This window comes from Streptococcus sp. DTU_2020_1000888_1_SI_GRL_NUU_041A (assembly GCF_032387735.1).
GTDB lineage: Bacteria > Bacillota > Bacilli > Lactobacillales > Streptococcaceae > Streptococcus > Streptococcus sanguinis.
This window is the reverse complement of the sequence record NZ_CP135591.1, coordinates 57,672-288,357: the sequence shown is the minus strand read 5'-3', so window position 1 is coordinate 288,357 and position 230,686 is coordinate 57,672. Positions and strand designations below refer to the sequence as shown.

Annotated in this window: 235 protein-coding genes, 2 tRNA genes, 1 other RNA gene and 4 pseudogenes (1 of these 242 running past the window's edge); 44 read left to right on the top strand and 198 right to left on the bottom strand. The window is 43.5% G+C overall.

From position 1 onward, the window contains the following. The 12 genes from RSK81_RS01560 to RSK81_RS01505 form a co-directional block, all read right to left on the bottom strand. Positions 1-3, bottom strand: partial view of an isoprenyl transferase gene (locus tag RSK81_RS01560; protein WP_002899059.1) — the 5' end (the start) only. Its footprint begins 747 nt before the window's first position; 3 of the gene's 750 nt are visible here — the first part of the coding sequence; the start codon lies at positions 1-3; the stop codon falls past the left edge of the window. A 242-nt stretch (positions 4-245) separates the two neighbouring features. Further along, a complete protein-coding gene (gene yajC / locus RSK81_RS01555; protein ID WP_002893835.1) occupies positions 246-581 on the bottom strand; it encodes a preprotein translocase subunit YajC in 336 nt (111 codons plus the stop codon). 177 nt (positions 582-758) lie between these two features. Further along, on the bottom strand, positions 759-2,735 hold the full coding sequence (gene tkt, locus RSK81_RS01550; RefSeq protein WP_061603077.1) for a transketolase: 1,977 nt from the start codon (positions 2,733-2,735) through the stop codon (positions 759-761). Positions 2,736-3,035: 300 nt separating this feature from the next. Continuing rightward, a complete protein-coding gene (ulaG, locus tag RSK81_RS01545) occupies positions 3,036-4,127 on the bottom strand; it encodes an L-ascorbate 6-phosphate lactonase (RefSeq protein WP_061603076.1) in 1,092 nt (363 codons plus the stop codon). Positions 4,128-4,309: 182 nt separating this feature from the next. Next, positions 4,310-6,001: a BglG family transcription antiterminator gene (locus RSK81_RS01540; protein WP_268681394.1), complete on the bottom strand. Its 1,692-nt coding sequence runs from the start codon at positions 5,999-6,001 to the stop codon at positions 4,310-4,312. A gap of 174 nt (positions 6,002-6,175) precedes the next feature. Beyond that, positions 6,176-6,877: an L-ribulose-5-phosphate 4-epimerase gene (locus RSK81_RS01535; RefSeq protein WP_268681393.1), complete on the bottom strand. Its 702-nt coding sequence runs from the start codon at positions 6,875-6,877 to the stop codon at positions 6,176-6,178. Continuing rightward, positions 6,877-7,740 (bottom strand): L-ribulose-5-phosphate 3-epimerase, encoded by an 864-nt coding sequence (locus tag RSK81_RS01530; protein WP_002916530.1) that lies wholly within the window; start codon positions 7,738-7,740, stop codon positions 6,877-6,879. Before RSK81_RS01530 ends, RSK81_RS01535 begins: the two co-directional genes overlap by 1 nt. A 3-nt stretch (positions 7,741-7,743) precedes the next feature. Beyond that, positions 7,744-8,409 (bottom strand): 3-keto-L-gulonate-6-phosphate decarboxylase UlaD, encoded by a 666-nt coding sequence (locus RSK81_RS01525; RefSeq protein ID WP_011837547.1) that lies wholly within the window; start codon positions 8,407-8,409, stop codon positions 7,744-7,746. 53 nt (positions 8,410-8,462) lie between these two features. Further along, on the bottom strand, positions 8,463-8,948 hold the full coding sequence (locus tag RSK81_RS01520; RefSeq protein ID WP_101771927.1) for a PTS sugar transporter subunit IIA: 486 nt from the start codon (positions 8,946-8,948) through the stop codon (positions 8,463-8,465). Between the two features lie 148 nt (positions 8,949-9,096). Continuing rightward, a complete protein-coding gene (locus tag RSK81_RS01515; protein ID WP_002899074.1) occupies positions 9,097-9,375 on the bottom strand; it encodes a PTS sugar transporter subunit IIB in 279 nt (92 codons plus the stop codon). Positions 9,376-9,415: 40 nt separating this feature from the next. Then, positions 9,416-10,873: a PTS ascorbate transporter subunit IIC gene (locus tag RSK81_RS01510; RefSeq protein WP_002899076.1), complete on the bottom strand. Its 1,458-nt coding sequence runs from the start codon at positions 10,871-10,873 to the stop codon at positions 9,416-9,418. Positions 10,874-11,316: 443 nt separating this feature from the next. Next, positions 11,317-11,574 (bottom strand): hypothetical protein, encoded by a 258-nt coding sequence (locus tag RSK81_RS01505; RefSeq protein WP_002893837.1) that lies wholly within the window; start codon positions 11,572-11,574, stop codon positions 11,317-11,319. A gap of 384 nt (positions 11,575-11,958) precedes the next feature. Between RSK81_RS01505 and RSK81_RS01500 the strand changes: the two genes are divergently transcribed. Then, complete coding sequence (locus RSK81_RS01500) at positions 11,959-12,099, top strand: hypothetical protein (RefSeq protein ID WP_009660079.1); 141 nt, start codon at positions 11,959-11,961, stop codon at positions 12,097-12,099. A 132-nt stretch (positions 12,100-12,231) separates the two neighbouring features. Here the strand turns inward: RSK81_RS01500 and RSK81_RS01495 are convergent, their stop codons facing one another. The 29 genes from RSK81_RS01495 to RSK81_RS01360 all read right to left on the bottom strand — a co-directional run bounded on the left by RSK81_RS01495 (position 12,232) and on the right by RSK81_RS01360 (position 44,016). Further along, complete coding sequence (locus RSK81_RS01495; RefSeq protein ID WP_002902216.1) at positions 12,232-12,642, bottom strand: hypothetical protein; 411 nt, start codon at positions 12,640-12,642, stop codon at positions 12,232-12,234. Then, the gene (locus tag RSK81_RS01490; RefSeq protein WP_002907960.1) at positions 12,632-12,952 is read right to left on the bottom strand and encodes a DUF4176 domain-containing protein; all 321 of its coding nucleotides are present in this window, start codon (positions 12,950-12,952) and stop codon (positions 12,632-12,634) included. The genes RSK81_RS01495 and RSK81_RS01490 overlap by 11 nt, the downstream gene beginning before the upstream one ends. 17 nt (positions 12,953-12,969) lie before the next feature. Further along, entirely contained in the window at positions 12,970-14,550 is a 1,581-nt protein-coding gene (locus RSK81_RS01485; protein WP_061602662.1) for a virulence protein, read from the bottom strand. After that, complete coding sequence (locus RSK81_RS01480) at positions 14,540-14,902, bottom strand: hypothetical protein (RefSeq protein ID WP_061602663.1); 363 nt, start codon at positions 14,900-14,902, stop codon at positions 14,540-14,542. Before RSK81_RS01480 ends, RSK81_RS01485 begins: the two co-directional genes overlap by 11 nt. Positions 14,903-14,914: 12 nt before the next feature. Next, entirely contained in the window at positions 14,915-15,187 is a 273-nt protein-coding gene (locus RSK81_RS01475; protein ID WP_061602664.1) for a TIGR04197 family type VII secretion effector, read from the bottom strand. Positions 15,188-15,459: 272 nt separating this feature from the next. Continuing rightward, complete coding sequence (locus RSK81_RS12900) at positions 15,460-15,792, bottom strand: CAAX protease (RefSeq protein ID WP_410530911.1); 333 nt, start codon at positions 15,790-15,792, stop codon at positions 15,460-15,462. Between the two features lie 260 nt (positions 15,793-16,052). Beyond that, on the bottom strand, positions 16,053-16,337 hold the full coding sequence (locus tag RSK81_RS01470; protein ID WP_002926135.1) for a hypothetical protein: 285 nt from the start codon (positions 16,335-16,337) through the stop codon (positions 16,053-16,055). A 261-nt stretch (positions 16,338-16,598) separates the two neighbouring features. Next, complete coding sequence (locus RSK81_RS01465) at positions 16,599-18,737, bottom strand: ATP-dependent Clp protease ATP-binding subunit (protein WP_315687182.1); 2,139 nt, start codon at positions 18,735-18,737, stop codon at positions 16,599-16,601. Between the two features lie 456 nt (positions 18,738-19,193). Beyond that, complete coding sequence (locus RSK81_RS01460) at positions 19,194-19,958, bottom strand: amino acid ABC transporter ATP-binding protein (protein ID WP_002911634.1); 765 nt, start codon at positions 19,956-19,958, stop codon at positions 19,194-19,196. A 12-nt stretch (positions 19,959-19,970) separates the two neighbouring features. Then, positions 19,971-20,657, bottom strand: coding sequence for an amino acid ABC transporter permease (locus RSK81_RS01455; RefSeq protein WP_002902204.1), 687 nt, complete (start codon positions 20,655-20,657; stop codon positions 19,971-19,973). 3 nt (positions 20,658-20,660) lie between these two features. Beyond that, complete coding sequence (locus RSK81_RS01450) at positions 20,661-21,353, bottom strand: amino acid ABC transporter permease (RefSeq protein ID WP_315687180.1); 693 nt, start codon at positions 21,351-21,353, stop codon at positions 20,661-20,663. A gap of 207 nt (positions 21,354-21,560) precedes the next feature. After that, positions 21,561-22,445: a transporter substrate-binding domain-containing protein gene (locus RSK81_RS01445; RefSeq protein WP_315687178.1), complete on the bottom strand. Its 885-nt coding sequence runs from the start codon at positions 22,443-22,445 to the stop codon at positions 21,561-21,563. A 15-nt stretch (positions 22,446-22,460) separates the two neighbouring features. Beyond that, positions 22,461-23,462 (bottom strand): uroporphyrinogen decarboxylase family protein, encoded by a 1,002-nt coding sequence (locus RSK81_RS01440; RefSeq protein WP_002914090.1) that lies wholly within the window; start codon positions 23,460-23,462, stop codon positions 22,461-22,463. 83 nt (positions 23,463-23,545) lie between these two features. Then, positions 23,546-23,746 carry a hypothetical protein gene (locus RSK81_RS01435; RefSeq protein WP_002911630.1) on the bottom strand — a complete coding sequence of 67 codons (201 nt, stop codon included), beginning with the start codon at positions 23,744-23,746 and terminating at the stop codon, positions 23,546-23,548. A gap of 55 nt (positions 23,747-23,801) precedes the next feature. Next, the gene (locus tag RSK81_RS01430) at positions 23,802-24,848 is read right to left on the bottom strand and encodes a uroporphyrinogen decarboxylase family protein (protein WP_315687176.1); all 1,047 of its coding nucleotides are present in this window, start codon (positions 24,846-24,848) and stop codon (positions 23,802-23,804) included. Between the two features lie 212 nt (positions 24,849-25,060). Beyond that, positions 25,061-26,110, bottom strand: coding sequence for an LLM class flavin-dependent oxidoreductase (locus RSK81_RS01425; protein WP_011837555.1), 1,050 nt, complete (start codon positions 26,108-26,110; stop codon positions 25,061-25,063). 230 nt (positions 26,111-26,340) lie between these two features. After that, entirely contained in the window at positions 26,341-28,152 is a 1,812-nt protein-coding gene (gene glmS / locus RSK81_RS01420; protein ID WP_002911624.1) for a glutamine--fructose-6-phosphate transaminase (isomerizing), read from the bottom strand. A gap of 350 nt (positions 28,153-28,502) precedes the next feature. Beyond that, positions 28,503-29,510 carry a type I glyceraldehyde-3-phosphate dehydrogenase gene (gene gap, locus RSK81_RS01415; protein WP_002899102.1) on the bottom strand — a complete coding sequence of 336 codons (1,008 nt, stop codon included), beginning with the start codon at positions 29,508-29,510 and terminating at the stop codon, positions 28,503-28,505. A 355-nt stretch (positions 29,511-29,865) separates the two neighbouring features. After that, the gene (gene fusA, locus RSK81_RS01410; RefSeq protein WP_002902195.1) at positions 29,866-31,947 is read right to left on the bottom strand and encodes an elongation factor G; all 2,082 of its coding nucleotides are present in this window, start codon (positions 31,945-31,947) and stop codon (positions 29,866-29,868) included. A gap of 272 nt (positions 31,948-32,219) precedes the next feature. Continuing rightward, positions 32,220-32,690, bottom strand: a complete 471-nt coding sequence (rpsG, locus tag RSK81_RS01405) for a 30S ribosomal protein S7 (RefSeq protein WP_002893865.1) — start codon at positions 32,688-32,690, stop codon at positions 32,220-32,222. Positions 32,691-32,709: 19 nt separating this feature from the next. Then, positions 32,710-33,123, bottom strand: coding sequence for a 30S ribosomal protein S12 (gene rpsL, locus RSK81_RS01400; RefSeq protein WP_002893867.1), 414 nt, complete (start codon positions 33,121-33,123; stop codon positions 32,710-32,712). A 215-nt stretch (positions 33,124-33,338) separates the two neighbouring features. Further along, complete coding sequence (locus RSK81_RS01395) at positions 33,339-33,803, bottom strand: hypothetical protein (protein ID WP_002926166.1); 465 nt, start codon at positions 33,801-33,803, stop codon at positions 33,339-33,341. A 21-nt stretch (positions 33,804-33,824) separates the two neighbouring features. Beyond that, positions 33,825-34,640 carry a pur operon repressor gene (gene purR, locus RSK81_RS01390; RefSeq protein ID WP_032905583.1) on the bottom strand — a complete coding sequence of 272 codons (816 nt, stop codon included), beginning with the start codon at positions 34,638-34,640 and terminating at the stop codon, positions 33,825-33,827. 92 nt (positions 34,641-34,732) lie between these two features. Next, on the bottom strand, positions 34,733-35,677 hold the full coding sequence (locus tag RSK81_RS01385; protein ID WP_002893873.1) for a 3'-5' exoribonuclease YhaM family protein: 945 nt from the start codon (positions 35,675-35,677) through the stop codon (positions 34,733-34,735). Further along, positions 35,667-36,923 carry a DNA recombination protein RmuC gene (rmuC, locus tag RSK81_RS01380; protein ID WP_002934893.1) on the bottom strand — a complete coding sequence of 419 codons (1,257 nt, stop codon included), beginning with the start codon at positions 36,921-36,923 and terminating at the stop codon, positions 35,667-35,669. The genes RSK81_RS01385 and rmuC overlap by 11 nt, the downstream gene beginning before the upstream one ends. 1 nt (position 36,924) lies before the next feature. Then, positions 36,925-37,557 carry a thiamine diphosphokinase gene (locus RSK81_RS01375; RefSeq protein WP_002934894.1) on the bottom strand — a complete coding sequence of 211 codons (633 nt, stop codon included), beginning with the start codon at positions 37,555-37,557 and terminating at the stop codon, positions 36,925-36,927. Beyond that, positions 37,550-38,209, bottom strand: a complete 660-nt coding sequence (rpe, locus tag RSK81_RS01370) for a ribulose-phosphate 3-epimerase (RefSeq protein ID WP_002893879.1) — start codon at positions 38,207-38,209, stop codon at positions 37,550-37,552. Before rpe ends, RSK81_RS01375 begins: the two co-directional genes overlap by 8 nt. An 11-nt stretch (positions 38,210-38,220) precedes the next feature. Further along, complete coding sequence (rsgA, locus tag RSK81_RS01365; RefSeq protein WP_002926173.1) at positions 38,221-39,099, bottom strand: ribosome small subunit-dependent GTPase A; 879 nt, start codon at positions 39,097-39,099, stop codon at positions 38,221-38,223. Positions 39,100-39,333: 234 nt separating this feature from the next. Then, positions 39,334-44,016 carry a Cna B-type domain-containing protein gene (locus RSK81_RS01360; RefSeq protein ID WP_315687170.1) on the bottom strand — a complete coding sequence of 1,561 codons (4,683 nt, stop codon included), beginning with the start codon at positions 44,014-44,016 and terminating at the stop codon, positions 39,334-39,336. A 194-nt stretch (positions 44,017-44,210) separates the two neighbouring features. Here RSK81_RS01360 and RSK81_RS01355 point away from each other — a divergent pair. Then, a tRNA-Leu gene (locus RSK81_RS01355) sits at positions 44,211-44,293 on the top strand. 15 nt (positions 44,294-44,308) lie between these two features. On the opposite strand, the gene RSK81_RS01350 is transcribed toward RSK81_RS01355, so the two are convergent. The 7 genes from RSK81_RS01350 to RSK81_RS01320 all read right to left on the bottom strand — a co-directional run bounded on the left by RSK81_RS01350 (position 44,309) and on the right by RSK81_RS01320 (position 50,415). Continuing rightward, positions 44,309-44,716: a hypothetical protein gene (locus tag RSK81_RS01350; protein ID WP_315687168.1), complete on the bottom strand. Its 408-nt coding sequence runs from the start codon at positions 44,714-44,716 to the stop codon at positions 44,309-44,311. A gap of 56 nt (positions 44,717-44,772) precedes the next feature. Next, positions 44,773-45,645, bottom strand: coding sequence for a 16S rRNA (adenine(1518)-N(6)/adenine(1519)-N(6))-dimethyltransferase RsmA (gene rsmA / locus RSK81_RS01345; protein ID WP_315687167.1), 873 nt, complete (start codon positions 45,643-45,645; stop codon positions 44,773-44,775). Between the two features lie 20 nt (positions 45,646-45,665). Further along, positions 45,666-46,520: an SDR family NAD(P)-dependent oxidoreductase gene (locus RSK81_RS01340; RefSeq protein WP_315687165.1), complete on the bottom strand. Its 855-nt coding sequence runs from the start codon at positions 46,518-46,520 to the stop codon at positions 45,666-45,668. Positions 46,521-46,531: 11 nt separating this feature from the next. Then, positions 46,532-47,101, bottom strand: a complete 570-nt coding sequence (gene rnmV, locus RSK81_RS01335) for a ribonuclease M5 (protein WP_410530910.1) — start codon at positions 47,099-47,101, stop codon at positions 46,532-46,534. Then, positions 47,094-47,864, bottom strand: a complete 771-nt coding sequence (locus RSK81_RS01330) for a TatD family hydrolase (RefSeq protein WP_125408994.1) — start codon at positions 47,862-47,864, stop codon at positions 47,094-47,096. The genes rnmV and RSK81_RS01330 overlap by 8 nt, the downstream gene beginning before the upstream one ends. Positions 47,865-47,960: 96 nt before the next feature. Next, positions 47,961-49,202, bottom strand: coding sequence for a hypothetical protein (locus RSK81_RS01325; RefSeq protein WP_315687163.1), 1,242 nt, complete (start codon positions 49,200-49,202; stop codon positions 47,961-47,963). A 130-nt stretch (positions 49,203-49,332) separates the two neighbouring features. After that, on the bottom strand, positions 49,333-50,415 hold the full coding sequence (locus RSK81_RS01320; RefSeq protein ID WP_315687161.1) for an ArsR/SmtB family transcription factor: 1,083 nt from the start codon (positions 50,413-50,415) through the stop codon (positions 49,333-49,335). Positions 50,416-50,620: 205 nt separating this feature from the next. Here RSK81_RS01320 and RSK81_RS01315 point away from each other — a divergent pair, with 205 nt between their 5' ends. From RSK81_RS01315 to RSK81_RS01300, 4 genes and pseudogenes are all read left to right on the top strand, one after another. Continuing rightward, entirely contained in the window at positions 50,621-51,097 is a 477-nt protein-coding gene (locus tag RSK81_RS01315) for a DUF2975 domain-containing protein (protein WP_032912371.1), read from the top strand. Between the two features lie 8 nt (positions 51,098-51,105). Continuing rightward, on the top strand, positions 51,106-51,321 hold the full coding sequence (locus tag RSK81_RS01310; RefSeq protein ID WP_002893895.1) for a helix-turn-helix domain-containing protein: 216 nt from the start codon (positions 51,106-51,108) through the stop codon (positions 51,319-51,321). A 2-nt stretch (positions 51,322-51,323) separates the two neighbouring features. Then, positions 51,324-52,739, top strand: coding sequence for a DUF4153 domain-containing protein (locus RSK81_RS01305; protein ID WP_315687158.1), 1,416 nt, complete (start codon positions 51,324-51,326; stop codon positions 52,737-52,739). Positions 52,740-52,847: 108 nt separating this feature from the next. Continuing rightward, positions 52,848-53,156, top strand: a pseudogene (locus RSK81_RS01300) (transcriptional regulator); the annotation flags it as partial. A gap of 61 nt (positions 53,157-53,217) precedes the next feature. Here RSK81_RS01300 and rpmH read toward each other — a convergent pair. The 16 genes from rpmH to RSK81_RS01220 form a co-directional block, all read right to left on the bottom strand. Next, positions 53,218-53,352: a 50S ribosomal protein L34 gene (rpmH, locus tag RSK81_RS01295; protein ID WP_002893904.1), complete on the bottom strand. Its 135-nt coding sequence runs from the start codon at positions 53,350-53,352 to the stop codon at positions 53,218-53,220. 138 nt (positions 53,353-53,490) lie between these two features. Further along, entirely contained in the window at positions 53,491-54,123 is a 633-nt protein-coding gene (locus RSK81_RS01290; protein ID WP_315687156.1) for an HI_0552 family protein, read from the bottom strand. 48 nt (positions 54,124-54,171) lie between these two features. Next, a complete protein-coding gene (gene jag, locus RSK81_RS01285; RefSeq protein WP_315687154.1) occupies positions 54,172-55,197 on the bottom strand; it encodes an RNA-binding cell elongation regulator Jag/EloR in 1,026 nt (341 codons plus the stop codon). 21 nt (positions 55,198-55,218) lie between these two features. Beyond that, a complete protein-coding gene (locus RSK81_RS01280) occupies positions 55,219-56,034 on the bottom strand; it encodes a YidC/Oxa1 family membrane protein insertase (protein WP_315687153.1) in 816 nt (271 codons plus the stop codon). Next, the gene (gene rnpA, locus RSK81_RS01275) at positions 56,018-56,377 is read right to left on the bottom strand and encodes a ribonuclease P protein component (RefSeq protein ID WP_315687151.1); all 360 of its coding nucleotides are present in this window, start codon (positions 56,375-56,377) and stop codon (positions 56,018-56,020) included. Before rnpA ends, RSK81_RS01280 begins: the two co-directional genes overlap by 17 nt. A gap of 148 nt (positions 56,378-56,525) precedes the next feature. Continuing rightward, positions 56,526-57,911, bottom strand: coding sequence for an argininosuccinate lyase (argH, locus tag RSK81_RS01270; RefSeq protein ID WP_002907898.1), 1,386 nt, complete (start codon positions 57,909-57,911; stop codon positions 56,526-56,528). A gap of 15 nt (positions 57,912-57,926) precedes the next feature. Continuing rightward, the gene (locus RSK81_RS01265; RefSeq protein ID WP_268697475.1) at positions 57,927-59,126 is read right to left on the bottom strand and encodes an argininosuccinate synthase; all 1,200 of its coding nucleotides are present in this window, start codon (positions 59,124-59,126) and stop codon (positions 57,927-57,929) included. 174 nt (positions 59,127-59,300) lie between these two features. Further along, entirely contained in the window at positions 59,301-59,936 is a 636-nt protein-coding gene (locus RSK81_RS01260; protein ID WP_049552860.1) for a DUF6287 domain-containing protein, read from the bottom strand. Positions 59,937-60,025: 89 nt separating this feature from the next. Further along, positions 60,026-61,483 carry a glutamate--tRNA ligase gene (gltX, locus tag RSK81_RS01255; RefSeq protein ID WP_049552859.1) on the bottom strand — a complete coding sequence of 486 codons (1,458 nt, stop codon included), beginning with the start codon at positions 61,481-61,483 and terminating at the stop codon, positions 60,026-60,028. Between the two features lie 106 nt (positions 61,484-61,589). After that, positions 61,590-62,369 carry an alpha/beta hydrolase gene (locus RSK81_RS01250; protein WP_049552858.1) on the bottom strand — a complete coding sequence of 260 codons (780 nt, stop codon included), beginning with the start codon at positions 62,367-62,369 and terminating at the stop codon, positions 61,590-61,592. 74 nt (positions 62,370-62,443) lie between these two features. Beyond that, positions 62,444-64,111 carry a ribonuclease J gene (locus tag RSK81_RS01245; protein WP_268682386.1) on the bottom strand — a complete coding sequence of 556 codons (1,668 nt, stop codon included), beginning with the start codon at positions 64,109-64,111 and terminating at the stop codon, positions 62,444-62,446. A gap of 783 nt (positions 64,112-64,894) precedes the next feature. After that, complete coding sequence (locus tag RSK81_RS01240) at positions 64,895-65,098, bottom strand: CsbD family protein (RefSeq protein ID WP_002899152.1); 204 nt, start codon at positions 65,096-65,098, stop codon at positions 64,895-64,897. 76 nt (positions 65,099-65,174) lie between these two features. Then, entirely contained in the window at positions 65,175-65,765 is a 591-nt protein-coding gene (locus RSK81_RS01235; protein ID WP_002902153.1) for an Asp23/Gls24 family envelope stress response protein, read from the bottom strand. 17 nt (positions 65,766-65,782) lie between these two features. After that, on the bottom strand, positions 65,783-65,953 hold the full coding sequence (locus tag RSK81_RS01230) for a DUF2273 domain-containing protein (protein WP_002905455.1): 171 nt from the start codon (positions 65,951-65,953) through the stop codon (positions 65,783-65,785). Positions 65,954-65,964: 11 nt separating this feature from the next. Continuing rightward, on the bottom strand, positions 65,965-66,546 hold the full coding sequence (amaP, locus tag RSK81_RS01225) for an alkaline shock response membrane anchor protein AmaP (protein ID WP_311153926.1): 582 nt from the start codon (positions 66,544-66,546) through the stop codon (positions 65,965-65,967). Positions 66,547-66,601: 55 nt separating this feature from the next. Then, positions 66,602-66,841, bottom strand: a complete 240-nt coding sequence (locus RSK81_RS01220; RefSeq protein WP_002920347.1) for a GlsB/YeaQ/YmgE family stress response membrane protein — start codon at positions 66,839-66,841, stop codon at positions 66,602-66,604. A gap of 290 nt (positions 66,842-67,131) precedes the next feature. Between RSK81_RS01220 and RSK81_RS01215 the strand changes: the two genes are divergently transcribed. After that, positions 67,132-68,613, top strand: a complete 1,482-nt coding sequence (locus RSK81_RS01215) for a M protein trans-acting positive regulator PRD domain-containing protein (protein WP_315687743.1) — start codon at positions 67,132-67,134, stop codon at positions 68,611-68,613. Positions 68,614-68,808: 195 nt separating this feature from the next. Here RSK81_RS01215 and RSK81_RS01210 read toward each other — a convergent pair whose 3' ends face one another. The 14 genes from RSK81_RS01210 to RSK81_RS01145 all read right to left on the bottom strand — a co-directional run bounded on the left by RSK81_RS01210 (position 68,809) and on the right by RSK81_RS01145 (position 80,161). Continuing rightward, on the bottom strand, positions 68,809-69,567 hold the full coding sequence (locus RSK81_RS01210; protein ID WP_315687146.1) for an ABC transporter ATP-binding protein: 759 nt from the start codon (positions 69,565-69,567) through the stop codon (positions 68,809-68,811). Continuing rightward, positions 69,564-70,430 carry an ABC transporter permease gene (locus RSK81_RS01205; protein WP_315687145.1) on the bottom strand — a complete coding sequence of 289 codons (867 nt, stop codon included), beginning with the start codon at positions 70,428-70,430 and terminating at the stop codon, positions 69,564-69,566. Before RSK81_RS01205 ends, RSK81_RS01210 begins: the two co-directional genes overlap by 4 nt. A gap of 97 nt (positions 70,431-70,527) precedes the next feature. Continuing rightward, positions 70,528-71,025, bottom strand: a complete 498-nt coding sequence (locus tag RSK81_RS01200; protein ID WP_315687142.1) for a carbonic anhydrase — start codon at positions 71,023-71,025, stop codon at positions 70,528-70,530. Between the two features lie 163 nt (positions 71,026-71,188). Then, complete coding sequence (locus RSK81_RS01195) at positions 71,189-71,674, bottom strand: GNAT family N-acetyltransferase (protein WP_002893940.1); 486 nt, start codon at positions 71,672-71,674, stop codon at positions 71,189-71,191. Between the two features lie 289 nt (positions 71,675-71,963). Next, on the bottom strand, positions 71,964-72,659 hold the full coding sequence (locus tag RSK81_RS01190; protein WP_002899169.1) for a TIGR00266 family protein: 696 nt from the start codon (positions 72,657-72,659) through the stop codon (positions 71,964-71,966). Positions 72,660-72,772: 113 nt separating this feature from the next. Beyond that, entirely contained in the window at positions 72,773-73,489 is a 717-nt protein-coding gene (locus tag RSK81_RS01185; protein ID WP_315687139.1) for a TIGR00266 family protein, read from the bottom strand. 115 nt (positions 73,490-73,604) lie between these two features. Then, positions 73,605-74,972, bottom strand: a complete 1,368-nt coding sequence (radA, locus tag RSK81_RS01180) for a DNA repair protein RadA (RefSeq protein ID WP_080555828.1) — start codon at positions 74,970-74,972, stop codon at positions 73,605-73,607. Between the two features lie 5 nt (positions 74,973-74,977). After that, positions 74,978-75,610: a methyltransferase domain-containing protein gene (locus RSK81_RS01175; protein ID WP_315687137.1), complete on the bottom strand. Its 633-nt coding sequence runs from the start codon at positions 75,608-75,610 to the stop codon at positions 74,978-74,980. A 52-nt stretch (positions 75,611-75,662) separates the two neighbouring features. After that, a complete protein-coding gene (locus tag RSK81_RS01170) occupies positions 75,663-76,178 on the bottom strand; it encodes a histidine phosphatase family protein (RefSeq protein WP_315687135.1) in 516 nt (171 codons plus the stop codon). A 1-nt stretch (position 76,179) separates the two neighbouring features. Continuing rightward, positions 76,180-76,626: a dUTP diphosphatase gene (locus tag RSK81_RS01165; protein WP_315687132.1), complete on the bottom strand. Its 447-nt coding sequence runs from the start codon at positions 76,624-76,626 to the stop codon at positions 76,180-76,182. 94 nt (positions 76,627-76,720) lie between these two features. Further along, a complete protein-coding gene (locus tag RSK81_RS01160) occupies positions 76,721-77,866 on the bottom strand; it encodes a tyrosine-type recombinase/integrase (RefSeq protein ID WP_315687130.1) in 1,146 nt (381 codons plus the stop codon). 183 nt (positions 77,867-78,049) lie between these two features. Continuing rightward, positions 78,050-78,784, bottom strand: a complete 735-nt coding sequence (locus tag RSK81_RS01155; RefSeq protein ID WP_315687129.1) for a hypothetical protein — start codon at positions 78,782-78,784, stop codon at positions 78,050-78,052. A 100-nt stretch (positions 78,785-78,884) separates the two neighbouring features. Then, positions 78,885-79,553 carry a Fic family protein gene (locus RSK81_RS01150; protein ID WP_315687128.1) on the bottom strand — a complete coding sequence of 223 codons (669 nt, stop codon included), beginning with the start codon at positions 79,551-79,553 and terminating at the stop codon, positions 78,885-78,887. Between the two features lie 113 nt (positions 79,554-79,666). Continuing rightward, entirely contained in the window at positions 79,667-80,161 is a 495-nt protein-coding gene (locus RSK81_RS01145) for a helix-turn-helix domain-containing protein (RefSeq protein ID WP_315687127.1), read from the bottom strand. 150 nt (positions 80,162-80,311) lie between these two features. Here RSK81_RS01145 and RSK81_RS01140 point away from each other — a divergent pair, with 150 nt between their 5' ends. The 17 genes and pseudogenes from RSK81_RS01140 (at position 80,312) to RSK81_RS01060 (ending at position 88,408) form a co-directional block, all read left to right on the top strand. Beyond that, positions 80,312-80,509, top strand: a complete 198-nt coding sequence (locus tag RSK81_RS01140) for a helix-turn-helix domain-containing protein (RefSeq protein ID WP_315687126.1) — start codon at positions 80,312-80,314, stop codon at positions 80,507-80,509. A 14-nt stretch (positions 80,510-80,523) separates the two neighbouring features. Further along, on the top strand, positions 80,524-81,153 hold the full coding sequence (locus RSK81_RS01135; protein WP_315687125.1) for a Rha family transcriptional regulator: 630 nt from the start codon (positions 80,524-80,526) through the stop codon (positions 81,151-81,153). A gap of 202 nt (positions 81,154-81,355) precedes the next feature. After that, positions 81,356-81,571, top strand: a complete 216-nt coding sequence (locus RSK81_RS01130; protein ID WP_315687122.1) for a hypothetical protein — start codon at positions 81,356-81,358, stop codon at positions 81,569-81,571. Between the two features lie 13 nt (positions 81,572-81,584). Continuing rightward, complete coding sequence (locus RSK81_RS01125) at positions 81,585-81,719, top strand: hypothetical protein (protein WP_260425629.1); 135 nt, start codon at positions 81,585-81,587, stop codon at positions 81,717-81,719. Positions 81,720-81,745: 26 nt separating this feature from the next. Continuing rightward, the gene (locus RSK81_RS01120; RefSeq protein ID WP_315687120.1) at positions 81,746-81,997 is read left to right on the top strand and encodes a hypothetical protein; all 252 of its coding nucleotides are present in this window, start codon (positions 81,746-81,748) and stop codon (positions 81,995-81,997) included. A 1-nt stretch (position 81,998) separates the two neighbouring features. Beyond that, complete coding sequence (locus RSK81_RS01115; RefSeq protein ID WP_061589313.1) at positions 81,999-82,337, top strand: hypothetical protein; 339 nt, start codon at positions 81,999-82,001, stop codon at positions 82,335-82,337. 6 nt (positions 82,338-82,343) lie between these two features. Beyond that, positions 82,344-82,619: a MerR family transcriptional regulator gene (locus RSK81_RS01110; RefSeq protein WP_315687119.1), complete on the top strand. Its 276-nt coding sequence runs from the start codon at positions 82,344-82,346 to the stop codon at positions 82,617-82,619. Continuing rightward, a complete protein-coding gene (locus tag RSK81_RS01105; protein ID WP_315687118.1) occupies positions 82,612-83,433 on the top strand; it encodes a DnaD domain protein in 822 nt (273 codons plus the stop codon). Before RSK81_RS01110 ends, RSK81_RS01105 begins: the two co-directional genes overlap by 8 nt. Positions 83,434-83,444: 11 nt before the next feature. Then, positions 83,445-84,167, top strand: a complete 723-nt coding sequence (locus RSK81_RS01100) for an ATP-binding protein (RefSeq protein ID WP_315687116.1) — start codon at positions 83,445-83,447, stop codon at positions 84,165-84,167. A gap of 22 nt (positions 84,168-84,189) precedes the next feature. Further along, positions 84,190-84,735 carry a hypothetical protein gene (locus RSK81_RS01095; protein ID WP_002913032.1) on the top strand — a complete coding sequence of 182 codons (546 nt, stop codon included), beginning with the start codon at positions 84,190-84,192 and terminating at the stop codon, positions 84,733-84,735. A 13-nt stretch (positions 84,736-84,748) separates the two neighbouring features. Further along, positions 84,749-84,997 (top strand): annotated as a pseudogene (locus tag RSK81_RS01090) (hypothetical protein); the annotation flags it as partial. Positions 84,998-85,033: 36 nt separating this feature from the next. After that, complete coding sequence (locus RSK81_RS01085) at positions 85,034-85,189, top strand: DUF2292 domain-containing protein (RefSeq protein ID WP_315687113.1); 156 nt, start codon at positions 85,034-85,036, stop codon at positions 85,187-85,189. Positions 85,190-85,276: 87 nt separating this feature from the next. Next, positions 85,277-85,873, top strand: coding sequence for a hypothetical protein (locus RSK81_RS01080; RefSeq protein WP_315687112.1), 597 nt, complete (start codon positions 85,277-85,279; stop codon positions 85,871-85,873). 5 nt (positions 85,874-85,878) lie between these two features. Beyond that, positions 85,879-86,118 carry a hypothetical protein gene (locus RSK81_RS01075; RefSeq protein ID WP_061589317.1) on the top strand — a complete coding sequence of 80 codons (240 nt, stop codon included), beginning with the start codon at positions 85,879-85,881 and terminating at the stop codon, positions 86,116-86,118. Between the two features lie 75 nt (positions 86,119-86,193). After that, positions 86,194-86,697, top strand: a complete 504-nt coding sequence (locus RSK81_RS01070) for a hypothetical protein (protein WP_315687110.1) — start codon at positions 86,194-86,196, stop codon at positions 86,695-86,697. A 24-nt stretch (positions 86,698-86,721) separates the two neighbouring features. After that, positions 86,722-87,123: a transcriptional regulator gene (locus RSK81_RS01065; protein WP_315687107.1), complete on the top strand. Its 402-nt coding sequence runs from the start codon at positions 86,722-86,724 to the stop codon at positions 87,121-87,123. 304 nt (positions 87,124-87,427) lie between these two features. Continuing rightward, positions 87,428-88,408: an Abi family protein gene (locus RSK81_RS01060; protein WP_315687105.1), complete on the top strand. Its 981-nt coding sequence runs from the start codon at positions 87,428-87,430 to the stop codon at positions 88,406-88,408. A 299-nt stretch (positions 88,409-88,707) separates the two neighbouring features. On the opposite strand, the gene RSK81_RS01055 is transcribed toward RSK81_RS01060, so the two are convergent. Both RSK81_RS01055 and RSK81_RS01050 read right to left on the bottom strand, forming a co-directional pair. After that, the gene (locus RSK81_RS01055) at positions 88,708-89,157 is read right to left on the bottom strand and encodes an 8-oxo-dGTP diphosphatase (RefSeq protein ID WP_125410571.1); all 450 of its coding nucleotides are present in this window, start codon (positions 89,155-89,157) and stop codon (positions 88,708-88,710) included. Between the two features lie 265 nt (positions 89,158-89,422). Next, on the bottom strand, positions 89,423-90,112 hold the full coding sequence (locus RSK81_RS01050) for a gamma-glutamyl-gamma-aminobutyrate hydrolase family protein (protein ID WP_002893948.1): 690 nt from the start codon (positions 90,110-90,112) through the stop codon (positions 89,423-89,425). A 227-nt stretch (positions 90,113-90,339) separates the two neighbouring features. Between RSK81_RS01050 and RSK81_RS01045 the strand changes: the two genes are divergently transcribed. After that, the gene (locus RSK81_RS01045) at positions 90,340-92,313 is read left to right on the top strand and encodes a peptide ABC transporter substrate-binding protein (RefSeq protein WP_315687102.1); all 1,974 of its coding nucleotides are present in this window, start codon (positions 90,340-90,342) and stop codon (positions 92,311-92,313) included. Positions 92,314-92,428: 115 nt separating this feature from the next. Here RSK81_RS01045 and RSK81_RS12895 read toward each other — a convergent pair whose 3' ends face one another. The 4 genes and pseudogenes from RSK81_RS12895 to RSK81_RS01035 form a co-directional block, all read right to left on the bottom strand. Beyond that, positions 92,429-93,217 carry an ABC transporter ATP-binding protein gene (locus RSK81_RS12895; RefSeq protein ID WP_410530915.1) on the bottom strand — a complete coding sequence of 263 codons (789 nt, stop codon included), beginning with the start codon at positions 93,215-93,217 and terminating at the stop codon, positions 92,429-92,431. A gap of 135 nt (positions 93,218-93,352) precedes the next feature. Further along, positions 93,353-94,081: pseudogene (locus tag RSK81_RS12890) on the bottom strand (ABC transporter ATP-binding protein); the annotation flags it as partial. Then, positions 94,060-94,198, bottom strand: a pseudogene (locus RSK81_RS12885) (ABC transporter ATP-binding protein); the annotation flags it as partial. The pseudogenes RSK81_RS12890 and RSK81_RS12885, both read right to left, overlap by 22 nt. 1 nt (position 94,199) lies before the next feature. After that, complete coding sequence (locus RSK81_RS01035; RefSeq protein ID WP_315687099.1) at positions 94,200-95,906, bottom strand: ABC transporter ATP-binding protein; 1,707 nt, start codon at positions 95,904-95,906, stop codon at positions 94,200-94,202. 159 nt (positions 95,907-96,065) lie between these two features. Between RSK81_RS01035 and RSK81_RS01030 the strand changes: the two genes are divergently transcribed. Together RSK81_RS01030 and galU are read left to right on the top strand one after the other, a co-directional pair. Continuing rightward, positions 96,066-97,088 (top strand): NAD(P)H-dependent glycerol-3-phosphate dehydrogenase, encoded by a 1,023-nt coding sequence (locus RSK81_RS01030; RefSeq protein ID WP_061589322.1) that lies wholly within the window; start codon positions 96,066-96,068, stop codon positions 97,086-97,088. Positions 97,089-97,104: 16 nt separating this feature from the next. Beyond that, positions 97,105-98,010, top strand: a complete 906-nt coding sequence (gene galU, locus RSK81_RS01025) for a UTP--glucose-1-phosphate uridylyltransferase GalU (protein ID WP_002893959.1) — start codon at positions 97,105-97,107, stop codon at positions 98,008-98,010. 100 nt (positions 98,011-98,110) lie between these two features. On the opposite strand, the gene RSK81_RS01020 is transcribed toward galU, so the two are convergent. From RSK81_RS01020 to RSK81_RS00940, 17 genes are all read right to left on the bottom strand, one after another. Continuing rightward, positions 98,111-98,794 carry a rhomboid family protein gene (locus RSK81_RS01020; RefSeq protein WP_268697429.1) on the bottom strand — a complete coding sequence of 228 codons (684 nt, stop codon included), beginning with the start codon at positions 98,792-98,794 and terminating at the stop codon, positions 98,111-98,113. Then, positions 98,778-99,314, bottom strand: coding sequence for a 5-formyltetrahydrofolate cyclo-ligase (locus RSK81_RS01015; RefSeq protein ID WP_315687096.1), 537 nt, complete (start codon positions 99,312-99,314; stop codon positions 98,778-98,780). Before RSK81_RS01015 ends, RSK81_RS01020 begins: the two co-directional genes overlap by 17 nt. 20 nt (positions 99,315-99,334) lie before the next feature. Further along, a complete protein-coding gene (locus RSK81_RS01010) occupies positions 99,335-100,468 on the bottom strand; it encodes an N-acetyldiaminopimelate deacetylase (RefSeq protein ID WP_032910570.1) in 1,134 nt (377 codons plus the stop codon). A 76-nt stretch (positions 100,469-100,544) separates the two neighbouring features. Continuing rightward, positions 100,545-101,243 (bottom strand): 2,3,4,5-tetrahydropyridine-2,6-dicarboxylate N-acetyltransferase, encoded by a 699-nt coding sequence (gene dapD, locus RSK81_RS01005; RefSeq protein ID WP_002905478.1) that lies wholly within the window; start codon positions 101,241-101,243, stop codon positions 100,545-100,547. 350 nt (positions 101,244-101,593) lie between these two features. Next, positions 101,594-102,607: a hypothetical protein gene (locus RSK81_RS01000; protein WP_032910572.1), complete on the bottom strand. Its 1,014-nt coding sequence runs from the start codon at positions 102,605-102,607 to the stop codon at positions 101,594-101,596. Positions 102,608-102,637: 30 nt separating this feature from the next. Continuing rightward, a complete protein-coding gene (locus RSK81_RS00995) occupies positions 102,638-103,573 on the bottom strand; it encodes a hypothetical protein (protein WP_315687090.1) in 936 nt (311 codons plus the stop codon). A 79-nt stretch (positions 103,574-103,652) separates the two neighbouring features. Further along, a complete protein-coding gene (locus RSK81_RS00990) occupies positions 103,653-104,513 on the bottom strand; it encodes a hypothetical protein (RefSeq protein ID WP_315687088.1) in 861 nt (286 codons plus the stop codon). A 170-nt stretch (positions 104,514-104,683) separates the two neighbouring features. Then, positions 104,684-105,055, bottom strand: coding sequence for a PTS glucitol/sorbitol transporter subunit IIA (locus tag RSK81_RS00985; protein WP_032915081.1), 372 nt, complete (start codon positions 105,053-105,055; stop codon positions 104,684-104,686). A gap of 99 nt (positions 105,056-105,154) precedes the next feature. Next, on the bottom strand, positions 105,155-106,135 hold the full coding sequence (locus RSK81_RS00980; protein ID WP_002899204.1) for a PTS glucitol/sorbitol transporter subunit IIB: 981 nt from the start codon (positions 106,133-106,135) through the stop codon (positions 105,155-105,157). Between the two features lie 21 nt (positions 106,136-106,156). Continuing rightward, positions 106,157-106,699 (bottom strand): PTS glucitol/sorbitol transporter subunit IIC, encoded by a 543-nt coding sequence (locus RSK81_RS00975; RefSeq protein WP_002899205.1) that lies wholly within the window; start codon positions 106,697-106,699, stop codon positions 106,157-106,159. Then, on the bottom strand, positions 106,696-107,193 hold the full coding sequence (locus RSK81_RS00970) for a transcriptional regulator GutM (protein ID WP_002899206.1): 498 nt from the start codon (positions 107,191-107,193) through the stop codon (positions 106,696-106,698). The genes RSK81_RS00975 and RSK81_RS00970 overlap by 4 nt, the downstream gene beginning before the upstream one ends. Then, positions 107,193-109,019 carry a BglG family transcription antiterminator gene (locus RSK81_RS00965; RefSeq protein ID WP_080555831.1) on the bottom strand — a complete coding sequence of 609 codons (1,827 nt, stop codon included), beginning with the start codon at positions 109,017-109,019 and terminating at the stop codon, positions 107,193-107,195. Before RSK81_RS00965 ends, RSK81_RS00970 begins: the two co-directional genes overlap by 1 nt. A 62-nt stretch (positions 109,020-109,081) precedes the next feature. Then, positions 109,082-109,882 (bottom strand): SDR family oxidoreductase, encoded by an 801-nt coding sequence (locus RSK81_RS00960; protein WP_002899208.1) that lies wholly within the window; start codon positions 109,880-109,882, stop codon positions 109,082-109,084. A gap of 182 nt (positions 109,883-110,064) precedes the next feature. Beyond that, a complete protein-coding gene (locus RSK81_RS00955) occupies positions 110,065-111,414 on the bottom strand; it encodes a glucose-6-phosphate isomerase (protein WP_002899209.1) in 1,350 nt (449 codons plus the stop codon). A 475-nt stretch (positions 111,415-111,889) separates the two neighbouring features. Then, an RNA gene (ffs, locus tag RSK81_RS00950) (signal recognition particle sRNA small type) lies at positions 111,890-111,987 on the bottom strand. 12 nt (positions 111,988-111,999) lie between these two features. Continuing rightward, entirely contained in the window at positions 112,000-112,470 is a 471-nt protein-coding gene (gene tadA / locus RSK81_RS00945; RefSeq protein ID WP_002899211.1) for a tRNA adenosine(34) deaminase TadA, read from the bottom strand. A gap of 244 nt (positions 112,471-112,714) precedes the next feature. Beyond that, positions 112,715-114,007 (bottom strand): adenylosuccinate synthase, encoded by a 1,293-nt coding sequence (locus tag RSK81_RS00940; RefSeq protein WP_125401769.1) that lies wholly within the window; start codon positions 114,005-114,007, stop codon positions 112,715-112,717. Between the two features lie 297 nt (positions 114,008-114,304). Here RSK81_RS00940 and gshAB point away from each other — a divergent pair, with 297 nt between their 5' ends. Beyond that, a complete protein-coding gene (gene gshAB, locus RSK81_RS00935; RefSeq protein ID WP_315687086.1) occupies positions 114,305-116,557 on the top strand; it encodes a bifunctional glutamate--cysteine ligase GshA/glutathione synthetase GshB in 2,253 nt (750 codons plus the stop codon). A gap of 93 nt (positions 116,558-116,650) precedes the next feature. Here the strand turns inward: gshAB and RSK81_RS00930 are convergent, their stop codons facing one another. Continuing rightward, positions 116,651-117,469, bottom strand: a complete 819-nt coding sequence (locus RSK81_RS00930; RefSeq protein ID WP_004192538.1) for an ADP-ribosylglycohydrolase family protein — start codon at positions 117,467-117,469, stop codon at positions 116,651-116,653. Positions 117,470-117,587: 118 nt separating this feature from the next. Here RSK81_RS00930 and hslO point away from each other — a divergent pair, with 118 nt between their 5' ends. Together hslO and dusB are read left to right on the top strand one after the other, a co-directional pair. Continuing rightward, entirely contained in the window at positions 117,588-118,460 is an 873-nt protein-coding gene (hslO, locus tag RSK81_RS00925; RefSeq protein ID WP_080557886.1) for an Hsp33 family molecular chaperone HslO, read from the top strand. Next, positions 118,447-119,424, top strand: a complete 978-nt coding sequence (gene dusB / locus RSK81_RS00920; RefSeq protein ID WP_315687080.1) for a tRNA dihydrouridine synthase DusB — start codon at positions 118,447-118,449, stop codon at positions 119,422-119,424. Before hslO ends, dusB begins: the two co-directional genes overlap by 14 nt. A gap of 40 nt (positions 119,425-119,464) precedes the next feature. Here dusB and RSK81_RS00915 read toward each other — a convergent pair whose 3' ends face one another. From RSK81_RS00915 to RSK81_RS00875, 9 genes are all read right to left on the bottom strand, one after another. Then, complete coding sequence (locus tag RSK81_RS00915) at positions 119,465-120,214, bottom strand: DUF6287 domain-containing protein (RefSeq protein ID WP_315687079.1); 750 nt, start codon at positions 120,212-120,214, stop codon at positions 119,465-119,467. Between the two features lie 159 nt (positions 120,215-120,373). Continuing rightward, positions 120,374-121,162 (bottom strand): NUDIX hydrolase, encoded by a 789-nt coding sequence (locus tag RSK81_RS00910; RefSeq protein WP_315687077.1) that lies wholly within the window; start codon positions 121,160-121,162, stop codon positions 120,374-120,376. Between the two features lie 54 nt (positions 121,163-121,216). Continuing rightward, positions 121,217-122,032, bottom strand: a complete 816-nt coding sequence (gene pnuC / locus RSK81_RS00905; RefSeq protein ID WP_268699437.1) for a nicotinamide riboside transporter PnuC — start codon at positions 122,030-122,032, stop codon at positions 121,217-121,219. A 20-nt stretch (positions 122,033-122,052) separates the two neighbouring features. Next, the gene (locus RSK81_RS00900) at positions 122,053-123,111 is read right to left on the bottom strand and encodes an AAA family ATPase (protein ID WP_315687074.1); all 1,059 of its coding nucleotides are present in this window, start codon (positions 123,109-123,111) and stop codon (positions 122,053-122,055) included. A gap of 186 nt (positions 123,112-123,297) precedes the next feature. Beyond that, positions 123,298-123,699 (bottom strand): DUF4430 domain-containing protein, encoded by a 402-nt coding sequence (locus RSK81_RS00895; RefSeq protein WP_125377904.1) that lies wholly within the window; start codon positions 123,697-123,699, stop codon positions 123,298-123,300. Next, positions 123,683-124,168 carry a hypothetical protein gene (locus RSK81_RS00890; protein ID WP_002926282.1) on the bottom strand — a complete coding sequence of 162 codons (486 nt, stop codon included), beginning with the start codon at positions 124,166-124,168 and terminating at the stop codon, positions 123,683-123,685. Before RSK81_RS00890 ends, RSK81_RS00895 begins: the two co-directional genes overlap by 17 nt. A gap of 42 nt (positions 124,169-124,210) precedes the next feature. Further along, on the bottom strand, positions 124,211-124,954 hold the full coding sequence (locus tag RSK81_RS00885) for a DUF4272 domain-containing protein (RefSeq protein WP_125377906.1): 744 nt from the start codon (positions 124,952-124,954) through the stop codon (positions 124,211-124,213). Positions 124,955-125,047: 93 nt separating this feature from the next. Beyond that, the gene (locus tag RSK81_RS00880) at positions 125,048-127,477 is read right to left on the bottom strand and encodes an ATP-dependent Clp protease ATP-binding subunit (RefSeq protein ID WP_002926285.1); all 2,430 of its coding nucleotides are present in this window, start codon (positions 127,475-127,477) and stop codon (positions 125,048-125,050) included. Next, positions 127,478-127,942 carry a CtsR family transcriptional regulator gene (locus RSK81_RS00875; protein WP_125377908.1) on the bottom strand — a complete coding sequence of 155 codons (465 nt, stop codon included), beginning with the start codon at positions 127,940-127,942 and terminating at the stop codon, positions 127,478-127,480. Between the two features lie 146 nt (positions 127,943-128,088). Here RSK81_RS00875 and RSK81_RS00870 point away from each other — a divergent pair, with 146 nt between their 5' ends. Continuing rightward, a complete protein-coding gene (locus tag RSK81_RS00870) occupies positions 128,089-128,577 on the top strand; it encodes a hypothetical protein (protein WP_315687072.1) in 489 nt (162 codons plus the stop codon). Between the two features lie 104 nt (positions 128,578-128,681). On the opposite strand, the gene tsf is transcribed toward RSK81_RS00870, so the two are convergent. Then, positions 128,682-129,725: a translation elongation factor Ts gene (tsf, locus tag RSK81_RS00865; RefSeq protein WP_002894014.1), complete on the bottom strand. Its 1,044-nt coding sequence runs from the start codon at positions 129,723-129,725 to the stop codon at positions 128,682-128,684. Positions 129,726-129,797: 72 nt separating this feature from the next. Next, positions 129,798-130,580, bottom strand: coding sequence for a 30S ribosomal protein S2 (gene rpsB / locus RSK81_RS00860; RefSeq protein WP_002894015.1), 783 nt, complete (start codon positions 130,578-130,580; stop codon positions 129,798-129,800). Between the two features lie 306 nt (positions 130,581-130,886). On the opposite strand from rpsB, the gene RSK81_RS00855 reads away from it, so the two are divergent. After that, positions 130,887-130,957: transfer RNA gene (locus RSK81_RS00855), tRNA-Cys, on the top strand. A gap of 129 nt (positions 130,958-131,086) precedes the next feature. Next, positions 131,087-131,779 (top strand): hypothetical protein, encoded by a 693-nt coding sequence (locus tag RSK81_RS00850; protein WP_125377914.1) that lies wholly within the window; start codon positions 131,087-131,089, stop codon positions 131,777-131,779. 231 nt (positions 131,780-132,010) lie between these two features. Here RSK81_RS00850 and nusG read toward each other — a convergent pair whose 3' ends face one another. The 4 genes from nusG to pbp2a form a co-directional block, all read right to left on the bottom strand. Then, on the bottom strand, positions 132,011-132,547 hold the full coding sequence (nusG, locus tag RSK81_RS00845; RefSeq protein ID WP_002894018.1) for a transcription termination/antitermination protein NusG: 537 nt from the start codon (positions 132,545-132,547) through the stop codon (positions 132,011-132,013). A 324-nt stretch (positions 132,548-132,871) separates the two neighbouring features. Then, positions 132,872-133,051, bottom strand: coding sequence for a preprotein translocase subunit SecE (gene secE, locus RSK81_RS00840; RefSeq protein WP_061595377.1), 180 nt, complete (start codon positions 133,049-133,051; stop codon positions 132,872-132,874). Between the two features lie 9 nt (positions 133,052-133,060). Continuing rightward, positions 133,061-133,213, bottom strand: a complete 153-nt coding sequence (gene rpmG / locus RSK81_RS00835; RefSeq protein WP_002894024.1) for a 50S ribosomal protein L33 — start codon at positions 133,211-133,213, stop codon at positions 133,061-133,063. A 68-nt stretch (positions 133,214-133,281) separates the two neighbouring features. Beyond that, positions 133,282-135,510 (bottom strand): penicillin-binding protein PBP2A, encoded by a 2,229-nt coding sequence (pbp2a, locus tag RSK81_RS00830; RefSeq protein WP_125377916.1) that lies wholly within the window; start codon positions 135,508-135,510, stop codon positions 133,282-133,284. Positions 135,511-135,686: 176 nt separating this feature from the next. Here pbp2a and RSK81_RS00825 point away from each other — a divergent pair, with 176 nt between their 5' ends. Beyond that, positions 135,687-136,559 (top strand): RluA family pseudouridine synthase, encoded by an 873-nt coding sequence (locus tag RSK81_RS00825; protein ID WP_185760040.1) that lies wholly within the window; start codon positions 135,687-135,689, stop codon positions 136,557-136,559. A gap of 77 nt (positions 136,560-136,636) precedes the next feature. Here RSK81_RS00825 and RSK81_RS00820 read toward each other — a convergent pair whose 3' ends face one another. From RSK81_RS00820 to RSK81_RS00655, 34 genes are all read right to left on the bottom strand, one after another. Next, positions 136,637-137,611, bottom strand: coding sequence for an acyltransferase family protein (locus RSK81_RS00820; RefSeq protein ID WP_125377920.1), 975 nt, complete (start codon positions 137,609-137,611; stop codon positions 136,637-136,639). A gap of 184 nt (positions 137,612-137,795) precedes the next feature. Beyond that, positions 137,796-138,812, bottom strand: a complete 1,017-nt coding sequence (galE, locus tag RSK81_RS00815; RefSeq protein ID WP_125377922.1) for a UDP-glucose 4-epimerase GalE — start codon at positions 138,810-138,812, stop codon at positions 137,796-137,798. A gap of 370 nt (positions 138,813-139,182) precedes the next feature. After that, positions 139,183-140,592, bottom strand: a complete 1,410-nt coding sequence (locus RSK81_RS00810; protein WP_315687067.1) for a hypothetical protein — start codon at positions 140,590-140,592, stop codon at positions 139,183-139,185. Positions 140,593-140,602: 10 nt separating this feature from the next. After that, on the bottom strand, positions 140,603-141,688 hold the full coding sequence (locus RSK81_RS00805) for an NAD-dependent epimerase/dehydratase family protein (RefSeq protein ID WP_315687066.1): 1,086 nt from the start codon (positions 141,686-141,688) through the stop codon (positions 140,603-140,605). Beyond that, positions 141,669-142,391 carry a 2-C-methyl-D-erythritol 4-phosphate cytidylyltransferase gene (gene ispD / locus RSK81_RS00800; RefSeq protein ID WP_315687064.1) on the bottom strand — a complete coding sequence of 241 codons (723 nt, stop codon included), beginning with the start codon at positions 142,389-142,391 and terminating at the stop codon, positions 141,669-141,671. The genes RSK81_RS00805 and ispD overlap by 20 nt, the downstream gene beginning before the upstream one ends. Continuing rightward, entirely contained in the window at positions 142,388-143,713 is a 1,326-nt protein-coding gene (locus RSK81_RS00795; RefSeq protein ID WP_002914157.1) for an O-antigen polymerase, read from the bottom strand. The genes ispD and RSK81_RS00795 overlap by 4 nt, the downstream gene beginning before the upstream one ends. Beyond that, a complete protein-coding gene (locus tag RSK81_RS00790) occupies positions 143,713-144,636 on the bottom strand; it encodes a phosphorylcholine transferase LicD (protein ID WP_227965283.1) in 924 nt (307 codons plus the stop codon). Before RSK81_RS00790 ends, RSK81_RS00795 begins: the two co-directional genes overlap by 1 nt. A 5-nt stretch (positions 144,637-144,641) precedes the next feature. After that, a complete protein-coding gene (locus RSK81_RS00785; RefSeq protein ID WP_315687061.1) occupies positions 144,642-145,601 on the bottom strand; it encodes a glycosyltransferase family 2 protein in 960 nt (319 codons plus the stop codon). Positions 145,602-145,691: 90 nt separating this feature from the next. Beyond that, complete coding sequence (locus RSK81_RS00780) at positions 145,692-146,525, bottom strand: glycosyltransferase (protein WP_315687060.1); 834 nt, start codon at positions 146,523-146,525, stop codon at positions 145,692-145,694. 10 nt (positions 146,526-146,535) lie between these two features. Further along, positions 146,536-147,396: an NAD-dependent epimerase/dehydratase family protein gene (locus RSK81_RS00775; protein ID WP_315687059.1), complete on the bottom strand. Its 861-nt coding sequence runs from the start codon at positions 147,394-147,396 to the stop codon at positions 146,536-146,538. A gap of 6 nt (positions 147,397-147,402) precedes the next feature. Next, on the bottom strand, positions 147,403-148,008 hold the full coding sequence (locus RSK81_RS00770) for a sugar transferase (RefSeq protein WP_315687058.1): 606 nt from the start codon (positions 148,006-148,008) through the stop codon (positions 147,403-147,405). Between the two features lie 15 nt (positions 148,009-148,023). After that, the gene (locus RSK81_RS00765) at positions 148,024-149,826 is read right to left on the bottom strand and encodes a polysaccharide biosynthesis protein (RefSeq protein ID WP_125377934.1); all 1,803 of its coding nucleotides are present in this window, start codon (positions 149,824-149,826) and stop codon (positions 148,024-148,026) included. A gap of 38 nt (positions 149,827-149,864) precedes the next feature. Then, complete coding sequence (locus RSK81_RS00760) at positions 149,865-150,563, bottom strand: polysaccharide biosynthesis tyrosine autokinase (RefSeq protein WP_002905547.1); 699 nt, start codon at positions 150,561-150,563, stop codon at positions 149,865-149,867. A 10-nt stretch (positions 150,564-150,573) separates the two neighbouring features. Then, the gene (locus RSK81_RS00755) at positions 150,574-151,269 is read right to left on the bottom strand and encodes a Wzz/FepE/Etk N-terminal domain-containing protein (protein WP_002894051.1); all 696 of its coding nucleotides are present in this window, start codon (positions 151,267-151,269) and stop codon (positions 150,574-150,576) included. Between the two features lie 7 nt (positions 151,270-151,276). Further along, the gene (cps4B, locus tag RSK81_RS00750) at positions 151,277-152,008 is read right to left on the bottom strand and encodes a capsular polysaccharide biosynthesis protein Cps4B (RefSeq protein WP_002908520.1); all 732 of its coding nucleotides are present in this window, start codon (positions 152,006-152,008) and stop codon (positions 151,277-151,279) included. Beyond that, positions 152,005-153,513: an LCP family protein gene (locus tag RSK81_RS00745; RefSeq protein ID WP_315687056.1), complete on the bottom strand. Its 1,509-nt coding sequence runs from the start codon at positions 153,511-153,513 to the stop codon at positions 152,005-152,007. The genes cps4B and RSK81_RS00745 overlap by 4 nt, the downstream gene beginning before the upstream one ends. Before the next feature lie 204 nt (positions 153,514-153,717). Further along, the gene (gene nrdG / locus RSK81_RS00740; RefSeq protein WP_002899261.1) at positions 153,718-154,317 is read right to left on the bottom strand and encodes an anaerobic ribonucleoside-triphosphate reductase activating protein; all 600 of its coding nucleotides are present in this window, start codon (positions 154,315-154,317) and stop codon (positions 153,718-153,720) included. Then, on the bottom strand, positions 154,283-154,828 hold the full coding sequence (locus RSK81_RS00735; RefSeq protein WP_223310964.1) for a GNAT family N-acetyltransferase: 546 nt from the start codon (positions 154,826-154,828) through the stop codon (positions 154,283-154,285). Before RSK81_RS00735 ends, nrdG begins: the two co-directional genes overlap by 35 nt. 9 nt (positions 154,829-154,837) lie before the next feature. Beyond that, complete coding sequence (locus RSK81_RS00730) at positions 154,838-155,335, bottom strand: GNAT family N-acetyltransferase (protein ID WP_004192583.1); 498 nt, start codon at positions 155,333-155,335, stop codon at positions 154,838-154,840. 52 nt (positions 155,336-155,387) lie between these two features. Then, positions 155,388-155,528 (bottom strand): hypothetical protein, encoded by a 141-nt coding sequence (locus tag RSK81_RS00725; protein ID WP_002902050.1) that lies wholly within the window; start codon positions 155,526-155,528, stop codon positions 155,388-155,390. 1 nt (position 155,529) lies between these two features. Further along, complete coding sequence (gene nrdD / locus RSK81_RS00720; protein ID WP_002916700.1) at positions 155,530-157,725, bottom strand: anaerobic ribonucleoside-triphosphate reductase; 2,196 nt, start codon at positions 157,723-157,725, stop codon at positions 155,530-155,532. A gap of 222 nt (positions 157,726-157,947) precedes the next feature. Next, on the bottom strand, positions 157,948-159,495 hold the full coding sequence (locus RSK81_RS00715) for a heme transporter CcmD (RefSeq protein WP_315687054.1): 1,548 nt from the start codon (positions 159,493-159,495) through the stop codon (positions 157,948-157,950). 38 nt (positions 159,496-159,533) lie between these two features. Continuing rightward, entirely contained in the window at positions 159,534-159,677 is a 144-nt protein-coding gene (locus tag RSK81_RS00710) for a hypothetical protein (protein WP_002905558.1), read from the bottom strand. Positions 159,678-159,856: 179 nt separating this feature from the next. Further along, on the bottom strand, positions 159,857-161,392 hold the full coding sequence (gene cls / locus RSK81_RS00705; RefSeq protein ID WP_315687052.1) for a cardiolipin synthase: 1,536 nt from the start codon (positions 161,390-161,392) through the stop codon (positions 159,857-159,859). Between the two features lie 194 nt (positions 161,393-161,586). Continuing rightward, complete coding sequence (locus RSK81_RS00700; protein WP_002908510.1) at positions 161,587-162,066, bottom strand: SP_0198 family lipoprotein; 480 nt, start codon at positions 162,064-162,066, stop codon at positions 161,587-161,589. A gap of 57 nt (positions 162,067-162,123) precedes the next feature. Beyond that, the gene (locus tag RSK81_RS00695) at positions 162,124-163,356 is read right to left on the bottom strand and encodes a folylpolyglutamate synthase/dihydrofolate synthase family protein (RefSeq protein WP_315687050.1); all 1,233 of its coding nucleotides are present in this window, start codon (positions 163,354-163,356) and stop codon (positions 162,124-162,126) included. 182 nt (positions 163,357-163,538) lie between these two features. Beyond that, positions 163,539-163,850: a DUF1292 domain-containing protein gene (locus RSK81_RS00690; protein WP_125352428.1), complete on the bottom strand. Its 312-nt coding sequence runs from the start codon at positions 163,848-163,850 to the stop codon at positions 163,539-163,541. Between the two features lie 24 nt (positions 163,851-163,874). Further along, positions 163,875-164,294 (bottom strand): Holliday junction resolvase RuvX, encoded by a 420-nt coding sequence (ruvX, locus tag RSK81_RS00685; RefSeq protein WP_011837635.1) that lies wholly within the window; start codon positions 164,292-164,294, stop codon positions 163,875-163,877. Beyond that, entirely contained in the window at positions 164,294-164,560 is a 267-nt protein-coding gene (locus RSK81_RS00680; RefSeq protein WP_002894075.1) for an IreB family regulatory phosphoprotein, read from the bottom strand. The genes ruvX and RSK81_RS00680 overlap by 1 nt, the downstream gene beginning before the upstream one ends. A 177-nt stretch (positions 164,561-164,737) precedes the next feature. Next, complete coding sequence (locus RSK81_RS00675; RefSeq protein ID WP_315687047.1) at positions 164,738-165,280, bottom strand: hypothetical protein; 543 nt, start codon at positions 165,278-165,280, stop codon at positions 164,738-164,740. A 105-nt stretch (positions 165,281-165,385) separates the two neighbouring features. Further along, complete coding sequence (locus RSK81_RS00670; RefSeq protein ID WP_315687046.1) at positions 165,386-165,958, bottom strand: SP0191 family lipoprotein; 573 nt, start codon at positions 165,956-165,958, stop codon at positions 165,386-165,388. Positions 165,959-166,093: 135 nt separating this feature from the next. Then, complete coding sequence (spx, locus tag RSK81_RS00665) at positions 166,094-166,492, bottom strand: transcriptional regulator Spx (protein ID WP_002894078.1); 399 nt, start codon at positions 166,490-166,492, stop codon at positions 166,094-166,096. A gap of 85 nt (positions 166,493-166,577) precedes the next feature. After that, the gene (gene recA, locus RSK81_RS00660; protein WP_125337582.1) at positions 166,578-167,726 is read right to left on the bottom strand and encodes a recombinase RecA; all 1,149 of its coding nucleotides are present in this window, start codon (positions 167,724-167,726) and stop codon (positions 166,578-166,580) included. 57 nt (positions 167,727-167,783) lie between these two features. Beyond that, entirely contained in the window at positions 167,784-169,040 is a 1,257-nt protein-coding gene (locus RSK81_RS00655; RefSeq protein ID WP_185757533.1) for a competence/damage-inducible protein A, read from the bottom strand. Positions 169,041-169,310: 270 nt separating this feature from the next. On the opposite strand from RSK81_RS00655, the gene RSK81_RS00650 reads away from it, so the two are divergent. Beyond that, entirely contained in the window at positions 169,311-169,721 is a 411-nt protein-coding gene (locus RSK81_RS00650) for a helix-turn-helix domain-containing protein (protein ID WP_125409572.1), read from the top strand. A gap of 212 nt (positions 169,722-169,933) precedes the next feature. On the opposite strand, the gene RSK81_RS00645 is transcribed toward RSK81_RS00650, so the two are convergent. The 4 genes from RSK81_RS00645 to RSK81_RS00630 form a co-directional block, all read right to left on the bottom strand. Next, a complete protein-coding gene (locus RSK81_RS00645; RefSeq protein ID WP_002922685.1) occupies positions 169,934-170,425 on the bottom strand; it encodes a hypothetical protein in 492 nt (163 codons plus the stop codon). Beyond that, on the bottom strand, positions 170,422-171,045 hold the full coding sequence (locus RSK81_RS00640) for an ATP-binding cassette domain-containing protein (RefSeq protein ID WP_002922687.1): 624 nt from the start codon (positions 171,043-171,045) through the stop codon (positions 170,422-170,424). The genes RSK81_RS00645 and RSK81_RS00640 overlap by 4 nt, the downstream gene beginning before the upstream one ends. Then, positions 171,045-173,027: a hypothetical protein gene (locus RSK81_RS00635; protein WP_061602988.1), complete on the bottom strand. Its 1,983-nt coding sequence runs from the start codon at positions 173,025-173,027 to the stop codon at positions 171,045-171,047. Before RSK81_RS00635 ends, RSK81_RS00640 begins: the two co-directional genes overlap by 1 nt. A gap of 67 nt (positions 173,028-173,094) precedes the next feature. After that, positions 173,095-173,433, bottom strand: a complete 339-nt coding sequence (locus RSK81_RS00630; RefSeq protein ID WP_002894090.1) for a hypothetical protein — start codon at positions 173,431-173,433, stop codon at positions 173,095-173,097. A gap of 387 nt (positions 173,434-173,820) precedes the next feature. On the opposite strand from RSK81_RS00630, the gene RSK81_RS00625 reads away from it, so the two are divergent. Further along, positions 173,821-174,669 carry a helix-turn-helix domain-containing protein gene (locus RSK81_RS00625; protein ID WP_315687043.1) on the top strand — a complete coding sequence of 283 codons (849 nt, stop codon included), beginning with the start codon at positions 173,821-173,823 and terminating at the stop codon, positions 174,667-174,669. Between the two features lie 9 nt (positions 174,670-174,678). Here RSK81_RS00625 and RSK81_RS00620 read toward each other — a convergent pair whose 3' ends face one another. After that, on the bottom strand, positions 174,679-175,251 hold the full coding sequence (locus RSK81_RS00620) for a DNA-3-methyladenine glycosylase I (RefSeq protein WP_315687041.1): 573 nt from the start codon (positions 175,249-175,251) through the stop codon (positions 174,679-174,681). A 9-nt stretch (positions 175,252-175,260) separates the two neighbouring features. Continuing rightward, positions 175,261-175,851 carry a Holliday junction branch migration protein RuvA gene (ruvA, locus tag RSK81_RS00615; RefSeq protein WP_268690474.1) on the bottom strand — a complete coding sequence of 197 codons (591 nt, stop codon included), beginning with the start codon at positions 175,849-175,851 and terminating at the stop codon, positions 175,261-175,263. 168 nt (positions 175,852-176,019) lie between these two features. On the opposite strand from ruvA, the gene RSK81_RS00610 reads away from it, so the two are divergent. Beyond that, the gene (locus RSK81_RS00610; RefSeq protein ID WP_315687039.1) at positions 176,020-176,526 is read left to right on the top strand and encodes a helix-turn-helix transcriptional regulator; all 507 of its coding nucleotides are present in this window, start codon (positions 176,020-176,022) and stop codon (positions 176,524-176,526) included. Beyond that, a complete protein-coding gene (locus tag RSK81_RS00605) occupies positions 176,510-177,031 on the top strand; it encodes an RDD family protein (protein WP_185774629.1) in 522 nt (173 codons plus the stop codon). The genes RSK81_RS00610 and RSK81_RS00605 overlap by 17 nt, the downstream gene beginning before the upstream one ends. A gap of 35 nt (positions 177,032-177,066) precedes the next feature. On the opposite strand, the gene mutL is transcribed toward RSK81_RS00605, so the two are convergent. Further along, positions 177,067-179,010, bottom strand: coding sequence for a DNA mismatch repair endonuclease MutL (gene mutL, locus RSK81_RS00600; RefSeq protein WP_315687036.1), 1,944 nt, complete (start codon positions 179,008-179,010; stop codon positions 177,067-177,069). 184 nt (positions 179,011-179,194) lie between these two features. Here mutL and RSK81_RS00595 point away from each other — a divergent pair, with 184 nt between their 5' ends. Together RSK81_RS00595 and RSK81_RS00590 are read left to right on the top strand one after the other, a co-directional pair. Then, a complete protein-coding gene (locus RSK81_RS00595) occupies positions 179,195-179,635 on the top strand; it encodes a LytTR family DNA-binding domain-containing protein (protein ID WP_002911426.1) in 441 nt (146 codons plus the stop codon). Continuing rightward, positions 179,632-180,102, top strand: coding sequence for a DUF3021 family protein (locus RSK81_RS00590; protein ID WP_002911424.1), 471 nt, complete (start codon positions 179,632-179,634; stop codon positions 180,100-180,102). The genes RSK81_RS00595 and RSK81_RS00590 overlap by 4 nt, the downstream gene beginning before the upstream one ends. Positions 180,103-180,150: 48 nt before the next feature. Here the strand turns inward: RSK81_RS00590 and mutS are convergent, their stop codons facing one another. Then, positions 180,151-182,700: a DNA mismatch repair protein MutS gene (gene mutS, locus RSK81_RS00585; RefSeq protein ID WP_002911421.1), complete on the bottom strand. Its 2,550-nt coding sequence runs from the start codon at positions 182,698-182,700 to the stop codon at positions 180,151-180,153. A gap of 78 nt (positions 182,701-182,778) precedes the next feature. Further along, positions 182,779-183,216, bottom strand: coding sequence for an arginine repressor (argR, locus tag RSK81_RS00580; RefSeq protein WP_002894105.1), 438 nt, complete (start codon positions 183,214-183,216; stop codon positions 182,779-182,781). Positions 183,217-183,516: 300 nt separating this feature from the next. On the opposite strand from argR, the gene argS reads away from it, so the two are divergent. After that, positions 183,517-185,205 (top strand): arginine--tRNA ligase, encoded by a 1,689-nt coding sequence (gene argS, locus RSK81_RS00575; protein WP_315687033.1) that lies wholly within the window; start codon positions 183,517-183,519, stop codon positions 185,203-185,205. A 31-nt stretch (positions 185,206-185,236) separates the two neighbouring features. Here argS and nrdI read toward each other — a convergent pair whose 3' ends face one another. The 4 genes from nrdI to malQ form a co-directional block, all read right to left on the bottom strand. Then, positions 185,237-185,725 carry a class Ib ribonucleoside-diphosphate reductase assembly flavoprotein NrdI gene (gene nrdI, locus RSK81_RS00570; protein WP_315687030.1) on the bottom strand — a complete coding sequence of 163 codons (489 nt, stop codon included), beginning with the start codon at positions 185,723-185,725 and terminating at the stop codon, positions 185,237-185,239. A 62-nt stretch (positions 185,726-185,787) separates the two neighbouring features. Continuing rightward, the gene (locus RSK81_RS00565; RefSeq protein WP_002911419.1) at positions 185,788-186,306 is read right to left on the bottom strand and encodes a hypothetical protein; all 519 of its coding nucleotides are present in this window, start codon (positions 186,304-186,306) and stop codon (positions 185,788-185,790) included. Between the two features lie 178 nt (positions 186,307-186,484). Continuing rightward, on the bottom strand, positions 186,485-188,746 hold the full coding sequence (gene glgP, locus RSK81_RS00560) for a glycogen/starch/alpha-glucan family phosphorylase (RefSeq protein WP_002917857.1): 2,262 nt from the start codon (positions 188,744-188,746) through the stop codon (positions 186,485-186,487). A 32-nt stretch (positions 188,747-188,778) separates the two neighbouring features. Next, positions 188,779-190,290: a 4-alpha-glucanotransferase gene (malQ, locus tag RSK81_RS00555; protein WP_315687029.1), complete on the bottom strand. Its 1,512-nt coding sequence runs from the start codon at positions 190,288-190,290 to the stop codon at positions 188,779-188,781. A gap of 435 nt (positions 190,291-190,725) precedes the next feature. Between malQ and RSK81_RS00550 the strand changes: the two genes are divergently transcribed. Together RSK81_RS00550 and pulA are read left to right on the top strand one after the other, a co-directional pair. Then, a complete protein-coding gene (locus tag RSK81_RS00550; protein ID WP_002905582.1) occupies positions 190,726-191,709 on the top strand; it encodes a LacI family DNA-binding transcriptional regulator in 984 nt (327 codons plus the stop codon). 117 nt (positions 191,710-191,826) lie between these two features. Beyond that, positions 191,827-193,902, top strand: coding sequence for a type I pullulanase (gene pulA, locus RSK81_RS00545; protein ID WP_002911414.1), 2,076 nt, complete (start codon positions 191,827-191,829; stop codon positions 193,900-193,902). Positions 193,903-193,945: 43 nt separating this feature from the next. Here pulA and thrC read toward each other — a convergent pair whose 3' ends face one another. From thrC to RSK81_RS00370, 34 genes are all read right to left on the bottom strand, one after another. Next, positions 193,946-195,430 (bottom strand): threonine synthase, encoded by a 1,485-nt coding sequence (gene thrC, locus RSK81_RS00540; RefSeq protein ID WP_002911412.1) that lies wholly within the window; start codon positions 195,428-195,430, stop codon positions 193,946-193,948. Positions 195,431-195,542: 112 nt separating this feature from the next. Further along, positions 195,543-196,640 carry a LysM peptidoglycan-binding domain-containing protein gene (locus RSK81_RS00535; protein ID WP_002911409.1) on the bottom strand — a complete coding sequence of 366 codons (1,098 nt, stop codon included), beginning with the start codon at positions 196,638-196,640 and terminating at the stop codon, positions 195,543-195,545. Between the two features lie 327 nt (positions 196,641-196,967). Continuing rightward, positions 196,968-197,591 (bottom strand): V-type ATP synthase subunit D, encoded by a 624-nt coding sequence (locus tag RSK81_RS00530; protein WP_002902008.1) that lies wholly within the window; start codon positions 197,589-197,591, stop codon positions 196,968-196,970. Then, the gene (locus tag RSK81_RS00525; RefSeq protein ID WP_002902006.1) at positions 197,588-198,982 is read right to left on the bottom strand and encodes a V-type ATP synthase subunit B; all 1,395 of its coding nucleotides are present in this window, start codon (positions 198,980-198,982) and stop codon (positions 197,588-197,590) included. Before RSK81_RS00525 ends, RSK81_RS00530 begins: the two co-directional genes overlap by 4 nt. After that, entirely contained in the window at positions 198,969-200,759 is a 1,791-nt protein-coding gene (locus RSK81_RS00520) for a V-type ATP synthase subunit A (RefSeq protein ID WP_032909468.1), read from the bottom strand. The genes RSK81_RS00525 and RSK81_RS00520 overlap by 14 nt, the downstream gene beginning before the upstream one ends. Before the next feature lie 165 nt (positions 200,760-200,924). Next, positions 200,925-201,620, bottom strand: a complete 696-nt coding sequence (locus RSK81_RS00515; protein ID WP_002911403.1) for a GNAT family N-acetyltransferase — start codon at positions 201,618-201,620, stop codon at positions 200,925-200,927. A 7-nt stretch (positions 201,621-201,627) separates the two neighbouring features. After that, positions 201,628-201,948, bottom strand: a complete 321-nt coding sequence (locus tag RSK81_RS00510; protein WP_002894448.1) for a V-type ATP synthase subunit F — start codon at positions 201,946-201,948, stop codon at positions 201,628-201,630. Beyond that, the gene (locus tag RSK81_RS00505) at positions 201,935-202,948 is read right to left on the bottom strand and encodes a V-type ATPase subunit (protein ID WP_002911402.1); all 1,014 of its coding nucleotides are present in this window, start codon (positions 202,946-202,948) and stop codon (positions 201,935-201,937) included. The genes RSK81_RS00510 and RSK81_RS00505 overlap by 14 nt, the downstream gene beginning before the upstream one ends. A 10-nt stretch (positions 202,949-202,958) precedes the next feature. Continuing rightward, on the bottom strand, positions 202,959-203,549 hold the full coding sequence (locus RSK81_RS00500; RefSeq protein WP_002894445.1) for a hypothetical protein: 591 nt from the start codon (positions 203,547-203,549) through the stop codon (positions 202,959-202,961). A 10-nt stretch (positions 203,550-203,559) separates the two neighbouring features. Further along, a complete protein-coding gene (locus RSK81_RS00495; RefSeq protein ID WP_002898768.1) occupies positions 203,560-204,039 on the bottom strand; it encodes a V-type ATP synthase subunit K in 480 nt (159 codons plus the stop codon). A gap of 133 nt (positions 204,040-204,172) precedes the next feature. Next, on the bottom strand, positions 204,173-206,128 hold the full coding sequence (locus RSK81_RS00490) for a V-type ATP synthase subunit I (RefSeq protein WP_315687026.1): 1,956 nt from the start codon (positions 206,126-206,128) through the stop codon (positions 204,173-204,175). Continuing rightward, positions 206,118-206,441 (bottom strand): hypothetical protein, encoded by a 324-nt coding sequence (locus RSK81_RS00485; RefSeq protein ID WP_125357246.1) that lies wholly within the window; start codon positions 206,439-206,441, stop codon positions 206,118-206,120. Before RSK81_RS00485 ends, RSK81_RS00490 begins: the two co-directional genes overlap by 11 nt. A gap of 150 nt (positions 206,442-206,591) precedes the next feature. Beyond that, a complete protein-coding gene (locus RSK81_RS00480; RefSeq protein ID WP_125357245.1) occupies positions 206,592-207,488 on the bottom strand; it encodes an ROK family protein in 897 nt (298 codons plus the stop codon). Continuing rightward, positions 207,485-208,327: a MurR/RpiR family transcriptional regulator gene (locus tag RSK81_RS00475; RefSeq protein WP_002901994.1), complete on the bottom strand. Its 843-nt coding sequence runs from the start codon at positions 208,325-208,327 to the stop codon at positions 207,485-207,487. The genes RSK81_RS00480 and RSK81_RS00475 overlap by 4 nt, the downstream gene beginning before the upstream one ends. A gap of 169 nt (positions 208,328-208,496) precedes the next feature. Further along, a complete protein-coding gene (locus tag RSK81_RS00470) occupies positions 208,497-208,949 on the bottom strand; it encodes a YhcH/YjgK/YiaL family protein (protein WP_002901992.1) in 453 nt (150 codons plus the stop codon). Continuing rightward, entirely contained in the window at positions 208,949-210,487 is a 1,539-nt protein-coding gene (locus tag RSK81_RS00465; RefSeq protein ID WP_002901990.1) for a sodium:solute symporter, read from the bottom strand. Before RSK81_RS00465 ends, RSK81_RS00470 begins: the two co-directional genes overlap by 1 nt. 84 nt (positions 210,488-210,571) lie before the next feature. Next, positions 210,572-211,489, bottom strand: coding sequence for a dihydrodipicolinate synthase family protein (locus tag RSK81_RS00460; RefSeq protein ID WP_268697405.1), 918 nt, complete (start codon positions 211,487-211,489; stop codon positions 210,572-210,574). Positions 211,490-211,503: 14 nt separating this feature from the next. Continuing rightward, a complete protein-coding gene (locus RSK81_RS00455; RefSeq protein WP_125357243.1) occupies positions 211,504-212,205 on the bottom strand; it encodes an N-acetylmannosamine-6-phosphate 2-epimerase in 702 nt (233 codons plus the stop codon). 324 nt (positions 212,206-212,529) lie between these two features. Further along, positions 212,530-212,637: an acetylxylan esterase gene (locus tag RSK81_RS00450; RefSeq protein WP_223321607.1), complete on the bottom strand. Its 108-nt coding sequence runs from the start codon at positions 212,635-212,637 to the stop codon at positions 212,530-212,532. 117 nt (positions 212,638-212,754) lie between these two features. Next, positions 212,755-213,435 (bottom strand): DUF6796 family protein, encoded by a 681-nt coding sequence (locus RSK81_RS00445; protein ID WP_002901985.1) that lies wholly within the window; start codon positions 213,433-213,435, stop codon positions 212,755-212,757. A 267-nt stretch (positions 213,436-213,702) separates the two neighbouring features. Continuing rightward, entirely contained in the window at positions 213,703-216,357 is a 2,655-nt protein-coding gene (adhE, locus tag RSK81_RS00435; protein WP_002908442.1) for a bifunctional acetaldehyde-CoA/alcohol dehydrogenase, read from the bottom strand. Between the two features lie 303 nt (positions 216,358-216,660). Then, positions 216,661-218,466: an acyltransferase family protein gene (locus RSK81_RS00430; protein ID WP_125357262.1), complete on the bottom strand. Its 1,806-nt coding sequence runs from the start codon at positions 218,464-218,466 to the stop codon at positions 216,661-216,663. After that, entirely contained in the window at positions 218,456-218,881 is a 426-nt protein-coding gene (locus RSK81_RS00425) for an MORN repeat-containing protein (protein WP_185756485.1), read from the bottom strand. The genes RSK81_RS00430 and RSK81_RS00425 overlap by 11 nt, the downstream gene beginning before the upstream one ends. After that, positions 218,874-219,296: a low molecular weight protein-tyrosine-phosphatase gene (locus tag RSK81_RS00420; RefSeq protein ID WP_168956382.1), complete on the bottom strand. Its 423-nt coding sequence runs from the start codon at positions 219,294-219,296 to the stop codon at positions 218,874-218,876. Before RSK81_RS00420 ends, RSK81_RS00425 begins: the two co-directional genes overlap by 8 nt. Positions 219,297-219,570: 274 nt before the next feature. Beyond that, positions 219,571-220,140, bottom strand: a complete 570-nt coding sequence (locus tag RSK81_RS00415; protein WP_002908429.1) for a nucleotidyltransferase family protein — start codon at positions 220,138-220,140, stop codon at positions 219,571-219,573. After that, positions 220,137-221,135, bottom strand: coding sequence for a Holliday junction branch migration DNA helicase RuvB (ruvB, locus tag RSK81_RS00410; protein ID WP_314366193.1), 999 nt, complete (start codon positions 221,133-221,135; stop codon positions 220,137-220,139). Before ruvB ends, RSK81_RS00415 begins: the two co-directional genes overlap by 4 nt. Positions 221,136-221,690: 555 nt before the next feature. Beyond that, a complete protein-coding gene (locus RSK81_RS00405; RefSeq protein WP_314366194.1) occupies positions 221,691-222,737 on the bottom strand; it encodes an aldose epimerase family protein in 1,047 nt (348 codons plus the stop codon). 24 nt (positions 222,738-222,761) lie between these two features. Continuing rightward, positions 222,762-223,799 carry a tagatose-bisphosphate aldolase gene (lacD, locus tag RSK81_RS00400; protein WP_002908424.1) on the bottom strand — a complete coding sequence of 346 codons (1,038 nt, stop codon included), beginning with the start codon at positions 223,797-223,799 and terminating at the stop codon, positions 222,762-222,764. Between the two features lie 14 nt (positions 223,800-223,813). Continuing rightward, a complete protein-coding gene (locus tag RSK81_RS00395; protein WP_002908423.1) occupies positions 223,814-224,992 on the bottom strand; it encodes an SIS domain-containing protein in 1,179 nt (392 codons plus the stop codon). A 309-nt stretch (positions 224,993-225,301) separates the two neighbouring features. Beyond that, positions 225,302-225,706: a PTS sugar transporter subunit IIA gene (locus RSK81_RS00390; RefSeq protein WP_002894390.1), complete on the bottom strand. Its 405-nt coding sequence runs from the start codon at positions 225,704-225,706 to the stop codon at positions 225,302-225,304. 11 nt (positions 225,707-225,717) lie between these two features. Further along, a complete protein-coding gene (locus RSK81_RS00385; protein ID WP_315687025.1) occupies positions 225,718-226,542 on the bottom strand; it encodes a PTS system mannose/fructose/sorbose family transporter subunit IID in 825 nt (274 codons plus the stop codon). Beyond that, positions 226,529-227,434 carry a PTS mannose/fructose/sorbose/N-acetylgalactosamine transporter subunit IIC gene (locus RSK81_RS00380; RefSeq protein ID WP_161544014.1) on the bottom strand — a complete coding sequence of 302 codons (906 nt, stop codon included), beginning with the start codon at positions 227,432-227,434 and terminating at the stop codon, positions 226,529-226,531. The genes RSK81_RS00385 and RSK81_RS00380 overlap by 14 nt, the downstream gene beginning before the upstream one ends. A 25-nt stretch (positions 227,435-227,459) precedes the next feature. After that, complete coding sequence (locus RSK81_RS00375) at positions 227,460-227,936, bottom strand: PTS system mannose/fructose/N-acetylgalactosamine-transporter subunit IIB (protein WP_002898809.1); 477 nt, start codon at positions 227,934-227,936, stop codon at positions 227,460-227,462. Further along, positions 227,933-229,753 (bottom strand): glycoside hydrolase family 35 protein, encoded by a 1,821-nt coding sequence (locus tag RSK81_RS00370; RefSeq protein WP_002908420.1) that lies wholly within the window; start codon positions 229,751-229,753, stop codon positions 227,933-227,935. Before RSK81_RS00370 ends, RSK81_RS00375 begins: the two co-directional genes overlap by 4 nt. A gap of 106 nt (positions 229,754-229,859) precedes the next feature. Between RSK81_RS00370 and RSK81_RS00365 the strand changes: the two genes are divergently transcribed. Next, positions 229,860-230,576, top strand: coding sequence for a GntR family transcriptional regulator (locus RSK81_RS00365; RefSeq protein ID WP_002907683.1), 717 nt, complete (start codon positions 229,860-229,862; stop codon positions 230,574-230,576). Positions 230,577-230,686: the final 110 nt, after the last annotated feature.

The window sequence follows — 230,686 nt, the reverse complement described above, 5'->3', positions numbered from 1 at the left end:
CATACTTTTTATCCTATTTAAAGTTTTGTCAGTTCATTATATCATAAATCCTTGGAATGTGGGCAATTCATCCGCTTTTTCAAGCCTGAGAGCATAAAATAAAGACAGAATGTCAACCAGAGAAATCCAAACTCAGTTAAAACTCACCCAGCCTGTCTAAACCGCGAGGCCAATAAGCTTGAAACCAGACACCTCCTAAACGTATGAGTCAAAACAAAAAAACAGCCCGCAAGCTGTTTATTTCTTTACTCTTCAATCGCTGATTCTTCCTCAGGAACATCAACGCTTCCTTCACCACCAGCAACAGCAGGAATCCCCTCAGTCAATGGCAGTACCGTCTTAATAGCTGTCAGTTCAAAGGTCAGGTAAACACCGTCCACATCCAGAACAACTGTTTTCTTGTCTGTGTCCACTTCATCTACTGTTCCGTATAAACCGCCGATGGTAATGACTTCATAACCCTTTTGTAGCTTGTTAAGACTTTCCATACGCTGCTGAGCCTGTTTCTTTTGAGCACGCATCTGGAAATAAGTCATCCCTACCAGTACAACCGCAAATACAATAAGCATAATTGGATTCATATCTTTTCTCCTTCGAATGTCATATATGAACTACTATAGCAGATTTCCCTTATTTTTACAAGACGATTCTGACTTTTCAGGCAAAGTCCGTCTCAAGTCGGACAAAGCATGACTGGCCTAACCACATTTTTTAAAAAGCAAAAATCAGGATGACTAACACCCTGATTTTATGTCTTCTTATTTAAGATTTTTAACAACTTCTGCTACGTGTTCAACTGTAAAGCCGTATTCTTCCAGCACCTTGCCTGCTGGCGCAGAGGCACCGAACTGGTCGATTCCGATAACTGCACCGTCCAGACCAACATACTTGTACCAAGGCTGGCTAGCTGCCATTTCGATCGCTACACGGCGACGAACTGCATTTGGCAGAATTTCTTCTTTGTATGCTGCATCTTGAGCATCAAAAAGCTCTGTTGATGGCACGCTGACCACACGAATTTTAGCGCCTTCTGCTGCAAGTGCTTTAGCAGCTGCAACAGCCAAATTAACCTCAGAACCAGAAGCCAGCAAGATGGTATCGAAATCTGCTCCTGTTTCGTAAACCACATAAGCTCCTTTAGCTACCTTGTCAAAGTTTGTACCTTCTTCTACTGTCAGATTTTGACGGGTCAAGACCAGAGCAGTCGGTGTGGATTGACTCTTAAGGGCCAGGTACCAAGCTGCCTGAGTTTCACGCGCATCTGCTGGGCGGAAAACAGTCAGATTTGGAATGGCACGCAGACCAGCCAAATGCTCAATCGGTTCGTGAGTTGGGCCGTCTTCACCAACTGCAATAGAATCATGCGTGAAAACATAAGTCACTGGTAAGCCTTGAAGGGCAGACAAACGGACAGCTGCCTTGACATAGTCTGAGAAGACGAAGAAGGTACCACCGTAAACGCGAAGACCACCATGAAGCGCCATACCGTTGAGAATTGTTCCCATAGCAAACTCGCGCACACCAAATTGGATATTGCGATTGAGACGGTGAGCATCATCTTGCAGGCCGTCTTCCTTGATGTAGGTCATATTGGAATGAGCCAAGTCAGCAGAACCGCCGAGGAAAGTTGGAAGCACCTTAGCTGCTGCATTGAGTGCATCCTGACTGGAATTACGGGTTGCTTGAGAGAAGCCATTTTCAAGCACTGGGAAATCTTCTGGTTTGATTTCTACTGGATCCTGACCAGCAATGATAGCTGCTACTTCTGCTGCCAATTCTGGATGGGCTTGCTTGTAGTCCTCTACCAGCTGTTTCCAAGCATCGTATGCTGCTGCACCACGCTCTGCCACATTTGTACGGTAATCTGCATAGACTTCCTCAGGAATCTCAAATGGCGCATAGTCCCATCCCAAGGCTTTACGAGTAGCTTCCGCTTCTTCTGCTCCCAGAGGCGCACCGTGAACTGCATTCGTTCCTTGCTTGTTTGGAGAACCATAACCGATAACAGTCTTAACTTCAATCAAAGATGGTTTCCCGGAAGCTTTAGCTTCATTGATAGCTGCATCAATCGCTGCAAGGTCTGTTCCGTCTTCGACTAAAGCAGTATGCCAGCCGTATGCTTCATAGCGGGCACGAACATCTTCTGTAAAGGAATCCTTGGTCTCTCCATCTAGGTTGATATCATTTGAATCATAGAGAACAACCAGCTTGTCCAGCTTTTGCAGACCAGCGTAAGAAGCAGCTTCAGCTGAAACCCCCTCCATCAAATCACCATCACCACAGATGACATAAGTGTAATGGTCGAAAATTGGATAGCCTTCACGATTATACTTAGCAGCTAAGAAACGTTCTGCCTGAGCAAATCCAGTAGCTGTAGAAATACCCTGTCCCAGTGGGCCAGTAGTGGCATCGACACCAGCTGTGTGGCCAAACTCTGGGTGACCTGGTGTCTTAGAACCCCATTGGCGGAAGTTTTTGATTTCCTCCATGCTGACATCTTTAAAGCCAGACAGATGAAGCAAAGCATAAAGCAACATAGAGCCATGTCCTGCAGACAGGACAAAGCGATCGCGGTTAATCCAGTTTGGCTCTTCTGGATTGATACGAAGTTGTTTAGTAAACAAGTCGTAAGCCATCGGCGCAGCACCCATGACTACGCCAGGGTGACCTGACTTAGACTTTTCAATTGCGTCAATCCCTAAAAAGCGAATGGCATTAACTGATAATTGTGACATTGGATTCTCCTTATTTTTACTAAAATCTGTCCTGACATCAGAACAGGATAAACAATGGTCGTAGAAACGATAAAAATTGTCTCATATCTATTATAAGAAAATTATCCCTATATCGCAAGATAGGGATAATCTCATCGGATACTTTCTGAAGCCTTTATCCATTTGAACTTTTGCTTCATCAAGTAGAAAAAACATTTTATAATCAATGAAAATCTAAGAGCAAACTAGAAAGCTAGCCAAGGACTGAATTTAACCACAGCAAGGAAGAGCTGACAAGTTTTGAAAGATTTTCAAAGAATATTAAAGGAGGGCTTTAAATTGAATATTGGACTCTTGCTCGAAACAGTCATCAAAGCCACGAGGATGGTGGTATTCGATTCTATCTTTGTCCAGAGGGTAGGTATACTTGCCGCCCACTTCCCAGATGAATGGATGGAACTGATATTGGAGACGCTCTTTGCGCATTTTCCACAAGGCTAAAATCTCATCGGTTGAAGCCATAAAGTTGGACCAGATATCATAGTGAACTGGGATGATGACCTTGGCCCGCAGGTTTTCAGCCATACGCAGTAAGTCGATAGACGTCATCTTGTCCTGAATACCGACAGGATTGTCACCATAGTTATTGATAGCTACATCAATCTGGAAGTCCTTACCGTGCTTGGCAAAGTAGTTAGAGAAGTGAGAGTCTGCACCGTGATAGATGGTTCCGCCTGGTGTTTCAAAGACATAGTTAACTGCCTTGCGTGCCATTTCTTCATCGGTCACAGTCAGTCCCGCCAGTTCCCCATCTTGAGCTTCAGCACCTTCGACTGGCAGAGTCACCAGACAGGTACGGTCAAATGATTCAACAGCTGTCACCTTGATGTCCTTAAACTCAAAGCTTTCACCTGGCTTGATTACCATGATGCGTTCTTCAGGCACACCCCATTTTTTCCAAATTTCGCCACACTCATAAGGTCCGACAAACTTAACATGGTCCAAGTTAGGATTGTTGACAATAGCCGCTGCGGTATTGATGTCAATGTGATCGCTATGGAAATGAGAAACTAAATAATAATCTAGTTCATTGATAGCAAAAGGATCGATAACCATCGGCTGCACGCGCAGATTGGGCTGCAGCTTGCGGACACCAGCCATATTGGCCATCTGATGGCCTCTGACCATATCTTTAACCTTCTTGGTTGATTTTCCTCGGTTAGACCACAGATCCATGACGACATTGGCACCGCCCGGCGTCTTAATCCAGACACCGCAGTTGCCCAGCCACCACATGGCAAAATTGCCTTCTGGCACTACTTCTTCTTCAATTTCTTCATTGAGCCAAGTGCCCCATTCTGGAAAAGTTGACAAAATCCAAGATTCTCTGGTAATGTCTTTCACGTTTGGCATAGTCCATTCCTCCTCAAAAATTGATTGATTTCTATGCTTCTAGTATAGTCCGCCTCAAGGGATAAAAAAAGACCAAATAAAACACAGGTCTGTGTTCAAGATTGGACTATGAAGCAAGACTTGCTCTTATCCCTTTTTTAAGGAAATACTCTTTTTCCAGCTAAAAAGCTAGGAACTATTTCCTAGCTAATATTTTTCATCCAGTCTTCTGTGTCCTCAGCAGAGCCAGTCAGCAGTTTCTCGTGGACTAATTTTTGAATCTTTTCTTTTAACTCCTGTGAGCGGCTGACATCTTTTACATAGAATGATAGCAGTTTTTCCAAATCATGATTGAAAGTGCTGGCTTGTTCGGGACTCTGAGCCTTGACAAAATGACTGATATTGAGAATATCCTCGTGATCCAAAATCGGATGAACTTGAATGACCGGCAGGTCTGTTTCCAGATCTTCATTGGTGGTGATTAACAGGTCAGCAGTGAGCACATCTTCGACACTTTTGAACTGCTCAGTTGTAAAGACAGCTTCCAAACGCTCATTAGGCAAGTAATAGCGGCATTGTTTCAGCAGTAGCTTTGAAAGTCCCACTCCTTCATCACAAACCAGATAGATTTGCCGATTATCCTGCTGCTCTGCCTGGCTATTTTTCAAAGAGCCTCCGATATGGATAGTCAGATAAGCAATATCGTCGTCTGTCAGCGTCACAAACCAGGCCTCTTCTAGAATCACAGCAGAGGATTTGGTAAAAGTAAATAAATCAGCATACTTGGTCTTTATGAGACGCGTGAGCGGATTTTTGGACATGATGCCGTAGGTCTTGCGAAAGAGCAGCGCCTTACAGTGGGTTAGGAGATTACGCAGCAAGTCATCCCTATTCTCAATCTCATAGGAAGAAGCTTCAAAACGCCAGAGAAAGGCCTCCAGAGCCTCCTGCAGTTGGGCAAAATCCTGACTAGTCGCATGAATATCCTTATCCTTACGATAAGACAGTAAAAGCACGGCCAGAAGCGAGATTTCAATATCATTCAGTCGAATGTCTAGCTCATGCTCCATGCGCTCACTCAAGAGCTTGGCCACCCGATACTCGATCCGCTTGCGAATGAGACTAAATTCCTGAGAGATACTGTTCTCTTCTTTCGCTTCCAGCTCCATATTGCGACAGCTGAGCAGCAGATAAGGCAGCACTTCCAGCATAAAGGCAATTTCATGGCGGTTGATTTTCTTGCCCAAGTCCTGCTCTACTAAGGGAACTTGCTGACTGAGAAAGCTCTGCAGTTGATGAGACAGGAGCACCTCTCCATCAAATAGCTCCTTGAACTTCTTCACCAAAACATCTACGAAAGCTTGACTGCCCTCAATAAAAATGTGATAGAGCAGTGAGTGTACGTACTGAATTTTATTGAGAGGATGGCAGTCCAGATAATAGCCTCTGGCCTTGGTAGAGTAAAGATTAACCAGATACTGCTCCGTCGCCAGTTGATTGCGGATATCGTTTAGGTCATTAAGCACGGTATTGCGCGAAACATCTGTCAAATCCATCAGCTTTTCGATGGTCACCCGCTCCTTGGCCGTACAGATATAGAGGGATACGAGCTGCATGCGCTCATTTGCACTCAGGATATAGCTGTGGGTATCCACATGCAGCAACAACTCTCGGCACAGATTCTTCTGCTGCTCTGTCAGTAAAATCCCCACCCGCGGCTGGCTAACAATCTCTTCTTCATGGTCCGCAAGAGCATCATTGATTTTTTCCAAATGATAGTAAACTTTTCTGCGCGACTGGCCCAGCTCTCGGGAAATAGTCATAATAGTAGCTGCTTCTTGCAGCCCAATCAGGTAGCGCAAGAGTTCACAACTTGTTTTATCCAATAAAATCATGATTCCTCCTTAAAAAATTTACAGGACATTATAACATTAGGATATTACAATATGATGAACGAGACGTGACATCCAAACCTAATCCCTTCCCAGCCGACCTACTGCTCAAATGACAAAAGGAGAGAGCATCTGTTCTCTCCAACTTGCCGGAAAAGTCATTCTAGTAAACTTCGCTTAGCCTTTCTGTCCATAATAGGCGTTAGGACCGTGTTTGCGCAAATAGTGCTTGTCCATCAGATATTTAGGTGCTGGCTCGACGCGTGGATTAATCTGCTCTGTAAAGCGCGCCATCTTAGCTACTTCTTCCAACACAACGCTATGATAAACTGCTTCTTCCGGTGACTTACCCCAAGTGAAAGGACCGTGGTTGCGCACGGTGACACCAGGCACTGCCATTGGGTCAATGTCGCGCTCGCGGAAGGTCTCAATAATCACACTGCCTGTTTCCAACTCATAGGCGCGGTTGATTTCATCCTCAGTCAGAGAACGAGCTGCTGGAATGGGACCATAGAAATAGTCTGCATGAGTCGTCCCGTAGAAAGGAATATCCCGACCAGCCTGAGCCCAGCCAACAGCCTCTGTCGAGTGCGTATGAACAACACCGCCAATCTTAGGGAAGGCCTTATAGAGTTCCACATGGGTTGGAAGATCAGAGGAAGGATTGAGCTCTCCTTCTACAACCCGGCCGTCCAGATCTGTAACTACCATATTTTCTGGCGACAGCTTTTCATAAGGGACTCCGCTAGGTTTAATCACGATGTAGCCAACCTCTCGGTCAATTGCAGAGACATTGCCCCAGGTAAATTTGACCAAACCGTGCTGGGGCAAGGCTACATTGGCATCATAGACACGTTTTCTCAATTCTGGTAAGAGCATTACATCAACCCCGCTTTCTCAATGAGTGGATAGAGGAAGTCTTTGGCTTCCTGAATGGCTGCTTTGGTTTCTTCTACTGTCTCGCAGTTTTCAGACCACATTTCAATAAGGAATGGTCCCTGATAGTTGGTCTGCTTGAGGACAGCAAACATTTCTTCCCAGTCAACGCAACCCTTGCCAAAAGGCACATCTCGAAACTGGCCTTTGGACTGCTCGGTCACGGCATAGGTATCTTTCAAATGCAGGGCTGCAATAGCTTGATGCCCCAGCAGAAACTCACTGTAAAGGTCATTGTGCCAGGCAGAGACATTGCCTGTATCCGGATAGACAAAGAGATAAGGCGAATTGATTTCTTTCGCGACAGCCAGATATTTCTCAATGCTGTTGATAAAGGGATCATCCATAATCTCAATCGCCAGCATGACCTGAGTCTGCTCCGCCCAATCACAAGCCTGGCGGAGATTTTTCAGGAAACGAGCACGAGTTTCAGGAGATTTCTCCTCATAATAAACATCGTAGCCTGCTAGCTGAATGACCCGTACTCCCAAGTCCTGAGCTAGCTCGATACACTGCTTCATAGTTTCCAGTGACTTAGCTTCCAGCTCTGGATCATTGGAGCCCAGCGGGTAGCGGCGATGGCCGCTAAAGCATATGGTCGGAATGCGGACGCTGCTTTCATAAATGGCCTTTACTAACTCCAGCCTCTGCTCCTTAGACCAGGAAAGGCGAGCTAGACGTTCGTCCGACTCATCCACCGACATTTCGACAAAGTCAAAGCCTAGTTCTTTGGCAAAAGCTAAACGCTCAGGCCAGGAAAAATGCTTGGGTGTCGCCTTTTCATAAATTCCAATTGGACGTGCCATGGCTTACCCCCAAATTCGCTTGATTTCATCTTTAAAGGCCCGCGCAGCAGCAGCCGGATCTTCAGCCTCAGTAATACCGCGTCCAGCAATGAAGGTGAAGACATCAACTCCTTCAAAGAGTTTGAGCGTATCAATATTCAGACCGCCTGTCACTGATACACGGAAGCCCATTTCAATCAGCTTCTTGACCTTATTAAGATCCTTTTCTCCCCAAGTTTCCCCAGCCAAAAGAGCATCACGGGATTGGTGGTAAATAGCCTGAGAAATACCTGCATCCAGCCAAGTCTGAGCCTGTTCATAAGTCCAGTCTCCGTAGAGTTCAACCTGAATTTCCCCACGTTGGCCGCGCTCTTCCTGAATAGCTTTCAAGGCTGCCTTCATGGTTGGAATGGTGGCTGAGCAAATACAGGTCATCCAGTCTGCACCACGCACTGCATTGTTTTTAGCTACGGTTCCGCCGGCATCCGCACACTTGGTATCAGCCACGATGATTTTCTCTGGGAAAAGGCTGCGGAGCACTTCAACAAGCTCGCTTCCCACCTGCAAGAGACAGACCGTTCCTGCCTCAATGACATCTACTTCATGGCCGACAGAAACAGCCGCCTTGATGGCTCCCTGCAAATCTGAATGGTCCAATGCTACCTGTAAATTTGGAATCTGTTTTGACATCTTTTTACCTCTCTTCTTAGTTTCAATCATATCCTAGTCTCTCTGAGCATCCATCAGGAATCCAGATCCAAGCCCTGCAAGTAAGGACTGTCCTTTGATTCCTCTATCATAGCCAGCACTTCTTCGTCACTCTTGCAAGCCTTAATCCGCTCAATGGAATTTTCCAGCTCAAAAAGTGCAATAATCTGCGGAATGGCTACGCTGGTATGAATCTTGGAGCTGGTAGCCGCCAAAGAAAGCAGAACACTAACCTCCTTGCCATCTGAAAAAGTGACTGGTTCTGTCAGCGTAATCAGGGAGAAAGCGTCGCGATTAACCCCAGCTTCTGGTCTGGCATGAGGCATCGCCATGCCTGGCATAAGAATGTAATAGGGTCCATATTCTTCTGTCGACTCGACGATGGCATCGTAGTACTGAGGCTGAACAGCACCGCTCTCAATCAAGGGCTCTACAGCCAGTTTGACCGCTTCCTGCCAAGTCGCGGCTGAAAGACCCAAACGAATAGACTTGTTGTCTGTCAATACTTGTTTTAAATTCATTTCTCTTCCTTTCATTAGATACAAGGGGCATCCTCAATCCTTTTCAGAATTTTAGCCCCTGCTCAATCTCACAATAGATAATATAGGAAGGTGGGGCAGCCTAACCACCCCACCCTAACTGAGAACCCATCTTCATAGATACAAATTTTTACAATACCTGACTTAATTTTTCAGTGATTTCTTTATCATCCATCAGGTTGTCCAAGCCGATTAATTTTCCATTGGTTCGGCCTTCCAATTCATTGATTAAATGCAGAGAAGCAATGACAATATCATAGCCCGACGCTAAGCTTTTAGCCTCTCCGACACTGCAAGAATTGACTGTAAAGTCTGTCTGTCCCAAATTACGAAGTGCATTTTCCACTTTCATTTTAATCACCATAGATGATCCCATGCCATTTCCGCATGCTGTTAATACTTTAACCATTTCAGTTTCCTCCGAAATCTTATTTTATAATCATAGAAGTTTAGTCTTCTGCCTGTACCTGACCTTGATAGTAGGCTTCCTTATCCTTAGCTCTAGCGAATTGCAGCTGAGGAATGAGTAAGAAGAAGAAGCAAACCAGAGCGTAACCGATAATACCCAGATATTTGAAGATGTAGCCAAAGCCTAACCATGGAATTTCAAAATCGATATTACCGTGATATCCGCCGTAAGAAGCCAAGCCTAGCAGAGCCACACAGAGAGCACCAAGGGCTACCTGCAGCACACCTGAAATAAATGATAGGACAAGGGCTGCTTTCCAACCACCACGCTTGTCGGCATAGACTGCAATCGCTGCATTGTCAAAGAAGACAGGAACGAAACCAGTGATAATCAGGATTGGATTTTTGAAAACAATCAATAGTACAATGGTAATCAGTTGACCAACCAAACCAAAGGCAAAGCCGGAAAGAACGGCATTTGGTGAGCCAAATCCATAAGACGCTGCCACATCCACCGCTGGGAAGGAACCTGGCAAGAGCTTGCTTGAAATACCTTGAAAGGCATTAGTCAGTTCTGATACGAACATGCGCACCCCTTGCATGAGGATGAAGAGATAGACTGAGAAGGTAAAGGCTGTCTGAATGATATACATATAGAAGTCTTGCTTGGCAGGGTCAAATGGTGTACCAGTCGTGATAACTTCTTTGTTGGCCATAACATCTGGTCCCAAGACTAAGAGGATAGCACCGAAGAAGACTAGCATCAAAGTTGCAGAAGCAACGACAGTATCATGGAAGATAGACAGGAACTTAGGCAGCTTCAGATTGTCCAGATTTTCTTCTTTTTTACCAAAGAAAGGCGCAACCTTATCAACGAACCAGATGGCAAATTGCTGCTGGTGACCGATGGCGAAACCACCACCGCCAGTCAAACGCTGAGTTGCTTCAACAGTCATATTGGAGCTAACAGCCCAGTAGAGACCACAGATGAGGCCGATAGCCAAGGTTCCCCAGCTATTGCGCAGCTGCGGTACCAGCAAGAGCACCATCAGTGATACAGTAGCAGCCTGCTGAACCATGATATGACCAGTGATGAAGAGAGTCCGAATCTTAGTGACCTTACGGAAAGCTACTAGTAGGATGTTGAAGCCAAAGCCAATCAAGAGCGCTGTTGTAGCTGTTCCGACAAAGTTTGGGAATTCTTCCGCAATCTTTGTATTCGCCGCTGTCAATCCAAAGTAAGGATCAATGACCGCCGCCCCAATTTTGAACTTAAAGTTCAGGGCTGCCAGAATTGGCCGGAAAGTATTCACCAAACCGGCTGCTCCGGCATTAAGAATCAAATAGCCGACCGTTGCTTTAATGAAGCCGGCAAACACATCGTGGGCAGGTTTCTTGAGCAACGCATAACCGATTAGCACCAAAAGGCCGACGAAGAAAGCTGGATTTTGCAGAATGTTCTGCGAGAACCAATTTAGAATATTAAGAAGGATATTCATGGTAACTCCCCTTTACTTTTTATTTTTCTTATTCTTATAGATTCATTATAAATCTTGAAAACGGTAACAAAAAGACCAAGAATTACACAGGTGACTGTTCACTCTTGGACTGTCAAAAAAATCTGCCCCTAAGGACAGAAAAAAAGTAAGAAAGTGAACATCCTGCTCCTAAGTTCGACTACGCCTCTGGCTTGTGTCATTAAGTTTTAGCAGAACCTAGACTTCGCTTCCGCTCAGTCTACATCTATGCCTCTAAATTCGACTGCGCCTCTGGCTTGTCTCATTAAGTTTTTGCGGAACGTAGTTTTCGCTTACGCTCAAACTGCATCAATGCCTCTAAGCTCTGCTTGACTCTGCGAGCCGGCAATCGCTAAGAGACATAGAAAAACCCAGCTATCCAAATGGTTAGCTGGGTTAGGGTTGAGCTACATCATAGTTTTAAACTATCCTGCGGCCTTTTGATGAATGGTGATGCCGTATTTTTCATGGTTTTCTTCATACCAATTAATTAAGGCCATCGCAGTTTGATAAGTAATGTTCTTAATTTTGCTGGTCCCTTTAGTTAAGGTCAGGATACTCATCTTGCTGATGTTTGCATCCGTCGCAATTCGATAACTAGTTAAGGTTCCATTAACTAACAACTGAACAACAGCCTCGACTTTCCTATAGTCGGGCATAGTTGTAATATCCAACTTTTTCATAATTAAATCCTCTCCTAAAATTTAATTTACTAATCCATTATACACTTTTTTCTGACATTTACATATATAAAAACTTGAAAATGTACAAAAAATTAGAACAGAATCTATTGAAATGTCAACTTTTCCTGTTTTATAAACATTTATGTTTTATCTCCATTATCTAAAAAATTTAAAATGCCCAATTGTCATTTGCTGTCTTCCTCCAAATTATCTAAACATTTTTTAGAAGCCTAAATCATGCTAGTTCAGATTATGTGAGTGTCTTCCAACAGTTTTTTTAATTTTCTGAAAGCTGATGAAATACAGTATTGCGTTCCCGCATTTTACACTAGTCTGCTTTAGAGTTTTCAAGAAAAAACTTAAAAAATTTAGAGGAAAATAGCAATGTTAACCTTTCTAAAAAGTAAGCAGCTTCATGAAGCCAGTATGTTAGTCTATCAGAGAGAACGGCAGTATCTAGAAGAAAACAAAGAGCAGATGACAAGTTATAGTTCTTATGCCCTTGCAAGTATTTCCAAATTATGAAATGGAGCACCAAGCCAATAGAAAGGTTTTGATAGAAGACTTGTATAAGGCTTATCAGCTCTTTCTCTGCTGCAGGAGCCTGTTCAAATGACAAAATCCGCCTCGCTAGAACGAGACGGATGTAGCTGTGCATTAAGGTGACTGAGATTTAGACTTCTGCTCTAGCCTCTTGGCTGAGGGGCTGTCTTTTCTGACCAGATAAAGGCCCTCCTTGGAATTGGTCGGATCCTCCTTGAGCTTGAGCATGAGCAAATCCCCATTGTGGACATAGCTGTAAAGTTTAGACCCTAGCCGGATACTGCCGGCCTTGCGGTCAATGCTGCCCTTCTCTTCCAGACCCTCTTTATAGAAGGTGACTTGCTGGTCTCTGATATTCAGAATCGTTTCCTTGTCCAAGCCACTGAAGCCGTCTGCCCCATCCTCAATCTGGCGGTAATACACTCCGTCCAGACTGGCCTCATTCAGGCTGGCAAAGAGGAAGAGAGCTCCAAAAGCTAAAGCAAGGAGGACTAGGCCTGAGAAAATAATTGTCTTACGCTTCATCTGCCGCTCCTGCTCTTTCCGGGACGGTCAGCCTGGGATAGGGGATATCAGCTATCAGCTCGTCATAACGCTGGAGCAAATCCTGAAAAGTCACATCTACATAACCAACAAAGACCAGCCGCTCAATATCTTCTTTATTAAAAAAGATTAATTCTTTTCCCGTCAGACCGGAGGGCAGGGTTACTGCCCCAAAGTCAAAGTAGCCGGTCTGTCCGTCAAGGGTCGTCACAGGAAACTGGCTGACAATCATCAGGGGTTGAGAACTGCCCTTAACCATGACTACACTTCCGATAGGTAATTGTTGTTTCATCAAAGTCTCCTTTCTCCTTAAGCCAGAGCAAGCGCTGGGAGGGCGACTACAGGAGCTACTGTCACTGCAACTACTACAGCTGCAACTTCCAGACCATTCACGGTTTGCGCCCCCGTTTCAACCGAATTCACCGTTTTATTTCCATTCGAGTCTTTACTGATGTTCGAGTCGACGCCATAGACTCCAACCATACCATTCCAGATATCAGTAGATAATTTAAGACCGGCCCCAGTATCGTGCTGCTCTGTTCCAGCATGTAGAGAAAGATTAATCTCCGGCATAGGGAGCCAACCTGTGTCTGTATTTAAGCCAACACTACCATTGACACCAATATGATAGCCACCGACACTGATTTGAGGGCTGGCATTAAGCTTCCAGTCACTGGCATCTATATCAACAGAAGCCACACCCAAATCTACAGCTACTCCATTAAAAATACCATTATTTGTCTTGTACTTGAAAATACCAGGATCGTCTTCTTCCACAGTTGTCGAGTATTTGGCATAGGTACTATATAACCAGCCTGTACTCCAGTCAGTCTTTTTGGAGTGTTCCAGGGTATTGGTATGACCAAAAAGAAAGTCCCAAAAGCCCGATGAACCACCGCTACTACCAGCAGACTGTTTGGCAGCAGGCATAGCTACTGTTTGGGCACCAGTTTGATTGCCTGCTTGCTTCATAAAGCCCAGCATAGCCCCAGCCCACAGCCCATTGAAAGCAGTCTGCGAGAGACTACCAGAAGCTTGATCTGCCTTGGCCTGGTCCAGTCTTGCCTTGAGGATGGGATCAGCCTGCTGGACCGCTTCTTCCAGATGGCTGCGGAGGGCCTGCGGTATGTTCCGGCTGGGATAGCGCTCTAGATAGGCCTGGACAGCCTTGATATCCTCCGGAGTCAGCTCTTCACCGCTGTCTAGCTTATCCATGACCTTTTGAAAGGCAGCTTCAACGGCTTTTTTGCTCTCCCAAGCTGTTTCAACAGTCTGGGTCCAGGTCATCCTGTCCGGACTAGGCAGGACAAAGCTGCCGTTAAAATTCGTAAACCCTTCTGTCATCAAGCTCAGAGCTTGGTCCAAAGCAGCAGCCAGCCCCGGCAGATTGTCGAAAATAGTGGCCGACGATGAATAAAAGGCCAGCAGTTTATTCAGCTTGTCCTGCAATTCATGACGTTTGTCCTGAGCTGCTGTAATGGCATTCTGGATGCTGCTTTTGGTAGAATCAGCCACATCCTTCTGTTTATTGGCCTCGGTCAGAGCCTGATTTTGGCTGTCAATGGTCTGATCATAGGAAGCAATCTGACTCTCCAGGACATCTTGGTCCAAACTCTCTTCTGCTACCTCACTGACATAACGGCTGGGCAGGTCGCTGCCAGCTTTGACCAACTCTTCTTCAAAGAGAATCGCTGCCTTAAAGAGGGGAAGAAACATCCCCTGACAGTAGGTTTTAGCACTGTCATATGCTGTTCCGGTCAGCCCGCTTTCCCCTGCAAAACTTTCCATGGCCTGCATGGCAGATTCATAAGCCGCGATCCTCACCTGGCCGGCAGTGGCCATTGACCCTGCCTGCTGGTTGGAAGCGGGGAGTTCCATCTTAGCGCCCATATCCAGCCTCCTTTTCTTCTGCTTCCAGAGCTTGTCTATACTGACCCTGGATGGTCTCAATCTGACGGTCTAGCTTTTTTCTTTCCTTATCCAGCCGATCCTGACCATCCTGGATATCCAAATCCAGCAGTCGGTGACTGTGCTCAACCAGACCCATAATATCATAAAAATCCTGACCGTCCTTGGCCGTTAAGGGCAGGTAATTCAGCTCTCTCAAGGCCGAAAGCCCCCGGTCATAGAGATAGTCCATATCCTCTTCAAAGCGGTCCAGACGGCGCTTTTGCTCCTCAGCCTTATCCAACTTTTCAAAAGCCTGCAGGCGTTCGGCAGCCAGAGTTTGGGAATTCTTCATACTACTTCCCCCTTATCCCTCAATATCCGCAGCCAGTCCTTGGTCGGTCGCTTGAAATTCCTCTGCTACGCTTTGCAGGAGCTGACTGAAGCTTGTAATCTTACCGGCGATATCAGCTGACGCCGTACTGGAATGATCAATTTCCTCACTTGCCCGGCTATTTCCCTCCAAACGACTGATAGCATCCTTGTCAGGCTGAGATGCTGCACCTATCTGACTGGAAGCGGCTGAAAAGCTATTAGCATGGCTAGCTGCCAGCCCATTATCACTTTTAATATCTGACATTGCTTGCTCCTCTGTTTTTGCTTTTATTTTATGACATTTATATTATAAGTTCAAGTCTCCGCCTGCTTTTTAACCAAAAAGAAACAAGACTGATAAATAATTCCAATCTTGTTAATTGCTAAACCTACTTAAGCTGGTGCTTTTAAAGCCTCTAATTTCCGCTACTGAATAATCAAAAACTCATCTTCCAGATTGCCTTGCAAATCTTTGGCAGACAGATTATCTAAGCGAGATCCGGTAACATTATCAGGAATCTGCTTTCTATTACTTTGTTAGCTCGCCTTTCCATACTCCTGTTTTTTCCTCCACTTTCGTATCACTAGACCAACTGTTAAATAAAGCATGGTCGGAATCATCCCCACTGATAGCGAGAAGAGGAAAGCTTGATTTTTTTCTACCGAGACAAAGCCTAGTAATAGTAAAGGATTTATAACCGCATCCTCCATAGTGTGCATAATTACCAGCGGCCAGACAGACTTAGTAATTCTAAAAATCTCTGTATACATGACCGTCCAGCATGCAACAGTTATCATCCCGATAAGGAAGAATGTAAACCTTCCAACCGGTAAGGTATTTTGGATTTCTCTCTCAGACAGAAGCTTCATAATGTAAGGCAGATGCCAAATCCACCAGATAAAGCCAACAAGTAGATATAGTTTTAAATCGGATAATTTTTATTTGATTAATTGATTAGTAAGATTTGCCCTCCAAACAGATTCTTCAAAAATATTTTTTATAAATTGAGTCCCTATCTGTGTGAGCAAGATTCTAAGATAGACTGTGAACTCAACCTTCATACCTGTCACTCTGATGCCTTGTGTCATCAGTCCCAAGAGTATCACTATCATCGTAACAAGAGGGTAGACTAAAAAACTAACAAGGTATAATTTTTTGTTATTTTTAAAATTAATGGAAACCCTGCCTCTTTCCAGCCGTCTCCGCCAAAGCTTCGAAGAAAGATGGTACAGATTAACGGAGTTACCAGCCAAATCAGCATCCCTAAAGAGCCACTTCCTATCTCTGTTCCGATATTTTCGTAATGAGCCTGGCCGGTTACTTTATCAACGACATAACCAATCCAACCACATAGGGTGCTGAAGAATGCAAAGATAATGACATTGCGCTTAATTGTAGTTATGGACTGTTTCATAGCAGTCTGCTTTCGTCAAAAATTATTCATCTCTCTTGTTTTAAATCCTTCTGCATAAAGCTGATCCCCCTGATAGGCTAATATACTGGCTTTATAAAGTTGCTTGCTTTTAGGTTCTGTTAAGGAGAGTCAAGTTGATATTTTGGAATAAACGCTAATTTATTTCCAGAAAGGAGAGTTATTTGAAATTCATACTCAGCAAAAAAGACCTGCCTTCATCTAAGAAGGAGGTCTTTGAAAAGTTAGTTGACTTAGTAAGCTTTATTCTGCTTGCTTGTCTTCTTCAGATGCGGCAGCACCCTTTTCACGAATAACTAAGACACCATCTTCCAAATCGGCTGTCAAGTGCTTAGCATCTAGATTATCCAAGTGGAAGTCAGTCACCTTGTCACGAATTTGCTGCTCAATGACACGGCGGAGCGGACGGACACCCATGACTTGGTCATAACCAGCATCGCGCAGGAATTCCTTAGCTGCATCAGATACAGCCAGATCAATTTCTTTCTTGCTCAAGGTTTGATTTACTTCGATCAGCATGAGATTCACAATCTCCATCAAGTCTTCTTTCTTGAGATGAGAGAACTCAATAACCGCATTGAAACGATTGAGGAATTCTGGACGGAAGTAAGCTTTGAGTCGATCCATCAAATCAGGTTTTTCTGCATCCTCTTCCAAGCCAGCTTCGTAGCCAAAGCCAGCATTGGAAGTCGCAATGATGACCGTGTTCTTGAAGTTGACTGTATTCCCTTGACCATCTGTCAAACGACCGTCATCCAGAACTTGAAGGAGAAGGGTAATCACTTGTGGATCCGCCTTTTCAATCTCATCCAAGAGAATGATAGAGTAAGGATTGCGGCGCACACGCTCGGTTAAGGTGTTGTTGTTGTCATCATAGCCAACATAGCCGGCAGTCGTACCAATCAGCTTGGAAACAGCAGTCCGGTCGGAGTATTCTGACATATCCAGACGGATGATGGCTTCCTTGGTACCAAACATATCCAAAGCCAGTTGCTTAGCCAGCTCAGTCTTTCCGACACCTGTCGGACCAACGAAGAGGAAGCTGCCGATTGGACGGTTGCCTTCATCAAATCCTGCACGGTTACGGCGGATAGCTCTAGCCACGGCTTCTACAGCCTTGTCTTGGCCAATCACTTTAGCTTTGAGACGGTCATTCATGCCCTTGAGGCGCTCAATGTCGCTAGCTCCCATTTGAGATACCGGCACACCCGTCATCCGTTCAACAGACTCTGCTACATCGTTGACCGTAGCTGTCACCTTCATATCCTCAGTGTGATTTTGAATTTTCTTTTCTAGCTCTTCAATGCGAGTCTTAGCATTCAGAGCTGCTTCATAATCTTCTTTCTCAACAGCCGCTTCCTGTTTGTCTTTTTGCTCAGCAATCTCATTTTCAACCGCATGAACATCGGTTACTGGATGCTGGGCTGCCAAGTGGGCAGCAGTCACATCGACCAGGTCAATCGCCTTGTCTGGCAAGCTCCGTTGTGGAATATACTGAACAGAGTAGTCCACAGCTGCTTTCAGCACTTCATCTGGCAGGATGACATTGTGGTGCTTTTCATACAGGTCCCGAATGCCTCGAAGGATCTGATAGGTATCTTCGGCAGACGGTGCATTGACCTTGACTTCATTGAAACGACGAGCCAAAGCAGCATTTTTAAGGATAGTATTGCGATACTCGTCCTGAGTAGTAGCCCCGATGACGGTTAACTCACCACGAGAAAGTGCTGGTTTGAGAATATCCGCCATGCCCTTAGAGCCACTATCTCCACCGATAGATCCTGCTCCTAGAATTTGATGGATTTCGTCAAAGAAGAGGATAATGTTGCCGGATTCCTTGACTTCATTGACTAAATTTTGAATATTTTCTTCAAAGCTACCACGATATTGGGTTCCAGCTTCCAGACCGGAAATATCAACAGAAATAATTTCCTTATTCTTGATAGCCGCTGGCACATCACCATTGACGATAGCCTGAGCCAATCCTTCTACGACAGCTGTCTTACCAACTCCGGCATCTCCGACCAGAACCGGATTATTCTTAGTCCGGCGAGAAAGGATTTCAGCAGTTTCTTGGATTTCCTTATTGCGCCCAATGACTGGATCTAACTTGCCATCACGCGCTTCCTGAGTCAGATTGCGACCCAGCTTAGCTAGGATACCATCTTGCTTAGGTCCATGAGCAGCAGTTTGGCCAGTCTGCTCACCTGTTCCTTGACCAGGGAGCTTGCCAGTAGCCCGGTACTGAGCAAACTCTTCCGGTGTGACCTCTCTACCATTAATCAAGTAGCGCCGGTGTTCGCTGTTGTAGCCACCCATGCGTCCCATAAGTTGGTTGAAAAGGTCGTCCATATTATTAAAATTGTTGTAGTTGTTGTTCATAGCATTACCTCGCTTTTTTCATATTTTGCTTTACATAATTTTTATTTTTACTAAAGTTTGAGATAAGAAATCTCTTCCTTATCTACTATAAATTTTCATTTGGGAGATCTTCTCCTATCTATTATTTTACATAACTTATTCTCTTTTCAAAAATCAAGACTGATTCAGTCTCTATTTTTATGAGTGATTTGATCTCTTTCGGAAGAAGATGATCTTACATAATTTTTAATCCTCCCAAAAATAATCGCCTTCCGGCTATATTCACATCTTCTGATTAAATTTACGTAAACTTTTTTGTTTACAGTTGTAATTTTATCATGACAGAATTTATTTGTCAATAGATTTTACATAATTTTTTAAAATAAATTTACAAATGTAATCAAAATTTTGGTTTAGGCTCTTTTCATTCCTATAAAGACGCTTTTTTATAATAAAAATCTGGACATAGTCCAGATTTTAAATCATATACTCTACACTATAGCTGGCATCCGACAGAATACGGGACAGAAACTGTTTGGTCCGTTCTTCCTTCGGACTAGAGAAGAATTCCTGAGGAGGATTTTCTTCAATTATGTGGCCTCCGTCCATAAAGATGACATGGTTGGCCACATCGCGGGCAAAGCTCATCTCGTGGGTCACAACGACCATGGTCACTCCCTCCTGAGCCAGCTGCTTCATGACACTAAGAACTTCGCCGACCAGTTCCGGATCTAGCGCCGAAGTTGGTTCATCCAGCAGGATAACGTCTGGCTTGACAGCAATGGCGCGGGCAATCCCAATCCGCTGCTGCTGGCCGCCTGATAGCTGGGAAGGATAGTAGTCTTTGTAGGCCAAGAGACCCACGCGCTTCAAGGACTCTTCCGCAATCTCAAGCGCTTCTTCCCTCGGTATCTTACGAGCGATCACTAAGCCTTCTAAGATATTTTCAAGGGCTGTTTTATTGGCAAAGAGATTATAATGCTGGAAGACAAAGGCCGTCTTTCTACGGATTTCTAAAATCTCCTTTTTGCTGAGCTTAGCCAAATCATAGTCTTTACCAGACAGAGTCAGCTGGCCGCCATCCGCTTTTTCTAAGTGATTCAGACAGCGCAGAAATGTTGTTTTCCCAGAGCCTGAGGGTCCTAGAATAACCACAACATCACCTTGATTGACCTTGAGACTGACATCTGCCAGCACCTGATGCTCTCCAAACCGTTTGGAGATATGTTTTACTTCTAACATAATCTTTCCTTCCTAAGCAAGAGCGTAGCGCTTTTCCAAGCCCCTAAACATCCACTGAATCAAGCCACAAATAATGAGATAAATAACAAAAATCACCAGATAAGACTCTGAATACTGGTAAGAATGGGAGGCTTCTATCTTAGCCAGGGCTGTGATATCCTTGACTGTCATGACAAATACCAGCGAGGTTCCCTTGACTAGATTGATAACCAGATTGGCCAGATTGGGCAGGGCAGAGCGCAGAGCCTGAGGAAAAACAATCCTCCGATAGGCTTGAAAATTCGTTAAACCAATCGCTTGAGCCGCTTCTAACTGTCCTTTATCCACTGTCAATATGGCAGAGCGCAGTATTTCCGACAAACTGCCTGTCGTCATCAGGCTATAGATGATGAAAGCATAGTAAAGTGGATTGAACTTAAAGACGTCTACCTGACTGCCCAGATTTTTAAAAATTTGATTCAGTAAGCTAGGAAAAAGACTATAGAAAAAGAGAATGAGCAAAATGGGAGGTGTCGCCCGAATAAAGGCCAGATAAACCACCGAAAAGGTCCGAACACCCCGAACTTTATAAATCTGCCCCAGAGCTAGAAGCAGAGCCGGAATAAAGCTGAGCAGAATAGCCACCACCATAATGATCAAGGTTACTGGTATGCCTTTCAACGTTACCAGAAAGGTATTTACAATATAATTCAAATCCATGCTTTACCTCTCCTTGACTGTCAGACTTTTTTCCAGAAGCTGGGAAGCCAGCGAAACCACTAGGGCAATCCCCCAGTAAATCAAGGCCACCGCTGTATAGGTTTCTAGGGAATAATTGCCCAGATTCCGACTGATGAGATTTTGCCCTGCTCCCATGACATCCACTGCCCCAATCGTATAAGCCAGCGCAGCATCTCGCATGAGATTAAGAAGGGCGGTAGTGAGATTGGGCAGGGCGATGCGAAACGCCTGTGGCAGGACAATACGCAGAAAAGTCTGCAGCGGTGTCAAGCCAATACTGAGACCTGCCTCAGTCTGTCCCTTGGGAACAGCAAGATAGGCTGCCTTGAAGACTTCCGCAATCATAGCCGCAAAGAGCAGAATCATGGTGATGATAACAAAAACAGTACGCGACCAATTATTGATATCCAGCCCCAGCCACCATTCTAAAAACTCTGGAATGCCATAAAAAACCAAGAAAAGTAAGACAATAGGCGGCGTACATCTAAGGATAAATATATATCCTCTAGCCAGGCCAGCAAAAGACTGCTCCTCGGTGATCTGAGCCCAAGCCAACAGACCACCCAGTAAGGAGCCAATCAAAGCTGTCACAAACATAATCCATAAAGTGGTCGGCAGAGCCTGCAACAGACTAGGCAGCAGGCCAAAGACACGGGACAAGTCATACGAGACCATAATTTTCTTCTCCTTCGACAATGATTAGATAGAATAAGCTTCTCTTGGACGGGCGCTTTCAGCTTGGAGCAACCATGCTCTCGCCTAGCTATCCTCTTTGAAAATTCCTTCAAACAGCAGCAAGGTCAGCTTAGAAGCCACCAACTCTATTTTCAGCCAGCTTCTCAGTCAGCCTTTTGATTTTCCATAATCAGCAGACAGCAGCAACTAATCCTTGTCCACATAAGAGAAGACATCCTCTCCGAAATACTTTTCAGATAGTTTAGCCAAGGTTCCGTCTTTTTCCAGTTCCTTAATTGCCTTCTCGTATGCCTTGGCAAATTCTTGATTTTTTTCGTTTTTGTGAAGCAGGGGATAGGTCGGAATCCCCTTGTAAGGGAACCAAGTCAGTTGATCCGCATACTGATGGTAAGAACCTTCTTTATCTGTCACTGCTTTTTCAAAAGACAGCTTGATGTCAAAGAAAGCATCGTAGCGCCCTTCCAGAACCCAAGCATAAGCATCAGCCACCTTGAAGGACTCTGCTGCAGTCAAATCAATAGGAGCACCGCTATGCTTTTGGTTATACTCTTCGATAACAGCCCATTGAGCATTCTGCGGAGAAATCGGTACCAACTTGCCCTTTTCCTTGGCAAAATCATCAATGGTTTTGTATTTTTCAGCGTCTTCCTTGCGAATAGTGAAACCGATAATGCTAGCGCCGATTGGGCTTTTTGGAATGATGAACTTCTTCGCCCGCTCTTCGGTGTACCATGCTCCCTTGGTTCCGATGTCATATTTTCCAGATTCCAGACCGACTAAGAGATCTTCATCACTGGTACCAGTATATTCAAACTGATAGTCTGGCAGCTTTTCATCAATGGCCTTGAGAACAGCAACTTCATAGCCATCTGACTCGCCTTTTTCGTCCACAAAGTCATAAGGAACATAGTTCTGTGTATGTGCCACTTTCAATGTCGTGACCTTGCCACTGCCTGATGCAGAGCTGCTCGTCTTGCTAGATGAAGCACCTGTCAAGGTTCGCCCCAAATAAGTCGCCACTACAATAGCAATCACTGCTGCTCCACCAATAATCCATTTTTTCTTGCTCATTCTTTCGCCTCCTTCTTATGCTAAACTTGCTGCTTGGCGAACCCACTGAATCCGCTCTGCTTCAATATCGCTTGGAATAGTACAGTCAGCCCCGATAATCAAAGCTACCTTGCCAGCCTCTGCTATCAGCCGCTTGGTCTCGTCTTGAATAACTGCTTGACTGCCCGTGTAGAGCAGGCCTTCCTTGCCATTTTCAAAGCCACCCAAGACAGTACGACCGCCAAACAATTTCCGGCCCTCCGCTAGGCTGATGCCTTCTGGCCCCACTGCCCAGTTGATGACCTGAGCTGGATAGTCAGTAAAAAGATGAACATCATTTCGCGCGCCTTCGTAACCGCAAATGTGCAGGATATTCACTCCGCCAGCCGCATTGGCTGCTTCCAGCACCGCCAATTCACTAGGAGCAATAAAAGCCTTATAGTCTTCAGCCGACACCCGCGCATCCTGAATGCTCTGAACGCTGAGGTAGATTCCATCCGCACCAGCTTCCTTGATAATCCGCTCCGTCAGAGCTGCAATATCTTGAGCAATCACATCCAGCACCCGCTTCGTGAGCACCGCATCCTCCACCAAGAAATCTGCAATGATATCATCTCCACCAGCAACCTTACCGATCAACCATTTGAAGTAGGTCACTGGCGCAAAAATATTGTAAATAGCGACCAAGTCTTCTGTAAATCCAGCCCTAATCTTCTGAACCAGTTCCACTTGCTCACTAATCCAAGGGTGGTCAGCACCTAGCGGCTCAATATCTGCTAAGTCTTTTATAGATTGGACTTTTTTCAAGCGTTCATTAGGATAGGCAAAATAACCATCACTCATCAGCTTGATAAAGTCTGGCTCGACTTCTGCCAGAAAAGCTTGATGGCCAGCCAGATTTTTCTCAATAATGGCCTGATTTCCAAAACCTACCAGCCACTCATCCTCGTTGGTAAAATGATGCCAGAAACCAACTGGCACTCGGTCAACGGGCTCTCCTCTGAAGGCCTTCAGTACTAATTCTCTTTTTGAAGTCATCTTTTCTCCTTTTTTATTATCCTTATCTAGCCAATGGTTTGTTTTTTAGCTTGCTCATTGAGCTAAGTCAACCTTTTAAAATTCTAATCCGACAAGAGCAGGGCAGCGATATCATTGGGCTGCATCAAGCCAGTTGACTGCTCAGGCAGTTTCTTGAGCGCCTGCAAATCATCTTCTTTTTTGTCTGAAGACTGATGAGCATAAATCTGACTGATGCTCAGAAAGGTTCCTATTATCAATAATATCAGAGCAAGAGCAGCAAGCATTTTTTGATACCGATTCATCTATCTTCCTCCTTGAAAGAGTTGAAAATTGCTCTTTAGGACTTTGGCAATTCCATCAGAACTGATTAGCTGCCTGGCGGATCCAGTCCAATCTTTCTATTTCAAAATCATCTGGTACAGTACAGTCAGCCCCTAGAATCACTCCCTGACTGCCAGTTTCAGCCAGCAGCCGCTTGGTCTCATTCTCTAATTCTGCACGACTGCCCGTATTTAGAAGAGCTGCTCTGCCATTTTCAAAGCCGCCTAGGACAGCCTGACCGCCAAAGAGCTTGCGCCCTTCCGCTAAGCTGACCCCCTCATGATGAGTTGCCCAGTTAAAGACTTGAGCCGGATAGTCCTTGAACAGTTCCAAATCATTGCTGGCTCCTTCAAAGCCGCAGATATGGAGAATATTCTGGCCACCAGCCGCATTGGCCGCTTCCAGAACCTTAATCGTACTAGGCTCAATATAACGACGATAACTGGCCTCATCTACCCGACCGTCTTGGATTTGCTGGGTACTGAGATAAATCCCCTCAATGCCTGCTTCCTCAATGATACGTCTAGTCAAAATAGCAATATCGCCAGCAATGACATCTAAAACATGTCCTGTCAGCTCGGAATCCTCTGCCAGAAAATCTGCAATCTCTCTATCTCCTCGTGACCCTTCCCTGCGGAACCAGCGCTTGAGATAGGAGACCGGCGCAAAGATATTGTAGAAGGAAGCGAGGTCCTCTGGATAGCTTGCTTTTACAGCCTTCACCATCTCAATCTGCTGCTCAATCCAAGGATGATGCTCACCGATAGACTGAATAGCAGCCAAGTCCCGAATGGACTCAATATGATCCGAATAAAGCGCGCTAGGATACTTAAAGAAGCCATCGCTCATAATCTTGACAAAGTCTGGTCGTGCAGCTCGAACATAAGCAGCATGCCCCTCAACACTTTTATTGAAAATCACTGGATTATCTAGTCCTAGCATCTTTTCCTCTTGGCTTACAAAGTGAAACCAGAATCCAACAGGCACTCGGTCAACTTCTTCACCCCGAAAAGCTCTCAGCACTAATTCTTTCTTGCTGACCATTGCTTCCTCCTTCTTTGAATTTGTAATATATCTTACCATCCTCTCCTTCTTCTGGGAAATATATTTTCCCTATCAGCCTGATTAAAAATATTTATCAAAGCAAAATAAAAAAGCTAGACTAAGCTAGCTTTTTCAAGGCTTTTCAGACTCTGCTGAACCACCTTATTTTTTGTACCCTTTTTAGATAAGTACCATATATATTTTCTATGGATGAGATAGGTAATTTTTATCAAAAAACTGCTACTCCGATCTTACTTACCCTTAGCTGCAAAATACTCCCGCACGAGCGGTGCAACCTTGGTGCCAAAGAGTTCGATAGACTGGAGAACCTGCTCATGCGGAAGCGATCCCAACGGCAGATGCAGCATGAAGCGGTCTAGTCCCAGCTCCTCTATCATCTTGATCAATTTCTGAGCGACCTTTTCAGGGCTACCGACAAACATGGCCCCCTCTGGTCCTACCTGATCTAGGTATTGCTCATAGGTCATCTCCCGCCAGTGAGGGCGGTCCTTAGAGATAGCGTCCACTACCTGCTTGGTCGGATGGAAGTAAGTCCGGACCGCCTCCTCATTATCCTCCATGACCCAGCCCCAAGAGTGGGCAGCAATCTTCAATTTTTCATCTGAGTGGCCACTTTCCTGCCCAATCCGGCGATAGGCATCCAGCAGGGGCTTGAAGCGCTTAGGCTGTCCACCGATAATGGCATACGCAATAGGCAGGCCCTTCTGGGCGACCTTAATGGTGGACTCGACATTGCCCCCCGTCGCTACCCAAACTGGCAATGTTTCTTGCACAGCCCGTGGGTAGACTTCCCGATTTTCAATAGTCTGCGTCAGCTTGCCCTTCCAATTTAGCCGAGTCTCGGCATTGGCATAGAGGAGCAGGTCCAGCTTTTCATCAAAAAGCTCTTCATAATCCTTCAAGTCATAGCCAAAGAGCGGAAAGGACTCGATAAAAGAACCACGGCCAGCCATGACCTCTGCTCTGCCATTTGACAATGCATCAATCGTCGCATACTGCTGGTAGACTCGGATAGGATCCAAGCTCGACAGGACACTGACAGCACTGGTCAAACGAATCTTCTCCGTCTTGATTGCACCAGCCGCCAGCACAATCTCCGGCGCAGAGACCGCAAAGTCCTCCCTGTGATGCTCTCCAATGCCATACACGTCCAGCCCCACCTTGTCTGCCAGCTCAATCTCTGCTACCAGCTGCCGAATCCGCTCATCATGAGTATAGGTCTGCCCTGTCCCCTCCAGCGGCGTTGTCTCTCCAAAAGTAGAAATACCTAATTCCACCATGTTTTTGTCCTCCTGATATTTAAGATAAAAATATTTTATAACTAATTAGTGATATATACAAAAATGATGCTCATCCTATTTGTCCATCTGTATGAAATAGGATGACTGTCGTCAGCATGGCTTTGCCATGGTCGAAAGAGACTTCCAAAGAGCATCGTCACCAAAATACCATACCAAAAGCCCCAGAAAAATCTGAGGCTTAGTATTATTATCAAGATTCGTTAGAAAGCTTATTCTACAGTGACAGACTTAGCCAGATTTCGAGGCTTATCTACATCCAGACCGCGGTGCAAGGTTGCAAAGTAAGCAATGAGCTGTGTCGGTACCACCATAGAGATTGGTGACAGGTATGGATGAACCTGATTGAGTACGATATCGTCTCCCTCTTTGGCTACATTCTCCTCAGCAATGGTCAGCACCTTGGCACCCCGAGCTACGACTTCTGAAATATTGCCTCGTGTATGACTAGCCAAGACTTCGTCTGAAAGCAGAGCCAAGACTGGTGTCCCGTCTTCAATCAGAGAGATCGTACCGTGTTTGAGCTCACCAGCCGCGAAACCTTCACACTGGATATAAGAAATTTCTTTGAGTTTTAGGCTGGCTTCCATCGCCACATAGTAGTCTTGACCACGGCCGATATAGAATGCATTGCGGGTCGTTTCCAGAAGGCCACGGACCTTATTGTCAATCAACTCCTTTTCTGACAAAGTGGACTCAATAGACTGCGCAACTATGGACAGCTCGTGAACCAAGTCAAAGGCTGCCGCCTTTTCAGAAGCATTGGCATCGCCAACAGCTTTAGCCAAGAAAGCCAAGGTTGCGATTTGAGCTGTATAGGCCTTAGTAGAAGCAACCGCAATCTCAGGACCTGCATGCAGCAGCATGGTATGATTGGCTTCCCGAGAAAGCGTAGAACCTGGAACATTGGTCACGGTCAAACTTGGAATACCCATCTGATTCGCCTTGACTAAGACCTGACGGCTGTCAGCTGTTTCACCAGATTGGCTGATAAAGATAAAGAGAGGCTTCTTGCTAAGGAGCGGCATGGCATAGCCCCACTCAGAAGCAATGCCCAGTTCAACAGGTGTATCCGTCAGCTCTTCCAGCATACGCTTAGAAGCATAGCCAGCATGGTAAGAAGTTCCAGCTGCAAGAATATAGAGACGGTCAGCTTCCTGAACAGCCTTGACAATATCCGCATCTACTGATACTTGCCCCTTATCATCTGTATAAGCGCTGATGAGCTTACGCATCACAGTTGGCTGCTCATCGATTTCTTTGAGCATATAGTATGGATAAGTCCCCTTACCAATATCGGACAAGTCAAGCTCAGCTGTATAGCTTTCACGCTCCAGAATATTCCCATCATAATCCTGCACTTCCACACTGTCTTTACGGACAATAACCAGCTCTTGGTCATGAATTTCCATAAATTGATTCGTCTCACGAATCATGGCCATGGCATCTGAGCAGACCATATTGTAGCCTTCACCCAGTCCGACTAGAAGTGGAGATTTATTTTTAGCAACATAGATAACATCTGCATCTTCTGAATCCACCAAAGCAAAGGCATAAGAACCACGGATAATGTGAAGAGCTTTTTTAAAGGCTTCTAAAACAGACAAGCCTTCTTCTTCAGCGAATTTGCCAATCAGATGCACAGCAATCTCTGTATCTGTCTGCCCCTTGAAGTCATGACCAGCTAGATAGGTATTCTTGATATCAAGGTAGTTCTCAATCACACCGTTGTGAACCGAGACAAAACGGCCAGTCTGTGAAGTATGAGGATGGGCATTGTTTTCACTTGGTTTTCCATGAGTAGCCCAACGAGTATGTCCGATACCAGTAGTCCCAGCAACATCAATGCCAATTTTAGCATGCAGGTCAGCGATACGACCGACCGACTTGATCAGACTAGAAGTTTTCCCTGTTGTTACAAAAATTCCAGCCGAGTCATAACCTCGGTATTCCAGCTTTTCCAAGCCCTGCATCAAGATATCAGTTGCGTTGCGATTTCCGACAACTCCGACAATTCCACACATAACATTACTTCTGATTTCCTATATTTTAGAAACCAGCCCTTCTTATTGAAAATTGGTATAGTATACTTGAAGTTAAATAACTTCAACAAAGATAGTATACACACTGTTTTTTGGTTTGTCAAGTATAAAATTGGTATAGTTTTCTTTAAGAAAACTATGCTTAGCTTCTATTACCGCAAAACAGCCCCTTGAAGCATTTAGAAAAATGGACAGATGTATCAGAACTGACTTTCTATATAACTAATAAAGAATAGGAAATAGAGCTGTACATTCGCTCTGTCTCTAATAATTCTCGCAAAACAGTGCACAGAAAAAGAGACTCAAATGAGCCTCTTTCTTCTACTATTGAATTATTTAGCGATTTTCGCGAAGTATTCAAGAGTACGTACAAGTTGTGCAGTGTAAGACATTTCGTTGTCGTACCATGATACAACTTTAACCAATTGTTTGCCGTCAACATCAAGAACTTTAGTTTGAGTTGCGTCGAACAATGAACCGTAAGCCATACCTACGATATCTGAAGATACGATTGGATCTTCTGTGTAACCGTATGATTCGTTAGCTGCTGCTTTCATAGCTGCGTTTACTTCATCAACTGTTACGTTCTTTTCAAGAACAGCAACCAATTCAGTAACTGATCCAGTTGGAGTTGGAACACGTTGTGCAGATCCGTCCAATTTACCGTTCAATTCTGGGATAACCAAACCGATAGCTTTAGCAGCACCAGTTGAGTTAGGAACGATGTTTGCAGCACCAGCGCGAGCACGACGAAGGTCACCACCACGGTGTGGTCCGTCAAGGATCATTTGGTCACCAGTGTAAGCGTGGATAGTAGTCATCAATCCTTCAACAACACCGAAGTTGTCTTGAAGAGCTTTAGCCATTGGAGCCAAGCAGTTTGTAGTACATGAAGCACCTGAGATAACTGTTTCAGTACCATCAAGAATGTCGTGGTTAGTGTTAAATACAATTGTTTTAACATCGTTTCCACCAGGAGCAGTGATAACAACTTTCTTAGCACCACCTTTAAGGTGTTTTTCAGCAGCATCTTTCTTAGCAAAGAAACCAGTTGCTTCAAGAACGATTTCTACACCGTCAGTAGCCCAGTCAATTTGTTCTGGGTCACGTTCAGCAGAAACTTTAACGAATTTACCGTTAACTTCGAATCCACCTTCTTTAACTTCAACAGTACCATCGAAACGACCTTGAGTTGTGTCATATTTCAACAGATGTGCAAGCATTACTGGATCTGTAAGGTCGTTGATGCGAGTAACTTCAACACCTTCTACGTTTTGGATACGACGGAAAGCAAGACGACCGATACGACCGAAACCGTTAATACCAACTTTAACTACCATTCGTGATTTCCTCCTTATGAAAATCAAAAAATTTTTATGTGAAAAGAGTAACTTGAGTTGCTACAAATCACCTTTCAACATTTCTATTATATACTTAATTGAGGTAAAATGCAACTGATTTCATTGTTATTAACAAGTATTATGAATTCTTTCACTAACTTTCATTTCGACTTTCATTGATTTGAAAAAGCAAAGCAGTATCTTTTGAAAATGTAGAAATACAACTTACAAGACAGAATAGAAAGTATAAATTCAGATTCATCTGATCATTCATTTCCCCTTTCTATTGAGTGGTCGGTTCTCTAAAAATAAAAAAAGCACCCGCGAACGCGAGTGCCAAGGTTCAGCTCAAAGCTTAAGCTTCACCCTTGTTTTTCTTAATGATTTCTTCTTGTACTGACTTAGGTACATCTTCGTAGTGGTCAAATACCATCATGAAGGTACCGCGTCCTTGTGATGCTGAACGAAGAACTGTTGCATAACCGAACATTTCAGCAAGTGGTACATAAGCACGAACGATTTGGCTGTTACCATGCGCTTCCATACCGTCAACACGTCCACGACGAGCTGTTACGTGACCCATAACATCACCAAGGTTTTCTTCAGGAACAGTGATTGTTACCAACATCATTGGCTCAAGGATAGCTGGCTGTGCAGTCTTAGCAGCTTCTTTCAATGCAAGTGAAGCCGCAACCTTGAAGGCTGTTTCAGATGAGTCGACATCATGGTATGAACCATCGTAAAGTTTAGCTTTCACGTCAACGATTGGGTAACCAGCAAGAACACCGTTAGCCATTGACTCAACCAAACCTTTTTCTACCGCTGGGATGAATTCACGTGGAACCACACCACCGACGATAGCATTTTCAAACTCGAAACCTTTTCCTTCTTCGTTTGGTGTAAACTCGATCCATACATCACCGAATTGACCTTTACCACCAGATTGGCGTTTGAAGAATCCACGAGCTTGAGTAGAAGCACGGAAAGTTTCACGGTAAGATACTTGAGGAGCACCTACGTTAGCTTCAACCTTGAACTCACGACGCATGCGGTCAACAAGGACATCCAAGTGAAGCTCACCCATACCAGAGATAACTGTTTCACCAGTTTCAACGTTTGTTTCAACACGGAAAGTTGGATCTTCTTCAGCCAGTTTTTGCAGAGCAATACCCATCTTGTCTTGGTCAGCCTTAGACTTAGGCTCAACCATCAGCTGGATAACAGGCTCTGGAACGTGGATCGACTCAAGAATCACTTTTGCTTTTTCATCTGTCAATGAGTCACCAGTAGTCGTATCCTTCAAACCAATAGCAGCTGCAATATCCCCAGCATAAACGGTTTCAATTTCTTGACGACTATTGGCATGTAATTGCACAAGACGTCCGATGCGCTCACGTTTACCTTTCGAAGTGTTCATTACATAAGAACCGGATTGAAGAACACCTGAGTAAACACGGAAGAAGGTCAAACGACCTACGAATGGATCTGTTGCAATCTTGAAGGCAAGAGCTGCAAATGGCTCTTCATCAGATGCAGGACGAGTTTCTTCTTCTTCAGTGTCTGGGTTGATACCTTTGATTGCTGGGATGTCAAGTGGGCTTGGAAGGTAGTCAATAACCGCATCAAGCATCAACTGAACACCCTTGTTCTTGAAGGCTGAACCACACAATACTGGGAAGAATTCAACATTGATTGTTGCTTTACGGATAGCAGCTTTCAATTCGTCAGTTGTGATTTCTTCACCTTCAAGGTATTTCATCATCAAATCTTCATCAGTTTCAGCAACTGCTTCCACCAATTTTTCACGGTATTCTTGCGCTTGCTCAAGGTATTCAGCTGGGATATCTTCTTCCAAAATATCTGTACCAAGGTCGTTAGTATAGATTTCAGCCTTCATCTTGATCAAGTCGATAATTCCGCGGAAGTCATCTTCTGAACCAATTGGCAATTGGATTGGATGAGCGTTTGCTTGAAGACGATCATGCAGAGTGCTTACTGAGTAAAGGAAGTCAGCACCGATCTTGTCCATCTTGTTAGCAAATACGATACGAGGAACTCCGTACTCAGTTGCTTGGCGCCAAACTGTTTCAGTTTGAGGCTCAACACCTGATTGTGAGTCAAGAACGGTAACCGCACCATCCAAGACACGAAGAGAACGCTGTACTTCGATTGTAAAGTCCACGTGTCCTGGTGTGTCAATGATGTTTACACGGTGGTTGTTCCATTGAGCTGTTGTCGCAGCAGATGTGATAGTGATACCACGCTCTTGCTCTTGTTCCATCCAGTCCATTTGTGACGCACCTTCGTGAGTTTCACCGATTTTGTGGATTTTACCAGTGTAGTAAAGAATACGCTCAGTTGTTGTTGTTTTACCAGCATCGACGTGGGCCATGATACCGATATTACGAGTTTTTTCAAGTGAAAATTCGCGAGCCATTTGGTTATTTCTCCTATTAATTTATTTTACAGTTTATTATAACATGATTTAGCAAAAACGGATAGGCAGGACCTACCCGTTCTCAATGCTTATCTTGTTTTTGTTTTTCTCAACTTGTAGATAAGTTGAATTGAACTCAGGCTAAAGTTAATTAGCCGATTTGAGCCGGAACGGGATGCTGTGTGAAAAAGATAAACTTCCTTGTATTCGTCGAATACTGCGTCAGTTTCCTATTTTCACCTTGCATCCTTACCGTTCCTAGCATCATGATTTTACCAACGGAAGTGTGCGAAGGCACGGTTAGCTTCTGCCATACGGTGAGTGTCTTCACGTTTCTTAACAGCTGCACCAGTATTGTTAGATGCATCCAAGATTTCTTTTGCAAGGCGGTCAACCATTGTGTGCTCACCACGTTGACGAGCAATAGTTACCAACCAGCGAAGTCCAAGTGTTGTACGACGTTCTGGACGAACTTCAACCGGAACTTGGTAGTTTGAACCACCGACACGGCGAGCACGAACTTCAAGTACAGGCATGATGTTTTCCATAGCTGTTTCAAATACTTCCAGCGCATCGTTTCCAGTTGCTTCTTTGATTTGGTCAAAAGCTCCGTAAACGATAGAAGCCGCTGTACCACGCTTACCATCAAGCATAACGCGGTTGATAAGACGAGTAACTAATTTTGAATTGTAAAGCGGATCTGGCAATACTTCGCGCTTAGGCGCTTGGTTTTTACGACTCATTTATCTTTCTCCCCTTTCCTTATGCTTTTGGTTTTTTAGTACCGTATTTAGAACGGCCTTGTTTACGATCAGTAACACCTGCTGTATCAAGTGCACCGCGGACGATATGGTAACGTACCCCTGGAAGGTCTTTTACACGTCCACCACGAAGAAGCACTACGCTGTGCTCTTGCAGGTTGTGTCCGATACCTGGGATGTAAGCTGTAACTTCAATCAGGTTGCTCAGACGTACACGGGCAAACTTACGAAGGGCAGAGTTTGGTTTCTTAGGTGTCATAGTTCCGACACGGGTTGCAACTCCACGTTTTTGTGGTGAAGATACGTTTGTTTGAACTTTTTTATGGCTGTTATAACCAACGTTCAAAGCTGGTGATTTAGATTTTTCTACTTTTGATTTACGCGGTTTGCGAACCAATTGGTTAATTGTAGGCATCTACATTCTCCTGTATTTTTTTAATTTTGGTGATGATACACTTGGTGACAGCTACCATCTGCGTGTACTTTTGCAACATTTGTCAGCACGTCTCTGTACACTTTTGAGAGACCAAAAGTAAAAAGTACCGTCTATCATTATAGCACGACGATACTTTTCTGTCAATACATTTTTTCTATTTTAAGCTTATATCTGCTTATTAGATTGCTGCCAACTTATTGCTGCGGCTGAGCCACTGCTTCTTCTGATACAGCAGCTGGATTTTCATAAACACCAGCCTGAGCCCCTTCTGGGTCAATCAGGACAGCTATTGCCTGAATACGGCTTTGGAATCTAGCCTTCATTGCTGCATCTTTGACTTTTTCTGCTGCAGTCTTAGCTAGCTGCAAATCTTCCAAAGTATGCATGGTTTCAAGCTGTTTAACTGCTTCTTCTGCGGCCTGAACTGCTTGCTCCTCTTCCTGGATTTCTTTTTCCTGTGCTTCTTTTTGAGCAGAAGACAGTTGTAAGGAAGAACTGCTTGATGCGATGCTCGCAGCAGAGCTGACTGAATTGGTGCGGGAATTAGACTGTCCCTGTACAAAAACCATGCCGGTAATCAGAATCCCAAATAAAATCGACAATACTCCTAAACGAATCCACAGCGGACTGTGGTCAAACTTTTCTAAAACTGTTTTCATCTATAATCTCCGCCCTTTTCCCTAATCAAAAATATTTCCAATTTCCACATCAATGGTATTCGCCTTGACATCAATATTGGTTACTTTCAAGAGCGATTTATAGTCCAGATAATCGCGATTGGCCTGCGCGTTGTCCGCAAAGACGGCTACACCTGCCAACTCAGAGTCAAACTCAGATAAGAGGCTAATCATCCCTGTAATGGTCCCCCCGCCTTTGAGGAAGTCATCCACAATCAAGACGCGGCTGCCAGCCTTGAGACTGCGCTTGGACAAGAACATCTTTTCGATACGATCTCCGCTGGATCCCGATACGTAGTTGACACTGACCGTTGATCCTTCTGTAATCTTTAAATCCCGACGAACGATGACAAAAGGTACATTGAGAACATTGGCTACTGCATTGGCCAAAGGAACACCCTTAGTCGCAACTGTCATGACCGCATCAATCTGTTGATCTTTAAAGCTCTTGGCAATGATTCGCCCGATATTGTTCAGAATAGATGGAGTGCTGAGCAGATCAGATAGATAAATATAGCCCCCAGGAAGAATCCGATTGCTTTCAGACAGCTGATCACAAAGACCTTGTACAATAGTCTTAGCTTCTGTATCTGAGATGGACGGGCTAAAAATCACTCCTCCACCAGCACCAGTAATCGTTTCGATAGTTCCAATTTCAATCTCTTCAAAGGCACGCTTAATAATGACAATATCTTCTGAAATAGAAGATTTGGCAGATTCGTATTTTTCTGCAAATGTATTTAAGCTCGTTAATTCATAAGGATGGTTAATCAAATAATTGGAAATAACCACCATACGCTCACTTCTTCTTAATTTCATTTTTTCACCAATTAAAGTTATTTTATTCATTATACCACAACAAAAACAAAAAAACGAACATTCTTTTCCAAGTAATGTCCATTTTTCGTATTTTACTGTTCAAGTTTTGGTTTGTAGAAAGAACGGCCTTCAAGAGCGAATATTTTATTGCTCATTTCACCTGGATCTACAAGTCCCAAGGCAGCAGTCATCATCATCATCTCCGCATCCAGATTATCAATCATATGCAGAATTTCTGCCTCCATAATCTTAGGCCGGACAGGACTGCCGTATTCCAAGAGACCGTGGTGACTGAGAAGGACATGCCGCAGGACGATTACTTCTTCCTTGCTATCATCAATTTTCAGCTCCATCAAGGTCTTGGTCAATTCTTCATCAATCAAAGCAATGTGCCCAATCAGATTGCCACGCACAGTGTACTCTGTATTTTCTGGACCGCTGAGCTCAATAACCTTGGCCAAGTCATGGAGCATGATCCCTGCAAAAAGCAAGCTTTTATTAAGCTGAGGATAAATGTCTCCGATAGCATCCGCCAGCTTGACCATGGTAGCGGTATGAAAGGCTAGCCCCGACTCAAAAGCATGGTGATTGGTCTTGGCAGCTGGATAAGAATAAAACTCCTTGTCGTACTTGCTATAAAGCGAGCGGACCACGCGCTGCCAGACCGAATTCTCAATCTTGAAAATCATCTGAGATAAATAGTCTCGGATTTCTTTCTGGTCTACTGGTGGTTTTTCCTTGAAATCCGCTGGATCATTGGGCTCTCCAGCCTTAGGAAGACGCAGGGTCAGTTGATTTACCTGGGGCGTGTTATTGTAGACTTCCCGTCGACCTTGCATGTGCACGACCTTGCCAGCAGTGAATTCTTCAACATTATGTGGCTGAGCATCCCAGAGTTTACCTTCAATTACCCCTGTATCATCTTGGAACGTAAAGGCCAGATAATTTTTTCCAGCCCTTGTCTGACGGACTTCTGCTGACTTGATCAGATAGAAACCTTCAAACAGTTCATCTTTTTTCATTTGATTAATCTTCATTGTTTTCCCTTTCTTCTGAAAAATCAAGTAAGTTCAAATCGAGGTCTTGGTCAGACAGCTCAATATGGCGTAAGGTTCTTTCGATAGCTCCTGTCCGCCGGGTTAAGAGTTCATCAATGTTACCCGAAGCATGCTGCAAATGTTTCTGAGCCTTGGTCAGAATACCACCGAACTTGTTAAACTCGGATTTGACAGAACCCAGAACCTTGCTGATATCGTCTGCACTTTTTTGAATATTGAGCGTTTTAAAGCCGACAGACAATGAATTGAGCAAGGCAGATAGGGTAGATGGCCCCGCTACCACAATCTGCTCCTCCCGCCGCAAACTGTCAAAAAAGGCTGGATTGCGGACAACTTCCGAATAGAGACCTTCTGTTGGCAGAAACATGATACCAAAGTTAGTTGTAGCCGGTGGTGCCAGATATTTACTCTTAATATCCTTGGCAAAGCGTTTAACACTTGCTAAGAGAGACTTGCGATAGAGCTCAATCTCTTCCTTGCTGCCAGACTCATAAGCATCTTCCAAACGGTAGTAATCGGCCAGAGGAAACTTAGAATCAATGGGCAGATAGACATATTCATGCTCCGTCTGTCCCGGCAGTTTAATGGCATATTCGACACGCTCACTGGAGCCGGCCACCGTCACAAACTCTCGTTCATACTGACTGGCCGTCATAATGTCCTCAATAATCTGCCCCAGCTGCAACTCCCCTAGAATCCCTCGGGTCTTGGTGTTGGAAAGAACCTTGTTCAGCGTGCCGACATCTCGGGCAACACTCTGCATTTCTCCTAGACCGCGATTAACAGACTCCAACTGCTTAGAAACGGTCTCAAAAGAAGTCTGAAGTCGAGTCTGAAGTGTCTTTTCCAGTTTCTCTTCAACGGTCTGCCGCATCTGCTCTAGACGGGTTTCGTTGGACTCTTGAATCTGCCGCATACGCTCGTCAGTTTTATCCCGATTCTTGGTCAGGTTGTCACTGATTTCCAAGCGCAGCTCTGTCAAGTTGCGGTGCAAATCTGTCCTGACCTCGCTCAAACGATCTCCCAGAGCTAATTCCAGCTCTTTCTGAGCCGTTTGCTTTTTCTGGCTTTCCTGCTCCAAGCGATAGTCCAACTGATCCGATAGATGATCTGCCTGATTTTCCAAGACTTGCTTTAGCGTCTCGGTCTGCTGACTAATCTTTTGCCATAAAAGAAAGGTCAGCACTAGGTTTCCCAAAAGAATGAGGATAATTATAAACTCCATATCAGCTCCTGTCTTTGCTGTAAATGACGACTGTATAGCCGCTATCAAAGTCCAAATAAATGGGCCTATCTATAAATTCGTTAGAAGCATACACTTTTTTGAAAAAAAAGTTATCTTTATTGAGCGGATATTTGGCGCCCTCAATCGTTAAGGTGGCATCATCCGATGGCAGAAAGGCTAGATAGCGCATGCCAGCTACTGGTTTGATTTCATGGCGCCCCTTGGGAACATAGGTCAGCAGATTCTGCTCATCTTCCAGAAAAATCTTCTCCATATAAGCTGCAATTTTTTCATTACTGGGCAGGAAGACATTGGCCAAGGCATGATCCAGACGGCCGCCAAAGGCTCCGAAAATGGTCAGACAAGCATCTGGATAGCGCTCAAAACAAGCTAGAACAGCCAACTCCAAGTCCGTATCATCCTTTTCAGGATGGGCCTGAACGACTTCCTTGGCACTATCTTTTATGCGCAGCAATTCTTCCTCGGTCACAGAGTCAAAATCCCCGACAGCCAAATCAGGACAAACTCCCTGCTCAAGCAGAAAGAGGCTTCCACGATCTACTCCGACCAAAACATCAAAATCTAAGCTAAAATGCCCCAAGTTCCCGCCAGCAAACAGTGCAATCTTAGTCATGCAGGGCATCCCGTAAGGTCTGAACTTGATGATTGACATCACCTTTGAAGACATAGCTGCCTGCTACGAAGACATTGGCACCGGCTTCTTTAGCAATTCCAATGGTCTTATCGTCAATACCACCATCTACTTCAATATCAAAATTCAGCTGATTGACTTCACGCAAGACAACCAATTCACGAATCTTATCCATGGTTTCTGGCAGAAAGGCCTGACCGCCAAATCCTGGATTAACTGTCATCACAAGGACTTGATCGACCAAATTCAAAACATTTTTGACTGCTTCGACTGGTGTTCCCGGATTAATCACAACACTAGGCTTGACTCCCGCTGCTCGAATCTTCTGCAGTGCTCCGTGGATATGTGGCGTCGCTTCGGCATGGATGCTGATGATATCTGCACCAGCACGAGCGAATTCTTCGATATGGTGCTCAGGATTGGAAACCATCAGATGACAGTCAAAGACTAGCTTGCTGTGAGGACGCATACTGGCAACAACCCCAGCCCCAAAGCTGATATTGGGTACAAAATGGCCATCCATAATATCGATATGGGCGTACTCAGCACCTGTCGCTTCTAACTTTTTCAGTTCTGATTCAAAATTAGCATAGTCCGCACTTAAGATTGAAGGGGCAATTTTGAATGAAGTCATAGTTCTTCTCCTTATTTAGAATTTTTTTTGGCAACTTTTTTATAGGTCTCCCGACGATTCTCGATCTCGCTGAGAAACTGCAGGTAATTATCAAAGCGGAATGACGCTATCTGGCCGGACTCGACTGCTAGCTTAACGGCACAAGCTGGCTCGTGAGTATGAGTGCAAGTACGAAACTTACAGGACTGGCTAAACTCAGCAATCTCTGGAAAAGCTTGATTGAGATCTTCAGCTGTGCTCACCTCGTAATCCAAAGACGAAAATCCTGGCGTATCAGCAATCTTCCCACCGTTTAGATTGTAAAAGCTGACAGCCCGCGTCGTATGGCGGCCACGGCCCAGACTTTCAGAAATCTCTCCTGTTTCCAACTGCAGGTCTGGGGCAATTTTATTGAGCAGGGTGGACTTTCCAACCCCAGTCTGTCCCATAAAAACAGTGATTTTCCCTATCAGCAGCGGCAGCAATTCCTCAGTCGACTTAATGACCTCATAGCCGATGGACTGATAGGCCTGTACATAGACATCCAAGCTCTGCTCATCTTCAAGCAGGTCTAACTTGCTGATGTAGATAATAGGATGAATCCTCTTATGCTCTAAAAGCACCAGAAAACGATCTAACAGATTGGCATTGAAATCTGGCTCTTTCGCGCTCATGATTACAACCGCTTGGTCAATGTTGACAATCGGAGGCCGCACAAGACTGTTCTTTCGCTCTGCTATTTTTAAAATATAGCCTTCCGAGTCTTTTTCTGCTGAAAATTCGACTTCGTCACCGACATAGGGTGTCTGCCCTTTTTTGCGAAAATTACCCCGCGCTCTGGTTTGATAAACCTGTCCGTCCGACTCCACATAATAGAAACCAGCCAGAGCCTTAATGATTTTTCCTTGCAAGATTACTCCTTAAAAGTTAATACACTCATTATAACAAAAAATGCGAGATTTAGCTTGCTTGTTTTGCATAGAAGGCATTTCTTAAGGTTGACTTCTTTTTTCATAGAAAGCAGCTACTTTAAAATACTTGAGATGAAACTGACATGATAAAAGCGAACAAGTCCAAAAGAACCTGTTCGCTTTTTTATATCAAATGAGACGCTCACTGTAATTTTCAGTAAGTCTCAAAACTGATTAGCTGCGTTTCGCCTTATCCATCAGCAATCCTCCTGCGAGAAGAGCTGTTAAGAAGCCAAGAATAGTAACAAGAAGACTTTCTTCCTGTCCAGTACGAGGAAGAGCTTTCCCTCCGACTTTCGGAGCTTGAACGCCTGGCTTATTATTTACCGCTCCTTCAACAGCATCTTTCTTAGCAGGGATATGACTGAAGGTCAGCTGAGTACCGTTGATCTCAAGCTTGTAGCCATCAACTGGATCAGCCGCAACACTATAGACAATTTCCTTACCGTCCTTGTACTTAGGAAGGTCGCTAAAGTTATACTGCCAACCATTTTCTTCTGACACAACCTCTTCTTTAATTGGTTTGCCATCTGCCAAGAGGCGAACAGTAATTTTGGAAGGTCGTACCTTATCTTGATTTTCAGCATCTGACCATACCGCAGTTCCCTTAACAGCAATCTGTGTTGGTTTATAGCTGTTAGTCAAAGTGAAGCTGCCATCTGTTGCTTGTTCTTGGCTGCTACTATAACCCTCAACTGTCACTTCTTCAAGGACTGTATAGTTGATTTTCTTGCCCTTCTTACTCTTAGGCAGATCTTTGGACTCAAACTTCCAGTCAGTAGCAGCTGTCACTTCCAGCTCATCTACCACCTTATCTCCGTCTAAAATCTTTACCTTGATAGAGGATGGGCGCTTGCCATCTTGGTTATTAGCATCATCCCAAACCTTTTGACCAGAGATTTTAACAGTTTCTGGAGTGTAGGAGTTTATAATGGTGAATTTATCAATCTTAGTTTCATATTGAGCAACTGACACTTCAGAAAGTGTGTAGGCAATCTCTTGACCATTTCTATATTTAGGCAGGTCTTTAGATTCAAACTTCCATCCATTAGCAGCTGTTACTTCAAGTGTATCAACAACAGTGCTTCCATCCATTACTTTAACTGTAATAGATGTTGGGCGTTTGCCGTCTTGATCGTCTGCATCATCCCAGACTTTCTGACCAGAAATTTTAACCTGTTCTGGAGTATGAGAGTTAGTGATTGTCTGACCTTCTACTTTCGGACTGTAACCTTTTTCTTTCAAAGCGGCTACTGTTGCATCATCCTCTTTGACGGAATAGGTGATCTTCTGTCCCTTGTCAAACTGAGGCAGATTGGTGAAGCTTGCTTTCCAAGTGTTAGCTGCCACCTCATTATCAGCCGTCAAGGTCAATGTCTTACCTGCGACAGCAGCTGGCTCTTGACCATTTACTGAGCTATACAGTTGCACTGTGATAGAAGCTGGACGCTTGCCGTCTTGGTTATCAGCATCATCCCAGACCTTAGTCACAGCATATTCTGTACTTTGAGGAGTGTAAGAATTGGTAATGGTGAACTTATCAATCTTAGTTTGATATTCCGCAACCGCTTCTTCAGTGACAGTATAGGCAATCTCTTGACCTGCTGCATACTTAGGAAGAGCTTTAGACTCAAACTTCCAATCGTTAGCAGCTGTTACTTCCAGCTCATCTACGATAGTATCGCCATTTTTCACTTTAACCTTAACAGAAGCTGGACGCTTGCCGTCTTGGTTATCAGCGTCATCCCAGACTTTTTGACCAGAAATCTTAATCATCTCTGGAGTGTAAGAGTTGGTAACTGTGAAATCTTTGATTTCTTTAGTGTAGCCAGCTACATCATCTTCCTCGATAGAGTAATCAATCTTCTGACCATTTTCATAAACTGGCAGATTTTCAAATTTGGTTTGCCATTGATCAGCAGCCGTCACTTCCTTGCTAGCGACTTCTGTCTTGACACCGCCGACGGTCTTCATCAGCTTAATGCTAATCTTAGTTGGACGTTTGCCGTCTTGATTGTCGCTGTCATTCCAGGTCTTGCTGGCAGTGATTTCTGTCTTCTCTGGTGTATAAGAGTTAGTGATATTGTAGCCGTTGAGATTGGTTGAATAACCCGGTACAGCTTCTTCCGTTACTGTATAGGTAATCCGTTGACCATCCTTGTAAACTGGCAAGCCAGTAAAGTTGTAAGACCAGCCTTCTGCCTCTCCGACTGTTTGGGTATTGACTTTTTGACCGTCAGCTAGCAGATTAACTGTGATAGAAGCTGGACGCTTGCCATCTTGGTTATCGCCATCTTCCCAAGTCTTGCTTCCAGACACAGTCGTTGTCTCTGGAGTGTAAGAATTGGTGATGTTGTAACCCTCTACCTTACTAGTATAACCTGGAACAGCTTCCTCACTTACGGTATAAGTGATTTCTTGGCCTGCCGCATACTTAGGCAAAGCCTTGGACTCATACTTCCATTCGTTAGCGGAAGTCACATTTTGCTCATCCACAACCGTATCACCATTCAGAATTTTAACCTTAACAGAAGCTGGACGCTTACCATCTTGGTTTTCCGCATCATCCCATTTCTTCTGACCGGAAATCTTGACCGTTTCTGGGGTGTAAGAGTTGGTGATGTTGTAGCCGTCCACCTTGCTCGTGTAGCCTGAGACAGCTTCTTCTGCAACAGTATAAGCAATTTCTTGGCCTGCTGCATATTTAGGAAGAGGATTGGATTCATATTTCCAACCGTTAGCAGCCGTCACTTCCTGCACATCAACAATATCCTGGCCTTTCAAGATCTTGACTCTAACAGCATTTGGACGCTTGCCATCTTGGTTTTCCGCATCATCCCACTTCTTCTGACCAGAAATCTTGATGGTTTCTGGCTTGTAAGTGTTGGTCACTACAAAGCCGTCAGCAGCATTGCCAGTTACCTGAGATTGATAGTGAGGGACCGCGTCTTCTTCCAGAGAATAAACAACTTCTTGTCCCTTTTCATATTTGTTCAAGTTAGTGAACTCGGTTGCCCACTGGTCAGCCTCGGTCAGAGTTCGGTTCGCAACTTCTGATTTCTGACCGCCGACTTCTTTATAAAGTTTGACAACAACATTGGCAGGACGTTTGCCGTCTTGATTCTCGGCATCATCCCATTTCTTGCTGGCTTTGATAGAGATTTTCTCTGGCGTACGAGTATTGGTAACAGTGAGATTTTCCTGATCTACTTCTGGAGCTTCATAGCCATCAAGCTGATCTTCACCGATTGTATAGGTGATTTTTTGACCACTTGCATCAAAGATTGGTAAATCAGTTGTCTGAGCTGTCCACTCCGCATCTGTACTACTACCAGTTACAGTCACTGTCTTATCAGCCAGTTTTTGACCGTTAGCGTAGACATCTACAGCAATAGAAGCTGGACGCTTTCCATCCTGATTACTTTCATCTTTCCAAACTTTCTTGACTGTCAGCTTTTTGCTGGCATTTGGATCCACCGTATTCTTGACTGTTTTGACTGCACCATCAGCCTTGATAGTCACTTTCATCGGATTGCTGTCCAGTACATAGCCTTCTGGAGCTGTGACTTCTTCTACTGTGAATTGGCCTTTCTTGATTTCTTCACTTGAGAAAGGCTGTGTAGAAACCCGACCGTTAGCATCTGTCGGTGGCAGAGTAATCTCTTCACCGCTAGGAGTTGTCACCTTAAAGACAGCACCTTCCAGCATTTTGCCAGTCTTAGAATCCTGCTTATAGAGAACCAGACTGTTGCTGATATCCGCTGTGATAACACCGCCTTCTGTAATCCGGCTGCTGCGCTCTACCGTAGAGCTCGTCTGACCAGGACGATCATCTCTGAATGGCAGTTTTGTATTATCAACTTCCATCTCAGCCGTATTGGATACCAAAGAACCATCAGCTGGTGAAGTTGTCATATAGTTCAACATAAAGGCACGATTGCCTGGGTTATTGATGGTTAGAGTAAACTCTGTATAAGTGTCATTATAGGCAACCGTATAATCTTGACCTTCTTTCAAGATGACAGAATTCGCAATACTTGATAAACTCTGTGTGTACTCCCCTTGGCGAAGGACAAATTGCTCCGGAACGAATTGCATTGGCGCACTGCTATCTGGAATGACATCCTTGATAACAATAGGAGAATTATAAGTCTTTTGCTGAGTATTGATACGAACAGTCCAGTTATGTGAGTAGTCACCGCTCTTACCTAGAATAGCTGAATTATATGGCTTCTTAGCAATGACTCCTCCAATCTTAGCGTAGTTTTCACCGGCTGTTGAAAAACTGCTTTGTTTCCGCTCGTTAATGGTGACCTTATGGCTCATCGCCCCTTGAGTTTCCTCAGGATTATAATTCCAGTCTTGATCAGCACCTACTGTCGTCGCCTGAAAATCAAAGAAGAAGCTCCCTCTAACTCCACTAGCAGTTGTCTTGGCCTTGTAATCTGCCAAATTCTGAATAGTAACCGTAATCAGACCGCCCTTACCCGAACCATTCGACGTCATCTTAGCCGCTCCAAGCTGGACCTGCGTTTCATTATCCGTCAGGGTAAAGGTTGTACCATTAGCAATGGTTGCACCGTTCGGTACTGTAAAGGTAAAGGTATCCCCATCCTTGAGCTGGTTATCGTAAGCAGACAAATCAAAAACTAGCTCATAGCGATAATTTCCCCCTTGAACCAAATTGTAAGCACCGTTAACCTTGGTTGCTTCGCGGCCATTAGAGTGGTCCCAAATCTTAATATCTGTGATTGCATTCTTCAAAGCATCGGCTTGAGCAGTTGCTGTAAACAGCTTCAAATCCAGCAAAAACAGAAGGGGCAGCATCAAAAATAGCAGCCATTTTTTCAGTTTCATAACATTCTCCTTTTTTATTTCGTTACCTAAATAAGTAATTAATCTAATTGTAACAAATACTTGCTATAATGGCAATATCATAGAACTATTTTAGTAAAGAAAAAATAGAAATTTTTCTGCTTTTTTCATACAGTGAAAAAAACTGATATTCGCTATTGGCATTTTCACAAAAATAAGTTATAATAGAATCTCAAGCGGAGGTGGTGGAACGGCAGACACGCATGCTTCAGGCGCATGTGCCCGTACGGGTGTGAGGGTTCAAATCCCTTCCTCCGCATAAAAAGCAATCCTATCATGATTGATAGGATTTTTTGTTATTATGAAGTAAAATTACACTGCTGAGAAAAGCCAGAAAGGTCAGTCCCCCTGTTAAATACTTCTCTAATAGACTCGTGGTCACAAAGAAATTGAAAACAGTAGCCAAAAAGAGAAAAACAGTTCCACTTAAGATGATCTTTCCCAAAACAGAAGACTTCAAGCTACTTCTTAGCCAACCACCAAAAGATAGATAACTAAGACTAAAGAAACCCCACAGCAAGAAAAGCAGGAAGTTGACAGGACGCAGCCATAAAGGAAATACTATATAAGCGCCGCCAAATACCAAACATCCCAGAGGCATACCTAGCAGTAGAAGGAAATGGAGTAAAGACTGCGAAAACCAGAGCAGGGCAGAAAACAAAGACAGAAATTTCACTTTCATATGCACCTCATTAGCAAAATAGACGACCAGCTATATAGAGCAGATCTTCTATTTTTTTATAATCCCTCAGACTTCAAAGCGTCTGCCAAGCGAGCAAATTCTTCTAAACTAAGAGCTTCTCCCCGAACACTTGGATATAATTCAGCTCGTTCTAAAGCTGCTGTCAGTTTGCCTTTAGTCTCCTCTGACTTCCCAAAATAACTGGTTAGGTTATTCCAGAGAGTCTTCCGGCGGTGGACAAAGCTGGCCTTGGAGACCTTGAAAAAGAATTTCTCGTCCTGTACCGCAACTGCAGGCTGGTCTCTGCGAACCATCTTGAGAATAGCTGAATCCACATTTGGCGCTGGCACAAAGACTGTCCGCGGCACGATAAAGGCAACCTTGGCCGTCATGTAATACTGGACCGCAATCGACAAACTACCATAGGCCTTGGTATTCGGCTGAGCCGAAATCCGATCCGCTACTTCTCTCTGCATCATCACGACAAACTCACTAAAAGGAATCCCGCTCTCAATCAAATGCATAAGAATCGGCGTCGTGATGTAGTACGGAAGATTCGCCACTACCTTGATAGGCAGGTCTGGATTTTTAAACTCTGCTATGTACTGGGCCAAATCAACCTTGAGAATATCCTGATTGACCACTGTCACATTGTCAAAATCGCGGAGAGTATCCGCCAAAATGGGCACCAGCCGATCATCAATCTCAAAGGCCATGACTTCAGCGGCACTTTCCGCCAAAAATTCTGTCAAAGCCCCAATACCGGGCCCAATCTCGATGACATTGACCTTTTTGTCAATCTCAGCTGTGTCCACAATCTTCTGGAGGATGTTGGTATCAGTCAGGAAATTCTGACCGAAAGATTTTTTAAAAGTGAAACCGTGACGCTCCAGAATGGTACGGGTCACACTATGGTCTGCAATACGCATCTTTTCTCTTTTCTAATTATTTATTCATTATCTTTTAAGGAGGTCATTTGCTCTAGCAAGGTGTAGAGTTTTTTCTGTTCTTCTTCCTCGTAAGCAAATGCATTAGCCTTAACTTCTTTGCATTTCTCGTCATACAAAAAGCCCTCATAGCCATCTTCTGTAGATAAAGCTATATAGACTTTCGCCATTTCTTCAGGACTAATCGAAAATCTCGACTTAATTTTATACAGATTTTTCATAAAAGCGCTGAGGTGATTGTAGCGGCGCATATCAACTTTGACATTTGTCACACGGAGCGCCTGAACCTTGATACCTTTCCAATGCTTCCGCATATAAAGCGACAGCATCAACAAGGCCAGTTTATTTTGATAATAGGTCTTAGCAGGACTGTAATGTTTTTGACCGGATAAATTTTCAAAATCAAGCTTCATGAAAGGATAAAGCATCAGTCCTTGGGAAGAAATATTAATAATCCGACCACTTTCTGACTTTTCCAACAAGTCTTTCAATAAGGAAGAAAGCAAGTACGGAGCGCCCACATTGGTCGCAAACTGCTTTTCTAATCCATCTTTGGTAAGAATCGGTTTTTTGACCGATAAATCAAAATCGGCTGCATTGTTAATTAAAACATCTAGAGTCTCTTCTTTTTGGATATACTGCTCCACTGCTTTACTGACACTCTTCATCTCAGATAAATCAGCCAAGATATAATCCACATGCAGATTTCCTGTTTGTTGGCGGATTTTCTCACAGGCTTGCTCAGCAGCTTCTTTTCGTCGGCAAAATAGAGTCACTGACCATCCCTTTTCAGCCAACTGTTTTGCAGCCTGATAGCCAATACCACTATTGCCGCCTGTAATAATTACTTTTTTCATTTCTTACTCCGTTAGACTGAATATTTGAGCATGGCTTCTTCCACTTCCGCCAAGGTCACACCAAACAATTCCAAGCGTTTAAGCAGCTGCTTACCGTTAGAATAGCCGATACGGAGTCGCTCACCCAGATACTCTCGACGCTGACGGCTGTCACTTCCCATAAGCAGACCTAGTCGCACAAGATCGCTTTTGGTGATTTCAAAATTATCCTCATCATCGAAATATCCGACCAACCCAGCCAATGCCTGCTGTAAATCCTCAAATGAAGCATGCTCTACCCCAAGCGATTTACCCTTGTTCTTAGACTTGGGAGCTGCCTCATCTCGACGAAGAAAGGCATGCTGAGCAGTTGGCACTGCCTTCATAATCATTCTACGGATACGCTCTCCATTGTAGTCTGGATCGGTAAAGACAATAACCCCACGAAGCTGGTGCAGTTTCTCAATCCGCTCTAGGTCTTCTTCATTGATAGCAGAACCTCTCGTCTCGTAAGTGTCCACTTGGTAAAATCGCTGCAGATTAGCTGTGTCATCCTTGCCCTCAACGACAATCACCTGAGGGATTTTTATCTTCTCAGTCAAGCCCAAACACCTTCTTTGCATTGGCATAAGTCGCTTGCGCTACTTCTTCGACAGTCAGCTCACGCAGATCAGCAATTTTCTCTACAACATAGCGAGTATAGGCTGTTTTGTTTTCTCGGCCACGCTTGGGAACAGGCGCCAAGTAAGGTGCATCAGTCTCGACGAGGATCTTGTCCAAGGGCAAGTTCTGCGCAGCTTCTTGAATATCCGTCGCTTTTTTAAAGGTAACGACTCCAGAAAAGGAAATCATCATCCCTAGCTCGATAAAGCGCTCTGCCATTTCCAAAGAACCCGAATAAGAGTGCATAATACCGCCTCGAGGACCTACACCCTCACTCTTGATAATCTCATAGGTATCTTCCAAAGCGTCACGAGTATGAACTACAAAAGGTAGATTTAAATCCTTTGAAAGCTGGATTTGGCGGCGAAACACCCGTTCCTGAACATCCTTGGGCGCTGTCATCCAGTGATAGTCCAGCCCAATCTCGCCCAGAGCCACAACCTTGGGGTGACGAAGCTTATCCAGCAGATAGGCTTCCACCGCCTCATCATAAGTCCCAGCCTCAGTCGGATGCCAGCCAATCGTAGCATAAAGCTGATCATAGCTATCTGCCAGCTCCATGGCGCGCTCAATAGTCGGTCGGTCAAAACCGACAATATTTATTTTGCTGACGCCCATTTCTGCAGCCAGCTGCAGCTCCTCTTCCTCTCGACCAGCAAATTCTTCCACATTTAAATGCGTGTGTGTATCAAAAATCTTCATGTTTTACTTCCTTGTATTTTCTGTCCTTTATTATACCAAAAATGACCTAAAAAATCAGAAGTCTCTTCAAAGCAGAAAAATTAAGATAGCTGCCATTCAACAGCTATCCGAATCCGCCTTCAAGTTCTCCATTGGAATAATTAAGTAGAAAGACAGTGCCAGCATTAACACAAGCGGGAGGAGAATATAAACAATCCCCAAACTGCTGGCAAGAGCTATTAACAGCATGGATAAAACACTCGGAACAGCCATGCTAAATAGATTAATAGCCGACTGGATAGCTCCCATGGACTCTTCTGGAATCATACTGAATACAGACTTCTGCAATCTTGGACTCAGCAGACCGACTGTCACTGAACAAGCAAAGCTCGCTATCAGGATAAGTAAAAAGTTTTGCCAGAAAAAACCGCAAATAATAAAACCCTCAAACACTTGGCTTGCATACATAGCAAGCTTAGTCGAAAAGTTTTTCAGCAAACTGCCACTCAAAATGTTCCCTAAAATCAGACCAGCGGAACTTAGAATAATTAACACGGCAATGGACTGACCGACCTGCAAATTCCAAAAAGGCCTTTTCAGCAATAAAAGAGTCGCTACTGGCGTCAGAATATTCAGAGTAACCTGCCCAAAGGTTGAAACCAATAATAACCTCACAACATTTTTCAATCCCAGCAAGACTTTAAGAGAATCCAATAAATGCTGCCAATAATTCTCTCTATTTAGCTTCTTTGCATTACCTAGCTCTGGTTCTAATTCCTGTAAATTTTTACTAATATGCCAAAAGCCTAGATAAGCTAGCAAGAACGTCAGAGCATTCAGTCCTGCCAAAGCTCCAATACTCATCCAAGCGATGAGAAAACCGCCAGCTAGATTCCCCAAAATATGAACCAGACTCATACTAGCTTGTCGAAAGCCCATAGCAGAGGTCATATCTTGCTCAATCACTTTTACATAAACCGGGGTCAGCATGGCACCTGAAAAATAACTCAGACTATCCGACAGAAAGTTAATCAGACAAATCAAAAGCAGAATCAAGACGGAGAAATCTTGTCCAAGCAACAAAAACGTTACCAGGCTATATAGCACGACCTTACTAAACTGTATAAGCAGGTATTTATGGATACGATTCTTCTGAAAGTCCGCCGCGACTCCAGTAAAAACCTGAATTAACTGGGGCAGCGTTTCAGAAAGGGAAATCAATAAAACCGCAAGTGGAGCAAAGGAATAGGCGGAAACATAGTTCATCAAAGCCAAATAAAAAATAATGTCTCCAAAACCTGAAATCCATTGATTAATGAGCAACTGGCGAAAATTTTTGTTTTTTGCAAAAACAATCATACGACATCTCCTTTACTCTTGTTAGATTTTTGTTTAACAAATCATAACAATAAATTAGATTATTGTCAAATTATTGTTAGGTTTTCATTTTACAAAATAAAGACCTAGAATGAATCTAGGTCTTCTTACACTATTTTAGGTCCTGTTTGAACTTCTCTATAATTTTTTGAATCAGTTCTTTATTGACCGTGTATTTAACCGAATCATCATCCACCACAAGCTCCAGCAAGCCAGAATTTAGGAGCTTTTGCGTATGGAATGAGATAGAGGCTCTTGTAAGCCCCAGTTTTTTAGCTATATCTTTATTCTTGGCATGCGGCTGAATCAATTCAATCAAGACTTTATAGCGGGTTTCATCGCCAAGAGTTTTTAAAGTCAGAGCCAATGTTTCATCGTTAAGCTCCGATTCCGCCTTTGATAACTGGGAACTTCTCGTCGAAAGGACTAAGGAATAGGAAGTGAAATCAGGAACCTTTTCGAGAAAAGAGTCAATAAACATGGGTGACAGAACAAAGACTTGCGTGTCCTTTTCAAGAAGCTTGGCATTCTGCTCTTCATCATCCATCACATCTGATAGGCTAAATTCTTGCTCAAAAGCTAGAACTTCCTGCTCAAACTGCTCATAAATAGGCTGATAGAGCTCGAACACTCTTTCCAGCAAGGAAACCAATTGGTCCCGAAGCTTCTCTGGATGCTGAATAGCTTGGTACCAGTACCATTTATTTTCCGGAGACTTGTCACTATTCTCTATAAAAGCCAGAAGATCTTCAGTACGTTCCTTGGTAACTTCCCCTTTAGAAAGCTTAAGTGATAAACAATAGATGATTTGCTCTGCATCTAGTTTTTTCAGACATTCTAACAAGTCATGCAAATTGACCGGATCTTCTCCTTTTTCTAGCAAGTAGAGGTAGAGGAGCGGAGCCAGTCCTACCGTAGCTCCTTCAAATAAACTAACCGCAACAAGCTCATTTTTCAAAGGAAGTAAATCCTGATAGAGCTTATCATAATGCGGCTGTACATCAAGAAGCAGCTCCTTTTGATTCTGCCGTAAATCCTTCCACATATGCCTATCTTCCCTTGAAACGATGGCAGGCACCATGAGAAATTCATATAACTTACTACGATAATGAACAAGCTTTACACCCACAGATTCTTCCTTCCTTACACATACTCCGCTTCTGACCAGAAAGAGTATACAATTCCTGTTTTTCATTATACCAAAAATCAAGCAAAATATTCATCCCCTTCTGCTCTATTCATCTCCTGACAAGAAATCCATCTCTATACAATAAGAACTTTTTAGAAACTTTCATCTAGTCCTTAAGACCGATTTTATCTTTTTTCGATATTTTCTTATTGATTATCGATAAAATTCGTGTTATAGTTACTAAGAAATGAAACGTTGGTCGGAGGAAATTATGACAGACAAAATGAAAAAGACTGCTGAAGATATGAGCATCACTCTTACAAAAATCAGTATCAGCCTTTTATTTATTGCTTCCATCATCCTGATTGCTCTTGGACCTTGGGTCGTCAATCTAGTTATCGAGTTTCCCTCTCCTTTCTTTCAAGGAGAGATACGCTTTTGGGTCCTGCTGCTGCTCGGCTATGTCCTCGGCTGCCTGGCTCTAGCCTGTATTGTCCATCTCTATCGACTCCTTAGCCGCATCGGTAAAAATCAGGTCTTTATCACACAAAATGTTCAGTACATGCGCTATCTTGGCTGGGAAGTTGGCACTGTCGCTCTTATCTCCCTCTTTATGGGGCTGACAGCCTATTTGCCTATGCTCTTAGTCACTGTTTCTTGCAGTATCTTGACCCTGATTATCCGTGTCATCCGCAATGCTTTTGGCAAGGCCATTGAGCTGCAGGATCAAGTAGACTACACTATTTAGGAGGTCTTATGATTCAGATAAATTTAGACCTTGTTATGGCACAAAAGCGCATCAGTGCTGGCCGTTTAGCAGAGTTGATTGACCTAACACCAGCCAATCTATCTATCCTAAAAAATAATCGAGCCAAGGCTGTCCGCTTTTCAACACTCAACGCTCTCTGCCGTGAATTAGACTGCCAGCCTGGCGATATTTTAGAGTATATCCCTGATGAGGAGGAGAAATAATTATGGAATATCCAGCACAAGAGCAGATGAATGTCCAGCCTTGTCTGCCCGCAGAAGCAGAACGACAGACCATCTTCACAGGCCTAGAGGACAAGCAACTGCGATTCTTTAAAATCAGCTATCTGATTCTCTATCTCTTAACTTACTTTTACTCTGCAGTATTTTTTAATTATCAAACTGCATCCTTTTTCCCTTTTGCAATTGGTCTTATATTGCTAAGTGAAACCCTAATCAGGAAATTGGCCTATCCATCTCTGCAGATGAAAAATCTTGACAGCAGATTAGAGGCTAGAAGCTTTCTGATTATGACGCTAGCTCAAGCTCTGGCTTTAAGTCTCTGGGGGCTTCATCGCCAGTTAGAATTTTTCCAATTTCTAGCCATCCACATCTCATTCGCTTTCTATATTCTGTCCCGCACCGGCTGGTTAAGCCAGGGGCGTTTGGGGATCCTGGTCTGGTTTGATGCCATTCAAGCCTTCTGCATCCTGCCCTTTAAAAATTTTATTGCTGCTATTCTAGCCTTTATAGAAGGCAAGCAGCAGGACTCTTTTGACAGCTCTGACAGTCTATCTTCAAAGAAAGCCCAACAGCTCGTGATTATCGTAAGCAGCTTCTTTGTTGCGGGAATCTTGGTCTACTTTGTCTGGTCCCAGCTGAGTCAGGTTTCAGACAGCTTTGCCTCTTTCTTCAGCAATACCGCTGATTTCATTGAGAATCTATTCGACTCCCTCTTTTCAAGTCTTGATAGCAGCACGATTCTCTTCAAGGCCTGCCTGGCTTTTCCTATCAGTTTGTACTTGTATGGCCTCCTGGCTGGCAGTCTGTTAGGCAAAAAAGATACTAAACTAAGCTACAAAAAATTTCAAGCAAGCATCCGCCCTTGGCGAGTAGCCCCTGCTTTGGCAGCCTACATCATCATCGGTAGCCTCTGTCTGACCTATGCTGTCTTCTTCCTGACAGGTCTGGGTGAGCTCGGTCAGCTCCTAAGCGCCGGAACAGTAGCTCAGGCTATTTCTCCCCAGAATGCTTCGACTGTTGCTGTAGCTGGCTTCTGGCAGCTGGTTCGGGTCTCTATCCTTAACTTTGCAGTTCTAGGTGTCTTCTATCTCATTGCCAAAAAGCCACTCTGGGATCAGAAAGGGACGCGATTCACAGCTACTATCCTCTTTATCTTTACCGGTCTGCTGGCCTTGCTAGCTGGCTGGAAATTATTTGGCATCTACATCTACCTTTACGGACCAACTCCGCTGCGCTTGATTTCAGCTTGGTTCATCCTTGTTCTCTTAGTTTGGTGCCTACTGACCTTGATTCGTTTCTATAAACCTATCCAAGCTATTCGCATCGGTATCTTTTACGCCCTCATTAGCTTTACCTTGCTCTGCTATCTGTATCCAATGCTTTTACCAGTGACAAAATAAACAACTGCGCTTAACTATACAATAAAACCAGAAAGAAACGGAATTTCTTTCTGGTTTTATTCTCCTTTTTTTATCTCATTTACCGTCAGTCAATAATAGACTGCTTACCTTTCTCATTCAAAGGAAAAATTTGAAAACTCGATTTCCGAACAGCAGTTAAGCAAGATCACAAAAATTGAGAAAATTCTTCAACCAGAAGTCAGGAAAACAATCAACAACTCTCAGTTGCGAATCATTCTTGATATTTTATTGCACGGGCAGGGAGAATTTTTTCCAATTAAGTATGAACAGCAATCTCTTCAGGTTCAATTTATCAAACTATCTAGATACAAAGGGGATTGGTATGCAGAAGTCATAAATAAAGACACTGGCCAAAAAGAGGAACTTTTTTGCCAGTCTATTGAATTTCACCCATAAATTTAAGACAAAAAAACCAGCGGTCTCGAGTCTCCGCTGGTTTCTTGATTAATCGTTTGGATTAAGCAGCCAAAACTTTGCGTCCTTTACGACGGCGAGCTGCCAATACACGACGACCGTTTTTAGTTGACATACGATGGCGGAAACCATGTTTACGCGCACGACGGATTTTACTTGGTTGATAAGTACGTTTCACGATGAATACCTCCTCTTAGATTCTTGTATTCGTTTAGCCGGCTAGTTGTGATCAGTTACTAAACATACTTTACTATTCTATATGATTCCGGGGCTTTTGTCAATACTTACTTAAATAACTTTCTCTTTGTAAACGTAATCATATAACCCGAGTCGCTTCATAAAAGGGAATCAAGGCTGTCATGGCCTCCTGCAGCTGGGACAGCACTTGCTCTCTTGAAGCAGTCTGAGAAAGGGGAATATCGTATTTGACTAAGACCTTACGAACCTGACCGACTGCCAGCTGCTGAGTAAGGAACTGGCGATTTTCCTCAGTACCTTCAAAGCGCTGACTCACACCATCAATCTGGGCAAAATAGTAAGCTGGCGACTGAATAGGCAGATTCAGTACCCGATTTTGCTTGTTGAGGCTGTTCTCATCTTTCTTACGCTCCATAAAGCTCACCTCTAGTGACACTCCAAAATCTTCTGCAGTCCCATACAAGCGCAGAGCAAACATCGGTTCTGTGATTTCTCCATAGCCTTTAAGATAATTCCAAAAATGGGGCCGCAGTATCTGTGCCTGATTCATCCACTGGCTGGTTCGCTCCAAGGTCAGCTTAGGATAGAGGCTCTGAAAATCCTTGACCAAATCCGCAAACTCCTTACGTGCCGCCTGGCCCTTAGCTCTCAACTCCAACATAGACTCACGCAGCTGCCCTGCCTTGTCTGGAGATATATACTTAGCCCCTTGATGAGGCAGATAAGTTTCAATAGCTGGAAAAAGTGACATAAAAATCCTTTCTATATGCAAAAACCAGCATCTCTGCTGGCTTTCTTTTTATTCGCTGTCAATATCCACAACGACATAGCGGTTAGGCTCGTCGCCTTCGGAATAGCTAGTCACGCCATCGATGCGAGAGATGATGCGGTGGATAATTTTGCGCTCGCTGTTAGACATAGGGTCTGTGTGCTGACCACGTCGGTCTTCCAAAGCCCGCTGAGCCAGTTTCTGCGCATAGCTTTGCAGCACTTCTGCCCGATGCTCAACATAGTCATTGACATTAATGGAAATATAGAAGCTCTTAGAATATTGGTTATAAAGATAGTTTTGCGCCAATAGCTGCAGAGCTTTCAAGACTTTTCCGTGGTAGCCAATCACGCGCCCCGGTTCATTGGTATCAATCTGCATGTTGATAGCTCGGCGGTTGTGGCTGCTGGAAATGCCCGCTTCAACATCCATCTCATCAACAATTTTCTGAACATAGTTCGTTACGTTGTCAACCACTTCTTCAATATCGTAGTCTGCTTCAACTTGGATGCCTAAGTCAGCAAAAGAGCTTTCTTCTGTTTCTGTCGGCTCAGCCTTGTCTTTAGCCGCTTGTTCAAAAGAGATAACCTTGCTATCGTCCGCTTCTGCTTGAGCAACTGCCTCATCAATAGCTTGGTTGGTCTTGAGAAGATCAATAGTGCCAGTCTCTTCTAAAATCGTATTGGCTTGCTTGTCATTTTTGAGAATTTCAGCCTTGACCTCATCTGAGATAACTTCGCCTTCTCCTTCGACCTTCTTGATGGCAGCTACCACACGGCCCAAATCAACCGTTGCTTCACTGACAGACTGCACAGGCTCATTCTGAGCATTAATCTCTTCGGGAACACCTTTTACAGCCTTTTGATTGGCCTTGACAACTGTCGTCTCAGCAATAGGCTCGACATCCACCTGAGCTGGCTTCTTGCCAAACAAGCCTAAAAAGCCTTTTTTCTCACGTGAAATAACAGTGATATGCGCTCTCATACGTGGAATATCCAACGTTTTCAAACCATTTTGAATGGCTTCTTCAACACTTGCTCCTGTAAAAATAACCATTGCAAGAGTCCTCCTTCTTACTTACTTTTTCTTTTTCTGTGCTTTTTTCAGGGCACGTTTCTTTTTCTGTTCTAATTGACGCTCTGACCGTTCCTTGGCTTCCCGCTCGGCAATGATTTTAAAAGGATTGCTCAGCAGTAAGGTCTGAACCACCTGATAAGCATTTGAGACCGCCCAGTAGAGGGCCACCCCACTCGCTGCATAGAGGGCAAAAAAGAAAATCACAACTGGCATCAGGTACATCATGACTGTCATCCCGCCATTTCTCTCAGGCAAGGCCTTGTTTGAAAGCCAAGTACTGAAGAAAGTGAAGAGAGCTGCCAACAGCGGAAGAATAAAGGTCGGATCTGTCGCTCCTAGATTGAGCCAGAGGAAGTGACCTGTTTTCATAAAGTCAACCCGAGTCAGGGCTTGAAACAGAGCCAAGAGCACTGGCATCTGGATAAAGAGCGGAATGAATGAGGCATAAGGATTGACACCCTTTTCTTTGTAGAGCTTTTGAGTTTCCTCAGCCAAGGCTGTTCTGCTCTCCATATCCTTACCAGGATACTTTTCCTGCAGGCGCTTGATATGCGGCTGCACTTCCTGCAGCTTGCGCGAAGAAGTCGTCTGGAATTGGAAGACCGGCAGGAGAACTGTCCGGATAATCAAGGTAAAGAGAATAATCCCAATCCCCTTGCTTCCACCAAAGGATAGAAAACGAATGGTGTCGGCAAAGAAATAGACCAGCTTCTCCCAGAAGCCATTTGAATCGGCCGTTACTTGACTGGTTCCGCAGGCTGTGAGAAAGAGCAGCGAGGCAACCAGCAAAATCCCTAATTTACTTTTCTGTTTCACAAATGAATCCTTCCTGATAAAGTTTAGCAATTTTTAATACATGCAATAAATTTTGTTCAACTTGGAGGTAGTCCAGCTCTTCTACCCCTTTGCGAGCGATAACCACGAAGTCTGCCTGGACTAACTGTTTTTGATGCTGCATCAAGACATGGCGGATTTTTCTTTTAATACGATTACGAACTACTGCATTCCCCAGCTTTTTACTGACCGAAATTCCAACCCGAAAATGCTTTTGCTCTTTTTCTAACATGTAAACGACAAATTTTCGATTAGCAAAACTCTGTCCACTTTTAAAAATCGCATTAAAATCTTTTTCGCTCTTGACGCGATAGTTTTTTCTCAAAACTCAACTCCATCCACCAAAATTATATCTATTATACCATATTTTTCGAAAATGCCAATAAGTCCTGCTATGACGCCGGTTTTGCAAATATTTAAAAGGTTGATTCACTTAAAAAACACCGCAATTTCTTTGCGGCGTTCCCTATATCTTATCCCTTTTTCAGCTGTTTCTTCGCTCTTTCCAACTCCTGACGGATCTGTGCAAATCCTGTCCCGCCAAGGGAATTCCGCTTCTGTACAGCAGTCTGCGACTCAAGAACTTGATAAATATCTTCCTCAATCAGAGACGACACTTCCTGATAACGGCTCAGCGGGATATCCTGTAGATAATAGCCTGCCTTGCTGCATTCCAGCACCAACTTTCCGACAATCTCATGGGCTTCCCGGAAAGGCAGTCCTTTCTTGGCCAGATAGTCAGCCAATTCTGTCGCATTGGAGAAGTCTTGCTGGGTTGAAACCAGCATTTTTTCCTTATTGACTGTCATACTAGACAGCATACCCGCCATAATATCCAGCGATTTTTGGATAGTATCTACTGTATCGAACATGCCTTCCTTGTCTTCCTGCAGGTCCTTGTTATAGGCCAAGGGCAGGGATTTCATAACCGTCAGAAGACTGAAGAGATGGCCATAGACCCGGCCGCTCTTACCCCGAATCAGCTCCGCCATGTCCGGATTTTTCTTTTGCGGCATAATGGATGATCCTGTACTAAAGGTGTCTGACAGACTGACAAAGCCATATTCATAGCTGCACCAGTTAATCAGCTCCTCGCAGAGACGAGACAGATGCATGATGAGAATGCTGCTGTTAGATAGAAACTCCAAGATAAAGTCTCGATCACTTACCGCATCCAAGGAATTGTGGTAAATACCTTTGAAGCCCAATAAATCAGCCGTCAGCTCCCTGTCAATAGGAAACGTTGTCCCCGCCAGAGCTGCTGCTCCTAAAGGAGACAAATCCGTATGCTCCAGATTAAAGGCAAAGCGCTGACTATCCCGGCTGAACATCTGATAATAGGCCAGCAGATGATGAGCAAAGCTAATCGGCTGGGCATGTTGCAGATGGGTATAGCCTGGCATGATGGTCTCTACATGCTCTTCTGCCAAGTCCAATAGCACCTGACGCAGATTCAAGAGTTTATCCGCAATCTGACCGAGCTGATCCTTGAGATAAAGGTGCATATCTGTCGCCACCTGGTCATTACGAGAGCGAGCCGTATGAAGCTTACCAGCCACTGGCCCAATCTCCTCGGTCAGAAGAGCCTCCATATTCATATGAATATCTTCATTACGCACATCAAACTCAAGCTCTCCAGCCTCATAACGTGCTAACAGCTTTTCTAAGCCTGCCTGAATAGCAGCCGCTTCCTCTGGAGCAATGATTCCTGTCTGCCCCAACATTTTGACATGGGCCAGACTGCCCTGCAGATCATAAGGAGCCAGACGATAGTCAAAGCCAATGCTGGCACCAAACTCCTCTACCCAGCCTTCGAGAGAGGCTTCAAAACGTCCGCCCCACAGTTTATGATTTGCCATAGGAAAAGCCCCTTTCTATTTGTCTTTGTGAGCCTGAACCTCTGCGTGAACCTTAGATGGAAGCCCCCATAGCTTGATAAAGCCAATCGCGGCATCCTGGTCAAAGGTATCTGCACTAGTATAGGTAGCCAGACTCTCATCGTAGAGAGAATTATTAGACTTACGCGCTACAACTGTCGCAGACCCCTTATAAAGCTTCACCTTAGCTGTGCCATTGACCACCTGCTGGGTGGACTTAAGGTAGGCAATCAGAGCTTCTGTCGCTGGATTAAACCAGAGACCATTGTAGATGAGATTAGACAGTTCATTTTCGATAATCGGCTTGAAATGGGCCAGTTCTCTGACTAGAGTCAGATCCTCGATTTCCTTGTGGGCAGCCAAGAGAGTCACCGCCCCAGGGCATTCATAGATTTCCCGAGACTTAATCCCTACCAGACGATTTTCCACATGGTCAATCCGGCCAACACCGTGCTGTCCAGCTAGGTCATTCAGCTCAAGAATCAAGTCCGCCAGCTTCATCTTTTTACCATCTAAAGCAACTGGTACACCTGCCTCAAAGTCAATATTTACATAGACTGGGCTGTCTGGCGCTGCTTCTGGTGCAACCGTCAAATCATAGGCATCTTCCGGTGCTTCATTCCAAGGATTTTCCAAGACACCACACTCATTGGCCCGTCCCCAAAGGTTTTGGTCGACTGAGTAAGGACTATCCAGATCTGCAGGAATTGGCACACCATTAGCTTTGGCGTAATTAATTTCTTCTTCCCGAGACCATTTCCACTCCCGAACCGGAGCGATGACCTTGAGACTGGGATCCAAGGAGGCGATAGCAACTTCAAAACGAACCTGATCGTTTCCTTTTCCCGTACAGCCATGGGCAATGGTTGTCGCCCCCGTCTTGTGGGCAATTTCAACCAATTTCTTAGAAATCAAAGGTCGGCTCAGAGCGGACACTAGAGGATATTTTCGTTCGTAGAAGGTGTGTCCTTGCAGAGCAACCAAGACGTAGTCTTCCGCAAACTCGTCTTTAACATCAATAACATGTGATTCGATAGCACCAACTTTCAGCGCCTTGTCATGAATGAAATCCAAATCATTTCCTTCACCTACGTCCATACAGACCGCGATCACATCATAATCCTTGTTCAGCCAAGTAATGGCCACCGAAGTGTCCAAGCCGCCGGAATATGCTAAAATGACTTTCTCTTTAACCATATGATTACCTCTATCCTTCTACATTTTATTTTTAAACATTCTACTGTATGAAAATGCGAATGTCAAGAGAAATTTTAATATTTATTAAAATAAAAGCGTTTTATCAATTTTTATTCAAAATCAATATATTATATACTGTACTCAAAATAAGAAAAAAGAGTCCGTCAAGACTCCTTATTTTACGCGGTAAAAAACATCGGGATGTTCAGAAACGCTCTGGGTGATGATGAAACGATCTTGACTGGTATCAGTCGGATCGGTCCCATTGACAGTCTCCCCAGCTGGCAGACTCTTTCCTGCTGGAATTATAAGAAAGGCAGCACCGGTTTGGTTTTTCCAACGAATCCCTACTCGGTAAATCCCATTTTCTTCCGGCCCAGAGTAATCTCCTGTCTCAAGCTTGGCAACATCTGACTCGATACCAGACGCATCGAATGTATAACTGTTCCCTTTGGCATCCTGCCAAGTACCAATCATGCTGGAAAAATCTCCAGAAGCAATAGCCTTCATATCCAAACTAGAAGTTGGTGCCGTCTCTTTCTCTCCTTTGCTAGCTTCCTTGGCAGACTTTTCAGCTTCAGTTTCCGAATTCTGCTTAGAGCCTGTATCAGAAGTTTCCTGACTATCTGCGTCGCCAGAAAGTTCGCTCGAATTGCTCTCTCTTTCAGACTTTTTAGAAGATGCAGAGCTAGGCGAACTTACTTTAGAATTGTTGGAAGCTGGAGTCGTTTGCTCTTTCTTTTGATTACAGGTTACTAGCACGAGTAAGGCTAGTAATCCTCCAATCAAGATAATGATCCATTTTTTCATTTCTCTCTCCTTAAGGTATTTTCTTATTACAATTGTGACATAAAAACAAAAATTTGCAAAGTAAAAACCAGCTTTCAAGCTGGTTTGTCTTATTGAATTTGATTCAGCATGTTTTCGATATGCTGGATGGATTTTTCACGGCCTAATAGGTAAATCGTATCTGGCAGTTCTGGTCCATGCATTTCACCCGAAACGGCAATCCGAATCGGCATAAAGAGGTTTTTGCCCTTGATTCCTGTCTCTTTTTGGACAGCCTTGATTTGAGGGAAGATGTTTTCTGTCACAAAATCTGCATCCGACATAGCTTCTAGCTTTTCCTTGAAAGCTGTCAACACGGTCGGTACCGTTTCACCAGCCATGACCTCACGCTCCGCATCTGTCAACTCTGGGAAGTCCGCAAAGAAGAGGTCTGTCAGCGGCACAATTTCATCTACAGACTTCATTTGTGGTTTGTAGAGCTCTACAAGCTTTTCTGCCTTATCGGTCAAACGGCCCGCTTCTTCCAAATATGGCTTAGCTAGAGCGAAAATTGTGTCAAAATCCGCATTCTTGATGTATTCGTTGTTCATCCAGTCCAGCTTCTTCTGGTCAAAAGCAGCTGGAGACTTGCTGAGACGTTTTTCATCAAAAAGCTCGATCAATTCTTGGCGAGAGAAAATCTCATGCTCACCGCCAGGATTCCAGCCCAGCAGTGCAATAAAGTTAAAGACTGCTTCTGGCAGGTAGCCCTTCTTGCGATAATCCTCGATAAACTGCAAGGTATTGGTATCGCGCTTGGACAGCTTCTTGCCTGTTTCAGAGTTGATAATCAGGGTCATGTGCCCAAATTCTGGAGCTTCCCAGCCTAGAGCTTCATAAACCATGAGCTGCTTAGGTGTGTTAGCAATATGGTCATCTCCACGAATAACGTGTGAGATTTCCATCAGATGGTCATCAATAACCACAGCAAAGTTGTAGGTTGGGTAGCCGTCTTTCTTCTGGATAACCCAGTCACCACCGATATTGCCGCCTTCAAACTCAATTTCGCCCTTGACCATGTCCGTCCACTTGTAGACACCAGCTTCATTGACAGCCAGACGAACCGTCGGAATGATGCCCGCTGCTTCGCGCTTAGCGATATAGGCTGCCTTTTCTTCCTCAGACATGCCTAGAAACTCATTGATATAACGAGGTGTTTCACCAGCTGCTTCCTGACGTTCGCGTTCAGCCGCTAATTCTTCCTCAGTCACATAGGACTTGTAAGCCAAGCCCTTGTCCAAGAGTTCATTGACATATTTTTGGTAAATATCCAAGCGCTCAGACTGGCGGTAGTTTTCGTGAGTCTCAGGACTTTCATCCCAGTCAATACCCAGCCAGCGTAAGTTTTCAAGCTGTGAGCGTTCTCCGTCTTCTACATGGCGCTTGCGGTCTGTATCCTCGATACGGATAATGAAGGTTCCACCATAGTGACGAGCATAGAGATAGTTAAAGAGCGCAGTCCGCGCATTTCCGATGTGTAAAAGTCCAGTCGGACTTGGTGCATAACGCACTCGAATCGCTTTTGTCAAAGTTCCATTCTCCTATTTGTATTTCGGGGAATCATTCCCACTCCGATTTTCAAACGTAATCATTATATCATACTCTGAGGGCAGAATACGACTTTACAGTCTATTTTTACGACAGGCGCTCTTCCAGCTGGAAGTCGATAGGAAGCCAGGCCAGCACATTCTCCAGCTGCTTTTCCCAGTAATACCACTCATGCTTACCTGGACTGTGGCTGTAAGTAATCTCCAAGCCCAAGTCTTGCAGGTTTTTCACTGCCTCCTGATTGGCCTTGTAGAGAAAATCCTCTTCGCCACACCAAGCCCAAAGCTTGGTCTTTTTATCAGATTGCTTGGCTATACTTTCCAGCGAATGAGGGCTGCTGGTCCAGTCTTTATAGTCTCCAAAAACTCCTCGCCAATAAGCTGGCGTTGCCATTTCTGCATTGTCTGGACGAGCATCAAGAAAACTCAAAGCGCCAGAAAGACTAGCTGCGTATGAAAAACGGTTAGACTTGAGAGCCAGCTTAAAGGCTCCATATCCGCCCATGGAAAGACCAGCGATAAAATTCTTCTCCCGCTTATCTGACATATTTGGGAAAAAGCGCTTGAGCACCCGAGGTAGCTCCTCAGCGATGGCTTCGTAATAGTTAAAACCATACTGAGTATCGGTGTACCAGCCATTGCTGGTATTAGGCATGACAACAATCAAGTTGGTCGAGCGAACCAGACGCTCAATATTTGAGCGCTTGAGCCAGCTATTGTGATTCCCGTTCATACCATGAAGCAGGTACAAAACAGGAATGTCCTTATCATCCGGCTCGTCCACACGAGCTGCATCGGGATAGAGGACATTGACACCCCATTCCATCTCCAAAGCCTCAGAATAATACTCTATTTTCATCACTGCCATTCGCATTTCTCCTTCGTATCTTCCTGACAAGAAAAAGCCGAAGCCCGACTTTTCTTGTATTTGTGTTCAGATTTTTACCGCACTTCCATAACAACCGGCAAAATAGCTGGGCGACGCTTGGTTTGGTCAAAGAGATATTTGGCCAGACTGTCACGGACAGCACCCTTCAGCTCACCCCAGTCAAAGCTATCCTGCGCCAGATAGTCTTCCACGGTTTTATTGATAATGTCAGAGCTTTCGCGCAAAATATCTCTGCTCTTCTTGACATAGACAAATCCACGGGTGTGTACTTTAGCCTTGGAAATGATTTTCTTTTCCTTACGGTTAACCGTGAGTGCCACGATGAAAATACCGTCTTCAGACAAGACCTTGCGGTCGCGCAGGACAATATTACCCACGTCACCAATCGCATTCCCATCAATCATGACATCTCCAGCTGATACTGCACCAGCCGGCACAAAATCACCATGGTCGTATTCCATGATGCTGCCCCGCTTAGGAATGAAGATATTTTCAGGCAGCATGCCAACTTCCATGGCAGCCTTGGCATGAGCATCCAGTCCGCGGTACTCACCCTGAATCGGGAAGAGGTACTTAGGCTGCAGCAGGTTAATCATGAGCTGCAAATCACGCGCATTTCCATGACCTGAAACCCGCAGGTTTTGGGTAATCAGCTTGACAATGCCCCCAGCCTGATAAATCATATTTTCCACGCGAGCCACGACCGCTTCCTTGGCAATTGACGGCGTCGTTACGATGTAAATCAAATCGCCTTCCTTGATTTCCACATAGCGGTGACGGCCGATTGACATCTTGCGCAGACCATTGATAGGCTCACCCATCCGGCCAGTCTCCAAGATAATCAGCTCATGATCTTCAAACTTAGACATTTCCTTGGGCTTGATCAAAAGTCGTTCGTCCACCAAGGATAACTTCTTGAGGCGGATAGCCGTACGAACGATGTTTTCAACATCAAAGCCTGTCAAAACTACTCGGCGGCCAGTCTCTGCCGCTGCATCAAAAACCTGCTGGATACGAGACAAGTTGCTGGCAACCGCCGCAACAATCACACGGCCGTCCCAGTCAGCAATCGTATCTTCGATTTCCTTGCCAACCTCGCTCTCACTAGCCACCTGAACACTACTGTCCGCATTGGCTGAATCACTGAGCAAGGCCAGAACACCCTCGCGGCCAATCTCAGCCAGACGGCCAAAGTCTGTCGCGTAGGACGGGCTGGCAGACTGGTCAAACTTGAAATCACCTGTATAAACGATACTGCCTTTTCTGGTCTTGATGACAACTCCCAAACTCTCAGGAATCGAGTGAGTCGTCCGGAAGAAGGAAACCACTGTTTTGCCAAATTCAATCTCAGTATTTTCATCAATCACATGGAAATCATTGAACTTCTTAACCGCATCGTTATTTTTAACAAAAAGCTTGGCCAGCTCAATCGTCAACTCTGATCCGAAAACCGGCACCTTAGCATCTGCCAAAAGATTAGGCAGAGCACCAATCGCATCCGCGTGCCCGTGCGTCAGAAAGACACCCGCAATCCGCTCCTTGTTTTCAAACAAATAGTCCATGTTGGGAACGACATAATCCACACCCAACTGCTCATTTTCTGGGTACTTCAGCCCAACATCCAATACAAAAATGGAATCATCCACTTCGGCAACGTAGAGGTTTTTCCCATTTTCACGTACGCCGCCCAAAGCAATCAGTTTAATATTGCTCTTGCTCATTTTTTCTCCTATTCAATTTTCAGAATCTCACTTTTATCAAAGATTCTTTATTTTATTACTAACGGTCCTTGGCTAGCCAAGTCGAATTACAGTCTTGCAAACCTTAGGTTTGCATATCCAACCTATTATAGCATTTTTTCATGTTTTTTCAAAGTCAAGTGTGCCTTCTTAGCTCCCTTGGCTACAAAAAACGACCTCTAGCTTTACTCGGCTAGAGGTCTGGTTTACTTCGCTGATATGAGAGCAATCAGTTCATCCAAGGTGTAACTGAATAACAATTTTTTGATTTATTGTTTTTATTATTTTTTATAAACTTTTAATTCCTTCAACCGCTAATGATTTTCTTTTTATCTTAGCATTGGAAATCTCTATAACATAATAAAGGACTATTGATTGAATTCTCGAAGTTTGAAAACCATCTAAAAGCTTCTACTTTCTATACTATCGTTACAATCAGGCAAGCTAAGCAGGCCTGTCTGACAATTCAACCAATATGTCAAGTAAAGCAACTACTTATGTATCACAAACAACTATACCAACAAAGTAAACTTTAAAGCGAATGAATTTGGCTTCCTTTCTTTTTATTTCCATAGTTCTATTATAGTACTCTATTTTATTTTTTGCAAGCGTTTACAACCAAGAAATTAAAAAACTTTTTAGCTAAAAAGAAGTCAAGCAAAAAAAGAAAGGAGACCTTAAAATGATCTCCTTTAAACTCTAGATAATTTTTATCAGTGACTATAGCTAACAAAGACTTTTTATAAGGAAAATCAACTATTGGTTTTATTTATCGTCTTTTTTAACCATGTTTTTAACGCCTTCGATTGCGCCTTCAACAGCATCTTTGGCATCTACTGCAACTTCTTTAACTTTAGAAACTACTTTTTCAGCAGCTCCTTCTTTTTCTGTTTTTTTATCACCAGTTAATTTGCCAAGGCCTTCTTTAACAGAACCTTTAGCTTGGTTGAATTTTTCTTCTGTAGACATAATTGATACCTCCGTTATTAGTTTCAATTTTTAAAGCAATGAAAGAATATAAGAATTCCTAATCTCAGCTAGAGAATTAACGAACGCGAGCTTTTTCATTTGATGCAGCGTCTTTAACAGCCTCTACACCATCGCCAACTTTTTCTTGAACAGCTGAGAAGCCACCGCTAATGCCAGATTTTGCTTTTTCGAATTGCTCTGAAGCAAATTCACCTGTTGATTCAGCAACATCTGTCACTCGGTCTTGAAGGCTTACTGAATCCGCTTCGTGTTGTTCTTTTGTTTTAATATCAACAACATTGACATTTACTTCAACAACTTCCAAATCAGTCATCTTAGAAACTTCTTCTGCAACGACTTTCTTGATTTCTTTGTATAAAGCTGGAACATTCTTTTGATATTCTGCAACCACATTCAGGTCAACAGCTACTTGTTCTTTACCAACTTCAACATTGACACCATGAGTGACATTGTCAGAGTTGACCAATTTATCTTTTATGTTAGAGAAGAAGCCACCGTCAACAGCCAGCAAACCTGAAACTTTCTCTAAAGAGAGACCGATAATTTTTTGAATGACCTTATCATCATAAGTCAATTCACCTTTTACTTCGTGAGCTGCTTGAGCAACTTCTTTTTTAGCAACATCTTTAACATCTTTATTTGACATATTAAACTCCTTTATTTTTATTTAAATATATTATTTTTTTGAATATAATATCCGATTCCTGCCCCTAGAGTAGCGCAAATCAAGACAAATAGAGTCTTAAAGAAGCCAAAGGATAGGATAAAACACGCTAGAATAATGCCTGCTAATCCAGACAAGATTGGATATTGATATTTTTTAAACCATTCCATTTTTTACTTCCTTACTTTACACGACTAGTAGTTTTTTTAGCCGCTTCTTTTGGCTTGAAGTCTGAGACAGAGATTCTAAGCTTGACATTATGATTGATTCCGAAGAATTCTGTCAATCCAGACGCAATTTCTTCTTGAATCAACTGACTTCTCTTGATGATGTTTTCCGAAGGAACGATTGCCCCTTTAACAGAAACCATGCATTTGTTTTTACGGCTATTTACTGAAACTGCAGGATCTTTAATTAAACCGTGTTCTGTTAACAGACTACGAACAAACCCTTCAATGGCTGAATTTTTCAGCATCAGTTTCCCATCCGCATCAGCTAGCTGAATTTCCAAACGTCTCTTAGGATAAAAAACTATCACTAACATTAGTAGTAAGATTAAGCTTGCTAAAACCACAGTGCCCCAGAAAACATACCTAGAAAGATAGTAACCCACAAAAGGAATCTGCTTCCAAGTGAATATCTTCCAGCTAAATAACTGGAGCCCCAGACCGCTGACTTTATGAAAGTCTAGCAAAACAGGAATCAAAATTGTCAAGATTAAAATACAGAAAATAAGGGAAAGTATTTTTCTTGATTTTGACATATTGAATCCTCACATCATTAAATTTTAAATTGTATTTTGAAAGTAAAAAGACAATTTATGCATTTTTACCTACAAAAAATGATACAACAGCTACTACAATAACTGCACCAATGATAGAAGGAAGCAAGGCCATACCAGCCAAACTAGGACCCCAAGTTCCCAAAAGTGACTGACCGACAGCAGAACCAACTAAACCTGCAACAACGTTTGCAATAACACCCATTGAGCCGCCTTTTTTAGTGATTGATCCAGCAATAAGACCAATAACTCCTCCAACAATAATAGACCAAAGCATATTGATTCTCCTTTCTAATTTTTTCTAAATCAAAATTGTTTAATAATATTTTTTACTATTATTTTTTGATTAACATAATTATATAATTTTCCAACTTGGAAACATAATAATTCAACTTGGTTTTCTTCCCGTTTATTTGCACTATAGATACGTTAAAATGAGAATGCATTGTTCTATAGGCTTTTATCAGCATTTTTATATATTTTAAAGTTGTTAGACGAGGTTAAATGCATAAAATATGGTATAATTGCCTGATAATAAAACAATATATAAAGAAAGATAATATTTTAATGCGAGAATTACTGTCTAAAAAGAGCCACAGACAATTAGAACTATTAGAGCTACTATTTAAAAACAAACGCTGGTTTCATATTTCTGAGTTGGCTGAACTATTGAATTGTACAGAACGTTCAGTAAAAGATGATTTATCTCATGTCAAGTCTGCGTTTCCTGAATTGATTTTTCACTCGTCTACTAATGGCATACGTATCATTAATACCGATGATAGTGATATTGAGATGGTCTATCACCATTTTTTTAAGCATTCAACCCATTTTTCAATTTTAGAATTCATCTTCTTTAATGAAGGATACGAAACTGAGAGTATTTGCAAAGAGTTTTATATAAGCTCTTCCTCACTCTATCGTATAATCAGTCATATTAACAAAATTATAAAAAAACAATATAATTTTAAAATTAGTCTCAATCCTGCTCGGATTATTGGAGATGAGATTGATATCCGTTATTTTTTTGCACAATATTTTTCGGAAAAATATTATTTTCTTGAATGGCCCTTTACAGATTTTTCAGTAGAACCTTTGTGTGAGCTGTTAGCACTGGTCTATAAAGAAACTGCATTTCCTGTCAATTTCGCAACTCAAAGAATGTTAAAATTGCTCCTAGTTACAAATTTATATCGAATAAAGTTTGGTCATTTCTTGGAAGTTGAGAAAGATTCTTTTAACAATCAATTGTTAGAATCTTTCATGCAGGCAGAAGGAATCGAAGACATTGTAGAGAGCTTTGATTCTGAATATCATATCTCTTTGAATAAAGAAGTGATAGGCCAACTATTTGTCTCCTATTTTCAAAAAATGTTTTTCATTGATGAAAATCTATTTATGAGCTGCGCAAAAACAGACAGCTATGTAAAAAATTCGTATCAATTATTAAGTGATTTAATTGATCAGATAGAAAGCAAATATAATCTAAAAATAGACAATAATGACAATCTTATTTGGCATTTGCATAATACAGCACATCTGCACCGTCAGGAACTATCTACAGAATTTATTCTGTTTGATCAAAAAGGGAATACAATCAAGAACTTTCAAAATATTTTCCCTCAATTTGTTTCAGATATTAAAAAAGGGATTGAACATTATCTAGAGACTTTGGATATCCATAGCACACCAATGAAAGTCAACCATCTATCCTATACTTTTATTACTCACAGCAAACATTTAGTGCTGAATCTTTTACAAAATCAGCCTAAATTAAAGGTTTTAGTCATGAGTAATTTTGATCAGTATCATGCAAAATCAGTAGCAGAGACACTTTCTTATTATTGCAGCAACAATTTTGAACTTGAAGTTTGGAATAAATTAGAACTATCAATTGATTCTTTAAAAGAATCACCTTACGATATCATCATTTCTAATTTTATTATTCCACCCATTGAGAATAAGAGACTGATCTATTCCAATAATATTAATACGGTCGCACTCATCTCCTTACTTAACGCAATGATGTTTATTCGATTAGACGAGTGATTTAGACTATTTTGATAACAAAAAAACCGCAATCAAGCGGTTTTTATTAATCTATGAGAGCAATTTGAAGAAAAAGGACATAGTCCTATTTAACAGAGAACTAAATCCTTTTGATTATTATTTGTCTAATTTTGTGAAGTAGTACATTATTTAGTACCTATTCTTTCTCTTGTTTTTACAAAACTCTGAGCAAGCCTATTCAAACAAGCCATAATAATCCGCGATGGTCATCTTGGCTTTCTCGTCTTTGTTTAAGTCCTGAATAATCCGCCCATCTTTCATAACGATTAGTCGGTTGCCGTATTTGAGGGCATCCTCCATGTGATGGGTAATCATGAGGGCTGTTAGGAGGTCACGACTGACAAACTCATTGGTCAGCTCCATCAAGGCTACACTGGTCTTAGGATCCAGTGCTGCAGTATGCTCATCCAGAAGCAAAAGCTCTGGTCGCTTGAGCGTTGCCATGAGCAGGCTCAAAGCCTGTCTTTGCCCGCCAGAGAGAAATTCAATCGGCGTATCCAGATGCTTATCCAGACCATTACCGATTTTCTCAATCGTCGCCTGAAACTCTTCCCTATAACTGTTGAGCCCACGGGGCACCAAGCCACGCTTTTCACCTCGGAATTTGGCAATGAGAAGATTTTCCGCCACTGTCATCCGCGGAGCCGTTCCCATCTTAGGATCCTGAAAGACACGGGACAGGTACTTGGCCCGCTTTTCTGGTGAAAAATGAGTGACATTTTCCCCCAAGATATGAATGCTGCCGCTGGTTAGGGGGAGAGTTCCGGCAATGACATTGAACAGGGTTGACTTTCCTGCACCGTTTCCACCTAAAATTGTAATAAAATCATGCTCGTGAATGTCTAAAGAAACATCATTTAGGATGATTTTTTCTTCATCAAAGCCGCTCTTTACAAGCTTGGTTGCATTTCTTAATTCTACAATCGCTGTCATTTGCTTAACTTGGCTCCTTTAAAGAATTTATTTTTCAGGGTTGGAATCATGAGACAGACGGCCAGAATTACCGCACTGTAGAGACGGAGATAGTTGGTATTAAAGCCGAGAGCAATGACACCCCAGATCAAGAACTGATAGGCAATCGCACCAACCACAATGGTAATCAGCCGCTCTGCCAAGGTCAGACTCTGGAAGAGTACCTCGCCAATGATAAGACTGGCCAGACCAACTACGATTACTCCAATCCCGCGGGAAACATCTGCATAGCCTTCCTGCTGGGCAATCAGCGCTCCAGCCAGAGCAATCAATCCGTTTGATAGAATCAGTCCCATCAACTCCATGCGGCCAGTATTGATCCCAAAACTGCGAGCCATGTCCGGATTATCTCCAGTCGCGATATAAGCCTGCCCTAGCTTAGTATCCAAGAAAAAGAGCAGGGCTGCAATCACCAGACTGACAAAAATCAAACCAGTCAAGAGGTCATTGACTTCCCCTGAAAAGGGCAGAATATCCTGAATTTTACTGCTGCCTAAAAGCCCCAGATTGGCACGACCCATCAACATCAGCATGATGGAGTGGCAGGAAGTCATGACCAAAATCCCAGAAAGTAAGGTCGGAATTTTCCCCTTTGTATAGAGTAGACCTGTCACGGCACCCGCAGCACAGCCCGCTAAAACAGCCGCTACTGTTGCTAGAAAAGGATTGACTCCCTTGGTAATCAAGGTAACAGCCACCGCCCCGCCCAAGGGGAAGGAGCCTTCTGTCGTCATATCAGGAAAGCCCAGAATCCGGAAGGTCATAAAAATACCTAGACCTAGGACGGCCCAAACCAATCCCTGAGAAATAATGGAAAGAATCATAACATTATCCTAACTAATTAAAATCGTTTCTCTATTTTAACATAAAAAAGGAGCCAATTTCAATGCTGATGCGCAGACAAAGAAATTGACTTCCCAACTATTCCTCAACAACTGTCATTCGACCAGTATCTACATCATAAACCGCACCTGAGATTTTTACATCAGCTGGGATCAGCGGCGACTGCCGCAGCAAGGCCATATCCTCACGCACACTTTCCTCTACATCTGTAAATGGCAAAAAGTCCTGTTCGCTGACATCGACACCTAGCTCTTTATGAAGATAGGCCGTAAAATCCTCATTCTTAAAGGTCTGTGCCCCGCAGTCTGTATGATGCAAAACTACGATTTCCCGCGTTCCTAGCTGCTGCTGGGAAATAACCAGCGAGCGAATCATGTCCTCCGTCACCCGACCGCCGGCATTGCGCAAGATATGGGCGTCTCCTAGTGCCAGTCCTAGAGCCTGAGCCACGTGGAGCCTAGAGTCCATGCAGGTCACGATTGCTACCTTGGTCTTGGGCTTGATCGGCAGATGTGCTGTCCCATGCAAATCTACATAAGCTTTATTGGCCTTCATAAAGTTTTCAAAATATGACATTTTGACTCCTGACTAATTATATTATTTGATGTTCAAACGAATTAACCTTATCATACTAGGTTTTGGCTTTAGAACTTCCCTAACTTCAAAAAAGAGAGAACCTATATGAACTGCTCTCTGTGCTAGCTTTTATCACCCACTACAGTTGACAAAGAGCCGTGAGTTATAACTTCTTAAAGTAGCGAGCAACGGGCCATTGTTCAAAACCAAAGTTCTCATAGGTTTTACGAGCCGGTGCATGACCTAGATCACCACCCGTCTCAACCATGACCATTTCCATTCCTTTTTGTTTAATCTGATCACAAGCATAGGTCATGAGCGCTTTTCCAATACCTTGACGCTGATATCTTGGAGCAACAGCTAGGATATAAATCTCACCCATCTTATCCTCAGGGTGCAAGCGAATGTGAATCCATCCGACTAATTCTTCCTCCAGAAAAGCTAACCAGGCAAACTGACTCTCTTCATTTAAGACTGCTGTTAGATCATTGATTTGCCTTTTTTCCCACCCTTGAGGATAAAAATTATCATAAACAAACTTAGGAACTCCTTTTTCCATTTTTGGAAAAACTGGAGACCAAGCTTGAATTGATAATTCTAAAACAGCCTCTTTATCCAATTTCTGATAAGGTTTTATAGTAATTGTCACTTTATTCTCCTAACGTTTCTTTAATCCGCCAAAAATGCCACGAACGAGTTCGCATCCGATGGTGCTAACAGCTAAATCATAAAGGCGGCCGTTGCCTTTTCAAGGCTTGATTGGCCTTCATAAAGTTTTCAAAATATGACATTCTTTCCCCTTACTGGTACTTTGATATTCAAATAATTTTATATTATCTTACCATCTTTTCTACTATTTGTCAGTTCTCGGCTTTGTTACAAAAAATAGGACAGTCAAACCCAGCATCTAATCTGGTTTTCTGTCCTAGTTTTATTTGTTATGAGCTTCTTGGAATATACTTGCTGAGTGAGCCTGCAAAGGTTTGAAGATTGAGACTTTGCACATAGACTTCACCAGTACCTTGGAAGGTGTTGACCACTCCTTCTCCCGTTCCGATAGACTGCCAGAAGCCATTTTCCAGATGAATATTGTAGTTCAAAGACTGGCTCCAAGCTACTACATGGGCATTGTCAATTGTTACTTCTTGGTTATGAAGCTCAATTTTCTTAATAGATCCAAAGGCATTAGCCAAAAGAGTGCCCTGTCCTTGGGTCGTCATAACGAAGAGACCGCCTTGACCGCCAAAGAGAGCCTTGCCAACAGACTGGCGCTCCATGGTATAGTAAGCCGTACCATCAAGAGCTAGAAAGGCGCCGTCATTAAGTCGATATTGCTTTTCGCCTAGCTGAAGAGGAATGACTTGGCCAGGAGAATCTGGCGCCAAAGCAAGGTAGCCATTATCAGACTGGGCAACAGCCTGAGTAATAAAGGTACTTTCACCAGAAACCATTGACCGCCCTACAGCCTTGACAAAACGTCCCAAGCCAGAACCACTGGCATTGAGCTGGGTATTCAGGGTCACATTCGGCGTGTGGTAGACCATGCTACCACGCTGGATAAAGACGGTTTCTCCTTGATTGAGCGACAACTCAACCAAGGGAAACTGCATATTACTGTCCATAGAAAATCGCATAAGAAATGCCTCCTTCTTATTATGACTTGATTATAACATTTTCATATATTTTGGACAAAGGAAAACTCAAGCATCAAAAAAGAAGAGACTGCCTGAGTCTCTCCTAGAAATTTTCAAGAATTGTCAATATGCAGGTGTGGGCGAAGAACATTTGCAAAGGTTTCAATATTGAGACTTTGGATGTAAATTTCCCCAGTTCCATAGAAGGTATTAACCACTCCTTCACCAGTCCCCATGGACTGCCATAAACCATTTTCTAAATGAATATCATATTCCAACTCTCGGCTCCATGCTACTACGTGGGCATTGTCAATCGTTATCCTATCATTATGCAGCTCTACCTTTTGAATCGAGCCAAAGGAATTTACCAAGAGTGTCCCCTGACCTTGGGTACTCATCACATAAAAGCCTCCTTGGCCACCAAAGAGAGCTCGACCTACCGACTGCGTCTCCAAAGTATAAGAGGCAGAGCCATCCATAGCCAGAAAAGCCCCATCATTAAGGCGGTATTGCTTTTCACCTAGTTCCAGAGCAACAATCTGACCAGGTACATTAGGTGCTAAGGCTAGACGACCGTTATTTGATTGAGCAGTTGCTTCAGTGATAAACACTCCTTCGCCAGAAGCCATAGAACGGCCCACAGCTTGGATTGCCTTGCCAAAGATTGATTGAGACTCTGCATTCACTTTGGCATTCAAGACAACGTTGGGAGTGTGGTATATCATGCTCCCGGTCTGAATACGAACAGACTCTGATACATCTAAGGCAATCTCCGCTAAGGGAAATTGAGCATTGTTGGTAATAGAAACATTCATACGATGATCTACCATGGTTGATTATCCTCCTAAAAAATCTGGAAAAACAACTTATAGGAAATTCCAGATAAATCCTTTTTTTCTAGCAATATTATAGCACGCACAACAACTTTTCGCAATACTACTTTAATCAAGAAAATACCTTCTTTAAAACTTCCCCAATCGTCGTCACACCAATGACTTGGATATTGTCTGGAACTTTGAGGCCGTTCAGAGAGTTTTTAGGAACGTAGACTTTAGTGAAGCCCAGCTTTGCTGCTTCGTTGATGCGCTGCTCGATGCGATTAACCCGGCGAATTTCTCCAGTCAGGCCAATTTCACCGATAAAGCACTCTTGAGGATTGGTAGGCAGATCCTTGTAGCTGGAAGCAATGGCGACCGCTACTGCCAAATCAATGGCTGGCTCATCTAGCTTGACACCACCAGCTGATTTGAGGTAGGCGTCTTGATTTTGCAGGAGGAGCCCTGCCCGTTTTTCCAGAACCGCCATGATAAGGCTGGCTCGGTTAAAGTCCAGTCCAGTCGTGGTTCGCTTGGCATTGCCAAACATGGTCGGTGTCACCAAAGCCTGCACCTCTGCCAAAATCGGCCGCGTTCCTTCCATAGTCACGACGATAGATGAACCTGTCGCGCCGTCCAGACGCTCTTCCAGAAAGACTTCACTTGGATTGACAACCTCAACTAGCCCGCCAGATTGCATCTCAAAAATACCAATCTCATTGGTTGAGCCAAAGCGGTTCTTGACTGCTCTCAAGATACGGAAAGTGTGCTGACGTTCGCCCTCAAAATAAAGCACGGTATCCACCATGTGCTCTAGCGTTCGAGGACCAGCTAAGGTTCCTTCCTTGGTCATGTGACCAACGATAAAGGTCGCGATATTATTGGTCTTGGCCAGCTGCATGAGCTCGGCTGTCACCTCTCGGACTTGAGAGACGGAGCCTTGGACACTGGAAATTTCCGGCGACATAACTGTCTGAATGGAGTCAATAATCAGAAAATCCGGCTTAATCTTTTCAATCTCTGTGCGGATATTTTGCATATTGGTCTCGGCGTAGAGATAAAATTCACTGTCAATATCACCGAGGCGTTCCGCCCGCAGCTTAATCTGCTCAGCTGATTCCTCCCCGCTGACATAGAGAACGGTGCCCTGATGAGAAAGCTGAGTGGATACCTGCAATAGCAGGGTGGACTTCCCGATACCAGGATCTCCACCAATCAGAACCAGACTGCCAGGCACGACTCCACCACCCAGCACACGGTTGAACTCATCCATTTCCGTCTTGGTCCGATTGACATCAATCGAAGTGACCTCAGCCAGCTTCATGGGCCGGGTCTTTTCGCCTGTCAAGGAAACACGGGCATGCTTGACCTCTGCAGCCTCTACTTCCTCAACGAAAGAAGACCAAGAGCCACAGTTAGGACAGCGGCCTAGGTACTTGGGCGAATGATATTCACAATTTTGACAGACAAAGGTCGTTTTTTTCTTAACGATGGTGATTCTCCTTATTTTCTAATAATCCAAACAAAAGTAGATAAGATCTGACACACCTGCTCTATATTAGTAAAGCCAGCCTCTTCCAGCATGTCTGCAACTTCTTGAGGCGAGAGGGAATTCATCACACCAGCTTGATTCTCATAAGTACGCTGAACTTGTTGCTGATTAGCTCCTAGCTCTGAAGCAAGTGTTTTCCAATAGCCCAGTTGCTGGTTGGAAAAAAAGCTAAGAATCAGAAGGCCATCTTCACTTAAAGAATCATAAATTTTTCGAAGAAATAAGCTGGGATTTTCAACAAACTGCAATACTAGCAAGCAAGAACAAATCTGATAAGCAGAAGGCAGCACTGCTTCTTCAAACCGACTATTAAGATACTCCGCTTGAGGCAGATGAGCCTGTCTTTTAAGCTCTTGTAGCATCGCCTCACTTGGCTCTACTACCGTCAATCCGGCCTTAGGAAATAAGGATGCCAAACCATTCAGCTCATCCGTCTGGCTTGCCAAAGCTAACACCTTATCGACTTTTAAACTGGGTGCTAACCTAAGCAATACTCCTCGGAAAATCACATCTAGCATCACATCATAGCCTGGAATTTTCTGACGAATTTCTGTTGCATAGTCCTTGTTCTTAAATTCTTTCATATTTTCTTCTATCTCAAAATCCTTTTATTAAGATTCTTTTTACAACGAAACATTAAAACTTCAGTTCACATTCAACAAACTGGCAAAAATCAATCTGCTGATCAGCTACAAACTGGCGGATGAGCATGCGATGGGCTACAAGAGCTACCGTCTCGTAGTCTCTGTATTTGCTTAAGGCACTGAAAAAGCGGGCTTTCATCTGCTCAGCCGTTTCATACCGGACAGGACTTCCTGCAGGAAGAGAACCATTATTCTCAAAAAATAACTTCCGAGCCTGCTCAAACTTTTCTGTCCCACTCTCATATACCTGCCATTCATGCAGAAAAGGTTCCACAAAAAGCGGTAGTTGGCGGTCTCGAATCAGATAGGAGGCCGTCTCCAAAGCCCGCGTCACAGAAGAGGAAATCAGAATTTCCGCCTGTTCCAGCAAAGGATTAGCAGCGGCCTCTGTCGCCATCCGACGACCAGCAGCCGACAAGGGTGCCAAATCTAGTCTAAATCCAGTATAGCCGGCCTCTTCCAAAAGTGAATAATCTGGCTCTCCGTGACGGATAAAAATGATTTTCATACTAATGTCCTGTCGACCCAAATCCACCGGTCCGCACACCTTCCGCTTCATCTCCATCAGCAATCAGAAATGGTGCAAAGACAGCCTGCACTACACGTTCGCCAACTTCAAGGACGACTTCCTGATCCGTGATATTCTTCATTTGGGCAAAGATATGGCCTTCGTTTCCAGGATTGCTATAGTAGTCGCCATCAATAACCCCAACGGAGTTAATCAAGACTAGGCCTTTTTTACGAGGATTGGACGAGCGATCGTAAAGATAAAGCACCTCGCTCGGCTGCATATAGGCCTTGACACCAGTCGGAACCAGCTTAATCTCCCCTGGCGCAATGAGGGTGCGCTCTGCCACTTTCAAGTCGTAGCCAGCTGCGTGAGCTGTCTCTCTCTTTGGCAATAAATCTTCATTTGTAAAGCTGGAAACCAGCTCGAATCCGCGGATTTTCGTCATATTTTCTTTTATTATCCTTTCAAACGTTGATTTAATAAGGTTTATAACCCTTGTAAATAAGTTGTTTTATAAAATTGTTCACCTTTTTGTGGACTTATAGACTATTTATAGCTTTTTCATAATATGAAACAGCTTCTTTCTCTTTGTCCTTGGAGAGGTGACTATACACATCTAAGGTCATGGATATATTAGAATGTCCTAACCTATATTGCAACTCCTTGTAGCTGATACCAGCATTAAGCAATAAACTAGCGTGAGTATGGCGGAAAGCGTGACAAGTGAAACGTGGGATGCCTAATGTCTCGCAACGCTTATCAATAATCTGTTGGAGAGAATGCCTTGGCAGATACTCTCTAACCGTAGTGGCAAAGACAACAGACGGAGCTTGAGCCCCAACTTCTAAGAACATTAGGCGCTGACGATTCTGGTACTGCCTCAGCATCAGCGCAGTTTTGGAATCTATGCTTATCTTTCGAGTACCTGCTTTTGTCTTTGTTTCCCCTATCATCCGAATTTCTTGGCTGTAGGTTTTACTGATTGTGATTGTCTTTTCCTTTAGGTCAATATCCGACCATTCCAGGGCCGCCAACTCTCCAATGCGGCAGCCTGTGGCCAGTAGTAACTTAAAGACCACAAAGCGGTAATAATGCTTATAGCTCTTTGTAGATAGCTTTTCAGCGTAATCGATAAACGCCTTTAAGTTATCTGGCTCTATGAACTTAACAGCTTCTCTGCCTTTCTTTTGCTTCTTAGGCAGAATCACATCACGCGCAGGGTTAGAGGTCAACAGTTGCAAAGTTACTCCATGCTGCAGTATTCTTCTGTTAATTGAGTTAATCTCCTTAAAATTTACAAGTTTAGGAGCTAGCTCGTTTATAAACTCCTGAATGCTGCTAGGCGTTATCTTGTCTATCTTCATACTCCCAAACTCAGGGATAAGATGATGATTAACTTGTCTCCTAGTTACTGCAAAAGTTTGCGGTCTAACTGTAAGCTTGTGACTTTCTAGCCATAGGGCAGCAAGCTCTTTGTAGGTCTTAACCTGTACCGTCTTTTTGACTCTCGATCCATGAGTTTTAAAATCAAACTGCGCGTGCTGGGCTTTGCTCTTAACCTCTTTTCTTGTCCGTCCAGTGATACTAGTCTTTACTTTCTTACCTGTTACCTGATCCACTCCCAGATAAACACTTGCTCGGTACACTTTGCTACCGTCTTTCTTTTTGACTTCTACTATTTTCATGATATACCTTTCCATCAGCAGGCAAGCTATTATTAAAAAGGTTTTAGATTGAATTAGGTTTATATCATGCGAGAAGCTACGATACAGCCTCTTTATTCGATTTTAAAAGGTCGGTCAATAAAATATACCAGAGATAAAAACAAGGGGCTTAAAAGAGGTTATATTGAGTTTTAAGATATAGTGCTATTCTCCTGATAAGATTTCGAGCTTGTCTTTTTTATCGTTTATTCTTTCTTCCATTATGGCAATTTTCTCTTGATAGTCATTGACTTTGGAAAGGTCGCTATTCCTGTCATTCACATAGTAGTTAATCTCGTTTTGGATTTCTTGTGCAGAAGCAGGGGCGTTGAATGAATTGAAAAAGTCAATCATTTTCTTGCAGTATTTAGCGTGCGCTTTGTAATATTTCAATTCCATCCGGTACAGTTCCAATTCAAAATGCTCTTTATTCCAATTTGGAAAGTCAATATCAAGATTGGTCGGATACTGTTTCACAGAATGAATTTCCCACAACGCTTTGTACTTCTCATATAACTCTTGTCCTTTTTCTGTCAGTAAGGTTCTATCTCCTACATCAGCAATTAGACCTTTTGACTTGAAAATGCGAGTTAGTTTCTCTGCGTTTAAATTATAGTCAGAAAAGAAATACTTTGGAATAGAGACAGTCGATTTTCTTCCGTTCTTTGGTTTTCCCCACCAGACTAACAAAAGCAGTTCTCTAAGTTTAAAATTTTCATCAGTAACATAAGTATCACTATAATTTGGGAAAGTATGATCTCGGCCGTATATTTTAGAAATATCAGGGTCGCTGCTCAAAAGTCTATAATACTCTGGAGTGTAATAGTCTATTCCCCTAATACTATAACTGCTGGGTGCTATCTTATCCCGTTTACCAAACAGTGCGCTAAAAAATCCCATAATAACCTCCTAATGCCCATCAACGAATTTCAGATACTCTTCTTGTATCATGACTTCGTCGGTGGTTGTTTTAATTATTTTGTACAAAAGTAGTCCAGCGCTAAAACTGGCTCATTCTCTCCCTTTCGTCATCTAGTGACTGCTGCAATAAGTTGGCCAGCCCTTGGATATTTTGATTGGCTAAAAGCTCCATATACTCCGCCCTGTCATCCTTACTGATAATGACCGGAGAACCTAGGTACTTCATGGCTAAGTACATCAGAACCAAGCGGCCAGTACGCCCATTCCCATCACTAAAAGGGTGAATACGCTCGAACTGGATATGAGTATCAGCCAGTATTTCTACTATCTCACGCTCACTCTTTGCCGCATCTAGTCTATAAGCTGTATTGTCCGCCCATTGAGTCATCAAAAAAGGCGTTTCCTCTGGTGAAGCTGTCTTAAATTCAGCCCCTATGATAGCATTCTGAACAGCTTTAAACTGCCCTCTATCGTGCTGCAGGCGGTCTGTCAATAGCGCATGGAAATCTTGCACCAGCCCTACAGTCAAAGGAGCGTTATTAGCCAAGCAATCTAGCAACAAAGAAAAAGCCTGCTTGTGGTTCTCTATCTCGTAGAACTCTCTAATACTCTTGTGCTTCCCTGGCAGGGTGCTTTCTAAGATGATGCTGACCGTTTCGGGAAGAGATATAGTATTCCCCTCAATCCCACTGGAATGATAGGCCATACGGATCAGAATATCATCCAGATAATCTTGTTTATAGGTCATTTAGTTTCCTTTCTGTCTTTAGTGTGTTTGATATAGCTGACTTGTTTAAGTTTTAGAAATCACGCGCATTATTGTTGATATTGTGGCGCGTGGGTTAGTTGCTAAAGTGTTCCTCAGTATTTTAGATCATTTAAGTGTTTTTGAATAAGCAAACGTTTCTCAAACAACATATCAATAAACGCTAAAATTTCATGGTCTAATCGGTTTAGAGCTTCTTTTTCAGCATCAGAATATTCCTTTTTGCTTTCAATCTGAAAAAATACATTTTTTAAGTTGTAAAGAAACTCTCCTAGCCCCTCGTTTTGGATAACGTTATCTATTTGCTCTGCAATATCGTTGTTTTTGGCATAATCGGAAAGATCTTGAATTTCTTTGATAATAGCTTTTTTGGCTTTAGTTATTTGTTTTTCTTTTTCTTCATCATTGTAACCAAGCAAATAACCAACACCAACCCTGAAGAAGTTAGCTAGTTGCTGGGCTTTATCTAGTTTGATTTGGTTTACACCATTTTCCCAGTTTTGAATGGTTCGATAAGACACTCCGATTTTTTTCGCTAGCGCTTGTTGTGATAAGCCTTCTTTTTGTCGTATTTCTTTTATTCTATTCATAATAGTGTACCTTTCTTAAGCATTATATCATAGCACCGAAAAAAAGTACAACACAACATAAATAACGCTTGACAACGAAAAAATAAAGTGCTATTATACCATTATGCACCGAGAAAAGGTGCTATTAGATAAAAACACGGAGGAACTACAATGCAAAATAACATGCGTGTATTGCTGGCCAAAAAGCGCGAAAAGGTTTCACACGTTGCAAAGGCGACAGGGTTATCTAAAAGTGCCCTGACTGCCTTGTACTATGAACGTACTAAACGCCCAGATATAGAAACTTTACAAAAGGTCGCTAACTATCTAGGAGTTACACTTGACGAACTACTAACACCAGAGGAATAGTCAGGAGGGAAATCATGAACCTAGTCTACATGGACGGTAAGAAAGAGCCGTACACTACAAGCGAGATAATCGCTGAATGTGCTGAGGTACAACACCACACTGTAACACGCCTACTAAGAAATCACAAAGAGCGATTTACGGCGTTTGGATTTTATGGATTTGAAATCCATAAATTAGACGGAAAAGGACGACCTAAAAAGGTCTATCGTTTAAATGAGCAACAAGCTACACTACTAATCACTTACTTAGAGAACACACCGCAAGTTGTTGAGTTCAAGACAAACCTAGTCAAAGCATTCTTTGAAATGCGGGACGAGCTAGCAAAGTTCAAGCTGCAGCGTGCTTTAGAAAAGCCTAAACGAAAAACCTTACACGATAGTATAGAGACATGGCCAGTCGCTCCTAAGCATCCTCACAGTACAATAAACAATCTACTGCTCAAAGGCGCTAGTGGAATGAATAAAAAGCAACTAGTGGAAGCGCGTGGCGGTCTTACAGGTATTGACAGCTTAACCAGTACCGATCTAGTCAGATACCAAGCTTTGGAAGATATGGCTATCGCCATGATTGGCTTAAACATGAGCTATCAGGATATCAAGTCTATGGTATTCAGACCAAAAGAAAACGCACCACAAGGCGCGTGAGAGCAACAAAAAAGCCTTAACAGACGACCAAATCAGCAAGGCTTTCAACACTATCACCAAAACAAATTAACAAGCAGGCAAGCTGTTATTAAAAGGGTTTTAGTAAAGATTTTATAGCTAAATTATAACATAGGCTATTGAAAAATGCTACCGCAGAGAGCAGGCATCTCTAACTGCCAAACAATTCAAAAAGGATAAAGCTATGATCCAAGAAATTGACATGACGCCAGGGCAAGCAATCGTCTTTGTATTGCTTTTGCTTTTCCTAATCTGGAAGCTATGGCATCTAAAAGGCTCTCAGAGCTCACCAGCGCCCCTCAGAGCGACGAAAAACACTCAGACGGTAGAATATACCACCGAGGAACTAAACCCCGAATACGGGGCTTATATTCAACTTGCCGGACGCAAGTACAACTAAAGGAGACAAGAACATGGAAATCTCAATCTTTGACCACAACAAACTAAATCGTAACGCATTTTACGTTAAAGAACTAGACGTGCTTTTTGTAGCTGATACAGTTAGCGAAGAAGAAAAACAATCACTTATCCAACAATGCGGAAAATAAGCACTATAAAAGCGAGGAACAAGAAAATGGCCGATAAATTCGAACCAAACAACAATATTCTCAGTTTCTCTGAGTATATGAAAGAGCTACAAGAACAGAAAAAGAGCCAAACAAAGTCCAAGAATGATGAATCATTCAGCAGTATGGTTTGTGAGTTTGCTGTTAGGACTAATGCCGATATAGGCAGAATCATTGGAATTTTGGAAGAGCAACAGAAAACCATCCACAGAATGGCTAAGGAAATTGAAAACCTGAAACAAAATAAAAGCGAGGTGTGAAATGACACAGACAACTATGCCAGAGAATTATAAGCGAGTTCTCAATCTAATCAAGGTTGGGGGTGAGAATGCCATTACAGGCGCTGAGATTGCTAAAATTTTGAAAATCGAAAAGCGAGCCGTCCAAGAGATTATCAGTCACTTAATAACTCGATACAAGATTCCGATTATCGGAGCTCGTCTTATCCCTCACAGTGGCTACTATATCCCAGCCAGTAAGGCAGAACTGATAAACGGGGTCAAACCTTTGAAAAACCAAGTACAAAAAGAACAAGTCCGCCTTAACGTGCTCTTAAATGCCGATTTAGAGAGCTATAAGGCCTTTCTGAATAGGGGGTAATAGTTATTGTTCAGTCTGAGTAAAGAAAGCGAAAATAGCTTAAATCAGGGCATTCTAAAGTTAGTTGCTGACTTTCTAAAAGTCAGTAAACAGCCCACACCTAGACAGCTAGGACTAATGACACCCCGACAGATTAAAGAGGAACTAGGTATCACAGCCCGGACACTGCAGCGCTGGGAGCGTGCCGGATTGAGACGCTATCAGCCACCAGTAGAGGACACACGAAAAGTCTTTTACAGAGTAAGCGATATTCTAATATTTTTGGGGGTGGAACATGGCTAAAACAAAAGTATATTTTTGGCTAAAAGTCGATAAAAAGTTTTTTGATAATATTTTTATTAAAAAGCTTAAAAACATAGCCGGCGGCTATACTATGACGGTTATTTATATCCGTTTAATGCTTGAAAGCTTAGAAAGTGACTGTATTTTATATTATGAGGGATACTTCAACGATCTTGCGGAAGAATTAGCCTTAAAACTTGATGTGTCAGAAGATGATATACGGATGACGCTTAGCTATTTCACACAGTGCGGACTTATTCAAGTTGATAGTGATAGCAATGCAGAGATGGCACAGGCTAAAGCCTTGGTACAACAGGAAACTAACCAAGCTGCCTATATGCGACAATACCGTAAAGAACAGAAAGAAAAGAAGAACAATCTTACAATGTTATCCGAAAATCTTACAACGTTAACTACGTGTAAGACAGAGATAGAGAAAGAGATAGATATAGAGAAAGAGATAGAGTTAGAGTCAGAAGAAAGAGATAGAGAAAAAATATCTGCTTCTGCTGAAATCTCTAAATATTATCAATCTAGAATTGGAGTTATTGACGGAGTACAATATCAACAACTAATGGACTACCACACGCAAGATAAGCTAGAACTAGATTTAATTAAACTAGCTATTGATAAAGCTGCTGACAATGGTAAACGCTCCTTTGGTTATGTCAATACTATCTTGAAGAACTGGACTCAAAACGGTATAAAGACCGTTGCACAGCAAGACGAAGAACAACAGCGCTATATAGCTGATAAAGGACACGCGCAGAAAACAGCAAGCATTACTGATCCATTTGGTGGAAATCTAGGCTAAGAGGTGAAAAAATGGAATCATTAAACCACAGCAAAGAGGATTTTGAACTTGATTTTATGGAACCAGACAATCAAAACCTAATAGCTACTATACGACGCAATGCCAATCTCGAAGCCTATCGAGTATTTGAAAGAGATAGTACGGTGACAAATGAAATTTTGAATGCCACTTTTGAGAATTTCAAAGCTGAGACTCCAAAAGAGAAAGCAGCAAAAGATTTTGCCATAAAACAAGCCAAACAATACTTAGACGGTATGCGAGGAAATACTATCATTACTGGCCCGCCAGGAGTAGGCAAAAGCCACTTGTGCTACTCCCTTGCTCGAGCAATCAACGAGGGCTACCATAGCAAAGAGGATTCTAAGCGCGTGTTATTTGTCAGCATTGCTGAGATAGTCACACGCATACAGTCAGGATGGCAAGATAAAATAAGCGACTTTACAGAAGATGATGCTGTTAAGCTGCTTACTTCTGTTGACTATCTTTTCATTGATGACTTAGGAACAGAAAGCGCCATGACTTCTCAAAAACGAGAAGCTAATAACTGGGTGCAGACTTTTCTTTTCAAAATCTTTGACAAGCGAGAAACAACAATCATCAACACAAATCATACTGGTAAAGAGCTAGCACAAATCTACAATCCTAAGCTAGTCAGTCGGATTGGCAAACGGTCAGAGGGGAATGTATTCACTATGGCCGGTATCACAGACAAACGCATGAAGAGGAATTTTTAATCAAAGAAACGGAGACAAAGAAATGACTGAAACACTAAATCAAATCAAAGCTGAATTGACAGCGATTGTTGCAAACAAAAACCAAGAATGCGATAGATTGCGCCAGCAAATAGAGTCGCTATCTAAAGACATAAAGGAAAAGGAAGCAGAGAAGGAAGAAGCAGAAAGAAAAACTGACTATAAAATCTTGTCTGAAAAAACAGAGGAACAGTGGCACTTAAAGCAGACTCAGAAGCTTCTTAATGATAAACTCAAGAAATTGGAGTCTACTCAGGAAATCACATCCGAAGAATGCAAAGAATATCAAGATAGGATTCATGCCGCAGCAAGAGAAGAGAGTGAGAAGCTGATTGAAAAGGCTAAACCGCTGTACAATTCATTACGTGAACTATCAGCAAAATCAGGAGAAATTTATAATCAGTTTGATGAAATGACAAGACTCCTGACCTATGACATTATGAACACTCCATCTATCCCATCCCCGCCTCTTGATAGTTATCGCGGCAGATCTATTGCAGGAATAAAAGATGTACTTGATTTCGTTCAATTTGAAGAACTGAAGAAATAAGGAGACAGACAAAATGACACTAAAAACTATTTCAGAGAAAGCAAAAACATTTACATTTACTCACTCTTTCGCAGACTGTCAGACAGCCCAAACAGCAGGTCGCGCGCTACTGGGATATATGACTGGAACATATTGCCAGCCTGTAATCTCAATAACCTACAAGGATAAAGGCATGCTAGTAGCTGAGTATGTGGAGGATAACAAGCTAAACGAGACTTTCAAGCGTATTTGTGACAGCTTCAAAGACTATTACAAGCAACCTGAGGAGGAGCTTAAGGGATAGCGGGAGAAGATAAACATGGAAATACAAGAAGGCTTTATTTATTTTAGAAATTATGGTAGAATAAAACTGTTAGAGATCCCGAAGTTTGGAAGCGTAACGCTAAAAATACAAGATGGCGAGATTGTCTCCAGCGTGGAGTCTGAAACAACACAATATAAAAAAGAATACTGACTGAAAAAATCAGAGGTATAGCATAAAGTAGAGTAATCTATTTTGGCTATGCCTCTTTTGTTTTTGGAAAGGATGGAGGAAAAAGAAATGCCAACATTGCAAGAAGTAAAAAACCAGATGGACAAAGTACGGACTCAATTAGAGATTTTTGATCGCTTTGATGAGGAAATTGAGAAAGTAGAGAAAGAAGTCAAGGCTATTAAATCCAAGAAAGCGGATGTACAAACATTTGAAGATTTTCAAGCTATTAATGCAAAAGAAAAGTATATTGCTGATATGAAAGAACAAAGAACAAAACTTGAGAAAGAACGGATTGACTCAATCGTAGCAGACGCTAGAAAAATCAATGCCTCAGGTTATTTAGAAACAGCATTAGAGCAAGATGAAACAGTGAAGCGTCAGCGTCAAGAAATCAAAGAGAAATCTATTGAGCTTTTGGAATTGATCGCGAATTATAACGAAAATTACAAAAATACTGCTAAAAGATTGGCAGACGAAGTAAGAGAAACAGGTATTGAAGAATTATTTGACCGCCTGAATACGTCACCAGAATATAGCGGAGTAAGTAAGCCTTATATCTACAGTGGTATAGCTTGTTACATGGGCAATCAACACCGCTATTTAGATCCAAAAGATGATTTGGCGTATTTTGTGAATCGTGTTAACAGTTTTGAAGGAGAATAATAAATATGATTGATAAAAAATTAGAAGAAACGATCCGTGAGGTTGAAGAAGAAGCACATCAAAAAGAGTTTATTGAAAACATTAACAAGAAACTGGATAGACTAGTCAATTCACAGGAAGAAGCCAACTTTAACGAAAAAGTCAAAGAGTTTAAGAAAATGAATTACTCAGAGCGTGTTGACCTTTTTAATAGTGATCCAGAATTATATAATAAGTTGCGTGATAAAGTCCGCCATGGCTTATAGTATGGAGTTAGGGGGAACAATCCCCTTTTTGTTATCAAGTCAATAGTTTTGGGTTTTTCTATATAGGGGGAGATAATGAAGCAGTTAGCAATAGAAACATTTATAAAGCCTATGAAAATCAATAATATCTCCCATGGTATAGCTGAACTAGCCGGCAGAAAGCTAGAAATAGACTTAGAAAACTTATGTATCACCTTTGATAAAGATTACTTTAATTTGACTAAAATACCTGGAACTAAAGGGGGCAGCCGCTACTTCTTTCTATGCCCTCTTTGTGGCCGGCGGTGTAGAATACTCTATAAGCAGCTTATACTTTATGGTTGCGGATCATGCCAACAAGTACATAAGCAAACCCTAAACCGCAGCAAGACAGACTGCCAATACTACTGGGAGCGAGCATTGAGAGAAGCTAGAAAGGTAGAGCCGGGTTGGAGTCCTAAACGTGGCGGCTATATGTTTGATGCTTTTCCTGCACGACCTAAGTTTATGAAACGCCAACGGTATTATAAGCACTATCAAAGGTTTGTGAACTATACTAGAAAAGGTGATAGTCTTTGGATGAATGGCTTAAATAATTGATTGAACTAATAGGAGTTGAGAATATTGAAATTAAACACGCGCAGGACGACAAAGAACGTAACCGAGCGTATGGAACTTTTAGGTAGAGCCTATCGAATGGCTCAGGCATGGAACTTCATAAGCATAGATGAAAAGGCATGGAAAGTGATTATAAAGCCTCATAACATCAAGGGAAAGTTTGCCGAGCAGATAGAAAACACTTTGACTATTTGTATTGCTGATATTAACGCCATAGAACACTGTACAGCTCGTCAGTGTTTTATTGAGAATTTCTGCAGATTCACCGAATCTCGGAAACGATTTGCAACAGAGAAAGCCAAAAAGATGGGATATAGTATAACTCAATACAACCTTTATAAGCGAATGGGCGTACTTAACTTTGCTGAGATACATAGAGGCGGAGAGCTGCAAGTTTGGGAGCATTAACAGAGCATAAAAAAAGAGAACTGACTATAGTGCCGACCGTGAAAACGGACAAGGGGTACGAAATCAATTCTCTTTACTTAAAGTATACAACATTTTTACTAGAAAAAGCAAAGTAGCAGTATCTAGCTAATCTATGATAAAACATACTAAACTTGATGAAAAATATAAAAAAATGATAAAAATAGTTGTTTTTTTGAAGTTTATATAATATAATTATCATGAAAGATATCAATGGCCTCCCACGCATATGCGCAGATACGTTCTGATGGGAGGTTTTTTTATAAAAATGTTAAGTGAGAATACTATGATTGAGCATTTTGAACATAAAAGCTATGAAGAACAAATAACACTCCTTGAATCAAGGTCAATGTGTTTTGAGAACGACGCATCTAGGAGCAAGGCAATAAATAGTTTGTCAATGGTTTCCTACTATAAAATTAAAGAATTTGCTAAACCATTTGCAAAGATAAGAAAGAATGGTACACAGAAAATTATTGATTACCAAAATACTAAATTTGAAATTGTTATTTCAAGATATTATCAAGATAAAAATTTGAGGTTAAACTTATTACACGCAATTGAAGATATTGAGGTTGCGTTAAAAACAAAGATAGCTTATGTTTTAGGTAGGAGTAATTTAAATAGTTATGGCTATCTTAATTTCTCAAATTGGTGTAATAAAGAGGAGTATTGTAAGCACTATCTTCGGTATAGTGAAAATAAATTCAAAAAAAATTTGTTGATTGAGTTAAGGAAATCTTCTAATTCTGAAATAGATGAAAAATTAAAAATTGATCAATCAAAATATCCGCCTATTTGGCTTGCCGTAAATGTCCTTACGTTCGGTCAAATGGTTAATATGTTAGAACTAATGTCAGTGAAGAAACTTGGTCAGATATCTAGTTTTTTTGATTGTGAGAATTCAGAGTTAATATCTTGGTTAAAGTGTATCAATCTAGTTAGAAATATTTGTGCCCATAATTCAAATATTATTGATTTTAAATTTAAAACAGTTCCTCAATTAAAGGATGAGTGGAAAGATTATCTGTACGAATTAAAGCCAGGGGTTTATTCAAATAGAATTGCATTACCATTTCTTATAATTAGTTATATGATGGATAAAATTAATCCTAAGTATCATTTTCAGGATATCGTTAATTCACTAGATAAGCTTATCAGAGACGATAACAATGCCAAATATTATGGTTTTAAATCCATTAGTACGATGAAGTCGATTAAATCTAAGTGGATTAGGAAACCAGTGCCACGCAGAAGAACTAGATAAATAGCACCCCTAAAGGTGCTATTTTCTTGCCTGCTGAACTCATAATTTTCACGCCCTTTTTTAGGGCTTTTTTTGTTCACCTTTTTGTGGACTAAGAGAGGGCATTAAATACCTTGTATGATATATAATTTCTTCTAAAACCTTATACAATCAAGGGTTAATAGCTTACAAAGGGCTGTAAGAATAACTAGAAGAATATTCCGCGAATTTTCATGCATTTCTCTTTTCTATTTTTGCTGTCCCTATTATACTAAATTCGCAAAGAACAAGCAAAAAAACCGCCAATTGGGCGGTTCTCCCTAGTATAGATTTCTGATGATCTCTCCATTATCCAGATAGGTAAACTGCTCCGTCAAATCTGATGTGAAAACTTGATACATTTCTTTAAAGCTCAAGGCCAGCGAGTGGTGATTAAGATCCTCGCGTTTAATCCAGAACACTTCTCCTTCGTCGGACGAGACCAGCTCTCCTTCAAAACGATTGGTTTTGTAAAGAAAAACGACGTAACGTTCATCCTTTTCGGTATAAAACTGCTTGACACCGCATAACCTAGGCTCATAGATGGTCAGACCTGTTTCCTCCTTGATTTCCCGTATTACTGATTTGACAAAGGAATCATGATTTTCAACATGGCCGCCTGGAAAGCAAAGGCCGGTCCAATCATCATTTACTTTATTTTGTACTAAAATGCGGTCCTCATCATAAACCATACACATATTTGTTAAAATAACTCGCTCCGCTCTTGACATCTCTGCTCCTCCATCTACCGACCGATTCGCTCGGCCTACTTGTGACTCATTATAACATAAAAGACATCAAATTGATGAAAATCTAGATTTCTCAGCCTTTTCAACAAAAAAACCGCCAATTGGGCGGTTCTTATAGGGAGATTATTATGAAAAAGAAAAGTTTTAGGATTTCTAAACAAAGTTAGGAGGTCTTTGTTTATGGTCTTAGTATAGAACACTTATCTTAAATTTTCCTAAAAGTAACTTAAAAAAATGAAATTATTTTTTACAGCTCTTGCAAGAGGTACTGAAACAGCTCCAAATTGCCCTTTTCTTCGTTTATTAAAAACTCTGGATGCCATTGAAGGCCTATGATACGATGATTGTCAACCGATTCGATCGCTTCGATGGTATTGTCTCTTGGGTCAAAGGCTGTCGCGCGGAAATTAGGTGCCAAGTCCTTGATACTTTGCCGATGGACCGAATTAATCTGGCTAGCCTGACCAAACAAGCGCTCCACAACGCTGTCTTTCTCCGTGCGAATGGAGTGCGAAGTACCAAATGGCAAGCCCTGCCAGTGATTTTCGATATGCTGATTGAGAGTGCCGCCAAAAGCAACATTGACCAACTGCAGACCTCGGCAAATAGCCATGACAGGCTTGTTTTGGCGCAGAGCTTCTTTCAAGAGTGCCAACTCAAACTCATCGCGGACAATATTGTAATCATCGCTGTCAATGGTTTTTTCTTCCCCATAAAACTGCGGGTGAACATTTTGCCCGCCTGACAAAATCAACTTGTCAATCGTTTCTACATAATCCTGAACTAAACTTTTATCTCCAACAGGAATCACCATTGGCAGGCCACCAACCATTCGTACGCCGTCCACAAACTTGCGTGAGACAGAGGTGTGAATATTCTTTCCAGCTTCATCTACTGGACAAAGATTGGCTGAAATTCCAACAATTGTTCTGCACATACCGTGATTCCTCCTTATTTGATATAGTATATCTTACCACTCCTCTGCGAAGCCGTCCAATAGATTTTTTTTAAGCATCTTATAAAAAATTTTTATCAGAATATGCAACACTATAAATCTCTTTTTTAAAATTTAGAAAAACATTTCAGAATTATCAGAAAATTGTTTACTTTTGGCAGAAATTTGTTATAATAAGCAGTGTAAAAACTCATGACTTGGAGGTCCCTATGAGAAAATCAAATATTCTTCTTGCCGCAGGGCTCACTCTGCTCTCTGTCGGCTTACTTACAGCTTGCTCTGGAGGCGGAAGTTCCCAATCCAGCAAAAAAATCTACAGCTATGTCTTTACGTCTGATCCAACAACTTTGGACTACATCCAGTCGGCAAAGGGGTCTACCCACGAGCTGACTACAAATGGTGTAGATGGCTTGCTGGAAAATGATAAATATGGAAACTTAGCTCCGTCTATCGCAGAAGATTGGACAGTCTCTCCAGATGGTCTCGTCTATACCTATAAGCTGCGCAAAGATGCCAAGTGGTATACCGCTGATGGCGAAGAATACGCAGATGTCACGGCTCAGGACTTTGTCACAGGTATCAAACATGCTGCTGATGTCAAATCAGACGCTCTCCCTCTTATCCAAGATTCTATCAAGGGGCTGAGTGAATATGCAGCCGGTACCAACAAAGACTTTTCATCTGTTGGAGTCAAGGCACTGGACGATCATACGGTTCAATATACACTCAACAAGCCTGAAACCTACTGGAACTCTAAAACAACATCAGGTGTTATGATGCCGGTCAACGAGGCCTTCCTGGAAAAGCAAGGCAAGGAATTCGGTCAGGCAACCAAAGCCGACTCCATTCTGTATAACGGTCCATTTATTATGAAATCCATTACTTCTAAATCCTCTGTTGAATTTGAGAAGAACCCTAACTACTGGGATAAGGACAAGGTCAAGGTTGATGGTGTCAAACTGTCTTACTACGATGGTTCTGACCAAGATTCATTAGCGCGGACCTTCGGAGATGGCGGCTACAGTTTGGCAAGACTCTACCCAGCAACTTCCAGTTATTTCTCAATCGCTGAGAAATACAAAGATAATATCTTCATGACAGAAGCAGGAGCGGGGGTCGGTCTAATCAGCTTTAACATTGACCGTCAAAGTTATAACCATACTTCTAAAACCAGCGATGAACAAAAAGAAGCTACCAAAAAAGCTCTGCTGAACAAAGACTTCCGCCAAGCTCTAGCCTTTGCCCTTAACCGTGAAAGCTATTCGGCTCAGGTCAACGGAGAAGATGCAGCCAAGCCAGCTGTCCGTAATCTCTTTGTTCCGCCAACCTTCGTACAAGCCAATGGCAAGGAATTTGGCACTCTTGTCGAAGAATCACTGGCTTCCTATGGTGACGAGTGGAAAGGTATCAAGCTAGATGACGGTCAAGACGGTCTCCACAATACTGACAAAGCCAAGGCGGAATTTGCCAAAGCCAAGCAGGCTCTTGCAAATGAAGGCGTACAATTCCCAATTCACCTAGATGTTCCTGTCACTCAGAATTCTACTAACTTCGTCAACCGTATGCAATCTCTGAAACAGTCATTAGAAGAGGCTTTAGGAAAGGACAATGTCTCTGTAGATCTACAGATGCTGGCTGAGGACGAAGCACTAAACATCACCTTCAATGCTGAAGCTGCTAGCCAGGAAGACTGGGATATCAACGGTCTCGTTGGCTGGGAGCCAGACTACCAAGATCCATCTACTTACCTAGACATTTTAGTCCCAGGTAACAGCACTCAGACCAGAACCTACCTTGGATTTGAAGACAAAGACAATGCTGCTGCTAAAGCTGTAGGACTGGATGAGTACAGCAAACTGATTGAAGAGGCCGGAAACGAAACACAAAATGTTGACAAGCGTTATGAAAAATATGCTGCAGCTCAAGCATGGCTGACAGATAGTGCCCTCGTTGTGCCAACTATGAGCAGCAGAGGAGCAGCACCGTTCATTTCTCGGATTGTGCCATTTACTAACTCTTATGCTCAGACAGGTACAAAAGACGCCAACTATCATAAATACGTGGAAATCAGTGATGAGATTGTCACAACTAAAGACTATCAAAAGGCCCAAGAAAAGTGGAAAAAAGAAAAAGAGGAATCCAATAAAAAGGCCCAAGAAGATCTGGCTAAACATGTGAAATAATCACTACTTTGATGTTAATTAAAAAACCAGCAGGAACAGAAACCTGCTGGATTTTTTAACTTTTCTATTTAATATTTTAAAGCCCGGCTGATTATACAGCTGCAAAACCAACCATCTACTCAAAGACAAACTGGTTGTGATAAAGTTCTGAATAGAAACCGCCGAGTTTAAGGAGCTGATGATGATCGCCCTGTTCGATAACCTCTCCGTCTTTGAGGACGATAATCTGGTCGGCATTGAGAATTGTCTTGAGGCGGTGAGCAATGACAAAGCTAGTTCGGCCAGCCACAACGGCTTCCATGGCTTGCTGAATCTTGCTCTCCGTCACCGTATCGACATTGGAAGTCGCTTCGTCCAAAATCAAGACTTGCGGATCAGTCAGCAAAGTTCTAGCGATGGAAATCAGCTGTTTCTGCCCAGTTGAGAAAATATTCTGGTCATCATCTACCAGAGTATCGTATTTGTCTGGCAGACTTTCAATATAGTCATGAATATGGGTCGCACGCGCAGCCGTTTCTACCATCTCCTGACTGGCATCCGGCACACCGAAGCGGATATTGTCCCGAATCGTACCACTAAAGAGCACCGAATCCTGCAAGACAATCCCCACATGGCTCCGTAGGCTATCCAGCTCATAATCTCGAATGTCACGACCGTCAAACTCGATACTGCCATTATCCACATCATAAAAGCGATTAAGCAGGTTCATAATGGTCGTCTTACCTGATCCAGTCGGGCCAACAACAGCCGTCATCTTGCCCTTAGGGGCTAAAATAGATACGTCTTTGAGAATAGGCTTGCCTTCTACATAAGAGAAGTCCACATGCTTGATCTCCACGGAGTCTGTAAGCTCTATGAAAGCAGGTGCATTCTCTGGCCGGACTTCCTCTGGTGCATCAAACATCTCCTGAATCCGGTCAGCCCCTGTAAAGGCCAACTGCAAACTGCCCCAGCTGGCAGCAATCTGGATGATGGGCTGATAATACTGCTGGGAAAACTGAGTAAACGTGGTAATCAGGCCAACTGCAACAGCCGTTTCGACATTAGGGTCGCTCAGTAAGACAGCCGAACCAACAAAAATCACAATGGCTGTATTAATCAAATTCATCCCGTTCATGATAGGGAAGAGAAGGCCTGAAAAGGTCCGGCCTTTAAAAGTTGCTGAGCGTACTCGGTCATTCTGCTCAATGAACCCTTTGATGACCTCCTCCTGCATTCCCTGAACGATAACAGCCTTCTGACCGGAAATGGTCTCGTCCATATAAGCATTGAGGCGGCCGACTTCTTTTTGCTGAAGATTGGTGTACTTTCTGGCCAGCCTGACAATGACCACTAGAAGAAGAAAAGCAACCGGTGTGCTGGCTACTGTTATCCAGGCCAATCTAGCATTTTGGACAAACATAATAATCACTAAGCCCAGATAGAGCAAGGCATTGCTCATAACCTGGATCATACTCTCGTTTAGAGCCTGCAGGATATTGTCCAAGTCGCTGGTAAAGCGCGATAAAATGTCTCCATCCTGATGGCGGTCAAAGAAAGCAACTGTCATCTTGGACAGCTTGCCAAACAGGCCCTTGCGCATCTCATTGGTCGAATGGGCAATAACTCGGGTCATCAAAAGCATGTAAATTAAGCTGGAAACAGACAAGCAAACAAAGGACACCAATACACTGCCCATGACGCTGCCAAAAGTCGACAGAATCTGATCAGTCTCACCCTTCTCCGCAAAAGCCCGACCCAACTCAACCAAATGCTGAACAGCCTGACCGACATAAACCGGAAAAAGGACCTGAAAAACAGTCGCTGTTACCATCATCAAAAGGACAACGACAAAGGATAATTTGTAACGCTTAAAATATTGCCAGAAAAATGCAATCGTCCGCATCTTAGTCCTCCTTTCCTTTCTGAGTTTCGTAGATTTCACGGTAAACATCGTTAGTGGCGACCAATTCTGCATGCGTCCCTTGGCCAATCAGCTGGCCCTGATCCAAGACCAGAATCTTATCTGCATGAACAACGGAGCTAATCTTTTGAGCAATGATAATCGTTGTCGTTCCTTGCAGATCTTTGTTCAAGGCTTCTTGAACCAGCTTTTCTGACTTAGCATCCAAGGCTGAGGTTGAATCATCTAAAATCAAAATATTAGGATTGTTGACAACACCTCTAGCAATGGACATCCGCTGCTTCTGACCGCCAGAGAAGTTGTTGCCACGCTCCTCCACTACACTTTCAAAGCTTTCTTCCATACGGCTGATAAATTCACTGGCTTGGGCAATACGAGCCGCTCGCTCCATCTCAGGCAGTGAAGCGTTGAGCTTGCCCTGACGGAGATTGTCCGCAATAGTCCCGCTAAATAGAATCGCCCGCTGTAGCACGATGGAAACATTTTTTCGAAGAGTTCCTTGACTAAGCTCTCGCAGATCCCGACCGCCAATCTTGACAGAACCTTCTTGCGGATCAAAAAGACGGGGAATCAGCTGGGCTAAGGTAGACTTACCAGCACCTGTCGCACCGACAACGCCAATCATTTGCCCCGGCTCAACCTTAAAGCTGATATCCTTTAGCATTGGCTCGTCATCGTTGGGATAGGAAAAAGTCACATGTTCAAAGCTGAGGCTACCTTCTAGTTCTTCATCTGGCGAGTCTGGGAAAGCCATAGCTGGCTCCGTTGCCAATACTTCCTTGATCCGACGGATAGAAATGATCCCCCTCGTCACACCATTTCCCAAAAAACCAACCATAATGATAGTGAAAATAATCTGGCTCAGATAACCGATAAAAGAAGCGATAGAGCTGACCAGTCCTGGCTCCGCCTGAATCATGCCAGACAGAGTCCAGATAGCCAAGTAAACAGAGCTGTAGCCGACCAACATCATCAGCGGCTCAATGATTGAAAAGGCATAGCCAATATAGAGATTTTCTGACAAAAGTTCATCAGACACCTGACTGAACTTATGAAACTGGTCTTCCTCCCGAACGAAGGACTTGACCACTCGCACACCACGAAGATTTTCCTTGGCAATGGCATTAATCTTATCCAAAAGAGTCTGGAATTTCTTAAAACGAGGACCCATCATCCCCATCATGACAGCCGTTAGACCAGCTATGAGCACAATCAGCAAGAAGATAATCCACCAAAGAGAGGGCATGGTCACAATGGCCAAGATGACTGATCCGATAAAAAGAATGGGCAAGCGAAGAAGAATTTGAAAGAGCATCATAGTCACATTTTGAATCTGATTGATGTCATTCGTCATCCGCACGACTAGATTACCGGCGTTGAATTCCTCTATATTGGCATAAGAAAAGGTCTGGATCTTGCGGAAAGTCTCCTCACGGAGATCTGAAGAGACAGCCTGGGCAATGTAAGCCGCCAAGGTCACATTAATTCCTCCTGCCACCAGCCCGACAAAACCGATGCCAATCAGCCAACCGCCCATACTGTAGATAGTCTGGCTATTTTGCTCCTGCAAAGCGTCTAAGATGTGTTTTAAAAACCAGGGCAGTAAAAGAGAGCTGGCAATCATCAACGAGGTCATCAAAAGCGAACTCAGGGCATACCATTTATACCGTAATAGACTTTTAAAAAACATGCTTCCTCCTACTTTTTTCATATTTGACTTAGTTTCCTTACTATATCACAGATAAAAACAATGTCAAGCAAGAAATTTCTTATATTATATGGTAAAATGAGATATAGACTCTAAAACTGATTTAAATTCAGACTCGGAATTTCATCATAAGGAGAAGATATGGATAAACAACGAGTTGCTGTGATTGGTCCTGGTTCTTGGGGAACAGCCTTATCACAAGTATTAAACGACAACGGACACGAGGTTCGTATTTGGGGAAATATCGCTGAGCAAATCAACGAAATCAACGACGAACACACCAATAAACGCTATTTCAAAGATATTGTACTGGACGAAAAGATCAAGGCTTATCATGACCTAGAAGAAGCTTTAAAAGATGCGGATGCCGTGCTTTTTGTCGTGCCGACTAAGGTAACCCGTCTGGTAGCCAAACAAGTAGCTCAAGCTCTGGACCACAAGGTGAAAATCATGCACGCCTCCAAGGGACTGGAGCCCAATACCCACGAACGGATTTCAACTATCCTAGAAGAAGAAATCCCTGCAGAGCTACGTAGCGAGATTGTCGTTGTCTCAGGTCCCAGCCATGCTGAGGAAACCATTGTGCGCGATATCACCCTGATTACTGCTGCTTCTAAGGATCTGGAAGCAGCTAAGTATGTGCAGGAGCTCTTCAGCAATCACTACTTCCGCCTCTACACTAATACCGACGTCATCGGAGTGGAGACTGCAGGCGCTCTGAAAAACATCATCGCAGTTGGAGCTGGTGCACTCCACGGATTAGGCTATGGTGACAATGCCAAGGCTGCAATTATCACACGAGGTCTGGCCGAAATCACGCGTCTAGGTGTCAAGTTAGGAGCAAATCCTCTGACTTACAGCGGCCTATCTGGTGTCGGCGACTTGATTGTCACAGGTACCTCTGTTCACTCCCGTAACTGGCGGGCCGGCAATGCTCTAGGACGTGGCGAGAAATTAGCTGATATTGAAGCCAATATGGGCATGGTTATCGAAGGAATTTCTACCACCAAGGCAGCCTATGAACTGGCCCAAGAGCTGGATGTTTATATGCCAATTACCCAGGCTATTTACAAGGTTATTTATCAAAATTGTAATATCAAAGATGCCATTTATGAAATCATGAACAATGAATTCAAGGCTGAGAACGAATGGACTTCGTTCTAATAGAAAGGAAATAATTATGTCAAAAGTTAAGAAAGCCGTCATCCCTGCAGCTGGTTTAGGAACCCGCTTCCTGCCAGCTACTAAAGCTCTAGCTAAGGAAATGTTGCCGATCGTCGACAAGCCAACCATCCAGTTTATCGTTGAGGAAGCTCTCAAATCTGGAATTGAAGATATTCTAGTTGTTACAGGTAAGTCAAAACGCTCCATCGAAGACCACTTTGACTCAAACTTTGAATTAGAATACAACCTCAAAGAAAAGGGTAAAGACGATTTGCTCAAATTGGTCGATGAAACCACTGGTATCGGTCTGCACTTCATCCGTCAAAGCCATCCGCGCGGACTGGGAGATGCTGTCCTTCAGGCCAAGGCTTTCGTAGGAAACGAGCCTTTCGTTGTCATGCTGGGCGATGATCTTATGGACATCACCAATGATAAGGCTGTGCCGCTGACCAAGCAATTGATTGATGACTACGAAGCTACTCATGCTTCTACCATCGCTGTCATGCAGGTCCCTCATGATGAAGTTTCCTCTTATGGTGTGATTGCCCCTCAAGGCGAAGGTGTCAAAGGTCTCTACAGCGTGGAAACCTTCGTCGAAAAACCAAAACCTGAGGATGCACCGAGTGATTTGGCTATTATCGGCCGCTACCTGCTGACACCAGAAATTTTTGAAATCTTGGAAAAACAAGCGCCAGGTGCTGGAAATGAGATTCAGCTGACCGATGCGATTGATACTCTTAACAAGACGCAACGCGTGTTCGCTCGCGAATTCAAGGGCGATCGCTATGATGTCGGTGACAAGTTCGGCTTTATGAAGACTTCTATCGACTACGCCCTCAAGCATCCGCAGGTCAAAGACTCCTTGAAGCAGTATATCATTGACTTGGGTCATACGTTAGAGAAAAAACAAAGTAAAAAATAATTGATTCAAACAACTAACTTTGAAAATAAAATTTTAGATATAAAAAAGAGGTTTTCAACCTCTTTTTTTGATATTTCATCAGTTATTTTCTAAAGATTCATTAAATCAAGGAATGATGAAAGCCTAGAAAAATCAGAAGGGCGGCCAAGGCTAGATAGCCAAACAAGACTAGCCAGCGCTGAGCAGGTTTAAAGGCATTGCTTGAGCTTTTGATAGGGAGAATGACCGCACAGAGTATGCCACCAATCAAACCGCCCAAATGCCCCGCCAAACTGATACTAGGCATGAAACTAAAGATGATATTGACCACAATCAAGGTCATATAAGACTGCCCCAGCTGCTGAATGTAGCTGTCGCGAACGACATAGTGCAGGGTCACGATAGAGGCAAAAAGTCCAAACAAGGCGGTTGAAGCTCCTGCTGATAGAGCATCTGGACTGAAAAAGAAGACAAAGATATTTCCCATTAGGCCAGACATCATATAGAGCAGAAAGAAATTTCGTGAGCCAAAAATATCTTCTGCCTGCCGTCCAATAAAATAAAGAGTAATAACATTTACCACAAAGTGCTCCAAGCCAATATGCACAAAGATAGCAGAAAAGAGGCGCCATATCTGAATGGGATTCATGATAATAGTTGGAGAATACACTGCTCCAAATTCAAAGACCGTTTGTGCTTCAGCATAAGAAAAGCCACGTAAAATCAGCATCCCCACAAAGACAAGTGTTGTTAGAATTAACAAAACACTGGTCACAGGATATTTCTTATCATAGATGTAGTTCATAAGTCAACACCTCCTTTACTGCTATATCGTGATAATCAGGCTCAAAATCAGATTTTTGAAAACTATAGATGCTGCTGATAGACGCCCCAGCAAAATCAGCTAGATAGCGATCATAGTAGCCACCGCCGTAACCAATCCGAAAGCCTTGAGAATTGAAAACCACACCCGGCACATGAATCAGATCAATTTCTGTCTTGTCCACAGCCTCTTCGCTCATCGGCTCCATAAGGCCAAAAGAGCTCTTTTGCAGGTAACTTTCATCATAATCCACAAATATCATCCGTCCCTGGCCATAGGTTTTGGGCACTAAAACCCGCTTACCATCTAACTGAGCCTGTTTGATAAAGGCTGCAGTAGAGACTTCATGCGGCATTGAAAGATAAGTAGCGATAACCTGAGCTTTTTGATAAGCTGCTGAACTGAGCAAGTGCTGGGTCAGCCAGCTATCTGCCTGCTCTTTTTCTTTTCCTGCAAGTTTCTTCATCTGGTTCAGTACAGTTTGTCTCAGCTCTTTTTTCATGCAGCTCGTCCACCTTTTTCTTATCTTTCGTTGATTTTATAATCTAGGAATTTCCCAATCTTTTCAATAGCAAAGGGCAGTGCTGCCTCATCCGGTGTCATCTTGGGATGATGGAGGGCATAGGGACTATCCACTCCCAGCCAGAACATGACGCCCTTGACCTTGCTGAGCAGATAGCCAAAGTCCTCGCCTGTCATAGCCGGCGCAATATCAATCAGCTCCACTCCTTCTTCCTTCTGGAAAAAGTCCATTAATTCGTCTGCTAGGTCAGGATGATTTTCTACAGGCAGATAACCACCTTGCTTGAGTTCCAAGTCCAATTCCAGACCGAAACTTTGGGCTAGACCCTCTGCTATTTCCCGTAAGCGCTTCTGAGTCAAGAGGTTCATCTCCTGAGTCAGAGTCCGAATGGTGCCATGCAAAAAGGCCGTTTCTGCGATGACATTGTTGGTCGTGCCAGCATGGAGCGAACCAAAGGTCACAACCGCTCCCTCGATAGGATCGACATTGCGGCTGACAATGGTCTGCACCTGGGTGATAAAGTAGCTAGCCGCCACCAAAGCATCATTGGCTTCATGAGGAAAGGCCGCATGGCCCCCCTTCCCCTTAAAGGTCAGCTTGACTTCACAGGTGCCAGCAAAAAGCGTTCCTCTATTAGTGGCAATATCGCCAACTTTGAGATCCGGCCGCACATGGAGGCCGTAAAACTCATCCGGCAGCCAGTCGCCAAAGGCACCATCTTCATACATGAGCATTCCGCCAGCTTCATTTTCCTCAGCAGGCTGAAAGAGAAAAAGCAGATTGTGGGTAGGCTGAGTGCTCACAGCTTGCTCCAGCAGTCCTAGAGCCACCGTCATGTGCATATCGTGTCCGCAGGCATGCATCCGGCCTTCATGAGTGCTGGCAAAGTCCAGGCCTGTATCCTCCACAATCGGAAGACCATCAATATCTGTCCGCCAGCCAATCGTCTTATCTGGTGAACTTCCCTTGATAAAGACCAAAATACCAGTTCGCCAAGTTCGGATTTCCACAAAGTCTAGACCTGCTGTCAGTCCATCAATGACCTGCATCAGGTAGGCATGAGTCTTGTATTCTTCCAGACCGATTTCTGGTATCTGGTGTAAATCACGGCGAATGTTCAGATAATCAAGCATTTTTCTTTCCTTTAAAATCTTGTCAGACCTGTCAAAGTTTTGGGCTAGGCCCAATCAATTCATCTTTATGCCATTTTTAAAGAGTACGCAGGGCGTCTTCCAGAGCTGTCTTCTGCTGGGTCTTCTCGTCAATGGTCTTGATAACTCGTGCCGGAACACCAGCAACCACTACGTTTTCCGGAACATCCTGGGTCACAATCGCACCGGCCGCAACAACGGAACCACTGCCAATTTGTACACCTTCGATTACAACCGCATTGGCACCAATCAGCACATTGTCTCCAACCCGAACTGGCTCAGCACTAGCCGGCTCAATGACTCCCGCCAGAACAGCACCAGCACCGACATGACTGTTTTTTCCGACAATCGCTCGGCCGCCCAGAATAGCGCCCATATCAATCATGGTCCCAGCACCAATCTCCGCACCGATATTGATGACCGCCCCCATCATGATGACAGCATTGTCGCCAATTTCAACTTGGTCTCGAATAATAGCGCCCGGCTCAATGCGGGCATTGATGTCACGCTTATCCAAAAGCGGCACCGCTGAGTTGCGGGCATCCTGCTCTACGACATAAGTCTTATTTTCCTCTAAGTTCGCTAGGAGCGGCTTGATTTCTTCCCAGTCTCCAAAAAGAACATTGCCTAACTTCACAACAGACCAAGGGATTGATCCGTGCAATTCTCCATCAAAGGTTACCTTGACCGGAGTTTTTTTCTTGGCATCAGCGATAAATTTGATAATTTCTTGAGCGTTCATTTTAGTAGCAGACATGATTTTTCCCTCGATTCGTGAATGATTTAGCCTTTTAGTTTGTTTATCTTCGCAATCTCCAACAACTTGAAGAACAATTGAAGTAAACCAAGAAGCTTGATTAGACAATATTATAACACAAAAAAGGGGATTGCAAAACTCCTATAAGACTCTCTACATGAGATACAGATTGTAAAAAGACACGAACTCTCGTCCGTGCCCAACAAAGCAATTCCAAACTTATATACCAACGATATTATTTAATTCTTTCGTTCAAAATGTTCCCACTGTTGGCATCAATGGTCATTTTAATCTTTTGCGTACCATTCAGAGCTTCCAGCTTGTATGACAAGCACTCCTATTCATTTATTCTATTTAGAAAGATTACTCAATAGGTACTGTCCATTTTCCTGACGGATAAAAGTCAAAGTTATCTCCTTATTTGAAGAGGTTTCATAGTTTACAAGCATCTTCGGCTCTGATTCACTATCCCCATAAACTGAGATATGTTGATATTCTGGGTATTCCTTGATTACTTCTTTAAAGGAAGAACCGCCCTCGCCTGTTTCCGCATCACCTGTCTTTAAGCTCTCTGTAATCTGGCTAGATACCTTTTTATTATAGCCATCACTGCCGGGCATAATACTCATACCCTGAAGATGGTAGCTGCCATCCTCGTGTTTCATAAAGGTCAGAGTGGTGTAACTAGAGTCAGGTAACCAAGACAATGAGAGTCCTTCTTCCTGAAACGTCACACTGCTAGCCAAGCCAAAATCTTTGACTACTTGTTCAGGGGTCAATCCTTCATCATCCGCACTAACAATGCTCAGCTTTTCAAGGTCTTTCACTTCCCACTCATACACATCCTCTTTTGACGGAGCCACAAAAGAAGCAACATCGCTTTGATGTCCCTTTCGAGACAGACTTGGCACACTTCCCCCACCCATAAAATCATTTAGGAAATAGCCGCCAAGACCTCCTAGCAATAGTCCCGCTGCCAGGCCTATTCCTAAAAATCCTATCAGCTTGCCCGTACTATTTTTCTTTGGCTCTGGACTTGGCTGGGCAGCGAAGTTTGCAGCTTGCTGTGGTCCGGCAAAGTTCTGACCAGCTGGATTAAATCCCTGAGGAATTGCTTCTTGAAAAGCAGGATTTTCCCAATTATCCTGCTGAGGCATCTGTTGTTGAGGAGCATCAAAAATTGGTTGCTGAACACCAAAATCTTGATTAGAATTCGGCATTTCAGAACTGCCTCCTTCTGTTGGGAAAGGCTGCCCCTCTGTTGAGTTAGCTACAAATTGTCCTGAGTCTGATGACTGGACTTGCTGTGGATACGGAGCCAATCCTTCTAAAGATTGTTCCTGCGGTTTATTTTGTTCTGACATCATTTCACCTTTTATTATTTGAGTTCTATTTTATTTATTGGCAGTAGTGGACAAAAGATAGTTTCCGTCCTCCTGCTGAACGAATAACAACCTGTAAGTACCATCATTAGGAGCGTCATAAGCCACCTCCATAATGGTTTGACTAGTATCCTCATTGAAATCTTCATCTACACGAATAGAGATACTTCGCGGACTGCCATAATCCTTAAAAACTTCCTTATAGGAAATGCCATCCTTACCAGTCTTTGCATCGCCTTTTTTCAATTTTTCAAAGTAATCAGCCGCCATCGCTTCGTCCTCAGCATTATGTTTACTTCCTTCAAAGCGAATATTATAGATATGAAGGCTATTCAGATAGAAACCATCTTTTTTCTTCTCAAAATCCAGAGAAGCAGTTTGATCTGTATAATAAATTGGCCAGTCCTCCTCATCATCAGAATCTTGAAGCGTTCCCCACTCTAAATCAAGGCTGTCACGAGAGATTTCTTCTTTTAAAGCCTTGCCATATTTATCTAGAATATCTTCCACAGAAGTACCATTCGTATCTGTCTGAATAGTATTGAACCGTAACTCTGACAAACTATCAATATCCCACTTGAACTCAGTAGTATCAGGGTCAATGTACTGATCTGATTGATCTCTCTTTGATTCCCTAGCATCTGCCAAAGGATGGAGCACAGGATATTCCCCTTTGATGACATCCGCTACTCCCATTCTATAGCCCCAGATTCCCCCTCCGATTAGTCCAAGACCAAGAGAGAGCAAGGCTCCGCCTATCAGGATTCCTTTCCAGGATTTATTCTTGGTCAAAGGCGGAGTTGGTCCCTGCGGATTTGAAACATGGCCTTGCTGAGGTTGAAAATGATGCGGGAATTCCTCTTGCGACTGAGCATTCCTTGAAGGCTCAAAAGAATGCTGTGTTTGCTGTTCTGTCAATCTTCTTTCCTCTTTCTTGTTTATTTCCAATAGTCTTATCAGTTCTCTTTTAATAACGAAATGCTTTGAAATCAGTCAGTCACAAAAGATAAACTAAATAAGTAAAAACTTACATTTCCTCTGACTTTATATATAAGAAATTTCCATCTGGCTGGCCTACAAACAATAGGTATTCATAACCATCTTCTGTTTTATAAGTCACCTCAGCAATCAGACGGTTGGAGATAATCTTATTATCTACGTCACGTTCGGTTGTGATGACAATTTCTGACGGAACAGGATGCTTCTTCAGGACCTCTGATAAAGCTGTTCCTCCTTCACCCGTTTCCTTGTCTCCTTCTTTCAAACGTTCAAGGTCTTTGGGAGATAATACGCTCCAATCTGTTGTTTCCTTCCCTTTTCTATATTCTTTAAAAGAATCTCCAACTACCACTTGCCTCAGATAGTAGTTCTGGTCAACTTTATCAAATTGAAAAGAAATATTTTGCTCCTTGTCCCTGACAGAAGGGCCCCATCGGAGTAACAGACGATTACGATCATATTCTGCTGAACTAGCCAAGCCATAAGTTTCAACGATTTGATCAGCCGTCAGACCTAATCCTTCATCATTTGTATAGCTCAACCGTCCCAAGTCTTTCAATGTCCAATTAAACTGAACCGACTGCCCGTCTGTAGTAAAGCTGTCACTCTTGTCTTTGGCTTCTTCCTGAGCCTTACTCAGACGCTTAATCCTTTGTATATCCTTATTTGTCTGCGCCTGCTTGCCGATAAAATAAGCTGAACCGCTGCCAATCAAAAGACCAATTATGAGAGCAAAAATTGAAAACCCTATGACTTTTCCGATATTACCCTTCTTATCAGGCAATCCTTGCGGCTGAATCTGCTGGAAATTCCCTTGCAATGGCTGGCTGCTAGCTTGATTTTCTTGCCAAGCCCCTTGCTCTTGACCTTGACCATCTTTATCTGACATGGTTTTCTCCTTATAAATTTCATTGATTTGTCATATTGCGAAAACATTGAAAAACAATGACAAATTTTACAACATTATAACATAAATTGTTCTTTCAATCAAAAAACCTCCCCTAAGGGAGGCTGCGTTTAGAATTAGACTGCTGCTTCAATAATTTACAGGATTTATACTTAAGCTGCTTCGAAGATCTGAATGGTAGTGCCTTGTGCAATTACCACTTCTTTCTCTGCAGCAACATGAAGGGTTCCAGGAAGACTGCCTTCTTCTGAAGCATCAAAAGAAATAGTGATATGCCCCAGTCCAGTTAAATTTTTCTCTACTACATTTCCTACAGCTGTAATCAAATATTCTTCACTATCGACTACTAGCTTTCCACCTTTTTGTATTGATCCTAGCAGATCTTTGTTATCAATTTTAAAACAATACTCTGCTAAATCTTCTGGAGCTTCTTCTCCAAATAAAATTAGCATATTAGCGTCTTGAATCATATTCTGAGCTTCAGGGCCCACTTGAATTACTTTAGCTTCAAAAATTTTCTTCATATAATTCCTATTCATCCTTTCTCTAATTGTTAATGAACATTATTCTTACAGATAAATTTAGCATAATAGATGCTAGGTTTGCATTCATCTATCCAAGCTTTATTGATAAAGACCGATGCTTGCTATCCAAGCTACTAACACCCGTGGCACTCCGTTGAGAAAGCGTGAGTAGAGAACAGAGGGTACCCCAACCTCTACAGTTTCAGCCTTGGCTTCCGACAACCCAAGTGCTACAGGAATGAAATCACAACCATTTTGAGTGTTGATGGCAAATAGAGCCGGCAGAGCCATTTGGGGAGGAATATTTCCTTTGCCGATTTCAACACCAATCAAGGTTCCGATGATCTGGCTGATTACGGCGCCAGGGCCTAACAGAGGAGATAAAAATGGCAAAGAACAAATAAAGCCAATCAAAATGAGTCCCCAGATATTCCCAGCTAAAGGAACCATCAATTTTGCAATCCAATTTCCAACACCAGATCCCTGAATGACCCCAATCAGCAAAGAAACGAATGCCATGAAAGGAATGATTGTATTGAGCATCGTTTGAATGGCTTCACGAGCAGCCTGGTTGAAAGTTGCAACAACTTTACCAGCTCCCATCCCAATTCTTGCCACAATACTAGTTTCTGCTTTTTGTTCTGTAATCTTTTTACTTGTATCATAGGTTGGCTTCTCAGTAACGACTGTTGGCGCTTTTTCGTCTTCATTAGCCGCTGAAATTTGATTCAAGCCGACTGCTGATACATAGATATCCTCAGTAATATACTGAGCCAAAGGACCGCTTTTCCCTGTCGCAACAATATTGATAGTGGGAATCCCTTTCTTAGGATAAATACCGCAGCGAAGAGTACCGCCACAATCAACGATTGCTAAAGCAATCTCTTCATCAGGAATAGAAGTTTTGAAGCCATTAACGGCTTCCATACCTGTCAAATCAGCAATTTTATCTACAATATCTGGTTTTTCTCCTCCTCCAGTGATATAGATAAATTTGTGCTTAGCTTCACTAGGAGTAATGACCAAAGGGCCTCCGAAACCACCATTTCCTTTAACAACTTTTATACTCTTGTATACCATAATTTCACTCTTTCTATTCTATCAATCAAACGTTTTACTCAAGGTAACTCCTTGCTGTTTTGCAACATAAGCAGTTGTAAAATCAGTTACCCAGCCACTTATAAAGTTCATGACAATCCCCACAAGCATATAACGAATTGCCAAATCCATTTGACTTAAGCCTAAAGTTTGAATCCCTGTCGCGATTCCCATCCATACAAACAATTCACCAGGATTGATATGAGGGAATACACCATTTGAAGTGTGACAGAATTGCATCTGGGCTGCTACAAAACCAGGTTTATAATATTCTGGTAAGAAACGTCCCATACTGATTGCCATAGGATTTCCCAGCATAAATGCTGAAATAAAAGGTAAAATCATATAACGGCTAATAGGATTCTTTGCGGAAATCTTAGCCAAAGCATTGACTTTTTCTTCTCCCAAGAAAGCGATAAGTGTATTCATTGCAATCAATAGCATCAAGACAAGCGGCACAATATTTGTCATCCAACTAATAAATGTCTCTCCGCCCAATTGGAAAAGTTTCATAAAACTCTCTGCAAATTTTGTAATGTGATTCATAACGAACTCCTTTTCTTATTTTTTGTAAAGAACTGCTTAATAGATAATTTTAAGTAATTGGCATAGAAAGCCAATCCCAGAAAAGAATTAGAAGAATTTGTCTCTTGCTCAATACCAGCCTCGTGCCAAAGATAAACCTTTCTAGCATCTTCTATAGCTTCTTGTAATAACTTATTTTCCTGTCTAACAAGAGGATTATACTTATCAAAATAATGGATATCTTCTCCAACAAAATTTTCCATGTTTTGAAAGCGTGCTAAGATAGTGACTCCCTGCATTTTGCTAGCTTTGAGAACTCGACCATTCTCATCAACTGCAAACATGACAATCGTACCAGATTTGATTTTTCCTGACTTCCTGCCAATAGCTACGCGCCCTAATTTCCTGAGTATCGTATAGGTCTTATTGAAGTCTTTTAGTTGTTGCCAGCCGAGGAAGATTTGGAAAACATAAGCCGCCATGGCAAATATTGCAAAAATTATTAGCGAATTCATTAAAATACTCCTTTGCTCTCAGAAAATGATAAAAACTCTGCTTCCGTGTTTACACCTCTCAATGCTTCTTTCAAAGAAGACTCACCTGCGACTCTAAAAATATCGTCGTACACTTCTAGTAATTCACTTTCCATCTTGGTTTCAATTTCAGAAGGAATCGCAACCAAAAAGATAAATTCAATCAATTCATCACCTTTTTGATAAGGCTCTTCCAACTTCCCAAACATCAAAATTGTCTTTGAATAGCCTTTATTAATCGTATGGGGAAAGGCAATACCCCCACCAAAAACAGTTGATTGCTTCCTCTCTCTTTCAAGAATCCGTTCTTTAAAATCTGCATCAATCATCTGAAATTTCTCTAACTCAGCTACCATTTTTAACAAATAACGCTGATAATTTTTTTCAGGATTCAAATAAATAAATCGCAAGCTTACAGTTTCTAGATTTTTTTGGTGAAAATCATTCGCCCGCTGCCATTCTTCTTGCAGCCATTGATCATCAAAAAGATGATTAACCTGTATTACTGGGGATTTAGAATTCTGATATTTCAGAGGCACTGTCGTGAAAATTGCAAAGTATTCCTGATCAAGATCGAAATTAAAATCCTCTTCAGAATACTGTGTGATATCCACATCATTTCCAAGAACTCGCCTGAGCTGCTGAATAATCATCGCAGCAGTTCCTCTGCCAGTCGTGCAGACTACAGCTATCTGTTTGCGAGAACCCTTCACGGTAGAGTTTTGCTTTCTTAAAATCATTTCAAAGTACAAAGCCAGATAACCGATTTCAGATTTTTCCAATTCGGAACCAAAAATGGAGGTCAGTTCTTCTCCAGCTATTTTAGCCATTTCAAAAGCAAACGGATATTGATTTTGAACCTCGCCATGAAATATATCATTAGCTTGCACATGGAAGATCAGTCTATTAATTAAAGAACCAAGATGAGGTTTGATTTCTTCGAACAATTCAGCTTCATCAAAGTGTACCAGCATTTTTTCTTTGACTTTCTGCACAATCTGGTGAAACACTTGAGTAAGCTGATCAGAGTGATAAGAAGGCTTGCTTAAAGTATCGATAAAACGGACATTAAACGGAAAACATAAGAAGTCTATCTCAAACTGACTTAGAGAAATTTTATAAGTCATCTCAATATGATAGATTAACTGCTCAGCCATAAGTGTCGATGTTAAATCATTCCTGTAGTAAGGAATAGGACAATCCAACATCCTAGATGAGTGGATGCGCTCCACTATAATAGAAATAGTCTTTCGAAGGAGATCCTGTGTTTCTTTGGGAATTTTATAGTCTTGAACCAAGGTCTCCAGAAAATAAGAGGTTTCCTCAGTTAGAGTGTTTCCTTCAAAGTAAGGAGCCACTTGATGAATATATAGCAAACGCAAATTCAACTCGCTGCCCAAAATCTCCAATCCTCGATTAGGTTTTCCTGAAATTGTGATGAAGTATTTCTCTGCTAAAGACTTGACCTGTTTCAAATCCTTATTAAGCGTACTTCTACTAACGCCTACTTCCTCTGCCAAATCGTCAATAAGAAGAGGGGAGGTTGACTCAATTAAACGTTTTAGCAAATAGGCAATTCTTTTACTGGAAGAATTAAAGTCACTTTCCTTTTTTAAACTACCAGATAAAATTTTTTCCAACTCTGTATAGTCATATACTTCCAATAATAGCTGATCATCCTTTGAGATAATCTGTATATTAGGAGCTAAAACATCATTTAATTGTTGGATACTCTTTTGCAAGGTTTGCATACTAATATCCAACTCTAAACGCATATCTACCAAGGAATAAGTCGGCTGCGAGACCATTTTTTCCAAAATGTTATACCATCGATTTACTAAAGTCAACTCTCTTCCTCACCTTCATTATTTTAACCGCGAGTCTTACCTCCGGCAATATTTGTAGTTACACCTGTAATATAGCTAGAACGGTCTGAAATATAGAAAGCAACGAGGTCGGCTACTTCCCGTAGTTTACCACTCCGACCTAATGGTGTTGTTGAAGTTGAAGCATATCCAGCTCTAATATCTTCGACAGTCTTTCCTCGTGTATAGGCAAGCGCTTCTTCATAAGTAAGTGTTCGAAGTCCTGTAGCTTCCATAATTCCTGGAGCAATTCCCACCACACGAACACCATGCTTACCAAGCTCTTTCGCCCATGAACGAGTGTAACTATATACTGCAGCTTTCGTTGCAGCATAAGCGCTTTGTCCTTCAGAGCCTTCTAGGCCTGCTTCAGAAGCCATATTCACAATCACACCTTTTCCATTTTTCACTAGAATCCGTCCTACAGTCTGACTAACCAAATACAAGCCCTTTTGGTTAATCATCGTTACTTTTTCGAATGTTTCATCATCTAGTTCATAAGGACCTTTAGGATTTTCAGCATCAATTAATAATCTAGGAATGTTAATCCCTGCATTATTAACCACAGCATCAATATTGCCAAATTTTTCAACAATTTTAGCAACACCTGCTTCTACTTCAGAACGAGAAGTTACATCAACTTTTACAAACAATAGATTTGGATGACGTAAATCATTGTCACTAAGGTCAAAATTCGCTACATTAACACCTAATTCCAGCAATTCTTCAACGATTGCCTTGCCAATACCAGATGAAGCGCCTGTTACAAGAACTGTTTTGCCTTTTATGTTTAACCAATCATTCATTTTGATACCTCTCAAATTTTATTTACAAGGCAATTATACAGCGCTTTCATAAAATAATTAAGACAGTATTTTTTGAACTGTTCAAAAAAATAATAAACTAATTAAGAGGATTATACTAAAAAATCCACAAGAAATTAACTTGTGGATTTTTTTATTCTGAATGAACTCAAAATATATGAGAATCAAAGACGTGCATTCAGTTCTGCACCAAGCTCTTCAAAACCTGGTTTCCCAAGAAGAGCAAACATGTTTTTCTTATAAGCTTCAACTCCTGGCTGGTCAAACGGATTGATTCCATTCAAGTAACCAGAAAGAGCAATAGCCAATTCAAAGAAGTAAATGGTATATCCCAACGTAAACTCATCTTGCTCAGGCAAAGTCACAAACATATTCGGTACTCCACCGTCTGTATGTGCTAGTAGAACTCCATCCGTTGCTTTCTTATTAACAAAATCAACATCTTTTCCTTGCAGATAGCCTAGGCCGTCCAAGTCTTCTGCTAATTCAGGAATCAGCACATTTTTGCGTGGCTTATCTACACGAATAACTGTTTCAAAGAGGATACGAGTACCTTCTTGAATAAATTGTCCAAGAGAGTGCAAGTCTGTTGAAAAGTTAGCAGAAGTTGGGTAGATACCTTTTTGGTCTTTACCTTCTGATTCACCTGCCAGCTGCTTCCACCACTCTGAAAAGTACTGCAGAGATGGTTCGTAGTTAGCTAGAACTTCTGTTAGATAACCTTTACGGTATAAGATGTTGCGTACAACTGCATATTGATAAGCTTCATTTTCAGCCAACTTGTCAGAAGCATAAGTCTCACGTGCTGCATTTGCTCCTTCCATCAACTTGCTGATATCAGCACCCGCTGCTGCGATTGGCAAAAGCCCTACTGCTGTCAGTACTGTAAAACGACCACCCACGCTATCAGGCACTACAAAAGTGTCCCAGCCATTAGCATCCGCTTCAATCTTAACTGCTCCTTTGACCCGGTCTGTAGTTGCATAAATCCGTTTATTAGCTTCTTCTTGACCATATTTTTTAACCAAGAGCTCTTTGAATACACGGAAAGCAATAGCAGGTTCTGTTGTTGTTCCTGACTTAGAAATAACATTGACAGAGAAATCTTTGTCTGATACATAGTCCACCAAATCAGCCAAATAGCTTGAAGAGATAGAGTTTCCAGCATAGAGAATCTGAGGTGCCTTGCGTTCTTCCTTGCTTTGTAAGTTTACAAATGAATTATTCAAGAAATCGATAGCTGCACGAGCACCTAAATAGGAACCACCAATACCGATTACGATCAATACTTCACTATCAGATTGGATTTTAGCAGCAGCCTTTTGGATACGAGCAAATTCATCTTTGTCGTATTCTTCAGGCAAGTTCAACCAGCCAGTCATTTCTGCCCCAGGACCTGTTCCATTTCGCAGAGCAGAATCTGCTGCAGTCACTTGAGGCTGCATATAATCTATTTCATGTGGTGCTACAAACTTATCTAGTACCTTTGAATAGTCAAATTTAATATGTGTCATGTTTGTCCTCCAATTGTTCTTTTCTCTTATGATAACGCTTTAAGAAAAAATAAGCAAGTGCTTTTACTATTTTAAAACGTTTACATTTTTTATTCCATACTATTTTACTAAATAAGCTAATCCTAGGACATGACTGAGAGCAATCGTTTGCATATATCTTATAAAAACGAGGTTAGCTATTGCCATTTCTTGCGAGTAAATTCTTTATAAAGTTCTACTAAAAATTTAAAAAACCAACATGTAAATTGAACTGCATCAATACTTCTAAACTCATCTGTCTCCTTCGGACTTAATTCATTAAAAGACTCTATACGGTTTACAGATTTTTCCCTTATGGGAAAAACTGCATCCATAGCTCTAAGATTCATCTGCGCCTTTCAAGCTTGATTCATTCAACATCGGAACTTAGTTCTAGCTTTGCTCAAACTGCGTCAATGTCTCTAAACTCATCTTCCTCCTTCGGAGTTGATTCGTTAAGAGGCATAGAAAAAGAGCACACAGCTTACTTCGCTTAGGGCTGCTGGATTCCTCCCCTGACCCGCTTCACGCAAAACTGTTGCTCCATGAATAGTATATCACATTTTTTTACTTTTGGCGACGATTTCTAAAAAAATCTTGCATGATTTGAGCGCACTCTTCTTGGAGGACACCTACCTCCACTTCTACACGGTGGTTAAGACGCTCATCTGTCAAAATATCGTAGAGGCTGCCAGCTGCTCCAAATTTCTGATTTGCTGCCCCATAAACAACATGAGGAATGCGTGCCAGACCGATTGCTCCACTGCACATGACACATGGCTCAATAGTCACAAAAAGCGTTGTATCCAGCAAGCGCCAGCTATTTTCATGCCGATTCGCCTCTTCGATAGCCATAATCTCCGCATGCATAACAGCCCGCTGCAGCTCCTCACGTGCATTGTGACCGCGGCCGATAATCTTACCTTCTTTAACCAAGACACAGCCGATAGGAATTTCATCATGAGCTAGGGCAATCTCCGCCTCCTTTAAAGCTTCCCGCATAAATACTTCTTTTTCTTCAATCGTATAATTCATCATTGTCTTTCTAAATCTGTAGTCATCTATCTCATTATACCACAAGCCTGTCGCACTTCTCAGAAAAAGTAAAAGCCACCACTGGGGTGACTTTCAGGAGATTATTATGAAAAAAGTTTAGGATTTTTAAACAAAGTTAGGAGGTCTTTGTTTATGCTGTTAGTATAAAATATATATCTTAAATGAGTCTTAATATTAAATTTTCCTACAAAAAAGCACAAGAAGCAATTTTCTTGTGCTGACTTTTTTATAAATTTGACCAGACGCTTTCCAAGATGTTGGTCTGCTCGCGGCCAGGGCCGACTGAAAAGGTAGAAATACGAACACCAACCAGCTCACTCACTCGGCGAACATAGTTGCGGGCATTTTCTGGCAAGTCTTCCAGACTGCGGACACCAGTGATGTCCTCTGACCAGCCTGGCAGCTCTTCGTAAATCGGCTTGCAGCGCTTGAGCTGTTCCAGACTAGCTGGGTAATGGTCAATTCGCTGCCCATCCAAGTCATAGGCTACACAGATTTTCACTGTATCCAGACCGCTCAATACGTCGATGGAGTTAAGCGAAAGATTGGTAATCCCTGACACACGGCGGCTATGGCGCATAACAACAGAGTCAAACCAGCCTACCCGACGCGGACGGCCAGTGGTAGTGCCATATTCGTGGCCGATATCACGAATGCGGTCACCTACTTCATCGAAAAGCTCTGTTGGGAATGGTCCATCTCCGACCCGACTGGTGTAGGCCTTGCAGACACCAACCACCTTGTCAATCTTGCTCGGACCAACACCGGAACCAATAGTCACTCCCCCCGCAACTGGGTTAGATGAAGTTACAAATGGATAAGTACCTTGGTCAATATCCAGCATAACTCCTTGGGCCCCTTCAAAGAGCACTCGCTTCCCTTGATCCAGCGCATCGTTGAGGATGACAGAAGTATCGGTCACATACTGCTTGATTTGCTGACCATATTCATAGTATTCTTCAAAAACATCATCAAAGCTGATTGCTGTACTATCGTACAATTTCTCAAAGAGGCGGTTTTTCTCAGATAAATTCCGCTCCAAGCGCTCTCTGAAAATATCTTTATCCAAAAGGTCAGCGATGCGGATACCGACACGAGCAGCCTTGTCCATATAGGCAGGGCCGATTCCCTTGATTGTCGTTCCAATTTTATTGTCACCTTTTGCTTCTTCCTGCAGACGATCCAGCTCGATATGGTAAGGCAGGATGACATGCGCTCGATCAGAGATGCGAAGGTTATCTGTCGTCACGCCCTCTTCATGCAGGTAGTTCAATTCTTTGACCAGAGATTTGGGATTAACCACCATTCCATTTCCAATCACAGAAATTTTTTCCGGGAAGAAAATCCCTGACGGAATCAGGTGCAGCTTGTACTTTTTGCCATCAATCACGATAGTGTGGCCGGCATTGTCACCACCCTGATAGCGGGCAATCACTTCGGCATTGGCTGAAAGGAAGTCTGTAATCTTCCCTTTTCCTTCATCTCCCCACTGGGTTCCTACAACAACTACTGATGTCATAATTCTGTCTGAGCTGAAGCAGCTCTTCCTTTCTTGAAAAGCAGGCAGGAATCTCACCTGCGATTATGTTTTATACTTCATTATATGAAAAATTTAACAATTTTTCAAGGTGGGATCCATTCTTGATTTGCTTTTTCCCTTTTGAAAACGAATTAAATTTTCAAAAAATCTGTATTTTCTGAAATTTGTTAGTTTATTAAAAATAAAAGTTCGGAATTTTTGTAAAATCGTAGCGGAAATTTGTTTTCTTTTTCTGTTTGTAATAGACTAAAATTACTATCATAGGACGGTGAAACGATGACGATTAATCAATTACTGCAGAAACTGGATACATCAAGCCCTATTCTCCAAGCGACCTTTGGTCTAGAGAGGGAAAATCTGCGGGTGACAGCTGACGGACACTTAGCTCAAACTGCCCATCCTAGTCAGCTGGGTTCCCGCAATTTCCACCCGACCATCCAAACAGACTTCAGCGAGCAACAACTGGAACTAATTACACCTATCGCTCACTCGACTAAAGAAGCACGGCGCTTACTGGGAGCTATCAGCGATGTGGCTGGCCGCTCGATTGACCAGAGTGAACGCCTCTGGCCCCTGTCCATGCCACCACAGCTGACTGAAGAAGAGATTGCCATCGCCCATCTGGAAAACGACTACGAGCGCCACTACCGAGAGGGCTTAGCGGAAAAATATGGTAAAAAACTACAGGCTATCTCTGGCATCCACTACAACATGGAGCTAGGGAAAAATCTGGTCACTGCTCTCTTTCAAGTCAGCTCCCACCATTCGCTCAAGGACTTTAAAAATGACCTCTATCTCAAGCTGGCTCGAAACTTTCTGCGCTTCCGCTGGATCTTAACCTATCTCTACGGTGCTGCCCCTTTGGCAGAAGTTGGTTTCTACAGTCAGGACATTTACCAGCCTATCCGCTCTTTTCGTAACAGCGACTACGGCTATGTCAATGACGAGAATATTCAGGTGTCCTTCGCTTCTTTGGAGCAATATGTAACTGATATTGAAAACTATGTTCAGTCAGGCGAGCTCAGCGCCGAAAAAGAATTTTACTCAGCCGTTCGCTTCCGTGGACAGAAGCACAATCGTGCCTATCTGGAGCAAGGCATCACTTATCTGGAATTCCGCTGCTTCGATCTCAATCCTTTTGACCATTTAGGCATTAGCCAAGAGACCTTAGATACTGTCCATCTCTTTTTACTGAGCCTGCTCTGGCTCGATGATGTAGAAAATGTTGATACGGCATTAAGAGCTGCCCACGACTTGAACCAAAAAATTGCTTGTAGCCACCCGCTGACTGCTCTGCCCGATGAAGCAGACAGATCAACCATTCTTCAAGCTATGGAAGAGCTCATTCAACATTTTGAACTGCCAACTTACTACCAAACCTTGTTTGATCAGCTTAAAGAGGCACTACTAAATCCTCAGCTAACCCTATCTGGTCAACTCCTGCCTCATATCGAGCAGGATTCCTTAATGGCCTTTGGACTAGAAAAAGCAGAGGAATATCACCGCTACGCTTGGACTGCTCCTTATGCCCTCAAAGGATACGAAAATATGGAACTGTCCACCCAGATGCTGCTCTTTGATGCTATTCAAAAGGGGCTTAATGTCAAAATTTTAGATGAAAATGACCAATTTCTCAAGCTTTGGCATGGTCACCATGTGGAATATGTCAAGAACGGCAATATGACCGCCAAGGATAACTATGTCATCCCTCTGGCTATGGCCAATAAAACGGTCACCAAAAAGATTTTGGCTGCAGCTGACTTTCCCGTTCCAGCTGGAGCAGAATTTTCTTCTCTTGAAGAGGGACTGGCCCATTACCCTTTGATTAAGGATCATCAAATTGTCGTCAAACCAAAGTCAACCAACTTCGGACTGGGCATCTCTATCTTCCAAGAACCAGCTAGTCTGGAAGCTTATCGCAAGGCTTTGAAGATCGCTTTTTCAGAAGACGCTGCTGTCTTAGTGGAAGAATTTATCACTGGAACGGAGTACCGCTTCTTTGTCTTAGACGGTCAGTGTGAGGCAGTCCTCTTGCGAGTAGCAGCCAATGTCGTCGGAGATGGTCAGCATACCGTGAGAGAATTGGTTGCCATCAAAAATGACAATCCGCTGCGCGGGCGAGACCATCGTTCACCGCTCGAAATCATTGAACTGGGGGACATTGAACTCCTCATGCTGGACCAGCAAGGTTATGGACCAGATGATATCCTGCCTGCTGGAGTCAAGGTTGACTTGCGGCGCAATTCTAACATTTCTACTGGCGGAGACTCGATTGATGTCACAAACAACATGCACCCATCTTATAAGGAACTCGCTGCGGACATGGCAAAGGCTATGGGAGCTTGGGCTTGTGGCGTTGACCTAATCATCCCTGACAGCTCTGCTATTTCCACAGAGGAAAATCCCAACTGTACCTGCATCGAGCTCAACTTCAATCCCTCTATGTATATGCACACCTATTGCGCTGAGGGACCGGGACAAAGCATCACCCCTAAAATACTGGCCAAACTTTTCCCAGAAATGGACTGATAAAAGACGAATCGCAGGGAATTCCTTGCGATTTTTGTTTGATAACTATAGCAAAACTCTATAACAAGCACAATAAGTATTTAACTTACAAGCTTAAAACAAGCAACTTTCCAACAGTTCTTTATTGCGCAGCTGGGCTAACCAGTTATCAGGAATCCCTTCCAAACCATAGATGATACCAGCCAAGCCGCCAGCAACTGCTGCTACTGTATCAGTGTCATCGCCCAAATTAACAGCTTTCAGGACAGTTTCCGGATAAGAAGTGCTAGTCAGCAGACACCACAGCGCTGCTTCTAAGGTATCCACCACATAGCCAGTAGAGCGAATGTCATCTTCGGTCAGCTCTGCTAAAGTTTGCAAACGAGCATAGGTCGTACTAGTCTCTAAGCCTGATAGTATTTCCGATAGTTGCTGGCCTTTTAAGAGCCTACGAGCAATATCCACATAAAGCAAGCAGGCCTCCACGGAAGTCGCATGGGCATGTGTAATACTGGAAACAGCCTCAATATCAGACGGACCAGCTGCCGTAAAGGCTAGGGGCAGAATCCGCATCAAAGAACCATTCCCGTTGGAATATTCATCAGACAGACCGTGTCCACTTGTCAAGGCTTCGCGAGTCGTATTTCCTACATCAAAGGTCAGGCCATCTGGCGTGTAAACTCCCTCGAAGAGCCAATTTTTAAACCGCTGCTGCATATCGTTAGGGTCAATCCTACCTTTTCCCCTGATAGAATCACAGGTCGCCAAAACAAGGCTAGTGTCATCTGACCAAGTGCCAGCTGGTTGCTGATGGCTGCCATAACCCACCATCTCAACTGCTTTAAAACTGCCACGGGTCAAGAATTCATACGGAACTCCTAATGCATCCGCCACCGCCAAACCATAGACTGCCGCTTTCAAAGATTGGTTCATGCTAGCCTCCTCTGCTTTTTATTTTATTATACTATTTTTGATCTTAAAATTCTTCCTAACCCCAAAAAACAAGCGCAGCCTCGCGCTTGTTTTTCTATTTTATGTTAAAATAAATGGTATGGACAAAATTATCAAAACTATCTCAGAAAATGGTTCTTTCCGCGCTTACGTGCTGGATAGCACAGAGACGGTTCAGACCGCTCAAGAAAAACATCAAACTCAAGCAAGCTCTACCGTTGCACTTGGCCGTACACTGATTGCCAGCCAGATTCTGGCTGCAAATGAAAAAGGCCAGACCAAGATTACCGTCAAGGTCCTCGGGACTAGCTCACTAGGTGCGATCATCACAGTGGCAGATACTGAGGGCAATGTCAAAGGCTATGTGCAAAATCCCGGTGTAGATATCAAAAAGACAGCTACCGGCGAAGTTCTGGTTGGTCCTTTTGTCGGCCAAGGAGAATTTCTCGTCATCACGGACTACGGTACGGGCAATCCTTACAACTCCATGACTCCTCTCATCTCTGGGGAAATCGGCGAAGACCTAGCCTTCTACCTGACCGAAAGCCAGCAAACACCTTCCGCAGTTGGCCTCAATGTCCTCTTGGACGAGAACGACAAAGTCAAGGTTGCTGGCGGTTTCTTGGTACAAGTTCTGCCTGGTGCCAAGGAAACTGAAATTGCCCGCTTTGAGAAGCGGATTCAAGAAATGCCTGCTATCTCAAAACTGCTGGAATCCGATGACCATATCGAAGCTCTACTGGCTGCCATCTATGGTGATGAGCCATACAAACGCCTGTCTGAAGAAGAAATCCGCTTCCAGTGCGACTGCAGTAAAGAGCGCTTCATGAATGCCTTAGCTACTCTGCCAAAGGCTGACTTAGAAGAGATGCGTGACCAAGACCAAGGAGCTGAAATCGTCTGCCAATTCTGCCAGACAGCCTATCACTTTGACCAAAACGACCTGGAGGAACTGATTCGTGACAAATCTTAATACCCCTTTTATGATTGGGAATGTTGAAATTCCCAACCGCACAGTTCTGGCGCCTATGGCCGGCGTAACCAACTCTGCTTTCCGAACCATTGCCAAAGAGCTGGGAGCAGGCCTGGTCGTGATGGAAATGGTCTCTGACAAGGGCATCCAGTATAACAACGAAAAAACCCTCCACATGCTCCACATTGATGAAGGAGAAAATCCCGTTTCTATCCAGCTTTTCGGTAGCAACGAGGACAGTTTAGCCCGCGCAGCAGAATTTATCCAAGAAAACACCAAGACGGATATCGTCGATATCAATATGGGCTGCCCGGTCAATAAAATCGTTAAAAATGAAGCCGGAGCTAAATGGCTCAAGGACCCTGAGAAAATCTATAAAATCATCAACAAGGTCCAGTCAGTGCTAGATATTCCTCTGACAGTTAAGATGCGGACGGGTTGGTCCGACAGCTCACTAGCTGTAGAAAATGCTCTAGCAGCCGAAGCCGCTGGAGTCTCAGCCCTGGCTATGCACGGTCGCACCCGTGAGCAAATGTATACTGGTCATGCTGACCTTGAGACCTTACACGACGTAGCCCATGCTCTGACTAAGATTCCTTTCATCGCTAACGGTGATATCCGCAGCGTCCAAGATGCTAAACAGCGTATCGAGGAAGTCGGTGCCGATGCCGTCATGGTAGGTCGAGCAGCTATGGGAAATCCTTATCTCTTTAACCAAATCAACCACTACTTTGAAACCGGCGAAGTCCTACCAGACCTCAGCTTTGAAGATAAGATGAAAGTCGCCCATGACCACCTCTCCCGCTTGGTAAATCTCAAAGGAGAATATGTAGCTATCCGCGAATTCCGGGGCCTAGCTCCGCACTATCTGCGCGGTACTGCCGGAGCAGCCAAGCTCCGCGGTGCTATTTCACAAGCTGAAAGTCTGGCTGAAATTGAAGAACTCTTACAAATTCAAAAATAAAAACAAAAGGAAGCCAATTGGACTTCCTTTTTTGTTCTGTTTAGGGTTGAGTCACTACAACGCTTGTTACTGAGCCGTCTGCTCCTGTTGTAATCTGCAGATTGGCATTGCCTTGCCCGCTTAACTGCGCATTGTATTTGCCATCATCCAGTGTATAAGAGTAGGAAGCAATGGAATAATTATCTGTCTTTCCATCTGCAGACTGGACTGTGAATTGACCATTACCTGATACAGTCACAGTATTTCCATTGGCATCCTTCCAAGTACCAGCAGCCGCTGAGAAATCCCCATCCACCATAGTCAAGACACCTTTATAGCGAGCATTGCTGGCTGCCTGTTTATTCTGAAGCTGGCGATTGCTTTCGGGCGCTTGGGCTGGTTGAGTTGCTTGATTCTGAGTGTTTTGTCGACCTGAAGCTTGCTGCGGCTGCGTTTGTTGAGCTTGAGGCGCTTCGAAAGTAGACTGTTGCTGACTGGCAGGAGCTTGGGCTTGTCCAGGCTGGCTAACTGCTCCTTCTGAAGAAGCGCTATTGCTAACCTTAGGAGAAGCGCTGGCCTTGCTGGATGACGCAACTTTTGAGCTAGAAGAAGCTTGAACAGTCTTGCTAGAACTAGCACTTCTTGCACTTTCTTCTTTCTTACCACATGCCCCTAAAAACAGACTAGAAGCCAGAACTGCAGCTGCCATCATTTTTGTATAAGTACGTGTTTTCATCTTTTGTCTCCTTGTAATATTAAGAAATCTTTTTGTAACATTATTGTAACACTGCGATTTTACTATGTCAATCATTTATGCAAAATTCTTAAAAAATTTTTTACTCAAGCGAAGTTTTGTTTCTCAATCTGCTTCTTTTGTCATGAGAAACTCGCTCCTACATATCTATTCGTAATTAAAAATGAAAAACAGGACAAATTTGTCCTGCAAGAGAAATATATGATCAGCTTTCTTTTAATCTGATTTTTCTGCCTTCAGCCGATACACTTTTCTCGGCTTCTTCTTTGGCACGCGCTTAACGCCAGCCTCCTCTAGGTATTCTCCAAATTTCACTAGAAAATTATTGCTGACAATAGGTCGTCTAGGCGTGATGAGATTGACCAACTCAGTCCCTTCATAAACAGTAAACGGTGATTCTAGCAAATGGAGAAAAGTTGGATTCCAGTCCAGTCGCCCCTGAATCCGCTTGATAGATTCCAGCAGGATTTGGTAGTGGTCAAAGGCAAAGTCCTCTGCTGCCAGGAGCCGCTCACCGTCTCTAAAACTCCTTGTCTTAAAGTCTACATCAAGAAAGGTGACTTCCTTGGCATCATCGCCAGCTTGTACTTGATCTACTGCTATGGCCGGCAGATAGACCAGATGGGCAATAGTGATGACCCAACCTCGCGGATCACGCCCAGGAGTAGATACCGTCATCAGCTGCTCCACCTTTTCCAGCGGTATCTCCAGCCCCACCTCTTCCTTGACTTCCCGAATGCAGGCCTGATAGGCATCCTCATGCTTGTCTACAAAACCTCCGACCAAAGCATATTTATTTTGATAAGGGTGAGCCTTGCGCTTGATGACCAAGAGTTTTATCTGACCTTCTACGAAGCAGTAGGCCACCATATCCGCTGTTACACTAGGTGTTTCATACTTGGGCAAATCCTGTGTCTTGTACCATGCCAAAAAGGCGGACTCATCCGCCATGGTTTCATAGTACTCTTTTTCTGACATTCCCGATGGGATATCCTGTTTGGTCATGAGTTTCTTCCTTTCCTAAGCTATCTTTTTCTATCAAAAATCTCAAGCCTTGGTCTAAGCTTTCTTCACGGCCTTGGTCCACTGATACCATCCGACGATACTATTGAGGGTATAGACCCAGTACATGGCCTGGATATGGAGATTGCTACCCCACCAGAGATAGATACTGAAGAGATTGGTCGCAATCCAGAAAATCCACTGCTCGCGATAGAGACCAGTCATGAGAAGCTGACCGATACCATTGGTCGCATCTGTCACGCTATCACGGAAAGGCCGGTGACTGTGAATGCTCTTATAAGCAAAGCCCATACCAATCCAAATCAAGGCAGTCAAGGCCAAATATTTAAGCCAGCCACGCCAGTCTAACTTCTTAGCTTCAAAATGAGATGGCTCTTCCTTATCTTGTTCATTGACCCGGTTGGACAGCCAAGTATAAAGGCCGATCGGCTGCATGATAAAGAAGTAGACCGTAGTCAACACTTCTCCGTAAAAGCTAGCCTGAAAGGACAATAGGAGATAAATAGCCGAATTAACAGCCCCGAAGAGGTAATTGCTGGCCCGCCCCTCGGCTACTAGGATGACACAGACGATGCCTGTCCAGGAAGCAAAGAGTCCCAACCAGTCATGCTGCTCCTGACCACTGGTAAACTCCAAAATAAAAGGCAAACTAGAAAGAGCAATCAAGTAGAGCCATTGAGTCAAGCTACGCCCGCCAAATAAATCCTGCCAGAGCAATTTCGCGACCCCTTTTATCCCCTGCTTTTTAGCTGCGGCACAGACATTGCGGAAATTCCGAGCAAAAGTTTGAGATTTTTGTTTCAGTCCTGCGTAAAGAGCTGCAGGAGAGAGTTTTTGATTTTTTACTACCATCTATTTTACCACTTTCTATTTTAATCTGCTTGATAAATCATGTCGATTGCTTCTTTGGCCGCCTGATAATTGTCCAAATAACTGCCAGCCAGATAGACCGTCGGAATATGAGCCAAACACTGCTCTTTCAGCCTTTTTAGATGGCTTGAAAAATCACTGCGGATAGCCTCGTCCGCCATGCTCATATCACGAAAGCCATCGTTAACATAGGTGCCGACTGGCTCAGCAAAGAGAATCAAATCCCATTTTTCCTTGGACAAAATACTGGCAAAGAGATTGTCAAAGGTATCTGTTTCTTCGTCCTGAACTGGACTTTCTTTCAGATAGTAATCATAGTAAGCCTTGGTTACCAGAGAATTTGTATCAGCCACGACCAGACCACGGTTGGCGCTGCTGTCAATTAATCTGGAAGTCTGAGCATATTGTCCTAAGAGCAGATAATAGTAGTCTTTAGGGGTCAGCTCATCGTCTCGCACATTATTTTGAATCTGGTATTCTCGAGCATATTCCAGACTAACCGGAGCATCATAAAAGCGAGCCAAATCCTTGGCCAAGGTCGTTTTACCATTGCTGGCGCTACCCATAATCAGCACTTTCTTAGTAAAGTGACGGCGGAAAGGTTGGGCGATATATTTCCAATAACGACTAGGATTTTCCCGAATCATCGTAGCTGAAATCCCAAACTGTCGCTCCTGCAAGGAAGTTTTGAAGTCGCGCTTTTCTAACTCTTCCTGATAGTCAGCCTCACCAACAAAGAAAATCAGTTCCTCTCGTTCTGCATCATAGCTCACCAACTCTAATAGAGCTGACAGCCACTTGTCCCAACCCAGAGGATAGCGTGGAAAAGAAGTTTCATCCAGTTTGTAAACCTGGGTCAATTCATCATCTGCGAAAGTCTCCCGCGTATAGCGGAATCGTTTCTGCAGAGATAGACCCACTTCCTGCCCACGGTCTCCCTCATAACCTGAAACCACCACGCGCACCTTGTCGTAAGAACGCTTAGCCTTCTGAATCAAATCGATATGCCCCTGATGCAAGGGAGCAAATGTTCCAAAGACGATTGCAATTTTTTCTTTCATACGTTTAACCTTTTTATTGTTTTTTATATTTTATTATTTCTATGATTTTATTATAAACTATATTTTTATTTTGTCAATAGTTTTTTATAAAATTTTATAAAAATATTTTTAAGAAACTTTAAAACTATATCAAGGGCACAAAAAAGAACCTAATGTCTTAAGCATCAGATTCTTATTCTAAAAGATTTATTGCTGATAGACTTCTTGGTAGAATTCCAGCTTGTCTCCATCCTTGACAGTGATTTGATTGGCTGCCTTAGGAGCCATTTCTCCGTTGACCTTAAACATCCAGTAGAGGCCCTTTGCTTCATCCTGAGCATGGCCGTCAATAGAAGTGATAAAACCATCTTTTTCTTCGACCTTATAGGCCTTCTTCAAAGCAGCCATAGCTGTCTTTCCTTCTTCAACAGCCACTGTTTTCTCGCTCTTCTCCTGACCTTCTGGTGCAATACTGATGCTGATTTTCAGTTCCTTTTTGACAGAAGAATCAGCGGAACTAGAGCCCTTGTCAGTATTTGTCTGGCTGCTGCCACAACCTACAAGGAGAAGGGCAAAAGCAAGTGTGAGCAAACTAAAGATTTTTTTCATTATAGAGCCTCCTTAAAATAGGGTACAAGAGTGGGTAAAAAAACGAGGTCGACAGTCCGTGCGCTATATTGAAGGTCAAAGCGTTGATAATCGCATAAGACCACCAGTGATAGTTGTAAAGCAAGGCTGTCAGTGTATCGATGGCAATGCCATAGCCAAAGGATAGGAGAGCTGCTACTATTCCCTGTCCCACTAGATTTAACCGAGGATAGAGCAGCCACCAAAGGCAAAGAATCAGTCCAAAGGACAGCAACTGAAAGAGGACGATTGGACTCATTCCCAAAAGAAAAGCTGATGTAAACATCGTCACAGCCATCACTAGGAGTGAAGTCGGCAAATCCTCAAAGATAACTATCAGGAAAAAGATAGCTGAGATAGGCTGCACATTGGGCAGAAAGGAAAATGCATAGCGGAAGGCCACACATAGAGCCGATAGGATGGCAATTTTAGCCATTTTGCGAGCAGACAAAGGTACCTCCTTTTCTAATTGAGTGAATCAATAGAAGTTGGACTAGGTATGCAGCTCAACAGCATCCCAGTCCTGGGCCGTATTCAGCCCCAGCAGCCAGTCAAGACCAGACCGCCTCTCCAGAACAACACTTTCATCAAGGCCAGCCGGTGCTGGCTGGTCATGAATCCGAGCATCAACACAGGCCCAATGATAACGATAAATCAAATCATCTTCATCCAGTAACTCTTCTAAGCTGCGCGGTTGGCATTTGCCCAGAAATTCCTGAAAGTCAATCGCACTAGCGACTGCGTCAATAGCAGCATCACAATCACAGATTTTATCTGGAAATGGTAAAGTATCTACTAGACCCAAGTACCAAATCAAGGACCAATAGGCCTCGTATTTCCAAACCATATTGATGATAGCTGCCGGGTCAGCACGATCTTCCAACACCGCCCTTTCTTTGGGCGTCAACTCTTCCTGCACCCCGTATTGCTGCAGTTTATCCTGCAGCCACTGGCGGCTCTCCCCATTATAATTATTATTTTCGATATCCAAGGCTGCCTGAATAATCAAGAGGCTGCTAATAGCCCGACGCGCAATTTCTTCTAGCGAGCGCGGTCGCACCTGCTCAGCACCTTCGATAACCGGCAAATGCTCAATGTAAGGAATACCTTCCTTTTTCAAGCGCTGTATACTAGCCGCCTTGCGCTCTTCTGGTGTTTTCAATTTGGCTTTCTTGCCAGCAAACAAATCTTTAAAAAACGACATATCAGCCTCCAATCCTTCAATTCCCAGTTTCATTGAATGATGAAATAACTGTTCGGTATCTATAGGTATGCTTTCTATCAAGGATTAACCGAAAGCACTCAACTTTCCATTGCAAGGTTTCGCTTTCTAGGCCATTTCAAACTTGAGTTGGCCAGCTTTGACTCCGACCTTAAGAGTTTGACCCGTTGTCAAATCTCCTGTCAAAAGTAGCTCAGACAACTTGTCCTCTACCTGGGTCTGCAGAGTGCGGCGCAATGGCCGTGCCCCCATTTCCACATCGTAGCCTTCCTGAGCCAGCAGCTTAAGGGCACTAGCCTGGAACTTCAGCTCAATTCCCTTATCAGCAAGACTGACAATGAGCGGTTTGACCATAACCTTGACCACTTCCTGCATATCTTCTGCAGATAAGCTGTGGAAAACTACCTTTTCGTCGATACGGTTGATAAACTCTGGTCGATAAGCTTTCTTAAGCTCTTCCAGCATCCGTTTTTCCATATTGGCATGGTCCAAGCGAATATCCCGCGCTACAAAGCCCACCGTCTTATCATCCCGCAAACTAGTTGCCCCCAGATTGCTGGTCATGATAATAATCGTGTTGGAGAAGTCCACCTTGCGGCCCTTGCTGTCAGTCAGTTGACCATCATCCAAGACCTGCAGGAGGACATTGAAAATATCTGGATGCGCCTTTTCCACTTCGTCAAAGAGCAGGACAGAATAAGGTCGGTTGCGCACCTTTTCCGTCAGCTCCCCTCCTTCTTCATAGCCTACATAGCCTGGAGGCGCTCCGTTGAGGCGACTAGCCGCGAATTTCTCCATGTACTCACTCATATCAAATCGTATGAGAGCAGACTCGTCATCAAAGAGACTTTCGGCCAAAGCCTTGGCTAGCTCTGTCTTCCCGACTCCTGTCGGACCTAGGAACATAAAAGATCCGATCGGCCGCTTGCTGCTGCGGATACCAGACTGGTTCCGTCGGATAGCTCGGCTGATAGCTGAAATCGCCTCGTCCTGCCCAATCACGCGTTTATGCAGTTCTGTTTCCAAATTGAGGTATTTCTTCGCATCTGTCTGAGTCAGCTTCTGCACAGGAATCCCAGACAAGCCACTAAGAGTAGCCAAGACATCGTCTTCTTCCACTTTCAGTTTATAGAGCTTGGGTTGCTGCTCTTGCTCAAGCAGCCTCGACACCTTTTTAAAGTCCGCTGCCATCAAGGCTTGATCCACTGGCGTCAAATCCGACTGCTCGTAATTCTGTGTCCCTCTATTCTGCACTGTCGCACTGGCCTCGTCCAAAAGATCAATGGCAGAGTCCGGCAGATGCTTGCTAGTCAGATAGCGATGGGCATATTTCACCGCCGTCTCAATCGCTTGATCACTAATCTGCACCTTGTGATGGTCCTCATAGCTCTTTCTCAAGCCTTGTAAAATAGCAATGCTGTCAGCCACATTAGGCTCTTCTATGCTGACCTTGGCAAAACGCCGGGAAAGGGCCGCATCTTTTTCAATATGTTTCTGGTACTCTTCCTGCGTCGTAGCGCCAACTGTCCGCAGAGTTCCGCGAGCCAGAGCCGGTTTCAGGATATTGGCCGCATCCAAGGTTGAGTCAATACCGCTGCCAGAGCCCATGATGGTATGAAGTTCATCGATGAAAAGAATAACATGACCATCTTCTTCAATGTCATTGATGATGTTGTTCATCCGCTCCTCGAAATCTCCGCGAAAGCGAGTTCCAGCAACTACATTCATCAAGTCCAGTTCCAAAACCCGCATCTTGGCAAGTTCAGCAGGAACCTGACCAGCTGCCACACGCTGGGCCAGACCTAAAGCCAGAGCTGTCTTACCAACCCCAGCATCTCCAACCAGCACTGGATTGTTTTTAGTCTTGCGACTGAGAATCTGAACTATTCGTGAAATTTCCTGATCACGGCCAATTACGGGCTCCAATCGGCCATCTCTAGCCAGCTCCGTCAAATCTCGAGTGTAGTCTTCTAGCCCCCCGCTGGTAGAAGCTGGCATACCCATCATATTGGCCATGGTCTGCTTAGCGGCCATTACTCCCTTATTCAGACTGCGAATAGCCTTGATATCTTCCTTGCCCCAGCCAGCTCGCTGCTCCAAGACCTTTCGCAAATCACTGATTTTCGGCCCCTGCTCTTTGTCCTCGTAGCTAAAGCCGGTAAATTCCAGAATACGAGAGGCCAAGGTCCCCCGGTCAAATAGCATGGCCAGCAGCACATGCTCAGTACCTACATGCTTAGCCCGAACAGCTTCTGCAATCTGCCCCGCTTCCTCAAACAGCTCCTCTAAGCGATAAGAAAAAGGCAGCAGCTCGAAGTGACCGTCTTTCTGATAAGCCTGACCAGTAATCTGAAAAGCCGCTTCTTCAAATCCATCAACTTCCACAGGAAACTCATTGAGGACTGAGCCAGCAACGCTGTAGGGATTATTAGCCAGAGCAATCAGCAGATGCCATGATTCCAGATAATCTGTCGTAAAATGGCCGGCCAAGAGCTGGGCTGCTTCCAAGCTTTCTATTAAGGCTTTTGAGTATTTCATTTATGATTCCATTCCTTTTCTGTCTAGTTGTTGTAAAATCTTTTTTAATATCCGGGCACGAATCACCGCAGCTCCATCACCTAAAATCAAGTCCGATGCTGTTGACAAGATTAGATTGCCCTCACGTTCAGTCATAATCTTCTCGTCAAAAAGAAGCTGAATAACATCTGTGAAAACCTGCTGGCTGACACGCTCTCCCACACTGTCGTACAGGCCGCAAAGCATCTGATGCCGGTCGGAAAATTCTATCTTTCCAATCCGAATATAGCCTCCGCCGCCACGCTTACTCTCGACGATATAGCCCCGGCTTTCCGTAAAACGCGTCTTAATCACATAGTTAATCTGACTGGGAACCACCTGAAAAACATCAGCCAGTTCACTGCGTTTCAGTTCAACCATTCCTGCCTGAGCCAGAATAGACTTGATATATGCTTCAATACTGTCCGATGTGTTTTTTGCACCCATGACTTCCCTTTCCAGTTGAGAATTTCAGAATAAATTTCTTTTTTCCTTGTTTCTCTAACATTGACTATCTTTGACTAATATTATACCGGAAAAGTCTCTATTTTAAAAGAAAAAGGGATGACTGAAAGATCTGACAATTCAAACTAGTGAAAAAGCTTTGTCAGGTTTGTGTAACCGCTTGCTTTTTGCTTTTAAAGCGTTATAATATAGGTGGAAATCCACAAGGAAAAGACAGACAGAAACTTCTGCCTGCCAACGATCATCTAAACAAGGAGGATAATCCAATGAAAATGGATTGGCTCAACTATTCTCGTCATGTGCTCAAATGGCTCTTTGCAGCCCTGAGTATTTTCACCATCTTTTCTGCTGACTATGTTGATATTCCTATCGGAGCTCTCATCGCCTGTCTTTATGCTCCCCTGCTCTTCGAACAGGAGCTGGTCAGCAACCGAGTCAAATGGTATAGCTTTCTGATTATGATGGTGGTTACTCTGCCCCTTTTGTTTATTACCAAAGTCTACCAGTTTAGCCTAACTTACCCCCAAACCACAGCTCTTCTCTTCATATTGGTAGTCTTGATTTTTACCAACGGCTTGATTGCTCATAAGGAAGAAAGAGAAAAAGCAGCTAAGTGATGCTACTCACCATTCTAAACTTGATGTTTCAAAATGCTACAAATGAAAAGGTCTGAGAAAAAACCTCAGACCTTTTTATCGTTCTATTTCTAAGCTAAAAGCGATTAATTTTGACCAAGAGCAGCAGCCATTGTTGCAGCTACTTCGTTTTCAAAGTCGTTAGCAGCTTTCTCGATACCTTCACCAACTTCAAAGCGAGCGAACTCAACTACTGAAGCATTTACTGATTCAAGGTAAGCTTCAACTGTCTTGCTGTCATCCATGATGTATACTTGTGCAAGAAGTGTGTATGCTTGGTCAACTTTAGTGTTGTCAAGCATGAAGCGATCCATTTTACCTGGGATAATCTTGTCCCAAATCTTTTCAGGTTTGCCTTCAGCAGCCAACTCAGCCTTGATGTCTTCTTCAGCTTGAGCAACAACTGCATCAGTCAATTGAGCTTTAGAACCGTATTTCAAGTGTGGAAGAGCTGGCTTACCAACCATTGCACGGCTTTCGTTGTCTTGATCGATGACGTGGTTCAATTGTGCCAATTCATCTTTAACAAATTGCTCATCCAATTCTTTGTATGAAAGAACAGTTGGTTTCATCGCAGCAATGTGCATAGAGATTTGCTTAGCAAGAGCATCGTCTCCACCTTCGATAACGGAGATAACTCCGATACGGCCACCGTTGTGTTGGTAAGCACCAAAGTGTTGAGCATCTGTCTTTTCAATCAATGCAAAGCGACGGAAAGAGATTTTTTCTCCGATAGTTGCAGTTGCAGATACGTATGCAGCTTCAAGAGTTTCACCTGAAGGCATTGTCAAAGCAAGCGCTTCTTCGTTGTTAGCTGGTTTGCCTTCAGCGATTACTTTCGCAGTTGCATTTACCAAGTCAACAAATTGAGCATTTTTCGCAACGAAGTCAGTTTCAGCATTCACTTCAACAACAGCGGCAACATTACCGTTTACATAAACACCTGTCAGACCTTCAGCGGCAACACGGTCAGCTTTCTTAGCTGCTTTTGCCATCCCTTTTTCGCGAAGTAATTCAATCGCTTTTTCGATGTCACCATCAGTTTCAACAAGTGCTTTTTTAGCGTCCATGACACCAGCACCAGATTTTTCACGCAATTCTTTGACAAGCTTAGCTGTAATTTCTGCCATTTTTCTTCTCCTATTTTTTAATGTAAATAAAGGAGCTGGGCTGAGCCCTGCCCCTTTAGGTTAGTTTACTGATTATTCGTTTGAACCTTCAACAACTTCAACGATTTCTTCGATAGAATCTGCTTGAGTTTCAGTTGCAGCCAATTCTGCTTCTACTGATTCAACGCTATCTTCACCTTGACGGCCTTCGATAACAGCATCAGCCATTTTCGCAGTGATCAATTTAACCGCACGGATTGCATCGTCGTTCGCTGGGATAATCACATCGATATCATCAGGATCAGTGTTAGTATCAACCATGGCAACCACTGGGATACCTAATTTCTTAGCTTCCTTAACAGCGATTTGCTCTTTATGAGGGTCAACTACGTACATCACATCTGGGATACGAGGCATATCTTCGATACCGCCCAAGAATTTTTCAAGACGAGCACGTTGTTTGTTGAGAAGAGCGACTTCTTTCTTAGGAAGAACTTCGAAAGTTCCGTCTTCTTCCATGCGTTTGATTTCTTTCAAACGAGCTACACGTTTTTGGATAGTAGACCAGTTTGTAAGAGTTCCACCCAACCAACGGTGGTTGATGAAGTATTGACCTGAACGTTCTGCTTCTTCTTTGACAGCGTCAGCAGCTTGCTTTTTAGTACCAACGAAGAGGATAACTGCATCGTTAGCAGCAGCATCACGCATAAAGTCGTAAGCTTGGTCAGCATACTTTACAGTTTGCTGCAAGTCGATTACGTGGATACCGTTACGCTCAGTGAAGATGTATTTAGCCATCTTAGGGTTCCAGCGACGAGTTTGGTGACCAAAGTGAACACCAGCCTCAAGAAGTTGTTTCATTGAAATTACTGCCATGAGTAAATTCTCCTTTTTGTTTTTTTCCTCTTTTAGATTTCAGCTCGCAGGACCACCCGAGGGCAACAGTCCCACAATTCATCTAAAATGAGTATTTTGCCATTTACACGGCACTCTCTATTATAACAAATGCGCAGCTCTTTGACAAGGCATTTACCAGATTTTCTGCCACTAAGTACGAATTCTACCTCTCAGCTGAACATTTGTTCCTGAAGCGTTCAGAATGGTAGCGCCTAATATTTTCTGATTTGACTTTGAAAGACTCTTGACGAAAGCAAGTATTTACGATAGAATAATAAGAGTTGCGGCGGTATAGCCAAGTGGTAAGGCACGGCTCTGCAAAAGCTTGATCGTCGGTTCAAATCCGTCTACCGCCTTCGTAAATATATTTCTAGAAGCCCACCAAAGGGCTTTTTTATTGCATTTCCTATTGTTTCTAGCAAACTTTGCTGATATAATATTATAAAAATATCATTCATCATCAGCGAAAGGAAAAAAGATTGATTATGAAAAAAGTTAGCTTCTATGCCCTCAGCCTTCTCTCTCTGCTAGCTCTCTCAGCCTGCATACCTGCCAAGCAGACGCAGCAAAGAAAAAAGACGCCTAGCTCCCTCAAAGCTTCGAAAAGTTCAACCTCAACAAAGGAATCTAGCAAAAAAAGTTCCTCTTCTAGTGAAGATGATGAAGACTACTCTACTTCTTCTAGCTCTAATACTCGCAAGGACCCTAATGCTCAAATCAGCCTAATTGATCAGGGAGAGGCTCTGGAAGCTCTTGGGGATATCCCTGAAATTCCAAAATGGGCTGAATTTAAAACCATAAAAGTTGAGTCCCTTATAGGATCTGCTGGTCCTACTCCCAGCACCAAAGATGAGGTTGTCAGCAAAATGGGACCCGCTGACTCAGATATGGGAAGTGGCGGCTTTTGGCGAGGAACTGATTACAGCATCTTGATAAGTTTTAGTGACCAGGGAGCAGTAACTACCAAGACAGCCAGCCTACCTAATCCTAAGAAAATCAACAATCTCAAGGATGTGCAACCTGGGATGTCCGCGCAGGAGGTCGTTGCTAAACATGGACGCCCAGAAACAATCGCAGTCTTTGGCCACTCAACTGTTTTTGGATGGGAAGGTCAAGATGGCAAAGATTACAGCGTCATGTTCGATCAAGATAAAGTCTATCAGATTGTTGAACCGTAAAATGTAAATTTGCTATTTTAAACTTTAGATTTTATAGAACTCTATTAATTTCTCTACTCAGAATAATCAAATCGTTGGGGTAATGTCTACCTATCAAATGAAACAAACTAAAGACATTATTGACTCCGTCATTAAGGATAAGTAATCTCACACTTCGTTCCAAAAACACAAAAATCCAAGACTGAAAAAAGTCTTGGATTTTATTTTTGACGAGGATAGCGGCTTCGTCAATTAAAGTTCTGCAATTTGGCTAAGATTAACTTCAGCCACGGTGTCATTGCCAAACATGGAAATAATCATCTTGACCTTGTTATTATCAATCTCAGTAATCTTACCTGTATAGTCAGTGAAGGCACCATCAATGATACGAACGGTATCTCCAACCTTGACATCCAAGTCAAATTCCTGCACTGTTTGACCCATGGAGATGAGAATGTTGCGAATCTCTTCTTCCAAGAGCGGCGTTGGTTTAGAGCGGTTTCCGTGTGACCCGACAAATCCTGTTACATTCGGAGTATTCCGCACGACAAACCAAGCTTCGTCTGTCATTACCATTTCCACCAAGACATAACCAGGGAAGCGGTTTTCTTCGATTTCCTTGGTCTTGCCATTTTTCTCTACTTGCACGGTCTGAGTAGGGATTTCCACGCGCAAGATATTTTCCAGCATATTATAAGTCTGAGCGCGCTGCAAAAGATTTTCTTTTACTTTGTTTTCATAACCTGAATAGGTCTGCAGTACAAACCAGCCTTTGTCAAAACTGTCCATGAGTTCATCCTTTCCTAAATAAAAAAGCCTATGGGCTTCTGCTTCTTTCTAGCCCTATTATACCATAATTTCCTCAAATGCAAAGGAATTTAATAACTATTTTCCTGACAAATCAAAGTCTTGCAATTCTGCCCAAAAATTCTTGAATCAGCGTTGTCTAGTATGAGAAATTTTTATTTCAAACGATGAATTATAGATAGATTTGATTTTTTTGAAATTGTCAGCGTGTAAATAAGGACATACGCCAAAAATCCCACCTACTCACAATAGGTGGGACTTTGAATAATATGCCTGTTGTAGACTTTTTTATTTCTACTTAAATCATTAAGAGAAAATATTCAGAATCTGGAAAAGACCGCTTGCCACTACTTTGTCAAAGATATAGATGATTACTACAAAGAATGCAGTGTATTCCATGACAGAAATAAAATCTATCCATCTTTCTTTTCGGGTAGGCCAAGTTGTATCTTTCAATAGTTTAAAAACATCTTTAAAGAATTTCACAACAATCTCCTATCTAGTTTCTTTATGCAGGGTGTATTTACTGCAATGCTTACAAAATTTATTAACTTCTAAACGCGTTGGTTTTGGAGTGCTACTGAGCTTAACCGAGTAGTTCCTAGAACCACAGACTGTACACGCTAGACTCGCTTTTTTTAATGCCATAACGCCTCCATCTTTCTTATTATAGCAGGATTCTATGCTTTTGACAAGCCGTTCAGCTCTTTTAAATCCTATTGAAACCAGCTGGTAACAGTATCCCAGAGGTTTTTCGCTTTCTCAGGAATACCAGTGTCATCAATGGCTTTCTTGGCTTCATCCACCAGATTTTGAGCTCGGTCCTGAACGTCCTGCAGGAAGTCTTTATTTTCAGTTGTAGTACCCGTTTCCTCTGTACCATAGGTATCCACAGGGGCAATGCCGTTGGCAGCATAGGCATTCTTCTGCCCTTCAAAGGAAGTTCCTTCTGTATATGGCAGGATACTATTGGCAACATTTCGGAAAACTGCCGAGGCTTCATTCGCACTGGTCCCAGTCAGATAGTGGGTCTCATCAGTTTTTGGAAAGCCTAGCCACTGGCTGATAACCACATCTGGCGTATAACCAATAACCCATTGGTCACCAGATAGATCTGGGTTAAAGTCCGTTTCAGTCGTACCGGTCTTACCAGCCATAGTATAGCCATACGGAGCCGCATAGATACCTGTACCGTTCGAGAAAGTCCCCAGCATCATGCTGTTCATCTTGTCAGTCGTTGAGCTATTGAGGACCCGAGTAGAGGTTTGGCGATGGGTCTTGACGACCTGACCGCTGGCATTTTCAATTTTTGTAATGAGATGGGCATCATTCATCACACCGCCGTTGGCAAAGACTGAATATGCTTGCGCCATCTGCATTGGATTGGTTGTAACTCCGCTTCCTAGAGCCACGCCCAAAGTTTTATCAACCTTGTCCATATTCAGACCAAACTTTTTCCCGTACTCAAAGGCTTTGTTGATGCCTAGCTCGTCTACAGTTGAAACAGCTGGAATGTTCAGAGATTCTGCCAAGGCTTGATACATTGGAACTTTGGGGGAGCTTTGGATATTGCCGTAGTTGTTAATGGTATAGTCGCCAAAGGTGGTTCTAGTATTATCCAGCTCCTTATCTGTCGGCCAACCAGCAGCGACGGCCGGGCTGTATGCAACCAAGGGCTTGATAGTAGAGCCAGGGCTGCGGGAGGACTGGGTTGCATAGTTAAAGCTTCTGAAAGTCGAGCCTTCTGCACTATTGACTCGCCCTACTAGTGCTCGCACACCGCCGGTTTTTGGATCCAAGGCAACACTGCCCGACTCAGCCATAGTGCCATCTTCTGCTACAGGAAAGAGAGAGACATTGCTGTAAATAACCTGCATGCTGGCTTGGTAGTTCTGATCCAGTTCAGTATAAATGCGGTAGCCATTATTAACAATCTCTTCTTCAGTTAAGCCGTAGTCATTGACCGCTTCATTGATGACCGCATCGAAATAGGATGGATAGCGATAGTCTTCTGACTTACCGGCATAAGCATCAACCAGCTGGCCACCGATTCCTACAGCGGCAGCCTGATCAGCTGTCCCCTGATCAATAAAGCCTGCAGCAACCATATTTTGCAGCACCGTATCGCGGCGATTGGTCGCATTTTCAACTGAATACAGTGGATTATAAATCTCCGGTCCCTTGAGCATACCAGCCAGAACAGCCGACTGGTCCAGACTAAGCTGACTAGCCGAAACTCCGAAATATTTCTTAGAGGCATCCTCCACACCCCAGACCCCATTCCCAAAATAGGAATTATTGAGGTACATGGTCAGGATTTCCTGCTTGCTGTATTTCTTATTGATTTCCAGAGCCAGGAAAAATTCCTTGGCCTTCCGCTCAATGGTCTGGTCCTGAGACAGATAGGCATTCTTGGCCAGCTGCTGGGTGATGGTAGAACCCCCACCCGAGCGACCAGCTGTCAAAATAGCCAAGATAAAACGACTGTAGTTAATCCCGCCATTCTCATAGAAAGTCCGGTCCTCTGTCGCGATGACAGCATTCTGCAGGTCTTGACTAATCTCGGTCAGCTCAACATAAGTTCCTTTCTGACCAGACAAGCTTCCCGCTTCATTGCCATCCTTGTCAAAGATGAGCGTGGTAGCTTTGAGGGCATTCTGCAAATCCTTGACATTGGTCGTCTTAGCCACATAAAAGAGATAGCCACCGACCACCAGACCAAAGGTCAAGCCGAGAATCAGGAATATCTTGGTCAGATGAAACCTGCGCCAAAAACGACGGATAGGGTGCTGAGAGAGAGGTTTCTTCTTGGTCTTGCCTGAACGGCTGAGACCAGACTTAGCCTGCTCTTCTGTCAGCTCTACCTCCTCTGCTGCTTCTTTTTGAGGTTTCTGTACAGTAAAATAATCTACTAATTTTTCAAACAAATCTTTTAAATTCTTCATAAACCTTATTTTATCACCTTATTTAGGTGCAGACAAGAAAGTACCCTATTTCCTGTCTGATTTTTAGTTATTTTTAAGAAAAAGGGTATATTAAATAGCCGTTTAAAGCCCTCTGCAGCAAGTTTTATCCGACACTGCCTATTTCCAAAGTTATGGCTTTCTGCTACAATAAATGTATGAAATTTACACTGACTATCCCAGATGGACTGCCTGCCATGACAGTCAAAGAGCTGCTGGAAGAACAATTTCTCATTCCGCGAAAAATTCGGCACTTTCTGCGGACCAAAAAGCACGTGTCTGTCAACGGTCTAGCTATCAACTGGCAGACTGTAGTCAAATCTGGAGATGATATCTGCCTGATATTTGACGAGGAGGATTATCCTCAAAAGACAATCTTATTTGGAAATGGCGAACTCGTAGAGGAGCTCTATCAGGACCAGCACCTCATTATCGTCAATAAACCCGAGGGTATGAAAACCCACGCTAATGAACCAACAGAGCTAGCCCTTCTTAATCATGTTTCTGCCTATGTTGGCGAGACCTGCTATGTCGTTCACCGGCTAGATAAAGAAACCAGCGGTGCTGTCCTCTTTGCCAAGAATCCCTTTGTCCTGCCCATCCTCAATCGACTGCTGGAAAAGCGAGAAATCAGCCGCGAATATTGGGCTCTGGTCCAAGGCGAGTTCCCAGCTAAAAAGCTTATCTATAAAGACAAGATTGGCCGCGACCGCCATGATCGCAGGAAACGGCTGGTCGACCCCCGAAAAGGACTCTATGCAGAGACTCATGTGAATCGGCTCAAGCAATTTGGGCAGGCTAGCTTGGTCAAATGCCAACTCAAGACTGGCCGCACCCATCAGATCCGTGTCCATCTGGCTCACCACGGACACCAACTGGTCGGCGATCCCCTTTATCATCCGCAGCCCCAAGGCCGGCTTATGCTCCACGCCCATCGGCTGACCTTCACCCACCCTTTTACGCTAGAAAAAATCACCGTCGAAGCCCGCTCTGATAGTTTTGAAAAAGTATTAAGCAGTCTGAAGCCATGATAGACCAAGAAAAGCAACAGAATTACCTGTTGCTTTTAGTTTGGAGTCAAAGCGAGGATAAGCTATGCCAGCTTACATCACTGAGCCGGAAGTGCACTGATAAGTCTGGGCCTGATGGTTTTCTGAAAAGCTATGCTCAGCAAATAAGACAGTAAGAAAATGATAAAAAAGCCAAAACTGTAAATGGTATTCCGAGGCATTATCGACCTGAAAATGAAGATAATGAAGGGATGAATGATATAAATCATGGTGGCGTACTTTTTGGCAATATTATTCAAAATCGGAATATCAATATTGGTCCCATTTCTGACCGCGTAGAAGAAAATTGCACTGGAAGACAAAAGGGTACTAGGATAGAGGTCGTACTCCGTACCCATGAAACAATACTCAAGCAGAATCAAGCCTGCTATTCCCAAACCAATCGCCCATTTCCTGACAGACGACAAGTCGTAGGCTAAAATCCGATCCCGATGCTTGGCAAACTGCATGCCTAAAATGAAAAAGGGAAGCCCCATAAACAGGAAGTTGCGATAGTAAAATTCGCTGTCTGTATTGAACTCGATACAAAAGGCCAGAACCAACAAGAACAGGGACACACCAAAACTAGTTAAGCGGTGGAAATGCTTATAAAAAATCAAATAAAGCGTGTAGATATAAGAAATAGCCAGCAAATACCAAGTCGGCGTGGCAGCTGAGCCAATCAAGTCTCTGGGACTATTAAAGAGGAAAAAGTCCGCAAAATCAGATAAGTCTATAGATGCCATCTTTTCTGTTAGCTCTCTGGTTAGCACTAGGTTGACAAAATGCACAATCGTGTAAAACAGGAGACTGGCAGCTGTCAAAAGAAGCATCTGCTTGAGACGATACTTGACCTTATCTTTGGAAATATTATAGGAAAAATAGCCCGACAGCATCATGAAAAAGGGAACTGCAAAGCGGGCCACAATTTGATAAAAAACGCCAAATTGCCCCGGCAGCAGAAAGTGTAAGGAAACAATACTAAAGCAAGCTAGGGCCTTAAAAGCGTGCAAAGTTGTGTTTTCAGTTTTCATGCACACATTATAGCATGTTTATTATTACAGCTCATCAAGACCAGATTACACGCCCATTAAAAAACATATCAATTGATGACATTCTTTAAGAAGTTTTGCATCTGTGGGAGAAGACAGCTCTTATATAGAAAAACTCTTCTGCACTATTACAGAAGAGCTTTATTTACCTGACTGATATTCTACATTAGCCTTCATAGCCATTAGGATTTGAGCTTTGCCATCTCCAAGAATCTCGCATCATATCTTGGAGAGTTTTCTCAGCTTTCCAGCCCAAAATGTCATTCGCTTTACTTGCATCGGCATAGCAAGTCGCCACATCTCCAGGTCGCCTATCCTTTATAGTATAAGGAATTTTCACACCATTGACATTTTCAAAGGCTTTAACCATATCCAGTACACTATAACCAATCCCTGTACCAAGATTGAAAACAGCGACCCCCTTGTTTTCTAAATTATGTTTCAAAGCCAAAATATGACCCTTGGCTAGATCGACCACATGAATATAATCGCGCACTCCTGTACCATCATGTGTATCATAGTCATTTCCGAAAACGCTAAGCTCTTGTAAATTACCGACCGCAACCTGAGTTATATAAGGCATGAGGTTATGAGGAATACCATTTGGAGCCTCACCAATCAGACCAGACTCATGAGCACCAATTGGATTGAAGTAACGAAGATTGGTTACAGACCAATCTGAATGTGCAAGAGCAAGATCCGTCAAAATCTGTTCCATCATCAGCTTGGTGTAACCATATGGATTGGTCGCTGAAATAGATAAATCTCCTGTCAAGGATGAACAATGATTCATTCCATAGACCGTGGCACTGGAGCTAAAGATAATATGTTCTACCTTGTGCTCTTTCATAACTTCAAGAAGAGCAATACCAGCACTGACATTATTTTCGTAATATTTAAGTGGTTCCCGCACCGATTCTTCTACTGACTTATAGGCCGCTAAATGAATGACTGCATCAATGTGATTGTCTTTGAAAATCTGGTCCATCAGATTTTTATCAGAAATCGAACCCTTGAAAAACGGAATATTCTTACCAGTGATAGTTTCTAAGCGCTCTAGCACTTCTGGAGAGCTATTCGAAAAGTTATCCACGATAATGGCTTCATAGCCTGCTACGACTAGTTCAACCACTGTGTGACTTCCTATATATCCCGCTCCACCTGTGACTAAAATTTTTTTCATAGGACACCTCTTCTTGCTAATCCTCAAGTTCTCTTTAATTTTACTATTGCAACTAACAGGTATTTCTCTTTCTAAAGTTGACCGCCGAATTCTGCACCTACTTAAAATACCAAAAACTAGCCCAATTTGCTATCCTAGCAGCTCTGCTCTCCTGATGCCTTTTGAAATCTCTTCATGGTAGAATAACTTGCAAAACCATTTATATTCAAAGGCATAAAGAACGGAATTATTTTAGCTAATTTCTAGTTATTCTAAAAAATACCATAATCCGCAATAAGTTACTTTGTATGCTAACACTACATTACAAACATAAAAAGCCCAGACAGGGCTTAGTATTTAGATTGTTAAACTATTTATAATTTATCAAGCATCAACGAGCCCGCAATTGTTGGAGCAGACCTTTCAAACTTTGGTATTTGTAAATGCTATAGGTCAGATAGACAAATCCGTAGGCTGTTGCAGCTAGATAAACTGATAAAAACCAATTCGAAGCAATAAACACAAGCGTCATTAGCAACTCAACCCAGATATCTTTGACGACCTCAATCTGCATTCTCTTGGCTAAGATTAGCTCTGCCAATATACTCCTAGTCGCCAGCAGCAGTACGATAGACAGCACTGTAGCATTCAGATTGTGCAGAAAAACTGCAAAAATCAGGGTAGTAGCAAAGCTTAAGAGCATGGCAATTACATTTACTTTAAAAATCTGCCTCTCCATTCGCAGGGCTTTTAAGTAGGTATTGATAAGCAGAGCCATCTTGCCCTCGTAGACAGACATAGGAAAGACTAGAGCCATAAATATCAAGGACTCTCTGTAAGCCGGTAGCCAGCTGTCCAAAGCTATTTTTAGGGGATAATACAGCAAAAGCACTCCAAACATAAGAACCATAAGGACATTCCGCAACTGATTGTAAATCTTAGGCAACTTGCTTTCGTCCGTCCGTTTCAAAATCGGAAAGATGACCAAACCGATAGCGTTGATAAAGGTCATCAGCAGATTGGAAATGCTCAGAGTCAAGGACACTTTCCCAAATGTAGCAATGTTCCATACCCTTTGAACCCCCATTCGAACCGTCCCGATAATGAGCATACTGGCTACATTTGATAGCATCAGATTGATACCGACAGCAATATTGCGAACCATTTCCTGTATATCAAGCTTAAACTGATTGAGAGGTCGCAGGGCCATATCTCGGCACAGATACATGGCATAAAAAAGAGAAACAACTCTACCAATCAAATCTGCATAGACCATAATCTTGAAGTCTCGAAAACCCACGAAAATAAAGACCAGCAAAATCAGTAAATAGAGGAGTCGGTCTCCACTGACAACATAGGAACTTTCCTTCAGTCGATTAGTCATCTGCAAAACGTAAACAAAGAGAAAGCGCAGATTGGTGACCAACATGGTATAAACCAAAAGTATAAAAACAAACCGACTGCTCTCATCTCTAATAAAGGCAGAAGTCCCTAAGAAAAATAAAATTCCAATCCCTGTCAAATAGATCAAAAGCATGAGAAACTGAGAGAAAAACTTTTCTTTATCCAGATCATCATACTCCAAACCACCGTAGCGAAGGTAGATTCCGTCCACCCAGCCTAGATGAACAAAACCAGCATAGGATAAATAGAAAATATAGAGTTGCCAGTATCCATACTCCTCTACACCCATAATCTTAGGCAAAATCAAGACAACCAGAGAAGAAACTATTACTGTCAGCAAATTGGACAAGACGACATAGGAAAAATTAGCTATTATTTTTTTAAATCCACCAGACAAATTTGCCCTCCTATTTCTTCCTATCTGCTGCCATGCTCTCAACCAAACGTAAAAACATGGTTTCTAAATCAGTATGAGCTTGCCAGCCCAAACTCTCAAGCTTGTCCGTATTGAGACGAATCTTGACTGTCGGATTATAGCCTAGCTTTTCCACATCCTCTGCCAAATCAAAGACCAACTTCGATTCATTGCTACCGCTTAGTTCAATAACCATTTCCGCCATCTCACGAATGGAAATAGCCGTCTCTTTATTGGCGACATTATAAGCTTGACCTGCTTGGCCTTTCAGCAGAATGTAAAAAATGGCTTCAATGGCATCTTTGGTATAGCAGTAGTTCCGAACAGTTTCCCCTTTAGTTCGGAGGATAATATCTCTCTTTTCAAGAACGGCACGTGCAAACTGCGCAAAAACTCTGTTGTCTTCATAGCTCACACCTGGGCCAAAAGTTTGTGACAAACGAGCCATTCTAACTGGCACCTGATACTGATGACAATAACCCACACACAAGGACTCTGCCATGCGCTTGCTTTCCGAATAACTGCTACGGACACTAGTTGGATCCAAATAACCGTAATCTTTCTCGCTAATGCTAGAAGCATCGGGATTTGTCGTTCCATAGACTTCCAGAGAAGAGAGGTAAACCATACTGTGAACCTGCTTATTTTTAGCCAGATCCAGCAGTTTTTTCGTTCCATTTACGGCTAGATCAATTGTCTCCACAGGATGCTCAACGAAAAAAGAGGAGTCCGTCGCACTGGCTCCATGGATAATATAATCCAAATCCTCCTCTATCTGCCAATCTGACAGCAAGTCAGCATACACTAGCTTCAGATTCTCACTATGTAAAAAATCCTGAAATAGATCCTCCGCTTTTTTCTGATTTCGTGCTAAAGCCACTACTCTGACATTGGCATCGTACAAATCATTTAAAGTCATCAAGGCGGAAATACAGTGTCTGCCTATAAGTCCGGTTGCTCCAGTTACCAAGACTGTAACATTTCTCAGTTCTCTGAGAATAGGACTGTCAGTAGCTAGGTCTTCCATATCTTTTTGTAAAATCGTATTTTTTCCCATATCAACCAAAAATTTGTGCATTTTCGCGCGCTTCGTAAATCGCTCTAAAAATATAGAAATCAGATGGAGTCGTAATTTTGATATTTTCGCTGCCCCCCATGACTGTATGCAGAGGGAGACCAAAATAACGAGCCAACGTCGCAGAATCCGTCATATCAAACTGATTCTCTGCCTGAGCTTTTAAATGCAGGGAGTGAATCTTTGAAAGCGCAAAGGTTTGAGGGGCGACAGCTGTCTGACAAGTGGAACGCTCAATAACCTGATTAATAACATCCGCCTCATCGACCTGAATGACCGTTTCGATAACCGGCTTAACCGTAATAGCTGCCCCATACTTTTTGGCTGCTTCAATATTTTTAGAAATGATTCCCCCGTCAATCAAGGGGCGAACACCATCATGAATCAACACATAGTCGTCATCGTTCTTGTACTTTTCCCGTAAGACAGATAGACCATTAAAAATAGACATTTGTCCAGTCTCTCCACCAGGAACCACTTGACTGACTTTTTTAATATTGAATCGAGCTAATAAATCTCTGCAGTAGTCCAGCCAGCCGTCTACACAGACAACCACAATGTCCGATACTGCCGGATGGTCTTCAAAGTGCTCAATCGTATGAATAATAATAGGCTTACCGTGCAACTCTAAAAACTGCTTGGGTAAGGCCTTGGTATTCATGCGGCTGCCTGTGCCGCCTGCGAATATCAGAGCTGATGTCGTCATACCGATACTTTCCTTCCTCTCGTTGTAAATCGCACTCTACTCAGTAAATCAGCTGCCATATAAATCACAAAAGCATAGATAATCCGATTAATATGGGTTGTCAGCAATGACAGCAACGTTTCCTGAAAGAATGAAATGACCAAAGGATACGCAAATAAAGCGAAAACAATAACCTTTAGCGGGGTGAAATAGCGTTTTTTGATAGAATAGTAGAAACTTCCGTAAAAGAAGCCATATAAAAGCTGAAAGATAAGGACTGAGAAATAGCCAAAATCCTTGATAAAGTAGTAATAAATTGTGTAAACATTGGTTTTATCGTCGTTAAAATGAACAACAGGCAAGAAAGGTGTCAGCTCATGGCTAGACAGACCGAGGGATTTCAATGTTCCATAGATAGCAATAAGAGTATTTTCCCCAAAGACTTGATTATCGCTATAAAGAGTAGGATTTTTCAGATAGTAGTCTAAAGCCTGAATGGGTGAACCCATATATTTAACCAAATTATCCAAAATTCCGAACTCTGCCCGACTATCCACTCGATTGAGAACAAAGGTTCCAACCGCCATGAATAAGACAAGGAATACAAAGCCAATTATCAGCAAAGAGCGAAAAAGCTTCACACCATACCTGCTGTCTTTCCATGAATAATACTTCGAGAAAAACAACATATACACAATAGCATATCCTGCAACCAAGCCCAGCAACTCCGTACGTCCAGTAGACAAGAGGGAAACACCTAAAGAAATCAGACTAACCAGCAGTAACTTGCCCTTGTAAAAAATGCCATCTTTTCCTGAAAAAAGAGACTCGCAAAAAAAGTAGAAGAAAACAATTCCTAAAGAAAAGTTAACCCGCAGCAAATTGAGGCTAAGGCGACTAAGAGAGAAATCATAATTTGTAGTCATATGCCGAGCCAATTCAATAGTTTTAAACAATCCCCCAGGTACCTGCTTACTCTGCGCCGCCAAGTAAAGCAAATCGGAATAAATAAACCTGACCGCATAAGCCAAAAATAAGAGAACTAAAATAATGAAAAAATTACTCACCTTTATTTGACTAGGTTTGGCGTCCAACTTCCTCTCAGCAAACAAATTCGATGACAAGAGGACTCCCATTAAAAAAATGGCATTCCCAACAAAGATAACAGTGACCGTTATCAGAGAAAGTCCCTCTCCCCATTTGGATGAATAAAATGCAGTAAAAATGCTTGCTATCATCCATATTGCCAAGTATATAAAAGCCGGGTTAGCATAGTCTCTTCCTACTGTTTTGATTGTCAAAAACAAGAGGAAAAGGCCACCCAAAATTAGTAAAAAAACCATTATCTTCCTTCTATCAATTCAACCCAATTATCTCTCAATCTGACATGACGTTCTGTCTGTTCTTTTCTTTCAGGCGGTGTCATGTAATCACCGTAGCGATTAGTCAGATACTTATCCGCATCATTAGGTCCATCGAACTCATATCCTTCAAAGGAATACTTCTTAGCTGGATAGAAACTTTCATAGTCGATAGTCTCTCCCAAATAGCCTTTTACACCATAAGCAATCGTTATTTTTGAAGTCTTCTTATTAGACTGGATGAGTTTTTCCATCAACTTATACATATTAGCTGGCCCCATGATAAAAGAAGGGAAGCCTATCAGTCTTCTAATCCAAAGATTTTGTCTGAGTTCTTTGGATTCTTTAGCCATATAGGTCAGATGCGGAGTAAACTTTGTATAGCAGCGTGAGCTATTGTGTGACAAATCCAAGGCTCTGAATAGAAGACCCTTGAGCTTGCGAAGCATATTATTCTCTGGGACAAAGTCAATTGGCAGCATATCAAGATAAAGATGTTTCTTTTTACTGAAACCTTCTCCTAAAACATCATAGTAGGTCAGTGACTTGCTCTGCAGCTTTAGAACCTTAAAGACACTGTCTGTCGCATCCGCAGGAGAGATCAGCTCGAAGTCCTCGCTGTCCGCAAAGATTTCCTGCAGACGATTGTAGTCCTCTCGGAACATCACCAAGTCGATATCATCGTCCCAAGGGATATAGCCCCCATGTCGCAAAGAGCCAATCAAGGTCCCTGCAACCATGTAGGAATGAATATGATGCCGACGACATTCTGCATCAAATTTTTTATACATTTTTAAATAGGCTTTTTGTAAAACCTTTAATTTATCATCCGTAATTTTCTGATACATGGGGCTGAAGCGTTCTCCCAAAGCCAACTCCCATTCAATCTTACTGGTTCCTCTCATTTTTCTTACCTCCCAAACTTTTTCAATAATCTCCTAGCAAGTCCATTCAGTGAGTAGGTGTATACCAAATCACTAATGAAATCTTTTATTGTTCTATACTCCCTTATTTGAAACATTAGGCCCAAAGCCCAAAATGGATTTCTAGACTGTAATAATTTCAGTCTAAGATTGGTCAAGGCCAAAACCCTAGCAACCTGGCGATGGTCTTCCTCAGACATCTTTCGCTCCTCTACGATTTTTTTCACAGATTCATAGCGACTGACGACCTTCTGTAAATAGTTAATCCTAGATAACCTTGTTTTGTTAAAACTGAGCGACGACGCAGACTGGGTTACATTCGCCTGATGAATGCGATGCTGATCCAGAAGCTGGTCCAAGCAAACAACTTTTCCATACAATGGAGCCAGCATACCAAATAAAACATCATGATAGTCAAATCCAGGATAATCCGTATACTGCTGCTGCAAAATATCAGCCAGTACCGACTTTCTAAAAGCTGTCTGATAACCTGACGGCCATTTTTTCAGAAGCCAAGCTAGATCTCTTTCTCGACTTTCTCCTGAAACCTTGGGCTCTTTGATGACCTGACCATTTTGATCAATCAAGTAAGACTGGCCATACACCATAGCAGCATCTGTTTCTAACAGTACTTTCTGCAAGGCAGCTGTTTTATCAGGCAGCCATTTATCATCCTGATCAGCGAAAAAAACAATATCGTGCTCAGCCAAACTCGCTAATTTTATAAAAGTTCGATAATGGCCCAAATTTTCCTGATTTTCAATCAACTGCCAATTAGTTAGTTGATACTTGGTGATGTAATCCTTGATTAGTGCCACTGTCTGATCTGTTGAACAGTCATCACAGATAATGACCTGATCAGGCTTCAGCTTTTGAGTGCGGATAGAGTCTAGTTGCTCCAAAATAAAATCCGCCCCATTATAGGTCGCCATCACGACAGAAATCATTTCTCCCTCCTTCCTAAACTTTTCATCCTATATCCCCCTAACTTCTAGCTTTCTCCCTGTCTAAGCTAGACTGCTCTGTCTGTAAAGTCATTACTTTCTTCTAAGCAGATACTTATAAATGAACGCTTTTATCCAAATAGGCGTTCCCACAAAAGCACGAATCATCAACATATTTTGATAATATTGCCCTCGGTTCAACATACCATGTGACAGCAAAAAAGTATTGACTACTTTCCAGCTGGCAATCTGCTCTGTCTGGCTTCTTCTTGTATGCATGCCGTTTCCGACACGAGCATAAACCAAAACCCGATTAAGATTGGCGAAACGACAGCCCTGAGCAGCCATTCTCGCCCAAAGATAATAGTCTTCCACTAAAGGCAAGGGCTTGTAATTGCCTGCTTTTAAAACAGATGATTTCTTGAAAAATACCGTCATGTGACAGAAAGGATTTCTCCGCTGCAACCTTTTGATAATCTCTTCATGGGAAAGCGGCATTTGTTTCTCTGCTACTATTTGATCTGGTTCCGAATCAAATTCTATGATATTTCCCCCCAGAACATCTAACTGCGGATGCTGCTCAATATAGTCCACTTGCTGCTGGAAACGGTCCGGTGTCGCAATGTCATCTGTATCCATTCTAGCAATCCAGTCATAAGAGCAAGCCTCAACTCCCCGATGCAAAGCTTCTCCCAATCCGACATTTTCCTTTAAAGGTAGAACTTTCACCTCTGGAAATGTTTCCTTGAAATCTTGAATCGTCTGATATAGCTCTTCTGTCAGCGGCCCATCCTCTACCAGGACAAGCTCATCTGGCTTTCGGCTCTGCTCTATAAGAACGCTATTTAGACTCTTTCTTAAGAAATCCGGATTCTCTTTCTGATAGACAGACATCAATACCGAAAACTTCACTAACAATCCCCCCAATCATCCTAAACTAGTTTCCCTTCTCCGTCCTCTCAATAGACCTCCTAAAATCTGCCACCTGATAAGACTGAGAATAGCTAGACATCTCTTTTTCATAAGTTAAATCTGAAAACAACTTATTCATAGTCGAAACATGGCGAGACAATCCTTTTAAAATCCAGTTAAATGCAGGCAGCAAGACTACTCTCTGACCATGAGTTCTTTTTATTTCTCTGACTAGCTGAGAGGTATTGACATAGTCCTGATTTTGAGGATAGAAAACACCACTGTCTTGATTCTGAACAATCAGTCTGATAAACTCACAAAGGTTATCAATATAAATCATACTACGTTCGTTCTGGACCAAAGGGAAGACTGGTAGCTTCTGAGCCAACTTTGACAGTCGCTTATAGTTTCCCTTAGCTTGATGACCATAAACCATGGGTGGCCGTAAAACTGCCAATTTGAAATCTTCGTTCTCCAATTCCGCCAGAAGTTGCTCAGCAGCTAGTTTGCTTTTGCCATAAAAAGAATCAGGACGCTCTTCTGTATCCTTTGTGATAACCCGATCTACCAAAACTTCGCCATAGACGCTCATGCTGCTCATAAAGATAAACTGTTTGACGCCTTCGCGTTTAGCCTTTTGAGCCAATTCATACGGTAGCTGAGTATTGACTTGATTATATACAGACTCCATCTCTTTTGATGGGTTAGAGATATGGACAATCGCCGCCAAATGCAAAATTACATCAAAAGACGAAAAATCTTTCTCCTTCCAGGCTTCTCCGCGGACATCCAACTCATCAACCTGGACATCCTCCCGTGAAGAAATATACTTCTTAAAGCTCCGGCCGATATAGCTACCCTCTCCCGTAATTAATATTCTTTTCATCAGCCTTTAATCTTTCTTTTCCATATTTCCCGTGCCGCCTTCAACAACGCCTTCGCTCTTGGCCACACTCTTAATGGTGCCAAAGAAACAGCGGACATCCAATCCAAAAGATAGATGCTGGACGTAGTAGCCGTCCAATTCAGCTTTCTTGGCAATCGGCAACTCATCTCGCCCGTGAATCTGAGCCCATCCCGTCAGACCTGGCAAAACATCATTAGCTCCATAGCGGTCTCGCTCTTCAATCAAATCATACTGATTCCAAAGAGCCGGCCTTGGACCTATGATACTCATGTCACCGACAAAAATATTCCAAATCTGAGGCAACTCATCCAGAGACGTCTTCCTAAGAAACTTCCCAACCTTTGTAATCCATTGCTCAGGATTTTCCAGTAAATGAGTTGGGGTATCCTTAGGGGTGTCAATTCGCATCGTTCTGAATTTCAAAATATAGAAGTGTTTCTTATGCAGACCGACCCGCTTCTGTTTGAACAAAACTGGTCCTTTTGAATCCAATTTAATAGCGAGTACTAGAAGCAGAAGAAATGGTGATAAGACAATCATTCCTATGAATGACAAGACTATATCTAATGTTCGTTTAAAAAATTTATACATGATTATCCTAAAAACTTATTGCTGTGCAAACTTTACCAAGCTGTCCTTGAGGTCATTTGCACCAAGAGACAGAAGAGAGTCCACATAGGAATCCACCTCTATCTTGGGCAGCGACTGAACATTCCCTACAAAAATCTTTTCATAGACTTGATCATTGACCTTTTCCTTGGCGGACAAGAGCTCTTCATAAAGCTTTTCGCCCGGTCGAATGCCTGCTTCCTGAATCTGAATCTCCTCTTCAGTATGGCCGCTGAGTGTGATCATCTTTTTAGCCAGGTCCAAAATTTTCACAGGCTCACCCATATCCAAGACAAAAACCTCTCCCCCTTGCATCAAGGCTCCAGCCTGAATCACCAAGCGGCTGGCTTCTGGTATCGTCATGAAATAGCGTGTCATTCGAAAGTCCGTCACGGTGATAGGACCTCCCTTGGCAATCTGCTCCTTGAACAAAGGAACAACACTACCTCGGCTGCCCAAAACATTCCCAAAGCGGACAGCTGAGAAAAGAGTCTTTCCTTCTTCATTTAAACTGGTCACGACCATTTCTGCTACACGTTTAGTTGCCCCCATAACATTAGGCGGGTTGACCGCCTTATCTGTAGAAATCATGACAAATTTCGCGACACCAGCTGCCTTTGCTGCTTCTGCTACATTTCGCGTGCCATAGATATTGTTCTTGACCGCTTCTGTCGGATTGTACTCCATCAAGGGAACATGCTTGTGAGCTGCAGCATGATACACTCGATCAGGACGATAGGTTTCCATAATATGGAAAATTCTCTCTCTATCTTGAATATCTGCAATGATTGGAATCAGCTCAATATCATCTTTATAACGGCTTGACAGCTCCTTATGAATCAAATAAATTGAATTTTCTCCATGACCTAGAAGCAGGAGCCTAGCTGGGCAGAATTGAGCAATCTGACGGCAAAGTTCCGAGCCGATAGACCCACCGGCCCCCGTAACAAGAACTGTCTTGCATTTAATATTGGACTTCAAACTTTGCTGATCCAGCTTAACTTCTTTACGCCCTAACAGATCTGCAATATCAATTTCCTGAAGTTTGCTGACAGATAGTTTCCCCGTAATCACCTGTTCATACTTAGGCATGGCATTGACCTTGACCTCCGTTTGTTGGCAGTACTCTACGATTCGCTCGTAATCATCCGGAGCCAATGAAGGAATGGCAATGACAATTTGTTCGACTTCATAATTTCCCACAATTTCAGGTATCTGCTCGGTTGTTCCTACAACTTTTACTCCATGAAGATAGGTATTTTGCTTATTCTTATCATCATCTACAATCGCAACAATCTTTAAATCTTTTGATTTTTGCTGGGCTGTCTTGATAAAGAGACTAGCACCATCCCCTGAACCAACAACAAGGGTCTTCGTCCCATCTACTTTCTTACCCAGTAAGGCTGACGGGTGCTGCACGAATTCATGAATCTCCCGCCAAGTCAGCCTTGAAGCAATAACCAACAAAAATGATAGCAGCATAGAAAGGACAATATATCTACTGTTTGTGGATTCATAAAAAATTTTCTCTGCAATGTATACAATTGAGTAAGCTCCCAAAATTGAGCCCCCCACTCGAAACATTGTTTTATAATCTGTATACCTTGTAATGGTAGAAAAGACATTCGACAGTGTTGCAAATGTCAAATACAGTATAATAATCCCCATTAAAATAGAGACAAAAGACAAATCCGTTATCCCGACATATTTTGCTAAGAAGAATTTTGAAATCCCCTGACTTATACTGAGCAAAATAATATCAACAATAATTAAGATGACTCTTTTTCTCGCTCTTGTCATGTTCCTAATCTCCCAATTATCCTAAAACTCTTTAATCCCTATTTCCCATAATTGCCATAGCTGCCGTATCCCCCATAAGTTCCGTAGGCGCCATAGCGTTCCAAATCAATGTTATATTTATTGAGGACAACACCTAAAAAAGGAGTTCCCGTTTGTTCCAACTGCTCTTTAGCTTTCATGACTGCTTTTCGTTTGATATGGCCTGCTTGTGTAACCAAGAAGCTGGCATCGCATTTCTGAGCGATGATAGCCGCATCAATGACCAGACCAATCGGTGAAGTATCCACAATGATATAGTCATAACGGACACGCAAGTCAGTCAAAAGCGCTTCAAACTGCTTGCTTTGCAAAAGCCCCGTCGGATTAGGTGATACTGGACCAGATAAGATCACATCTAGGTTGTCCAGATCTGTATCGTTGATGACTTCATGCAGGGCAGCCTGTCCTGACAGATAGTCCGTCAGTCCTGATACTTTTCTCTGACTGCTAAACACACCGGACATGACTGAGTTGCGGATATCCGCATCGATCATCAAGGTCTTATGACCAGCTCTGGCAAAGGCGGCCGCGAGATTCACTGAGGTTGTAGACTTTCCTTCATTTGCCGTCACCGAGCTTATTTCGACCATCTTGATATTGGCGCCGCTCAGCTGCACATTGGTGCTGAGAGCATTGTAGTATTCCTCGGTTAGTTTGACAAGGTTCCTTTTTTTCCTAACTAATTCTAAGGTTGCCATTTTCTCTCCCTTACATTCTGTTCATATCTGGGATAACGCCCAACAGCGTCAAGCCCATGACTTCTTCAATGTCCTCTGGCTTCTTCACTCGGTCATCCAGGATTTCTACAGCGATGATAAAGATCGACATCAGGACGCTGCCCCCTAAAAATCCTAAGATAACATTACGCCGAATATTTGGTGAAGAAGGCTCTGCTGGGACTGTTGCTTCTTCCAAAGTTGTCACATCAGAAACTTTTGTCACCTCGATGATTTTCTCAGCGGCGATATTACGAAAGGCATTGGCAATGCGAGCCGCTTCCTCCGGATTGTCATCTTTAACTGTAATCGAAACGATACGAGTATCCGCCGGAACGGAAACGGTGATGTGACGCGTCAGCTCTCTTGGTGACGTTTGCAGTTTCAACTCACTAATTGCCTGTGACAGAACCGCCTGTGACAGAATGATTTCCTTAAAGTCCTTAACGAGGTAAGACCCTGCCTGCAGGTCCTGATTGGTCAAAGCTGCCTGCGTTTCGTTCTGACGGCTGACCACATAGATGCGTGTGGTACTCTGATACATTTTCTTAGCAATAAAGACGCTGTAGCCAAAAGCCAGCAAAGAAAAGAGCACCGCTCCCAATACGATGGTAAATTTCTTCAGCCATAAGGCTCTCAGCAAGGACAGAATATCGATTTCTACGATTTGCTTTTCTTGTTTTTCCATTTTTCCCCTAAATCAATTCATTTTTCAATAATAATGCTTGGTTGCCGCCAAAGAGGGCCTCTGCCCGGCGGGAACCGTATTTCTTAGCTACGATGTCAAAGGCCTCCTTCATAAAGGGCGGTCTCTGACTTAGATTGTGCATGTCGCTGGCAACAAAGTGGACCAAGTCCTTCTCCAAAAAGAACTGAGCACGTTTTTTCATAAATTTATGCGAGTCTCCAAGCAGCTTAGGTTTTAGAACACTGGAGCTGTTAATTTGAGTATAGCAGCCCATATTAATGAGTTCCTGCACCTTCTTTTCATCATTTTCCAGGCAGTGATAGCGCTCAATATGAGCAAGGACCGGTGTTAGACCTAAGCGCAGAATCTGAGCCAAACCTTTATGGATGTCTTTATAAGGCGTTGCCATGCTAAACTCAATCAGCACATAGCGTGTGCCAGCTAGACTGGGGAAAATCCCTTTTTCCAACTTATCCGCCACATCGCTGGTGTAGTAAATCTCTGCCCCATAGAGAACCGTCAAGTCAGGCGCTACAAGCTCTGCTAGTTCTTTTACCATTTTAAAGTTAGCTCTAATGGTCTCTTCAGGCGTTTCAAACATGCCCTTTCTGCGATGAGAGGTAGAGATAATAGTCCGAATTCCCTGTCGATAGCTTTCTTCCAGCAGTTTTTTGGAATCCTCAAAATTCTTAGGACCATCGTCCACATCAAAGATAATATGAGAATGGATATCAATCATGGTGTTTTCCCTTCCATTACCTGCTGAATCGCTGCCTTAGCATTATCAAGGCTTTCTGGCTGGATTTCCATCATGTAGAGATTGGAATCTGGCATAGCATAGGATGGTAGATCCATGCGGCCATTTCCGCTGATAGCTTGTGACTGAACTTGATAGCTTCCACCTGATTCCAGCTGGGTATTGACCAGATTCATAAGAACAGGCAGCTCCATATTGGTCTGGATAGAGTCCTGCAAGCCGGAAATAATCTCGTTGTAGTTCTTCAAAGCACTGGTTGAAGTCAGCTTTTTAATGACTGCTTCGATAACCTTTTCTTGATTTTTCCCGCGGTCATTGTCGCCACCCTGAAGGGAGTAACGCTCGCGAACAAAGCCAAGTGCCTGATCTGAGTTCATATGGACTTTCCCTACTGGGAAATGATGATTGCCGTGTCTGCTGGTAAATTCTTGGTCATTTTCAACATCAATCCCTCCCAACAGGTCTACCAGCTTGAGGAAGGAAGTGAAGTTCAGACGAACATAGTAGTCAATGCGAATACCGTAAAGATTTTCCAGCGTATGGACAGAAGCATCTACTCCGTAAATACCTGCATGGGTCAGCTTGTCCATCTGCCCAGCTCCTCCATCTGCAATCGCCACATAAGAATCACGAGGAGTTGTCGTCAAGAGGACTTTCTTGGTCTTGCGATTAACCGTCATGATGATATTGACATCTGAGCGAGAGACAGATGAGATAGAGCCATAAGTGTCAATACCGCTGACATAGATATTGAAGACATCTGCATTGGCATCATCCCTGCGCTTGCCTGTCTCTACTTGACGGGTGATTTTATAAGTATAGATTTTCTTTATCTTTGAAGCATAGTCAGCATCATGAGAAGCCAGCATGTCTCCAAACGAGCTATTGAGGGCAATGGCCTCAGTCTCTTGATTGATGAGGGCCTTGTAGGCTGCGATATAAGACGAGCTGTTTTCCACTGTGAGTTCTGTCTTTTTAGTCTTCTTGATGTGGTCCAGAAGAGCTGTCACATTGTCCTTATCCCCATTTTCAGTCGGAGCTGTCAGCTTCTTCAGCTGAGTTACATCTGATTTATCGCTGTCTGTCCGGACATAAACGGCCATTTCAATTTCAGAGTAATTTGAGGTGGAGTTCACACCTCTAGATAAGTCCATCAGCTCCTTGACCCCGTACATAGCTCCTGAGGATACCAGCAAGGTCACAAACAAAAGCACCATGGTCAGGACTTTGAACTTATTTTTCCATACAAAGAAGGCTGCCAGTAAAATAACAGCCGCCAAAAGAGCAGACAAAATAAGGTTCAGGTGATGAAACGCCAGAACATTATTTTTAAATATAGAAAAAACAAGCAAACCTGAAACCAAGCTTACCAATGTCAGTAAAGCTGCATTAAAGAGCCTCAGCTTCTTCCCCTTTTTAGAAGCAGGCACATTTCTCCTATGTTGATTCATAATTCTCCCTTTTTCTCCCCTGAGATATAAATACATTTTATTATATCATAAATGCATTATGATACACTAAAATATTTAAAAATATTTTAGTTTTTCCCAAAATTTGTTGACAAAAAAGGACAGTCTGTATTAATTTTCGGTAAATTCTTTCTTTCTTCTCGAAAAACCGATATTTTATACTGTTTTTGACAACAGAAAAAAGAGGCAAAACCTCTTTTATATCAGTATTCTACTTAGTTTTTAAAGCATCTTATCCCTGTCAACTTGCTCATAGGCCTGGAGGCCATCATTCAGCTTATCCCAGATGACTACCTGGCCTGACTGAAGGGATTTCTGCACATCAATGATGCGTTGATTAGAAGAGCCGCGAAACTGCAGCATGAGATTCTTCTTGGTAAGGTCAAAACGGCCGTCCACCAGAATATCAATCAGACTTAGCAGCTCCAGCTTATCCTCCGTTTCCAGCATCATCTCCTCCCAGGTGTAGCCCGTCCAGGACCAGATATCCTTATCCGGAAGCTCTCTCCGAATCCGCTTGACCAAGGGCAGGAGAATGCCTGTATTGAGAAAAGGCTCGCCACCTAGGAGAGTCAGTCCCTGCACATAAGGCTCCGCCAAGTCTTTCATAATCTGCTCCTCCAACTCTTGCGTATAAGGAATACCAGCGTTGAAAGACCAGGTTGCTGCATTATAGCAGCCCTCACAGTGGAACATACAGCCACTGACATAGAGGGAGTTACGGACACCTTCGCCATCCACAAAGTTAAAGGCCTTATAGTCAATGATTCGCCCCTTGCTCAGCTCCTCACTTTTCCATTCTTGAGGTTTGGGATTGTTCATCTTCATCCTCCAAATCAATCCAGTAACGCTGACTTCTGTCGATTGTATTTTCGTAAACACCACCAGCTGAGAGAATGGTGCGGCGGCTGGCTTCGTTGTCTTCATCGCAGGTAATCAGCACTCGTCCTAGTCCTTGCTTTCGAGCCTCTGCCAGTCCTAGCTCTAACTGCAACTTAGCCAAGCCCTTCCTGCGCTGACTGGGCCGGATAGAATAGCCTATATGGCCGCCCTCCACAAATAATTTGTCATTTAAGGACAAGCGCAGAGCTAAAAAGCCCAGAGGCAAGCCAGTCTCATCAAAGGACAAAAATTGGATGGCAGCAACCCAACCTGCTGGCAAGTTTGCCACATCTTCCTTCTGTTCTACAATTTTCAACCAATCCTCATAATCCTTTGCTCGCTTCCAAGTGGAGCCCATGCCACCGTGCATATAGGATTTTGCAGCATTGAACTCCGCAATCATCTCTAAAATTGCATCTTTATCTTCCAAAGTTGGTCGTCTTAGCTCCATGCTCCCTCCTTAATCGACATCAATCCAGTAACGCTCTTTTCCGCCTCGAACATCCTCTAAAGCTCCACCATTAGCCAGAATCACTGCTCGGCTGGCAGCATTGTCACTATCGCAAGTCACTAGGACTCGTTTAATATTTTTACTTTTAGCCACTTGCAAGCCTTGTCGCAGCTGCTCCTTTGCCATTCCTTTCCCACGCGCAGAGGGACGGATACTATAGCCGATATGCCCGCCTTCTTGGAGCAAATAATCATTGAGCCGCAAGCGCAGATTGAGAAAGCCCACAGCCTGACCATCCGCAGCAAAAGAAACCAGTTGAACGTAAGGCACAAAACCTTGCGGCAAGCCTAGACCTGCCTCAGCTAGCTGAATCGTCTCCAGCCAATCCTCGTAGACAAAATCCACTCCACCAAAGAAGCCATCCTGTCGGCTACCAGCTACTTCAAAGTCAGCCAGCATCTCTAAAATCTTTTCCTTGTCTTCTAGTTTCGGTCGTCTAAGCTCCATAGTGCCTCCTGATACGAAGAGAGTGAGACCGCCTTGCGCCCCACTCTGACTTCTATTGTTTCTTGTTCTTTTCTAAAAATTGCTGACGCAGTTTGGCCAATCGCTCTTTTTTGCTGCTGCCGCCCTGCGAATGCTTTTCGTGGAAACGCTGTACCTGAGCCTTTCCTTTGTCGTCCAATTGATACTTTCCCATCTTAATTTCCTTCGTACTTAATAGTCGAGCCATTCATGTGCTTGACCCGGGCTGATATTTCCTTGTGACGGCCGTTGACCATTGGACGGGCTTGCGGATTTCCTAAGTAACCGCAGGTCCGTTTGACCACATCGACCGTCTTGGGATCGCTGTTGCCGCAGTTTGGACAGGTGAAGCCCCGCTCGGTCGGCGTGAAATCTCCCTCAAAGTTACACTTATAACAACGGTCAATCGGTGTATTGGTTCCCAGATAGCCGACTCGGTCATAGGCATAGTCCCAGACAGCCTCCAGTGCTTTTGGATTTTGCTGCAGCACAGGGTACTCACAATAATGGATAAAGCCACCAGAAGCTCCCACTTCAGGATAAATCTTCTCAAAGTCCAGTTTCTCAAAAGGCGTTGGATTCTTGCGCACATCGTAGTGGAAAGAGTTAGTATAGTATTCCTTGTCAGTAATATCCGGAACGACCCCAAACTTCTCTGTATCCAAGCGACAGAAACGGTCGGTCAGGCTTTCAGATGGCGTCGAGTAGACAGAAAAATGATAGTCATACTGCTCGGACCACTCTTCCACCCGGCGCTTCATATCTTTGACAATAGCAATCGTAAAGTCCTTGGCTTCTGGATTGGTCTCCCAATTACCACCGTAAAAGACTGCTGCCACTTCATACAGACCGATATAGCCTAGAGACACCGTTGCACGACGGTGAGTAAAGAGCTGGTCAACCTGATCATACTTGCCCAGACGTTGGCCAAAAGCCCCATACTGATAAAGAATCGGTGCATTGGCTGGACTAGCTTCTTTGGTCCGCTCCACTCGGTAGACCAAAGCATCTTCAGCGATATTCATCCGCTCGTTAAAGAGTTCCCAGAATTTATCCAAATCCCCCTCGGATTCAAGCGCAATCCGCGGTAGATTGACAGTAACGACACCAAGATTCATACGGCCGGAATTGACTTCCTGACCATTTTCATCCTTCCAACCTTGTAAGAAAGAACGGCAGCCCATCGGCACCTTGAACGATCCAGTCAAGTCGATAATCTTGTCATAGGAGAGGACATCTGGATACATGCGTTTAGTGGCACACTCCAGAGCCAGTTCTTTGATGTCATAGTTCGGCGTTCCCGGCTCGAGATTGAGCCCACGCTTAAGGGTGAAAATCAGCTTAGGGAAAATTGCTGTGCGGTGCTCGCTTCCCAGTCCCTTGATACGGATATTGAGAATGGCCTTCTGAATTTCCCGCTCAAAACGATTGGTGCCCAGACCAAAGCCCAGCGAAGTAAAAGGAGTCTGACCGTTAGAAGTAAAGAGAGTATTAATCTCATACTCCAGCGACTGCATGGCATCGTAGATATCCTTCTTGGTCTTCGCCCAGGCGTACTCTTCCCGCTTATCCGGCAAAACCCACTGCTCTGCATCCTTGAGATGCTTTTGATAATTAAGCTCAGCATAGGGCGCCAAGACTTCATCAATCCGGTCGGCCGAACAACCGCCATACTGGCTGGAAGCTACATTGGCAATGATTTGCGAGATCTGCGCTGTCGCAGTCTGAATAGACTTGGGACTCTCTACTTCTGCATTGCCAATCTTGAAGCCATTTTTCAGCATGCCGTCAAAGTCAATCAGACAGCAGTTCGTCATCGGTGTATAAGGGCTGTAGTCCAAATCATGGTAGTGAATATCACCCTTTTGGTGGGCATTGGCCACATGAGGCGGCAACATCTTAAGCCCAATGGACTTGCCAACAATCCCAGCTGTCAAATCCCGCTGGGTATTGAAAACATCACTGTCCTTATTGGCATTCTCATTGACTACCGTGCGGTCTTTATTGAGGAGCTTGTCGATGGTAAAGTTGATATCAGTCGCTTTTGAGCGCTCAAAATCCCGTTGGGTGCGGTAAGTGATGTAGTTCTCTGCAATGGCATATTCCTTGGCATTCAAAAGCTCATGCTCAACAATGTTCTGAATCTCATAGATTTTGACATACTTAGCGAAGCGACTGCTGATTTCTGCCACAATGCGGTCTGTGATAGCTTCTAGCTTGGCTTCCAGCATTGGATTCAGCGGACCGACTTCCTGAGCTGCCCGCACCATAGCCTTATAAATCTTTGACACATCAAAAGCCACTCTGCGGCCATCCCGCTTCTCCACATAAATCGCTGGAGCAGTTTCAAACTTCTCTTCCCTTAAAATCATCACGAACACATCCTTTTCTCTGCCCTTAGGACAAATCAAGTCTCTTTAAACCTATCGCTTGCGAAGAAATTTCCAAGAAATCTCCGACAGTAGTTCATCCAAAGAACAGTATTTTATAAATAAGTCGATACAAGACTCATTATAGCACGTTAAAATTAAAAATCAATATGTTGTGGCAAAAAAGTTATTTTTTCTTTTTATACACAACATATTGATTTTTTACTACTTAAGTTGATAAAGCTTGAAATGGTCGAGTTTGAGGTCAGATTCCTTGTAATTTTGGGAAATTAGCTGCTTCACATCTGACAGCAGTTTGACATCATTGTTAACCAAAATATACTTGGGCTGGCTGTTTTCAAGTCCATTCTGAAGACCTAGACGATTTTCAGCCGTTCCCACATACAAAGTTGGAGACAAGAGAGAAACAGCTGATAGGCGGCCGCTCTTTTGATACAGACTAGCCGAGGTGTCCCAGGCATAGATAGTATCCCCGTCCTTGGTCTTTTCCTTAATATATTGAGCCGCTTTACTTCTTTCAGCAGAGACACCGCTGGAAAGGATATACTCATTCACCAAAGGATAGCCAATCAGATAAAAGATGGCTAAGAGTGGCAGAAAGAACTGGCCTGAGAGATAAGAAGTCCACATCGTAGGGCGACGACGATTCCGACGATGACGCCCTGGTTCCTGCTGCTTGCCTTTATTGAACCACAAAGCAAAAAGAATCATGGCAAAAGGCAGGGCAGGAAGCAGTTGATAACTGCCCTGATCTGGCAGGATAAAAGCCGCAAAGACAGTAATGAAGAGCCCTAGCAGACCGATAAAGCGCAAGACGCGCAGGCTGGTTGCTTGCCCCTTTTCCCTTGAAAAGAGATTGACACCCAAAGCAGAAACGAAACCTAGACCAACCGTCAGCAAGCCATAATAAACCAAATTAGAAATACTATGACTGCCAATCAAGCTGATGGAATCCCAAGCATAGGTCACCTGACTGATAGCCTGGCCAAAGGTTTGATTGGCAACAGTAAAGTAGCCGATAGGATAAAAAATCACTGAGAAGCCAAAGAGACCAGCTAAAAGCTGATAGAAGCCTCGAGCCGCACGCTTGGCTGCGATATTGTAGACCAAAAGCACCAGAGCAGTCAAAGAGTAGAAGACTAGGCTGGAAACCGGATCAATCATAAAAGCAAGAGCTCCGAGAGCTCCATAAAGAATGAACTTTTCATCCTTGATTGAATCCTGCAGATAGCGCACCAAGAAAGATAGATTCCAAAAAATAAAGGGCAGAACAAAAATACTAGAGTAAAGACCGCCAAATCCAAGGGCAAAGACTAGCAGGTAAAAGAGCAGCAAGAGGCTGCGCGATAGGTCCTGTTTAGGCTGTAAGAGCACCAAGGTCTTGTGCAGGAAAAGTCCAGCCAACCACAGAGCCAGCGTCTGAAAGACCATCCACAAAAGCTGGCCAAAAGCCAGGCTGCTGGTCCAAGCCATCAGATAGTAAAGCAGGCCACTGGTCCCATATATTTGCGAATAAGGCACCTGGCCCTGAGTCATGGCCCAGCCGGCATAGAGATTCTGACTTTGTAAATTCGTTGCTAAATTGGTCAAAAAAGGATTGACCACACTCAGCAGGCTGATAGCCAAACTGCACAAGAGCGTCAAAAAATAGGGCGTCGGCTCTGGCTTGGTAATTTTTTGCTCAGACCTTTCAGACCTAGTCAGCTGCTCCTCTGAAACCTCTAAAACTTTTTCTTCCGTTGTATCATGCATATAAAATATTCTCCTTGATATCAGTCCCATCTAGTATATCAAATTCCTGTCCTCCTGTCAGCTTTCTCTTGACCCTTCTTCTGAGCATTATAGCTTCTAGCCAGCTCCTCCAGTTCCCGAAAACAGCGATATTCTCTCGTTTCATAAGCAAGCGGCTGACTGGAAATTTTCTCCATTATCATCTTAAAAAATTCCTTTATTTTTTACATTCGTAAAAACAGAGCAAAAATCCGTCCCCATATAAAAGAAAAAATGACAAGAACACATCTCAGCACGATTAACAAAAGCACATACAAAAAAGTCTGAGACTTCCGCCTCAAACTTTCTGTATATTTGTTGCAGAACTTGTTCGCCTCTGGCGTTAGAGCATAGGGGCAAAGAGCTGCATGATTTCTTTGATAAAGCGACGATACCAGCTGCTATCAAGATTTTCAGGAAGAATTTCCTCAGAAGCCTCAAAAATGGCTTCAAAATCTTCCTTGATAGCTGGAATACTCTCCGTATGGTACATCAGGACTGCATTTTCATAATGATGCACTAGACTGCGGTAATCAAAGTTAATCGTCCCTACCACGGCAAATTCATCATCGGCCACCACATTCTTGCTGTGAATAAATCCTGGCGTGTACTCAAAAATCTTAACCCCCGCTTCCATTAGATCCGGATAGGCTCCGCGGGTAACAATCTGAATCAACTTCTTATCCGGAATGAAAGGAGTCACGATACGGACATCCACTCCCCGCATAGCAGCATTCTTGATATCCTCCGTCAGGTCGTAGTCAATGATCAGATAAGGCGTGGTAATGTAGACATAGTCCGTAGCCTGACTGATGATATTTTGATAGACTGTTTTGCCAACCTGACCCTTATAAATAGGCTTAGGTCCGCTGCCATAGGGAACGTAAAGCCCTTGACCTTCGACAGCTTTATTTTCCAGATGGTACTTGTCAAAGTCTGTGATTTCCCCGCGGTTGATGTACCAGTTCATGAGAAAGAGCCGCGTCAGAGCCTTGACTGCCCGACCTTCCAAGCGCACACCACCATCTTTCCAGTGGCCAAAACGGACGATATGATTGATATACTCGTCAGCCAGATTGATACCGCCAGTGTAGCCGACTTGACCGTCAATGACCAAAATCTTGCGGTGGTCACGGTTGTTATAGGATACCGTCATCCGCGGAATCACCTTGTTAAACTTATAAGCCTCGATGCCCATCTTGCGCAGCTTACGCGTATAATCACCAGGCAAAGTGGCCATGCAGCCAATATCATCATAGAGCAGCTTGACTTCAACGCCCTGAGCGGCTTTTTCGACCAAGATTTCCAGAACACTGTCCCACATCAGCCCTTCATCAATGATATAAAATTCCAGAAAAATGAATTTCTCAGCAGCCCGCAGATCAGCCAGCATGGACTCAAACATCTCCTCTCCGATAGGAAAATAACGAGAAGCTGTACCGTCATAGACATCCGCATTATTGTCCATACTCAGCAGTGATTTGATAATACCGTAGGCTGACTTGTTTTTCTTTTTCAGCTGGACACGAAGATCGTAGCTGTTGTCCTCACGAAATTTCATAGAGTCCATATTTTCCAGCTGAATCATTTCCTTTTTAGACAACCGTCGCTCACCAAACATCAGATAGAGCAGGAAGCCAAATACGGGTACCACAGCAATCAGGAGCCAAGTCACCTTGCTCTCAGGCGGCATATTGCGGTTGACAATCGCTAAAATAGTCCCAATATACAGGAAAACAATCATCGCCACTGACAGCCAGTTGGGTGCAATCTCATTAAAATAGAAGAACGCAACAAAGACAAAGGCTAGCTCCAGCAGCATAATAATGATGCTGAAACCGTATTTTGACATTAATAAGCGGAATTTCCTGAAAGTCATACACTCTCCTATCTCATTGCATATATTCTAGTATATCAGTAAAACTGCCTTAAAACAACGTTTATATCAATGCAAACTGTATTTCTGATTGATAAAAATCTAAGTACAGCTTTTGAATACTACTATCCTCTAAGTCGCACTGCAAGATTACAACTGATAAAAGGAAAAGCCCTATTCAAGACAGGGCTCTTTCATCATTGTTTCGTAAAGACCAGTGTGTCATCATCATAAGGTTCTTGGGAAAGATCCTCAATTGTCAGCTGATTGCCCTCAATGCGATAGCGCTTGACATCATCTCCGATGATCATGGTCTGGTTGGTAGCATCAATCTGAACCTGTTCAATTTCCTGCTCACCATCCGACTCGACCTTGGTCAGCTGGCCAGTAGTTCCTGAAATCTGCAAGGTCAGCTGATCGCCTTCATGGCTTGTCTGATAGCTGCCATCCAGCTCGCCATTGGCTACTTGCTCGGAAGAGGATGCAGAAGCAGATGAGCTGCTATTGGCCGCACTAGACGTGCTAGCTACTGACGAAGACTCTGCTGGCTTGCTGGAAGCGGCTGACTGAGACTGAGAGGAAGGTGCCGTCTGGTTCTGATTAGAACCGCAAGCTGTCAAGGCCAAAACAGCCGCAGCAGTTAGACCCGAAAAGATTAACTTTTTAGAAATTGCCATAGTATTCTCCTTTTTCTTCTGTCTTTATTGTACCAAAGCAAGACTCTGGCGGTCAATTTATAAACTTGTCAAATAAGCTCTGACTTCCGCAATAAAATAGAGGGACCCCGTAATGAAAAGCAGCTGATTATCGTTTTGCCTCTCCTTAAAATTCTGAATAAACTGCCTATAATCCTCTATGTAGAAGAAGCCTTCCACTTCAGCTTGACCAAGGGAATCTCCATCAGAAAAGGAAGTAACCGTCAACTGAACATCTGGCAGAGTCTCTCGCAGATAAGCCAGCATAGCGTCATAGTCCTTACGCTTGAGAGCACCGAAAAGAAGCAGGCACTCTTTGTCATTCTGGCTTTGGATAAACTCTACTAACCTCTCCAGCGCAGGAAGATTATGAGCCCCATCTAGATAAATACCTGGACTGGCTTCTTCCAAGCGCCCTGCCCATCGAGTCTCCTGCAAGGCTGTCCGAATCCTAGCAGAATCTATTTCCCACCCCTGCTGCTGCATGAAGAGCAGGAAAACCTGCAGGGCCAGCGCTGCATTGTCCTCCTGATAGCCTCCCTTGAGACCCAGTTCAAGATTGGATAGGGTCCTAGTCGAATTGGAAAAAGTCTGATTCGTCAGAGAAAAATCACGACCATACTGATAGAGTTCTATTCCCAGCTCCTGAGCTCGCTGTTCACAAACCAATCGTGCCTCCTCTGGCAGCGGTCCGATGACAGCTGGCCGCCCCGGCTTGAAAATCCCAGCCTTTTGCTCCACAATCGCCGTCAAGCTCCTTCCCAGAGTCTCTTGGTGATCCAAGCCTACGGAGCTGATGACCGCAATATCTCCCGTAATGACATTAGTCGTGTCTAAGAGTCCGCCAATCCCCACCTCAATCAAGGCTATATCCACTTCCTGCTCCTTGAAATAGAGAAAGGCAATCAAGGTCAGAATTTCAAAATAGGACAGCTGATCATGACTTTTGAGCAGTTCTTGTTCCATCTTTTGCACCTGCTGACCCAGACGGATAAAATCAGCTGAAGCAATCGGTTGACCGTTGATACAAATCCGATCATGAATACTAATCATGTGGGGCGAGGTAAAACTTCCTGTCTTGCGACCATGCCCCGCAAATAGCTGACGTATAAAAGCAATAGTAGAACCTTTGCCATTTGTACCAGTTACATGAATCGTTGGAAAACTCCGCTCAGGATTCCCCAAAAGAGTCACTGCCTGCTGCATCCGCCCTAGACCCGAACGAAAGTTTAGACCAATTCGGCTGTTCAGCCATTCTTCAATTTCATTCATTTTCTTACCCAAAAAAGAGCAGCGAAGCAGAATTCAAATCTGAATTGCAACTCGCTCCTCTTTCTAATGTTTATCATAATGCACGCTGGAAAAGAGCCAAGGCTTGGCTACTTCCCTCTACTATCAAGTTTAAACGGTCTCTCACCTGCACTTGCCCATTCCTGACCAAGGCAGAGCCAGTCTTACTCCTCCATAAAGCTGTTGAAGACTTCTTCAATCATATCCCATTCAGCATTTGAGTCTTCTGGGATTGGCTGCAGGTCTCCTTCTGTGCCATCTTCATTTTCAGTAAAGGAATAAGCTTGAATCTCTACCTCACCGTTCTCATCTTCTTCCGCATTAGCCGGAATCAAAAGAACATAATTCTTTCCAAACTCTTCCTTACCGTCAATGGTCAAAAGAATTTCAAATAAAGTTTCGTTCCCTTGCTCGTCAACCAAGGTGATTAATTCACGCTCTTCATGCTCGTGGTCATGGTTATGATCATGTGTCATACTAGTGTCTCCTTCATTTCTTTTCTAAAAATTTCGATCCAGATAATTCTGCAAAATCAGCTGCGCGGCTAGCTTATCAATAACTTTCTTGCGCTTGCTGCGGCTAATATCCGCCTGCTCCACCAGCATGCGCTCAGCAGCCACCGTCGTCAAACGCTCATCCTGATAGTCAACCGGCAGGCCAAATAGCTCAGCAATCCGCTGACCATAAGCCTGACTGGCCTCCACCCGAGGTCCACTGGTATTGTTCATGTTCTTAGGCAGGCCAATAACGAACTTATCAACCTTATACTCTTTCACCAGCTCACCCAAGCGCTCTAGGCCGAATTCGCCCTTTTCTTCATGAATCGGAATAATCTCCAGTCCTTGAGCTGTAAAACCAAGAGGATCACTAATAGCAACCCCAACCGTTTTTGAGCCCACATCTAATCCCATAATTCTCATTAGAGATCGACGCCTTGTCCTTTCAAATAATAACGAACTAACTCCTCAACAATCTCATCGCGCTCGTATTTGCGGATTTGATTGCGGGCATTGTTATAGCGAGGTACGTACGCAGGATCACCACTGAGTACGTATCCCACGATTTGATTGATTGGATTGTATCCTTTTTCATTGAGCGACTTGTAGACATCGGTCAAAGTCTCGCTAATTTCCTTTTTATTTGAATCATCGAGATTAAAACGTACTGTTTCATCTGTAAATCCCACAATTACACCCTCTTTCTTTAGAATATCCCTATTATAGCATAATTATAGGCTTTTCACAAATTTAATTCACCCGAATTCTCCTAATTTTTCAATAAGCTTTAGCTAATATTTATCCGAAGTCTGACTCTGAAATCCAGCAAAAATCCAGCTCTCTTCAGAGAACTGGATGGAAACTTCCTAATTTGAAGACGGCACTTCCACACCGTCGCTTCCCTTAAACTTGTTAAGCAATTCTTCCGGACTCAGGGTCTCGATTTGCTCAAACAGCTGCGCGTAGTTTGGAAGCTTTTTGGCTGCTTCGTAGTCTAGATTCTCAGGATCGATAGTCATCTCCAGAGAAATCTCTTCCGCTGTCATATCTGTTTTCAAGTCAAGACCGGTTATATTCACTGCTTCTTTCAGACCAAGCGCTTCCTCGATCAAAGACAGCATTTCTTTCTTTACGGTGGAAACATCCTGTTTTGACAGAGCTTCCTTGATGTTGTCAGGAATAGCCTTGCTGACATGCAGGATAACCTTCTCATACTTCTGTCCGCTGTAGCTGACGGTTAAGATTCTGGTTTCTTTTCCATGTTCTAATTGCTTCTCAGTTTTATAGGACTTAGTGACAATATCTCCTTTTCCAGCCCCTCCCTGTGAGGATGAACTGTTATTTGACTGCTGACTGCAAGCTGTTAAAATTGCCAAAGCTGCCAGCAAAAAGACAATTAATTTTCTCATGTCTTATCTCCTTCAATATTGAGCTGATTTTATCATATCATTATAAAATCAGCGCTGTCAAACTGATTGTCACTCTGTCATTAAAATGTAATAAAAAAGAGCAGCTTATTTCTGCTCTTCTGCTCCATTCATCAGGAGATTGTTGATATATTCTTCTGGCGTCAGCTTAATCATTTCTGTGAGCTTGAGATTTTGAAAATAAGGCATAGCCGCTGCTTTTTCGATATCTAGGCTCTCAAAATCATAGCTAGAAGTCATTTTCAGCTCGTTCTCATTCAAAATTGTCACTGAACCGCTGAAGCCTTGAAGTCCACGAGCTTGCACATAGTCTGCATCCTGCTCCAGTGACTCATTGAGCGACTTCTGCGCTTCCTCCAGTCCCATCTGCTTGATAGCTTCTTTCATCTCATTATCAGTCGCGGTCAGCCTTTCAATAACCAAGCGTTTAAAATGCTCTCCCTGATAAGTCACTGTCTGACTCTGCTGGTTTCCTCGTTCATCCTTTGGAAAAACAAGCGTCCGAGTAATCACTTCCTGCTGCTTAGCATTATCAATGATAGGCAGATTATTGCTGATTTCTTTCTTGTCAGCCGCATTCGAATTTGTCTCTGTCTTTTTATGTCCACAGCCTGCTAACAGAGCCACACTCAATCCCAGTCCTAATAAAATTTTCTTCATCTTCCATCCTCCTCAGAGATATTGTATCACAGTTCTGCTCCTTGTCAATCCATCCAGTCGCCAAAGCCCTCTATCAACCCGAACAAAAAGAAGAGCCGAGATTCTCTTCCCGACTCTTTCAGTTATATTCAAAGATTAGAGAGCTGCCCGCAGACGAGCTTCTGCATTTTCAACATTACGAACAGAACGTGGCAGAAAAGCACGGATATCATCTTCTTTGTAACCAACTTGGAGACGTTTATCATCCACTAAGATAGGGCTTTTCAAAATACGCGGGGTCTCCATGATGATGTCAAGAACTTCGTTGACACTCAACTCTTCAATGTCAACACCCAAGCCTTTAGCATAGCGGTTTTTTGATGAAACAATGCTCGCGATACCATTTTCTGTTTTAGTCAAAATATCCAGAAGTTCCTCTTTGGTGATGCCTTCTTTGCCTAAATTTTGTTCTTTATAAGTTAATTGATGAGCGTTTAGCCAGGTTTTTGCTTTTTTACAACTAGTACAACTTGAGACAGTATAGATTGTGATCATGTAAGTACTCCTTTCGCTACACGATACTAATATCGTAGTCTATTATATCACAAAAACCATCGGTCTTGCGACCTATTTTGCAAAATTACTCTTCAATTTCGATGGCATCGTCCAAATCCAAGGTCACTTCTTCCATCGTTTCCACAGGGCTTTCAGCCTTGTTGCCAACCACTTCTGCCAAGTCATCACCTTCAATCAAACCATAGCGTACACGAACCTGGCGGTCAATTTCGTCAAAGACTTCTGGATGATCAGCCAAGTACTTCTTAGCATTTTCAGATCCTTGACCGATTTTTTCATCATTGTAGGAGTACCAAGCACCCGCTTTTTTGATGATATCTAAATCAGTCGCAATCTTAATCAACTCACCTGTCTTAGAAATGCCTTCTCCGTACATGATTTCTACAAAGGCTTCCTTGAATGGCGGAGCAACCTTATTTTTAACAACCTTGATCTTGGTTTCTTTACCAACATTGGTATCCTTCTCATCACCAGTTCCCTTGATTTGAGTATTGCCACGGACATCCAAACGGACAGAAGCATAGAACTTCAATGCACGGCCACCTGGTGTTGTTTCAGGATTACCAAACATAACGCCAACTTTTTCACGCAGCTGGTTAATGAAAATCGCAATCGTCTTCGTTTTGTTGATAGAAGCAGACAGCTTGCGCATAGCCTGGCTCATCATCCGAGCCTGCAAGCCGACATGGCTGTCACCAATATCGCCATCGATTTCCGCACGTGGTACTAGGGCTGCAACGGAGTCCACAACCACCAAGTCCACCGCACCTGAGTCAATCAGCTTACCAGCAATTTCCAGTCCCTGTTCACCAGAGTCTGGTTGAGACAGCAGCAACTCATCAATATTAACACCAAGAGCAGCCGCGTATGACGGATCCAAAGCATGCTCAGCATCGATAAAGGCTGCGATACCACCTTCTTTTTGTGCTTGAGCAACTGCGTGAAGAGCAACGGTTGTCTTACCAGAAGACTCCGGACCATAGATTTCAATAATCCGTCCCTTAGGATAACCACCAGCACCAAGAGCAATATCCAAGGCTAAAGAGCCTGAACTCATGACTTGAACCTTTTGCTCTGCCCGCTCGCCCAGGCGCATAATGGCTCCCTTACCAAAGTCCTTTTCAATGTTTTTCAGGGCATTGTCCAAGGCTTTTTGGCGCTCATCACCGAATTTCTTTGAGATTTCGTCTAATTTTTTTTGTTTCTTTGCCATTTATTTCTCCTGTTTTTCTAAAATGTCTTTTGGCCATCTTCGTCATTATACCAAAAATCAGCTATTTAATAAAGTTTTTCGTACTAGGTTGAAGGCGTGCAGAACAGCAATTTTCCGCACATCACGCCGACTTCGTCCAGCAATATTGACCTTAATAGTTTCCGTTCCAGCAGCACTAGCTAAGCCGATAAAAACAGTCCCTGCTGGATGGTCTTCCAGTGAATCTGGGCCAGCCACACCTGTCAGACTGACAGCCAAGTCGCTTTCGGTTAGCTTTCTAGCCTGCTCTGCCATTTTCCCAGCCGTAAAAGCTGAAACAACTCCATGCTTCTCCAAGTCTCCCAGTGGAATATCCAGCATCCGGCTCTTTTCCTCCATGCTGTAGGTGACAAAGCCACCTGAAAAAATGGAAGAGGCTCCAGCAAAATCTGCCAAGGTCGCCTGAAAGAGGCCAGCTGTCAGACTCTCTGCTGCCGAAATCGTCTTTCCTTGACTCTTGAGCAAATCAAAAGCCACCTGTGCCAAGGAATTGTCATCCCCATAACCATAGAAAATCTCTGACAGTGATTGCCCCTCAAAAGTCTTATGGGACAAAATTTCCTTTTCCACAGCCTCAAACTTGGTGTCGGCTTCTGCCTGACTCAGAGCCTTGGTAGACAGTCGTAGGGTAACTTCTCCTGTCTTTGCATAAGGAGCAATGGTGGGGTCACTCTGCTGCTCAATCATCTCTGACAAAATAGTCACTAGCTGACTCTCGCCGATACCAAAGAAACGCAACACCCGTGAATACAATTTCTGGCCTGTGGATAAGAGGGGAACCAGCTCGTTATTGACCATGGGTTTGAGCTCACTAGGCGGGCCAGGCAGGACTACATAGGTCACTCCGTCTGCTTCTAACAAGCCTCCAACTGCTAAACCAGTCGCATTTGGTAACGGAGTCGAGCCTTCAACCAGCTGGGCCTGACGCTCATTATTGGGCGTTCGAGCATAATCTGGTCGACTAGCAAAAAAGCGATCCAGCTTTTCCACAGCCTGTGAGTCAAAATTGAGCTCACGCCCTAAGAACTTAGCCAAGGTCTGCTTGGTCAAATCATCCTCTGTTGGACCCAAGCCTCCTGTCAGGATAATCAGATTACTGCGCCTTTGGGCAATTTCCAAAACAGAGAGGAGACGATTTTCATTGTCCCCTACTGCTGTCTGAAAATAGACATCAATCCCCAGACTCGCAAGTTTTTCAGATAAAAATTGGGCATTGGTATTGACAATCTGACCCGTCAGAATCTCAGTGCCCACAGCAATAATTTCTGCTTTCATAGAACCTCCTACCTTACTATTCGGAATTGGCTTTATTTTATCACAAAAAATCTTAAAAAAGTTGATTTTCATTTCAGGAAATAAAAAGAGCTGTCAAGTTCCTTGACAAACTTGTCAATATGCTGTGGAAAACTTTTAAAAAGGATTGGTGTTATGCAGAATAACTAGATTGTTAGGGAAATGCTATTGGCAAATGGTTTCATTATTTTTATAATAAAGATGAAAAAAGAAAATCATCTAAATAATTTTATTTGAAGAAAGGAGATCATCATGAAAATTTCACAAGTTCTCAAAGATATTCGTCAACAAAATCAACTCACTCAGGAGGCTTTGGCGGAAAGACTCAAGGTTTCCCGCTCTGCTATTGCCCGTTGGGAAAGCGAAAAAGGTATCCCTGATATTGGAAATCTCATCGCTATCAGTCGGGAGTTCGATATCAGTCTGGACACAATCATCAAGGAGGATGAGCGCTTGGAGAAAAAGGTCATAGAAGACAGTAAAGCTAAGAAATGGCATTATCTAGTCATTCTCTACCTTTTTTCCATCTTGGTTTATATTGGTGTCTTTGCTTACTTGCACCATATCTTTATGGCTGGCTTCCTCATCTCTACTCTCTTCATGCTCTTTTACGAGCTGCGCATCTTTATCAAGGAAAAGATTTGGAGGCAGAAGGATAACTAAACGAAATTCCTTGGATGTTAGAAAACCAAGGAATTTTTTCTATGAAACAAGGAATATAGTCGCACTATTATGAAAGAGAACAGACAAGCAAAGAAAAAGAGGAAAGTAAAACTGCAGCTACCTTTGACAAATGAGCTGAATCAAGATTAGATTTTGTATTTCAAAAATTTATTGGAACTTTTGTCTTTATGCGTTTGTCGTGTCATCATAAATTATTTTTTAAACGCTTCGTATAGTTTTTTATAGAACTCTTTCTTTTCTTTTTTTTGATTATTAAACTCTTTTTTGCCGTAATCAAAATTCGCTACTGAAAATCCCTTGCCATCATCAGAAAAAGTGAAGAATTCTATCCCAATCAATTTATTATTTTTAGCATCTACTACAGTAGTTCCTAAATTATTGTTAAATTGTTTAACTTCTTCTTCACTAACCCCAAACCCCATAGCAGTGCCATCTGCAATAATATTTGAAAACACTTCTTCTGAAGATGCTACTTCTTTGACAGATATTAGATAGACAGCATCTTCTGTTTCTACTTGCCTTACCTTATCCCATCTTTCGGTATCATTCGAAGAGATTGTATAGACTGTTAAATCCACCGAAGGTTTATTGGGATTTTCTTTTTTAATCACTTGTTTGCCAATTAAGACGATTGCGAGTACTCCAATGACTAGTAGCAAACTAATATAAATTTTCTTTTTCATGCCTGACTTCCTATATCTTTTATGTCAACGATAACATCAACTTTACTATATACAGCTGGATCATGTGTTGCTATAATAACATAATTATTCTTGGCTGCTTCACTCAATAATAAGTTGATGATTTCATTCCCAATCTCACTATCCAAGGCTCCTGTAGGTTCATCCGCTAAAATAATTTTACGCGGTTTCATTAACATTCTTGCAATAGCTACACGCTGAGCCTGTCCCCCAGACAATTCATATATTTTATGTTTTAAATAGTCCGTAGAAAGGCCTACTTTTTCAAGTATCTCAGATATAATCTTTTTGTCTTTATTGAGGAGTTTTAAATTATCATATACTGTTTTGTTTTCTATCAAAGAATAATTTTGGAATACATACCCAATAGTATTTTTAAAATAGGTTCTTTCTTTGGTTTTCCAAATATCCTGTTTATCAACTAACACTTTTCCACTGTCAATTTTTTCTAGCCTTCCTATAATGTTTAGCAAGGTACTTTTACCTGAACCCGAACCGCCAATCAAGGCGTAGCTTTTCCCAGCTTCAAAGGTTAAATTTAAATCTGTAAATATTTCTTTTGAGCCATATTTTTTTGTAACATTCACAATTTCAATTGTCATTAGTCATCCCCTTTTAGAATTTGAGTGTATCTATCAGATAATTTTCTGAAACTTATTATCATTGACATCATTAAAACCGTTAAAGAAGCAAGACCAATATACAATAACTCTATTTGTCCAGTCATGATAAATGTCAATAAGATAACCATTATAATCGTTATCATAAAATATTTTAGACTTGAAATGGCTATACCTGTTTTCGATAGGCCTAAAATGATTTTTTTGACATAGTCATTCTGTTTTAAGGCAACAAACATTTGAGCATATTGATAAATGAGTAGAAATACAATTCCACAAATAATTATTTGCAGTATTTTTGAAAGGAGAATTTGGTGCTCTAAAGATTGAATATTAAGTTTCACAGTTTGGTAAACCTCGACTGGATTGATTGAAAAATTCAAACTAGCACTCAAATCGTTGATGTCCTTAATTGCTTCTGGACTAAAAAGTGAGTTATATATGATATTGCTTGCCAAAATAAAATCGTTAGTTTCTACCATTTTATCAGTATCTAATACAACCACTATATTACTCTTACTATTTGTCACACTTTCCAAAGGTAGATTATCTTTATTTTCAGGGACACTACTGCCATTTTCATTGAAATAGAAAAATTCTTGCCCATCAGGAATGACTTGCACCGTAAGATCATCTTTTGTATAGTTTGTACCAGTAAATTGTTCTGCTACAACCGTATTCTCGATTGATGCCTTATTCTCTTTAAATTTATTAGGAATATAGATGGTTGCTATTTTATTATCTAAAATACGATAGTTTGTTCCATTAACTTTATTTTGTACCTTAGCACCTGTTTGATTGATATAAACCAGCTCTTTATTAACCTCTGGATTCGTTATCCCATCACTTTTTAATTGCTTAGAAAAATCTTCTGTAACATGAGAAGTTTTCATAAAATCTGGAACATAGGCTGAAGATGATTTGATATATATAAAATCCAGTTTTTTTAAGGCTTTAGCAATCTCTATATACTTAGCTCCTGAGTCATTTGCTTCTTCTCCATTAGTAACAGATTCATTTTCAATACCCAAAAACTCTAGTCTTTTCCAATCTTTTACTGCACTCCATGGTTCTAAATGCTTTATCTGTATATTTATCTTTGATTGACTAGCCTTTGTTTCCCGTAAAAAGACTCCTGAAACAACTATTATGCTAGAAATAACCGCAAGCCATACGATAAAAATGAGGCTGTTTTTGGCCTTATTTTTTATAATTTCAATAGGCTTTTCAACCTGAATCGTCAGCCAAAATAAAACAAAGGTGATGAGATCAATGATTTGAAAAATTATAAAATTGGTTAGAAGTAAAGAGAAGAATAACTTGGAACTATAGGTGAAGAGACCACTCCCCAGAAAAGAGCCATAGAAAACCATCAATAAAGCAACTAAAATCAGCTCAAAAGTAACAGAAATTAAATAATCCTTTTTTAGGTTATACACAGGCAATCCTAAAGAACGTCTTATCATCCCTTCTTTAATCTTTCTCGCTCTAACAACAAATAAAACAACTAATAAGGTTAAGTAAATTGAAATCATTAACAAAAATCTTAAAGAGCCAGTAAATTGTATCATTCCTCCCATATACCAAGGGTAAGCCATATATACTACTTGCAGACCTGTAGACGTAAGTTTTTTTAAACCATTTGAATCTATTTCCCCTAGAGTATAGTACATCCCTGTTATCGGTATAGACTTTAATTGTTCATGGCTGGCATCATCAAGATTTATATAAGTCAACTGCCCTGAATTCTGAACCACCGGCTTGTATATTTTAACTTTTTTTTCTTCTGATAGGCCACTAATCATTTGATACACTTCTTCATTAGAAAGATTGCTTTTCCCTTGAATGGAGAAGGCACCATCAATTGGTAAAGGTATTGGTTTTTGAGTATCACTAATACTAACCAGACCAATGGCAGCAATTAAGCAAAAAAAGAGTCCTATAACACCTAATTTTAATTTCATAAGCTCCTACCTATATTATAAAAGACCCTATAATATTATTGGGTCTTCCAACTTTCATAAACTATTGTTAAAATTTAAAGTAGTTCCAATGTGCATTTAATCGAACATCATTCCAACTTTTTGTTGAACTTGACATTGCCCATCCATATTTTTGAGAATCAGATGACTTAACAGTTCCCCAAAGATTAGTTATCGAAGATTTTGAACCAATATTATTCGGAGATTTAACATAGTAATTAGAATAACCATAGTTATCATTCACACCATAATTCCATTCATCAATAATCGGATATGGGGCTGGATATGCTACTTCTGCACTAACGATACTAGTCATAGTAGTTAGCCCAAAACCTAAAGAAACTGTAGCTAATAAAGCTAATGTTTTATTTTTAATTCTTATTTTCATAACTACACTCCTATATTGAATATTTTATAGTTTTTAGAGAATATTTTACCTTTCCAATTTATAGCTTAGCTAGTCACAATCAACGACCCCTTGGTCTCACCTCCTTTAATTTTATAGATTCTAATTTTTAAATATATATATATTTAATCTTTGCCTACTTTTTTGAATTATTTAGTCCATTGGACTCGCCCCTTTCCTATTCTATTCACTTTACCCCCATGGCCACCACCATGGAGATACACCTGTAGTAACTATTGACGTTACCGCCAGTAAAATTAAATTGTACACAATTTTTTTCACATTGCCCTCCCTTTTATTTCATGATATACTATTTTAAAATATTTTTTCAAAATGTAGCTTTTAGTAACATTTTAAAAAGGAGTTCTTATGCGTTGGGATTATGGAAAAATCTATAAAGAAATTAGGAAATCAAAAGGGTTGACTCAAGAAGAAATTTGTGGAGATTTTTTAGCTCGCTCAACTTTGGCACGAATTGAAAGCGGGCAAGTTGTGCCAAAGTTCGATACCATGATTTTTTTACTTCGCCAGATAGATATGACACTAGAAGAATTTAAATACATTTGTGATTATTATCAACCTAGTCAACGGCAGAAAATTTTAAATTCTCTTTATAACCAAGGTGAGTCTATTGTAGGGACGAAAGGTTTGTTACAATTGAAGAGAGAATGCGAGGCATATCTATATAAACATTCCGATATTCCGATTAAACATGCTTTAGATAGCATCAATATTACTATTCATCTGAGACAAAATGGCATTTCTGAGACAAAAGAAATTAATGCTACTACCAATAAAATTTGGGCGTATTTAGAGAAACAGGATACTTGGTATGAAAGTGACTTTCGACTTCTTTCTACTATCCTTTATTTCTTCCCTTTAGAAAATATCAAACAATTTACCCAAAAGATTTTAAATAGCATAAAAAAATACCAATCATTTCGCTATGGGAATAATCTACATATCGGACTCTTAGTCAACCTTTCTACTATCTATCTTTATAATGGATTAAAGAGAGAATGCGCTGAAATTACTAAATACATTTACGATTTGTCAAAAAAAGAAAAACGTTATGATTCCCTCGGGCTTTCACAGATTCGACTTGGAATTTGCAAAAATGATAACGAATTAATAAAAAAAGGGATTGCTCTACTACAACTTGCCGATGAAAAAGAGCTAGTAAAATCTCTAAAAGAAGAAATTGAAAAATACCGTTGAGAATCTTTCTCAAACGGTATTTTTATGTGGATTAAAGTCACAATCCTTTTCATGGTCATTGATAAGGCCAGCTGCTTCTAGGAATGAATAGACACAAACAGGACCGACAAATTTGAAGCCTTGCTTTTTCAGTGCCTTGGATATGCTTTCTGATAGCTCTGTTTTTGTTGGGGCTTCCTTATAGTTCGTAATTTGATTGTCAATCGTTTTGAAATCTACAAAAGACCAGATATAGTCATTAAAAGATCCAAACTGCTTTTGAACAGTCAAAAAAGCTTGAGCATTAGCCCTGGTCGCATAGATTTTCATCTTATTACGGATGATATTAGGATTATTTAAAAGACTATCCAAGTCAGCATCTGTCATCTGAGCAATTTTCTGGGCATCATAGAAATGAAAAGCTTCCCGAAAAGCCTGGCGTTTATTGAGAATGGTCTCCCAAGAAAGTCCAGCCTGATAGGTCTCCATGCAGAGCAATTCAAATAACTTCTGATCATCATGGAGAGGCTTGCCCCACTCCTCATCATGATAGGCCACATACAAGGGGTTGTTCATTTTTACCCAACCGCAGCGTTTGGTCATAGCTTTCTCCTATTTCACCAACATCTTGAGGGCTGACTTGATATAGCTTTCAGCTGTGTCCGTCGTTCCTTCAAAGAATTTCTTGATTTTCTTAAGTTCAGCAGCCTTATAGCCCAGAGCCAGCATGGCTTCCATGGCTTCCTCCAGCTCCTGATTATCTCCATTCTGGACGGGCGCCTTGCTTTCTGTCGGACCATCCGTCGCCACTACCTTTCCCTCCAAGTCTAGCACCATCTGCTGAGCTGTCTTCTTACCAATTTTAGGAAACTTGGTCAGGTAGGTGATGTTTTTCTGCTCAATGGCTTGCACTAAGCCAGCATTATCATCCGCCGCAATAATTGCCAGAGCAGACACTGGGCCGATACCTGAGACTGAAATCAAGCTGAGAAAGAGTTGTTTCTCCTCCTCGGTCGCAAAACCGTAAAGGAGCTCCGCGTCTTCTCTCACCACCTGGTGAACATAGACCTTGGCTTCCTGATGAAGATGGCCTGAGTAAGCATAGGGGTTGGCCACATGAAGAATGTAGCCGATAGAGTTGACTTCCAATACAATGTACTTGGCTGTAATTTTGCTAATAATTCCTTTAAAATATTCGTACATAATCTTCCTTCTTGTTGTATCATTTTGCCTATCTAGTATATCATATTTTCTGTCTGGAAACTGCAAATAGAAGTGCAACCGGTGGTTGACAAAATGTACAGGAAGCTGTATTCTCAAGATAACTAAAAGTTGTTAGATAGAGTTAGCAAAGAAAAGGAGGCTATCACAATGAAACTCGCTGATAAATTATTTGAACTAAGAAAAGAAAAAGGCTGGTCACAAGAAAAACTGGCTGAACAAATCAATGTCTCTCGCCAGAGCATTTCTAAGTGGGAGTCTGGTCAAGCGCTGCCAGAACTCGAAAAAATTGTAGAGCTGAGCAAGATTTTCCAAGTGACGACGGATTATCTACTTTTAGAAGAAAGCGACAAGCCGGAAATAAAACCCGTCCTCTCAGAAGACGAAAAAGATCGCTACTACAAGGAAGTGAAATCTTATGGCTTCTGGCAGATTCTGTATATTTTTGTATCAACTCTGGCTATCTTTCTCTTTTTCGCAGGTTCTAGCTTTCCAGCAACATTCACTGCCCTAGTCTGGTTGGCCTTTTTCCTCTTAATCGCATCCGCAATGGCTATTAACAAGGCGCTAAAGATTAAGAAAAAGTATCTGAACAAGGTTATAGGCCTTGATGAGGATTCTAAGAAAGAAGGTGCTCAAGATGAAGCTGAAAACTGACAATCCCATACCTGTCAAAACTCGTCTGAAAGAGCTGATTGGAGACTGGCTCTTCATCTCAGGCTACCTCATTGCTCTTTTTTTACTAGCTATGGGTTTTTACAATCTGGTTCTAGGGGGCATTCCTGCATTCACTGAAGCTCAGAGCCAACTTCTGGCTTTTTCTACCTCAGTCCTGCCTCTATCTATCATCTTTGCTTGGTTAGACTATAGAAAAGGAAGTTTTGGCAAGCGTTGGGCAGGTTTACAGTTGATTTACAAACATAGGAGCCTTTCCCACAGCCTTTTGCGCTCTGCTATCAAGTTTTTCCCTTGGCAGCTGGGGCATCTAGGAGCTATCCGTAGTGCTTATCAAGCAGATGCCCTGTCAATTTTCTTGTCAACTTCAGCAGGGATTCTCTTCTTGATCTTTCTGCTGATGGGACTACTTCGCAAGGACAAACGCCATCCAGCTGATTTGCTTGCTGGAACGCAAGTTCAGCTCAAAAATTCAAAACAGCTCTAGTTCTATGACTAGGGCTGTTTGATCTTCTATACAGTTTAGTATTTCCCCAATTCCCGCAGGCTAGTATGATTTTCCTGAATGCGGCGAAACATTTTTTCCATATCCGACTTGGTAAAATTGACTAAGACCGGTCGGCCGTGTGGGCAGTTGTAAGGATTGTCACACTGGGACAGCTGAAAGAGCAAGTCACGCGCAGAGTAGTCATCCAGACTGTGATTGGCCTTGATGGAGCGTTTGCAGCTCATCATAATGGCTAGCTCTGCTCGATATTTCTTGATGGAAACTTCCTTGGTCAGGAGAAGCATATCACACATTTCATAGATGCCGGCCTCAATCTCCTCTTCCTTGAACCAAATGGGATGCTCACGGAGGATAAACTGATTGGCTCCGTACTCTTCTAAAAAGATGCCAGCATCTTCTAACAGCTCCATCCGCTGCTTGATTCGCAGCATATCGTCTGCTGGAAATTCAAAGATATAGGGCACCAAGAGCTGCTGCTGGCTATTGTCCACATCCCCTATCTTCTCCCGATAATACTCATACTTGACCCGCTCTTGGGCAGCATGCTGGTCAATAATGTAAAGACCACCCTTGCCCTGAGCAAAGAGATAAGTGCCATGCATCTGGCCGAAATATTCTAACTCTGGGAAGCTTGACTTCTCTTCCTGTTCCAACTTATCCACAGCCCGCTCCAGACTGGCCTGATCTAGCTCTGGATGATCTAGTTGGTCATAGCTGGCTAGCTTTCTCTCTGCAAATTTGACTGAAGTTGGTTGTGGCTCTGCTTTTTCATTTGTCGCTTCATGAATAGGCTCCGCTGATTCTTCGAAGGATAGCTGCTGCTCGGCCACCTGTGGCTTGAGGAAGAAGTCATTCTGCTCCTTATCGTAGTAGAGGCGATTTTCTTTCAGCGGGAGGCTGGTCTGTTCGGGCTTAGTCGCACGCTTAACAGTTGATTTGGCTAGATTTTCCAAAGCATCCGGGATAAGATCCTGCTCCTTGAGACTGGTTGCAATAGCTTGCGAAATCAAGGCCATGAGTTCCCGCTCTTTAGAAATTCGCACCTCTTGCTTGGTCGGATGGACATTGACATCGGCCAGATAGGGGTCAATCTGAATATTGATGACCGCGAGTGGAAAGCGACCTACCATAAGCTTGCTGCCGTAGCCGTCCAAAATAGCGCGATTGAGCAGGAAATTCTTAATGTAGCGGCCGTTGATGAGAATGGTAATATAATTCCGATTCGCACGAGTCAGCTCAGGCAAACTGACATAGCCACTCACTTCAAAATCCAAATCCGATGCAGAGATTTCCACCATTTTCTTAGCTGTTGCCAAACCATAGATTCCTGCAATAGCCTGACGCAGATTACCACTGCCGGCAGTCCGTGTCATTTCGCGGCCGTCACTGATAAGGGTGAAAGCCACTTCCGGATGGGCCAGACTAAGCCGATTAATCACATCAACGATATGGGACAGCTCAGCCTGCTGACTCTTCATATACTTGAGCCGGGCGGGAGTATTGAAGAAGAGATCTTCTATCTTGATTTTCGTTCCCACCGGACTGCTGGTAGGCTCATGCTCTTCAATTTCACCGCCTTGGGCAACTAGCAGGGTCCCGTGCTGGCCGGCTTCAGTCGCTGTCTCAATGGTAAAACGCGAGACAGAAGCAATGGAAGGAATGGCCTCGCCCCGAAAACCCAGTGTCCGAATCCGAAAGAGATCCGCCTGCTTCTTGATTTTACTGGTAGCATGGCGTCGAAGGGCCAGAGGAACATCTTCGTGGTCTATGCCTTCGCCATTATCCGTTACCTGAATGCTCTTGAGTCCGGCCTCCTCGATTTCGATGGTAATCTGGCTTGCACCCGCATCAATTGAATTTTCCACTAGCTCCTTGACCACGCTGCTAGGCCGCTCAATGACTTCACCGGCCGCAATCTGATTGGCTAGAATTTCTGGAAGTTCGATAATTTTTGACATCTTTTTCTCCGTATTTGTTCTGCTATCTATTATAACACATTGGGCTCTTTCTATCAGAAGGAAGCCTTTTCTCAACCACTATACTCTCAAGCCAAGCCATATAGACACAAATAGCTGCCACATAGACAAAAGGGCTTGTTTTCTCTGCCGTGTTGCGGTTTAATAAAGGTGAAAGGAGGAAGTTATGAAAGTTAAGCTAAGAATCGATTCTCAAGTTACCGAAGACTCCGTCAGCATTGAGGCTCGCCTCATGACAGAAAATATTCAGGAATTGGTCCACTTTGCGCAACATCTGGGTAAAGAGGACAAGATCCATGTCAAGAAAGAAGACGAAATCTATCTGCTGGACGCTAAGGAAATCCACCGAATCTATACAGAAAATCGCCAGGTCCGGGTCCGAACGGCAAAAGACAGCTATCGAGCTCAACAAGCTCTTTATCAATTGCTGCAGGTCCTACCGGAATATTTCCTGCAGATTTCTCAGTCGGAGATTATCAATAGCCGACAAATCAGCCACCTCAAGCTGACTCCAAATGGTCTGATTCAAATATTTCTGAAAAACGGCGACCAGACATACTCGTCCCGCCGTTATCTCAAATCCATTAAAGAAAGGTTGCAATTATGAAAACTCGTCTTAAAGAACTCTTTTTCGGAGGAATTGGAGGGATTTTCATCGGTCTCTTCTTCTCCATGATTGTTTCTTATTTTTACAATCCAGCTTATCTACCGCTTCACCCCCGCTCTCCTATCGGTCTCTTCTTTTTGAGCCAGCATGTCCATGTTTCCCTCATCATGCTCTACTGCCTCCTTATATGGTTTGTCATGGGAGCTATTTTCAGATGGAGTGGAAACTTCTTCCAAAGAGACTGGAGCATCCTGCGCTCCGTCGTTAGCCACTTTGGCGTGATGATTCTGACCTTTGCACTTTTGGCTAATCTAGCTGGATTTTTTCCAAGAGAAAAAATACTCAGCCTGACACTGACTGCCGTCGGGGAATTCACCCTCATCTATCTAATCATTTCAGGTGCCATCTACTACCGCACTTACCGCAACATTCAAAAAATCAATAGCGGTTTGTCTGGCAAATCGTGAGAAATAAAAAGAGCAGACTTGAGGCATTCACAAGTCTGTTCTTTATTTTTACAACTTCTTCTTCAACTCAGCTACCACCGCCATGACTTCCAGGGGAGTCATATTGTAGATGTCCAAGTCTCGGAGTTCAGTCAGGACTGGATTTTCCGGCCCTTCTGCAAAAAGAGACATCTGCTCCGCCACTTGCGACCGTTTTTGTCTGGATTTGGTGGGAAGCTCTGAGCCTAGTCCTGTATCCTGACTCTCCAAATGACTCAAAATGCTATCCGCCCGCTCCAGTAATTTCTCAGGAAGTCCAGCAATCTTCGCCACATGGATTCCGTAAGACTTGTCAGCCGGACCCGGCTCAATCTTATGCAGGAAAGTCACCTGCCCGTCCTTTTCCAAGGTTGCTACATGGACATTTTCCAAATGCTCCAAGCTATTCTCTAAGGCTGTCAGCTCATGATAGTGAGTGGCAAAGAGGGTCTTGGCTCCAGTATAGTGATGAATATGCTCGATAATAGCCTGAGCCAGTGCCATCCCATCATAAGTAGCCGTTCCACGCCCCAGCTCATCAAAGAGAATGAGCGAACGCTCGCTGGCCTGCCGAATGGCCCGATTGGCCTCCATCATCTCCACCATAAAGGTGGACTGGCCGGACACCAGATCATCCGCTGCACCGATACGAGTGAAAATCGCATCGAATAAAGGCAGACTGGCAGACTGAGCAGGCACATAAGAACCCATCTGTGCCATAATGACAATGATAGCCAGTTGGCGCATATAAGTCGATTTCCCACTCATGTTTGGCCCGGTAATCAGCTGAATGTTCGTTTCCTGGTCCAGCAGAATACTATTTGGAATGTAGCTTTGGGCACCCATGACCTTTTCCACGACAGCATGCCGACCTTTTTCAATCTGCAGGCGGCGCTCCGCAGTAAAGACGGGACGCACCAAATGCAGTTGTTCTGCCACCGCAGCAAAGCTCTGCAACACATCTACAGCTGCCAACGTTTGTGCCAAGGCCTGCAAGCGCTGGATGTATTTGCCAGCTTCCTCGCGAATCCGCATGAAAATCTCGTATTCCAGATTAGCAGATTTTTCACGCGCCTCCAACATCTCTCCCTCAATCCGAGCCAGCTCCTCCGTTCCGAAACGCTCCGAATTTTTCAGGGTCGCTTTGCGGAAGAAATGACTAGGCACATGAGCCAGCTGGGAATTGGTCACGTGGAAGTAGTAACCATCTTTTTTGTTGTAATCAATCTTCAGATTGCTGATGCCGCTGTTGGCACGTTCTTTGACTTCCAGCTCCGCAATCCATCCGGTCCCATCCCTCAGCACAAGCCGATACTGATCCAAGGTCTCATCAAAACCGGTCCGAATGATATTGCCCTCGGTGATGATATGAAGTGCATCCGGTGAAATAGCTGAGCTAATCAAGCCTGCCAACTCTGGAATAGGATCCAAATCCTCAATCAAACGAGCTAGATGCGGACTGCCGATTCCTTGCAGGATAGCCTTAATCTGAGGCACATTGCCCAATGTAGCTGCCAGCTGCAGCAAATCTTTAGGATTGGTCTTGCCAAAAGAAACCCGACTAGCCAGCCGCTCGATATCATAGACTCCCTTGAGGCTCTCCGTCAAATCACTCCGCTCAAAGAAATGATCCAGAAAAACCTCGACGACATTCTGCCGCTGGCTAATTCGCGCTTCATCAATCAGCGGACGCTGAATCCAAGAGCGCAGCATACGGCCGCCCATGGCCGTCTTGGTCTCGTCCATCAGCCAATAAAGACTGCCGTGTTTCTTGCCCGAGCGAGCATTTTCTGTCAAATCCAGACTCGCCTTAGTGGCATAATCCATTTGCAGAAAGTCCTTGATTTCATAATGCTGGGCCTTCTTCAAATGACTGAGCTCCCTCATCTGAGTCCGGTGCACATACTCCAGCAATTTCCCTGCTGCCTGACGTTCCATCGGAGACAGCTCCTCGCCCAGCAGCTGGACATCGTCCAAGGCCGTCTGTACATAGGACAATAAGAGGTTCATCTGCCCAGCCAAGACCTGCTCCTCAGCTTCTGGCAAGGTATAGCCCAGCACCACTTCCCTAGCTTTCAAATTGCGGATTTCCCCGCAGACCAAGGCAAAGTCCTCTAGACTGGTCACCTGAAACTCACCGGTCACCAAGTCCATATAAGCCAGACCATAGAGGCCGTCTGAGTAATCCAAAGCCACCAGAAAGTTATTCGCAGAGTCCGGCTTACTGGAATCCACCACCGTCCCCGGTGTGATAACCTGAACGACCTCCCGCTTAACAACGCCCTTGGCTTCTTTGGGGTCTTCCATCTGCTCCGCAATCGCTACCTTATAGCCTGATTCAACCAAAACATCAATATACTGCTGTGCCGAATGATAGGGAACTCCAGCCATGGGAATTGGATTTTCTGCATTTTTATTTCGGCTGGTGAGAGAAATCTCTAAAATTTGCGCGGCATTGACCGCATCATCATAAAACAACTCATAGAAATCCCCCATCCGAAAGAGCAAGAAAGCATCTGGATAGTCCTTTTTGATATCCAAATACTGCTGCATGCCTGGCGATAACTTTTCTACTGCCATCTCTATCCTTTCTAAAAACAAACGAGGTCAGGACTTCTGTCTCAAACCTCTCCATTTTTCCTGAAAAAACTGTGATTCTTACATCACTTCCTGTATTTGCTCCTCAATCTCCTGAGCCGCTGCCTGATCCCGGCAAACTACTAAAAGAGTATTAGCACCTGCAACGGTTCCCAGAATACGGCTATCAAACGAGTTATCCACGACATTGGCCAGCACTGTTGCCTCTCCCAGGCCCGTACGAAGAACCAGACTAAACTCTGCCCTGGCCACACTCTCCACATGCTTGGCTAAAAACTCTATAAAATCAATCTCCTCAGTCTCATGCGCCAAAACATAATAAGTCAGCCCCTTCTTCTTAACCTTGGTCAGGCCGATTTCACGGAGGTCACGCGACAGGGTAGTCTGCGTCACATAAATCCCTTGCGCTTCCAGACGATCCTGAATCTCCTTTTGCGTTCCTAGCTTTTCCTCCTTAATCATCGTTTTGACTAACTGATGACGGTCATTCTTTCTCATTTTTACCTCATTATTGAATATTTAGAAGCTGCATTCATGAAGAATACTCCATCCGATGAAAAACTGCTTCTCCATCAATCTAGGCAAAGATTTGCAGGAATACTGAGAATAAACAAAAAACTTTAACCAAGAGTGTCAGAGAAGGAAGCATTTAGATGGAAAACTCATCTATAAATACAGGTTCTTATCCCTCTTATTATATCAGAAAAATTCCTATTAGCCCAAAAATTATTCCCAAAAAAATTGAAGATTCCTTGAAAAATGTGATAAAATAATAACAAAAGACACAAAGGAGCAAATATGGATAACAAACAGTTGATTGCCGGCGAATTGGCCAAGGTTATTGACAGCCTTGATCAAGACACTATTTTAAATTTATTGGAGCAGCCAAAGAGCTCTGAACTTGGCGATATCGCCTTCCCAGCCTTTTCTCTGGCAAAGACTGAGCGCAAAGCTCCTCAAATCATCGCTGCTGACATCGCTGAAAAGATTGACACAGCGCATTTTGACAAAGTCGTTGCGACTGGTCCTTATGTCAACTTTTTCCTCAGTAAGGCTGAAATTTCTGGCCAAGTCATCAAAGAAGTCATCAAAGACGGAGCTGATTATGGCCAGCAAAACGAAGGAAATGGGGAAAATATCACCATTGACCTATCCAGTCCAAACATTGCCAAGCCTTTCTCAGTCGGCCACTTGCGCTCTACTGTTATCGGTGACGCTCTTTCCAACATCTTCCGCAAGATTGGCTACAACACCATCAAAATCAACCACTTGGGAGACTGGGGCAAACAGTTTGGTCTCCTGATGGTAGCTTATAAGAAGTGGGGAAGCCAGGAAGCTGTTGAAGCCAACCCAATCGACGAGCTCCTCAAACTCTACGTGCGTATCAATGCCGAGATTGAAAACGACCCATCTCTGGATGAAGAAGGCCGCCTTTGGTTCAAGAAGCTGGAAGATGGCGACCCAGAAGCAACTGAGCTCTGGCAATGGTTCCGAGACGAAAGTCTGACAGAATTCAACCGTATCTACGAACTCCTAGGTGTCGAATTTGACAGTCTAAATGGTGAAGCCTTCTACAATGACAAGATGGACGAAGGGATTCAAATCCTCGAAGAAAAAGGGCTTTTACAGGAATCAAAAGGAGCTAGCATTGTAGACTTGGAAGACTTTAACCTTCCGCCTGCTATGATTAAAAAATCAGACGGTGCTACCCTCTACATCACACGTGATATTGCAACAGCCATCTACCGAGCTCGCACTTACAACTTTGTCAAAAATGTCTATGTTGTAGGTCAAGAGCAGGCCAACCACTTCAGACAGCTCAAGGCCGTTCTGAAAAAGATGGGCTTTGACTGGAACGACGACATGATTCACGTTGACTTCGGACTGGTGACTAAGAACCGTCAAAAACTGTCTACACGTAAAGGAAATATCATCCTCCTCGAACCAACTCTGCTGGAAGCTATCAGCCGGGCTAAGAGCCAGATTGAAGCTAAAAACCCAGATTTGGAAAACAAGGAAGCTGTTGCTCGCGCAGTTGGAGTTGGAGCAGTTAAGTTCTACGACCTCAAAACTGACCGCCGCAATGGTTACGACTTTGATCTGGAAGCTATGGTTTCTTTCGAGGGAGAAACAGGTCCTTACATCCAGTATGCTTATGCTCGTATCCAGTCTATCCTGCGCAAGGCGAACTTCCAGCCAGATGCAGAGGCTACGTATAGCCTGAACGATCCAGAAAGCTGGGAAATTATCAAGCTGCTCCAAGACTTCGGCCGTGTTGTCAAGCGTGCTGCTGATAACTATGAGCCATCTCTGATTGCCAAATACGCTATTAGCTTGGCTCAAGCCTTTAACAAATACTATGCACACACGCGGATTCTGGATGAAAGCCCTGAGCGCGACAGCCGTCTGGCTCTCAGCTACTCAACAGCTGTTGTCCTCAAAGAAGCTCTGCGTTTGCTGGGAGTAGAAGCCCCAGAAAAGATGTAAGCTTGATTTAGAACATCAAAAAACGAAAACCTCACTGGTTTTCGTTTTTTTCAATATGATAGAGCTCCTCAATAATCCCCGCAACTTTCTTAATGTCTCCCAACATGCCACGCATTTCAAAATCAGCCAAAACCGGAAATCCGAAGCGCTCTGAATATTGCTTGGCTGTCAGACAGTATTGGTTGTTAAAGTTACGATTGCCACTGCCAATGACACCCAGACACTTGCTAGCATTTTGACCATAGGCGATAAAATCCCCCACATCAGTTGTCAGAATTTCTACATCGCCATTGTCCACACCATTGCCACCCTCCAAATAAGTCGGCAGAAAAGCGATAAAAGGATTGTCCATTTCAAAAAAGGGCTGCCCTTCCTTTACCAGGTCTTTGATATGAATCCTCTCTACTTCTAGGCTTGGATGCTGCTCCAGCAAATAGTCTGTCAGCCGACGGACGAAATTCTCTGTATTGCCGCTCAAGCTGATGTAAACCAAGGAAACCTTTGTCATTTTACTCTCCATTCTAAAAAATAACAGATGTTGCTTCTTAAAATTGTAAGCACTTATCTGTTATTTGTCAAATTTTATTCCTTTGCAGCTAGTTCCGCTTTTTCAGCCTCTTTTTGCTGCTGAATTAGCTTAAAGATGACGATGGAAAGGAAGATGAGGCTAATGACTACTGAAAGGAGGATGGAGAAATTCAGCCCCGTCATCTGTGCCGAAAGAAGAGTTGAGTCTGAAAAAGAAGAAGCTATAATTCCCTTTGATACCACATAAGCATAGGCTGTCGAAATCAAGCCCACAAGAACATCGGCAATGTAGACAAGATTGGCCTTAAATATATCTTTCCTAAAAAGAAAGAAAAGAGCCACTATTAAGAGAACGATGTGCCCGTAAAAAAAGAAATTATTAGCTAGCGAATTTGCCACTTCTGCACTCTTGCTAAAATAAGTTGCATACTGGGATTTTGCTGGTTCTTCTATCTGCTTAAGAATGCTTTTCACTCCAGCATCAGAAGAAGTGAACTTGCCAAAAAGTCCCCACAAGGTTCCCACGGTTGACAATCCCAGCAAAACATAAAGATAAATTGGTTTCTTTTTCATGAACCCCTCCTGTAAAGAAATATTTTCACTTATTATACACCGAAAAGAAAAAGCTGACAAGACCAAAAGGCTTTCGCCTTTTCAGAAGCCCACACAATAGCTAATTCCCTACCCACATATTTTATTCAAAAATCAAAGCCGAAACACTGCTGTCTCGGCTTTTTTTATTTAAAGAATATTAGCTGTTCAAGTGCCATACTTCTTCTTCGTATTGAGCGATAGTACGGTCAGATGAGAAGAAGCCAGCTTTGGCGATATTGACGATGACTTTGTCCATCCAAGCATCTCGGTCTTCATAGTCAGCCAGCATGCGCTCTTTGACTTGGATATAGTCTTCTAGATCCAGCAGGGTCATGAACCAGTCCTTGCTGATCAGTTCATTGTAAAGACGTTCCAAGCGTTCAGCTTTACCAACTGCCAATACTTCATCGCTGACGATAAAGTCAACCAATGGCTTGATAGCTTCACGTGCATAGTACTCACTAGATTTGTAAGCAGATTTTGCGTAGAGGTCAATAACAGTCTCAGAATCTTCACCGAAGATGTAGATGTTGTCTTCGCCGACCAACTCTGCAATCTCAACGTTCGCTCCATCCATAGTACCAAGTGTCAAAGCACCGTTAAGCATGAACTTCATGTTACCAGTACCAGATGCTTCCTTAGAGGCCAGGGAAATCTGCTCAGAAATGTCACCAGCTGCAATCAAGAAGCTAGACGCTGTAACATTGTAGTTTTCTACCATAACTACTTGCAAGTGTGGAGCCACTTGAGGGTCATTAGCAATCACTTCTGACAAGCAAAGGATGAGGTGGATGATGTCCTGTGCAATCGTGTAAGCAGGGGCAGCTTTACCACCGAAGAAGACAGTGATTGGACGAGCAGGGATGTTGCCAGCCTTGATGTCCAGATACTTGTGGATAACGTACAGAGCGTTCATTTGTTGGCGCTTGTACTCATGCAGACGCTTGATTTGGATATCAAAGATAGATTCTGGATTGATTTCCACGCCTTGTGCTTCCTTCAAGTGACGAGCCAATTTACGCTTGTTGTGAGCCTTGATGCCTTCCAATTTTTCTTTAACATTTGCAGCGCCAGTGAATTCCAACAAGCCTTCGAGCTTAGTTGCGTCATGGTGCCAGTCGCGGCCCAGCAGCTCATCCAGATAATGAGACAGGCGTGGGTTGGCATGCATGAGCCAGCGGCGGAAAGTAATACCGTTGGTCTTGTTATTGAATTTTTCAGGGTAAATATCGTAGAAGGCTTTAAGCTCAGAGTTTTTCAGGATTTCTGTATGTAGAGCAGCAACACCATTGACACTGTATCCGTAGTGGATATCCATGTGAGCCATGTGCACACGATCGTCTTCATCAATGATTTGCACTGCTGGATCTGTGTATTTAGCTTTAACGCGCTTGTCAAGCTCTTTGATGATAGGCACCAGGTGCGGCACTACTTCTTTCAAGAATTCCAAAGGCCATTTTTCAAGAGCTTCTGCCAAAATTGTGTGGTTCGTATAAGCAGTCATCTTCTGTACGATGGCAATTGCTTCATCCAGATCCAAACCACGTTCAGTCAAGAGACGAATCATTTCTGGGATAACCAGAGATGGGTGGGTATCATTGATTTGGATGACAGCATAGTCTGCCAAATCGTGCAGGTTGCTGCCTTTTTCAATCGCTTCGTCAATAATCAGCTGAGCACCATTTGAAACCATGAAGTACTGCTGGAAGATACGGAGCAATTCCCCTTGCTTGTCACTATCATCTGGATAGAGGAAGAGGGTCAAGTTGCGAGCGATATCTGTCTTATCAAAGTCAATACCGTCAGTAATGATATCTGCATCCACTGAGTCCAAATCAAAGAGACGAAGACGGTTCTTAGTTTCTGTCTTGTAACCTGGCACATCAATATCATAAAGTGTAGATGTCAGAGTGAAGTGAGCAAAAGGCACTTGGTAGCTGCGGCTAGAGCGAACCAACCAGTTTTGCTCAGTCAGCCAGAAGTTAGGAATCGTTGTCTGTTCGTTGTTTTTCAAAACCTGTTGGAAGAGACCAAAGTGGTAGTTCAGTCCTACACCATCACCATTGAGACCCAAGGTCGCAATAGAGTCCAAGAAGCAGGCAGCCAAACGACCCAAGCCTCCGTTACCCAGAGACGGCTCCAACTCAACTTCTTCTACCTCGATCAAGTCTTTACCAGCATCTGCCAACTCTTGCTTCACATCATCGTAAAGTCCAAGGTTGATCAAGTTGTTAGACAAAAGTTTACCAATCAGGAACTCAGCTGAGATATAGTAGAGTTTTTTCTTACCAGTATTGACTGGCTTTTGAGCGCTGGCTAATTTAGTGTAGTTTAAAAGAGCCAGATAGAGTTCTTCGTTGCTGCAATCAGCAAGATTTTTTGAATAAGTATTTTTGATATAAGTTTGTAAGTTTGACATGATTACTCCTTTCAAGTCTAGTTAGCTGTTCTTTATTTGTTAATTAAATCGGTATTCATACGACGGTAAGTCTTAGTCAAGCTATAAAGCTCACCTTCGACGATTGGATTCAGCTCTTCAGCTGTCATCCGCCAAGTCCAGTTGCCACCAATTGTGGATGGATAGTTCATCCGTGCTGCACTATCTAATTCCAGCAGGTCTTGCATGGTCGCAATGGCCATAAAGCTGACTGAAGCAAAGATTGTGCGCAGCATTGCATGAGGTACTGTTTCGTACTCCTTACGGTTGGTGTACTGAGCCATGTACTGGCGAGTAGCGTCGTCAATCTCATCCTTGTACCAACCCAAAACAGTATTGTTATCATGGGTTCCGGTATACATGACTGAGTTGTTTGGCGCCAGATGCGGGCTATCGATGCTTTCATCATCAGGATTGAAGGCGAATTGCAAGATCTTCATTCCTGGGAAACCAGTGCGCTCGCGCAGCTCGATCACTTCGTCCGTCATAAAGCCTAGGTCTTCTGCGATGATATTCAAATCACCCAAGGCTTCCTTAACCGCTGCAAAAAGCTTGTAGTCTGGACCTTTGACCCACTTACCAGAAGCAGATGTTTCTGAGCCAGCAGGTACTTCCCAGTAAGACTCAAAGCCGCGGAAGTGGTCAATACGGACAATGTCGTAAATCTTGAAGCTTTCACGCAGGCGTTCAATCCACCAAGCATAGCCATCCTTATCCATAGCTTCCCAGTCATAGATAGGATTGCCCCAAAGCTGGCCAGTTTCTGAAAATTCATCTGGCGGGCAGCCTGCCACACAAGTTGGCTTGCCAACAGCATCTGTCTTAAAGAAGTGCGGCTGTGCCCACACATCAGCACTGTCAGCTGCCACATAGATTGGCATATCTCCGACAATCTCGATGTGGTGTTCATTAGCATAGGCTTTTAATCTTAACCACTGCTTAAAGAAGAGATACTGGGTCACACGATGATAGGTCAGCTTGTCAGCCAGCTTCTCACGATAAGAAGCGAGGCTAGCAGCCTCACGGCGGCGGATGGCCTCATCCGGCCACTCTGTCCAAGCTAGATTATCAAAATGTTCCTTGATAGCCATGTACTCAGCGAAAACTTCCAGCCAAGCTGCATTTTGCTCCACAAAGCTCTCATAGTCAGACAGATCAGCTGCTTTCAAGAAGCGAGCTACTGCTTTTTCCATGATTGGACGGCGAGCATCGAAAATCTTTGCATAATCCACTTTTCTAGGATCATCTCCAAAATCAGCTCCCTTGACATCTGCCTCATCCAGCAAACCTTCTTCTATCAGAATATCAAAATCGATAAAGTAGGTATTTCCCGCAAAAGCAGAGAAAGACTGATAAGGAGAGTCACCATAACTGGTCGTTCCCAGTGGCAAAATCTGCCAATAGCGCTGCTTGGTGCGAACCAAGAAGTCTACAAAATCATAAGCACTTTGGCCAAAAGATCCGATACCGTACTTGCCCGGAAGGGATGAAATGTGCATGAGCACGCCGCTTTGACGTTTTTTCATTTTGTCACCTCGTTATTTTTCCTCTACGCCTTTTCATTTTTACTTAATGCAAACGTTTGCGTCGACTTGATTATAACCTATTTTTTTTTTTAGTGCAAGGGGTTTTTGAGATTTTTTTCAATTTATTGGTTAATGGATATAATGCTCTTTTAGGACTCTCCTACTGCCCCAATTGTTTACCGTTTTTCTCTTCTTGCAAGCGTTCTCTTTTTGTGTTAAAATGTTCTTACAAACAGAAAACGTTTGCGTTTGCGGAGAAACTGCTTCATACTTGCTTTTTTGACCACAATAGTTAAGCAAAATCACTGGCTACGATGGCTATTTTTGGCACAGGTTTGCATGACTCTTAGAAAGCAAGTGCTTCTACTAGTAGATTTAAAATAGTTCATGTTATCGTAAGGATTTCCAGCAAATGCAGGCCTTTAGGAGGTTTTTATGCGAGTTACTATCAAAGAAGTCGCAAAACTAGCAGGCGTATCACCCTCTACCGTGACCCGCGTCGTGCAAAATAAATCAACCATCAGTGAAGAAACTAAAAAACGGGTCCGTGCTGCTATGAAGGAGCTGGACTATCATCCCAACCTCAATGCCAGAAGTCTGGTCAGCCAGTCCAGCCAGGTCATCGGCTTGGTCCTGCCGGACGACTCAGATGTCTTCTATCAAAACCCTTTTTTCCCAACTGTGTTGCGGGGGATTTCTCAGATTGCTTCTGACTATGACTATGCCATCCAGATCAGCACCGGGCAAGATGAAGAGCACCGCTTGGAAAATATGAAGCAGATGATTTTAGGAAAGCGAGTAGACGGACTGATCTTCCTTTATTCTAAGCAGGACGATCCTTTGGTCGACTTTGCAGTCAGAAACAACTTCCCCTTCCTTATCCTAGGGAAAGCTGTCTCACCTTTCATCTCTCTGGTGGACAATGACAATATCAAGGCTGGCTATGACGCGACCAGATATTTCTTAGACAAGGGCTATCGAAAAATCGCATTTCTGGCCGGGAATAAGGAGTTGGTCGTTTCTCAAGATCGTTACACAGGCTACAAGCAAGCTCTGAATGAAGCAGACCGGCCTTTGGATGATCGCATTATCAAATTTGCTTTCGGTTTCCTTCTGGAAGACAACAGTTACAAGATTATGGAGGAGCTGCCGTTGGATGAGATTGAAGCTATTGTGACATCTGATACGCTGGTAGCAGAAGGAGCCCTGCACTATCTCAAAGATCAGGACTACCAGATTCCCATTATCACCTTTGATTCTATCAAACCGCGCATTGATGTGGATGCCTATATCGATATCAATGCCCTCGAGCTTGGTAAAGAGTCTTTCCGGACCCTCTTCCAAATCATCAAGGACAATAAAGAAGACAAGCAAATCTGCTATCGCCAGCTGATTCCGCATAGCATCAGCACTCGCTAATCCGAATGCTTTTGCTCATTCATCAACGATTCACATATCGGCCTTGTCCCAACCAGAGCAGATCCCTAAACTCAAAACAATTAACCGAAGAGAAACCGACAAAGAAAGAGGAAAAACATGGCCTTTCGTATTTTTCAAGCCTATTTAGATGACGAAAATATCATCACCATCGAACTGGAAAAGAGCTTTGAAGCCTACTCCATCCACTTTACACTGGAAGACAAGCACAGCTCCAGCCCCTTAACCATCAAAAACATCAACAATCAGGAAGAGCGGATTATCTATACCGTGTCGGCTAATGAGCCCATTGACCTGACGCAATCCTACAAGGTCTATGACCAAGATCGCAACCATACTGACCTGCAGTACCGCCATATCGTGAAAAAGCCTATTTTCGATGAGATTTTTGATTATGCAGGCGACGATTTAGGAGCTCAATACAGTCCCCAAGCCACCGATTTCAAACTCTGGGCACCTATTTCCGAAAAAGTCCTCCTGCATCTGAAAGACCAAGTTCACCATCTCAAACGTCTGGATAAGGGAGTCTGGCATACTCGGATTGAAGGAGATTTAGAGGGAGCCTCTTATTCTTATCTCCATAAGATCAATGGCAAGTGGATTGAAGTCCATGATCCCTACGCCCTATCCTCAGATGTCAATTCGGGAAACAGCTATGTCATCGATCTAGACAAGATTAAAAAGCCTATCAAACGAGCAAAAACACAGCTGGATCCGACAGAAGCCGTCATTTATGAAATGAGCGTCCGCGATTTCTCTATGCAGAAAGAAGCTGGTTTCTCCTATCCTGGGAAGTTTGCCTCGCTGAGCGAATCTCCAGTCGTTCACGGTCAGAAGTTTGGTCTGGACTATCTGAAAGAGCTAGGTATCAGCCACGTGCAGCTTCTGCCTGTCTACGATTTTGGCAGCGTTGATGAAAAGCATCCTGAGCTCGTCTACAACTGGGGCTATGATCCTGTCCAGTACAATGTCCCAGACGGCAGTTTTGCCAGCGACCCACGAGACCCCTATGCCCGTATCTTAGAGCTGCAGGCAGCCATTACTGCCTACCACAATGCTGATATCAGCGTCATCATGGATGTGGTCTACAATCATGTCTATGATGCCAACAGCTATGCTTTTGAAAAAATCGTGCCCGGCTATTTTTTCCGACTCAATGACATGGGCTACCGGACCAACGGAACCTTCTGTGGTAATGATGTAGCCAGTGAGAAGGCCATGGTCCGCCGCTATATCAAGCAATCGGTCAAGCAATGGGTCAGTCTCTATGGCTTTGATGGTTTCCGCTTTGATCTAATGGGGATTTTAGATACCCAAACCATGCAGCAGATAGCCGACGAACTCAAGACGCTCTATCCTAACATCTATCTCTACGGTGAAGGCTGGCAGATGGACACTGGACTGGCAAGTGAGCGATTGGCTCATCAGTACAATGCTGCCCAACTGCCAGATTATGGATTTTTCAGCGACCATTTCCGTGACAGTCTCAAGCAGACCATCGCCCAAGGCCGGCAAATCGAGAGCAAGACTCCTGCCAGTCAGCTTGAGAATGTCCTGACAGCCAATATCGGTCTAAAAGGCGAGCCCCACTTCACAGCGCCCCAGCAGGCCATTAATTATATCGAGTGCCATGATAATGCAACAGTTTTTGATTACTTTGATATCGTCAATCCTGCTATCACCCTGCGGGATCGGCTGGCCAATTCGCGGCTGGCCCTCCACCTCGTACTGCTGGCCCAAGGTGTGCCCTTTATCCACAGCGGTCAGGAATTTTTCCGGACTAAAAATCTGATTGACAACACCTACAATATGCCTGACGAAATCAATAAACTAGACTGGCTGCGCTCCCTGCATTACACAGAGGACATTGCTTTTGTTAAACAGCTGATTGCCTTTCGCAGGGCACATCCGCTGCTGCATCTAAAGACCAGCACCGCCATCAAGCAAGCCTGTCAGGTCAACTGGCTATCAGACAGTTTATTGGAGTACAAGATTCAAGACAGCAAAGAAAGTATGACAATCGTCATCAACTTTGGCAACCAAGAGGCTGTCTACGAAAACAAAAACAAGCAGAAGCTACACCTCCAATACCCAGCCATTGATGCCCAAAAACCAATCGCACCGCTAGCTGACAGTTACAGCCTAGCTGGGAAGCAGTTGATTGTATTGAAATAGATTATAAAACATCAGCCAATGAATAAGCTGATGTTTTTGTTTTTTACAACCCCAAATAATCCTCAACCGCTGCCTGCATTTGATCTGCAGCGACCGTCGTTTTATGACGCACTGGGGCTGTTTCTAAACCATCCACAGCTGGTGGAAGGGCTACACCAGAAAGTTCGTGCAGTTGGTCCAAAGCCTCGAAGTCACTGAGTCCTGTTTGACCAGTCACAGCCTCAACAGCCACGACTGGGAATTTATATGGACTAGCGGTAGATGCGATAACCGTCTTGCGCTGATCGCCAGTCTCTGCAAGATATTTTTGATAGACAGCAGACGCAACAGCTGTGTGAGGGTCTTCGATGTAGTCAGATGCTTGATAGACCCGCTTGATTTCAGCAGCTGTTTCTTCTTCTGTCGCATAGTCAGCCGCAAAAAGTTCTAAAATCTCAGCATCAAAGTCCGTCAGTTCATATTGTCCATGCTCATTCAGAGCCACCATCAAAGCAGCTGTTTTCTCAGAGCTGTTACCAGATAGATGGAAAATCAAACGCTCCAAGTTAGAGGAAACCAGAATATCCATGGATGGACTAGATGTCACCTTGAAGCTCCGCTTCTTGTCATAAACGTGGGTCTTGAAGAAGTCAGTCAGGACATTGTTTTCATTAGATGCACAGATCAGCTTGCCAACTGGCAGACCGATTTGCTTGGCATAGTAGGCCGCCAAAATATTACCAAAGTTCCCTGTCGGAACGGTAAAGTTGACCTTGTCTCCTGCTGTGATTTCTCCCGTCTTCACCAGCTGAGCATAGGCATAGACATAGTAGACAATCTGAGGCACCAAACGGCCGATATTCATGGAATTAGCAGATGAAAACTGCAGCTTATGCTCCAGAAGACGAGCCCGTAGGTCTGTGTCATTGAACATGTGCTTAACATTGGTCTGGGCATCGTCAAAGTTGCCATCAATAGCCACCACACGCGTATTAGCACCTGTCTGCGTCGTCATTTGCAGCTCTTGGACCTTGCTGACACCGTCTTTCGGGTAAAAGACGATGATTTCAGTTCCTGGAACATCCGCAAAGCCTGCCATAGCAGCCTTTCCTGTGTCGCCAGAAGTCGCCGTCAAAATGACAATTTTGTTTTCCAAACCGTGCTTTTTAGCTGCAGTTGTCATCAAGTGAGGCAGGATAGACAAAGCCATATCCTTGAAGGCAATGGTCGCTCCGTGGAAAAGCTCTAGATTGTACTGACCATCCAGCTTGACCAAGGGAGCAATGGCTGCATCATCAAACTTGCTGTCATAGGCATGGTTGATACAGTGGTCCAGCTCCGCTTCAGAAAAATCATCCAAGAAAGCAGACAAAACCAGCTTGGCTACTTCCTGATAAGAAGCATCTTTGAGCTTGGCAAAGTCCAAATCGACCTGCGGATAGGTAATGGGCGTAAAGAGCCCACCATCTGTCGCCAATCCTTGCAGAATCGCCTGACTAGCTGTTACTCTATTCTTTTCGTCGCGTGTTGATTGATAAACTAAGGTCATTCTCACTCATCCTTTATCTGTAGTTCGCTTTATTATACCAAAATTTATCAGAAAATTCTCGCTTTTTCACAGAGAATATCAGAAAAAGCCCATTTCTGGGCTTGTTTTCATCTTATTCATTCATAGATACGTGAACGTGGTCATAGTGGTTTTCAGTTACGCTACCACGGTCTGGCATTTGGTTCCAAGTATTAGCTGGTCCATAAATGCTTTCAAATGGTGCATAGAACTGTTGCTGCCAGATAACGTAAGAGATTCCTCTTTCAGTCATGTTAGAAGTAACATCGGCTGCGACTTGGTTTCCTAATTCAGTATTCTCACCAACGATAAAGTCAGCCGCCAAGCCTTTACCATGGTCACCACTATCACCTGGGCGGTAGAGACTAAATTCTGTAATGCCATATTTAGCTGCTATCTCTTCTTTCAGAGCAGCAGTCTGTGGCTGAAGACCCTCATTAGCAGGATTGTTAGTTGTCACGCTAGCAGCGTCTGTTACAGCTGGAGCGTTGTAAGTTGTAGGTTCAACTGCAGCAGTTGCTTGACTGACTTGGTCTTGGCCTAATTCAGTAGCTTCTGGAGCCGCCTCTGCTGGTGCTTCTGGACTTGTAGCTACTGCCGGCTGTGGCGCTGCTTCTACAGGAGCGGCTGCATTTGCTTCCGCAGCTGGGGCTGCTTCACTTGCAACTTCTGCTACTGGGGCAGGAGCTTCTTCAGCAGGCGCTGGTGCTTGATCTGCTGGAGCTGCAACAGCTTCCTCAACAGCCGGAGCTGGAGTTTCTGCTGCTTGAGCCGGTGCCGCTGGAGCGGCTTGTTCAGTACCAAAAATCTCACTTGCTGTATAATCTTCCGTTACCAAACCTGCATTATTGCCTGCTTGGTAGCTTTGGATTTCTACAGAGGTAATTTCGTTGTGCCCATTTGTTGTAATAGTCAAAACAGTACCTGGGAAAATCAAGTCAGCATTGGCAATTTGGTTGATTTTAGCCAAGTCAACAAGGTCAATGTTCATCGCTTGAGCGATGTTGCCTAAAGTGTCTCCATATTGAACAGTGTACGTTTGTTGATTTTCATTGCTCGTAATATCCGCTTTAATTTGCTCAACTGTTCTGGCAGTCCAGTTTTGTGGCTGCTCCTCAGCTCGCGTTGTCAACAAAGGCAATGCTGACAAAGCAACAGTTGAAGCCAAAAGTAATTTCTTATTCATTTTCATATGCAAAATGCACCTTCCTAATCATTCATGATACGAAAACCATCTTACCATAAATCTTCTAAGAAAAAAGGCTTTTTCGACCTATTTAACAAAACTGTCCGCCCTTTGTAATATGGAGATTTTTTTGTAACATATAAAAACAGGCAACAAGCAAAAGAACCTCGTTTAGAGAGGTTCTGTTTTTCTTTTGGGCTTATTTGAATTTTTTCTACTCTGATAAACTAAACCCGACCTAAGCTCTTGGCAAAAAAGAGAAAATCCCTAGAAGCTATCGCTTCTTCGTCTATTTTCCTATTTTTGCTGTGAGCTCTTAACGGTCTTGGTATCTTACTTCACCTTCATCATTCGGACGAGGCTGGCCCGTTCGGCTTCTTCCAGCTTCATCTCGATGTAGTAGATGGTTTCTTTGAGGTCAGGGATGGTAGCATATTCTAGTCCGTTGACCCGACGGCGGGTTTTCTCGATTTCATCCGCCATAAGCTGACAGCTTTTCTCAATTTCAGCCAGTCGCAGCAGGTCAGGAAGCAGATCGCTCATACTTTCAATGGTTTCATCCATCTGGCTGTTAGACGCCACATAGCTATAAACCACGTCTCCCTCGTCATCAGTATGCGGATTGTCAATATGGGCGTACATCTTGGGCACGCGCACACTCATGATATTCTCAGTCTCCACATGCAGATTGACCTCCCGCGTGGGCACAGCAAAAATCTCCTCGACCATGAGGTCGCTCTCCAGCGCCTTGGCCATGACAAAGTCCTGCAGGTGGCCAACCAGAGCGGATTCGACCTTTTGGCGGAGCTGATTGTTCTCACGGACAGACTCAATGAAGCGCCGCATCAGCTCATCCCGCTTATCCTTGAGCAGTTTATGCCCACGGACAGCCGTTTTGAGACGGGCTTTTAAGTTATTCAGCTCCATCCGAGTCGGCTTGACATTGAGTCGTGTCATCTTTCTTCCTCCTTGGTCTGCGGCAGGTATTGGTCAATCATATCGTCCTTGATCCGCTTAAGCTCCGTTCTAGGTAAGATGGACAGGAGTTCCCAGCCTAGATCCAAGCTTTCCTCAATGGTTCGATTGGTCTGGAAACCTTGATTGATGTATTCCTGCTCGAAGCGGTCGGTAAAGCGTACATAGAGCTTGTCCGTTTCGGACAGGGCGGATTCCCCCAGAACGACAGCCAGCTCCTTGGCCTGCTTGCCTTGCGCATAGGCGGCGAATAATTGGTTCATAGTTGCGGCATGGTCTCCCCTAGTCTTGCCCTCACCTGAACCCTTGTCCTTGAGACGGGACAGAGATGGCAGGACATTGATAGGCGGACGATAGCCACTGTTGTAAAGGTCGCGCGAAAGGATAATCTGACCTTCCGTAATATAACCTGTCAAGTCTGGAATCGGATGGGTAATGTCATCCTCTGGCATGGACAGGATCGGAATCTGCGTCACAGAGCCTTTCTTGCCGACCAGACGTCCAGCCCGCTCATAAAGGGTGGATAGGTTAGTATAGAGGTAACCCGGATACCCACGGCGGCCCGGCACTTCACGACGAGCTGCGGAAACTTCCCGCAGGGCCTCACAGTAGTTGGTCATGTCAGTCATGATGACCAGAACGTGCATGTCCTTTTCATAAGCCAGGTACTCGGCTGCTGTCAGGGCAATCCGCGGCGTTGCAATCCGCTCGATAGCTGGGTCATTAGCTAGATTGATAAAGAGCACCGAGCGGTCAATGGCTCCCGTCTCCCGGAGGTCATTCATGAAAAACTCGGCTTCTTCAAAGGTAATCCCCATGGCCGCAAAGACCACGGCGAAGTTTTCGTCAGAGTTAAGCACGGTAGCCTGACGGGCGATTTGAGCAGCTAATTCCTTGTGGGGCAGACCAGAGCCAGAAAATACTGGCAATTTTTGTCCCCGAACCAAGGTATTGAGGTGGTCGATGGCTGAAATACCGGTCTGGATAAACTCATCCGGATAGTCGCGAGCTACTGGATTGATGGCTTGACCGTCAATATCCAGATATTTTTCTGGCAAGATAGCTGGGCCGCCATCAATTGGCTTGCCCATGCCATTGAAAATCCGGCCTACCATGTCTTCTGACACTGGCAGCTCTAGCGGACGGCCCGTAAAGCGGACCTTAGCTTTTTCCAGATTGATACCGCTTGATCCCTCAAAAAGCTGGACCATAGCCTTGTCTTCTTGGACTTCCAGAACCTGGCCCTGACGCTTGCTGCCATCATGCAGCTGGATTTCTACCAATTCATTGAAATGCACGCCAGCGACTTGGTCGACAATCATCAGAGGGCCGACAACTTCACTAACGGTGCGGTATTCTTTAATGACGCTCATTGTCTAGTCCTCCTTGGGCAAGAATCTGGTGCAGGGTTTCCTCGATAGTCTGACTGAGGGCTTGAATTTTTTCCAACTGGTCTTCATGGATAAACTTGCTGCGGGCAATTCGGTCACGCAGCTCCACCGTTCCTTCCATGATTTCCCGGAAATAAGCTCCCAGCTCCAAGGCACGATTGGCCTCCGCATCGAAAGTCAGGATATTGCTCAATAAAGCTACCTGTTTTTTGAAAGAAGTATAGGTGTCCACATCATCAAAGGCATTCTGCTGCAGGTAGTCCTCGCGAATCATCTTGGCTGCATTCATGGTCAGCCGGTCCTTTTCAGACAAGGAATCCAAGCCAACCAAACGCACGATTTCCTGCAGTTCGCTTTCCTTTTGCAGGATATTCATGGCCTTGGTGACTTTCTCAGCCCAAGCAATCTTCTCATGCTGGTCGATATAGGCTCCCACTTCGTCTAGGTAGAGCGAGTAAGAGCTCAGCCAGTTGATAGCTGGGAAATGCCGGCGTTGAGCCAGCTGGGCATCCAAGCCCCAGAAAACCTTGACAATCCGCAGGGTATTTTGCGTCACCGGCTCAGAAATATCTCCACCCGGAGGTGATACAGCCCCAATAGCAGTAATAGAGCCTTCACGCGCAGTCGAACCGAGCGTTTTGACCCGGCCAGCCCGCTCGTAATACTCAGCAATCCGGCTGCCGAGATAGGCAGGATAGCCTTCGTCACCCGGCATTTCTTCCAGACGGCCAGACATTTCCCGCAGGGCTTCTGCCCAGCGAGAGGTAGAGTCCGCCATGATGGCCACGGAGTAGCCCATGTCACGGAAGTATTCTGCGATCGTAATCCCTGTGTAAATCGATGCTTCCCGGGCTGCCACCGGCATATTGGAAGTGTTGGCAATCAGCACCGTCCGCTGCATGATGGACTGGCCAGTTGCTGGGTCAATTAGTTCTGGAAATTCATTAAGTACGTCGGTCATCTCATTGCCACGCTCACCGCAGCCGACATAGATAACGATGTCAACATTGGCAAACTTGGCCACCTGGTGCTGGACGACAGTCTTACCAGCCCCGAAAGGTCCTGGTACGGCTGCTGCTCCGCCCTTGGTTACTGGGAAGAAGGTATCGATGACCCGCTGACCAGTCACCAAAGGCTCAACTGGAATCAGCTTCTGAGCAAAAGGGCGCCCGCGACGGACTGGCCATTTTTGCATGAGAGTCCCTTTAAAGACAGAACCATCCGCCTGCTCAATCTCGTAAACAGTCTCTTCAACAGTGAAACTGCCAGCTGAGATATTGGTCAAACGTCCACTGACTCCAACTGGCACCATGATGCGGTGCTCCACCAGATTGGTCTCCTGCACCGTTCCCAGAATATCGCCGGACTCAACCGCATCTCCGACAGACAGACCTGGAACAAAATCCCACTTAGCCTCTCGATCTAGATTTGGCAGTTGGACACCACGGACGAGGAAGTCACTCTTCGTGATGTTTTGGAAACGCTCCAAAGGCCGCTGAATTCCGTCAAACATCTGGGAAATCAGACCTGGTCCCAGTTCAACAGACAGAGGGCTTCCAGTCGTGATGACCGGCTCTCCCGGCCCCAAGCCAGAAGTTTCTTCATAAACCTGAATAGAGGCTTGGTCCCGCCGCATTTCAATAATTTCACCGATCAGCCCCAAATCGCCAACCCGGCAGATATCCTGAATATTCGCTTCCTGCATCCCTGATGCCAGCACCAGAGGACCAGAAACTTTGATAATCTTTCCTTGACTCACAATCTTCCTCCATTCTTGGGAGATTTTTCTTGCTTCTACATGAAAATCAAAGCTCAAACTAAGCAACAGTTTGAATTTCATTTCCAAAGAGTGTTTTTTTGATTCTTGCCACGAGTTTGAAATCTTTCTTAGCTAGCTCTAGGGCAAGGATTGTTTCTTTTTATTTTAAAAATCAGATAAGGCTTTTATTTGCTGGCCCTTTTCGTCGAAATTGTCTGAGCTTAGCCATTTTTCTAGACGACCCTTGACGGCCGGCCAATCCGTGTCAATCATAGACAGCCAGTCCGTGTCTCGGTTGCGCCCCTTATAGACAACCGCCTGGCGAAACCTACCTTCATAGGTGAAACCAAGCCGCTCTGCTGCCCGTCTTGACGGCTGATTGAGGGCATCGCATTTCCATTCATAGCGGCGATACTCCAGCCCTTCAAAGACATAGCGTGCCAGCAAGTACTGAGCTTCAGTAGCCAGTCTGGTGCGCTTCAGCTCGGGCGAATAGGTCACCGCTCCCACTTCGATAACGCGGTTATTTCGGTCAATCCTCATCAAGGCAAAAGTTCCTAAAGTCTTACCGCTCTCCTTGTCCACAATTGCATAGTGAAAACGATCCTGTGCTACCAGCATCTGATCTAGCAGCTGAGACCATTCTACCTGACTTTGGGCAGGATTTTGAAAGAGATAGGTCCACATATCCGCAGGAGAATCCGGACCATACACTTCATACAAATCCGCTCCATGCTTGTCCTTGGATAGACGCTCGATAATAACATACTGGCCTTCGATTCGCTCCAAATTAGGCAAGTCCCCCGGCTGAAAATCCGGCAGAGCATCCCCAATAGGTTGACCTAGTTCATTGATTCGCATAAAAACCTCACAATATATCTTGTCCGACAGCCTTTTCGACATTTTCATGAATCCGCGAAAGAGCCAGTCCCGTGCTCCCCTTATGGGTAGGAATGAGCACAAGAGCAGGAATCTCCAGCTGGTCATAGTAGGCCAGGGTTTCTGGAATATCCGCAGCCATATCCTCCGTCAGATAGATAATGCCGAAATCTTCACGGGCGAGCCGACGCAGGGTATTGACCGTCTCCTGAGCTTCCTTCACCGGAAAGGTCTGAAAACCAATCAGCTTAAAAGGGAGGATGGTGTCGCGATTCCCCACAACAGCAATCTTGTAGCTAGTCTTGTCCATAAATCGGTCGCATCCTTTCTCTGATAAGCTCTACCGGCAGCTGATTGTCCATGCCAGTCAAAATCAGCCGCAGATTCTTGACTTCCAGCTCCTTGCCCAGCAGATAGCGGGCCAGAGGGAGCGGTCCATCTGTCTCAAACTGACCAGCCGCAAGCAACTTAACCTGCAAGAGGTCCGCTAGATATTCTAGCTCTACTGTCGTCAAGGTCTGGTTCCGCATTTTTTCCTCGTAGGAGCGCAGATCCAGATCGTAACCGCAGGGATTGACCTGGCTAAACCAAGTCAAGAAATCTCCCTGCTCTGCCATGGCAATCCAGTTGGCAGCAGAGAGGCTCCCTTCATCAGACAGGAGCTGCCTCATAAAGCTGCGCGGTTTTTCCAAGCCAACAGCCCGCTTGACCGTGATGGCATTGTAAAAATCAATAGTCAGATTCACCAGCTGCAGCAGACGGTCATCTTCCAATTCCTCTGTCAGACGCTTGAGATGCTGGAAATAAGCCATGTCCATGCCAATCTCCAGCACGCGCACATCCTGATAATCCTGGTATTCCTGCCAGGTCGCAAGCACCTCGTCCAGCATGAAATCCGGACAATACTCAGCTGAAAAAGCCATGACCAAGTGCTCCAAAACCTCCAGCGAATAGGTCCCCACCGGCATCAGCAAATGCTCCAAGGACTGACCTGTCGCCCGACCCTTGAGAAAAACTTTGAGATTGTGGTAGGTATAGCGGAGCGTGAAAATCTCCACTAACTCCTTACTTGGACTGATCTCAAACGCCCAATTATAAACGGAATACAAATGCTTCATCAGTACTTTCTCAATGGTATTGAGATCCTTGATAGCTTCAGCATCCATGGCATAGACCGTTCCCTGCAGAAGAGCCGAACGGCTGGCAGGATTGTCAGCCTGCAGCAATTGATCATATTGCTGGGGCGTCAAAAAGGAAGCCTCCTGCACGCTAATGGCTGTATTGACTTGAGAGAAGCTTGTTTCACTCATGGTCCGCCTCCTATTCTGCCTGGTCTTTGAAAATATCCTGAGCCAGTCGGTAGCTTTCCTCCTGCCAGACAGAGTCCAGCAAGTCACGATAGAGATAACTATCATCCACTCGTCCTTGGCTCAGCACAAAACCTGCCTGACCGGCTATGGACTGGTCTGAAAAGTGTACTTGCGGAAAGGATCTTTTCAAGTCTTCTAACTGGCTGGAGCTGAATTTCTCAGCTGATAGAGCACCGAAAGTCAGTGCCAACTCTTTCTCTGGGTATTTAGCCAAGACACTCTTCAGAAAATGCTCTTCTTCAGCTGGTGACCAAGCTGCCATCTGAGCATAGGCTTCCTCAAAAAGCTCTCTGAGAACCCGCTGCTTGATGACCAGAGTAGACTGGCGCTTTTGATTTTCCAGCTGCTGAATATCGCGCTGACTGCGCCGGCTGATTTCTTTCAGCTGCTGCTCTCGCTGTCCAAGCTTTTGCCGAACCAGCTGGGCCTCACGTTCCTTGGCTTCCTGTTCTATTTTCTCAGTAGCCTCGGCCAAAAGCAAATGCCCCTTCTCGTGAGCCTGCTCCAAGACAGAAGCTTTGAGATCTGATATGTCAGACATAAAAGCCTCCTTACTTCACATTCAGAACCATGATGAAGGATACAACGAAGGCCAAGATGGCATAGGTTTCAACCATGGCCGCTAGGATAACCCCTTTCATGACCTCTTCTGGTCGCTTGGCCAAAATCTGAATACCAGCGGTCGCTACTCGTCCTTGATGCTTGGCTGAAAAGTAACCAACAATCGCAACTGGCAGAGCTGCTAGGAAATAAGCTACGCCTGATTGCAGAGCCAATTCTGGCTTGATATTAAAGAAGACGGTAATCCCGATAACAAAGCCGTAGAGACCTTGGGTACCTGGCAAAAGTTGTAAAATCAGAGCTTGAGCGAATTTTTCCGGCTGTTCTTTCAAGAGAGCTGCCGCTGCCTGACCGGTGCTTCCAACACCTAGCGCTGAGCCCATTCCGCTGAGAAAGACCGCCAAAGCCACTCCCAGACCTGCAAAAAAGGCTCCGCCGTAAGTTCCAAAATATGATGCTAAATGTTCCATGATTTACTCCTATGAAATTGCTGTAATTCTTGTAAAACCAACAGCTAGTTTAATGAATGTTGCTTGTTTTTGATGTTGTAGAAACTGTATTTCTTAAGATGAGCTTCTCGTCTCTTACCATAGTTCCTAATCTTTATTTCTTGCTTTGCTGAACGTATTTCTCGCTAGGCTTGAGCGGAGTGAAAGGCTTGCCGCCTCCGTCGTAGAATTTTCCGAAGAATTCTACAAAAATCAAACGTGCTCCGTGCACATAACCCGACAGGAAAGACAGAAACATATTGACCAGATGCAAAGCAATAAAAAGCAGAATACCAATGCTAAAGCGAGCCACTGGTGGAAAGAGACTAACAATCAGGTTAAAGGCCGAGCCAATGCTAGCCCCCGAAAGTCCCAAAGCCATCAGTCGCGTAAAGCTGACCAGATCCCCAACATAACCGCTGACATTGTAGAGGTTGAAGAGACCTGACCCCAGACCTGCCAAGCTCTTAGCGCTGATAATCGATACTGCCAATACGCCAAGTGCATTGATAATGGCTAACCATTGACCAATCGTTGCCGCAAAGGCCAAGGATGGGAAGAAATTCCCCAAGGCCAAGAGCAGCAGCCCTAGCAAAATCAGTACCCAAGCAAAGCCTGCATTGTATGCTTCTGCATAATCCTTGAGGCGGATATTTTTCAGCCCGCTGAGGAAGAGGCCTGCCAGTACTGTAATGAAGCCGAAGACGACCGAAATGACCAGAATCGTCATGGCATCAGAGCTGGTACTTATCAGAGCAAAGGGCAATTCAAATCCAAAGAATGAGCCATAAACCAGTCCCCAGATAATGACGGCCACGCCCAGTAGGCGGAAGAAGCGCAGATTCTTAGCCATTCCTGGCTTGACATGTAAAAAGCGCAGCGCTAGACTAGTTCCTGCAAAGAGCAAGAGACCATAGCCAATATCGGCGACCATCATGCCAAAGAATACAAAATAAAACAGGGAAACGACGGGCGTTGGATCCTTGTCGCCATACTTAGGCAAAGAATACATCTCCGTCACTAGCTCGAAGGGCTCTACCAAGGCATTGTTTTTAAGCTTGGTCGGAACCTTATCTTTCTCGTCCTGTCGAATCTCTCTGGTCTGGATGAGAATGCTCTGGCCAAACTGCTCTGTCAAGCAAGCCTCAAGAGCTTGAACCTGATTGCTTTCGATCCAGCCTTCCAAGGCTGCCAGATTTTGCGTGCTGGCTAACTGGTTCTTACTTTCTTGACGGGAGGAGAGATTGCATAGATAGTCCAGCTGAACCTTGAGCTGATCCAGCTCACCCTTTGAAGCTGCTAGACTCTTGGTCATAGCGTCTACCACAGCTTCCTGCTGGCGGATATTAGATTTGAGCTGTTCGAGCCGATCAGCAGGCAGTTCCGCATGGTCATACTCAAAGGGCTTAAAGCCATACTCTTTCAAGATTCTGCGAACTTCTTCCAGAGAGCCGGTCTTGTAAAAAATAAGAACCCCGTGCTCCGTATCGTCGGTAAAGACTTCCTGGAACTTCAGATCAGCATGTGCTCCCAGAGCCAGCCGAAGAGCATCATCGTCAGTATTGGGAATAGTCCCAATCAAAGCTCCTAGATGACTGAAAGTCGCGGCTGCCTGCGGTGTCAGCTCCAGTGGCTCCCACTTCTCCAGTTCAACCACTTCCAAGCGGTCGGCTTCTATCTGACTTTTAGCCTCTTGCAAGACTTTGAGCTGCTTGCTGATTCCTTCTAATAGCACAGCCTCATCTCGATTCTTGCCCGCCTGCTCTAATGCCGCAAAGGATAGCTCCAAAGGCTCTTCTTTTAAGGATTCTAGCAGTTTCTTTTTCGGCATAAAGGGCTCCAGCTCTTCAACCAGTCTCTCGAGCTTTTCTTGACGACTGACCAAATCTTGCTGAGATAGTTGCTGAACCGGCCGGCCAACTAAAGCCTTCTCAAAGGCTGCCTGCCAGTCCTCTTCCTGCCGTAGGTCATGAATCTGAACCGACTCTAAACCCTGTAGGTAAAAGAGAAGCCGGTCCAGCAGTTCCTTGGGAAGAAGCAGAGACAGCTGCCTCATTTGACTAATGGCCATAGGCTTCTACCACCTTGTCTACAATAGCTCGTGCCAAGTCTGCTTTTTTGTCCGTCAGCGCCGCCTCAACCTTGTCCTCATTTTGCTGGATTGTCTGCTCCAAGTCTTGCTGCAGGAGCACCAACTTTTGCTGGGAGCTAGCTGTTAATTCTTCCACCAGCTTCTGCGTTTCATCGTCATAGGTCAGACCCAGCTGCCTGATATCTTCATCTACTTGCTGCCGCAGCTCCTGAGCCTGCGCCCTGTAGCCCATCAAAACTTCTTCTGCAGCAGTCTCAATTTCCTGCATTTTTTCAAGTGTTTCATTGGCCATTCGTTCACCCCCTCGTTTTCAAAAGCTTCGAAAACGGATTTTTAAATCTGCATTCCTAGCTGACTAGCCAACCATCTGGCACAGTCTTTCTCAGGAATACGGCTTCCTACTTGCATAAATTATATCATATTCTTTCTGAAAACATCTTTTTCAAACAGAGTTTTTCTCCTGATTCAGAAAATGTCGAACAGCGCCTAATCGTCCGGCTTCATTCCCTAGGGCTGCTGCCACCAATTCTCTAGGCAAAAAGCGCGGATCTACTACTTGCTGCTTCATTAGACTTTCCAATCGCGGTAAAATAAGCTCAGAACGAGCTAATATGCCGCCACCGATAATCAAGACCTCTGGATTTAGAATATAGGACAGGGTTAAGAGACCTTTAGCCAGACGGCCCAAGAATATATCAAGTGTTTCTTGCGCCAGCTTATCTCCCTGATCTATCGCCGCAAAAAAACTACGGCCAGTATGGCCTTGCTGGCCTGTCTTTTGGCTGTATAATGCTAACAAGGCAGTTGTTGAGGCCAGGGATTGCCAGTCCTGTCCATCTTCCATGGGCAGATAGCCTACCTCACCAGCGGTATAGGTGGATCCATTGACAATCTTTCCATCATAGATAATGCCGCCGCCAATGCCTGTTCCGACAGTAATCATCACAGCAGAAGCATGACCTTTGGCAGCGCCTAGCCAAGCCTCACCCAGAGCAGCACAATTAACATCATTTTCAATCGCAATCGGTAAACCAAATTCTTTTAAAATCCGGCTACGGAAATCTGTCCCAATATAGCCTGGAATGGTATAGCCAGCGTAACTGATTTTCCCAGCCTGGCTGTCAACTACACCAGCAGATGAAATCGCTACTCCATCTAGCTCAAACTGCTCTTGATAAAATGCTATTAGCTGGCAAACCTGTTCTAAAATCTGATTCGTTTTCTTTTCAAAGTCAATCTCAGTGGTAACTTCTCGAAACTCATTTAGACTACGTCCGCCAGACTGATAGAGATCTGCTTTAATCGTTGTCCCACCGATATCTATTCCTACAATATTCACGATTCATGCTCCTTCTCTTCTTGATTTTCTTCTAAAGCTGAAAGTGTATTTGTAAAGATTTGGCTGCGATAATCTCGGTCTAAATCTATATAATAGGCATAGAAAATGTCCATCACAACTAAAACCGGAAACTGAGGAGAGATATTATTGCCCTGTGCCAAGTGCTTCTTGACAGCTACTAGGACCAGTTCATCACACTGCTGCCTCAAGTCGTCGCTGTTATTGGAAGTTACCAGCACAGTCTTGGCTCCGACTTTTTTGGCATTCTGAATAGCCTGCGTGATAATTTTAGTCTCGCCAGATATGGAAATGCCAATAACCAGACAGTCCGGATCCAGCATGACTCTATTCACCCGAATCATATGGTCGTCCGTAATGGCCTTACAAACCATTCCCAACCGCATGAAGCGAAACTCCATTTCCCGAGCCACTAAGCCTGAACTCCCCTGCCCGTAGATATAGACTCGACCAGCATTGTTGAGCATATCCCCCACGCGCAGGAACTGTTCTTCGTCAATCAAGGAAAAAGTCTTATTGAGCAATTCGCCATAATCAGACAAGACATTTCTCGTCAAATCCCTACTGACATTTTTACTTTCTGAGCTGGATTCCTGAAATTCAAAGATAAACTGCCGGTAGCCTGAAAAGCCACATTTTTTGGCGAAGCGAGTCAGAGAAGGCACAGAGACATAGAGCTTCTGAGACACCGCCTGAGCCGATAGATCAGCTGTCAGTGCCTCATCAGACAGAAAATAATCTGCAATCTTCTTTTCCAGGTGTGTCAGACTACCATATACAGACTCAATCACTGGCAAAATGTTTTTTTCCAAAGAAACCATCAGACATTTTCCTCCTGCAACTATTTTCTTTATTCTACCACTTTCTCAAAAGTAATTCCAACCCTTCCTTGCTAGAATTCTCCAGCAGAAAATAAAGTTCAAAACTGACTAAAAAAGCTGGGGCAGCATGTTAAGAACAATCCGTCTTTCTCATCCCGCCCGCAGCCTTTTATACAATTTTTACTTTAAAGACAACCTTACGGATGGGGCCGGCTTCTTCAGCTATCAGTCCAGTCTTATGGGCGTCATTAGGATCCAGCAAGAGCAGGCTGCCAGGAGTGAATATCAGGTCAAACAAAGCTTGGCCGGACATCTGCTGCCAGTCTCCTTCCGCATCATAATCCCCTTCTTCCATATTGGACAAAAAGTTATAGTGGATGCGCTCCCTTCCTTCAAAAATCAGATGCACATCGTAAAATTCCCTATGACTTTCCCAGACCCGATCCTCATCGGTCGTGGTCGTCATTTCAATGACATTGTAAAAGAAATCATCAGACACAGGGTGATTGCCCTTTTCATCTTGGCTGACATCATGTGTCCTTAAAAATTCTAAGACTTTTTTTAAGGCAGGTTGCTGAATGTCTCTCTCAACAGCTGCTCCTTTATATTGAACTAGTTCCATTAGTGCCGTACCTCCCAGGATTTATCTGCATGAATACTTGCAATATCGTAAACTGTTGTATTCTCTGGCGCAGCCTTGCCGCCAGTTAAGACGGAAACAACATAGCCTACAATCAAGGAAACAACAATTGAAATCAAGGAATAAGCCCAGATACTAACGGCTTCTGCTGGCAGAGCGTACTTGATGACTAGCAGGACAATACTAGAAGCAATCATAGCTGCATAAGCTCCCTTGAGGTTGGCACGCTTGGTGAAGATTCCCAGAATAAAGATTCCTCCCAAGACACCTAGTACCAAGCCCATAAAGCCATTAAACCAAACATAAGCCGATGTAATACCTGTATGAGCCATCACGATTGAAACTACTGTGGAGAAGACTCCTACACCTAGAGAAACATATTGGGCGATTTTAGTCCGTTTCTTGTCGTCCAGATTGCTAGATACAACATCTTGAATATCCAAAGTCCAAGAAGTCGCTACAGAATTAAGACCTGTAGAAATAGTAGACTGAGCTGCTGCATAAATTGCCGCAATCAGAACACCGGTCACTCCAACTGGAAGACCATAGGCGATAAAGTAAGTGAAGATCTGGTCTTGAGGAATAGAGCTGCCCTCACTGCCTGGATGCTGTACTTGATAATAGACGTATAAACCTGTACCAATCAGATAAAAGACAGAAGCGATAAAGATTGACAAAACTCCATTCGTAAACATCATTTTATTGAGTTTCTTCACATTCTGAGTTGTCGTAAAGCGCTGAACGATATCTTGCGAAGATACATAAGAGGACAGGGTATTGATACCAGATCCCAAGATAATTAGGAAAATAGAATCTTTCAGCAAGTTAGGATTGAAAATAGTTTCTTTCCCTGAGATAAATTTACCACTGGCCAGCTCACTAGCAATATCGCCAAAGCCACCCTTGAGATTAGCAATCAGGAAGAAAAGCCCTACAACTGTACCAATCAAGAGTACTGAACCTTGGATAAAGTCTGTCCACAGAACTGACTTGACTCCACCGGTATAGGAGTAAACAATGGCAATCGCACCCATCGCGATAATCAGGATATTGACATCAATCTTCGTCAAAGTAGCCAGGGCCACTGAAGGTAGATACATAATGATGGACATGCGGCCGATTTGATAGATGATGAAGAAGACAGCTGACAAAGCTCGCAAGGCCTTAGAGCCAAAACGTTTTTGCAGGTAGTCATAGGCTGTATCAATATCTAGACGTGCATAAATCGGCAAGAAGAAACGAATAGCCACTGGAATGGCAAAAATCATACCCAACTGGGCAAACCAGAGAAGCCAAGTCCCTGCATAAGAGTTCCCCGCCAGTGTCATAAAGGAAATCGGACTTAGCAATGTAGCAAAAATGGAAACAGATGTTACATACCAAGGCACCGTTCCATCACCTTTAAAGAACTCTTTACCCTGCATCTCCTTTTTCGAGAACAGCAAACCTGCTACCAGAACAACTAGTAAATACACAATCAGAATAATCATATCGATTGTGGTAAAACCAACATTTCCCATAGAATTTCTCCATTATTATTCATCGTCAAAGCCTAGGACGGGCAGGTTTAGCCTGCCCTAAACTCTGGTGTTACACTCTTTGTATTACAAGAAGTCTTCTCTTACCTGCTTAATCATAGCAGCTGCTTCTTTGGCAATCGCATAGTCTCCCTCAGATAGAGGCTCTAACGGTGCTCGAACAGAGCCAATATCTAAGTCCTCATTGAGACGAAGAATTTCTTTCATAACAGCATAGAGATTTGCGCGACCGCTGACCATCTTGTAAATCACACTATTAATCGCATGCTGCAGTTCTTTAGCACGATCCAGATCTTTGTCAATGATGAGCTGGTTGAGCTTCAGGAAGAGATCTGGCATCACAGCATAGGTTCCGCCAATTCCGGCCTTAGCACCAATAACTCGACCGCTGATAAACTGTTCATCTGGACCATTAAAGACAATATGATCTTCCCCACCTTCTGCGACAAAGATTTGAATATCTTGAGTCGGCATAGAAGAGTTTTTAACCCCAATAACTCGTGGATTTTTACGCATTTCTGCATAGAGTGCTGGTGTCAGAGTCGTTCCAGACAGCTGCGGAATATTGTAGATGACAAAGTCAGTATTCGGAGCCGCTGCACTCATATCGTTCCAGTACTTAGCGATAGAATAGTCCGGCAAACGGAAGTAAATAGGAGGAATAGCAGCGATAGCATCAACACCCAAACTTTCAGCATGCTTAGCCAGTTCCACACTGTCCTTAGTGTTATTGCAAGCCACATGAGCGATAACTGTCAGCTTGCCCTTAGCCACTTCCATGACATTTTCCAAAATTAATTTCCGGTCTGCTACACTGAGGTAAATACACTCACCAGAAGAACCATTAACATAGACACCCTTAACTCCCTTATCAATAAAGTACTGAGTCAAAGAACGAACACGTTCTGGGCTTACTTCTCCTGCTTCATCATAACAAGCATAAAAAGCTGGAATGACACCTTCATATTTTTCTAATTTTGACATATTCTTCCTCTTTTCTATTCTTTCGTTGCGTCTGCAAACTTCCTTGTAATCAGCTGCGGCCGTGTAATGGCAGATCCAACTACCACACTAAAGGCTCCCAGCTCTAGAACCCTTTTCACCTTTTCAGGGCTATCAATATTCCCCTCAGCAATCAGAGGGTGCTGAATCTCAGCTAAAGCTTTTCGGATGATTTCAAAGTCATTGGCTTCAATCTTATCTCCCTGGCTCTGATTAGTATAGCCCACCAAGGTTGTTCCAATAAAATCAAATCCCATTCGATCAGCTTCCAGCATCTCGTCAAGAGTTGAACAATCAGCCATCAAAAGCTGCTGAGGATATTTTGCTTTCACTTTCTGGAAAAATGCTTTTAAACTCTCTCCTTGAGGTCTGCTGGAATTTGTCGCATCTAAAGCGATAATCTCCGGATGGGCTTCCATCAGCTCATCTACTTCTATCATAGTTGGTGTAATGAAAGCTTGGGCATCTGGATAATCTCTCTTGATAATCCCAATAACTGGCAAATCCACCGCTTCTTTAATAGCCTTGATGTCTATAACCGAGTTAGCCCGAATTCCGCTAGCACCTCCTTCTTTGGCCGCTACTGCCATACGAGCCATGATAAAGTCGCTATGTAATGGTTCGTTTGGTAGAGCCTGACACGACACAATTAACTTATGTCTCAACTCTTCCATTTGATTCCTATCCTCCTTACTCATTTATTGTAAGCCTTTACATTTATTATCTTAACATTTATTGCAATTAGTTTCAATATGGTTTTACTTTTAGAAAGTACTTTCTTTTTAGGTATTACTTTTTATCTCAGTTTGAAACTTATACAGACGAATATAGCTATAATATTTATGTTTTTCGTGGCTGTTCCAACATTTTTCTACAACTAAAAAGAACTAGGCGAATGCCTAGTCCTAGGGGGAAGCAGTTTTGTAGACTTCCAGTCTTAAAGGAATCAAAGCTAACAAACACTAAGCTCAACTAGCTTATTTAAAACCCCATATTTGAAGTTTAAATCAGCAGAGTGCCAATTAGCAAACCTCTGCCACTTGTTTATTCCAAAAGGTATCAAAATCGTCGGGCATTTCATCTCTTCCGCAATAATGTAACATTTCTTTAAGTAAAGTAGGGTTTTTCATGTCTTATCCTCCCAACGATTCTTGAAACCTCTTTCATCATACCATAGAAAGAAGAAATATTCAATAGGTCAATATATAAATTTTCTGTTTTTTTCTGAAATTTTACCGATTCGCGGCCTAAGAACCTATATGAAGCAGGAGCAGTAAATAGAACAAACTAAATCCTATGTTTAGGCCGGCTCCGTTAAGGTAGGGGCGTCCGATTCTCAGCTTTTCTACCAGTAAGATAGTTAACAGACTGAGCGGTAAAGGAGTCAGCAGCCCCAGATAAGCAGGCAATATTGTCTGACCGGCAACTATTAGCAGTGAGTAAATGAGCCAACCTAGACCTGTCAGAGCGATAGCTGTCCGCCAGGTTATATCTAGAAAGAGCACTGCTTCATTGATAAGCTCGCTGTCTTCGTCTGAGCAGACCTGTCCGTTGCTTCGTTTATAAGCCTTTTTGCTGATGATCCCAACGTAGTAAAAAGCCACATGTGCCACTGGCGATAGGGCAAATCCAATTCCTAACAAGGCTATTGACAGGTAGGCCCACAAGCCCTTATTTGTCAAACCAAAGAGAGCATAAAGCGAGACTAACATAAGAGGAATTGAGAAGTTAGCCACCAGAGCACCCAGACGCAGCCGATTGACAGAACCAGACAGCATCAGCATAGCCAGATTCTTATTGCCAATCCGACTCTGCTCCGTAAAGTAGGCATAACTTTCCTTATCTACCTCAAAGCCAACCAGCAGAATATCCCCCAATAACCAGCAAAGACCACTCAACAGCCCAGCCCATAAAGATAAAAAAATCACATTACTCTCCTTTTTTCATTGTCCTCTTATCTTAGCACAAAAGCTCACTTAATCACAAGTAATCAGAAGGTTTACGTCTTTTTACCCCAGCAAGCTCCTTTCGTTAAGAGACCTAGAGCTCACGTCGCTACGCTCCTCAGCATCCATGTCTCTAAGCTTGGCTTCGACCAATGGTCTTGCCTCGCTAAGACACATAGAAAAATCCCCCACCAAAGGGCAGGGGATGACCGACAAACTGTCTTATTTTTAATTGAGGAAGCTGCTCGCTTATTTGCGGCGTCCTGGGCGTTCCTTGTAGCCATAGTATGCGTCTTCGATGATTTCCTGCATGTGGTCAACCATTGGAAGGCGTGGGTTGGCTGGAGAGCATTGATCTTCATAAGCAAGGAAGGCCAATTCGCGTGAATGTTCTTTCCATTCTTTTTCGTCAATACCTTGAGCCTTGAAGTTCATTTCGATACCGACACGTTCTCCCAGTTCATAAACAGCTTTCGCAAATGATTCAACACCTTCTTCTGGAGTAGAAGCTGGCAAGCCGAGCATGCGAGCGATGTCTTGGTATTTCTCATCCGCACGGTAGTAGTTGTACTTAGGCCATGTCGCTGTCTTAGCTGGACGTGTACCGTTGTAGCGGATTACGTACGGCAGCAAGATCGCATTGGTACGACCGTGGATGGTATGGAACTGAGCACCAATCTTATGGGCCATAGAGTGGGAAATTCCCAGGAAGGCATTGGCAAAGGCCATACCAGCGATAGTAGAGGCATTATGCATCTTTTCGCGAGAGTGGAAGTCAGCGTTCTTAACAGAGCTTTCCAGATTTTCAAAGACTAGTTTGATAGCTTGGAGAGCCAAACCATCTGTAAAGTCGCTGGCCATCTGAGATACATAAGCTTCTGTTGCGTGAGTCAGAACGTCCATACCAGTGTCTGCTGCGACAAATCCTGGAACAGTCAGTACCAGAGCTGGGTCTACGATGGCTACAGTTGGAGTCAGAGAGTAGTCAGCGATTGGGTACTTACGGTTGTTAGCCTTGTCAGAGATAACGGCAAACGGTGTTACTTCTGAACCTGTACCAGATGTTGTAGGGATTGCGATAAACTTAGTCTTCTTACCAAGCAATGGGAATTTGAAGGCACGTTTACGGATATCCATGAATTTTTGAACAAGGTCACGGAAGTCCACTTCTGGTTGCTCATAGAAGAGCCACATTACTTTAGCTGCGTCCATTGGTGAACCACCACCAAGCGCAATAATTGTATCAGGTTTGAAGGTACGCATAATCTCTGTACCACGTTCAACTGTAGTGATATCTGGATCTGGTTCTACGTCTGCAAAGATTTGGTAAACAACCTTATTACGACGAAGATCGAGTTGTTCGATGATACGATCTAGGAAACCAAGCTCTACCATAGCATGGTCTGTTACGATCATGACACGTTCCACATCACGACATTTTTGCAGGTATTGGATAGAGTCACGCTCGAAGTAAGTTTTTGAAGGGAGTTTCATCCATTGCATATTATTTCTACGTCTTCCTACTTTTTTGATGTTCAAGAGATTCACAGCACTAACGTTATCACCTACTGAGTTGCGGCCATAAGATCCACAGCCCAGAGTCAGTGATGGCAGGAAGGCATTATAAACATCCCCGATACCGCCGAAAGTAGAAGGTGAGTTACAAATAACACGGATAGCACGAACAGCCTTACCAAATTCCTTAGTCAATTCTTCGTCCGCTGTATGGATAGCAGCTGAGTGGCCAAGACCATGGAATTCTACCATTTGACGGGCTTTTTCAACACCGTCTTCACGGGATTCAGACTTGAGAACAGCGATGACAGGTGACAGTTTTTCACGTGTCAATGGCTCTTTTTCACCAACTTCTTTACACTCTGCGGCCAAGATATTCGTGTCTTCTGGCACGCTGAAGCCTGCCTGCTCTGCAATCCAAGTAGCTGGCTTACCAACGATATCCGGATTGAGCTTAGCACCAGCACAGTTCTTGCTGTTTGCCTTAGCACCAAAGCAGAATTCTTCCAACAGAGCTTTTTCTTTCTTATTTACAAAGTAAGTATGATAAGATTTGAACTCTTCTACAAATTCATCATAAACTTCCTTGTCAATGATAACGGCTTGCTCAGAGGCACAGACCATACCATTGTCAAAGGACTTAGACATCACGATATCATGCGCTGCTTGACGGATATTCGCTGATTTTTCCACATAAGCTGGTACGTTTCCGGCACCAACCCCCAGAGCTGGCTTACCACATGAATAAGCTGCCTTCACCATTGCATTACCACCTGTCGCAAGGATAGTCGCAATCCCTTCGTGGTTCATAAGTGCAGAAGTTGCTTCCATCGATGGCGCTGTAATCCACTGCACACAGTTTTCAGGCGCACCTGCAGCAATCGCTGCATCACGCACGATTTGTGCTGCATGGGCAGAAGATTCTTGAGCAGATGGGTGGAAAGCAAAGATGATTGGATTACGAGTCTTCAAGGAAATCAAGGATTTGAAAATCGCTGTTGAAGTCGGGTTGGTAGTCGGTGTGATACCGCAGACAACACCAACTGGCTCCGCAATCAAGGTCAATCCAGTCACATCATCTTCTTCAATAACACCAACAGTTTTCGTATGGCGCATATTATTCACAACGTGCTCACAGGCGAAAAGGTTTTTAGTCGCCTTATCTTCAAAAACTCCACGGCCCGTTTCTTCATAAGCATGCAGAGCCAACTCACCATGGGCATCCAAAGCTGCTACAGAAGCCTTGGCTACAATATAATCCACCTGTTCCTGATTCAGCTTTCTCATTTCCTCTAGTGCAGCCAGACCTTTTTGCACCAATTCATCGACATGCTTTTGCGCTGCCAAAGCCTTATCTTCTTGTTCTACTGTTTTCTTCTTTTCAGCCATTCTATTCCTCCAATGGTTTTGCCTTAGGTTAGACGAAGAACACTAACCTTTGTTAATTATTTCACAATTCAATTATAACTTATTTAACGATTTTTGTAAACACTTTCACTTAACATTCACAAACTTTTCTCTATTAATTTGTGAAATACATAACAAATTCGCTTATTTTACAGCCTATTCTTTTAGTTATTGTGAAAAAATTTTTTATTTTTTAGAGATTTCACATACTTTTACTTTCACATAATATATGAAAGCGCTTTCTTTGTTTAAATATAAAAAGCTCGGATGAACCGAGCTGATCATTTATGGTTTCACATTACCTGAATTGGCTTCATCGATGGCTTGCTTAATGGTATTGGCATAGAGAGTTCCCCCTTCAATGATGGACTCTGAGTTCGAGCCAAAGTGGACATAGTCTGTCCCTTCCCAAATCTGTGGATTATCGATAGCGGTCTGATGCCAGTCAGCCACAAAGACATAGTCGTATTTCTTGGCTAATTCTAGCTCATACTCCCGCTGCTGAGCCAAGACACCACCCTCTGAGCGACCATCATAAGGAGTTACGAGAATCAGTTGATGCCCCTTAGGCAGGCTGGAAACATATTCATCCAAAAGTTCATTCGAGTAACCGGACGAATTAGTTCCAAGAGCTAGGACAACCTGCTTCTTCAGCACTCTATTAGCAATATCTGTCTTGTAGACCTCCAAGCCTGTGCTCAGACTGCGGCTAACGACAGTGTCTAGCTCGATTCCTGGTAAGATCTGCTGTAATTGATCGCTAGAGCGCAGGGCAACCGAGTCACCAATCATGGTAATCCCGTCCGCCACATTGTACTCAGTCGCCTTTGACTGATCAACCTGACTTCGAGTTGTCTGCATCTTAGTGTCAGCTTGATTCAGAGCATTTACAATCAAGCTCTCCTCAAAAGCTCCTACCTTTGGTGCTGTCACCGAGATAAAGAACATAATCAAAGTCAGCGGAATCATACTGTAAAAGATTGGTCTGGTAAGAGATGACAGGTCCATCTTGGTGCCCATGATAACCGGCTGACGACCAGCAAGAGTTGGCTCCAAGATATAGAAAGACAAGGCTGCAAAAGTAAGAGACAGCAGCGTGGTCAAGAGAACAGCCAAACCATTACTCATCAGCTGGGTAAAGATAATATAGAATGGCCAGTGGAAGAGATAAACACCGTAGCTAGTATCTGCGATAAAGTTGACAATGCCAGGCTCCTTCACATCTGGGAGCTTGTCATGCAGCATCCTAGCAGCAAAAATCATCAGACAGGCCAAGATAGTTGAAATAAAGAATCCTACCAGGTAGGTCCAAAGATTGTCAAACTTGAGCAGGAAGCTGAGCAAAAGCAAAACAGCTGCACTGCCCCCCATAATTCCTAGCACTTGCTTGAGAGCCAGCTTTTCTTCCAGCATCTTAAAGCGACTGCTGACATGGCCGACGCCAGATAAGGTTGCTAGGATGCTTCCTGCAAAGAAAGGAAAGACGTGGGTCAAACTTGAGAAATAAATGTCAGAATAATTCTTAGTGGTCAAAGCGCCAGCAAACATTGATATAAAACTGACCAAAAAGAGACCTGCAGAAACCAGCGCAATCAGGCCGCGATAGCGGGCGGTTGACTTGGCAACCTTGCCCAAGCCCCAAGCAGCCAAGCCCCAAAGAACATAATAGTGCACTTCTAAAGCCAGACTCCAAGTATGGATCAGGATATGCGGTACAAACTGACTCTCATAACTGCCGCCAGATAGCATTTCATAAAAGTTGGTCACAAATCCCAAAGCAGCCGCAATCTGTGTCCCAATCCCAGCCACAAAATCCTTACGGATTAAGAAAGTAAAGGGCATAACGACCAAAATCATAAAGACCAGAGGGGGTACAATCCGATAAAAACGCCGTCTGAAAAAGCCTTGGATATCGATTTCTTTCTTCTTAGCAAACTCGTCAATAAGCAGAGCGGTAATCAAGAAGCCAGAAAAGGTAAAGAAGATATCCACGCCAATAAAACCGCCAGGGAAAACGCCCTGGAAGTAATGATAAAGCAGAACTAGAAGCAGCCCCGTGATTCTGACGAGCGAAAACCATTTAATGCGCATTTTGATAAATTCCTTGTTTAAACGTTCCTTCATAAACGACATTGCCTTCTGTCGTTAGCTTTCCTTGTCCATCAGCCTGACCCTTGCTGAAGTCCCCTTCATATTTCCAGCCAGCCTGCGAGGTAAAGGTCCCTTTGCCGTCAAAGATGCCATTGCGAAATTGACCGCTATAACTGTCCCCATTTTGAAAAGTCATAGTCCCCTGACCGTTCATCTTCCCACGAACCAAGGTCCCGTCATACTTGATCTTGCCCTGATCCAGCGTTAAAACGCCCTTACCAGGAATCCCCGAAGTAAAGACCAGAATAGCTGACAGCACAATGACCGTTACAGCCAAGAGTTCTAAATTCTGCCGGGTCAGATAGACCTTGTATTTCTCGTAAAATTCTTTTACTTTATCCATATTCCTATCCATCCAAACGCTCTAGCCACTTCTTGCAGCCAGCCAAGACCAAATCATAGGTTTGGTCAAAATCTCCTGTGTACCAAGGATCTGGTACACTTTCTTCTTCAAACTGATAAATTTTATGCTGAAAATCTTCAGGCGCCATCCGCTTCAAATCTCGAACATTGCTCTCATCCATACCGATGACGTAGTCAAAATCCGCAAAATCCGCTGCTGAAATCTGCTGAGAAGTCTTGTCCCTATCATAAGAAATGGCATATTTCTTAAAAATAGCCTGTGTTCCTCGATGAATGGGATTGCCGTGCTCCCAGCTTGAGGTTGCCCGGCTCTCGATTTTCAGTTGGTCTGTTAAACTCTTCATGACAAACTCTGCCATCGGACTGCGGCAGATATTGCCCAAACATACAAATACAATTTTCTTCATAGAATACCTCGCTATCTATTATAACAAAATAATGGCAAAAACTAGCTCTGAATCGTTTACAGTTTCCTGATTCTCGTTGAAAACTGGCAAGCCCTGCCCTCTCATGTCTGAAAATAGCAAAAAACCACCGTTTGGTGGCTTTTTGTAGGGAGATTATTTTTTAAAAAGAAAAAAGTTTTAGGAGTTAAGTTAATTTCTTAACTTGGTTATAGTATAATATCCATTTCTTAAAGCTTCCTTAAAATAACTTAAACATTTTACTCTTATCTTGTACTTATTTATTGGGATAGTGAAATTCCAGCTGCGGCCAGCCTTTCTGCCAATTCTTCTTAGCCAAGCGCTCAGCATAGACACGCTGGCGCTCCTTATTTTCAAGAAAATGAGGAGTCGGTCTAACCTGAAAGTTTAAGATATCCTCCAAACCATAGGGAGCAAAAAGTTCCAGTTTGTCATTTGCCAGCAAGCGCAGGCCGATAGCCGTGCAGCGCTCAGGATACTTACTCATGGCTTCGCAAGCATTTTTATAAGGCGCTGTTCCAGGACTATGGCGGTGCATATAGGCTTGATTTCTCAGCTCCCATCGATACTGTGGCCAGTCTGCCTCGAGCTTGACTTCCAGATCTAACGTCTCTGCCTCAGCATAACTCGGATCAAAGAAAATGACATCTACATCCGTATCAGAGTCAAAACCTGGTCGCTCTGATAGCATATTCCAGATAAAATTCCTCACACAACCAGCCGCTAGCCAAGAATCCTTGAGCTCCAGACTGCGAATAATTTCCAAAATCGCTCGGATGTCTGGATCTTGGCCTAGTCGGTCTAAAATCTCCTTTTCTGTCATCATTCCTTCATATACTCATATCCTAGATGCTCATAAGCTTTGCGGGTAGCCACGCGCCCAGTCCGAGTCCGCATGACAAAGCCTTTCTGAATCAGGTAAGGCTCATACATGTCCTCTACGGTTTCGCGCTCCTCGGCAATATTGACTGAGAGGGTTCCAAGCCCTACCGGACCGCCACCGTAAACCTCAATCATAGTCTTCAAAATCTTCTGGTCCACGTAATCCAGACCTTCCTGGTCCACATCCAGCATGGAGAGAGCTTGGTCGGTTATCTTATCATCAATCAGGCCATTGCCCATAATCTGCGCATAGTCCCGCACCCGCTTGAGCAAACGGTTGGCAATCCGCGGTGTGCCTCGGCTACGCAGAGCCAGCTCCTTCGCAGCCTCGTGGGTAATAGCTATCTCAAAAATCTCTGCCGTCCGCTCGACAATTTCCGTCAAGTCGCCAGCTTCATAATACTCCATGTGACCGGTAATCCCAAAGCGAGCCCGCAGAGGATTGGACAGCATGCCTGCCCGAGTGGTCGCCCCAATCAGAGTGAAAGGCGGCAAATCCAGATGGACGCTGCGACTGGTCTCGCCCGAGCCAATCATAATGTCGATGTAAAAGTCTTCCATAGCGCTATACAGCACTTCCTCTACCGCCATTGGCAAGCGGTGAATCTCATCTATGAAGAGGACATCCCCCGGTTCAAGGTCATTTAAGATTGCAACCAAGTCTCCGGACTTTTCAATCACCGGACCAGAAGTCTGCTTGAGATTTACGCCTAGTTCATTGGCAATAACAAAAGCCATGGTCGTCTTCCCCAGACCTGGAGGGCCAAAAAGCAGGGTGTGGTCCAGCGCCTCATCCCTTAGCTTAGCCGCTTCAATAAAAATCTTCAGCTGGTCCTTGACCTTGTCCTGACCGATATACTCCTGTAAATACTGGGGACGCAAGGTGCGCTCCACTAATTCCTCATCACCCATTAATTCATTGTCTAAAATTCTACTCATAGAACTATTATAGCAGAAAATAAAGCAGAGGAAGCAAATCTAATCAACGTCTGAACACAAAAAAAGACCACCGGATTGAGTGGCCTTTATGGGAGATTATTATGAAAAAGTTTAGGATTTCTATCAAATAAAGTTAGGAGGTCTTCATTTGATACTCATAGTATACTGCCCCTAACTTAAAGAAACCTTAACTTTGTATAACGTATCCTTTAAAATTTAACATTTGAGTTACAATCCGATAAACTTCCTGTCTTATTCTAAAATTTGAGCAAAAAAAGACCACCGGATTGGGTGGCCTTTATGGGAGATTATTATGAAAAAGTTTAGGATTATCAAACAAAGTTAGGGGGCTTCATTTGATACTCATAGTATACTGCTCTTAGCTTAAGAAAAACTTAAAGTAAAATTCAGTTAGCAAAAAAATTTTGCTTTTGATTGTGGAGCCTTTTTCCTTGCTTAAGATTGGCTACTGAAAACATAGTCTCTGAAAACTGGACAAAGAAAAACGGCAGAAGGAGGTACTGCCGTTTTCTGTGCTCTTTCGCGATTGTTTCTTTATAAAGTTGCTGGTACATCAGCAAAATACACTGTCCTGCTGGTAAAAATCTGACCGGCCTTGAGAATGACATCTGACTGCTGGCTGCTGTGAATGGCATCCGGCAAAGCCTGGGCTTCCAGAGCCAAGCCATTATGCTGAATCATAGGCTGTCCGTCAAACCGAACAGAATCATCCACGCAATTCGCTGAATAAATCACTAGGCAGGGCGCCTGAGTTTGAATGGTCAGGCGGCGGCCCGATGCTGGATGATAGAGCGTGCCTGCCTGGTCTCGGCTTGGGTTTAGCGCAAAGGGATGATCCAAGCCAGATACCAGCTGGATTTGCTCATCGGTCGCATCGAAAATTTCTTTAAGGGCAGCGCCCTTGGTCAGCTTCTTGACAAAGTCACGCTCTGCATCAGCCTTTTTTTCAGGAAGACCGTCAGCTGCGATAGGATAGACACCATCAGTATTAAGCTGCAGGATATGATCATCAATGGGCTGATTGAAACGACCAGACAGGTTGAAATAGCTGTGGTTGGTCGGATTGACCAAGGTAGCCTGATCAGTCTGTACCTGATAAGAGATTTCCAGCTCGCCCTTCTCTGTCAGGGTATAGGAAACCCAGATTTTCAGATTGCCAGGAAAGCCGCCAGTTCCGTCAGGCCGCTCTGCATAAAAGGTGAGCCCGTCATTGCTGACTTCCTCAACCTCAAAAACGCTACTGTCCCAGCCGCTGGAGCCACTATGGTTGCAGTTTAAGCCATTATTGGTCTCTAGCTGAAAGGTCTGACCATTCAGCTCAAAAGCTGCTCCGGCAATACGTCCAGCCACCGGACCAATACTGGCTCCATGCTTAGGGCTGTTTCCAATATAATCCTCAAACTGATCAAAGCCAACGACGATATTGTCAAAGTGATTATTTTTGTCAGGAGTGACATACTGGACGACGGTTGCTCCGTAGTTCATGACTGTCAGACGATAACCTCGTTCGTTTTCAAAAGTATAAGCCAGAATCTCCTGACCGCCCAGCTTTCCAAAAATGGATTCTCGGTAAGATTTCATACCAAACCTCTTTTATCTATCCTGTTAAAAATCACGAACTTGCCAAGTCCTGTCTTCAAAAGGCAGGTCAAGCTTGTCCACCCAAGACACCGCTGTTTGGCGCAAGACTTGATTAAGATCCTCGATATTCTGACGGCCTGTCTCGTCCAGCCACGCTCGAGTTGCTACAGCTCCCTCTTGAGCGAAGACTGAGACTGCATCTTTCCAGGTAGCCCGTCCGCACAGAACACCATTAAACTGTGAGCCCGCTTCATGGGCTAGCCGCAGCGTTTCTTGGAAAAGTTCGGCACTGACACCAGCGCTGAGGAAGATGAAAGGTAAGTGCGTCGCATCTGACTGTTCTTTAAAGAAAGCTTGGGCTTCTGTCACGCTGTAGACTGGCTCAACCCCTTCTTTGGTGAAGCCCTCGACAAAGTTCATATTGACCGGCACTTCAACCTTTAAGACATCTACATGATAGCGGGAATCTGAAAAGAGTTTGATTGCCTCATTGACCTTATGCGGCTTAAGCTTGGCATAGTTAGCGTCCAAGACACTGTCACTCTTAGCATCATAGGTCAGAATCTCCAGAAAATAAGGAATATCCTCAGCTAAGCATTCACTGCCCACGCGCTCAACCCAGGCCTGCTTGATGTCGTTGATTTCAGACTTGTCATCCACATCATAGTAAATCAAGACCTTGACAGCATCTGCGCCTATGTATCGGATGCGACTAGCTGACCAGTTAGGCAGCAAGTCCGGCAGGCGGCCCTCAGCTGTTACATCATAGCCGGTCTTCTCGTAGGCCACTATCAGACCGCAGGAAGCATCCCGCAGCTCGGCTGCCGGCAGACCGAACTCTGGATCCAGCAGGATGGAGCTGGCGTAGGGCGTCAGCTGACTAGAGATTAATTCTTTAAACTGAACCAGAGCTTGGTCACCAGATGGCGCATCTTCTCCGCTGGCCAGCATTTTCTTGAGCGAACCACGCTGGTCAATAGCCAAAGCCCCGATAATCCCCTGCTCGTCTGATAATTTTTTCAAATGGCTCACTTTTTTGTGACTGATTTGTAATTTCTCCATAACTTTTCCTTTTCTTACTGCCCAAGAGGGTGAATGATAACTCCTTGTACTACACGATTGACCGTTCCTGTCGGAGACGGCGTATCTGGACGGTTCTTGACCTTGAGCGAGGACAGGAGGGCAAATAGCTGAGCGTAAACAATGTAAGGAAAGATGCGATAGCTATCTCCCAGAGGCTCTTGGGTACTTAGCACTACTTGCTCGACTCCTTCCAACTGCTCCTCCCGGTCAGTCAGCAAGACTAGTCTGCGGACAATCCCGTCACCAGCCACTTCCCGCACCAAGTCCAAATCATAAGCCTTGGTATAGCCATCTGTCGAGCCAAAGACCAAAACGACGGTGTCTTGGTTAATCAGCGACTTTGGTCCATGCCGGAAACCGACTGGACTTTCGTACATGGTCGCAATTTGGCCGGCTGTCAGCTCTAAAATCTTAAGCTGTGCTTCATGCGCCAGACCAAAGAAAGGCCCTGCCCCCAGATAAATGACCCTGCTGAAATCCAATTCAACCAGCTGCTGCACATCTGCAACGCGTCCTAAAACATCCTGACTGAGCTGAATCAAAGCCGCAACCTTGGCTTCCTTCTGGGCTAGTTCAGCCCGGTCAAAGACCAAAAGAGCTGTCAGCATCATGGAGCTGAAGCTAGAGGTCATGGCAAAGCCAGCATCATTAGAAGCTTCTGGCTGCAGGAGCAAAAGATTCTTTTCATCACCTTGGGCCTGCTGGGCTAGCTTGCCTTGGGCAGCACAAGTAATGGTAATCTGGTATAAGTCATCCACCAGCTGCTTGGCCAAGTCCACAGTCGCTACACTTTCTGGGGAATTACCGCTGCGGGCAAAGGAAACCAGCACTGTCGGTACTTCTCTCTTCAGATGCACTAAGGGATTGGCCACGATATCTGTTGTCGCAATAGCGTTGAAATTCCATTTGCGATCATCATAAATCTGCCTGAAATAAGGCGTCAAAGTATCTCCGACATAGGCTGATGAGCCGGCTCCGGCAAAAATGACCTTGATGTAGTCATGTTTGTCCTCGATTTTTTTCAGAAAAGCAGCGATATCTGAGGCCTGAGCCTTGTAACTGTCAAAGGCTTCCTGCCACACCTCAGGCTGCTGATAGATTTCTCTCGTTGTGATGTCAGCCCCCAGACGCTGCAATTCTTCCTGTGAATAATCTAACATTCTCTTTCTCATTCCTTTCCATTATTTGAAAAAAGGGGGAGCGAGACAGAATCCAGAAAATCAAAGATTTTCGGCTCGCTGTCCCACCCCCCAACGATGGCTAGACTTGAACTATGCTTTTAACAAGCTTTTTCAAGCCAGACAGCAACTGCATTTTGCAATGCTGAACCATCCATTTCCCTAGGCCAAGAGGCATCTCCCAAATTCCTCTTAGACCAGTATGCTTGAATCATCCACTGTAGTAAATCTTCACCTATCAGCAATCTCCCATCTGCTGACAGCGCAAGGACTTGACCTAACTAGAAGTGGCTGTTCAAGCTTTTATTCATCTTCATCATCCATTAGACCAGCTAGAACATCATTAACCTTAACAATATTCTCTGCTGCCTTGGATGGATAGCTGACTTCTGCTCCAGTCAAAGAAGCGTTAATAAACTCAATGACCATGGGCAGATTGACCCCCGCATAAAGCTCGATATCCTGTCCTTCCATAATGAAGCGGCTGACTACATTACAAGGAGTGCCCCCCAAGAGATCCGCAAAAACCAAGTAATCCTCAAAATCTTTGACCGTCTCTAAGAATTTAGCTGCGAAGTCTTCTGGACCTTCCTCCGGAAGCAGGGCTACTGCATGGATGTCCTCCTGAGGTCCCATAATCATTTCCGTAGTGGTTTTCAGCTCTTCACAAAAGCGACCATGACTGACTAAAACTAATTTCTTGCTCATAAATCACTCCATTACTCTGGTACTTGTCCCAGCAGGAAGTAGCCGATAGCAGAGAAGCTTACTGCCATGAAAATGATAATGAAGATAGCCTTAGTAGAGTTCATTCCTTTCTTGCCCAAGAGCCAGAAGATAAAGCCTGTAAAGACTGCTGGAATCAAACGTGGGAAAATCAGATTCATCATGTCTTGGAAATCAATAGCTTTTTCACCGATCTTCCATACCCAGGATACTTCAAAGTTGATCATAGTAGCAATCAAACCACCCACCATAAAGATACCCAATACAGAAGCCGCTTCAACAAGAGCTGTCAAAGTACTTTGCATGTTGGTGATGAGATTGACCCCTTCTTTGTAGGCAAATTCTAACTGTTTCCAACGGAAAATGTCATAAGCAACTGCTACAGCAATCCAAAGGAAAATTCCCCAAGGCTGGCCTGCGATAGCCATGGTAGCAGCAATAGATCCCATGATAGCTGGCACAAGAGAGCCAAAGATGGAGTCTCCAAGAGGAGCAAATGGTCCCATAAGACCTGTCTTGATACCGTTGACCGCATCTTTTGATTTAACACCGTCTTTTTCTTCCATAGCTAGATCAAAACCTGCAATAATGGTGTGGAAGAAAGGTGATGTATTGAAGAATTGCGTATGCAATTTCATCATTTCTTGCAATTCTGGAGTGCCATCTCCGTACATTTTGCGCAGCTGAGGCAAGAGCATATAGAGATAGCCAGAACCTTGCATCCGCTCGTAGTTCCAGCCTAATTGGAAGGTGAACAAGCTGCGTTTATTGATTTGTTTAAAATCTTCTTTTGTTAATTTATAATTAGAGTTCGTCATCTTCAATTTCCTCACTTTCTGAATTTGTGCTAGCAGCTGGAGCAGCAACTACTGTTCTTTGGCTGTATTTGAAATGCTGTACTGCAAGGAAGATACCAAAGATAGCTACACCAATCATAGACAAACCTTTGAAGTTGTTGGCAAATGTGATCGCAGCATCTTTTGGAAGAGTTCCAACAATACTAGATACAGCCCCACCCAAAGTTTGAATGTTTGAGTAAAGCACAGTCAGCATAGCCGTCAAGCCAAAACCAAGAGCTAAGTAGTGAAGATTACGTTTAACTGGAAGGTAACGAAGCAAGATAGCAAATCCAAGTCCTGGTAACATACGACCAGCCAGTGTCAATCCTGCAGCCAGCCATTTCACACCAGCAACACCATCTACTATCGCTTGTACAAATGCTCCACCAAATGCCAGAGCCAGAAAGACTGGGAGGGCACGAGACAGAGCCCAAGGAAGGGCACCTAAGAGATAGTTGCGTTCAATACCTTTATAGTCGAAGCGTTCAACTGCTGCATCCACACGGTGCGCGAAATAAGTCGTTGTCATACGGCCTAAGATATCAAAGTAAGTTAGCAAAGTTGCTACCGGTACTGCGATTGTCGCGATAGCCAACTCTGGCTTAATGCCTTGTGCTACGGAGAAGGCTGTCGCCAAAACGGCACCTGATGTCGCATCAATACGAGAAGCCCCACCAAATGTCCCTACACCAAGAACGAACAATTGCAGGCTACCACCGATAAACAAACCGGTTGTCAAATCGCCCATAATCAAGCCAGTAATGAAACCAGCAAATACAGGGGATCCTGCTGACGAAACGATGGTCAACTCATCACAGATTTGATAAGCTGAGTACAAAGTGAGTAGTAAAATTTGCCACCATTGTATCATAACAATGTCCTCCTAAAATTTTGTCTTATTTTAATAACTTCATGAAATCCTCAACCGGATCGTTGGGAACCATTTGCGCGGTCAGTTTGACTCCTTTTTCGTGCAGCTTGTGAAAGGCTTCAACATCTGCGTCTACCACGTTGATAGAGCGGGTAATGGAGCGAGTTTCATCTGACTGAGACATATTGCCGACGTTCAGCGTTTCCAGCGGAACACCAGCTTCGACCAACCGCAGGAAGCGGTCTGGCTTGCGAGCGACAATCAAGAGTCGCTGCGAATCATACTTTCCAGCCAAGATATTTTCTGCTGCCTTAGCAATCGGCAAGACACTAAGTTTCACACCAGCTGGCGTTGCGAGCTTGAGTCCGCTCTTTTCGATAGCATTTTCAGCTACCTCATCGTCAATCACCATAATGCGTGAAATGTTGAGCTTGGTAGTCCAAAGATTGGCTACCTGTCCATGGATTAAACGTCCATCGATACGTGCACCTACTATTGTCATAGATTTTCCCCCTTTATTGTTTTAAATGTAGGTTGGTTAACTAAGTGAATGGTTTCGCTGTAGATCCCTTCTGTCTCAAAGATAATGATGCGATTGTCGCCTTCTCTGAGCAGGCTGTGCGGGATATAGAGCGATAGGGTCGGTCCGACATTCCAGAAACGGCCAATGCTGACACCATTGACAAAGACGACGCCCTTGCCAAAGTCGGACAGTTCCAGATAAGTATCTTTAAGCGCTTTCATTTTAAAGTCAAAAGCGTAGAAAGCTGGTTGTTTTTCTTGCCACCCTTTTGAAAAGTCTATCTTTTCTGGATGGTCCAGCGGAAGCGGATAATGCTGCCAGTCAAGCAGGAAGTGCAGATCCTTGCAGACACCCGTACGAATGCCCTTCTGTTGGGTATCTGCCAAGAGTTTGTGCCCATAATTGACCCGGCCCATATTTTCCATCAGAATGTCAAGCTGGTGCTCTGCCTTTTTCTGACCGTCCACCATAATATCCTGACCGATTTCTGTCTGGTACTGGGTTGCTATGTGCTGACCGTCCACATAGAGCTGCATACGGTCGCGGCCGTCAATGACACGGAGTCTTTCCTGATCAGCATCCCAACTAGCCCAAGTCCGATAGAGCAGGTAGCCGACATTTTGCCCCAGCTCCTCCATCTTCATCGGATAGAGACTTTCGATAGGCTCTGCCAAGTCAGGCAGGGTCTCAAAGAGACTGACTTTCTGACTGAGCGGAATATTTCCGAGTTCAAAAGACTCTTTCACCAGTGGCTCCATCTGCGGATACTCTGGATAATGCTCTTTCAGCATCCTCTGGACTGCATAGTACTTATCCGTCGGATTGCCACGCTCATCGAGTAGAGCATCATAGTCATAGGAAGTTACCTGTGGCAGGTCAATGACACCTCTGGCTGAACAGCCGTTCATGAAGCCAAAGTTGGTACCGCCATGAAACATATAGAGATTGATTGAGCCCTGCTTGAGCACTTCGTGAACAGCTTGAGCCAACTCGTCTGGATCTCGCTTGATGATAGGTTCTTTCCAGCGATTGAACCAGCCATCCCAGAACTCCATACACATGAGCGGCCACTTTTTTCCATGCTCATCAAAGAATTCCTGCATCTGGGCAAAATTGTAATCTGCCTTGGAGCCGAAATTTCCTGTCACAAAGACATCGTCATCAATCAGCGTACCAGCTTGAAGGGTAGCCCGCCAAGGTCCGTCTGATGTAAAGAGCGGACAGGTTACACCTCGTTCTTCCATGAGCCGTCTGATTGCTCTCAGGTAGGCCTTGTCTTCCCCATAGGAACCGTACTCATTTTCCACCTGCATCATGAGGATATTTCCCCCATTGTCCAGAAGCCTTGGAGTCAGTCGCGGCAGCAGCTCGTCATAATAACTGGCTACAGCCTGCAGAAAGGCCTCATCTGATGAGCGGATGCGCATATTTTCATTGAGCAGCCAGGCCGGCAGACCACCGAACTCCCACTCCGCACAGATAAAAGGCGAAGGGCGGATAATGGCATAAAGTCCCAAATCCTGAGCCGTCTGTAAAAATGCCTCAATATCTAAAATCCCTTGGAAGTCAAAAACACCTTTTTGAGGTTCGTGCATATTCCAGGGAAGATAGGTCTCCACTGTGTTAAAGCCCAGAGCTTTGAGATTATAAAGGGAATGATACCAATCCTCAGGCTGTACCCGAAAATAGTGAATGGCTCCCGATAAAATCTTAAACTCCCGATCATCCAAACAGAAGGAATGACCAATTTTGAATCTTGCCATCTGATGTTCCCTCAGGTATAAAACCGCTTTCATCTCTTATTAATATTAATATAATAAATTTTTGCATAAATGTCAACATTTTTTTTTAAAATATGTTAAAATCTTAAGTAAGAAAAGTAAAAAAAGAGAGGTGAACAAAATGGCTATTCCAAAATACCAACAAATCAAAGATGAGCTCAAGCAGCAAATCATTTCTGGCAAATTTGAAAATGGCGATAAGTTTTACACAGAGGCTGAGCTGATTCAGATGTTTAATGTCAGCTCCATTACTGTTGTCCGCGCTTTGAATGAACTGGCCAATGATGGTTACATCATCCGCCAACAAGGCAAGGGAACCTTCGTTTCACGTGCAAGAAAGCACAAGCTGGTGGAATTTTCTGACGTTGAGACCTTCCCTATCCAAAAAGATAAGGTGACTGTTCTCTCCATCAAGCGTGGGAATGACCTGAAAATCTTGGATAAGCTAGAACTGGCACCAACGCAGTTCTACTATAAGATTGACCGGATCAGACGGACTGGCGATAAAGTCTATATCTATCACCAAACCTATATCCCTGAGCAGTACATCAATCCTAACTATCCAGATATGGACTACTACAGCTCTATCTACAACCGCTTCAAAACTGACTACCACATTCACATGAATGATGAACATTTTGAAGAGACCAACGAAATTGTCTTCCCAACACCAAAAGATGTTGCGAAAGTGTTGGAAGTTGATACCAACTTCCCAACCGTTCATCAGGTGAAGATTACCCAGCTGGAAAGCACAGGACAGATCTTAGAGTACAGCGAAACTTACAAACGCGGTGACTTCTTCAAGATTAAGTTCATTTCCTGCAATCGGGACCACTAAGATTGAAAACGATGGCTTCTAATCGGCTGTCGTTTTTTGTTTCATCTTGTGTACTTATATCTATTATAAGTCTATCTATACCAATTTGCAATCCATTCTAAAAACTTTTG

Bases quoted from the DNA above. Each gene is read 5' to 3' on its own strand.
- RSK81_RS01455 (WP_002902204.1), bottom strand. From the start codon at position 20,657: ATGGATTTGAATTATATTGTAAATACCTTTCTGGTAACGTTGAAAGGC.
- RSK81_RS00550 (WP_002905582.1), top strand. From the start codon at position 190,726: ATGCGAGTTACTATCAAAGAAGTCGCAAAACTAGCAGGCGTATCACCC.
- RSK81_RS00630 (WP_002894090.1), bottom strand. From the start codon at position 173,433: ATGAAAATAAGAATTAAAAATAAAACATTAGCTTTATTAGCTACAGTT.
- RSK81_RS00395 (WP_002908423.1), bottom strand. From the start codon at position 224,992: ATGAGAAAGAGAATGTTAGATTATTCACAGGAAGAATTGCAGCGTCTG.
- RSK81_RS01160 (WP_315687130.1), bottom strand. From the start codon at position 77,866: ATGAAAATAGTAGAAGTCAAAAAGAAAGACGGTAGCAAAGTGTACCGA.
- RSK81_RS00620 (WP_315687041.1), bottom strand. From the start codon at position 175,251: ATGACCAAACGCTGCGGTTGGGTAAAAATGAACAACCCCTTGTATGTG.
- RSK81_RS01050 (WP_002893948.1), bottom strand. From the start codon at position 90,112: ATGTGCAGAACAATTGTTGGAATTTCAGCCAATCTTTGTCCAGTAGAT.
- nrdI (WP_315687030.1), bottom strand. From the start codon at position 185,725: ATGGAGAGTAAAATGACAAAGGTTTCCTTGGTTTACATCAGCTTGAGC.
- RSK81_RS00795 (WP_002914157.1), bottom strand. From the start codon at position 143,713: ATGGTTTTTTTACTAATTTTGGGTGGCCTTTTCCTCTTGTTTTTGACA.
- RSK81_RS00455 (WP_125357243.1), bottom strand. From the start codon at position 212,205: ATGAGTAAGGAGGATAGGAATCAAATGGAAGAGTTGAGACATAAGTTA.
- RSK81_RS01330 (WP_125408994.1), bottom strand. From the start codon at position 47,864: ATGAAGATTTTTGATACACACACGCATTTAAATGTGGAAGAATTTGCT.
- RSK81_RS00535 (WP_002911409.1), bottom strand. From the start codon at position 196,640: ATGAAAATGAATAAGAAATTACTTTTGGCTTCAACTGTTGCTTTGTCA.
- RSK81_RS00500 (WP_002894445.1), bottom strand. From the start codon at position 203,549: ATGTCTGACATATCAGATCTCAAAGCTTCTGTCTTGGAGCAGGCTCAC.
- RSK81_RS01325 (WP_315687163.1), bottom strand. From the start codon at position 49,202: ATGATTGTTTTTGCAAAAAACAAAAATTTTCGCCAGTTGCTCATTAAT.
- RSK81_RS01500 (WP_009660079.1), top strand. From the start codon at position 11,959: ATGTTAACCTTTCTAAAAAGTAAGCAGCTTCATGAAGCCAGTATGTTA.
- RSK81_RS01470 (WP_002926135.1), bottom strand. From the start codon at position 16,337: ATGAAACAGTCCATAACTACAATTAAGCGCAATGTCATTATCTTTGCA.
- RSK81_RS00670 (WP_315687046.1), bottom strand. From the start codon at position 165,958: ATGAAGAAAATTTTATTAGGACTGGGATTGAGTGTGGCTCTGTTAGCA.
- RSK81_RS01205 (WP_315687145.1), bottom strand. From the start codon at position 70,430: ATGATTCTTTCCATTATTTCTCAGGGATTGGTTTGGGCCGTCCTAGGT.
- RSK81_RS00715 (WP_315687054.1), bottom strand. From the start codon at position 159,495: ATGCATGATACAACGGAAGAAAAAGTTTTAGAGGTTTCAGAGGAGCAG.
- RSK81_RS01320 (WP_315687161.1), bottom strand. From the start codon at position 50,415: ATGAAAAACAGGAATTGTATACTCTTTCTGGTCAGAAGCGGAGTATGT.
- argS (WP_315687033.1), top strand. From the start codon at position 183,517: ATGGATAACAAACAGTTGATTGCCGGCGAATTGGCCAAGGTTATTGAC.
- spx (WP_002894078.1), bottom strand. From the start codon at position 166,492: ATGATCACAATCTATACTGTCTCAAGTTGTACTAGTTGTAAAAAAGCA.
- malQ (WP_315687029.1), bottom strand. From the start codon at position 190,290: ATGAAAAAACGTCAAAGCGGCGTGCTCATGCACATTTCATCCCTTCCG.
- RSK81_RS00380 (WP_161544014.1), bottom strand. From the start codon at position 227,434: ATGATACAATGGTGGCAAATTTTACTACTCACTTTGTACTCAGCTTAT.
- RSK81_RS00690 (WP_125352428.1), bottom strand. From the start codon at position 163,850: ATGACACATGATCATAACCATGACCACGAGCATGAAGAGCGTGAATTA.
- RSK81_RS01035 (WP_315687099.1), bottom strand. From the start codon at position 95,906: ATGTTTTTTAAAAGTCTATTACGGTATAAATGGTATGCCCTGAGTTCG.
- glgP (WP_002917857.1), bottom strand. From the start codon at position 188,746: ATGTCAAACTTACAAACTTATATCAAAAATACTTATTCAAAAAATCTT.
- RSK81_RS01230 (WP_002905455.1), bottom strand. From the start codon at position 65,953: ATGGAATGGTTTAAAAAATATCAATATCCAATCTTGTCTGGATTAGCA.
- RSK81_RS00490 (WP_315687026.1), bottom strand. From the start codon at position 206,128: ATGGCCATTAGTCAAATGAGGCAGCTGTCTCTGCTTCTTCCCAAGGAA.
- RSK81_RS00390 (WP_002894390.1), bottom strand. From the start codon at position 225,706: ATGAGCAAGAAATTAGTTTTAGTCAGTCATGGTCGCTTTTGTGAAGAG.
- RSK81_RS01445 (WP_315687178.1), bottom strand. From the start codon at position 22,445: ATGAGCAAGAAAAAATGGATTATTGGTGGAGCAGCAGTGATTGCTATT.
- RSK81_RS00990 (WP_315687088.1), bottom strand. From the start codon at position 104,513: ATGTCAGATAAAGATGGTCAAGGTCAAGAGCAAGGGGCTTGGCAAGAA.
- RSK81_RS00730 (WP_004192583.1), bottom strand. From the start codon at position 155,335: ATGGAGCTTAGACGACCGAAACTAGAAGACAAGGAAAAGATTTTAGAG.
- RSK81_RS01490 (WP_002907960.1), bottom strand. From the start codon at position 12,952: ATGAAACAACAATTACCTATCGGAAGTGTAGTCATGGTTAAGGGCAGT.
- mutL (WP_315687036.1), bottom strand. From the start codon at position 179,010: ATGTCAAAAATTATCGAACTTCCAGAAATTCTAGCCAATCAGATTGCG.
- RSK81_RS00755 (WP_002894051.1), bottom strand. From the start codon at position 151,269: ATGGAAAAACAAGAAAAGCAAATCGTAGAAATCGATATTCTGTCCTTG.
- RSK81_RS01125 (WP_260425629.1), top strand. From the start codon at position 81,585: ATGGAAATCTCAATCTTTGACCACAACAAACTAAATCGTAACGCATTT.
- RSK81_RS00695 (WP_315687050.1), bottom strand. From the start codon at position 163,356: ATGAATGAAATTGAAGAATGGCTGAACAGCCGAATTGGTCTAAACTTT.
- argR (WP_002894105.1), bottom strand. From the start codon at position 183,216: ATGAGAAAGAATGACCGTCATCAGTTAGTCAAAACGATGATTAAGGAG.
- galE (WP_125377922.1), bottom strand. From the start codon at position 138,812: ATGAAAAAAATTTTAGTCACAGGTGGAGCGGGATATATAGGAAGTCAC.
- RSK81_RS01485 (WP_061602662.1), bottom strand. From the start codon at position 14,550: ATGGGCGCTAAGATGGAACTCCCCGCTTCCAACCAGCAGGCAGGGTCA.
- RSK81_RS01305 (WP_315687158.1), top strand. From the start codon at position 51,324: ATGGAATATCCAGCACAAGAGCAGATGAATGTCCAGCCTTGTCTGCCC.
- RSK81_RS00405 (WP_314366194.1), bottom strand. From the start codon at position 222,737: ATGAAATCTTACCGAGAATCCATTTTTGGAAAGCTGGGCGGTCAGGAG.
- gap (WP_002899102.1), bottom strand. From the start codon at position 29,510: ATGGTAGTTAAAGTTGGTATTAACGGTTTCGGTCGTATCGGTCGTCTT.
- RSK81_RS00635 (WP_061602988.1), bottom strand. From the start codon at position 173,027: ATGAAATTAAAATTAGGTGTTATAGGACTCTTTTTTTGCTTAATTGCT.
- RSK81_RS00495 (WP_002898768.1), bottom strand. From the start codon at position 204,039: ATGGAACATTTAGCATCATATTTTGGAACTTACGGCGGAGCCTTTTTT.
- rpe (WP_002893879.1), bottom strand. From the start codon at position 38,209: ATGACTTCATTCAAAATTGCCCCTTCAATCTTAAGTGCGGACTATGCT.
- RSK81_RS00465 (WP_002901990.1), bottom strand. From the start codon at position 210,487: ATGGGAAATGTTGGTTTTACCACAATCGATATGATTATTCTGATTGTG.
- RSK81_RS01030 (WP_061589322.1), top strand. From the start codon at position 96,066: ATGGATAAACAACGAGTTGCTGTGATTGGTCCTGGTTCTTGGGGAACA.
- RSK81_RS01510 (WP_002899076.1), bottom strand. From the start codon at position 10,873: ATGAATATCCTTCTTAATATTCTAAATTGGTTCTCGCAGAACATTCTG.
- RSK81_RS00505 (WP_002911402.1), bottom strand. From the start codon at position 202,948: ATGAGTGAAACAAGCTTCTCTCAAGTCAATACAGCCATTAGCGTGCAG.
- RSK81_RS00915 (WP_315687079.1), bottom strand. From the start codon at position 120,214: ATGATTGACATAGTAAAATCGCAGTGTTACAATAATGTTACAAAAAGA.
- RSK81_RS01430 (WP_315687176.1), bottom strand. From the start codon at position 24,848: ATGGTAAGATATATTACAAATTCAAAGAAGGAGGAAGCAATGGTCAGC.
- ruvX (WP_011837635.1), bottom strand. From the start codon at position 164,294: ATGAGAATTATGGGATTAGATGTGGGCTCAAAAACGGTTGGGGTTGCT.
- RSK81_RS01535 (WP_268681393.1), bottom strand. From the start codon at position 6,877: ATGCTCTTACCAGAATTGAGAAAACGTGTCTATGATGCCAATGTAGCC.
- RSK81_RS01315 (WP_032912371.1), top strand. From the start codon at position 50,621: ATGACAGACAAAATGAAAAAGACTGCTGAAGATATGAGCATCACTCTT.
- nrdG (WP_002899261.1), bottom strand. From the start codon at position 154,317: ATGAACAATCCCAAACCTCAAGAATGGAAAAGTGAGGAGCTGAGCAAG.
- tkt (WP_061603077.1), bottom strand. From the start codon at position 2,735: ATGTCACAATTATCAGTTAATGCCATTCGCTTTTTAGGGATTGACGCA.
- amaP (WP_311153926.1), bottom strand. From the start codon at position 66,546: ATGTCAAAATCAAGAAAAATACTTTCCCTTATTTTCTGTATTTTAATC.
- RSK81_RS00765 (WP_125377934.1), bottom strand. From the start codon at position 149,826: ATGACAAGAGCGAGAAAAAGAGTCATCTTAATTATTGTTGATATTATT.
- nusG (WP_002894018.1), bottom strand. From the start codon at position 132,547: ATGGACAGTTTTGACAAAGGCTGGTTTGTACTGCAGACCTATTCAGGT.
- RSK81_RS00450 (WP_223321607.1), bottom strand. From the start codon at position 212,637: ATGAAAAACCCTACTTTACTTAAAGAAATGTTACATTATTGCGGAAGA.
- RSK81_RS00790 (WP_227965283.1), bottom strand. From the start codon at position 144,636: ATGAGAGGAACCAGTAAGATTGAATGGGAGTTGGCTTTGGGAGAACGC.
- RSK81_RS00985 (WP_032915081.1), bottom strand. From the start codon at position 105,055: ATGAAGAAAATTTTTGAAGCTAAAGTAATTCAAGTGGGCCCTGAAGCT.
- RSK81_RS00590 (WP_002911424.1), top strand. From the start codon at position 179,632: ATGAAAACTCGTCTTAAAGAACTCTTTTTCGGAGGAATTGGAGGGATT.
- RSK81_RS01170 (WP_315687135.1), bottom strand. From the start codon at position 76,178: ATGAAAATCATTTTTATCCGTCACGGAGAGCCAGATTATTCACTTTTG.
- RSK81_RS01045 (WP_315687102.1), top strand. From the start codon at position 90,340: ATGAGAAAATCAAATATTCTTCTTGCCGCAGGGCTCACTCTGCTCTCT.
- RSK81_RS01265 (WP_268697475.1), bottom strand. From the start codon at position 59,126: ATGGTTAAAGAGAAAGTCATTTTAGCATATTCCGGCGGCTTGGACACT.
- RSK81_RS12900 (WP_410530911.1), bottom strand. From the start codon at position 15,792: ATGAAGCTTCTGTCTGAGAGAGAAATCCAAAATACCTTACCGGTTGGA.
- rpsL (WP_002893867.1), bottom strand. From the start codon at position 33,123: ATGCCTACAATTAACCAATTGGTTCGCAAACCGCGTAAATCAAAAGTA.
- rsmA (WP_315687167.1), bottom strand. From the start codon at position 45,645: ATGCGTATTGCAGACCATAGTGTGACCCGTACCATTCTGGAGCGTCAC.
- ruvB (WP_314366193.1), bottom strand. From the start codon at position 221,135: ATGAGTAGAATTTTAGACAATGAATTAATGGGTGATGAGGAATTAGTG.
- RSK81_RS01085 (WP_315687113.1), top strand. From the start codon at position 85,034: ATGGAAATACAAGAAGGCTTTATTTATTTTAGAAATTATGGTAGAATA.
- RSK81_RS01100 (WP_315687116.1), top strand. From the start codon at position 83,445: ATGGAATCATTAAACCACAGCAAAGAGGATTTTGAACTTGATTTTATG.
- RSK81_RS01130 (WP_315687122.1), top strand. From the start codon at position 81,356: ATGATCCAAGAAATTGACATGACGCCAGGGCAAGCAATCGTCTTTGTA.
- RSK81_RS00980 (WP_002899204.1), bottom strand. From the start codon at position 106,135: ATGGTATACAAGAGTATAAAAGTTGTTAAAGGAAATGGTGGTTTCGGA.
- RSK81_RS01520 (WP_101771927.1), bottom strand. From the start codon at position 8,948: ATGAATTTAAAACAAGTATTGACAGACAACAAGTCTATTCGTTTGGGT.
- RSK81_RS01465 (WP_315687182.1), bottom strand. From the start codon at position 18,737: ATGAACAACAACTACAACAATTTTAATAATATGGACGACCTTTTCAAC.
- RSK81_RS00430 (WP_125357262.1), bottom strand. From the start codon at position 218,466: ATGCGCATTAAATGGTTTTCGCTCGTCAGAATCACGGGGCTGCTTCTA.
- rpmG (WP_002894024.1), bottom strand. From the start codon at position 133,213: ATGGCATTAAAAAAAGCGAGTCTAGCGTGTACAGTCTGTGGTTCTAGG.
- RSK81_RS00415 (WP_002908429.1), bottom strand. From the start codon at position 220,140: ATGATGACAGAAAAGGAGATTTTAGACCGACTAGGCCAAGATCCAGAC.
- RSK81_RS01220 (WP_002920347.1), bottom strand. From the start codon at position 66,841: ATGCTTTGGTCTATTATTGTTGGAGGAGTTATTGGTCTTATTGCTGGA.
- cps4B (WP_002908520.1), bottom strand. From the start codon at position 152,008: ATGATTGATATCCATTCTCATATTATCTTTGATGTGGACGATGGTCCT.
- RSK81_RS00910 (WP_315687077.1), bottom strand. From the start codon at position 121,162: ATGACCAAACAGGATATCCCATCGGGAATGTCAGAAAAAGAGTACTAT.
- RSK81_RS00970 (WP_002899206.1), bottom strand. From the start codon at position 107,193: ATGAATTCGCTAATAATTTTTGCAATATTTGCCATGGCGGCTTATGTT.
- RSK81_RS01290 (WP_315687156.1), bottom strand. From the start codon at position 54,123: ATGTCACTTTTTCCAGCTATTGAAACTTATCTGCCTCATCAAGGGGCT.
- RSK81_RS00975 (WP_002899205.1), bottom strand. From the start codon at position 106,699: ATGAATCACATTACAAAATTTGCAGAGAGTTTTATGAAACTTTTCCAA.
- RSK81_RS01530 (WP_002916530.1), bottom strand. From the start codon at position 7,740: ATGGCACGTCCAATTGGAATTTATGAAAAGGCGACACCCAAGCATTTT.
- RSK81_RS00650 (WP_125409572.1), top strand. From the start codon at position 169,311: ATGAAAATTTCACAAGTTCTCAAAGATATTCGTCAACAAAATCAACTC.
- RSK81_RS01200 (WP_315687142.1), bottom strand. From the start codon at position 71,025: ATGTCATATTTTGAAAACTTTATGAAGGCCAATAAAGCTTATGTAGAT.
- RSK81_RS01145 (WP_315687127.1), bottom strand. From the start codon at position 80,161: ATGAATAGAATAAAAGAAATACGACAAAAAGAAGGCTTATCACAACAA.
- RSK81_RS01215 (WP_315687743.1), top strand. From the start codon at position 67,132: ATGCGAGAATTACTGTCTAAAAAGAGCCACAGACAATTAGAACTATTA.
- RSK81_RS01260 (WP_049552860.1), bottom strand. From the start codon at position 59,936: ATGAAAAAATGGATCATTATCTTGATTGGAGGATTACTAGCCTTACTC.
- RSK81_RS00805 (WP_315687066.1), bottom strand. From the start codon at position 141,688: ATGCACAAATTTTTGGTTGATATGGGAAAAAATACGATTTTACAAAAA.
- RSK81_RS01095 (WP_002913032.1), top strand. From the start codon at position 84,190: ATGACTGAAACACTAAATCAAATCAAAGCTGAATTGACAGCGATTGTT.
- ulaG (WP_061603076.1), bottom strand. From the start codon at position 4,127: ATGCCAAACGTGAAAGACATTACCAGAGAATCTTGGATTTTGTCAACT.
- RSK81_RS01250 (WP_049552858.1), bottom strand. From the start codon at position 62,369: ATGGCAGTGATGAAAATAGAGTATTATTCTGAGGCTTTGGAGATGGAA.
- RSK81_RS00595 (WP_002911426.1), top strand. From the start codon at position 179,195: ATGAAAGTTAAGCTAAGAATCGATTCTCAAGTTACCGAAGACTCCGTC.
- RSK81_RS01385 (WP_002893873.1), bottom strand. From the start codon at position 35,677: ATGAAGATTAATCAAATGAAAAAAGATGAACTGTTTGAAGGTTTCTAT.
- RSK81_RS00930 (WP_004192538.1), bottom strand. From the start codon at position 117,469: ATGAACCAATCTTTGAAAGCGGCAGTCTATGGTTTGGCGGTGGCGGAT.
- pnuC (WP_268699437.1), bottom strand. From the start codon at position 122,032: ATGGTAGTAAAAAATCAAAAACTCTCTCCTGCAGCTCTTTACGCAGGA.
- RSK81_RS12895 (WP_410530915.1), bottom strand. From the start codon at position 93,217: ATGTTTGATGCACCAGAGGAAGTCCGGCCAGAGAATGCACCTGCTTTC.
- RSK81_RS01190 (WP_002899169.1), bottom strand. From the start codon at position 72,659: ATGCGATTTTCTATGGACAGTAATATGCAGTTTCCCTTGGTTGAGTTG.
- argH (WP_002907898.1), bottom strand. From the start codon at position 57,911: ATGGCAAATCATAAACTGTGGGGCGGACGTTTTGAAGCCTCTCTCGAA.
- RSK81_RS01000 (WP_032910572.1), bottom strand. From the start codon at position 102,607: ATGTCAGAACAAAATAAACCGCAGGAACAATCTTTAGAAGGATTGGCT.
- RSK81_RS00735 (WP_223310964.1), bottom strand. From the start codon at position 154,828: ATGGAGCTAAGACGACCAACTTTGGAAGATAAAGATGCAATTTTAGAG.
- RSK81_RS00525 (WP_002902006.1), bottom strand. From the start codon at position 198,982: ATGAGCGTCATTAAAGAATACCGCACCGTTAGTGAAGTTGTCGGCCCT.
- RSK81_RS00770 (WP_315687058.1), bottom strand. From the start codon at position 148,008: ATGTATAAATTTTTTAAACGAACATTAGATATAGTCTTGTCATTCATA.
- pbp2a (WP_125377916.1), bottom strand. From the start codon at position 135,510: ATGAAGAATTTAAAAGATTTGTTTGAAAAATTAGTAGATTATTTTACT.
- RSK81_RS00365 (WP_002907683.1), top strand. From the start codon at position 229,860: ATGGCTATTCCAAAATACCAACAAATCAAAGATGAGCTCAAGCAGCAA.
- RSK81_RS00700 (WP_002908510.1), bottom strand. From the start codon at position 162,066: ATGGCAATTTCTAAAAAGTTAATCTTTTCGGGTCTAACTGCTGCGGCT.
- RSK81_RS01060 (WP_315687105.1), top strand. From the start codon at position 87,428: ATGATTGAGCATTTTGAACATAAAAGCTATGAAGAACAAATAACACTC.
- RSK81_RS01185 (WP_315687139.1), bottom strand. From the start codon at position 73,489: ATGGTAGATCATCGTATGAATGTTTCTATTACCAACAATGCTCAATTT.
- RSK81_RS01235 (WP_002902153.1), bottom strand. From the start codon at position 65,765: ATGTCAAATAAAGATGTTAAAGATGTTGCTAAAAAAGAAGTTGCTCAA.
- RSK81_RS01395 (WP_002926166.1), bottom strand. From the start codon at position 33,803: ATGAAAACAGTTTTAGAAAAGTTTGACCACAGTCCGCTGTGGATTCGT.
- hslO (WP_080557886.1), top strand. From the start codon at position 117,588: ATGGACAAAATTATCAAAACTATCTCAGAAAATGGTTCTTTCCGCGCT.
- RSK81_RS00625 (WP_315687043.1), top strand. From the start codon at position 173,821: ATGCGTTGGGATTATGGAAAAATCTATAAAGAAATTAGGAAATCAAAA.
- ruvA (WP_268690474.1), bottom strand. From the start codon at position 175,851: ATGTACGAATATTTTAAAGGAATTATTAGCAAAATTACAGCCAAGTAC.
- purR (WP_032905583.1), bottom strand. From the start codon at position 34,640: ATGAAATTAAGAAGAAGTGAGCGTATGGTGGTTATTTCCAATTATTTG.
- RSK81_RS01015 (WP_315687096.1), bottom strand. From the start codon at position 99,314: ATGAAAAAAGAGCTGAGACAAACTGTACTGAACCAGATGAAGAAACTT.
- RSK81_RS01115 (WP_061589313.1), top strand. From the start codon at position 81,999: ATGACACAGACAACTATGCCAGAGAATTATAAGCGAGTTCTCAATCTA.
- RSK81_RS00820 (WP_125377920.1), bottom strand. From the start codon at position 137,611: ATGAAAACTGAAAACACAACTTTGCACGCTTTTAAGGCCCTAGCTTGC.
- RSK81_RS00510 (WP_002894448.1), bottom strand. From the start codon at position 201,948: ATGGACAAGACTAGCTACAAGATTGCTGTTGTGGGGAATCGCGACACC.
- tsf (WP_002894014.1), bottom strand. From the start codon at position 129,725: ATGGCAGAAATTACAGCTAAGCTTGTCAAAGAATTGCGTGAAAAATCT.
- RSK81_RS00375 (WP_002898809.1), bottom strand. From the start codon at position 227,936: ATGACAATAGTAGGTGCACGTATCGATGGACGTTTAATCCATGGACAG.
- galU (WP_002893959.1), top strand. From the start codon at position 97,105: ATGTCAAAAGTTAAGAAAGCCGTCATCCCTGCAGCTGGTTTAGGAACC.
- RSK81_RS01340 (WP_315687165.1), bottom strand. From the start codon at position 46,520: ATGAAAAAAGTAATTATTACAGGCGGCAATAGTGGTATTGGCTATCAG.
- RSK81_RS01165 (WP_315687132.1), bottom strand. From the start codon at position 76,626: ATGACGAAAATCCGCGGATTCGAGCTGGTTTCCAGCTTTACAAATGAA.
- RSK81_RS00725 (WP_002902050.1), bottom strand. From the start codon at position 155,528: ATGGGAAAGTATCAATTGGACGACAAAGGAAAGGCTCAGGTACAGCGT.
- RSK81_RS00885 (WP_125377906.1), bottom strand. From the start codon at position 124,954: ATGAAACTGGGAATTGAAGGATTGGAGGCTGATATGTCGTTTTTTAAA.
- RSK81_RS00960 (WP_002899208.1), bottom strand. From the start codon at position 109,882: ATGAATGATTGGTTAAACATAAAAGGCAAAACAGTTCTTGTAACAGGC.
- adhE (WP_002908442.1), bottom strand. From the start codon at position 216,357: ATGGCTGAAAAGAAGAAAACAGTAGAACAAGAAGATAAGGCTTTGGCA.
- RSK81_RS01350 (WP_315687168.1), bottom strand. From the start codon at position 44,716: ATGAAAGTGAAATTTCTGTCTTTGTTTTCTGCCCTGCTCTGGTTTTCG.
- RSK81_RS00955 (WP_002899209.1), bottom strand. From the start codon at position 111,414: ATGACACATATTAAATTTGACTATTCAAAGGTACTAGATAAGTTTGTA.
- RSK81_RS01525 (WP_011837547.1), bottom strand. From the start codon at position 8,409: ATGTCAAAACAGATTCCAAATTTACAGGTAGCATTGGACCATTCAGAT.
- RSK81_RS00900 (WP_315687074.1), bottom strand. From the start codon at position 123,111: ATGAAAGAAAAAATTGCAATCGTCTTTGGAACATTTGCTCCCTTGCAT.
- RSK81_RS00385 (WP_315687025.1), bottom strand. From the start codon at position 226,542: ATGACGAACTCTAATTATAAATTAACAAAAGAAGATTTTAAACAAATC.
- RSK81_RS00370 (WP_002908420.1), bottom strand. From the start codon at position 229,753: ATGAAAGCGGTTTTATACCTGAGGGAACATCAGATGGCAAGATTCAAA.
- RSK81_RS01435 (WP_002911630.1), bottom strand. From the start codon at position 23,746: ATGAATCGGTATCAAAAAATGCTTGCTGCTCTTGCTCTGATATTATTG.
- RSK81_RS00485 (WP_125357246.1), bottom strand. From the start codon at position 206,441: ATGGCCAATGAAACACTTGAAAAAATGCAGGAAATTGAGACTGCTGCA.
- RSK81_RS01135 (WP_315687125.1), top strand. From the start codon at position 80,524: ATGAACCTAGTCTACATGGACGGTAAGAAAGAGCCGTACACTACAAGC.
- RSK81_RS00895 (WP_125377904.1), bottom strand. From the start codon at position 123,699: ATGAAAAAAATCTTTAGTTTGCTCACACTTGCTTTTGCCCTTCTCCTT.
- RSK81_RS01075 (WP_061589317.1), top strand. From the start codon at position 85,879: ATGATTGATAAAAAATTAGAAGAAACGATCCGTGAGGTTGAAGAAGAA.
- RSK81_RS00760 (WP_002905547.1), bottom strand. From the start codon at position 150,563: ATGGCAACCTTAGAATTAGTTAGGAAAAAAAGGAACCTTGTCAAACTA.
- RSK81_RS01150 (WP_315687128.1), bottom strand. From the start codon at position 79,553: ATGACCTATAAACAAGATTATCTGGATGATATTCTGATCCGTATGGCC.
- RSK81_RS01020 (WP_268697429.1), bottom strand. From the start codon at position 98,794: ATGAACTACATCTATGATAAGAAATATCCTGTGACCAGTGTTTTGTTA.
- RSK81_RS00640 (WP_002922687.1), bottom strand. From the start codon at position 171,045: ATGACAATTGAAATTGTGAATGTTACAAAAAAATATGGCTCAAAAGAA.
- RSK81_RS00425 (WP_185756485.1), bottom strand. From the start codon at position 218,881: ATGGATAGGAATATGGATAAAGTAAAAGAATTTTACGAGAAATACAAG.
- RSK81_RS01310 (WP_002893895.1), top strand. From the start codon at position 51,106: ATGATTCAGATAAATTTAGACCTTGTTATGGCACAAAAGCGCATCAGT.
- RSK81_RS01360 (WP_315687170.1), bottom strand. From the start codon at position 44,016: ATGAAACTGAAAAAATGGCTGCTATTTTTGATGCTGCCCCTTCTGTTT.
- RSK81_RS00940 (WP_125401769.1), bottom strand. From the start codon at position 114,007: ATGACATCAGTAGTTGTTGTAGGAACCCAGTGGGGAGATGAAGGAAAA.
- RSK81_RS01080 (WP_315687112.1), top strand. From the start codon at position 85,277: ATGCCAACATTGCAAGAAGTAAAAAACCAGATGGACAAAGTACGGACT.
- gshAB (WP_315687086.1), top strand. From the start codon at position 114,305: ATGACGATTAATCAATTACTGCAGAAACTGGATACATCAAGCCCTATT.
- RSK81_RS01240 (WP_002899152.1), bottom strand. From the start codon at position 65,098: ATGTCTACAGAAGAAAAATTCAACCAAGCTAAAGGTTCTGTTAAAGAA.
- RSK81_RS01540 (WP_268681394.1), bottom strand. From the start codon at position 6,001: ATGATTTTATTGGATAAAACAAGTTGTGAACTCTTGCGCTACCTGATT.
- RSK81_RS01245 (WP_268682386.1), bottom strand. From the start codon at position 64,111: ATGAGCAAGAGCAATATTAAACTGATTGCTTTGGGCGGCGTACGTGAA.
- RSK81_RS00965 (WP_080555831.1), bottom strand. From the start codon at position 109,019: ATGGTCTCGCAGCCGACTTATTCCTTGGTAGATATGCGTTTAGAGTTG.
- RSK81_RS00420 (WP_168956382.1), bottom strand. From the start codon at position 219,296: ATGAAGAAAATTGTATTTGTATGTTTGGGCAATATCTGCCGCAGTCCG.
- RSK81_RS01450 (WP_315687180.1), bottom strand. From the start codon at position 21,353: ATGGTCTCGTATGACTTGTCCCGTGTCTTTGGCCTGCTGCCTAGTCTG.
- RSK81_RS01425 (WP_011837555.1), bottom strand. From the start codon at position 26,110: ATGGTGGAATTAGGTATTTCTACTTTTGGAGAGACAACGCCGCTGGAG.
- RSK81_RS01440 (WP_002914090.1), bottom strand. From the start codon at position 23,462: ATGACTTCAAAAAGAGAATTAGTACTGAAGGCCTTCAGAGGAGAGCCC.
- tadA (WP_002899211.1), bottom strand. From the start codon at position 112,470: ATGATGAATTATACGATTGAAGAAAAAGAAGTATTTATGCGGGAAGCT.
- RSK81_RS00775 (WP_315687059.1), bottom strand. From the start codon at position 147,396: ATGAAAAGAATATTAATTACGGGAGAGGGTAGCTATATCGGCCGGAGC.
- pulA (WP_002911414.1), top strand. From the start codon at position 191,827: ATGGCCTTTCGTATTTTTCAAGCCTATTTAGATGACGAAAATATCATC.
- RSK81_RS01460 (WP_002911634.1), bottom strand. From the start codon at position 19,958: ATGTTAGAAGTAAAACATATCTCCAAACGGTTTGGAGAGCATCAGGTG.
- RSK81_RS00675 (WP_315687047.1), bottom strand. From the start codon at position 165,280: ATGAGAAAATTAATTGTCTTTTTGCTGGCAGCTTTGGCAATTTTAACA.
- RSK81_RS01120 (WP_315687120.1), top strand. From the start codon at position 81,746: ATGGCCGATAAATTCGAACCAAACAACAATATTCTCAGTTTCTCTGAG.
- RSK81_RS01505 (WP_002893837.1), bottom strand. From the start codon at position 11,574: ATGAAAAAGTTGGATATTACAACTATGCCCGACTATAGGAAAGTCGAG.
- rpsG (WP_002893865.1), bottom strand. From the start codon at position 32,690: ATGAGTCGTAAAAACCAAGCGCCTAAGCGCGAAGTATTGCCAGATCCG.
- RSK81_RS00710 (WP_002905558.1), bottom strand. From the start codon at position 159,677: ATGATAATGGAGAAAATTTCCAGTCAGCCGCTTGCTTATGAAACGAGA.
- RSK81_RS00745 (WP_315687056.1), bottom strand. From the start codon at position 153,513: ATGTATTTATATCTCAGGGGAGAAAAAGGGAGAATTATGAATCAACAT.
- RSK81_RS00460 (WP_268697405.1), bottom strand. From the start codon at position 211,489: ATGTCAAAATTAGAAAAATATGAAGGTGTCATTCCAGCTTTTTATGCT.
- jag (WP_315687154.1), bottom strand. From the start codon at position 55,197: ATGGTTATTTTTACAGGAGCAAGTGTTGAAGAAGCCATTCAAAATGGT.
- cls (WP_315687052.1), bottom strand. From the start codon at position 161,392: ATGACTTTCAGGAAATTCCGCTTATTAATGTCAAAATACGGTTTCAGC.
- recA (WP_125337582.1), bottom strand. From the start codon at position 167,726: ATGGCAAAGAAACAAAAAAAATTAGACGAAATCTCAAAGAAATTCGGT.
- RSK81_RS00610 (WP_315687039.1), top strand. From the start codon at position 176,020: ATGAAACTCGCTGATAAATTATTTGAACTAAGAAAAGAAAAAGGCTGG.
- RSK81_RS01475 (WP_061602664.1), bottom strand. From the start codon at position 15,187: ATGTCAGATATTAAAAGTGATAATGGGCTGGCAGCTAGCCATGCTAAT.
- yajC (WP_002893835.1), bottom strand. From the start codon at position 581: ATGAATCCAATTATGCTTATTGTATTTGCGGTTGTACTGGTAGGGATG.
- RSK81_RS00515 (WP_002911403.1), bottom strand. From the start codon at position 201,620: ATGCGAATCAATGAACTAGGTCAACCTATTGGGGATGCTCTGCCGGAT.
- RSK81_RS00470 (WP_002901992.1), bottom strand. From the start codon at position 208,949: ATGGAACTAGTTCAATATAAAGGAGCAGCTGTTGAGAGAGACATTCAG.
- RSK81_RS01175 (WP_315687137.1), bottom strand. From the start codon at position 75,610: ATGAAAGAATTTAAGAACAAGGACTATGCAACAGAAATTCGTCAGAAA.
- RSK81_RS01155 (WP_315687129.1), bottom strand. From the start codon at position 78,784: ATGGGATTTTTTAGCGCACTGTTTGGTAAACGGGATAAGATAGCACCC.
- nrdD (WP_002916700.1), bottom strand. From the start codon at position 157,725: ATGATTTTAAGGGAAGAGAAGTTTGAAACTGCTCCAGCGATTTATGTG.
- RSK81_RS00475 (WP_002901994.1), bottom strand. From the start codon at position 208,327: ATGGTTTCTTTGGAAAAAAACATTTTGCCAGTGATTGAGTCTGTATAT.
- RSK81_RS01070 (WP_315687110.1), top strand. From the start codon at position 86,194: ATGAAGCAGTTAGCAATAGAAACATTTATAAAGCCTATGAAAATCAAT.
- RSK81_RS00605 (WP_185774629.1), top strand. From the start codon at position 176,510: ATGAAGCTGAAAACTGACAATCCCATACCTGTCAAAACTCGTCTGAAA.
- RSK81_RS00850 (WP_125377914.1), top strand. From the start codon at position 131,087: ATGAAAAAAGTTAGCTTCTATGCCCTCAGCCTTCTCTCTCTGCTAGCT.
- rpsB (WP_002894015.1), bottom strand. From the start codon at position 130,580: ATGGCAGTAATTTCAATGAAACAACTTCTTGAGGCTGGTGTTCACTTT.
- RSK81_RS00530 (WP_002902008.1), bottom strand. From the start codon at position 197,591: ATGACACGACTCAATGTCAAGCCGACTCGGATGGAGCTGAATAACTTA.
- RSK81_RS01515 (WP_002899074.1), bottom strand. From the start codon at position 9,375: ATGGTTAAAGTATTAACAGCATGCGGAAATGGCATGGGATCATCTATG.
- RSK81_RS00565 (WP_002911419.1), bottom strand. From the start codon at position 186,306: ATGAAAAAGAAACCAATTTATCTTTATGTTTTGCTGGGATTGTCAACC.
- thrC (WP_002911412.1), bottom strand. From the start codon at position 195,430: ATGACCTTAGTTTATCAATCAACACGCGACGAAAAGAATAGAGTAACA.
- RSK81_RS01495 (WP_002902216.1), bottom strand. From the start codon at position 12,642: ATGAAGCGTAAGACAATTATTTTCTCAGGCCTAGTCCTCCTTGCTTTA.
- rmuC (WP_002934893.1), bottom strand. From the start codon at position 36,923: ATGGAGTTTATAATTATCCTCATTCTTTTGGGAAACCTAGTGCTGACC.
- RSK81_RS00880 (WP_002926285.1), bottom strand. From the start codon at position 127,477: ATGAAATACTCAAAAGCCTTAATAGAAAGCTTGGAAGCAGCCCAGCTC.
- RSK81_RS01105 (WP_315687118.1), top strand. From the start codon at position 82,612: ATGGCTAAAACAAAAGTATATTTTTGGCTAAAAGTCGATAAAAAGTTT.
- dapD (WP_002905478.1), bottom strand. From the start codon at position 101,243: ATGTCTGCTACTAAAATGAACGCTCAAGAAATTATCAAATTTATCGCT.
- RSK81_RS00645 (WP_002922685.1), bottom strand. From the start codon at position 170,425: ATGAAAAAGAAAATTTATATTAGTTTGCTACTAGTCATTGGAGTACTC.
- RSK81_RS01480 (WP_061602663.1), bottom strand. From the start codon at position 14,902: ATGAAGAATTCCCAAACTCTGGCTGCCGAACGCCTGCAGGCTTTTGAA.
- fusA (WP_002902195.1), bottom strand. From the start codon at position 31,947: ATGGCTCGCGAATTTTCACTTGAAAAAACTCGTAATATCGGTATCATG.
- RSK81_RS00825 (WP_185760040.1), top strand. From the start codon at position 135,687: ATGAAATTTACACTGACTATCCCAGATGGACTGCCTGCCATGACAGTC.
- RSK81_RS01210 (WP_315687146.1), bottom strand. From the start codon at position 69,567: ATGACAGCGATTGTAGAATTAAGAAATGCAACCAAGCTTGTAAAGAGC.
- glmS (WP_002911624.1), bottom strand. From the start codon at position 28,152: ATGTGTGGAATTGTCGGAGTTGTCGGAAATCGCAACGCAACTGATATC.
- mutS (WP_002911421.1), bottom strand. From the start codon at position 182,700: ATGGCAGTAGAAAAGTTATCGCCAGGCATGCAGCAGTATTTGGATATC.
- lacD (WP_002908424.1), bottom strand. From the start codon at position 223,799: ATGGAGAAATTACAAATCAGTCACAAAAAAGTGAGCCATTTGAAAAAA.
- RSK81_RS00875 (WP_125377908.1), bottom strand. From the start codon at position 127,942: ATGGGTGCAAAAAACACATCGGACAGTATTGAAGCATATATCAAGTCT.
- RSK81_RS00655 (WP_185757533.1), bottom strand. From the start codon at position 169,040: ATGAAAGCAGAAATTATTGCTGTGGGCACTGAGATTCTGACGGGTCAG.
- RSK81_RS01055 (WP_125410571.1), bottom strand. From the start codon at position 89,157: ATGTCAAGAGCGGAGCGAGTTATTTTAACAAATATGTGTATGGTTTAT.
- ispD (WP_315687064.1), bottom strand. From the start codon at position 142,391: ATGACGACATCAGCTCTGATATTCGCAGGCGGCACAGGCAGCCGCATG.
- RSK81_RS00785 (WP_315687061.1), bottom strand. From the start codon at position 145,601: ATGATTTCTGTCGTGATGGCGACCTATAATGGGGCGGATTTTATTTTG.
- RSK81_RS01010 (WP_032910570.1), bottom strand. From the start codon at position 100,468: ATGCTTGATTATCTGAACATTCGCCGTGATTTACACCAGATACCAGAA.
- RSK81_RS01140 (WP_315687126.1), top strand. From the start codon at position 80,312: ATGCAAAATAACATGCGTGTATTGCTGGCCAAAAAGCGCGAAAAGGTT.
- RSK81_RS01375 (WP_002934894.1), bottom strand. From the start codon at position 37,557: ATGACTAAGATTGCACTGTTTGCTGGCGGGAACTTGGGGCATTTTAGC.